The organism is Paenibacillus sp. MMS20-IR301 (assembly GCF_032302195.1).
GTDB lineage: Bacteria > Bacillota > Bacilli > Paenibacillales > Paenibacillaceae > Paenibacillus_AQ.
On the sequence record NZ_CP135275.1, the window covers coordinates 6,318,871 to 6,507,500 of the forward strand.

General features: G+C 50.3%; 153 protein-coding genes, 1 rRNA gene, 1 pseudogene and 2 riboswitches (2 of these 157 only partly in view). Of the genes and pseudogenes, 134 read left to right on the forward strand and 21 right to left on the reverse strand.

Features of this window, described 5'->3' with window-relative positions; translation table 11 throughout:
• The 78 genes from prfA to LOS79_RS27460 all read left to right on the forward strand — a co-directional run.
• Window positions 1-682 carry the 3' portion of a peptide chain release factor 1 gene (gene prfA, locus LOS79_RS27075; protein ID WP_315413754.1) on the forward strand. 386 nt of this gene lie to the left of the window's left edge, so the window shows 682 of its 1,068 coding nt (coding positions 387-1,068); its start codon lies beyond the left edge, outside the window; it ends in the stop codon at window positions 680-682.
• Between the two features lie 4 nt (window positions 683-686).
• Window positions 687-1,769, forward strand: a complete 1,083-nt coding sequence (locus LOS79_RS27080; RefSeq protein WP_397386699.1) for a N5-glutamine methyltransferase family protein — start codon at window positions 687-689, stop codon at window positions 1,767-1,769.
• Between the two features lie 752 nt (window positions 1,770-2,521).
• On the forward strand, window positions 2,522-3,706 hold the full coding sequence (locus LOS79_RS27085) for an FtsW/RodA/SpoVE family cell cycle protein (RefSeq protein ID WP_315413755.1): 1,185 nt from the start codon (window positions 2,522-2,524) through the stop codon (window positions 3,704-3,706).
• A gap of 234 nt (window positions 3,707-3,940) precedes the next feature.
• The gene (locus tag LOS79_RS27090; protein ID WP_315413756.1) at window positions 3,941-5,137 is read left to right on the forward strand and encodes an FtsW/RodA/SpoVE family cell cycle protein; all 1,197 of its coding nucleotides are present in this window, start codon (window positions 3,941-3,943) and stop codon (window positions 5,135-5,137) included.
• A gap of 188 nt (window positions 5,138-5,325) precedes the next feature.
• The gene (gene spoIIR, locus LOS79_RS27095; protein WP_397386700.1) at window positions 5,326-6,030 is read left to right on the forward strand and encodes a stage II sporulation protein R; all 705 of its coding nucleotides are present in this window, start codon (window positions 5,326-5,328) and stop codon (window positions 6,028-6,030) included.
• A gap of 162 nt (window positions 6,031-6,192) precedes the next feature.
• Window positions 6,193-7,422, forward strand: coding sequence for an L-threonylcarbamoyladenylate synthase (locus tag LOS79_RS27100; protein ID WP_315413759.1), 1,230 nt, complete (start codon window positions 6,193-6,195; stop codon window positions 7,420-7,422).
• A 488-nt stretch (window positions 7,423-7,910) separates the two neighbouring features.
• Complete coding sequence (locus LOS79_RS27105; RefSeq protein ID WP_315413760.1) at window positions 7,911-8,483, forward strand: manganese efflux pump MntP; 573 nt, start codon at window positions 7,911-7,913, stop codon at window positions 8,481-8,483.
• A 103-nt stretch (window positions 8,484-8,586) separates the two neighbouring features.
• Window positions 8,587-9,174, forward strand: coding sequence for a low molecular weight protein arginine phosphatase (locus tag LOS79_RS27110; RefSeq protein WP_315413762.1), 588 nt, complete (start codon window positions 8,587-8,589; stop codon window positions 9,172-9,174).
• A 48-nt stretch (window positions 9,175-9,222) separates the two neighbouring features.
• Window positions 9,223-9,305: riboswitch (ZMP/ZTP riboswitch) on the forward strand.
• 177 nt (window positions 9,306-9,482) lie between these two features.
• Window positions 9,483-10,043 carry a TIGR01440 family protein gene (locus LOS79_RS27115; protein ID WP_397386814.1) on the forward strand — a complete coding sequence of 187 codons (561 nt, stop codon included), beginning with the start codon at window positions 9,483-9,485 and terminating at the stop codon, window positions 10,041-10,043.
• 92 nt (window positions 10,044-10,135) lie between these two features.
• A complete protein-coding gene (gene glyA / locus LOS79_RS27120) occupies window positions 10,136-11,383 on the forward strand; it encodes a serine hydroxymethyltransferase (protein ID WP_315413764.1) in 1,248 nt (415 codons plus the stop codon).
• A 504-nt stretch (window positions 11,384-11,887) separates the two neighbouring features.
• A complete protein-coding gene (gene upp, locus LOS79_RS27125) occupies window positions 11,888-12,517 on the forward strand; it encodes a uracil phosphoribosyltransferase (RefSeq protein ID WP_036699222.1) in 630 nt (209 codons plus the stop codon).
• A 55-nt stretch (window positions 12,518-12,572) separates the two neighbouring features.
• Window positions 12,573-13,733 carry a non-hydrolyzing UDP-N-acetylglucosamine 2-epimerase gene (wecB, locus tag LOS79_RS27130; RefSeq protein ID WP_315413767.1) on the forward strand — a complete coding sequence of 387 codons (1,161 nt, stop codon included), beginning with the start codon at window positions 12,573-12,575 and terminating at the stop codon, window positions 13,731-13,733.
• A gap of 179 nt (window positions 13,734-13,912) precedes the next feature.
• Window positions 13,913-14,146 (forward strand): AtpZ/AtpI family protein, encoded by a 234-nt coding sequence (locus LOS79_RS27135; RefSeq protein WP_315413769.1) that lies wholly within the window; start codon window positions 13,913-13,915, stop codon window positions 14,144-14,146.
• Window positions 14,139-14,516 carry an ATP synthase subunit I gene (locus tag LOS79_RS27140; protein ID WP_315413771.1) on the forward strand — a complete coding sequence of 126 codons (378 nt, stop codon included), beginning with the start codon at window positions 14,139-14,141 and terminating at the stop codon, window positions 14,514-14,516. The genes LOS79_RS27135 and LOS79_RS27140 overlap by 8 nt, the downstream gene beginning before the upstream one ends.
• Window positions 14,517-14,545: 29 nt before the next feature.
• Complete coding sequence (gene atpB / locus LOS79_RS27145; protein WP_315413772.1) at window positions 14,546-15,313, forward strand: F0F1 ATP synthase subunit A; 768 nt, start codon at window positions 14,546-14,548, stop codon at window positions 15,311-15,313.
• Window positions 15,314-15,420: 107 nt separating this feature from the next.
• Window positions 15,421-15,633: a F0F1 ATP synthase subunit C gene (gene atpE, locus LOS79_RS27150; protein WP_039877624.1), complete on the forward strand. Its 213-nt coding sequence runs from the start codon at window positions 15,421-15,423 to the stop codon at window positions 15,631-15,633.
• Window positions 15,634-15,730: 97 nt separating this feature from the next.
• Window positions 15,731-16,219: a F0F1 ATP synthase subunit B gene (gene atpF / locus LOS79_RS27155; protein WP_315413776.1), complete on the forward strand. Its 489-nt coding sequence runs from the start codon at window positions 15,731-15,733 to the stop codon at window positions 16,217-16,219.
• Window positions 16,216-16,767: a F0F1 ATP synthase subunit delta gene (locus LOS79_RS27160; protein ID WP_315413777.1), complete on the forward strand. Its 552-nt coding sequence runs from the start codon at window positions 16,216-16,218 to the stop codon at window positions 16,765-16,767. The genes atpF and LOS79_RS27160 overlap by 4 nt, the downstream gene beginning before the upstream one ends.
• Before the next feature lie 11 nt (window positions 16,768-16,778).
• Complete coding sequence (atpA, locus tag LOS79_RS27165) at window positions 16,779-18,290, forward strand: F0F1 ATP synthase subunit alpha (protein WP_315413779.1); 1,512 nt, start codon at window positions 16,779-16,781, stop codon at window positions 18,288-18,290.
• A 113-nt stretch (window positions 18,291-18,403) separates the two neighbouring features.
• A complete protein-coding gene (gene atpG / locus LOS79_RS27170) occupies window positions 18,404-19,273 on the forward strand; it encodes an ATP synthase F1 subunit gamma (RefSeq protein WP_315413781.1) in 870 nt (289 codons plus the stop codon).
• A 124-nt stretch (window positions 19,274-19,397) separates the two neighbouring features.
• A complete protein-coding gene (gene atpD / locus LOS79_RS27175; protein ID WP_315413783.1) occupies window positions 19,398-20,795 on the forward strand; it encodes a F0F1 ATP synthase subunit beta in 1,398 nt (465 codons plus the stop codon).
• Window positions 20,796-20,858: 63 nt separating this feature from the next.
• Window positions 20,859-21,275, forward strand: coding sequence for a F0F1 ATP synthase subunit epsilon (locus LOS79_RS27180; protein ID WP_315413784.1), 417 nt, complete (start codon window positions 20,859-20,861; stop codon window positions 21,273-21,275).
• 259 nt (window positions 21,276-21,534) lie between these two features.
• On the forward strand, window positions 21,535-21,792 hold the full coding sequence (locus tag LOS79_RS27185; protein ID WP_315413786.1) for a DUF1146 family protein: 258 nt from the start codon (window positions 21,535-21,537) through the stop codon (window positions 21,790-21,792).
• A 204-nt stretch (window positions 21,793-21,996) separates the two neighbouring features.
• Window positions 21,997-23,382, forward strand: coding sequence for a UDP-N-acetylglucosamine 1-carboxyvinyltransferase (murA, locus tag LOS79_RS27190; protein ID WP_315413787.1), 1,386 nt, complete (start codon window positions 21,997-21,999; stop codon window positions 23,380-23,382).
• A 234-nt stretch (window positions 23,383-23,616) separates the two neighbouring features.
• Window positions 23,617-24,759 carry a stage II sporulation protein D gene (gene spoIID / locus LOS79_RS27195; RefSeq protein WP_315413788.1) on the forward strand — a complete coding sequence of 381 codons (1,143 nt, stop codon included), beginning with the start codon at window positions 23,617-23,619 and terminating at the stop codon, window positions 24,757-24,759.
• Between the two features lie 60 nt (window positions 24,760-24,819).
• Window positions 24,820-25,554, forward strand: a complete 735-nt coding sequence (locus LOS79_RS27200; protein WP_315413789.1) for a peptidoglycan DD-metalloendopeptidase family protein — start codon at window positions 24,820-24,822, stop codon at window positions 25,552-25,554.
• A gap of 292 nt (window positions 25,555-25,846) precedes the next feature.
• The gene (gene spoIIID / locus LOS79_RS27205; RefSeq protein ID WP_038597396.1) at window positions 25,847-26,134 is read left to right on the forward strand and encodes a sporulation transcriptional regulator SpoIIID; all 288 of its coding nucleotides are present in this window, start codon (window positions 25,847-25,849) and stop codon (window positions 26,132-26,134) included.
• Window positions 26,135-26,262: 128 nt separating this feature from the next.
• Window positions 26,263-27,261 (forward strand): rod shape-determining protein, encoded by a 999-nt coding sequence (locus tag LOS79_RS27210; RefSeq protein ID WP_315413793.1) that lies wholly within the window; start codon window positions 26,263-26,265, stop codon window positions 27,259-27,261.
• A 49-nt stretch (window positions 27,262-27,310) separates the two neighbouring features.
• Window positions 27,311-28,189: a flagellar hook-basal body protein gene (locus tag LOS79_RS27215; protein ID WP_315413794.1), complete on the forward strand. Its 879-nt coding sequence runs from the start codon at window positions 27,311-27,313 to the stop codon at window positions 28,187-28,189.
• Window positions 28,190-28,251: 62 nt separating this feature from the next.
• Window positions 28,252-29,073 (forward strand): flagellar hook-basal body protein, encoded by an 822-nt coding sequence (locus tag LOS79_RS27220; RefSeq protein ID WP_315413795.1) that lies wholly within the window; start codon window positions 28,252-28,254, stop codon window positions 29,071-29,073.
• 9 nt (window positions 29,074-29,082) lie between these two features.
• A complete protein-coding gene (locus LOS79_RS27225; protein WP_315413797.1) occupies window positions 29,083-29,316 on the forward strand; it encodes a DNA-directed RNA polymerase subunit beta in 234 nt (77 codons plus the stop codon).
• A gap of 308 nt (window positions 29,317-29,624) precedes the next feature.
• Window positions 29,625-30,047, forward strand: a complete 423-nt coding sequence (fabZ, locus tag LOS79_RS27230; RefSeq protein ID WP_315413799.1) for a 3-hydroxyacyl-ACP dehydratase FabZ — start codon at window positions 29,625-29,627, stop codon at window positions 30,045-30,047.
• A gap of 47 nt (window positions 30,048-30,094) precedes the next feature.
• Window positions 30,095-31,813, forward strand: coding sequence for a phospho-sugar mutase (locus LOS79_RS27235; protein WP_315413800.1), 1,719 nt, complete (start codon window positions 30,095-30,097; stop codon window positions 31,811-31,813).
• Between the two features lie 145 nt (window positions 31,814-31,958).
• Complete coding sequence (locus tag LOS79_RS27240; RefSeq protein WP_315413801.1) at window positions 31,959-33,995, forward strand: DUF5693 family protein; 2,037 nt, start codon at window positions 31,959-31,961, stop codon at window positions 33,993-33,995.
• On the forward strand, window positions 33,971-35,122 hold the full coding sequence (gene csaB / locus LOS79_RS27245; RefSeq protein WP_315413803.1) for a polysaccharide pyruvyl transferase CsaB: 1,152 nt from the start codon (window positions 33,971-33,973) through the stop codon (window positions 35,120-35,122). The genes LOS79_RS27240 and csaB overlap by 25 nt, the downstream gene beginning before the upstream one ends.
• A 7-nt stretch (window positions 35,123-35,129) precedes the next feature.
• A complete protein-coding gene (locus LOS79_RS27250) occupies window positions 35,130-35,888 on the forward strand; it encodes a WecB/TagA/CpsF family glycosyltransferase (protein ID WP_315413804.1) in 759 nt (252 codons plus the stop codon).
• Between the two features lie 113 nt (window positions 35,889-36,001).
• Window positions 36,002-37,129, forward strand: a complete 1,128-nt coding sequence (locus tag LOS79_RS27255) for a glycosyltransferase family 4 protein (protein WP_315413806.1) — start codon at window positions 36,002-36,004, stop codon at window positions 37,127-37,129.
• A gap of 186 nt (window positions 37,130-37,315) precedes the next feature.
• Entirely contained in the window at window positions 37,316-41,224 is a 3,909-nt protein-coding gene (locus LOS79_RS27260; RefSeq protein WP_315413807.1) for an S-layer homology domain-containing protein, read from the forward strand.
• Between the two features lie 153 nt (window positions 41,225-41,377).
• On the forward strand, window positions 41,378-41,719 hold the full coding sequence (locus tag LOS79_RS27265) for a hypothetical protein (RefSeq protein WP_315413808.1): 342 nt from the start codon (window positions 41,378-41,380) through the stop codon (window positions 41,717-41,719).
• 510 nt (window positions 41,720-42,229) lie between these two features.
• Complete coding sequence (locus LOS79_RS27270; RefSeq protein WP_315413810.1) at window positions 42,230-44,986, forward strand: Ig-like domain-containing domain; 2,757 nt, start codon at window positions 42,230-42,232, stop codon at window positions 44,984-44,986.
• Window positions 44,987-45,071: 85 nt separating this feature from the next.
• Window positions 45,072-45,638 (forward strand): hypothetical protein, encoded by a 567-nt coding sequence (locus tag LOS79_RS27275; RefSeq protein WP_315413811.1) that lies wholly within the window; start codon window positions 45,072-45,074, stop codon window positions 45,636-45,638.
• Window positions 45,639-45,822: 184 nt separating this feature from the next.
• Window positions 45,823-46,095, forward strand: coding sequence for an alpha/beta-type small acid-soluble spore protein (locus LOS79_RS27280; RefSeq protein WP_315413812.1), 273 nt, complete (start codon window positions 45,823-45,825; stop codon window positions 46,093-46,095).
• A gap of 202 nt (window positions 46,096-46,297) precedes the next feature.
• The gene (gene metK / locus LOS79_RS27285) at window positions 46,298-47,500 is read left to right on the forward strand and encodes a methionine adenosyltransferase (RefSeq protein WP_315413813.1); all 1,203 of its coding nucleotides are present in this window, start codon (window positions 46,298-46,300) and stop codon (window positions 47,498-47,500) included.
• Window positions 47,501-47,680: 180 nt separating this feature from the next.
• Window positions 47,681-51,727, forward strand: coding sequence for an Ig-like domain-containing protein (locus tag LOS79_RS27290; protein WP_315413815.1), 4,047 nt, complete (start codon window positions 47,681-47,683; stop codon window positions 51,725-51,727).
• Window positions 51,728-51,978: 251 nt separating this feature from the next.
• Window positions 51,979-54,711, forward strand: a complete 2,733-nt coding sequence (locus LOS79_RS27295; protein WP_315413816.1) for a stalk domain-containing protein — start codon at window positions 51,979-51,981, stop codon at window positions 54,709-54,711.
• A 57-nt stretch (window positions 54,712-54,768) separates the two neighbouring features.
• Window positions 54,769-55,926 carry a sensor histidine kinase gene (locus LOS79_RS27300; protein WP_315422478.1) on the forward strand — a complete coding sequence of 386 codons (1,158 nt, stop codon included), beginning with the start codon at window positions 54,769-54,771 and terminating at the stop codon, window positions 55,924-55,926.
• 4 nt (window positions 55,927-55,930) lie between these two features.
• Complete coding sequence (locus LOS79_RS27305; RefSeq protein WP_315413817.1) at window positions 55,931-56,653, forward strand: response regulator; 723 nt, start codon at window positions 55,931-55,933, stop codon at window positions 56,651-56,653.
• 243 nt (window positions 56,654-56,896) lie between these two features.
• Window positions 56,897-57,328, forward strand: coding sequence for a hypothetical protein (locus LOS79_RS27310; RefSeq protein ID WP_315413818.1), 432 nt, complete (start codon window positions 56,897-56,899; stop codon window positions 57,326-57,328).
• A gap of 178 nt (window positions 57,329-57,506) precedes the next feature.
• Window positions 57,507-59,621 (forward strand): ATP-dependent helicase ComFA, encoded by a 2,115-nt coding sequence (locus LOS79_RS27315; protein ID WP_315413819.1) that lies wholly within the window; start codon window positions 57,507-57,509, stop codon window positions 59,619-59,621.
• A gap of 883 nt (window positions 59,622-60,504) precedes the next feature.
• Window positions 60,505-60,894: a ComF family protein gene (locus LOS79_RS27320; protein ID WP_315413820.1), complete on the forward strand. Its 390-nt coding sequence runs from the start codon at window positions 60,505-60,507 to the stop codon at window positions 60,892-60,894.
• A 176-nt stretch (window positions 60,895-61,070) separates the two neighbouring features.
• Complete coding sequence (locus LOS79_RS27325) at window positions 61,071-61,478, forward strand: TIGR03826 family flagellar region protein (protein WP_315413822.1); 408 nt, start codon at window positions 61,071-61,073, stop codon at window positions 61,476-61,478.
• A 106-nt stretch (window positions 61,479-61,584) separates the two neighbouring features.
• Entirely contained in the window at window positions 61,585-61,872 is a 288-nt protein-coding gene (gene flgM / locus LOS79_RS27330; protein WP_315413823.1) for a flagellar biosynthesis anti-sigma factor FlgM, read from the forward strand.
• Window positions 61,873-61,884: 12 nt separating this feature from the next.
• On the forward strand, window positions 61,885-62,385 hold the full coding sequence (locus LOS79_RS27335; RefSeq protein ID WP_315413824.1) for a flagellar protein FlgN: 501 nt from the start codon (window positions 61,885-61,887) through the stop codon (window positions 62,383-62,385).
• Between the two features lie 56 nt (window positions 62,386-62,441).
• Window positions 62,442-64,043, forward strand: coding sequence for a flagellar hook-associated protein FlgK (flgK, locus tag LOS79_RS27340; protein ID WP_315413825.1), 1,602 nt, complete (start codon window positions 62,442-62,444; stop codon window positions 64,041-64,043).
• 16 nt (window positions 64,044-64,059) lie between these two features.
• Window positions 64,060-64,980 carry a flagellar hook-associated protein FlgL gene (gene flgL / locus LOS79_RS27345; protein WP_315413826.1) on the forward strand — a complete coding sequence of 307 codons (921 nt, stop codon included), beginning with the start codon at window positions 64,060-64,062 and terminating at the stop codon, window positions 64,978-64,980.
• Window positions 64,981-64,990: 10 nt separating this feature from the next.
• Window positions 64,991-65,554: a DUF6470 family protein gene (locus LOS79_RS27350; protein ID WP_315413827.1), complete on the forward strand. Its 564-nt coding sequence runs from the start codon at window positions 64,991-64,993 to the stop codon at window positions 65,552-65,554.
• An 86-nt stretch (window positions 65,555-65,640) separates the two neighbouring features.
• Complete coding sequence (gene fliW / locus LOS79_RS27355) at window positions 65,641-66,087, forward strand: flagellar assembly protein FliW (RefSeq protein ID WP_315413828.1); 447 nt, start codon at window positions 65,641-65,643, stop codon at window positions 66,085-66,087.
• A 1-nt stretch (window position 66,088) separates the two neighbouring features.
• Window positions 66,089-66,322 carry a carbon storage regulator CsrA gene (gene csrA / locus LOS79_RS27360; RefSeq protein WP_315422480.1) on the forward strand — a complete coding sequence of 78 codons (234 nt, stop codon included), beginning with the start codon at window positions 66,089-66,091 and terminating at the stop codon, window positions 66,320-66,322.
• Window positions 66,323-66,468: 146 nt separating this feature from the next.
• Entirely contained in the window at window positions 66,469-67,914 is a 1,446-nt protein-coding gene (locus tag LOS79_RS27365; protein WP_315413829.1) for a flagellin N-terminal helical domain-containing protein, read from the forward strand.
• Window positions 67,915-68,855: 941 nt separating this feature from the next.
• Window positions 68,856-69,569, forward strand: coding sequence for a reverse transcriptase domain-containing protein (locus LOS79_RS27370; protein ID WP_315413830.1), 714 nt, complete (start codon window positions 68,856-68,858; stop codon window positions 69,567-69,569).
• 323 nt (window positions 69,570-69,892) lie between these two features.
• Window positions 69,893-70,282: a flagellar protein FlaG gene (locus LOS79_RS27375; RefSeq protein WP_315413831.1), complete on the forward strand. Its 390-nt coding sequence runs from the start codon at window positions 69,893-69,895 to the stop codon at window positions 70,280-70,282.
• Window positions 70,283-70,301: 19 nt separating this feature from the next.
• Complete coding sequence (gene fliD / locus LOS79_RS27380; RefSeq protein ID WP_315413832.1) at window positions 70,302-71,798, forward strand: flagellar filament capping protein FliD; 1,497 nt, start codon at window positions 70,302-70,304, stop codon at window positions 71,796-71,798.
• A gap of 24 nt (window positions 71,799-71,822) precedes the next feature.
• The gene (gene fliS / locus LOS79_RS27385; RefSeq protein ID WP_315413834.1) at window positions 71,823-72,212 is read left to right on the forward strand and encodes a flagellar export chaperone FliS; all 390 of its coding nucleotides are present in this window, start codon (window positions 71,823-71,825) and stop codon (window positions 72,210-72,212) included.
• Window positions 72,205-72,540 (forward strand): flagellar protein FliT, encoded by a 336-nt coding sequence (locus tag LOS79_RS27390; RefSeq protein ID WP_315413835.1) that lies wholly within the window; start codon window positions 72,205-72,207, stop codon window positions 72,538-72,540. The genes fliS and LOS79_RS27390 overlap by 8 nt, the downstream gene beginning before the upstream one ends.
• A 225-nt stretch (window positions 72,541-72,765) precedes the next feature.
• Window positions 72,766-72,963, forward strand: coding sequence for a cold shock domain-containing protein (locus tag LOS79_RS27395; protein WP_019915069.1), 198 nt, complete (start codon window positions 72,766-72,768; stop codon window positions 72,961-72,963).
• A 342-nt stretch (window positions 72,964-73,305) separates the two neighbouring features.
• Window positions 73,306-74,745: an S-layer homology domain-containing protein gene (locus LOS79_RS27400; protein WP_315413860.1), complete on the forward strand. Its 1,440-nt coding sequence runs from the start codon at window positions 73,306-73,308 to the stop codon at window positions 74,743-74,745.
• 224 nt (window positions 74,746-74,969) lie between these two features.
• Entirely contained in the window at window positions 74,970-75,527 is a 558-nt protein-coding gene (gene hpf / locus LOS79_RS27405; RefSeq protein WP_315413862.1) for a ribosome hibernation-promoting factor, HPF/YfiA family, read from the forward strand.
• A gap of 310 nt (window positions 75,528-75,837) precedes the next feature.
• Window positions 75,838-78,342 (forward strand): preprotein translocase subunit SecA, encoded by a 2,505-nt coding sequence (secA, locus tag LOS79_RS27410; protein WP_315413864.1) that lies wholly within the window; start codon window positions 75,838-75,840, stop codon window positions 78,340-78,342.
• Between the two features lie 438 nt (window positions 78,343-78,780).
• A protein-coding gene (gene prfB / locus LOS79_RS27415; RefSeq protein WP_315413866.1) for a peptide chain release factor 2 occupies window positions 78,781-79,894 on the forward strand; the annotation gives its coding sequence in 2 pieces (ribosomal slippage) (window positions 78,781-78,852 and window positions 78,854-79,894; 1,113 coding nt in all).
• A gap of 92 nt (window positions 79,895-79,986) precedes the next feature.
• Complete coding sequence (locus tag LOS79_RS27420; RefSeq protein ID WP_315413868.1) at window positions 79,987-80,871, forward strand: YitT family protein; 885 nt, start codon at window positions 79,987-79,989, stop codon at window positions 80,869-80,871.
• A 186-nt stretch (window positions 80,872-81,057) separates the two neighbouring features.
• On the forward strand, window positions 81,058-82,113 hold the full coding sequence (gene argC, locus LOS79_RS27425; RefSeq protein WP_397386701.1) for an N-acetyl-gamma-glutamyl-phosphate reductase: 1,056 nt from the start codon (window positions 81,058-81,060) through the stop codon (window positions 82,111-82,113).
• Window positions 82,114-82,134: 21 nt separating this feature from the next.
• Window positions 82,135-83,367, forward strand: coding sequence for a bifunctional ornithine acetyltransferase/N-acetylglutamate synthase (gene argJ, locus LOS79_RS27430; RefSeq protein WP_315413870.1), 1,233 nt, complete (start codon window positions 82,135-82,137; stop codon window positions 83,365-83,367).
• 61 nt (window positions 83,368-83,428) lie between these two features.
• Entirely contained in the window at window positions 83,429-84,241 is an 813-nt protein-coding gene (gene argB, locus LOS79_RS27435) for an acetylglutamate kinase (protein ID WP_315413872.1), read from the forward strand.
• 49 nt (window positions 84,242-84,290) lie between these two features.
• Window positions 84,291-85,583 (forward strand): aspartate aminotransferase family protein, encoded by a 1,293-nt coding sequence (locus LOS79_RS27440; protein WP_315413874.1) that lies wholly within the window; start codon window positions 84,291-84,293, stop codon window positions 85,581-85,583.
• Window positions 85,580-86,548, forward strand: coding sequence for an ornithine carbamoyltransferase (argF, locus tag LOS79_RS27445; protein ID WP_315413876.1), 969 nt, complete (start codon window positions 85,580-85,582; stop codon window positions 86,546-86,548). Before LOS79_RS27440 ends, argF begins: the two co-directional genes overlap by 4 nt.
• 359 nt (window positions 86,549-86,907) lie before the next feature.
• Entirely contained in the window at window positions 86,908-88,143 is a 1,236-nt protein-coding gene (locus tag LOS79_RS27450) for an argininosuccinate synthase (RefSeq protein ID WP_315413878.1), read from the forward strand.
• Window positions 88,144-88,263: 120 nt separating this feature from the next.
• Window positions 88,264-89,685 (forward strand): argininosuccinate lyase, encoded by a 1,422-nt coding sequence (gene argH / locus LOS79_RS27455; RefSeq protein WP_315413880.1) that lies wholly within the window; start codon window positions 88,264-88,266, stop codon window positions 89,683-89,685.
• A 143-nt stretch (window positions 89,686-89,828) separates the two neighbouring features.
• Window positions 89,829-91,721, forward strand: coding sequence for a helix-turn-helix domain-containing protein (locus LOS79_RS27460; RefSeq protein ID WP_315413882.1), 1,893 nt, complete (start codon window positions 89,829-89,831; stop codon window positions 91,719-91,721).
• Between the two features lie 78 nt (window positions 91,722-91,799).
• On the opposite strand, the gene LOS79_RS27465 is transcribed toward LOS79_RS27460, so the two are convergent.
• On the reverse strand, window positions 91,800-92,585 hold the full coding sequence (locus LOS79_RS27465; protein ID WP_315413884.1) for an alpha/beta hydrolase: 786 nt from the start codon (window positions 92,583-92,585) through the stop codon (window positions 91,800-91,802).
• Between the two features lie 232 nt (window positions 92,586-92,817).
• On the opposite strand from LOS79_RS27465, the gene LOS79_RS27470 reads away from it, so the two are divergent.
• From LOS79_RS27470 to LOS79_RS27480, 4 genes and pseudogenes are all read left to right on the forward strand, one after another.
• Complete coding sequence (locus tag LOS79_RS27470) at window positions 92,818-93,411, forward strand: prepilin-type N-terminal cleavage/methylation domain-containing protein (RefSeq protein ID WP_315413886.1); 594 nt, start codon at window positions 92,818-92,820, stop codon at window positions 93,409-93,411.
• A pseudogene (locus tag LOS79_RS33125) lies at window positions 93,395-93,487 on the forward strand (prepilin-type N-terminal cleavage/methylation domain-containing protein); the annotation flags it as partial. The gene LOS79_RS27470 and the pseudogene LOS79_RS33125, both read left to right, overlap by 17 nt.
• Before the next feature lie 9 nt (window positions 93,488-93,496).
• Window positions 93,497-93,940 carry a hypothetical protein gene (locus LOS79_RS27475; RefSeq protein ID WP_315413888.1) on the forward strand — a complete coding sequence of 148 codons (444 nt, stop codon included), beginning with the start codon at window positions 93,497-93,499 and terminating at the stop codon, window positions 93,938-93,940.
• A gap of 11 nt (window positions 93,941-93,951) precedes the next feature.
• Window positions 93,952-95,748, forward strand: coding sequence for a hypothetical protein (locus LOS79_RS27480; RefSeq protein WP_315413890.1), 1,797 nt, complete (start codon window positions 93,952-93,954; stop codon window positions 95,746-95,748).
• Window positions 95,749-95,834: 86 nt separating this feature from the next.
• Here the strand turns inward: LOS79_RS27480 and LOS79_RS27485 are convergent, their stop codons facing one another.
• Window positions 95,835-100,580 carry a choice-of-anchor A family protein gene (locus LOS79_RS27485; RefSeq protein WP_315413892.1) on the reverse strand — a complete coding sequence of 1,582 codons (4,746 nt, stop codon included), beginning with the start codon at window positions 100,578-100,580 and terminating at the stop codon, window positions 95,835-95,837.
• Window positions 100,581-100,947: 367 nt separating this feature from the next.
• Between LOS79_RS27485 and LOS79_RS27490 the strand changes: the two genes are divergently transcribed.
• The 8 genes from LOS79_RS27490 to LOS79_RS27525 all read left to right on the forward strand — a co-directional run bounded on the left by LOS79_RS27490 (window position 100,948) and on the right by LOS79_RS27525 (window position 109,490).
• Window positions 100,948-102,612, forward strand: a complete 1,665-nt coding sequence (locus LOS79_RS27490) for a GspE/PulE family protein (RefSeq protein WP_315413893.1) — start codon at window positions 100,948-100,950, stop codon at window positions 102,610-102,612.
• Window positions 102,613-102,641: 29 nt separating this feature from the next.
• Entirely contained in the window at window positions 102,642-103,691 is a 1,050-nt protein-coding gene (locus LOS79_RS27495) for a type IV pilus twitching motility protein PilT (RefSeq protein WP_315413894.1), read from the forward strand.
• Window positions 103,691-104,896, forward strand: a complete 1,206-nt coding sequence (locus tag LOS79_RS27500) for a type II secretion system F family protein (protein WP_315413896.1) — start codon at window positions 103,691-103,693, stop codon at window positions 104,894-104,896. The genes LOS79_RS27495 and LOS79_RS27500 overlap by 1 nt, the downstream gene beginning before the upstream one ends.
• A 193-nt stretch (window positions 104,897-105,089) precedes the next feature.
• The gene (locus LOS79_RS27505) at window positions 105,090-105,569 is read left to right on the forward strand and encodes a prepilin-type N-terminal cleavage/methylation domain-containing protein (protein ID WP_315413898.1); all 480 of its coding nucleotides are present in this window, start codon (window positions 105,090-105,092) and stop codon (window positions 105,567-105,569) included.
• Window positions 105,570-105,697: 128 nt separating this feature from the next.
• On the forward strand, window positions 105,698-106,447 hold the full coding sequence (locus tag LOS79_RS27510; protein WP_315413900.1) for a prepilin peptidase: 750 nt from the start codon (window positions 105,698-105,700) through the stop codon (window positions 106,445-106,447).
• Between the two features lie 15 nt (window positions 106,448-106,462).
• Window positions 106,463-108,079, forward strand: a complete 1,617-nt coding sequence (pilM, locus tag LOS79_RS27515) for a type IV pilus biogenesis protein PilM (protein WP_315413902.1) — start codon at window positions 106,463-106,465, stop codon at window positions 108,077-108,079.
• Entirely contained in the window at window positions 108,063-108,659 is a 597-nt protein-coding gene (gene pilO / locus LOS79_RS27520; RefSeq protein WP_315413904.1) for a type 4a pilus biogenesis protein PilO, read from the forward strand. Before pilM ends, pilO begins: the two co-directional genes overlap by 17 nt.
• A 228-nt stretch (window positions 108,660-108,887) precedes the next feature.
• Window positions 108,888-109,490 (forward strand): DL-endopeptidase inhibitor IseA family protein, encoded by a 603-nt coding sequence (locus LOS79_RS27525; RefSeq protein ID WP_315413906.1) that lies wholly within the window; start codon window positions 108,888-108,890, stop codon window positions 109,488-109,490.
• A gap of 34 nt (window positions 109,491-109,524) precedes the next feature.
• Here the strand turns inward: LOS79_RS27525 and LOS79_RS27530 are convergent, their stop codons facing one another.
• Window positions 109,525-109,923 carry a CBS domain-containing protein gene (locus tag LOS79_RS27530; protein ID WP_315413908.1) on the reverse strand — a complete coding sequence of 133 codons (399 nt, stop codon included), beginning with the start codon at window positions 109,921-109,923 and terminating at the stop codon, window positions 109,525-109,527.
• 167 nt (window positions 109,924-110,090) lie between these two features.
• The gene (locus tag LOS79_RS27535; RefSeq protein WP_315413910.1) at window positions 110,091-111,518 is read right to left on the reverse strand and encodes a VanW family protein; all 1,428 of its coding nucleotides are present in this window, start codon (window positions 111,516-111,518) and stop codon (window positions 110,091-110,093) included.
• Window positions 111,519-111,788: 270 nt separating this feature from the next.
• Between LOS79_RS27535 and ftsE the strand changes: the two genes are divergently transcribed.
• The 5 genes from ftsE (at window position 111,789) to LOS79_RS27560 (ending at window position 117,805) form a co-directional block, all read left to right on the forward strand.
• Window positions 111,789-112,475 (forward strand): cell division ATP-binding protein FtsE, encoded by a 687-nt coding sequence (gene ftsE, locus LOS79_RS27540; RefSeq protein ID WP_315422484.1) that lies wholly within the window; start codon window positions 111,789-111,791, stop codon window positions 112,473-112,475.
• Window positions 112,465-113,379, forward strand: coding sequence for a permease-like cell division protein FtsX (gene ftsX / locus LOS79_RS27545; RefSeq protein ID WP_315413912.1), 915 nt, complete (start codon window positions 112,465-112,467; stop codon window positions 113,377-113,379). The genes ftsE and ftsX overlap by 11 nt, the downstream gene beginning before the upstream one ends.
• Before the next feature lie 42 nt (window positions 113,380-113,421).
• A complete protein-coding gene (locus LOS79_RS27550; RefSeq protein WP_315413913.1) occupies window positions 113,422-114,717 on the forward strand; it encodes a murein hydrolase activator EnvC family protein in 1,296 nt (431 codons plus the stop codon).
• A gap of 143 nt (window positions 114,718-114,860) precedes the next feature.
• Entirely contained in the window at window positions 114,861-116,327 is a 1,467-nt protein-coding gene (locus LOS79_RS27555) for a S41 family peptidase (protein WP_315413914.1), read from the forward strand.
• Window positions 116,328-116,476: 149 nt separating this feature from the next.
• Window positions 116,477-117,805, forward strand: a complete 1,329-nt coding sequence (locus LOS79_RS27560; RefSeq protein WP_397386815.1) for a PDZ domain-containing protein — start codon at window positions 116,477-116,479, stop codon at window positions 117,803-117,805.
• 487 nt (window positions 117,806-118,292) lie between these two features.
• On the opposite strand, the gene LOS79_RS27565 is transcribed toward LOS79_RS27560, so the two are convergent.
• Window positions 118,293-118,958 carry a response regulator transcription factor gene (locus LOS79_RS27565; protein ID WP_315413918.1) on the reverse strand — a complete coding sequence of 222 codons (666 nt, stop codon included), beginning with the start codon at window positions 118,956-118,958 and terminating at the stop codon, window positions 118,293-118,295.
• A 64-nt stretch (window positions 118,959-119,022) separates the two neighbouring features.
• Window positions 119,023-120,186 carry a sensor histidine kinase gene (locus tag LOS79_RS27570; RefSeq protein WP_315413920.1) on the reverse strand — a complete coding sequence of 388 codons (1,164 nt, stop codon included), beginning with the start codon at window positions 120,184-120,186 and terminating at the stop codon, window positions 119,023-119,025.
• A 173-nt stretch (window positions 120,187-120,359) separates the two neighbouring features.
• Between LOS79_RS27570 and LOS79_RS27575 the strand changes: the two genes are divergently transcribed.
• The 5 genes from LOS79_RS27575 to LOS79_RS27595 all read left to right on the forward strand — a co-directional run bounded on the left by LOS79_RS27575 (window position 120,360) and on the right by LOS79_RS27595 (window position 128,272).
• Window positions 120,360-121,295 (forward strand): ABC transporter ATP-binding protein, encoded by a 936-nt coding sequence (locus LOS79_RS27575; RefSeq protein WP_315413922.1) that lies wholly within the window; start codon window positions 120,360-120,362, stop codon window positions 121,293-121,295.
• A 16-nt stretch (window positions 121,296-121,311) separates the two neighbouring features.
• The gene (locus LOS79_RS27580; protein ID WP_315413923.1) at window positions 121,312-122,478 is read left to right on the forward strand and encodes an ABC transporter permease; all 1,167 of its coding nucleotides are present in this window, start codon (window positions 121,312-121,314) and stop codon (window positions 122,476-122,478) included.
• The gene (locus LOS79_RS27585; RefSeq protein WP_315413925.1) at window positions 122,471-123,631 is read left to right on the forward strand and encodes an ABC transporter permease; all 1,161 of its coding nucleotides are present in this window, start codon (window positions 122,471-122,473) and stop codon (window positions 123,629-123,631) included. Before LOS79_RS27580 ends, LOS79_RS27585 begins: the two co-directional genes overlap by 8 nt.
• Window positions 123,632-123,841: 210 nt before the next feature.
• Window positions 123,842-124,972: a cation:proton antiporter gene (locus tag LOS79_RS27590; RefSeq protein WP_315413927.1), complete on the forward strand. Its 1,131-nt coding sequence runs from the start codon at window positions 123,842-123,844 to the stop codon at window positions 124,970-124,972.
• A 279-nt stretch (window positions 124,973-125,251) separates the two neighbouring features.
• Entirely contained in the window at window positions 125,252-128,272 is a 3,021-nt protein-coding gene (locus LOS79_RS27595) for an efflux RND transporter permease subunit (protein ID WP_315413929.1), read from the forward strand.
• Between the two features lie 112 nt (window positions 128,273-128,384).
• Here the strand turns inward: LOS79_RS27595 and LOS79_RS27600 are convergent, their stop codons facing one another.
• The 4 genes from LOS79_RS27600 to LOS79_RS27615 form a co-directional block, all read right to left on the reverse strand.
• Window positions 128,385-129,182, reverse strand: a complete 798-nt coding sequence (locus tag LOS79_RS27600) for an ABC transporter permease (protein ID WP_315413931.1) — start codon at window positions 129,180-129,182, stop codon at window positions 128,385-128,387.
• A 19-nt stretch (window positions 129,183-129,201) separates the two neighbouring features.
• Complete coding sequence (locus LOS79_RS27605; protein ID WP_315413933.1) at window positions 129,202-130,011, reverse strand: ABC transporter permease; 810 nt, start codon at window positions 130,009-130,011, stop codon at window positions 129,202-129,204.
• A 15-nt stretch (window positions 130,012-130,026) separates the two neighbouring features.
• Window positions 130,027-131,043: an ABC transporter ATP-binding protein gene (locus LOS79_RS27610; RefSeq protein WP_315413935.1), complete on the reverse strand. Its 1,017-nt coding sequence runs from the start codon at window positions 131,041-131,043 to the stop codon at window positions 130,027-130,029.
• A 239-nt stretch (window positions 131,044-131,282) separates the two neighbouring features.
• Window positions 131,283-131,633 carry a hypothetical protein gene (locus LOS79_RS27615; protein WP_315413937.1) on the reverse strand — a complete coding sequence of 117 codons (351 nt, stop codon included), beginning with the start codon at window positions 131,631-131,633 and terminating at the stop codon, window positions 131,283-131,285.
• 170 nt (window positions 131,634-131,803) lie between these two features.
• Here LOS79_RS27615 and LOS79_RS27620 point away from each other — a divergent pair, with 170 nt between their 5' ends.
• On the forward strand, window positions 131,804-132,610 hold the full coding sequence (locus tag LOS79_RS27620) for a LuxR C-terminal-related transcriptional regulator (protein WP_315413940.1): 807 nt from the start codon (window positions 131,804-131,806) through the stop codon (window positions 132,608-132,610).
• Window positions 132,611-132,721: 111 nt separating this feature from the next.
• Here the strand turns inward: LOS79_RS27620 and gcvPB are convergent, their stop codons facing one another.
• Genes gcvPB through gcvT form a run of 3 tightly spaced genes read right to left on the reverse strand, consistent with a single transcriptional unit; the run spans window position 132,722 to window position 136,652 of the window.
• Window positions 132,722-134,182 carry an aminomethyl-transferring glycine dehydrogenase subunit GcvPB gene (gene gcvPB / locus LOS79_RS27625; RefSeq protein WP_315413942.1) on the reverse strand — a complete coding sequence of 487 codons (1,461 nt, stop codon included), beginning with the start codon at window positions 134,180-134,182 and terminating at the stop codon, window positions 132,722-132,724.
• Complete coding sequence (gcvPA, locus tag LOS79_RS27630; RefSeq protein WP_315413944.1) at window positions 134,179-135,531, reverse strand: aminomethyl-transferring glycine dehydrogenase subunit GcvPA; 1,353 nt, start codon at window positions 135,529-135,531, stop codon at window positions 134,179-134,181. Before gcvPA ends, gcvPB begins: the two co-directional genes overlap by 4 nt.
• Window positions 135,531-136,652, reverse strand: a complete 1,122-nt coding sequence (gene gcvT / locus LOS79_RS27635; protein WP_315413946.1) for a glycine cleavage system aminomethyltransferase GcvT — start codon at window positions 136,650-136,652, stop codon at window positions 135,531-135,533. Before gcvT ends, gcvPA begins: the two co-directional genes overlap by 1 nt.
• Before the next feature lie 191 nt (window positions 136,653-136,843).
• Window positions 136,844-136,942, reverse strand: a riboswitch (glycine riboswitch).
• 184 nt (window positions 136,943-137,126) lie between these two features.
• Here gcvT and gcvH point away from each other — a divergent pair.
• Window positions 137,127-137,519, forward strand: coding sequence for a glycine cleavage system protein GcvH (gene gcvH / locus LOS79_RS27640; protein ID WP_315413948.1), 393 nt, complete (start codon window positions 137,127-137,129; stop codon window positions 137,517-137,519).
• Window positions 137,520-137,638: 119 nt separating this feature from the next.
• Here the strand turns inward: gcvH and LOS79_RS27645 are convergent, their stop codons facing one another.
• The 3 genes from LOS79_RS27645 to LOS79_RS27655 are packed head-to-tail and all read right to left on the reverse strand — an operon-like array spanning window position 137,639 to window position 139,920.
• Complete coding sequence (locus LOS79_RS27645; protein WP_315413949.1) at window positions 137,639-138,274, reverse strand: hypothetical protein; 636 nt, start codon at window positions 138,272-138,274, stop codon at window positions 137,639-137,641.
• 15 nt (window positions 138,275-138,289) lie between these two features.
• A complete protein-coding gene (locus tag LOS79_RS27650) occupies window positions 138,290-139,141 on the reverse strand; it encodes a flagellar motor protein MotB (protein ID WP_315413950.1) in 852 nt (283 codons plus the stop codon).
• Window positions 139,138-139,920: a flagellar motor protein gene (locus tag LOS79_RS27655; RefSeq protein ID WP_315413951.1), complete on the reverse strand. Its 783-nt coding sequence runs from the start codon at window positions 139,918-139,920 to the stop codon at window positions 139,138-139,140. The genes LOS79_RS27650 and LOS79_RS27655 overlap by 4 nt, the downstream gene beginning before the upstream one ends.
• Window positions 139,921-140,101: 181 nt before the next feature.
• On the opposite strand from LOS79_RS27655, the gene uvrB reads away from it, so the two are divergent.
• The gene (uvrB, locus tag LOS79_RS27660; protein WP_315413953.1) at window positions 140,102-142,093 is read left to right on the forward strand and encodes an excinuclease ABC subunit UvrB; all 1,992 of its coding nucleotides are present in this window, start codon (window positions 140,102-140,104) and stop codon (window positions 142,091-142,093) included.
• 84 nt (window positions 142,094-142,177) lie between these two features.
• On the opposite strand, the gene LOS79_RS27665 is transcribed toward uvrB, so the two are convergent.
• Window positions 142,178-142,408 carry a hypothetical protein gene (locus LOS79_RS27665; protein ID WP_315413954.1) on the reverse strand — a complete coding sequence of 77 codons (231 nt, stop codon included), beginning with the start codon at window positions 142,406-142,408 and terminating at the stop codon, window positions 142,178-142,180.
• A 154-nt stretch (window positions 142,409-142,562) separates the two neighbouring features.
• On the opposite strand from LOS79_RS27665, the gene uvrA reads away from it, so the two are divergent.
• The gene (uvrA, locus tag LOS79_RS27670; protein ID WP_315413956.1) at window positions 142,563-145,436 is read left to right on the forward strand and encodes an excinuclease ABC subunit UvrA; all 2,874 of its coding nucleotides are present in this window, start codon (window positions 142,563-142,565) and stop codon (window positions 145,434-145,436) included.
• A 120-nt stretch (window positions 145,437-145,556) separates the two neighbouring features.
• Here uvrA and LOS79_RS27675 read toward each other — a convergent pair whose 3' ends face one another.
• Window positions 145,557-145,796 carry a DUF3977 family protein gene (locus LOS79_RS27675; RefSeq protein ID WP_315413957.1) on the reverse strand — a complete coding sequence of 80 codons (240 nt, stop codon included), beginning with the start codon at window positions 145,794-145,796 and terminating at the stop codon, window positions 145,557-145,559.
• Window positions 145,797-146,076: 280 nt separating this feature from the next.
• On the opposite strand from LOS79_RS27675, the gene LOS79_RS27680 reads away from it, so the two are divergent.
• The 3 genes from LOS79_RS27680 (at window position 146,077) to galU (ending at window position 150,139) form a co-directional block, all read left to right on the forward strand.
• Window positions 146,077-146,286: a hypothetical protein gene (locus LOS79_RS27680; RefSeq protein ID WP_315413958.1), complete on the forward strand. Its 210-nt coding sequence runs from the start codon at window positions 146,077-146,079 to the stop codon at window positions 146,284-146,286.
• Window positions 146,287-146,506: 220 nt separating this feature from the next.
• A complete protein-coding gene (locus tag LOS79_RS27685; RefSeq protein WP_315413959.1) occupies window positions 146,507-149,029 on the forward strand; it encodes a U32 family peptidase in 2,523 nt (840 codons plus the stop codon).
• Between the two features lie 222 nt (window positions 149,030-149,251).
• Window positions 149,252-150,139 carry a UTP--glucose-1-phosphate uridylyltransferase GalU gene (gene galU / locus LOS79_RS27690; protein WP_315413960.1) on the forward strand — a complete coding sequence of 296 codons (888 nt, stop codon included), beginning with the start codon at window positions 149,252-149,254 and terminating at the stop codon, window positions 150,137-150,139.
• 107 nt (window positions 150,140-150,246) lie between these two features.
• On the opposite strand, the gene LOS79_RS27695 is transcribed toward galU, so the two are convergent.
• Window positions 150,247-152,988, reverse strand: a complete 2,742-nt coding sequence (locus LOS79_RS27695) for an O-antigen ligase family protein (protein ID WP_315413961.1) — start codon at window positions 152,986-152,988, stop codon at window positions 150,247-150,249.
• Window positions 152,989-153,097: 109 nt separating this feature from the next.
• Between LOS79_RS27695 and LOS79_RS27700 the strand changes: the two genes are divergently transcribed.
• From LOS79_RS27700 to LOS79_RS27825, 26 genes are all read left to right on the forward strand, one after another.
• Window positions 153,098-154,042 (forward strand): NAD-dependent epimerase/dehydratase family protein, encoded by a 945-nt coding sequence (locus tag LOS79_RS27700; RefSeq protein ID WP_315413962.1) that lies wholly within the window; start codon window positions 153,098-153,100, stop codon window positions 154,040-154,042.
• 5 nt (window positions 154,043-154,047) lie between these two features.
• Window positions 154,048-154,827 carry an ABC transporter permease gene (locus LOS79_RS27705; protein WP_315413963.1) on the forward strand — a complete coding sequence of 260 codons (780 nt, stop codon included), beginning with the start codon at window positions 154,048-154,050 and terminating at the stop codon, window positions 154,825-154,827.
• Between the two features lie 20 nt (window positions 154,828-154,847).
• On the forward strand, window positions 154,848-155,582 hold the full coding sequence (locus LOS79_RS27710; protein ID WP_315413964.1) for an ABC transporter ATP-binding protein: 735 nt from the start codon (window positions 154,848-154,850) through the stop codon (window positions 155,580-155,582).
• A gap of 18 nt (window positions 155,583-155,600) precedes the next feature.
• Window positions 155,601-156,419, forward strand: coding sequence for a glycosyltransferase (locus tag LOS79_RS27715; RefSeq protein ID WP_315413966.1), 819 nt, complete (start codon window positions 155,601-155,603; stop codon window positions 156,417-156,419).
• A gap of 22 nt (window positions 156,420-156,441) precedes the next feature.
• On the forward strand, window positions 156,442-158,145 hold the full coding sequence (locus tag LOS79_RS27720; protein ID WP_315413968.1) for a glycosyltransferase: 1,704 nt from the start codon (window positions 156,442-156,444) through the stop codon (window positions 158,143-158,145).
• Window positions 158,146-158,164: 19 nt separating this feature from the next.
• Window positions 158,165-159,163 carry a methyltransferase domain-containing protein gene (locus LOS79_RS27725; RefSeq protein WP_315413969.1) on the forward strand — a complete coding sequence of 333 codons (999 nt, stop codon included), beginning with the start codon at window positions 158,165-158,167 and terminating at the stop codon, window positions 159,161-159,163.
• Window positions 159,164-159,201: 38 nt separating this feature from the next.
• A complete protein-coding gene (locus tag LOS79_RS27730; RefSeq protein WP_315413970.1) occupies window positions 159,202-160,902 on the forward strand; it encodes a glycosyltransferase in 1,701 nt (566 codons plus the stop codon).
• 3 nt (window positions 160,903-160,905) lie between these two features.
• Window positions 160,906-163,359 (forward strand): DUF6020 family protein, encoded by a 2,454-nt coding sequence (locus LOS79_RS27735; protein ID WP_315413971.1) that lies wholly within the window; start codon window positions 160,906-160,908, stop codon window positions 163,357-163,359.
• 49 nt (window positions 163,360-163,408) lie between these two features.
• A complete protein-coding gene (locus LOS79_RS27740; RefSeq protein WP_315413973.1) occupies window positions 163,409-164,335 on the forward strand; it encodes a glycosyltransferase family 2 protein in 927 nt (308 codons plus the stop codon).
• 35 nt (window positions 164,336-164,370) lie between these two features.
• Complete coding sequence (locus LOS79_RS27745) at window positions 164,371-164,721, forward strand: EamA family transporter (RefSeq protein ID WP_315413974.1); 351 nt, start codon at window positions 164,371-164,373, stop codon at window positions 164,719-164,721.
• A 22-nt stretch (window positions 164,722-164,743) separates the two neighbouring features.
• Window positions 164,744-165,043, forward strand: coding sequence for an EamA family transporter (locus LOS79_RS27750; RefSeq protein ID WP_315413975.1), 300 nt, complete (start codon window positions 164,744-164,746; stop codon window positions 165,041-165,043).
• A gap of 48 nt (window positions 165,044-165,091) precedes the next feature.
• Window positions 165,092-165,835, forward strand: coding sequence for a sugar phosphate nucleotidyltransferase (locus tag LOS79_RS27755; protein ID WP_315413976.1), 744 nt, complete (start codon window positions 165,092-165,094; stop codon window positions 165,833-165,835).
• A 19-nt stretch (window positions 165,836-165,854) separates the two neighbouring features.
• Complete coding sequence (gene rfbC / locus LOS79_RS27760; protein ID WP_315413977.1) at window positions 165,855-166,403, forward strand: dTDP-4-dehydrorhamnose 3,5-epimerase; 549 nt, start codon at window positions 165,855-165,857, stop codon at window positions 166,401-166,403.
• A gap of 79 nt (window positions 166,404-166,482) precedes the next feature.
• Window positions 166,483-167,505, forward strand: a complete 1,023-nt coding sequence (gene rfbB, locus LOS79_RS27765; protein WP_315413979.1) for a dTDP-glucose 4,6-dehydratase — start codon at window positions 166,483-166,485, stop codon at window positions 167,503-167,505.
• Window positions 167,506-167,513: 8 nt separating this feature from the next.
• Complete coding sequence (gene rfbD / locus LOS79_RS27770) at window positions 167,514-168,374, forward strand: dTDP-4-dehydrorhamnose reductase (protein ID WP_315422486.1); 861 nt, start codon at window positions 167,514-167,516, stop codon at window positions 168,372-168,374.
• A 364-nt stretch (window positions 168,375-168,738) separates the two neighbouring features.
• On the forward strand, window positions 168,739-169,782 hold the full coding sequence (locus LOS79_RS27775; protein WP_315413981.1) for a glycosyltransferase family 2 protein: 1,044 nt from the start codon (window positions 168,739-168,741) through the stop codon (window positions 169,780-169,782).
• 216 nt (window positions 169,783-169,998) lie between these two features.
• Window positions 169,999-170,898 carry a glycosyltransferase family 2 protein gene (locus LOS79_RS27780; RefSeq protein WP_397386816.1) on the forward strand — a complete coding sequence of 300 codons (900 nt, stop codon included), beginning with the start codon at window positions 169,999-170,001 and terminating at the stop codon, window positions 170,896-170,898.
• Window positions 170,895-172,295: an undecaprenyl-phosphate glucose phosphotransferase gene (locus LOS79_RS27785; RefSeq protein ID WP_315413984.1), complete on the forward strand. Its 1,401-nt coding sequence runs from the start codon at window positions 170,895-170,897 to the stop codon at window positions 172,293-172,295. Before LOS79_RS27780 ends, LOS79_RS27785 begins: the two co-directional genes overlap by 4 nt.
• Window positions 172,296-172,417: 122 nt before the next feature.
• Window positions 172,418-173,284 (forward strand): phosphatidylinositol-specific phospholipase C/glycerophosphodiester phosphodiesterase family protein, encoded by an 867-nt coding sequence (locus LOS79_RS27790; protein WP_315413985.1) that lies wholly within the window; start codon window positions 172,418-172,420, stop codon window positions 173,282-173,284.
• Between the two features lie 195 nt (window positions 173,285-173,479).
• Entirely contained in the window at window positions 173,480-174,199 is a 720-nt protein-coding gene (locus tag LOS79_RS27795; protein ID WP_315422488.1) for a heptaprenylglyceryl phosphate synthase, read from the forward strand.
• Window positions 174,200-174,238: 39 nt separating this feature from the next.
• Window positions 174,239-176,608, forward strand: a complete 2,370-nt coding sequence (gene pcrA, locus LOS79_RS27800) for a DNA helicase PcrA (RefSeq protein WP_315413986.1) — start codon at window positions 174,239-174,241, stop codon at window positions 176,606-176,608.
• 76 nt (window positions 176,609-176,684) lie between these two features.
• The gene (gene ligA, locus LOS79_RS27805) at window positions 176,685-178,697 is read left to right on the forward strand and encodes an NAD-dependent DNA ligase LigA (protein WP_315413987.1); all 2,013 of its coding nucleotides are present in this window, start codon (window positions 176,685-176,687) and stop codon (window positions 178,695-178,697) included.
• A 637-nt stretch (window positions 178,698-179,334) separates the two neighbouring features.
• Entirely contained in the window at window positions 179,335-181,059 is a 1,725-nt protein-coding gene (locus LOS79_RS27810; protein WP_315413989.1) for an alkaline phosphatase, read from the forward strand.
• Between the two features lie 11 nt (window positions 181,060-181,070).
• Window positions 181,071-181,796 (forward strand): ABC transporter ATP-binding protein, encoded by a 726-nt coding sequence (locus LOS79_RS27815; RefSeq protein WP_315413990.1) that lies wholly within the window; start codon window positions 181,071-181,073, stop codon window positions 181,794-181,796.
• Window positions 181,793-183,067 (forward strand): ABC transporter permease, encoded by a 1,275-nt coding sequence (locus LOS79_RS27820; protein WP_315413991.1) that lies wholly within the window; start codon window positions 181,793-181,795, stop codon window positions 183,065-183,067. The genes LOS79_RS27815 and LOS79_RS27820 overlap by 4 nt, the downstream gene beginning before the upstream one ends.
• A 13-nt stretch (window positions 183,068-183,080) precedes the next feature.
• Window positions 183,081-184,016: a hypothetical protein gene (locus tag LOS79_RS27825; protein ID WP_315413992.1), complete on the forward strand. Its 936-nt coding sequence runs from the start codon at window positions 183,081-183,083 to the stop codon at window positions 184,014-184,016.
• A 97-nt stretch (window positions 184,017-184,113) separates the two neighbouring features.
• Here the strand turns inward: LOS79_RS27825 and LOS79_RS27830 are convergent, their stop codons facing one another.
• Together LOS79_RS27830 and LOS79_RS27835 are read right to left on the reverse strand one after the other, a co-directional pair.
• Window positions 184,114-185,325 carry a molybdopterin-dependent oxidoreductase gene (locus LOS79_RS27830; protein WP_397386817.1) on the reverse strand — a complete coding sequence of 404 codons (1,212 nt, stop codon included), beginning with the start codon at window positions 185,323-185,325 and terminating at the stop codon, window positions 184,114-184,116.
• Window positions 185,326-185,564: 239 nt separating this feature from the next.
• A complete protein-coding gene (locus LOS79_RS27835; protein WP_315413995.1) occupies window positions 185,565-186,815 on the reverse strand; it encodes an MFS transporter in 1,251 nt (416 codons plus the stop codon).
• A 458-nt stretch (window positions 186,816-187,273) separates the two neighbouring features.
• On the opposite strand from LOS79_RS27835, the gene LOS79_RS27840 reads away from it, so the two are divergent.
• Window positions 187,274-188,630: ribosomal RNA gene (locus tag LOS79_RS27840) — 16S ribosomal RNA — on the forward strand (it continues 191 nt past the right edge of the window).

Here is a 188,630-nt window from a genome sequence, read left to right on the forward strand (position 1 = left end):
CCTGTACCGGATGTATACCCGTTATGCCGACACCCAAGGCTGGCGCGTAGAGCTGATGGATGTCAACACGAACGATCTGGGCGGATTCAAGGAAGTGATTTTCCTGATCAACGGCCGCGGCGCTTACAGCAAAATGAAGTTCGAAAGCGGCGCGCACCGTGTGCAGCGTATCCCTACAACCGAATCCGGCGGACGTATTCATACTTCAACCTCTACCGTTGCGGTTATGCCGGAAGCGGAAGAATTCGAAATCGAAATTCACGATAAAGACATCCGTGTCGATACATTCTGCTCCAGCGGCGCCGGCGGCCAGTCGGTTAATACGACCAAGTCTGCCGTACGTGTAACCCACGTGCCTACCGGGATTGTGGCTACCTGTCAGGACGGCAAGTCCCAGAACTCCAATAAAGAGAAGGCGCTGCAGGTACTGCGCGCCCGGATCTCGGATCTGAAACGCCAGGAAGAGGAAGCCAAGTATTCCGGGGAACGGAAGAGCAAGGTGGGAACCGGGGACCGCAGTGAGCGTATCCGTACCTACAACTTCCCGCAGAGCCGTGTAACCGATCACCGGATCGGCCTTACCCTGCACCGTCTGGATCAGGTTATGAACGGGGATATCACCGAGATTATCTCGGCACTGTCGATTGCGGAACAAGCGGAATTGATGGAAAAAGGAGAATAATGCTTTGACACAGGACTCTTATGTCATGCCTCACCTGCAAAGCATCCGGGAAGCCTTTGCGGAGGCTTCTTCTTTTTTGGCCGGAGCCGGGGTGAGTGAACCGCAGCGCAGCAGCCAGCTGCTGCTGGAGCATCTGCTGGGCTTGTCAGGGGCGGCTTATTATATGGCGCTGGCTGATCCTTTTCCGCAGGCACGCAGAGCGGAGTGGGAGGCGCTGGTCACCCGCCGCGCCGCCGGTGAGCCTGCGCAGTATATTATAGGCGAGCAGGAATTCTACGGCCGCCCGTTTGAAGTGACGCCGGAGGTGCTGATTCCCCGCCCCGAGACGGAGCTGCTAGTTGAGGCGATTCTGCGCTACGGCGCGGAGCTGTGGCCGGACGGAACGGCGGCGGTGCGCGGCGCGGCCGGGCCTGGCGATAGCGATGGAGCTGCCCCGGAAGCAGGCGGGCTGACGGGTGGAACTGTCGCGGGCCGTGATGCGGCGGAATATGCGCGGGGCGGAGCCGCGCAAGCGGGCAGTATCGCTGCAGATACAGCAGCGGGAAGTAGTGCCGGAGCAGGCAACGCGCGCGCCGTGCGTCCGCTGACCGCCGTCGACATCGGCGCCGGCAGCGGAGCGATCTCCGTCACGCTGGCGGCCGAAGCGCCGGCGTGGCGGGTCTGCGCCGGCGACATCTCGCCCGGCGCGCTGGCCGTGGCCGGGCGCAATGCGCAGCGGCTCGGCGCGGCTGTGGACCTGCGGCTCGGCGACCTGCTGGAGCCGTTCGCGGGGATGGAGACGGATATACTCGTCTCCAACCCGCCGTATATCCCCGGCGGGGACATCGCCGGGCTGCAGCGCGAGGTGCGCGACCATGAGCCGCGCACGGCACTGGACGGCGGCGGGGACGGGCTTGATCCCTACCGCCGCATGATGGAGCAGCTGACGCTGCTCCCGGCGCCGCCGCGCCTCATCGGCTTCGAGCTCGGCCAGGGACAGGCCGGGCAGGTGGCCGGCCTGCTGCAGGCCGCCGGCCACTGGGGCGAGATCATCACCATTGAGGATCTCGCCGGGATTCCCCGGCATGTGCTGGGAATCGCGCGCTAGTGCCCTGTTACGCATCCGGGCAGGCTCAGCACTGCGGCGGATGGACTTTAAAGTTAGCAGCTGGCGCGCTGCGGTTGTTCCAAGTTCAGCTGGATTTTTGACATTTCACAGCGGGCTTCTGCGCGCTGTTTCGATAACAGACGGATTAATGGACCTGTGGCAAGAAGGTAGACGCTCTGGCAAGATTTCAGACGGTTAAACAAGCCTTTTCAGGTTAATTGCTTAGCGTTACGGACAGGAGAGGCGTTATGCCTGCGAATAACGCTTAGTGCCGGTCCTTGCGGACACCAGCGCCGTTATTTTGCCGGAAAAGTGGAGATAACGCATGAAAGGTAACAAATAAGGGCCGTGGTGTCCGTTACCCCGCCAAATAGGCTGATTATGAGCAGATAAGGGCTGTGGTGTCCGTTTAGCGAGCCGCAGTGGGCCCGGTTAAATGACATTAGCGGCATTTTGTCCTCTATGCTCCGCTCCAACACCACATTTCGCTTACATAGCGGGATGTTTCCCTCTATGTCCCGCGTTGGCGCCACATCCCAGCTCACTTGGCAGGGAAATTGGACATTTATTTCTGCACATATTGCCCGAATCCGCTTGCGGGGACGGAATGAAGTGCAGCCTCGCGGACATGGCGAATGATGAAATTGTATTTATGCTGCCCCTTCCTTTACAATAGCAATAACGGGACTTCTGCGCGCATGCGGTAACGGAGTGCTGTGAAGAAGAACCAGTACGGAGTAAGGAGACAGAGTATGCTTCAGAAGATTAAGAAGATAGACGGTATTATTGTGGTCATTCTTGCACTGCTGATGGTGGTCAGCATTTTCTCCATATACAGTGTTACCCACGGGCGTGACAAGCTGGACGGATCGCATATCAAAATGATCAAATTTTATATCCTGGGCTTCATTGCCTTTTTCGGGCTGACCTTCCTCGATTACCGCCTGCTCGTTAAGTATGCGCTGTATGTGTATATAACGGGTATCAGTATTCTGGTGCTGGTCAGCTTTATCGGTACGGAACAGAATGGTGCGCAGGGCTGGCTTAAATTCGGGGGCTTCAGTCTGCAGCCAGCAGAGATGTTCAAGATTATTCTGATTCTTTTCCTGGCTGCTGTACTTGTCCGTAAGAATAAGAACAGGCTGCTCTTCTGGAGGGATGTTGTGCCTCTGGGACTGATGAGCCTGCTGCCGTTTCTGATTGTAATCAGCCAGAATGACCTCGGGAATGCGCTCTCCTATATCGTGATTCTGGTTGGCCTGCTCTGGATCGGCAATATCAAGTTTACCCATGCGCTGATCGGGCTGCTGATTATAGGGGGCAGTGCGGCCGGGGCGATTATGAGCTACATCCATTATCATGATGAAATCAAGACGTTCCTGACAGATATCAACCGCTCGCACTGGGTTGAACGGTTTGATCCGTGGCTGGTTCCTGAAGCGGCTACGGCTAAGGCCAGCTATCATACCAAAAATGCCAAAATGGCCATCGCTTCCGGCGGGATGAGCGGCGAAGGGTACATGGAAGGCAGCTCGGTGCAGAGCGACCGTGTGCCGTATACCTACTCTGACTCTATCTTTGTACAAATTGCCGAGGAATTCGGCTTTGTCGGGTCGGCGCTGGTGCTGCTGCTGTACTTTATTCTGATACACCGGATGATACTGATAGCGCTGGAATCGAAGGACAGGGGCGGGCCGTTCCTCATAGTCGGGGTGGTCGCGATGATGCTGTATCAGATATTTGAGAATATCGGAGCCTTCATCGGCCTGATGCCGCTGACCGGAATCACCCTGCCGTTCATCAGCTTCGGCGGAACCTCGCTCCTGATCAATATGGCGAGCATCGGCCTGGTTATGAGCGTGCGGCTGCATGGCCAGGAGGTAGAGGAAGATCTGCCGAGTCCTGCTGGTTACGTTACTCCGGCCAAACAAAGTTAACAGCTCGTTGTAATCGTGATCTGTTGCATATAATACATTAGAATGCTCAGCTCCTGCATATTGAAGCTCCTCACTTATGAGGAGCTTTGTTTTTTTTAGGGGAAAAAACGGCACACAGGCTGAATTGGTATTAAGCTCTATTTTGCCTTACAATGGAAATTAGTGGATTCCGGCCCGGGATTGTCACTACTAAACGGGCGGGCATCTAATCCGGCGGATTAAGGAGCATATATCATGTTGCAGAGGATTAGACGGATCGACGGTTCCATTGTGCTGATTCTGTTCATGCTGATGGGTGTCAGTATTTTATCGATATACAGCGTGACCCACGGAAGAGGCGAGTTGGACGGTACACATATAAAGATGATCATATATTACGGACTGGGCTTTATTGCGTTTATGCTGCTGGCCCTGTTTGATTACCGCCTGATTGTCCGGTACGGGCTTTATATTTATATCCTCGGTATCGGTATTCTGCTGCTGGTCAGCCTGATCGGTAAGGTGAAGAACGGCGCGCAGGGATGGATAGGGATTGGAGACCTGAGCATTCAGCCGGCAGAGCTGTTTAAGCTGATTCTGATTATTTTTCTGACCACAGTACTCGTACGCAAAAATAGAAATCCGCTGCGTTTCTGGCGTGATGTGCTGCCGCTCGGCCTGATCGCCTTAATGCCCTTTGCACTGGTCATTATCCAGAACGATCTGGGCAATGCACTCAGCTATATCGTGATCCTGGTTGGGCTTTTGTGGATTGGAAATGTCAGGTTCTCCCACGCCCTGATTGGGCTGATTGTAGCGGGGGGCGCTGTGCTGGGCTTCATTCTGTGCTATATCAACTATCATGAGCAGACGGTAGATTTTATAGAGCAGACGCTGGGCAGGGATCACTTCGTCAGGCGCTTTGATCCTTGGCTGGTGCCGGACCTGGCAAGCAGTGATGCCAGCTATCAGACCAGAAATGCCAAGACGGCGATTGCCTCGGGCGGCCTGGGCGGGGAGGGATATCTGCAGGGAGGTACAGTGCAGAGCGACCGGGTGCCCTATCTGTACTCTGAATCAATCTTTGTGCAGATCGGCGAAGAGTTCGGCTTTCTGGGTTCGGCTGCGGTACTCATGCTCTTTTTCATTCTGATCCACAGGTTAATCCTCATTGCCCTCGATTGCAGGGACCGCGGCGGCCCCTTTCTGATTGTGGGAATTGTCGCGATGCTGCTCTATCAGATCCTGGAGAATATCGGGGCAATGATCGGTCTGATGCCGCTGACGGGAATTACGCTGCCGTTCATCAGCTACGGGGGGACATCCCTGTTGATCAATATGGCCTGTATGGGTATTGCCATGAGTGTAAGGCTGTACGGACAGGATGTGGACGATGGTCTGCCGCTGCCGTCCGGCGGAAATAAGGGTGAAGCCGCATTATTTAAACTATAAGTGCACCTATGCGCCTCTGCTTGAAAAATCATAGATTACTAGGTTTGCAGTCTCTCATTCCTGGACATACTGGGAGCATAAGAGTTTCAGAGGGAGAGGGGCTGCGGAAGATGGAGACAGGATTTTCGGGTAAAGGTGATTCCTTACGGACTACATTTAAGTATACTGCCATATTAATTTGTTTTTTTATGATTGTAATGATGGCCTGGGAAGGGCAAAAAAGCGATGCCGCTGTAGCAGAGGTATCTATACCGCAGGAATCGATCCGGCTGCGTATCCTGGCGAATTCGGACGGTGCAGGCGACCAACTGGTGAAGCGCCAGATCCGCGACAGTGTAGTGGAGCAGATTAACCGTTGGGTGGCCGGACTGGAGGACCCCCAGAGTCTGGACCAGGCGCGTACGCTAATCCGCGGTCATTTGCCGGAGCTGAACGCGCTTGTATCCGCAGAGCTGAAGCAGCGGGGAATTGATTACAGCTATAATGTGGAACTGGGGACAGTACCTTTTCCGACTAAAATGTACGGCGGCCGCGTATATCCTGCCGGGGAGTATGAAGCCTTGCGTATTACGCTTGGTGCCGGTAAGGGACAGAACTGGTGGTGTGTGCTGTTTCCGCCGCTGTGCTTCATAGATGCCGGCCCGGGTGATGCAGCTGCCGCGCCTGCCGAGAAGAAAGAAGCTTCTGCTGCTTCTGCCAAGGCTGGCGGAAATGGAGCCAAGGTGGCGCCGGTAAAGGGAGGGGCGGCGTCATCTGCTGCAGCTCTTAGTGCCTCAGCTGGCACAAACGGGAATGCCGGTACGGATGCAGGCGGGGAAACGCCGAAGGTAAAGTTCTTTGTATGGGAGCTGCTGCAGAAGCTGTGGAGCTGGATTTGCGGGCTGTTTGCCTGAGCTGGCCGCTGCGGCAGATTTTGAAATCTACAGTTTTCATGCCGGATATGGTACGATGAAGGCTGAACCTAGAGCAGATTGATTGCGGCTCCGCTAGCTGGAGCCGTTTTTGGTCATTTCTGCTTCTGCTGCAAATGATCATAGAGGAAAGCTTGTGATGAGATGACAGAATTTAAGGATTCTCCGTTTGCGGCCCAGCGCCGGAGCGGACATATAGATTCGACACTGTACTGGTGTCTGGCTGCCGGTGAAGTGGAAGAAGCGGCTAAGAGTGAGGAAGCTACAGCGGCCTTGCTGAGCGGAAGTGACCGGGAAGCGATTGCTGAGGCGGCAGCCTTGCTGCAAAGCGGAAGTACGGTGGCTTTTCCAACGGAAACGGTGTACGGCCTGGGTGCGGATGCGCGGAATACCTCCGCCGTAGAGGCGGTATTCGCCGCCAAGGGCCGTCCTTCGGACAATCCGCTGATTGTACACATCGCCCGGCGCAGTGACCTGGAGCTTCTGGCTACGGAGGTGCATCCGGTAGCGGCGCTGCTGATCGATGCCTTCTGGCCCGGACCGCTGACGCTGGTGCTGCCTGTCCGTCCCGGCGTGCTCTCGCCGCTCGTTACGGCGGGGCTTGATACGGTTGGCGTGCGGATGCCGGACCACCCGGTGGCGCTGGCGCTGCTGCGCGCCGCCGGTTGTCCGGTTGCCGCGCCCAGCGCCAACCGCTCCGGGCGGCCGAGCCCTACGCTGGCTGCCCATGTGATGGAGGACCTCGCCGGGTATATCGGCGGGGTGCTGGACGGCGGCGCCTCGGGAGTCGGCCTCGAGTCGACCGTGGTGCAGGTGCAGCCGGACGGGACGGTAGCTGTGCTCCGTCCCGGCGGCATCACCGCCGAGCAGCTCGCGGCGGTGACCGGCACTGCCGCGGCCGGCGCGGAGCCGGAGAGTCCTGCGGACACGGCCGCCGGACTCTCCGGCGGCGCGTCCGTGCCTGCGGCCGGCGGCGACAGCAGCCCGGCGCCGCGCGCGCCGGGCATGAAGTACACGCACTACGCCCCGCGCGGCGCGCTCAGTGTAGTCCGCGGCTCCTCCCCGCAGCGCGTGGCGGATACCGCCGCAGATCTGCTGCAGGCGGCGCAGCAGGCCGGCGGGATCACAGGGCTGCTCCTCTTCGAGGAGCATAGAGCCCTGTATCCCGCCAGCCCGGCTGCCTGCGTGGTGACTCTCGGCCCGCTCAGCTCGCCGGAGGAAAGTGCCCGCTCCCTGTATGCCGCGCTGCGGCGCTTCGATGAAGCGGGAGCGACCTACATTCTGGCCGAGGCCTGCCCGGTCACGGGCCTCGGCGCGGCCATCATGAACCGGCTGATGAAAGCCGCCGGTGAAGCAGTGATCGACGCGGGGTAAGCTGTAATGTCCCTTCAGCTGATGGGTTTCTGCGCTGCTGCATGACAGAACCTTAATCCGTACGGATTGAGTTCTGTTGATATAAGCGGATTCCCGCTGCCTACAGGACACTTCTCATATGCAGAAGATAACTGCATTCCGTACAATTAAATAACGTCGAATCTCCCGGTTTGTTCCCTTAACTGCATTCTTTACAACTAAAAACAGCAAAAAGTGTCCCCGACAGGAAAATTGGCTTATCTAAGTGTACAGAATACAACTATAGCGCTCATTTTACGGCAGTTGCCGGTTATAGTTGTACTAAATACAGTTAAGTCCAGGCGGGGGATTTCCCGCTGCACCAGATTCTTAGTGTAGCTCCATACTCAGCACAACCAGGCCGATAATCAGAGTAGCCCCTGTGCCTTCCATCCACCTTACAGTCATGATTACCTTCTTGTCCGCATATCGTTGTTGTACAAGAACTTACGGACTTTGGGGGTATATACATGGGCATAGGCGGAGTATATGAAGGCTGGGGCCAGCTTGTAACGATTGCCATTATGGCAGTTGCACTGGGGATGGATGCATTCTCACTCGGTGTAGGAATCGGGATGAAGGGGATCCGTCTTTTGCATGTGCTGCAGCTAAGTCTGCTCATTGCTTTCTTTCATGTACTGATGCCGCTCCTGGGGTTGTTTACGGGGAGTTATGTCGGACATCTGCTTGGCCAGGTGACTACTTATGCTGCAGGCGGCCTGCTTGTTTTGCTCGGCGGACATATGATTGTGAATTCCTTCCGCAAGGATGAGGGCGGGGGCCGGGGGATGGATCACCGGACCTTCTGGGGCATGCTGCTGATTTCACTCAGTGTGAGTGTGGATTCTTTTTCTGTGGGAGTCTCTCTGGGAATGTTCGTGAATAGTATCATTCTTACGGTGCTTGCCTTCGGTGCCTGCGGGGGCGTAATGTCCATAACCGGACTGCTGCTGGGCAGAAGAGTGAGCCGCGGACTCGGGGATTACGGGGAGGCGCTTGGCGGAGCGATACTTTTAGCGTTTGGCTTGCTGTTCATCTTTTGATACAATAACGGCAATACAAATGAATCTGCTGCCGGATTGATAATGTTCTTTCATAGCTGCAATGCCTGTACAACATAAATTATTTTTACCGGAGGTGGAAAGTATGCTGCATATTTTATTCGTCTGCACAGGGAACACCTGCCGCAGTCCTATGGCTGAAGCACTGATGCGGAAGCTGGCGAAGGAGCGGGGAATGGATGTGGAGGTGCGGTCTGCCGGGGTTTCGGCGATTTCTGGTACTTCCATATCCAGGCATGCTGCAGGAATTCTGCAGGATGAAGGTATTGATGACCGCCTTGTATCCTCACAGCTGACTGGAGAGGCGGTATCCTGGGCTGATCTGGTGCTGACCCTGACCGGAGGACATAAGCGGCATTTGCTGCAATATTTCCCTGGTGCGGTGAACAAGACCTATACACTCAAAGAATATGTACAGACACAGGAATCGGTAGATGCGGATATCCGTGAGCTGGACAGCCTGTATGCCGATGCGGAGCTGAGCATTGCCCTCGGCGGGGAGCCGAGTGCTGCGGATCTGCAGCGGATTATTGAGATCCGCCAGCGGATTCCGAGCTTTGACATCAGCGATCCGTTTGGCGGCTCCCGCGAGGATTACGAGCTGACGGCAGCTGAGATCCGGACAGCGCTATACAGTCTGCTGGATAAACTGGAATCCCTGCGCCTGCCCTAAGTGGTTGATTTTTCGCCGCCTATCCCTTAAGATGAAATAAATATTATCCGGTTCCGGTGTAACTGGCGACAAGTGTGGATCAAACCACGATGGAGCACTGGAATAAACGGCCGGTCGCCTGGGCAAAAGAGCACATCCGCAAGCGTACTTGCGGACTGCTCTTTTTTGTTTAAAATGTTCTATCTGGGTATAATCAACGCTGAGGGGGCGGTAGGGTGGAGGAATTTCTGAAACAGGAAGCGCAGGAGGAAGCTGCTGCCGGAGTGCCATCCGCACATGTACAGCAAACGGCCGGCGGGGAGCTTTCTATATCCGCTGCCGCTGCTGCGGTAACGCGCGAACTGGCAGAAGCGGGCAGGCTCGGCCCGGGTAAAATCCTGGTCGTCGGGGCCAGTACCAGTGAAGTTGCCGGTGTGCGGATTGGTACGGGCGGCGCGCTGGAGGTGGCGCAGCAGTTGCTGGAGGGTATAACAGCGATTGCTGCCGGATACGGTTTTCATCCGGTGTATCAATGCTGTGAGCATCTGAACCGTTCGCTGGTGATGGAGCGTTCCTTATTAGAATCGCTTGGTCTGAGGGAAGTGGCGGCTGTGCCGGTTCCCGGAGCCGGCGGCTCCATGGCTGCAGCAGCTTACCGCTCCATGACTGACCCGGTGCTGGCCGAGTCGATAGAGGCCCACGCCGGGATTGATATCGGCGAGACGCTGATTGGCATGCATCTCCGCCGGGTAGCCGTTCCGTTTCGTCCAAGCCTGCGTTATATCGGGGCAGCCCGGGTGAACGCAGCGTGGAGCAGACCGCCGTTAATCGGCGGAGAACGGGCGGTATACCGTACGCCGGAGACAAGCGGTTCGGTGAACTGCGACTGAAACAACAGCTTTTCTGCAATTTCCGGAGTGTCTAAACCAAGGTTTGTCTGAACACCACATAAAACTAGAGTTACAGGGAGGAAATAAGAAACATGGAACAATTGCGTAAGAGTGACCCGGCAGTACTGGAAGCGATGGGACTTGAACTAAGCCGTCAGCGTGCGAACATTGAACTCATTGCTTCAGAGAATATTGTAAGTGAAGCCGTAATGGAAGCCATGGGCTCTGTACTGACGAATAAATATGCCGAAGGGTATCCCGGCAAACGTTATTATGGCGGTTGTGAAGATGTGGATATTGTTGAGAACCTGGCCCGTGACCGCGCCAAGCAGCTGTTTGGTGCCGAGCATGCCAATGTGCAGCCGCATTCCGGCGCACAGGCCAATATGGCCGTATATCTTGCCGCGCTTAAACCGGGCGACACAGTTCTGGGTATGAACCTGGCGCATGGCGGCCACTTGACCCACGGCAGCCCAGTGAATGCCTCCGGCATTCTGTATAACTTTGTTGCTTATGGTGTACAGGAAGATACCTTCCTGATCGATTATGATGAAGTACGCAAGGCGGCCTTCAAACACCGCCCTAAGATGATTGTTGCCGGAGCAAGCGCTTATCCGCGGACGATCGACTTTGCCGCACTCGGTTCTATTGCCAATGATGTTGGTGCCTTGTTCATGGTAGATATGGCCCACATTGCCGGGCTGGTTGCTGCAGGACTTCATCCGAGTCCGGTGCCGCATGCCCATTTCGTAACTACAACTACGCACAAAACCTTGCGCGGACCGCGCGGCGGGATGATCCTGTGCAGACAGCCTTGGGCGGCTGCCATTGATAAGGCGGTATTCCCGGGTTCCCAGGGCGGGCCTCTGATGCATGTGATTGCTTCCAAGGCCGTTTCGTTCGGTGAGGCGCTGCAGCCTTCGTTCAAGACCTATGCCGAGAATGTGGTCAAGAATGCCAAGGTGCTGGCGGATACGCTGATTGGCGAAGGGGTTAATATCGTCTCAGGCGGTACTGATAACCATCTGATGCTGCTGGATACCCGTAATTTGAGCATAACCGGCAAGGATGCCGAGAAGGTGCTGGATTCCATCGGCATTACAGTCAACAAGAATGCGATTCCGTTTGATCCGACCAGCCCGTTTGTAACCAGCGGAATCCGGATCGGCACACCTGCGGTGACTTCGCGGGGAATGGATGAGCAGGCTATGGTTTCTATCGGCCGGATTATCGCGAACGTGCTGAAGAATCCGCAGGATGAAGCCAACCTGGCTCAGGCTGCCCGTGAGGTAGCGGAGCTTACAGAACAGTATCCGATCTATCCGGGACTGCAGTACTAATATTCCAGCCTTTGTTCGGCCTTTGCAGGTCCGGGTTAACCGGCCTTTGCAGAGGCTTTTTTTGTTTTTTAAGAGTTTATATGTTCTGGGATCTCCGCAAAGGATGTGAGTTTTCCCCTAAGCGGAAGCTCTGCTTTGTGGATTTATTTTGTATCCCCGTTGCATAATGTTCACAATTATCAGTCAATAAATGGCATGAATCATCATGAAAATATCATGAAAGTTCATGGAATTTTCAAAAAAAGTAGTGAAAGAAATGTGAATAGTATTAAAAGCGGGAAATGGTACAAACTATGTTTTGCTTTATATCCAGAGGTTTGGCTGTTTTTCCTGAAGTTTCCGGCAGGCCGCTTTTTTGGGGGAAGATGATTTGCCGGGCAGTTTTATATGTCTTTAGGTGAAAAGCGGTCTTGGTGATGATATAATAGACAAGATTTAGCCACTGAAGGAGCGAAGCGCTTACTCGGGCTATAAATAAGACTTACAATTACCGGAGGGACAAGAATGGGAAAATTGGTGATTTGCGATCATCCATTGATTCAGCACAAATTGACATTTATTCGCGATGTGCGGACGAACACGAAAGAATTCAGAGAGCATGTTGATGAAGTAGCCACACTTATGGCTTATGAGATTACGCGTGATATTCCGCTGGAGACGATTACTGTACAGACGCCGGTGGCAGAGACACAGAGTAAAGTGATCTCGGGAAGAATGCTGGGACTGATTCCGATTCTGCGCGCCGGACTTGGGATGCTGGAGGGCGTTCTGAAGCTGCTGCCTGCGGCTAAGGTGGGGCATGTCGGACTGTTCCGTGATCCGGATACACTGCAGCCGGTTGAATACTATATCAAGCTTCCTACAGATGTACAGGAACGTGAGCTGATTGTCATTGATCCGATGCTGGCTACAGGCGGTTCGGCAATTGCCGCAATTACTTCACTTAAGAACCGCGGCTGTACCCAGATTAAGATGATGAACCTGATTGCCGCTCCGGAAGGCGTTGCTGCCGTACAGGCTGCTCACCCTGATGTGGATATTTATGTGGCTGCACTGGACGATCATTTGAATGATCATGGTTATATTGTCCCGGGCCTTGGGGATGCCGGAGACAGACTATACGGAACTAAGTAATATTACTATAGAACAAACACAATATTCTGGGTCTTCAGAAGAGAGGGTAGGGGTTATGTCCAAAATTAAAGTAATGACGATTTTCGGAGTGCGCCCCGAGGCGATTAAGATGGCGCCTCTGGTTCTGGAACTGAACAGGCATTCCGAGCATATTGAGTCCATTGTCTGTGTAACTGCACAGCACCGGGAGCTATTGGATCAGGTCCTGGAGGTGTTTAAGATTACACCGGACTATGATCTCGATGTCATGAAGGACCGCCAGACACTCAACGAGATCACCATCCGGGTGCTTGAGGGCCTGGAGCCGGTGCTCTGTGAGGTTAAGCCGGATCTGGTGCTTGTGCACGGGGATACACTGACCACTTTCCTGGCCAGCTATGCATCCTTCCTGCAGCAGATTCAGGTTGGGCATGTGGAAGCAGGTCTCCGGACATGGAACAAGCTGTCGCCTTATCCGGAAGAAATGAACCGCCAGCTGACCGGCGTTCTTGCTGATTTGCATTTTGCCCCGACCGATTGGTCAGCGGGCAATCTGAGACACGAGAACAAAAAAGAATCAAGTATTTATATCACAGGCAACACCGTAACCGATGTGTTTCAATATACCGTACAGCCGGACTATCGGCATCCCGTACTGGATTTTGCTTCAGGAAAAAGACTTATTTTAATGACGGCGCACCGCAGAGAGTCCCAAGGCGAACCGCACCGTCATATTTTCCGTGCTGTCAAAAGAATCGCTGATGAATTTGAAGATGTAGCCATTGTGTATCCTGTACATCCGAGTCCTGCAGTGAAGGAACCGGCCCATGAGATCCTTGGCGGACACCCTAGAATTAAGCTGATTGATCCGTTGGATGTCGTTGACCTGCATAATTTTTATCCGCATACCCACCTGATATTGACCGATTCCGGCGGCCTGCAGGAGGAAGCTCCCTCCTTTGGAGTTCCTGTGCTTGTGCTGCGTGATACAACCGAGCGCCCGGAAGGGATCGAGGCCGGAACACTGGAGCTTGTGGGGACGGACGAGGAGAAGGTGTATCAACGGACACATGCTCTTTTGACCGATCAGAATCTGTATCAGTCCATGAGCCGGGCCGCCAACCCGTATGGAGACGGCAAAGCCTCCGAAAGAATTGTCAATGCGATTTTGCACCATTTCGGTGTTGTTAATGAACGTCCGGAAGAGTTTCACAAAACGTTCACAATTAATGAATGAAGGCTCGACAACTAATATACTAAAGTAAATAAAAGCAGCATACAGTGAAACTGTACGGTTTATATGGTTTTGATATTTTTTGCTGTGATTATTTTCATGTTTTCAAGGTCTTTTGAGCAATTTTCGGTGAATTGACAAAGAGTCTGGATATTCAGTAAAATTAGTTGGGATTGTAGCCTATGCAGGAACAAAAGAACGGGGCCGGACTGGGCCGGATCGCTTTGGTCCTCGGCAGTGCAGGCAGCTTGCTTGCCGCTTACATTATTATAGGTTTTTTTGTGGCAAGGTGGCTGCAGAACCAGCTGGACGGACCTAAGTTTTGGCTGGCCATCGGTACAATATCCGGAATGATTCTGGGGATTGTCAATGTTGCCTTGCTAATCAAAAAATTTCTGGGGGAGCAAAATGGATAATATGACTCCCATGATCAATACCGTTACGCGGCTGACAGTCATTATTATGTCAGGCTTGCTAATGGGATGGGCTCTTCATCATGAAACCCGTGCTGTAACTCTGGGAATGTCGCTGGGCCTGCTGGCCGGACTGGTGAACTACCGTTATCTTGCTGTCAAGGTAAGGAATGTAACACATTCGGTTGCAAATCAGGATGGCAAGTCTTTCAGCCTTGGTTTTACTACCAGAATATGCTTTGCGATTCTGGCCACTATGTTTTCTGTCAAAATTGAGCATTTCTCATTGGAGGCAACGATTGCCGGCCTGTTCATCCCCCAGCTTCTATCTATTCCCGTGGGGATATATTTAGGAATCAAGAATAAGCTGTAGCCATACTAAAGAGAAAGGGGGATGATATTATGCATGAAATGCCTTTAATCTATGTCGGCGGAATACCAATTGACCTGTCCGCTGTCCTGATGCTTGTAATCAGTTCAGTGATTGTGTTCGTTCTGGTGATGCTGTCTGTCCGCAACCTGTCTGTCGAGAATCCGTCGAAGCTCCAGAACTTTATGGAGTGGGTGGTTGAATTCGTACAGGGAGTTATCAGCAGCGCCATGGATTTGAAGAAAGGAAAGCCTTACATATCACTGGGATTGACGCTGATACTGTTTATCTTCGTCTCCAATCTCCTTGGTCTGCCGTTTTCCTTTGTCACAGAAGCAGAAGGGCCGGTTAAGATTTTCGGACATGTGATTGAAGCAACCAGAAACCTGGCGCATGGTGAACATGTGGAGATTCTCTGGTACAAGTCGCCGACTGCGGATATTAATGTCACTGCCGGGCTGGCGCTTGTTGTGTTTGTACTAATGAACTATCTGGGCATTAAGCTCAATGGCAAACATTACTTCAAACACTATATTGAGCCGTTCCCGATCTTCTTGCCGCTGAACATCATTGAGAACCTGGCAAAGCCGGTGGCGCTGGCCATCCGTCTATTCGCCAACATCTTTGCCGGTGAAGTTCTGATTACCGTTATTTTGAAGCTCGGATTATTCAGTATTCCGTTCCTGGCCGTATGGCAGGGCTTCAGTATCTTTGTCGGAGCACTTCAGGCCTTTATCTTTACGATTCTGACGATGGTATACATCGCGCAGATGACGATTCATGAGGAAGACGCGCATTAATGAACTGCCGTGAGGACAAGCGGCAATGCCGGAACACTCTTCGCGGGAGATTTTTATATCATTAAGAAACTACAAAATGAACCGAAATTAAAGGAGGATATTTACAAATGGAATTTTTGGCAGCAGCAATCGCGGTTGGTTTGGGCGCACTCGGTGCAGGTCTTGGTAACGGTATGATCGTCAGCAGAACAGTTGAATCTATTGCCCGTCAGCCGGAAGCACGCAACGCCCTGCAGACAACAATGTTTATCGGTGTAGGTATCGTCGAAGTTATTCCGTTGGCCGCTACAGTTATTGCATTCCTGATCATGTTTTCTTAATAAACCGTTCTTACGGTTTGGCGGGGAGGGCAAGTGCCATCCGCGCCTTACTTTTGTATATGTCCGCATGCCGCGGTAACGGAAAGGAGTGACCTCAGTGACTATAGTTTGGACAAATATATTGTTTTCCATTATCGCCTTCGGGATCCTGTATTTCCTGCTCAGCAAATTTGCTTTCAGCAAGCTGTTCGGAGTTATGGACAAACGCCGCGAGATGGTGCTGCAGCAGATGGATGAAGCAGCTAAGACCAGAGAACAGGCGGTCGCTTATGTAGAAGAACAGAAGCAGGCACTTCAGCAGGCACGCCAGGAGGCTCAGGCTATCATCCAGCAGTCCCAGACTACAGGCAGCAATCAGCTGGACAAGATTCTTGAGCAGGCTCATGCCGAAGCAAGCCGTCTTAAAGATGAGGCTGTACGGGATATTGAGAACGAGAAGAACAAGGCAGTGGAAGCTTTGCGCAGCGAGCTGGGAACAGCGTCGGTCCGTATTGCCTCAAAGCTGCTTGAAAAAGAAGTGAAAGCTGACGGTGAACAGGAGCAGCTCGTTGATCAATACCTCAAAGAGGTAGGAGGCCGCTCATGAGCCGCGATACGGTAGTTGCCGGGCGCTATGCCAAAGCCTTGTACGGTGCAGCGGTGGATGAAGGCATTACGCTTGAGGTGGAAGCTCAGCTTAAGACAGTCGTTGATGTGCTGCATTTCGATGCAGAGGTGAAACAGTTTATTCTTGCACCTCGTATTTCCCAGACCGACAAGCTGAATGTGCTGCGTACAGCACTGAAGGGTAAAGTCTCTGAAGCGGTAATGAATACGGTGGAACTTCTGGTAGAGCGGCGCAGAACTGATATTTTTGAAGAGCTGCTGGCTGCATACATCAAGATCGAAGGCGATGCCCTTGGCATTGGTGATGCTACTGTCTACTCTGCGTACTCCCTGAGCCAGGCGGAACAGGATCAGGTGGCAGCAGAGTTCAGCCAGCTTACCGGGCGCAAGATTCGTGTAACCAATGTGGTGGATACAAGCCTGCTCGGCGGACTTAAGGTTGTTATCGGCGATAAGCTGTATGACGGCAGTTTGTCCGGCAAGCTTACGCGTCTAGAGAAATCCTTTAATGATAAGCAAAGAAGATAGGGGTGAGGATATTGGGCATCAGACCTGAAGAGATCAGCACTTTGATCAAAAGTCAAATTGAGCAATATAAAACCGATATCGAAGTGGCCGAAATCGGCACCGTCATTCAAGTCGGCGACGGTATCGCCCGTGTCTACGGTCTGGAAAACGCAATGGCAGGGGAACTGCTGGAGTTCTCCAACGGTGTAGTGGGCATGGCGCTGAACCTGGAAGAAAGCAACGTCGGTGTTGTTATCCTGGGTGAATACACAGCCATCCGTGAAGGCGATCAAGTGAAACGTACAGGACAAATCATGCAGGTTCCGGTAGGCGAAGCCATGCTGGGCCGCGTAGTTAATGCACTGGGCCAGCCGCTTGACGGCAAAGGGCCGATTGCTACAACTGAATTCCGTCCTGTAGAGCACAATGCGCCAGGGGTTATCGACCGTAAATCGGTTCATGAACCGATGCAGACGGGCCTTAAGGCAATTGATGCAATGGTCCCTATCGGCCGCGGACAACGCGAGCTGATCATTGGTGACCGTCAGACTGGTAAGACAGCCATCGCAATCGATGCGATCATCAACCAAAAGGGCAACGGGATGAAATGTATCTATGTTGCTATCGGACAAAAACAATCTACTGTAGCACAGGTAGTAGAAACTCTCCGCCGCCATGGCGCTCTGGAGTACACTATCGTGGTGACCGCATCGGCTTCCGAGCCTTCTCCGCTGCTCTACATTGCTCCATACGCAGGCTGCGCAATGGGCGAATACTTCATGTACAAGGGCGAGCACGTGCTTGTAATCTATGATGACCTTTCGAAGCAGGCTTCGGCTTACCGCGAATTGTCCCTGCTGCTCCGCCGTCCTCCGGGCCGCGAAGCGTTCCCGGGTGATGTATTCTATCTGCATTCCCGCCTGCTGGAACGTGCGGCTAAGCTCAGCGATGCGCTTGGTGGTGGTTCATTAACCGCTCTCCCGTTCATCGAAACACAGGCTTCGGACGTATCGGCTTACATTCCTACGAACGTAATCTCGATTACGGACGGTCAAATCTTCCTTGAATCCGACCTGTTCAACTCCGGACAGCGTCCGGCGATTAACGTTGGTATCTCTGTATCCCGTGTAGGGGGCTCCGCGCAGATTAAGGCGATGAAGAAGGTTGCAGGCTCTCTGCGTCTGGATCTTGCCCAATACCGCGAGCTGCAGGCGTTCTCCCAGTTCGGTTCCGATCTGGATAAATCTACGCAGGCCCGTCTGAACCGCGGTGCGCGTATGATGGAGATTCTGAAGCAGGGCGTAAACCAGCCGCTTACAGTTGAACATCAGGTGCTTAGTTTGTACACAGCTGTTAAGGGACATCTGGATGATATTCCTGTCAAAGACGTAAAACGTTTCGAGAAGGAATTCCTGGCGTTCATCGACAGCAGTGCTGTAGAAATCCTGAAGTCCATTACCGATACCAAGGATTTGACGGCAGACAACGAAGCTGCGCTTAAAGATGCGATCGCGAAATTCAAAAGAGGCTTTGCTACAAGCTAATATATAGATTCACTCAGTTTATGCTTACGATGTTAGCTTTGACTTGGGTCAAAGCTCAGCTAATGCTTACGAAGTTAGCTTTGGCTACGCCAAAGCTCTAAGGTGGTGAAATCATGGCAAGAAGCATGCGCGATATTAAACGTCAAATTAAGAGTGTCCAGAACACACGGCAGATCACCAAAGCGATGGAGATGGTTGCCGCCTCCAAGCTGCGCAAGGCACAGGAGAAAGCGGAAGCTGCCCGTCCTTACGCGGAGAAGCTTAAAGAGGTGGTCTCGAGTATTGCCGCCGGTACGCAGGATGTCCAGCATCCGATGCTGGTCAGCCGGCCTGTCAAAAAAACAGGTTATCTGATCATCACCTCGGACAGAGGTCTTGCCGGGGGCTACAATGCCAACATTCTGCGTAAAGTTACAATGCTTCTCGCAGAACGGCATAAGTCCAAGGATGAATATGCGCTGTTTGTGATCGGCCGCAAAGGCCGTGACTTCCTGCGCCGCCGTGAGTACCCCATTGTAGAGGAAATTACCGAGCTGTCGGATACCCCGAAGTTTGCTGACATCAAGTCGCTTGCTTATTCCGCGGTAAGCCAGTTCGAAACAGGCGTCTACGATGAGCTGTACATCTGCTACAACCAGTTTGTTAATGCGATCAGCCAGGTTCCGACTGTAGACAGACTTCTGCCTATGGAGGATGTAGGAGCAGGCAAGCATCATGGTGCAACAGCAGCCTATGAATATGAACCGTCGCCGGAAGGTGTGCTGGAGGTTCTGCTTCCTAAGTACGCCGAAACTTTAATTTACGGTGCTCTTCTGAACGGTAAAGCCAGTGAGCTGGGAGCTAAGATGACAGCTATGGGCAGTGCAACGAAGAACGCGTCAAAAATGATCGGAGAACTTAGACTTACGTACAACCGTGCCCGTCAGGCGGCCATTACGCAAGAAATTACCGAGATCGTGGCTGGTGCGAACGCGCAGTCTTAATATAAGCCGGGAGCCGGGCCTGCGGGCCTGATCCTGATTTATATTTATCCGCAGAAACGGCTGATGCCTGTAAAGGTACGGAACGTTTCTACATATGTAACAGCTTTCGAGGAGGGAAATGAAGATGAACAAAGGACGCGTTGTGAGCATTATGGGTCCGGTTGTCGATATTGAATTTGAACGCGGCCAGCTGCCCGAGATATTCAACGCTATCAAAATCACTGCGAGTCTGGAAGACGGACGCAGTATTGATCTGACTCTTGAAGTTTCCAATCATCTTGGTGACAATCTGGTGCGTTGTATTGCCATGTCTTCCACGGATGGACTGGTTCGCGGTATTGATGCGATCGACCAGGGAGGACCCATTTCGGTTCCTGTCGGCGAAGCGACACTCGGCCGTGTATTCAACGTGCTTGGTAATCCGATTGATAACGGTGCTGAAGTTGTAGCTGCCAGAAATCCGATTCACCGCCTGGCACCGACCTTCGACGAATTGTCGACCCAAGCGGAAATCCTGGAAACCGGAATCAAGGTTATTGACCTGCTTGCCCCTTACGCTAAGGGCGGTAAGATCGGCCTGTTCGGCGGTGCCGGTGTAGGTAAAACAGTAACCATCCAGGAATTGATCAACAACATCGCGCAGGAACACGGTGGTATCTCCGTATTCGCCGGTGTTGGTGAGCGTACCCGTGAAGGTAACGACCTGTATCATGAAATGACCGATTCCGGCGTTATCAAGAAAACGGCGATGGTATTCGGACAAATGAACGAGCCGCCGGGCGCACGTCTGCGTGTAGCCTTGACCGGTCTGACTATGGCGGAGTACTTCCGTGATGTAGAAGGCCGCGATACGCTGCTCTTTATCGATAACATATTCCGCTTCACCCAGGCGGGTTCCGAAGTATCGGCCCTGCTCGGCCGTATGCCTTCCGCGGTAGGTTACCAGCCTACTCTGGCTACAGAAATGGGTCAGCTGCAGGAGCGTATTACGTCCACGAAGAAAGGTTCTGTTACTTCCATCCAGGCGATCTACGTGCCTGCGGATGACTATACCGACCCTGCGCCGGCTACAGCATTTGCCCACTTGGATGCAACGACTAACCTTGAGCGTAAAATCTCCGAAAAAGGGATCTTCCCTGCGGTGGATCCGCTGGCTTCAAGCTCCCGTATCCTTGCTCCAGAAATCGTGGGTGAAGAGCATTATAACGTGGCACAGGGCGTTAAGCAACTGCTGCAGCGTTATACTGAGCTTCAGGATATCATTGCGATTCTGGGTATGGATGAGCTGAGTGAAGAAGATAAAGTGATTGTAGCCCGTGCCCGTAAGGTTGAGCGCTTCCTGTCCCAGCCTTTCCACGTAGCCGAACAGTTCACTGGCTTCAAAGGCAAATACGTGCCGATCAAAGAAACCGTGCGCAGCTTCAAGGAAATCCTGGAAGGCAAGCATGACGATCTTCCGGAGGTAGCGTTCCTGTTCGTGGGTACGATTGAAGAAGCAGTGGAAAAAGCGAAAACGTTGTAACCCTGGACATGAAAATGTTCGGGTAGCGAGCTTTATTCTGTAAAGCTTTGAGGAGGAATGGAAGTGAATACCTTTTTGCTCGAAATTGTCACTCCGGAGCATCTGGTCTACTCCAAGCAAGTGAATAGCCTGACTGTACGCGGAGTGAATGGTGAACTGGGCATTTTGCCGGGACATATTCCGCTGGTGACTCCACTTCAGGTTGCTCCGCTTACCTTCAAACTGGATGGCGTAGCTACTACAATCGCCGTCCATGGCGGTTTCGTTGAGGTGCACAAAGATAAGGTAACGGTGCTCGCAGAAAGTGCAGAGCTGCCAGTAGATATTGATGTTGAGCGTGCTGAAGCGGCTAAGGAGCGTGCTGAACGCCGTCTGAAGCTGCAGAGCAAGCAGGATGAAATCGATCACCGCCGTGCGGAGCTGGCCTTGCAGCGCGCTGTAACGCGGATTAAAGTATCGACAGGTAAAGGACAACAGTAGTGCGTGAGCGGTCAAGCCCTGGGCTTGGCTGCTTTTTTAAGTTTTTAAAAGTTAATTGGGCCCCCCGCAAAGTACCTGAGTAGGCGCCCTTGCAAAACCTCACTTTGTGGGGTGGTTTGGCAGAGTATGAACATATCGTAAACACTTGACAGCTAAAGGGGATAAATGTTTAAAAATTTGTAAAAGTACTGGATTCTTTTCCCCTGCACAAGTATGATATAAGAGTCGATTTCCGAGTAACCTTACACGGGGGGCTAACATGAACACACGCTTATCCGCTGATTTGCCCGGTGCTATCGGCAGCAGCAGTATGATCTCCATGGTAATATCTTTAATCTGTGTTGCATTATCCTGGTGGGCACTTCAGAACCTTAAGCTTGATTTGCTCATAAGATATCCCAAGAGCCCTCAGGGCAGATTGCTGCATCTTCTGCTGGCTATTGTTCTTGGCCATTTTGTAGCCGGCTTCCTGCTGGATTATCTGGGCTGGAGCGGACTCATCGCAAGAATGTTTTAATGGCGGGTGGTTTGGTTATATCTGTCATAGGTTAAAATTGCAGCGAAAAAAGTGTCGAATAATAAGATTTTATTATGTCAACACTGAAGTTTAAGGAATGTGTCTGCACATTAGGCACACTGGCGGAATATTCAATATTTTAACTGACGAATTCTAGGCTTCAAATACTAAATTCAGAAATAATGGACGCGGAGGGAAACCGTAATGAGCAAATTTATCGTCCGCGGTGGCAACAGATTGACCGGGAGCGTGAAAGTTAGCGGCGCAAAAAATTCCGTACTACCGATCATAGCCGCCTCTCTATTGGCAGAAGAAGGAGTCAGCGTCATTGTCGACGCACCTCCGCTAGATGATGTAATGACAATTAGCAAGGTACTGGAATCTCTGGGGGCAGGTGTTACATACCAGAACGATGTTATTGAGGTGGATGCGCGGAGCATCACTTCCTGTGAAGCGCCTTATGAATGGGTCCGCAAAATGCGTGCGTCATTCCTGGTTATGGGTCCGCTGTTATCGCGTATGGGGCATACACGTATTTCTTTGCCTGGCGGTTGTGCCATCGGTACGCGGCCGATTGACCAGCATTTGAAGGGTTTTGAAGCGCTTGGGGCCGAGATCAGTCTGGGCCAGGGCTATATTGAAGCGAAAAGCAACGGAAGACTGCGCGGAGCCAAGGTATATCTGGATGTGGCCAGCGTAGGTGCAACCGAAAATATAATGATGGCTGCGGCCCTTGCTGAAGGTGTCACAGTCATTGAGAATGCGGCCAAGGAACCGGAAATTGTGGACCTTGCCAATTACATTAACGGCATGGGCGGCGTTGTGCGCGGTGCGGGAACCGGAGTCATTCGGATTGAAGGCGTGGAACGTATGCACGGCGTAAGACATCATGTTATTCCTGACCGGATTGAAGCCGGAACCTATATGGCAGCCGCTGCGATTACAGGCGGAGATGTATATGTTGATGGTGCTATTGCCGACCACCTCGGACCGGTGATTGCCAAGATGGAGGAAATGGGTGTTACCATTATTCCGGATGAGAACGGCGTCCGTGTAATCAGTGACAAGCCGCTGAAGGCAGTGGATCTGAAGACCTTGCCTTATCCGGGCTTCCCTACCGATATGCAGTCCCAGATGATGGCGCTGCTGCTTCGCTCGGAGGGTACCAGTGTAGTAACCGAGACCGTCTTCGAGAACCGCTTCATGCATGTGGATGAATTCCACAATATGAATGCGGAGATCAAGATTGAAGGCCGTTCTGCGATTGTAACCGGTAATGCCCGCCTTGTCGGTGCGAAGGTATGCGCCACGGATTTGCGTGCAGGTGCTGCGCTTATTTTGGCAGGGCTTGTGGCTGAAGGAACGACGGAAGTTAGCGGAACGCATCATATTGACCGCGGATATGTGCATCTGGCCGAGAAGCTGTCGGGACTTGGTGCGGACATATGGCGTATTTCCATGGAAGAATCGGCGGCTCCGGCTGTTGCTGCTGCGAAGGAAGAGATCCTCAAGCCGGAAGCGGCCAGAAGCGAATCCTTCAAGAGCGAAGAGGTTAAGCCCAGATTTCAGGTTCAGCCGTCTTGGGTATAATAGCAAATTTTAATCTGAAGAACTCTGGCTGCTTCTATGCAGCCAGGGTTCTTTTGGCGTGACAAGAAGTTTTGATTCTCAGGGCCCCCCGCAAAGTATCTGAGTTATCATCGAAGCTAAGACTTCACTTTGTGGGGTTGGTTTGTGGGTAACTCTCTCATTTTTCTCGTTCTAGCAGGTGCCGGAAATTCATATCTATAAGAATCAACGGTGCTTATGGAAGGAGCCATAGAGATGAAAGAGTTGAAACTGCTGCGGCGTGTCCTTCGGCGCCCGCGCCGCTACGGCCGTGCGCGGCGCGGGGCGCCCCGGCTCAGGCGGCTCGCCCCCGCCGCCTGGCTCGCAGCGCCTCTGCTGGCGGCGCTGCTCCTGCCGCTGGCTGTTGTCCCGCTGCGCGGGGGACAGCAGCCAGTGCCCGTGCCGGAGCCGCAGGCCACGGCTGCGCCGGCACCGGCGGACCCGGCTGCTGCGGAGCAGCCGCAGCCGGACGTAACGGTCTATTTGTCGCAGAGCGGACAAATAGAAACCCTGCCGCTGGAGGACTACGTCAGCGGCGTGCTGGCGGCCGAGATGCCGGCGGACTTTGAGCTCGAAGCGCTCAAAGCGCAGGCCGTGGCCGCCCGCACCTTCATCGTGCGCCGCCTGCTGGCCGGCGACCACAGCGGGGTGCCCGTTCCCGAGGCCGATGTGAGCGATACGGTAAGCCATCAGGCTTACGTATCAAAGGCCGTCCTGGAACGGGACTGGGCGGCCGGCAGCAAGAGCGCCGGCCTGGCGAAGCTCCGCCGCGCGGTCCTTGAAACGCGCGGCACCGTAATGACCTATAAAGGCCAGCCGATTACGGCCTCCTTCTTCGCCTCCAGCGGAGGCTATACTGAGAATTCAGAGGATTACTGGACCGTAGAGGTTCCTTACTTACGCAGCGTAGCCAGCCCCTGGGAGCAGCAGATCACACCGAATCTTGCGGTGACTTATACCTTCACTAATACTGAGCTCCGCAGCAAGCTTGGTCTGGATGATCAGGATATTCCGGCTGCTGCGGGCAAGGCTTCACAGATAGCTTCATCTTCCTCCGGCTTGCCGGCGGTGGTGCTGTCGCTGACGGCGGGCCACAGGATCGGTGAGATCTCCATCGGCGGTAAGGTATTCACAGGGCGCGAGGTCAGGGAGAAGCTGGGCCTGCGCTCGAGCCAGTTCACCTGGAAGCGGCAAGGCGGAAAGGTTCTGATCACAACCTATGGAAACGGGCATGGGGTCGGCATGAGCCAGTGGGGGGCGAACGGGATGGCGAAGCAGGGCAGCACCGCCACCCAAATTCTCAAACACTACTACAGCGGGGTCTCTTTTACGAAAGTCTCAACTCTTCTGAAAAAATAACTTACAAGATACGTATAAAAGCGAAGCGCCCGGTAACACTGGTTACTGAGGTGATAAACTATGAATGAACAAGACAAAAACAAAACAAACCATGATGAATCTCTCAAAAACAAGCAGGGAGATTCAGGCGCAAAGCCTTCTTCATGGAGCAGACTGTTATCGAAACGCTGGGTATTTCCGGCAGTTTACACGGCAGCGGCGGCAATTATACTAACCTTGGTGTGGGTCTATCAGGATGCCGGCACAAAGCCGCTGAATCCGGACACCGCCGCGGTAGTTTCACAGGATACCGTAACCGGCAATGAAGCCGTAACCGGTGACCCTGAAGCCCTGGAAGTTGTAGCCTCAGCCGAAAGCCTGGCCTGGCCGGTTGCAAGCCCTGGCGATGTGGAAGTCGTCAAGCCGTACTATGATGAAAATGGCACAGAAGAAAATCATGTAGCGGCAATGGTGCAGTACAACAATACCTTTGTAGCCAATACCGGGATTGATATCGCCCGTGAGGACAACAAGACATTTGAAGTGAAGGCAGCGCTCAGCGGTGAAGTTACCCGGGTAGAGGATGTGGCAGTTCTCGGCAAAGTGGTTGAGATCACCTCTCCGGGGGAACTCAAGACCGTTTACCAGAGTCTGGCTGACGTTAAAGTCAAACAGGGCGATCAAGTGAAGCAGGGTGATACGCTGGCTGCAGCGGGACAGAGTGAAATGGAGAAGGGGCTTGGCAACCACGTACACTTTGAAGTGCATGAGGATGGCAAGATTGTGAATCCTTCCGACTTGCTGCCGCAGCGTTAAGCACAGAAATTTTCCCAGGGGGCGAAAGCCTCCTGGGTATGTTTCGGGGTCCCCGCAAAGTACCTGAGTAAACCTCGAAGCTAAAGCCCCACTTTGTGGGGTTATTTTATTTTTTCCCGGAATGGACGACAAGTCTGGTTCTAACCGGACAACGGGGTTATAAAATGCCGCTAATCAGGTTGTCCCAGAAATAAAATGGGCCTTCCGAAGCTTGTCATGTCCTGAAAGCGCGAATATATAGGCCCGCCCCTCATATAATGTACCAAACTATCCACAGTTGGGAGGCGGGAGCGTGCACGATTACATCAAGGAACGTACGATCAAAATCGGACGCTGCATCGTGGAAACCAGGCACACGGTCCGGACCATAGCCAAGGAATTTGGCGTTTCAAAAAGCACGGTGCATAAAGATTTAACCGAACGGCTGCCGGAAATCAATCCGGATTTGGCCGATCAGGTGAAGCACATTCTCGAATATCACAAATCCATCCGTCATCTTCGGGGGGGAGAGGCCACTAAAATTAAATATAAGAAAACGACAGGCAAAAAGCGTGAGGTAGCTGTAGCGGCAAAGCCATAAGATTTTCGGAATTTTAAGTAATAATTAAGGTTTAGTGCATTGTATACTTCCCCTAAAGTATGGTATTTTTAAATTTGGTACTATCTAACTATTCTCATTTAAAATAACACTTTGGGGGCTCTTTCATTATGCTTAGCAAGGATATCGGAATTGATCTCGGCACGGCCAATGTGCTCATTCATGTCAAGGGAAGGGGAGTCGTTCTGGATGAACCTTCCGTGGTCACACTTGAAAGTGATACGAAGAGAGTCCTTGCGGTTGGTGAACAAGCGCGCCGTATGGTTGGGCGTACTCCTGGGAATATAACAACGATTCGTCCGCTCCGGGACGGTGTCATCGCTGATTTTGCCATAACAGAAATGATGCTCAAGTATTTCATTGACCGGGTGGGCGGCCGGACCTGGTACTCAAGACCCCGTATTTTGATTTGCGCACCTACGAATATTACCTCAGTGGAGCAGAAGTCCATCCGTGAAGCGGCAGAACGCAGCGGAGCCAAAGAGGTATTCATGGAGGAAGAGCCGAAAGCTGCGGCAATCGGTGCAGGAATGGATATTTATCAGCCTAGCGGAAATATGGTCGTCGATATTGGCGGCGGAACGACGGATGTAGCCGTGCTGTCTATGGGCGACGTCGTTACCGCCTCTTCGATTAAAATCGCGGGGGACAAGTTCGACGAGGCCATTTTAAAATATATCAAACAAAAATATAAGCTGCTGATCGGTGAGCGTACAGCTGAGGATATCAAGGTATCTATCGGCTCGGTCCGTCCCGGCGGAATGCAAAGCGAGCTGGATATCCGCGGGCGTGATATGGTGAGCGGACTGCCGCAGACCCTGACCATTACTTCAGGTGAGGTAAAGGAAGCGCTGTGGGATCCGGTTTCCTCTATTGTGGCTGCAGCCAAGTCGGTACTGGAGCGTACACCGCCGGAGCTGTCGGCAGATATCATTGACCGCGGGGTGGTGCTGACCGGCGGCGGCGCGTTGCTTAATGGGCTGGACGAGCTGCTCTCTGAACAGCTGCATGTGCCGGTCTGGGTGGCTGAGGATCCGATGCACTGTGTCGTTAAGGGGACAGGCATTATGCTTGACCATTTGGACAAGGTTGTTAAGAAAAAGTTCTAGCCTGCCGATAATATAGGATAACAGCAGACTTAGGAAGGGAATGACCCCAATGCTTAGAGGATTATATACGGCCGCTGCCGGAATGGTAACGCAGCAGCGCAGACATGATACGGCGACACAGAACATTGCCAACTTAAATACAACGGGCTACAAGCAGGTAGACAGTGTGAGCCACGCTTTTCCCGAGGTGCTGATCAAGGCGATGAGCGGTGGAACCACTACAACAGTCGGCCGCCTCAATACAGGGGTTTTTGCCGAACAGTCTATTTCCCAGTATCTGCAGGGAGACCTTATTGAAAGCGGCAAAAGTACGGATTTCGCACTGTCTACAGAGCTGCAGATGGAGGACCCGGACAATGCGGGCAGCTACCTGGCCTTTGACAGATCGGGTAAATATGTTAGCCCTGACGGTGAGGTTACCTACCGGCCGCAGGCGTTTTTTACAGTGCAGGACAGTGAGGGCAACAATTTATATACAAGAAACGGAAGCTTCACCGTCAGTCCTACCGGGGAGGTGCTCAGCGCCGGAGGCTTTAACGTGCTGGATGCCAACGGCAATCCGCTGAGATTGACAGAACCCCAGGATAGCCTTAAAGTGGACGGGCAGGGCAACCTTATTAATAACGCAACAGGACTGCCTTCAGGCGCCAGGATCGGAATCAGTATCGTGAATAAGCCCCAGGAGCTGGTGCGTGACGGGAACGGGGTTTTTCATGCCGATGATATAGCGGCTGCTGATATCCGTTATTCTGCCGCAACAGATAATATGCAGGTCCGGCAGGGCTTCCTGGAGAACTCCAATGTGGATGCCACCCAGGTTACCGTTGATATGAACGCAGCTTACCGTGCGTATGAAGCTAACCAGAAGGTAATCCAGTTTTATGACAGCAGCCTGCAGAAGGCTGTTAACGAAGTCGGCAGAGTGTAGCTTGCTGCTAGCGCGGCTGCATCACTATATGGATTTTATTAAGCGTGTAGGAGGTTAGATCTGTGAACAACTCGACGATCGGTGCAGCTGTCTCGATGTCCAGCCTGCAGCAGCGGCTGGATATCATCGCGGATAACATTGCCAATATGAGCACGAACGGTTACAAGAGCAAAGAGGGCTCTTTCGAGGATGTGCTTACCCGTGTGCAGCAGCAGTCCAAGGATTATGACCAGCCCGGCCGGAGCATGCCGCTCGGCTTTAATATCGGCTTTGGTGTCCGTGTACCTACCGTTACAAGCAACTGGGAAGAGGGCACCCTGCAGGAAACGGGCAATCCTACCGATCTGGCGCTGCAGGGCAATGGATTGTTCGGGGTTCAAGTTAACGGAGCTACCGCCTATACCCGGCAGGGCGATTTTCATTTCGCCCCCGATCCTGCGAATGCGGAGAATATGATACTGGTGGACAACACCGGTAATTCTGTACTGAATACAGAGGGGAATCCGCTGACCGTGCCGGCAAATGTGAGTGCCGCCATAGATGAGACCGGCAGAGTGCTAACCAAGACAGGTGAGAATGAACCTGCTGTTGTTGCGGGGACCATAATGATTGTGGAGCCGCGGAGCATGAGTGCCCTGCAGGCTATGAATGACAACTTTTATATTCTTGCTGACGGTGTAACGGCTGCCAATGCGTTTGTACAGAGAGCGGCAGGCGAGGCTAAGGATGTAGGTGTGCGTTCAGGGTATCTGGAATCATCCAACGTGGATCTGAACAAGGAAATAACGGAGATGATGCAGATTCAGCGTACGTATCAGCTTGCTGCCCGGGCGCTGTCCTCCAGTGACCAGATGCTGGGTCTGGCCAATAACATGCGCGCGTGAGGTGAAGGAATGAGTCGTGAGAAGGGTAAGAAACCGGAAGAGGAACAACAGCAGCTGCCGGTGAAACGGCGCGGGATTTCCGCATGGACCATTATTCAATGGTTCCTGATTCCGCTGCTGCTGGTTGCTGCGCTTGGCGGCGGCCTGGTCGCCGGCTATGTAATTCTCGGCAAGCGGGAATTCAGCGATGTGCTCTTGTGGAGCACCTGGAAGCATGTATATGATCTGGTGTTTGCACCGTGATGATTTTTATAAAATAGACCTGTTGGAAGCTCCCTTGTTGTGCAGGGGAGTTTTCTTTTTTATACTGAAAAATGTATAATGATGGCGTGCCCCAAGAGCGCCAAAAAGGGCCCTCTCCGCCATGCTGCCGCGTGCGGTGGAGAAAGCCCCTTATCTTAACCTCCACTGCTGCAGGTGGTGAAGGATAACTATAGTTTTTGCCGAAGCTGTCCATATTTATGCAGGGGCGGTGAAGAATAAAACGAAAGCGCTGCTGCAGGCGGAAGGATTGAACGACGCGGTTACATCCGAAGGGAGCTTTGCTTATTATGCTGGATATCAATCAAATTCAAGAAATAATCCCCCACCGGCCCCCATTTCTGCTGGTGGATAAAATTACTGAAATCGAAATGGGCAAACGGGCAGTCGGAATTAAAAATGTAACGGTGAACGAACCGTTTTTCACCGGACATTTTCCGGGATATCCGGTGATGCCGGGTGTGCTGATCACTGAAGCCCTGGCACAGGTAGGTGCAGTGGCTATTCTGGGCGTAGAAGCTAACCGCGGTAAAATCGGCTTCCTGGCCGGCCTTGACGGCTTCCGCTTCCGCGGCCAGGTTGTGCCAGGCGATACGCTTGTGCTTGAGGTGGAGATCACCCGGCTTAAAGGCAGCATCGGTAAGGGACAGGCCACCGCTAAAGTGGAAGGCAAAGTAGTAGCTTCCGGTGAAATTATGTTCGCGCTCAGCTAGAACCTGTTATAAAATCATATATTATAGATGGAGAAGGAGAGATTTGCATGACTGGATTAAGCCCGAAAGCCGCAGAAACTCTGGAACGCTGGCTGCAGGACCCTTCCGTTGACGAAAGCACCAAAAATGAACTGAAGGCACTGGCTGATGAACCCAAGGAACTGGAAGAACGGTTTTATCGAGACCTTGAGTTTGGAACCGGGGGGCTGCGCGGAGTCATTGGTGCAGGCAGCAACCGGATGAACCGTTATACGGTGGGCCGGGCAACCCAGGGCTTCGCTAACTACATCCTGGAACAGCATACGGGTGAAGGCAGACCGTCTGTGGTTATTGCCCATGATTCCCGCCGCTATTCGCCGGAGTTTACGTTAGAGGCTGCACTGGTGCTGGCCGGAAACGGGATCGAGACCCATCTCTTCCCTTCCCTGCGGTCTACTCCGCAGCTGTCCTTCGCTGTCCGTCATTTGCAGGCTTCCGGAGGTATCGTCATTACGGCAAGCCACAATCCGCCTGAATATAACGGTTACAAAGTATACAATGCTACGGGCGGACAACTCGTGCCTCACGAAGCCGAGAAGGTTATTGCGAGCATTCTGGAGGTAGACTCCTTTAATGGTGTGAAGCGTATTTCCCGTGAGGCTGCAGAGGCTGAGGGCTTGCTGCACTGGCTGGGTGCCGAAGAGGATGAAGCCTTTACGGATACCGTTGCTGCTGTCAGTGTTGCCCGTGAAGAGATTACAGCTGCACTGGGCCGTGATTTCTCCATCGTCTACACTCCGCTGCACGGCACAGGTAATCTCCCGGTCCGCCGCGTACTGGAGAAGATCGGCTTCACCTCGGTACATGTGGTGCCTGAGCAGGAGCAGCCGGATTCTGAATTCTCGACGGTGAAGTCACCGAACCCGGAGGAGCGGGAGGCTTTTACCCTCGCTATCAAGCTTGGTGAAGAATTAAATGCCGACCTGCTGATCGGCACAGACCCTGATGCAGACCGTATGGGCGCAGTTGTGCGCGATAATGAAGGCAAGTTTGTAGTGTTGTCCGGTAACCAGTCCGGCGCGCTGATGATCCATTATTATCTGAGCCGTCTCCAGAGCCAAGGCAAATTGCCGCAGAACGGGGCCGTTGTCAAAACGATTGTAACCAGTGAGATGGGGGCGGCTGTAGCCAGCCACTACGGAGCTACCGTGTTCAACACACTGACCGGATTCAAGTACATTGGTGAGAAGATGAACCAGTTCGAGCAGTCCGGCGAATATACTTATCTGTTCGGATATGAAGAGAGCTACGGTTACCTGGCTGGCAACTATGCCCGTGATAAGGACGCTGTACTTGCTTCCATGCTGATTGCTGAAGCGGGCGCTTATTACAAGGCCCAGGGTAAAACCCTGTACAACGTACTTCAGGAGCTGTATGAGCAGTTTGGCTACTTCCTGGAGAGCCTGGAATCCCGTACACTGAAGGGTAAAGACGGGGTGGCGCAGATTCAGGGCATTATGAATGACTGGCGTACTAACCCGCCGCTTGAGATTGCCGGGGCTTCGGTTACTGAGGTTCTTGATTATTCTCTCGGGCTGGGCGGTCTGCCTAAGGAGAACGTGCTGAAATACCTGTTGTCGGACGGTTCCTGGTTCTGCCTGCGCCCTTCCGGCACCGAGCCGAAAATTAAGGTTTACTTTGCAGTCGTGGGTGAATCGCTGCAGAATGCCAAAGACAAAGTGGCTGAGCTGACAAATCAGGTTATGGCCCGTGTAGACGGGAAATAATAGTAAAGGCTTCAACATACCCGCGGAAACGGAGCTGCTCCTGCTGGAGGAGCCCCCGTTTCCGCTTAAATTTGACTATTGCAGAAGAGCCGTGAGTCTGTGCTGATTGGAAATCAGGTTTAAAGTGAAAGAGGAGGTACTTTTGGTGCAGCAGAAATGGCAAGGCTGGAATATAGCTTCGCGCAAATGGTTATGGATTATCGTGGTGATTGGCTTACTCGCCGCTCTCCCGGTTGTGTATGACCGGCTTCAGACGGAGAAGACTTCCAAAACGGTGGAATTTGTTTTTGATTACCGCGATTTGGTCGATGTAGCCAGCTACCGGGGGAACCCGCAGGATTATATCTCTGAACAGCTTGACCGGCTGAAGACTGCCGGTGTTCAGAGTATGGCAATATACGAGAGCACGCTGGAGGATTTCCGTAAGGCCCGCCGCTTGATGATGTGGGGCGCTGCGGATATCGCGAACCTTACCGATACTGTTATTCCGGAGAATGAGAACTATACATATGTCCTCTTTACCAGCCCGAAGAACAGTGGAACGCTCTCGCCGCTCATCCGTGATTCCTTTGAAGCCCTGGGCATCACAACCAAAGAATGGGAGTACCGCGGACAGCGGGGGCTGATTATCGAAACTCCGCTGGAGAACGCAACCCTCAAACCGCTGCAGCCGGACCCGTTCACACTGGAGATGCTGAATAAGAAGGGCTTCAGTATTGTTCCCCGTCTTGTGGATTCCCTGGCGTATAACCAGGAGGCCGTCAAGAGACTCCTTGACCGTTATGCTGAGCTTGGGGTCAAACGGATTCTTTTTGAAGGAGAGTCTGTTAAAGGTTATTCCGATGATGCACATCTGGCCAGTATTACCGCATTTGCCGACCTCTTAAAGGAACGCGGGATGGGGATCGCAGCCATAGAGAATATCAAGGTTCAGCAAAAAGGCTTCGCCAAACTGGCCTATCTGCTGGATTATAATGTAACGCGGCTGTATTCGCTCAGTGAGGCTGATTCCGGCCTGGCAACAGATGTGATTGCCGACCGCTTTGCGCTCGCTACGAAGGACCGCAATATCCGGATGATCTATCTGAATACGATTCCCTCAAGGGATACCACGAAGGCTGAGGTTACGGATACACTGGATAATCTGATTACGAGCCTTAGCGGACCTGATGGGGCCATTGCCAAAATTGAGTCTAACGGCTTTACGATGGGACAGGCTACTGCGTTTGATGTGACCGATTCTTCCTTCCAGCGGTATTTCAAATTAGTTGCCGTCGTCGGGGCGGTCGCGATGATTGCCTTGATGGTATCCTATTTCATTCCTTGGCTTACACTGCCTGTATGGGCACTGGGGCTGCTGGGAAGCGCGGGATTAATGGTTCTGAAGCCGGCGCTGTTTGAACAGGCCTTAGCCCTGGCGGTGGCTATAAGCGCTCCTACGGTGGCTATGATACTGGCTATCCGTAAAATCAATGAAATGGGACCGCCTGTACGCTCCGCTGCATCAGCCTATACTGCGATGAGCCCGCGCCGCCGCCTGACCCACAGTCTGGTTCTTTACGTAAAAACAGCATTAATCTCACTCAGCGCGGTGCCATTTGTAATTGCGCTGTTGAATAATATTACGTATGCCCTGGTGCTTAACCAGTTCCGCGGGGTAAGTCTGCTTCATCTGGCTCCAATCGGGCTTACTGCCCTCTATGTACTGCTTTACCGGGGAGAATTTGCGTTTAATAAGACAGGCAAGCTGCTGCGGACCCCGATTACACTCGCCTGGGTGATAGCAGCCGGTGTCCTTGGTATCGTAGGGATGTATTATTTGAGCCGGACCGGAAATAGCGGAAGTGTCAGTGCACCGGAAAAGATGCTCCGTACCTTCCTGGAGAATACGGTTGGTGTAAGACCGCGCAACAAAGAATTTTTACTCGCGCATCCGCTCTTTATTCTTGGTGCCTTCATGGCCTATAAATACCGGAATGCTGCATTCATTATGATCATTGCCGTGATTGGCCAATTATCGATGGTCGATACCTTCGCCCATATTCATTCGCCGGTGCTGATCTCGCTGATCCGCGGACTCCTTGGTCTTGGACTAGGCCTGATTATCGGCATTATTGCTATAGGGGTATGGCAAATTGCGGAAAGGTGTTGGAACCGATGGTCACCGCTGCTCAAAAAATAGTTATTTCAGGCTTTTACGGCTTTCGTAACAGCGGAGACGAAGCGGTTCTGCAGTCTATTCTGAATGCTCTGCGCAAGCAGGCAACGGTATCCGGGATACCTGTTGAGCCAGTGGTGCTGTCCATAGATCCGGAGTGGACTGCGGCCACTTACGGTGTGTTATCGGTACACCGGATGAAGCTGGGGGAGGTCCGCAGGGCCATCTCAGAAAGCGCCGGACTGATCAGCGGCGGGGGAAGCCTGCTTCAGGATGTAACAGGGAATAAGACAATCCCGTATTACCTGGCTATTATTAAGCTGGCCCAGTGGATGGGGAAACCAACCTTTATTTATGCCCAGGGAATCGGGCCGGTGAACCGCAAGCTGTTTCATCCGCTGATTAAATCGGTCTTCCGCAAATGTGCTTACGTATCTGTGCGGGATGAGCAATCCCGCCAGCTGTTGCACACAATGGGCCTTAACCAGGGAAAGATTGATGTTGTCCCTGATCCGGTGATGGGACTGAAGCTGCCGGAGGATATCATGCAAGCGGAAGCTTCAAGGAACGGCGTAGACTCCAGCCAGGAAGCGGGACCGTTTACGGTGGGTATATCTGTACGGTTCTGGGAACAGTCCCGTTATGAGCTGGATGCACTAGCAGATGGGCTGCTGAAGGCTGCGGCTGAGCTGCCGCTGCATTTACGCTTCCTGCCCTTTCATCACTCCGAAGATAATGATGCTTCCCGCTATGTTATGAAGAAGCTCGGGCAGGTAACGGAGCAGTACGGGGGTTCAGTCAGCATTTGTGAGGATGCGCTCCATCCGCTTCAGATGCTACGGGAGGTTGGACAGTGCCAGGCTTTAATAGGCATGCGTCTGCACAGCCTGATCTACGCTGCAGGCAGACGGGTGCCGCTGATGGGGATCTCTTATGATCCGAAGATTGACCGTTTCCTGGAACAGATCAATTCTCGGCCTGTCGGCTCTACGACAGCGCTCAGCGCAGATGCAGTGAGCGCCGGGCTCATTCAGCTCTTGAAAGCGGATAAAGCCTGGAAGCGTGAGCGTGAGCCGCTGATTGCTGCGCTGGTTGAAGATGCCGAGGCGCCTGCCCGGCAGATTATAGAATATTTAGGCCGTAAAGGATGATAGAACATTGAAAGCAGATGGCGTAATACCGACAGTGCCGATTTTTGGCATCCGGGTATCCAAAGTAGATATGGCAGCAACGGTGTCCTATTTAACCGATGCGATTCGTGACCGTGCGGCGCATCAGGTCATCACCGCCAATCCGATCATGGTTATGGCTGCACTCGAGAATCCGGCTTATATGGAAATTATGAAATCCGCTGAGCTGGTGGTTCCCGATGGGACCGGTGTAGTCTGGGCAGCGGAATACTGCAAGCAGCCTGTAGCTGAGCGTGTAGCAGGTTTCGATCTTCTACATGAATTATTGCGCACGGGAGAAAGCTATAACTGGAGGGTGTATTTACTGGGATCAACCCCTGAGGTGATTCGCGAGACAGCTTCCCGGTTACAAACTGGATATCCCGGCATAATTATTGCAGGATACCGTGACGGGTACTTTGGCCCGGAATCCGATGAAGAGGTCCTCACGGATATTCTGGAAGCTAAACCTGACCTCCTGTTTGTTGCCAGAGGGGCGGACAGCCAGGAGCCATGGATTGCCAAGCACAAGGCCCGGCTGCAAATCCCGGTAATGATGGGTGTCGGCGGAAGCTTTGATGTGATCTCCGGCAAGAGCCGGCGCGCACCCAAAGCGTTCCAAAAATTGCGGGCAGAATGGCTGTACCGGCTGCTCAAGGAACCAACACGCTATAAAAGAATGCTTGCGCTGCCGAGATTCGCAGTAAAAGTGGTGCGTGAGAAAGATAAAGTGACAAAAGAACAGTAAAATGCGGATATTTACCCGAAAAATCCGTGCAACAGCCTAAAAACGGTATTGGAATTTGTTTTTACTTCAGCGTATAATTCAATGCGGTAGAGAAATGGGGGTCGACTGAACAAATGTTAATTATATACATCGCCGGATTTATTGTGTGCATGGGACTCGCATTGCTCTTGACGCCGCTGGTGAAGAAATTCGCCATTAAGATTGGCGCGACCGATGTGCCGAATGCCCGTAAAGTGCATACGAAGATTATGCCCCGCCTTGGCGGACTAGGCATCTTTCTGGCGTTTGTGTTAGGCCTGCTTGCCGTATTGCCGATTATTCCATATGACTTTACTCCGCGGGAGGCAAACTTCATTAAGGCGCTGCTGTGTGGCGGCGGACTGATTGTGCTGATCGGCGGTCTGGATGACCGGTTTGAGCTGTCAGCCAAAGTGAAGCTGCTGGGCCAAATTGCCGCAGCCTGTATCGTTGTTTTTGGTTTTGGAATTACTGTAGACTTTGTAAACATTCCTTTTCATAATAGCTATTCCTCGCTGGAAAGCTGGATTGCGATTCCGCTCACGATCTTCTGGATCGTCGGAGTTACCAATGCCGTCAACCTGATTGATGGCCTGGACGGGCTTGCTGCCGGCGTATCCGGTATTGCTATTGCCACAATTGCGGTAATGGCCTTCCTGATGGGGAATACGATGGTTGCACTGCTTTGCCTGCTGCTTCTGGGCAGCATTCTCGGTTTTCTGTTTTTCAACTTCCATCCCGCCAAAATCTTTATGGGGGATACAGGGTCGCTGTTCCTGGGCTTCTGCCTGGCACTGCTCGCGCTGCTTGGGTTCAAACAGATTGCCGTCGTATCCTTTATTACACCACTCTTGATTATCGGGGTGCCTTTATCAGATACGTTTTTTGCCATCGTACGGCGCAAGCTGCAGAAGAAGCCGATCTTCGCACCGGACAAAGGCCATCTTCACCACTGCCTGCGTGAGCTGGGCTTCAGCCACCGCCAGACGGTGCTTATCATTTACGGCATTGCCGGATTCTTCGGGATTCTGGCTGTTATCCAGACCTCGGCTTCGCTCTATGAAGCTAACTGGGTTACATTCGTTGTTATCTGCGTCATGCTCTTCTTCCTGCAGATCGGTGCAGAGATTACGGGGGTCATCAGCAAGACCAAACGTCCCGTTATTGATTTATTCCTTAGAATGCGGATGAAGCTGGATCCTGAGCGCAGCTCCAAATCCTAAGCGATAAGCATTGTCTGACTTGCAATTATTTATATATGTGAATAGGAACGGCATTGCCGTCAATTAGCAAAACTCATCCATTTCAGGGTGAGTTTTTTGTTATATTCCTAAAAATAAACATGGTATTAGCCGATAAAGTACAAAGTGAGGCTTATACAGAACATAACTCAAAGGAGAGATATACACATGTTACGCTTTAAGAGACCATTCGTATGGCTGCTGCTGGCGGCTCTGATTGTTTCTATGTTCCCAGGCAAATATATGCCCCAGGCGGCAGCAGCCACTACGACGTACTTTAGTCCAGATGAAAACAAGCTACGGGATACCGTTACTCTTGATCCGAATGTTGTCCCTGCCACGCCGACTCCAGCAGGGCTAATCAGCCGCGACAGCGTTTTTTTAACTACAAACCAGACTCTGTCTATTACAGGAACTTACTCCCAGGTAACTTCTTCCACAATGAAGGTTACGGTAGAACAGCTGACTCAGGGTACGAACGGGAAATGGACAACTGATTCCACCCGTCTTACTACGGGAACCGTTACCCCGGATGCGAATAATCCGAGCAACCGTTTTACAACAAGCGGTGTTGTATTGTATGCGGGATTCAATAAAGTAACCTTCTCCGGTCTGCAGGGGAACCTGACACGTTCGGAATCGTTTTATGTTTTGTATGATAAGGTGCCATATATCTCATCCCTTAAAGTACTTGGCGGGCCGACCGCACTGAATCTAAACGAAGGTACCCAAGTGGTGGTTCCTGTCGACACAGTTACGCTGCAAGGGACGGTATCAAACGCTACACAGGTTACCATGTCTGTGAACGGTGGAACAATTCTGACTACTACACTGCTTGAGGATGGAACCTTCTTCTCTCCTTCACTGACATTGAAGCCCGGATTCAGCACGATCAAGTTAAATATTAAGAATGCTTCTGATGCTATAGACATTGAACGCTCATTATACTTTTTTGATAACGATCAGCCGTATGCTTCACTCAGCTTAGTGCATAATGCCGGAACCTATAATATCCTGAATAACATTCCGACACTCAGTGACAATACTACTAATAAGGCAGGCTTTTCCGGAGAAGTTCTGGTGCCATATAACGCAAACAGCTTTGCCTCTTCCGGGAAGTTGACGATTAACAAAGGCGCTACAGGCGCTGTGCCTGTAACTGGAATTAATGTAAGCTCTGAACTGGTTATTCCGGGTGCGGATGGTGTGACCCCGGCCTACAGGCTGGTTAAATTCAACACAAATGCAGACTTGACGCTGATTACAGGTTTAAATGAATTCACATTAGCTATCGACTACGGTACGTACAGCTCTTCATTAGTATATTCCTACAGATATTTGCCTGGTGAAATTGTCATTACGGATATGTACTATCTCTCAGACTACAGCGGATCGGGAAGCATTGCGGGGATTTCCAAGCTGCCGCTTAACGGACAGCAGATGGAGAAGGATAACTTCTACATTATGGTCAAAACCAATGTGCCTATCGGAACCTCCAAATTGTCTGCCAACTATCTTCCGCTCAGCAACAAATCACTTGCTTTGAGTGATCCTCCGATTACAGGGATGACGGGGCAGGGAGCAACAGAATATATTTACCGGATTACAGGGTTCTCAAACGGACAGCAGAACGTACAGTTCCGTTATGGCACATCTGACTCCTACTATAACGCCCAAATTTCTTATGTTTCTAAGAACTATATCTATGTAAGTAATTTACAGGATGGCCAGACCTATGAGTTCAGTTCTTCAACGGATACCAAATTAAATGTTGCCGGGGAATATATCGGATTCGAAAACTTCGTAAGCGCCCAGGTACAAATTAACGGGATCGACAGCAACTCTCTTCCGGATACGAAGGACGTTCAAGGTGTAAATAGATCAAACAAATTTGCTTTGGGCGTGGATCAGAGCAAGAAAACGTTCAGCTTCGATCTGTGGATCACCCAATCAGGACCGCTCGTATATGGTGAGAACAAAATAGTATTTACGGGCATTTCCCAGGATAACGGACAAAATCAGCGGGTCATCACCAAAGAGCTGAAGATTTATATTATTGATACTAATGTATCGAATTTGTCGCAGTTTCACCCAGCATTGGGAACCGGACGGACAGCCTTCTCGATGCAGTCGCTCAGCAATGAAGCTGAACGGAACAAAATTCTTACACTGCCGGCAGAGTTTGTATATAAAGATGAGAAGTATACTACCAACTCAACCAGCTATGACCTGGTACTGCGCGGCGGTGGTGCTACAATACTAAATCTCTACAGAGGCTCTGAGCTGATCTTCACCTCAGCAGGCTTGACGGATATGCTGGCTACCAATGACAAGCTAATTGGACCGCTACCGTATGGTCCTACTGGACAATATTTTGATTACTTTGGCAGCAGCAATGATTTCCTTCTGCGCCTCCGTGATTTCAAATTTGACGCTCCAGGAAGCCATGTGTACACGATTGAGTTGATTAATAAGACAGGGGCAAGAACAACCCAGCGTCTTGAAGTTACCCGTGAGGTTTCGCCATACCGTGTCTTGTCTCCGGTTGCGACAGTAGGTAACCAGATCGTAGTGAATAAGAACTTTGTCCGCTTCGATATTGAAGCCGAAGGTGCAACCAAAGTCATGATCGACAAATACGAAGCGGTCAAGCGCAACGACCTGGATAACCGTTTCACTTATGACTTTGTAGGACTGAAACCGGATAAGGCGACAGCAATCAAGATTCAAATTGTTCGTGCAGACTCTACCTTGAATGATACGATTTCCGTCTACTATGCAAGTGCTATACAAATCGACACACAGTTCATGGCTGAGAAAGTAGCCACTAAGTATTCTGTATTTAACAAGGCGCTCCAGCTTACTTTCCCGAAAGGGACGATTATGAAGGGCTATACGACCACTGGAGCAGCGAAGTATTATCCGGATACTAAATTGCTCTTCGGGATCGCAGATCCTGTAGACGGGGTTGTAGAACGGACTAATGACTACGGGAATATCATTAACGTCAGCCCGACCGACAGCCGGACCCTTGGCGGCAAGCTGCCGCTCGTAATCCCGCAAGAGCTGGTACTGAGATTTACATCTACCGCCAATACCAATAACTTCACCAGAGTATCTGATATTTATTGGCTAAATGGTGGACTTGGTGAAACAGGGACGCAAGGCTCGCAGTCGTATATTGCAGCAACCAACGGAATTGCTCCTTATTCTATAGAAGGATATTTCACTCAATACAGCCAGACCCGCAAAATTGTTCCGTCACAGCGCGGTGAGCTGACGCTGAGCTTCAATTCAAGTATCGTGGATGAAGTGGGTTCAACCGTCACAGTATTCCGTTACACGGATGCCGGCAAATGGGAGAATATCGGCGGTGAAGTGGATACCAAGAGTCATACCGTTACTGTACCGTTTGATGAATTTGGATATTATACTGTAATGAAGCTGCGCAGAGGATTCACGGACATTACCAATCATCCATGGGCAAGAAACCTTCTGAACGGCTTGTACTCCAAAGGAATCATGACCAATATCCGTTCAGATGCTTTCGGCGCGGATGATACAACAACCCGCGGTGAATTTGCTACCTTGCTTGTAACAGGTCTGAGCATCCCGCTGAATTATGATAATAATAAACAAACATTCTTTGATATCGTACCGGAGGCTGTTTCTACAACATGGAACTTCAAGAGTATTGAAACAGCCGCAAGGGCAGGTATAATAACGGGCCTGAGTGACGGATTCTTTGGCCCGGACCAGTCACTCACACGGGAGCAGGCAGCGGTAATGATCGCCAGGGCGCTTAAGCTTAAAATGTCTGCCAACGATGCGAAACTGCTGACGAGTCTGGGCAAATCCTTCGTAGACTCAGGCAGTATGGATTTCTACTCCAGACCGGCAATTGAGGCGGTATCAAAGGCGAAGATTATGGAAGGCAGCGCAGCAACGATTACCGGACAAACCAAGCCTGTATATAATTTCAATCCCAAGGGCAAGCTTACAAGAGCGGAAGCCGGTAAAATTGTTGTAGCACTGCTGCAGAAGAGCACAAGCATCTTCCCGAAAAACTTCAACTAATGTAAATCAGAACAGCAGGCCCGCGAAAAAACTGTTCGCGGGCCTGCTTTATTGTAATTTAATTACATAGTGTGCACATTAACTTTGTATTCTGCACCGTTTTACGTTACAATAACTTAGAAAATAATATTTTCTGAAAGGTGAAAGCCATCGATGAAACCGATTTTATCAAAAGCGCAGCTGGATTACACGAAAGCAAAGAATCTGTTTGAGAATAGAGCTAAAATCCTGGAGAAAGAAATAGCGGCCAAACGTGCGCTGCAGGAAATTACGCAAGAACTGATGGAAGAGCTGGTTCTTTTTACAGGGTTCCATGATGCATATAATGACCTCGTTATTGCCGAGAATGCACTAATCGAGTGGTCGCACTCCACAATTAAGCATGAGAAGAGCTACCGCGAGAACCGTAGTGCAATTGATGCTATGTATGAGAACGTCAATGCCAGTCCTGAGAAACGTCAGGAATTGATTTTGCTCTCCATGAAGATCCGCTAATTAACCGTACTTACAGAAGCGCCGGAAACGGCGCTTTTTGATTTGTGATTTTAGAAAGTATCAAGGTTTAAGTGTGGCAGATTATGTTTATTAACTTAACAAATATTGCTTAATGACGGTTAGAAACCGCCTGTGCTATACTGATTCCCGTAGCCAACCAACATTAACAATAGTTAGAAGAACATACAGATGGTTCTTCTATTGGAATGATGGGCACTTACAAAAAAAGAAAAAACTTTTTTCAAACCAAGCGCAACTTTCTCAAAACTATTGCGTTTAAGATGTAGAGTCACTTGCACAGGGCAAATACCTAATCCTATTAAGGATAAAGTACATTGCCGGGTGGAAAAATTAGCTTTACGTGACTAGAGGCACATTGTATAATACTTAGGTAGAATTAGGAATCTAGTATTAGTCTGCCTTGAACCTGTTTACAAGTTTCTGTGATACCCGTCACAGACATTATTTATACTTAATATGCTCAACTCGGGAAAGGGGGTGCATCGGCTAATGAGTGACATGAGCTACCCAACTAAAGAAAAATCTCAGTTCATGAACGTCCAAGGAGGAGAAAAAAAGGTTATGAAGAAAATTTTATCCGTAGCATTATCTACAGCAATGGCATTCTCGATGTTTGCCTCTGTAGCATTTGGTGAAACAGCAAAGGTAACTCCAGAACAAGCATTTAATGCTTTGGCAGCTAAAGGTATTCTTAACGGATACCCAGACGGTCAAGCTCACCTTGAGAAAGACCTGACTCGCGCAGAATTCGCTAAGATCGTTACTAAATTGTTCGGTCTTACTGAAGTAACTGGTAAACTGTCTTACAAAGACAAAGGTTACACAGCTACTAACTGGGCAGTTCCTTACATCGAAGCTGTTTCCGCAGCTAACCTGATGCAAGGTAAAGATACTGTTAAAGGTATCTTCGACTACAACGGTAAAGTAACAGTTGAAGAAGTAGCGGCTGTATTGTTCCGCGCTCTGAAACTGGAAACTCCTACTACAACTGATAACTCCGCATCCGCATGGGCTAAGGGCTATGCTCAAGCCGTTATCAACGCTGGTCTGGTTGCTCAATCGACTAACTTCAAAGCTAACGCTACTCGTTCTTTGGTAGTAGAAACAGCTTATGCAGTTGATCAGATTGGTCAACAAGCTACTTTGACTGTAGCTTCTGCTGAAGCAGTAAGCCCAACAAGCGTGGTAGTTACTTTCTCTGACAAAACAACTACAACTGTAACCCTGACTACTCCACTGGTAGAAGGCGTTGAAACTACAGTTCCTTTCAAACACCTTGAAAAAGACTACACTGCAAAAGTAACTTTGGCTGCTCCTAAGGTTGTTGCCGTAGAAGCTCCAAACGCTAAGCAGCTGGTTGTTAAATTCAACCGTGCGATTGATAAGGATACTGTAATCGATAGCGACAAGCTGATTACTGATGTTATTAAAGTAGTAAACGTTAGCGGCCAAGCCGTTGTTGCTAATGGCGCAAGTGCAGCGTTCAATTCAGCTGATACTGAACTGACAATTACTTTCAACGTCAATGAATATGACTACCTGAAAGGTCAATACACTGTCGTAGTTACTGATGCTGTTGAGACTGCTGCTGGTACAGCTGTTCCTACCTACAGCACGCTGATTTCTGTTGCAGATACTGTTGCTCCAACAGTTAAAGCTATCAATGCTGTAGCTAAAACTACAACAAACAAAGTATATGTTCAATTCAGCGAGCCAGTTAAACCTGCTGGTATCATTGCTACTGTTAACGGTGTAGCTGCTTCTGTATACAGAGAGTCTGCTGATACATTCAGCTTGACTGCGGGTACTTTGAACAGCGGTACAACTTATGATGTATCCCTGACTAACGTTTCTGACTATGCAAGCAATGTAGCTGCTCCAATCAAAACTTCTGTAGCGGTTGTTTCTGATACTGCTGCTCCTACAATTGTAAGCATTACTCCAGTTAGCGACCAGTACGTTAACGTTAAGTTCAACAAAAAAGTTAGCTTCGAGTCCTTCTCCGGTAACGTTGGATTGCTCAAAGCTGACGGAGACAAGATTGGCAACATGATTCTGAAGTCCACTGCAGATAGCGATACAATCAAACTGCAAGTGCCTTCTAACTTCGACTTCCCTTCATCCGGTACATTCACTGGTACACTGCAGTTCGGTGCAACAGTACGTGATACTTTGGGTAACACGCTGGGAACAGCTCTTTCCCAACAGATTTCCTTGACTAAAGACAGCACTGCTCCTTCTGTAGCAAGCGCTACTTATGGTGCGAAGGGTCTGGTTATCACTTTCAATGAAGATATCGAATTTGTTGGTGCTACTGTAAGAGTGATCAACAATGCTACTGGCGCATATGTAACATCTGCACTTGACTTCTCTGGTCAAACTGTAAGTGGCGCTAAATTGACTTATCCTAAAGTTACTGGCCTGAGCGGCGACTACACTCTCCGTATTGAAAAAGGTCTGGTTAAAGACTTGTCTAAGGCTGCTAATGTGTCCGCAGCAACTGCTGTAGTGGTGTCTGCTGCTACAACAACTACTAACGACACAACAAGACCAACAGTATCTTCTATTACTTACACTGAGGCTTCTGTTGATGAGCCTGGATACATTGAGTTTAACGTATATGCTCAAGATGCTGTTGGCTTGAACGTAGCATCGCTTCGTGAAGCTTCCAGCTACACACTGGGTAGCAAAGCTCTTCCAAGCGGATCGTTTGTTGTTGTTGAAAGATTGGATAAGGGTGCTGCTAGCAGCGCATTGACATCTGCTGTAGCTAAGGTATTCGTACCTAAGGCTGGAATCAGCAAAACAGAAGCTGCTGAATTCGTAGCATTCGGTATCGCTGACACTGCAGGCAACATTGCAACTGTTACTGATAAAGCTGTTATCAAGCCAGTTCTGAAAGACGGCGTGGCTCCTGTATTGACTGCTGCCGCAGTTAACACTGGTAACACAAGCTGGATCACTCTGACATTCACTGAGAATGTTACTGGTGTTACTAAAGCAGACTTTACTGTTCTGGTAAACAACGAGAAAGTTACAGTTACTGATGCAATTAAAGGTACTGGTAGCGATGCTGGTAAATGGCACCTGACTGTAGCTGGATACTCTGACCTGAACGCAAGCAATGTAAATGCGATCAAGGTTACAGTAAATGCTAAGGATGCTGCTACTGGCCAAGTTGATGCTGCCTTCACTGATGAAGCTGGCAACAAGGTTACTACTGGCACTGTAGTATACGCTAAGTAATCTCCGATTACCGAAGCAAAGAATAGCCTCTTCGGAGGCTATTCTTTTTTTATAGCCACTTATTCCGATATGAGGGGGAACTCAGTTGAAAACGGCTTGGAAAATTACGATGTCAGCAGTGTTGTTAGCAGGCGGAGTATGGGCAGGTTCGCTGCTGAATACTACAGCTGAAGGTGCAAGTGTTGGATCGCAGCCTGGTACTGCCGATGACCCGGTAGTTACCAAAAGTTATGTAGATCAGCAAATTCAGAAGGTATTACAGGGCGGAGGCACTGTGAGTACACCAACACAGGCCCCAAGTGCAACGACCGCACCAGCAGCAACGGCAGCTCCAACAAGTGCACCTACACAATCCGGCGGAAGCTCTGGTAGTACAAGTAATGCTGTGGAAATTGTTGATGTCAAACCTGGACAGACATTGATTGCCGGTGCAGGTGCTGAATTTATCGTCCGGGCAGGAAAAGCAGTTATCTATTCCCAGGACAGCAATGGTGTTGCTGACCTGACTGATGGTGTTGACTTGGCCAATGGATTAGCAGCACCATCTAATCACCTGTTGTCATTTCCGCGTGATGGACGCGGGATTACTGTACAAGAAGGCCAAACTTTAGGACTAGTTGTTATGGTGCGCGGCACCTATACTTTAAAGTAATCTTTCCGGAATAAACGTATTGCTTTTCTTATTCTTTTCTAATAGTAAGGATGCCCCTAAACTGGTTTCAACATACACCCGGAACTCATTCCCACAGCTGACAAACATTGAGCTGACTGAGGCTTTCGAAACTCGTACACAATACTACCTGTAATCTTAAAAAAATTGCAGGAGGTGCTGTAACATGGCACGTACTAATCGTACAGTTGTACCAGAGAGCCGGGCAATGCTGAAACAAATGCAGTTTGAAATTGCTTCTGAATTTGGACTATATGGAGCAAGCTATGGCGGAGGTACGGATACTGAATTTGCCTCTGAGCTGGGAGTTATCGGAGGAGCAGGTGCAATGGGAGGAACCCCGTATCTGGGACATCTGACTTCCAGAGATAATGGATCTGTAGGCGGGGAAATCACGAAGAGATTAATCAAACAAGCGGAGCAGTCTCTTTTCACATAAGCTGCCTTCAATTGACAGCACCCGGTAAATAAGATAATATGACCTTTGAGGAAAGCCTTAAACCTTTTCCATGCGGAAAAGGTTCATTTTTTGAAGAAATGGTCTCATACCATTATCAGATTCTACTAATTTTATTTGGCCTGTTATTTACTAAGGAGCCCCCTTATACAGTGTCGATTAACAATATGGGAGGTTGATGTACTTGTCTATTAAAGGACGCCATTTGTTTACTTCTGAGTCTGTAACAGAAGGGCATCCGGATAAAATCTGCGATCAGATATCCGATGCTGTGCTTGATGCATTTCTGGCCAATGATCCCAACGCCCGCGTTGCCTGCGAAGTAGCTGTAGCTACAGGTCTCGTGCTTGTCATTGGAGAGATCAGCACCAAATCGGAATATGTAGATATACCGGCAATTGTCCGTAATACCATTAAGGAAATTGGTTATACCCGTGCAAAATACGGCTTCGATTATAATACCTGCGCAGTGCTAAGCTCGCTAAATGAGCAGTCGGCTGATATTGCTCAAGGGGTTAATGCTGCCCTGGAGAATCGTGATCCGCTGCTGGTAGCTGAAGAAACTGCAAATATCGGTGCCGGTGACCAGGGTTTGATGTTTGGCTTTGCTACCAATGAAACTCCTGAACTTATGCCGCTGCCGATCGCCTTATCTCACCGGATTGCCCGCCGTCTTGCTGAAGTGCGTAAGGATGGCACACTGGAATACCTGCGCCCGGATGGCAAAACTCAGGTTACCATTGAGTATCAGGATGAGAAGCCTGTACGTGTAGATACCATTGTTGTATCCACGCAGCATGCCGAGGAGATTTCGCTTGAGCAAATTCAGGCAGATATCAAAGAGCATGTTATCCTGCCGGTTGTTCCAGCCGGACTGCTGGATGAAGCTACGAAATATTTCATTAATCCGACTGGCCGCTTTGTTATTGGTGGTCCTCAAGGAGACGCCGGTCTTACTGGACGTAAGATCATTGTTGATACTTATGGCGGTTATGCCCGTCATGGCGGCGGTGCATTCTCCGGTAAAGATCCAACTAAGGTTGACCGTTCTGCGGCATATGCAGCACGTTATGTAGCGAAGAATCTGGTTGCTGCCGGACTTGCCGACAAATGCGAGATTCAACTGGCTTATGCGATTGGTGTAGCAAATCCTGTCTCGATCAATGTAGATACATACGGAACAGGTAAAATCAGTGAAGAGAAGCTGGCGGAGCTGATCAGCAGCAATTTCGATCTTCGTCCCGCAGGCATTATTTCTATGCTGGATCTGCGCAAGCCGATTTACAGACAAACTGCAGCGTATGGTCATTTCGGCCGCACGGATGTTGACCTTCCTTGGGAACGTGTCGACAAAGCAGACATGCTGAAGGCGCAGGCAGGTATCTAATAAAATAAGAACTGCACACCTTTCCCGCAGGGGCGAGTCTCCATGAATGGAGCAGCCTTTGCGGGTTATTTGCGTTTGTCCGCCATCTGCAATCACTCTTCTAAACTTTGGAAGCCGATTAACCGAATATAAGAGTATACGAAAAGACGAAAGTATGGCTTGAGAGGAGTCTATCACAGCATGAAAAGGAAAATTTCAATCTGGACAGCGATTATTCTATCAGGCAGCATGATGATGGGAGCTTGGCAGCCCATGAACGGGTTTACAAATTCTGCAGTCCACGCCGCCGCTGAATTCGGCATAACAGTATCTCCTGCTGTAGGAGCAAATTATGTTAACACAGGAGCGAATCTCAGACTTAGCTTTGACCGGCAGGTAAGCCCGCAAAATGGTGAAATCACGATCATAGCGAGTGATTCAAAAGCCGAATTCGTAAAGATTGCTACCGGCAGCTATGGGGTGGTGGGCAGCTCTAACGCATATGATATTAAATGGGGAGCCGATAAGAAATTCCAGCCTAATACTAAGTATACAGCGTCGGTTCCGCAAGGGTTGTTCAAGGATAGTGAAGGTAACGTTTCTGCGGCTGCCAGCTGGTCCTTCCTTACAGCTCCTGAGAATGACCCTGCCATTACAGCAAGTGAGTTCTCGCCAGCGGCCAATAGCAGAGTCGATGCTGCGGGAGTAACCCAGCTCAGTTTTAAATTGAATAAAAAGCTGCTGAAAGGCGGCGGAACTATCCGTTTGATGTCCTCCTTCAGCAATGATACCGTTCAGGAATATCAAATATCAGAAGGTGCTTCAGGTGTCGATGTCCAGAGTGATGCTGTCTCGACTACGGTAAAGCTCGCAGTTGCAACGGGGAAGCTGGCGGCGGGCAGCAATTATTACATACTTATCGATGCTTATGCTTTCAAGGCTGAGGATAACCGGACCTTTGCAGGGATATCCAGCGGGAGTGTGTGGAGCTTCTCGACAGTGGGCGGAGAGGCTAAGAATGTGACTACTGTCCCTGAAAAGGGGGCGGTTAACGTGCCTACAACAGAAGTGTTCCGGCTGAGCTTTGACCGGCCGATGATGCCCGCCGCCGGATATATTACTGTCTCGCCGAATACAGCCGATGGTTCAGGAACGCGCTGGGTCAATGTGAACTCAACCTCAGTAGTCGGGGGCGGCGAGAAGACAATTACGTTCACACCAGCCTCGAATGATTCACCTTTACTAAGCGGAACAACCTATACTGTAACCATTCCTCAAGGGGCTTTTTATGACCGGGATGGAAATGTGTTTCCGGCTTCCGGTCCGTATACCTGGACATTTACGACTACCCCGCTGTCCGGCCTTGCTGTAAGCGCTTTGTCTCCGGCGGACCGCAGTGAGTCGGTGGCGGTATCTAAAGCAATGACCATCACTTTTAACCGGGATGCTGTTTACAATAATATCGATGGCGGCGTAGTTCTATATAAAAGCAACGGTAGCAGCACGAAAATTCCGGTCACTGTGGAAAACGGGAGTTCCTCCAAGGAGTTTATCATCAGACCAGCAACGGCTCTTGAGCCAGCCTCGACCTATTATGTTGATATCGCCAAGGGTGTATTCACGGATGCTAATACTGCCGGATTGATGTATGACGGGATAAGCGGCCGGAGCTCCTGGAGCTTCCAGACGAATGTTCTTGATAATACATCTCCAGTGCTTACATCGGCACAGCTTGATAATAACCGCACGATCCGTCTGAAATATAATGAAACCCTGAACGCCGGGGTAGCCCTGCTCTATTCAAGCTTTGCCGTAACCGTGAATGATGAGAAGCGGACGATCGACAGCGTGTTTGTTCAAGGGGATAGTGTGTACATTACGTTATCTACGGGGGTTGCGGTCGGACAAATCGTAAAAATCAGTTACTCAGGCGGGTTGCGTACAATTCAGGACAGCTCTGGCAATGCTGCCGGGACGTTTACTTCACAGCAGGTGACCAATGCCATCCAGTCGGCTCTGCCTGCACCGCGGGATGGGGTACTATCAGGCACAACCGTTACGCTGAATTTCAATGATACCCTTAAAGCGGTCTCCGCCAATGCTTATAGTCAATTCTATGTATATGCTGACGGCGGCTCTCTTGGGGTGAACAGTATTACCTCAAGCGGCAACTCCATTGTTCTCGGGTTAAACAATGCTGCCCCAAATGGCCAGACTGTTCGAGTCACTTACTATGCCGGATCCTATCCGCTGCAGGATTCGTACAGCCAGAACATTGCTAATTTCAGTGACTTCTATATCCGCAATACCAGTGATTCGGTAGCTCCTGTCTTTCAAAATGCGGTAGGGGCGGAAAAGAAAGTAGTGCTGACTTACAATGAAGGAATTTCTACTGCGGCGCTTCCGCTGAACAGTCAATTCTCTGTACTTGTGGGCAGTACTGCGAATTATGTGACAGGGGTTGCAGTAAGCGGCAATCAGGTCACACTTACGCTTCAGAATGCACTTACAGTCAATCAATATACAACGGTTTCTTATGTGCCGGGCAGTGCCGGGCTTACGGATCTGAACGGTAACCGTGCCGCCTATCTTAATCTGCAGCCAGTGGCGGTAACGGGCAGTACGGGAACCTCTGTGCCTGACATCAGTTCTGCCGTGATATCCGGTGATGAAATTACAGTAACATTCAGTAAGAACATGCAGACTTCAACTGCTGCACTATACGTTAATCAGTTTGGAGTCAGAGTGGATGGCAGCAGTGTAGGCGTGCAGTCATATTATGTATCAGGCAATGTGCTGAAGCTGACGTTATCCACCATCGTTAAGACAGGTCAAGTCGTAGATCTGTCCTATATGGCCGGATCCGGCGCCATAACCGATGCCAGCGGAATTCCGCTGCCTTCATTTACCGCGCTTTCGGTCTACAACGGCACGGGAACCTCTTCGGCTACAGCAAGCCGTCCGGCTTATCTGGGGACGCTCGCCGCGAGCGAGTTCGGCCAGGAATATCCGCTGTTGAAGAGTGATTCAGCGGCTGCTGCCGATGACCGTTCTGTATACAGCCAGTCAGTCAAAAGATATACACTGACAGCAGACCGCTTGACTGCGAGTTATGATTATTTGAGTAAGCTGGGAAGTTCGGTTCTTGCGTTTGAAGTTCCGTCAACGGAACCGGCTGCTTATGTAGTCTTACCGCTGAAGCCGCTTCTGAATGCGGTGAACCGTGATAAGAAGGCTACGATTGTAATCCGGTACGGAGATAATCTGTACACACTTCCGCTAAACAATGTAGATATGAACAGCCTGGCTGCCAGCCTGGTAGCCGACAGCAGTAATATTTCACTGATCATACGGATGGAAAAGGTTCCGGCAGGTACATTCACTCCATTCGAGCAGAAGCTTGGAACGCAAGGGTTGAAGGGCATAACCGGGCTTACAGATATCCGGCTGACAGCAGCAATAAGCAGCAACTTCACTAGCGCCAGTGCGCTGAGTGTATCTGCTGAGTATGCCGCCCGTACCACTTCAACGTTAAATAATGATCAGACCTCGGCAGCACGGCTGGATCTGGCCTACTATGATGCAGTCTATCTGCCGACCAAAATCAGCACCACCGGCAGCTACACAGTGATCCGGGCAGCGACAACCGGCAATCAGGTAGTCGGAACCTTCCTGTCTACCCGGACATTCAGCGATATGAGCAAGCACTGGAGCAATTCAGTCGTATCCCTGCTCGCCGCCAAGAATATCATCGACAGCAGCTACGGCAGCACATTCAAGCCGGAGCAGAAAATTACCCGGGCAGAGTTCGCTGTCATGCTCAGCCGCGGACTGGGACTGCTGGGTGACCGTGAAACAGCCCAGCGTTTCAGGGATGTACAGCCTTCTACACAAACCGGAGATTATATCGGGGCTGCCGCCAAAGCCGGTATTATTACAGGAAATACGGATGCCACCTTCCGCCCGGATGATAATATTACCCGGGAGCAGCTGGCGATTATGATTATCCGGGCCATGGAATACTCCGGTAATCCGATTACACTGAGCGGCACCTCGGCCTCGGCGCTTAGTATTTTTAAAGATAAAGCCAAAATACAGAACCTGAGTGCCGAATTTGTTGCCAAAGCGGTCCAGGAGGGAATTATTCTGGGGATGACGCCGACTGAATTCCAGCCTCAGGGCAATGCGACCCGCGCCCAGGCAGCCGTAATGCTGCAGCGGATGTTGTCCATGGCGGGTTACTTGTAAAATTTCATAGCTGCAGGTTTAACCAGTGCCCGGCCTTGTGCCGGGTTTTTTTCGTAATATAAGAATTTATATGTTTCGGGGCCCCCGCAAAGTATCTGAGTCAGCCTCGAAGCCAAAGCCCTTAATCTAGCAAATCCGCAACTTTTCAGCCTGGAAGCAGTCTATTAAAGGTGTAACGGTATAGTATATGCTAGTGTCCGGACCTGAAATCAGTAGATTAAAAGTAAATAAGATGGGAGAGTAACGCTGAAATGAATGAAGTATTTACGGGAAACAACAGTGGTGAGCAGGTGAAGGGGAACAAGGGGCTTCCGGTTAAAAGATGGGTTGCTGCCTCACTCGCGGGTGTATTATGGATCATGCCGGTTATCGGTAACAGCGGGCCTTCCTTCTTCCATTTAGGATCTGCACCAGTAGCACAGGCTGCAGCAGCCTCCTTCTCAGTATCCAAGCTGAGCGAAGAGGTTATTACTTCAGGCGCTATGATGATGAAATATAAAATTACGACCGTACGTTCCGGCAAAAGTGTCACGGGCCTTGCTGACGTGATCCGTGTCGATCTGAATAATCCATATGTTTCTGTAGATGTAATGACCGGTAAGGGCGGTAATTTGACTACCCGGCAAAGCACAGGAGGAATGGCTGCTGAGACTGGAGCGGTAGCAGCGGTGAATGGAGACTACTTCAATACCGGCGGCGAAGGCTCGCCCATCGGTGGACAAGTATCTGGTGGCGTGGTAGTATCCACCCCTTCGCAGCTGGATGGAATGTATGCTTTTGCTGTGACCAAAGACCGTAAACCGATAATTGATGAATACAGCTTCGAAGGCATGCTGACGGCGGAGGATGGCTCACAGTTCCCGTTATCAGGCATTAATAAGGGGGCCTACAACCCCGAAGGCGGTAGCTCCACTTACAGCCATTCAAATGCAGCCTACATCTATACAGACGCCTGGACGGCGCTGGAACGGCCTAAGAACAGCTCTACAACACCGACAGAGGTGCTGGTAGAGAATGATGTTGTTACCCAGATCTCTTTGGACGCTGCCCTGCCGGTTGCAGTACCGGAAGGGGCTTATATTCTGCGGACACACGGGCTTGCAGCCCAGTTTGTAAAAGCTCATCTGGCAGTTGGTCAAAAGCTGAGCAGCGCATACACCTTACGTTCTAAAACCACACAGCAGGAGCTTGATCCGTCCACGCTGCAAACCATGATCGGGGGACATACCATCCTGGTGAATAACGGCAAGGCTGCGGCCTTCTCCCGTTCCACAACGAGCATCGGCGGTTATCGTGCCCGTACAGCTCTGGGTTATTCAGAAGACGGCCGGTATGTGTACGTGATTGCAGCAGAGAAGAACAACAATAGTGCCGGGCTGTCGCTGACAGAGCTGCAGTCATTCATGACGAATATCGGGGTGTGGAAAGGGATTAATCTGGACGGAGGCGGCTCTACAACCATGGTAGACCGTCCGCTGGCAGAGACCTCGACTACACTGACCTTTAATACTGAGTATGGCACAGAGCAGCGCAGCATCGTAAACGGGCTTGGTGTGTACACCTCTGCTCCGCAAGGTGAAGTAAAGGGAATCAAGATCAGCGGCAATTCAGTACTTCTAATCGGGCAAAAGGCTTCGTATTCGCTGAAAGGCTATGATACTTACTATAATCCAATCGATGTGGCTGCCGGTAATCCGGCCTGGACCTCCAGCAGCGCAAGTGTAACAGTGAATGCCGGGGAGGCAACAGCGGTCAAGGCCGGGACGGCCACACTGAAAGCGGCCAGCGGCTCAGCCAGTGCAGAGACTAAGGTAACTGTACTCGGCGGAGAGGATCTGGCAAGTCTGACAGTTGGCACAGCCACAGCACCGCTGCTTGCAGGAGCTTCAGTAGCTGTTCCTGTTACTGCAGTAGCAAAGAGCGGAGCGGCGATTACCGTTCCAGCCGCGTCGCTGAAATGGGAATTCATCGGCTTTAAAGGAGCTGTAGGTGACGGTAAGCTGACGGTGGAATCGGTTGATCCGGGCGTAACTACCGGGTATGCAATTGCCCGCTATGACGGCTTCAGCACGGCAGTTGTGCTCTCGGCAGCCGTGGCGACGGCATGGGAGGATTTCGAGAATACCACTTATCCGTTTGATTTCACGACCAATGCAGCTGGAGTTACGGGGACTGCAGCGGTTGTTCCGGGCAGTGCGGAACGGGCCGGCTCGAAGGTATTGTCGCTAAGCTATGATATGACGGCGGGTACGGGTAAAATGTATGCTTACGCCCAGTTCAACGGAACTGCAGGCAAGAGCATTCCGGCCACGGCAACCTCTATGTCTGTAGATGTTATGGGTGATATGAGCTTAAACTGGCTGCGTGCCGAGGTAACGGATGCCGGCGGGGCAACAGCATATATTGATCTGGCCAAGGTGATCGACTGGAACGGCTGGAAGAGCCTGAATATTGATCTGTCCGGCTCCGGGATTAAATTCCCAGCTTCCCTTAAGCGGCTGTACGTGGTAAATGTAGAAGAAGGTCAGGATGAGCGGGCCAAAACAGGCACGGTAGCCTTTGATAACATCTCCTTCGTCATGCCTTCGCTGTCCAGTGAGGCCGGATTGCCAAAAGGAACAGCATCGATGAGCATTGGAGCTAAATCGATGACGGTTAACGGAACCAAGCAGGCGCTGGATGTAGCGCCAATCGTGAAGGACGGCAGCACCTATGTACCGATTAAATACGTGCTGGACGCTTTTGGCGGCAACGCAGTCTGGGATGGGAATACCAAGAAGATTATGGTGCTCCGCGGATCCAAAGCGCTGGATCTGACGGTAAACAAGAAGGAATTCCTGCTGAACGGGAAACGCCAGAGTGCTGAAGTAGCACCGTTAATTCTGAATGGCAGGACTTTAGTACCGCTTAGACTCGTGACAGAACAGCTGGGACTCACCGTAAAATGGGAACAGAAAACGAAGACCGTAACTATCGAATCATGATATGTTAGTATAAAGGAAAGCCTTTAATACGATTCGATAGAAATGGGGCAAGCATCCGTGGAATTTCAAACCGATGCGATAGATCGCGTCATTAAGAATACCATCGACGTGATGGAGAGCAGCAAGTATCAGATTTTTGAAATATTGCAGGTTGCACGGGATGAGCTTGCTGCACTCACCAAAGAACTGCAGCGGGTCATGGAAGAAACGGATGAAACATTACAGAAGGTAGACAAGCTGGAGCTGCAGTACCACCGCTCCCGGATCCGGCTGACTGAGGTCAGCCGGGACTTTGTCCGCTACACCGAGAAGGACATCCGGGTGGCGTATGAGAAGGCGACAGAGCTGCAGCTTGAACTGATGATGACCAGGGAGCGGGAAGCTTATCTGCGGAGCAGACGGGATGAGCTGCAAATGCGGACCCGCAGTGTCGAGAATTCTGTAGAACGGGCGGAATCGATCGGTTCGCAAATGAGCGTGGTCCTGGAATACCTGTCCGGAGAACTAGGTCAGGTGACGAGAATTGTCGAATCTGCGAAGAACAGACAAATGATCGGACTCAAAATAATCCTGGCTCAGGAAGAGGAACGGAAGAGAATTGCCCGGGAAATTCATGATGGTCCTGCTCAAATGCTGGCGAATCTAGTCCTAAGGACGGAAATTGTAGAAAGAATGCTGGTAAAGCAGGAATTTGGCCTGGTGCAAGCCGAAGTAATAGATTTAAAAGGGCAGGTTCGTTACAGCCTGGAAGAAATGCGTAAGGTTATTTTTAATCTGCGTCCGATGGCGCTTGATGATTTGGGGCTGATTCCGACCCTACGGAAGTATGTGCATGACTATGAGGATAAGACGAAGATCCGCACCTCTTTTGAAACAAGGGGCAAGGAACACCGGCTGACTTCAGCGATGGAGGCGGCGGTCTACCGTCTGGTGCAGGAAGGGCTGTCCAATGCGGCCAAGCATGCCTATCCAAGCTATGTACTTGTGGAGATCACGTATCAGGCACAATTGATCAAGATAGTCGTGAAGGATAACGGATTAGGCTTCAATGTGAAGAAAGTCAGCGAGCAAGGCAACCGCGAAAGCTTTGGACTGGTGGGCATGCGCGAACGTGTGGAGCTGCTGGAGGGAAGAATGGAAATACAATCAGCCGAGAATCAGGGCACAACGATTGTAATTCACATTCCGACAAATGTGGAAAAAGGAAAGGAGTAATGTGATGGAGAACCAAAACTCTGGCAAGTCGCCCATAAAAGTTCTTTTGGCCGATGATCATCAGTTGTTTCGTGAAGGGCTTAAACGCATTTTGAATATGGAGGATGATATTGAGGTTATTGGCGAATGCGGGGACGGCATCCAGGTGCTTGAATTCTGCAACATCAATAAGCCGGATATCGTGCTGATGGACATCAATATGCCGATTGAGAATGGTGTAGAGGCTACGCAAAAGGTACGGGAAATGTTCCCGGATGTAAAAGTAATCATCCTCTCGATTCATGATGACGAAAGCTATGTATTTGAGACACTGCGCAAGGGTGCGAATGGTTATTTGCTGAAGGATATGGAGGCTGAGTCGCTGATTAATGCGATCCGTTCCGTATGTGAGGGCCATGCCTTTATTCATCCGAAGGTGACCGGTAAGCTGATCAATCAGCTGCGGCGCATGACTTACCTGAATGAGACAGGTGCAATTGCCGAGACGGCCGTCAAGGAAGCTGGCGTCAAATTTGTGGCTGGTGACAACAATCCGCTGACCCGCCGTGAGGCAGAGGTACTGCGTCTGATGGCAGAAGGCAAGAGCAACAAGATGATTGGTGAATATCTGTTCATCAGTGAAAAGACGGTCAAAAACCATGTGAGCAGCATACTGCAAAAGATGGAAGTGGATGACCGCACGCAGGCAGTAATCAATTCGATTAAATATGGCTGGGTAACTTTATAGCATCCCGCATAAACTTTTAATTGAGCGTTTTGGAGAATCCTAATGATCCTTATAAAACGGTACATAACTTGATTGCACCCGTATGCTTAAGCGGCAGTCAAAGTATTGTTTCAGTCTGCATGATATTCGAATTTTGCAAAATGCTGATTTAAATATGTACCTGCCTGAACAATGGAATTCTGGGCTGTCACCGTCCTTTTACCGCTGGCATATAGTGTCGGTATAAGAGGGAGGTGCAGCTCCATGATAACCCAGTTAATCTGGATTATGTCCATTTATGCAACCGCGGCAGCCCTTGTTCAACTCCTGCATCACCGGGGAAAGACCCGGGAGCATGTGCGGCCTGGAAAGCGGCTTCAATACATTCTGATTACCCGCAATCATGAAGCTGTTGTGGAGTGGTATATCCGCATTCTGGCTTTTCATGCTTCATGGGCGGGCAGTCCCCTGCAGGTCACTGTGGCAGACGATAGCTCCGCGGACGGGACACTGAATATTGCCTCACGGCTGGATGTTTGCAGTTCTCCGGTCCTGTCGCTGTACAGCGGCGGTAATGGGAATGAGCCGCCGGAGAGAATGGTGGTCGATTTGCGGATGCAGGAGCCGCGTCTTCCGCTGCGGATGATGCGGCTGCCGGGAAGCGGGGGATACGGATCAAAGCATGGCGGAGCATAACTGAATATGTCGGCAACGGGTGAAGCACACTCTCCAGCAATGGGGGAGTGTGCTTTTTTTGTTGTGGTTTAAGCGGTAACCCGTCTAATACTGGATGAGTTGCAAATCGCGCTGTAAGAGGGGAATAGTCTGGGTTGTTGTTATATAGCCGGCAATTTTAAGTTTAGGAGGCGGGATTGTGAAGGCGGCAGTCTATGCGGTCAAGTATGAAGGGAACTGGGAAGCAAGAGTTTCACTGGATCTGGCTGTGGATCAATGGTGGTGGCAGGGGGCGCGGGCTGACTGGGAAGGTCGCTACAGGGGCGGTAGTCAAAGCAGGAGCAGCCAGAAGAGTCCGGGCAACAGGATTGGTAAGGATAGCAGCGATATCAGGGACAGGCAATCCGGCCGGGCGGCGGGCAAGCTGGTGCTGCTCGCCCGATCCTTGCCGCTGGGCTGGGCGGTAAAGCTTGCGGCTGCCTGCGAGTTTGGAGATGTGATGACAGCGTGGAAGGAAGAGAAGTGGAGAACTTATGCTGCGGATCTATTAAAGGCTGAGATTAAGTCGGAACAAGCAGTGGGAGGGATGCGAGGGGAAGATTGGCCCTTTGAGGTGATTGAGATTATTGAGCTTTCAGAAGTGCAGGCGGTTAAGGGCGCTAGCGGGCCGGAATCAGCCGGGATGAGCAGAATTTCGCCTTCGGTATTTGCTGGCTGGGGTGTGAAGGGACAGAAAGATCGTTATGAGCTGCTGCTGTCTGCAGCAGAGCGGCTGGGGGAGGCACTGGAGGGGCGTTCTTTACTGCAGAATGAAGTGGAAGCACTGGTGGCAGAGCAGCTACCCGAGCTGGCAGAGATATGGCCTGCTGCAGCGCAGCTGGCGTATTTGCAGGAGCGACTGCAGATTGAGGCGGGTGTTGGTGCTCCGGGGGCGGTGCAGCGTCACAGGATAGACGCTGTACGTTTCTTGCCCGCAGCGGCGCTCCGCCTGCCGCTGCGCCTGTCCCGGCGCGGCGCTGCCGCCCGCCGCGCCGGGGCGGTACGCTGCCTGCGCTGCGGCAGCGTACCCACGGGCCGCACGGCCTGCGCCGCGTGCGGCCTCTCCGGCTGCGCCTATTGCGAGGCCTGCCTCGCACTCGGGCGCAGCCGGGCTTGCGCGCTGCTGCTGCGCAGCGCACCGCTCCCTGCCGTGCGCTGCACGGCAGGGGTGTCCCCCACCGTAACGGCACGCCGGTGGGGGCTGAGCGCAGCGCAGGCGGCTGCGGCCGCCGCTGCGCTGGGGTTCCTGGCGGAGCGGACGGGAAGCTCCGCCGCCGCAACAGGACCAGAGCGGTTCCTGCTCTGGGCGGTGACGGGAGCGGGAAAGACGGAGATTACGTTCCCGCTCCTTGAGGCAGCGCTGCGCGCCGGAGGCCGGGCGCTGATTGCGACGCCGCGGCGCGACGTCGTGCTGGAGCTTGCGCCCCGGCTGGCCCGGGCCTTCCCGGGCGGCGGGCCAGCTGTGCTGTACGGCGGCAGCGAAGACCGCTGGAGCAGGGGCAGCCTGACGCTGGCGACGACGCATCAGCTGCTGCGGTTTCATGGAGCTTTTGATCTGGTCATTATTGATGAGCTGGATGCTTTTCCATATCATAATGATCCTATGCTGGCTTACGCTGCTGAGCAGGTGTGCAAGCCTGCCGGTGCATTCATTTATCTCTCGGCTACGCCCCCGGTCGAGCTGCAGCGTCAAGCGGATGCCGGGAAACTTCCGCATGCCCGGGTTCCCGTCCGCTTCCACGGCTATCCCTTGCCGGTTCCCCGGCATTTGCATATGCCACCCTTACGCCGTTGCCTGAAGCAGGGGCGGCTTCCCAGGGGTCTGTTGCAGGCCCTGCAGAGATCATTTGACCGGAAGGCACAGATTTTTCTGTTTGTCGCGCGGATTGCCCTGATTGAAGACCTGCTGAAGCTGCTCCGGAGAATCTATCCGGGGATTGCTATTGAGGGCACCTCATCCAAAGATCCTTCGAGAGCAGAGAAAGTGCTGAAATTCCGCAACTGCTCAATCTCCCTGCTGGTGACGACAACCATTCTGGAACGGGGAGTAACGGTTCCGCGCAGTGATGTGTTCATACTCGATGCGGGCAGCGAGCTGTTCGATGAAGCTGCGCTGGTCCAGATGGCCGGCCGGGCCGGGCGCTCCAAAGATGATCCTGCCGGCTTCGTCTACTTTGCTTCCCCGGAGTGGACCCGCGCGCAGCGCAGGGCAATTGCCCAAATCCGGAGCATGAACAGGCTGGCACGCAAACAGGGATATTTGCGGGGCCGGTAAGCTTTTCTACATAAACCCTATAAGTAGCATTAAGGACTAGTACAGCATTGAAAGTAGCTGATTGTATTTCCTGCAATAGAATGCCCATATTAGGCCGTGAATTGAGATTCTATTGTATTTCGTACAGTGGAATTTAGCATTTGGGGCGAAAAATGGCCTTTGCTCAATATTCAAATGTACCGAGTACAATAGATTCTAGTTTTAAGGCGTTTTCACAGCATTCTATTGTAAAAAATACAGTTGTTGTCATTCAAGCGCTTACGACATCACATTTGCAACTGCGGAAATGAGGCGCTGGCGCGTTAAGGTCCGATCATGGTCATAGTCACATGATTAGTTCTGATGCTGTACTAGCTATAAAGAAATCCTGCACATAACTAAAGGAGGCATACCTGTATAAATGAAATCCTTACAATCTTGGATAGAGCATATCCGCCGGTTAATCGCCCCGTCTCTGCATGAGTGTTTATTCTGCGGACATAGAGCCCCGCCCTCTTCTGGACTGCCCGGCATATGCCAGAGCTGCCAGAAGGCAGTTCCTTGGATTCGCAGCCCCCGGTGCCTGGTTTGCGGACGCCATGTCGGTTGTCCCGACTGCAGCCGCAGCTGTGATCCATTACCCATCGTCTGTAACCGCAGTGCGGTAGCTTACACAAGTGAAATGCGTGAACTGCTGGGCCAGTATAAATACCGGGGAAACGAGAGCATGGGGCCTGTGTTCGGTCTGATGCTGGACCAGGCATATTCTATGTTGCAACAAGAGCAGAGGGAATCCGAGAGCAGGAGCATTGTGCAGAGGCCTGCCAGTAGGCGGTTTTTATCAGCAGCCAGGCGGTTTAGCCAGCCCGTTCTCTGGCATGCAGATCTGCTTGTACCTGTGCCAGTGAGCGCAGCACGGTTGTCTGAACGGGGATTCAATCAGGCGGAGCAAATGGCCCGGGTATTATCACAGTGCAGGAAGGTGCCGCAGCTTCCGCTGCTTGTGCGTACCCACCACACCGGCAAGCAGAGCTTCAAGAGCAGAAGAGAGCGGCTGGCGGATATGCAGCATGCTTTTACTGGTAATACGGACCCGGAAGTGCTGGAGAGTTTGAGGAACCAGTTGAATTCAAGACCGATCCAATTTCTGGGCCGGCCGCTGCAGATTATTATAGTTGATGACATTTATACCACAGGAAGCACGATCCGGGCCTGTGCCACTGCACTGCATCAGCTCTGCGGGAGTCTAGGGCAATCTGCCGAGATTTATAGCCTGACGTGGGCAAGATCTTAGCATGAGCCACCAAACCATCCTATAGTAACTGCAAATCATCATTTAACGCTGAAAATATACGAAACCCGCTCACCACCTGCTACAGCTTATAGACGAAAGCCCGGCGATCATGTAATCTTATTAGAATAAGATACGTTTATGCTGTACAGAATGTAAGGAAGGGAGCCGCGGTAAACATGAATGTCGATAATTGCCCGAGATGCGGCCGGTTGTATGTGAAGAACATAATGAACCTGTGCCAGCCCTGTGTTAAAGAATTAGAGCATGAATATGAAATCTGTGTTGAATATCTGCGTAAAAATAGAGGCACCAACATTCAGGAATTATCCGATGCCACAGATATTTCCATTAAGGAAATCACCCGGTTTATCCGAGAGGGCCGGATTTCAATAGCGAATGCACCTAATATGATGCTCCCTTGTGAAGTGTGCGGAACCCTCATACGTGACGGGCATATGTGTGACAGCTGCCGCAGCCGGTTGACCAAGGAGCTTGCGAATGCGGCCAAGGAAGCGGCTGAGAATGAGAGGGAAAAGAAGAATCCGAATACTGCTTACCGCGCAGTTGATAAGTTCCGCAACTAATTAAATCTGCAAAAAAACGTTTGCAGCTATAAAGAATGTTTCAACAAAGGCCGATAAACTTAGTAAAGATTATCGGCTTTTTTATATTAGAAGGAAGGTGGAAGTTATGAAAATTAACGAGACCGGACGAATTAACGCGATTAATCCGTATCAGCGCACCGCGGAATCGCAAAGGCAGGAACAGATGAAGAAGAGTACACGCAAGGATGAGGTATCGATATCGGATGAAGCAATTAAGCTGCTCCAGGCACAGAACAGCGGCAAGATTGATGCTGAACGTGCGAACAAGATCGAAAGCCTGAAACAGCAAGTATCCGCAGGTACCTACCAGGTTGATGCAGCCAAGCTCGCAGAGACACTCGCCCCCTACTTTAAGCAATCCTCCGAGAATTAGGTGAATACACCCATGGCACTTACAACATTATTAGAACTGCTTGAGCGGCTGGACGAAGCACATGTGCAAATGCTGGAGCTGGCCGCTTTTAAGAAGCAGACCATTATGGACAATAAGGTGGATGGTCTGATTGACATCATGAACCGTGAGTCCAAGCTGATGAAGGTGATTGGACAGCTCGAAGAGCAGCGTGCCGGAGCGGCATTTGCTTTTCTTCAGGGGGTTGGAATCCGTTCCAATCTGAATCTGAATCTGACCGAGCTGTCCCGCCTTGTATTTGACCCTGAGGACAAATCGCGGCTGCTGCAGATCCAGCAGAAGCTTTCCGGCACATTACAGCGTTTGAAGCTGGCCAATGAGCTGAACCAGAAGCTGATCGAGCAGTCGCTTACCTTTATAGATTATTCCCTGGATTTGCTTGTCGGAAGACCAAATCAGGAAATGACGTATCACCATCCGTCCGACAAGGGCAGCAGCGTAACCCGGCCGGGCCTCTTTGATGCCCGCGGATAGCCTGTTATCCGTAATTCCCCGTTCGCCGCAGCAATCATAAGGGAGGAACAAGTAGCATGACATCGACATTTCATTCCATAGAGACAGCAAGACGAAGCCTGTTTACTCAGACAGCTGCGCTCAACACAACCGGCCACAACATCGCCAACGCCAATACGGAAGGCTACACCCGACAGCGTGTGAACATGCGGGCATCTATTCCTATTGAAGCTTATGGACTCAGTAACTCTACAGTGCCAGGACAGCTGGGAACAGGTGTGGAGTTCGGCTCAATTGACCGTATTCGTGAGACCTTTCTGGATGATCAATATCGGAGCGAGAACTCTTCGCTTGGAGCTTGGACGATCCAGTCGGATACGCTGGATAAGCTTGAGGCGATTTTTCAAGAACCATCGGATACAGGTATAAGCACAGTTCTTGATAATTTTTGGAAATCCTGGTCGGATTTAAGCAAGAATCCGGAGGATAGTACGACCCGGAAAATTGTTGTTCAAACTGCTCAAGCTTTAACAGATGCACTTAATTATATGAGTAAGCAACTTAAAAACCTGGACACAGATTTAGCCTCTAACGTGGCTGTTAAGGGTACTGAAGTGCAAGGTTACTTGTCTTCTATTGCAGATTTAAACTCATCGATCTTTAAAATTGAGAGCATGGGTGACAAAGCCAATGACTTAAGGGATCAACGTGATCTCCTGACCGATAAGCTCTCTAAGATTGCTAATGTCAGTGTAGTAGATACTGAATATGGTTATAACATTTCAATGGGTAGCCAGCAGCTTGTTCAAGGAGCTACTGTAGCCGCTACTGTGGACAGTGCATTCCTCAATACGGCATTTGCATCAGGGGATCTAAATTCAGGCGAAGTATACGGAATGATTTCATCTAGTCAGAAATATGTTGCTGACTATAAGAAGCAGCTTGATAACATTGCAAATACCATTGCTAGTGGTGATATGGATATTACCATTCCTAAAGGCTCTATTCTTCCTGAAGGTACAATTTTAACTAATGATGCTACTGTTACGAGAACAGATGGTTCTACAACTACTGTTACCGCTGGTACAGCACTTCCTAGAGGAGCAACTATAAGTGCTGACGTGAAAACAACCGTAAAAGGTTTGAATGGACTCCATCAGTTGGGATACACAATGGACGGAACACTCAACACTGGCAAACCACTGTTTACAATAACGGGTGATGGAAATACAATTACAGCTAGTAATATCACATTTAATACTGAGATTGCTGCTGACACCAATTTATTAGCTACCTCCCTTCGCACAACAGGGACAGGTAGTTCTGAATCAGTTGTTAAAGGAAATAATACCTTAGCGCTTTTATTAGCCAATCAGCAAATAGGAATATTCACATCACCAACTACTGGAATTAAGGCGACTGCGAGTTCATTTTACAAGTCAATGGTAGGACAATTAGGTATTCAATCACAGGAAGCAACGCGTCAGACTGAAAACTCTAACTACCTTGTAGAACAGGTGAATGCTCGTCGACAATCAGTTAGTGGTGTATCTCTAGATGAAGAAATGTCGAATATGCTTGTTTTTCAACATGCATATAGTGCTGCTGCGCGGTTTATGACGACATATGATGAGATGCTTGATAAATTAATCAACTCTACTGGCACTGTAGGTAGATAAGAAGGGAGGCTTTAAAATGTTACGTGTAACCTCCAATATGATGAATTCACAGCTACTGCTTAACTTGAATCGAAATGCTCGTACTATGAACGATACACAGTTGCAGTTAGCAACTGGACGCAAACTAAATAAGCCTTCAGATGATCCTGTAGGCATAACTTATTCTCTCCGCTATCGTGCAGATTTGTCCGCGAATGAGCAATACCAAGAGAATGTAGATGATGCTACATCATGGTTAGAATTTAATGATACAGTATTGACTCAGACCGGAGACGTAATTCAACGACTTCGTGAGCTCTCCGTAAAAGGAGCCAGTGGATCTAACCCGCAAGAAGCGCTTGATAGTATCAATGCAGAGGTGAAGCAACTCAAGGAGCAGCTTATTGATATTTCTAATAGTCAGTTCAAGGGGAAATATATATTTAATGGACAGCAATACGATGTGCAACCATATAAATTTGCTACAGGAACAGACGGAACTCCTGACACATCTGGTGCAGCTTCTATTGTTACGGATAAAGGGCTATTGAATTATTCTGTAGGTGACAGTGTTCAGCTTCCAATCAATATTACAGGAAATGATGTATTTGGTGGAGACGAAGCAGATAATATCTTTGCTGTTATTGATAAGATTTCGGCTGCTCTAGCTTCAGGAGATACTGCTGAGATCTCCAGTCAATTGGGCAATATTGACAGTCGTATCAACAAAATGTTAACTGTACAGGCGGATGTCGGAGCGAAAACCAACCGTATTGAGCTAATGAAGAATAGATTAAGCGATATGGAAGTGAACTTGACGGATTTGCAGTCGAAAACTGAAGACGGTGATTATGCGGAGATGTTAATGCAGTCCAAAATTCAAGAGAATATATATAATGCTTCACTTTCTGTAGGCTCTAAGATTATCCAGTCTACCCTTGTAGATTTCATAAGATAGGGGGAGACTTATGATACCAATAGTTCAAATACGGCAGACTAAAGCTTTAATTGGAATTGAGACTACTCCTGGTAGCTTGTCTATCGTTCAGCCCAGAATGGACATGCAAATTACTACAACTCCTGGGCAATTAGAAATTCATCAGTCTCCTCCTGAGATGACAATTGATCAGTCTCAGGCCAGGGCTGCATACACCGGTGGAACTTACCACGAGATGAGCCAGCGTATCTATTCGGGTGTCGAGCAGTTATGGCTTCAAGGCATTGCAAAGCGTATGGAGCAGGGCGAACGGATGGCTAATTTTCAAAAACCAGGAAATAGTATAGCGGAGGTTTACGGTGAGGATTGGCAGCCTGTTTCCTACCCCGAGATTCGTGGACCGGCATCCGTCGATAACGTACGAATAGATGTCAAGGCTGTTCCACCCAAAATAGAATATCGTAAAGCTGAAGTCAACATTCAAGTGAAGGCCCACGATCCCGAAATTAACTATACACCGTCAAGCGTGGATATTTATCTGAGGCAAAAGCCATCCATAAGTTTTATTCCACCGGAGATTGATATTCAAATGTAAATATTATTACAGGCTATAGATTCGGTTGATCATGACCAAATGTCTATAGCTTTTTTATTAGACTATGAATAAGGAGTGTTTACAGAATGAATATAAAAACATTAACTTGGGGGACGCTGAATATTAAAGATGAACAGATTTATCATTTTTCCAAGGGGATTCCAGGTTTTGAAGAAGAAGTTGATTTTGCATTAATTACGGTAGAAGACGGACCGTTTAGCTATTTACAATCTCTTCGAAATCAAAGTGTATCTTTTTTATTGAGTGATCCCTTCGTTTTCTACTCTTCTTATGAATTTGAGCTATCGGAAGCTGACAAAGAAGAACTGGAGATTGTGGACCAGGTAAATGTACTCTGTATAGTCACGATCAAAGAAGAATTGGAGAGCTCGACTGTTAATTTACTAGCACCGATTGTACTTAATCCCGTTAAGCGTTCAGGGAAGCAGGTTGTACTTCATAAGTCAAACTACCAAGCAAGACATGGCTTATGGAGTGCTTCCCAAAATTATTATGAAAAAGGTGGTGAATAATATGCTTGTTCTTACCCGTAAAAAGGGCGAATCGATTATTGTACAGGATAATATCGAAATCACCATTTTGAGTGTAGAAGGGGATGTAGTGAAAGTAGGCATAAACGCTCCGAAACATGTCGATATCTTCAGGGAAGAAGTATATATTTCTATAAAAGAAGCTAATAAGGAATCTGCTGCACCCGCACCTACAAATCTTGATGCTCTTATGGAGCGGCTGCGTAAACAAAAATAAATTTATGAATTCATAATATTTGCTATAAAAAAATTAGCTGAAGAGTCGATATATATATTAGACGTTGACCGGAGGGGCGGCCGACCTTAACGGCAGCGTTCACCACATGGATGTGGAATAACTTATTTTCAGGGAGGAAATACACAATGATTATCAATCACAACGTAACAGCATTGAATACTCATCGTCAATTGAGCACTAACACAGCTAACCAGAGCAAGAACATCGAGAAACTGTCTTCGGGTCTTCGTATCAACCGTGCAGGCGACGATGCAGCTGGTTTGGCAATTTCTGAAAAAATGCGTGGACAAATTCGCGGTTTGGATCAAGCAAGCCGTAACGGACAAGACGCAATTTCTTTGATTCAAACTGCTGAAGGTGCATTGAACGAAACACATTCAATTCTCCAACGCGTTCGTGAACTGGCTGTTCAATCTGGTACAGATACTAATACTGCTGATGACCGCAAAAAGATTCAACAAGAAGTAGACGAGTTGGCTAAAGAAATTACTCGTATCTCCAATACAACTGAATTCAATACTCAGAATTTGCTTGCTGGTGGTTTGAAGAACACTTATCAAATTGGTGCAAATGCAAACCAGAATCTTTCTTTGAGCGTTAGTGCTATGGATGCCAAGTCACTTGGAGTTTCTGGTGATGTTATCAGCACTACTTTGACTGCTGGTTCTGGAGTAACTGGTGTTACTGGTGTCACATCTGATCTTGGAGCAGGTGCTAGAGTTACAGTATCTGGTGTAACTGCAGCTAGCTACACAGCAGCAGCTGGGAATATTACAGGCGCTGTTACTACTACTGGTTCTGCCTACACTGGATCTGCAGATTTCACGGTTCAATATAAAATTGCCAGTATTGGAACTCCGGCTACTGGTGACGTTACATCGGTAAGCTACTCAAAAGATGGAGGAACAACTTGGGCGACTGCTTCGGTAGCAGCTGGTGCATTTGATCTTGGAGAAGGTGTAAGTATTCAAATTGCTGATAATGCTGCAAACGGTGTTGGTAACCAAGGTTCAGTAGCGGTAAAGGCTGCAACAGCAGTTCTTACTTTGGGTAATACTGCAGGTAGTATTGGTTCTTCTGTAACCGTTCGTAGCAATCAAACTGGTGTAACTGTGGGTGATGCTTCCACTGGACGCACAGCTAATGTTGATTTTACATTCTCTGCATTGGCAGCAGGAACTCCTGCATTGACCCAGACAAAACAAGCCTCTACTTCTGCAACAATTGATGCTAACGGGAATGTTTCGGGTCAGGCTACGGTTCAGAAAGGTATCGATGTTTCCTCGCAAGGGGCAGCTAATAGTGCAATTACTAATATCGATAAAGCTATCACAACAGTATCTTCAGAACGTTCTAAACTGGGTGCATACCAAAACCGTTTGGAGCACACAATTAACAACCTGAATACTTCTTCCGAGAACTTAACTGCTGCAGAATCCCGTATCCGTGATGTTGATATGGCGAAAGAAATGATGGAGCAGACTAAAAACTCGATTCTGGCACAGGCTTCTCAAGCTATGTTGGCTCAAGCTAACCAACAGCCACAAGGAGTTCTTCAATTGCTTCGTTAATTTCTTCAATTTTAATAATTTTCTGATTATCAAGAACCCTGTTATTTCAGGGTTCTTTTTTACATGCGCCTCACAGTCACACCATCTAGGTGGTTCAAATCCACCCGGTAACTTTACCCTTTTAAGTACCGTAGCCGAAGTAGACATCCGGTAACCTTCGGTTGCCGGATGGGCAGGGTGTCTTCCGTGAGGAAGAATTTGAAGGGCCTGCAGGCAAAGTCCAGCCCGGAATGCAGTGAACCAGAGGTGGCGGTGATGCTGGGTGACCCGCCGTAAAAACGGGGAAACCTGTACCAGAAGGTATAGCTTACAGGAAAACAAACAATAGGGAAATGACCTGTAAGACTCATCGACGTGATTAGGGTCAGGATGGACGGAATAGGAGGTGCAGATAACTGAGGGGAGTCTCGTAGTCTCCTTGGCGCAAACGCGGACAAGGTAAGGGAGGTATAACCGAGAGGGAAAGCCAAGCCGAAGGGCTGCGAGATGGCGGATCGTTTCGTAGTAGTGAGTGGATCCGGGCCGATGAAAGCTGGTAACAGACCGGAGGAGAAAACCCGGATGAGTATGCGCCTAAGATTTTTTTTTAGAGGCAAGTGAGCCAAGAAAAAAAAGTGGTGTCGCATACCCTGCTCTCACTCCAAAAGAGGAGAGACAGAGGCGAAGGGGACGTGCTTCGTCAAAGACTGTGAGGGTTCGTGAGTGGATGTCGTAAGCGCCGTAAATCAGCGAGGGTTTGACCGAGTGGGTACGTCCTGCCGAGAGCGAAAGATCGCTTGAGGATGAGGCAAACTGGCGACCTGAGTACATCCAGGGTAGCAGGAGCGATTGAAAGTTTTTTTTCTAACACGCAGTTGCCGGAATGGAACAAGCAAGGAATCGATATCTGTAACGGAAACAAGACCAGCTTGGTGAGTAGCGGTAAAGGTGGTGAAACACCAATGAAACTGAAAAGACGTTACTATTCCTTAATTTATAAAGTTTACCAAATAAATATTCTGCACGAAGCATGGTTAACGGTGAAGTGGAATCAAGGAAGTGGCGTTATCGTTGGGATGTACGAGAAGAATGTGAGCACGAACCTAAGGGAACTCCAAAGGTTATTGCAGCAGGGCCGTTACGTCCCCGATCCGGTAAGGCGGCATTATATCGAGAAGGAAAATGGGAAGTTAAGACCGCCAGGCATTCTCACAGTCCAAGATCGCATATGTCAACAAGCCGTACGTCAAATTATTGAACCCATTTTCGAAGAAGATTTTTATTATTATAGCTGTGGTTTTCGAGCAGGATACTCGGCGCATCAAGCCATACGGACCATCGGGCGGGCCAAACGTAATGGATATGAACATGTAGTAGACCTAAATATTGTATCGTTCTTCGATGAAATCCCCCACGGAGGGCTCATGGAGAAAGTGCAAGAGAGGATCTCCGACGGAAAGGTACTGACGCTCATTCGCGGATGGCTAACGGCGGGAATCATGGAAGATGATCAGTTCCATGAAACGGAAATCGGGTCTCCACAGGGCGGAGTGATCTCGCCACTGCTGGCGAACATTTATCTGAATACGTTTGACTGGGAAATGAAGGAGCAGGGATTCGCTGTAGTTAGATATGCGGATGCACCCGAAGAAAACAAAGGTTGCGGATTTCGATGAGGGATTTTATTTTCTGGGGTTTGACTTCAGAAACGAGGATGTGATTTAGCTGGACGTGAAAGTGAAGAAATATAAGGATAAAATCCGAAATGCAACACGTAGGCTGTTCGGCGACGGGTGAAGGAAACTCACTCCTGAAGATGGGGAACTGATGAAGGAAAGCCGTGTGCTGGAAATCCGTATGCACGGTTTAATGGGAGTCGGAGGGAGTAATCCTTCGTCTTACCCTACTAATTAACTTTATTTTTGTATTATCTATAATCTGCTTGACAACAAATTCCGATACATAGTATATACAATGACCAGTGACGGAGGGTTCCGCGATGGATGTTCGATTATCAGGAGCAGGGAGTTATAGTGCTAAACCTACAGAAACCGGGAGTAGGAACGAACAGAATATTGTGAAAACAGGTGGTTCTACAATCAATCAAGTCAGTAGTAGTGAAGAACTAAAAAAGATGGAGAACCAAGGTGTTCCTATTTCATTAGGAGAAGAACAGGTGGTTAAGGCGCTTGATCGGGCGTTAAAAGCCTTAGAAGGACCTTCTACTACATTAGAAGTAAGCATGCACAAGGAAACAAAAACAATAATGGTTAAAATATTAAATAAAGAAACTGGCGAGCTTATTAGGGAAGTCCCTCCGGAGAAAACTCTGGATTTGGTAGCGAATATGATGCAAATCGCAGGTATAATTGTAGATGAGAGAGTCTGATTAATAAGGGGGAAAAAATATGACTTTGAGGATTAGTGGACTCGCTTCAGGACTTGATGTTGATAGCATAGTCAGCCAAATGATGACAGCTAAGCGGGTCCCCTTAGATAAGTTGAATCAACAGAAACAAATTTTACAGTGGCAAAGAGACAATTATCGCGAGGTAAACAGTAAGTTGGTTGATTATAAGAATAATAAATTAGCCAAATTTGATAATTCTGCTCAAATGAATTCGCAAAAGGCGACAGTGACGGGCAATACTGCAGCGCTTAAAGCTGAGGCTACAGCTGATGCAAACGGTACGAGCATGGAGATTACAGTTACTCAATTAGCAAAAGCAGCAGCTAAAGAAACTGCTGGAATGATGGTCACCAAGGATGGCAAACGAATCACCTCAAACTCGACGCTAGAGGACCTAAGAGCATTTAATAATGTCACAGCATCATCTGATGGAAAATATTCAATAACTGTAAATGGTAAGACAACGATTAAATTAGATAGTACTACTACAATAGCTGATGCTATAACTTCTATTAATAAAATTGATGGAGCAAATGTTAAGGCTAAGTTCGATGAAGTGACGGGTAAATTCAGCATCACTTCCACTGCTTTTAGTTCCACGGGTAAAGTCGAGTTGGGTAGTGAAGATAACTTTCTTCAGCTCTTTGGTTCAGGAGCAGTTAAGTCCACGCCGTATCAAGTAGCGAAAGTAAATGTAAAGGCAAATGGGAGTGCAACTGGCACAGACCTGGAATTCTCAAGCAATAATTTCAAATTAAACGGAGTACAATTTACTCTTCTAGCTGAGTCTGCTACATCAGCTACAGTGACTACAGAAACAGATTACACAACAACACTATCGACGATCACAAGCTTTGTGGATAGTTACAATGAACTAATAGCTAATTTTAATGCTAGAGTTAATGAAGAACGTTATCCTGACTTCACACCACTTAGTGATGAGCAGAAGAAAGAAATGAAGGAAAGTGAGATTGAAGCTTGGGAAAAAAAAGCAAAAAGCGGGATGCTAAAGAATGACGAAATACTGAAATCCACTTTACTTTCTATGCGTTCTGAAATAACAAAGAAACTTGGCAATTTGAGTGCGATTGGTATCACTAGCGGAGAGTATTATGAAAACGGGAAATTATATATTGATCAGGAAAAATTAAAGGAAGCACTTCAAAATGAACCACAGAAGGTAACCTCTTTATTTCAGGGATCAAACAATGGAACTGATGGGCTTTATGATAAATTAACTTCAAGTATCACTACAGCGATTGAGAAATTATCTACTAAAGCAGGTACCTCTAAGTATAGTGTTGATTTAACTACCGCATTTAAATCGGATAGTACTATGGGAAAGAAATTAACTGATTATAATAATCGTATTAGTGCTTTGCAGGATCGTCTAGAAGATATGGAAACTAATTATTATAAGAAGTTCACTGCAATGGAAACAGCAATGAATAAATATAACAGCCAGTCTAGCAGCCTTTCAAGCTATCTATCATAAATTTTTTACAAAGGGTGACTATGAATGATAACATCTCCTTACGATAAATATCGGCAGTCCTCAGTGCAGACTTCAAGCCCGGCACAGCTGCTACTTATGATGTTTGATGGAGCAATTCGTTTTGGTAAGGCGGCATTGGAAGGAATTGATTCAGCCGATTTTAATAAGGTTAGCACCAATTTGGGTAAGGCACAGACTATAGTTAATGAACTTATAACTACATTGGATAACTCTTACGAGGTCTCTAAGGGGCTTGCTTCAATGTATGAATATATCAATCATCTCTTTATTGAATCCAATATTAAAAAGTCTAAGGAGCAGGCAGAGGAAGCAATTGGGTACCTTATGGATCTCCGCCAGACTTTCGCCCAGGCTTCTAAAATGACAGCCGGGCAAGATCTCCAGCATGGATAATCTGCTGCAGGAGCTTGAACATTTAACTAAAACTATATATTCCCGGTTAATGTTAGCTACTCCGGAGGAGCTGGAAACCTTCGTAGAACAACGCCAGAAACTTGTCGATAACATCGGGCAAGAGGTCGAGAAATGTCAGCCAACCCCTGCACAAAAGGATGTAATTCGTCGAATTATGGAACATGACCAGGCCATTATTGCCCGGATGAATGCCCATCGGCTGGAAGCCCAGGACTGGTTACAAAAGCGCGGCCAAGCCAAAATCCAGCGCAACGCCTACGAGGCAGGCTACACTCCTGACAGCATCTTGATGGACCGTAAAAAATAATAGATTCCAGATGTTTCAGCTGGGGAGCGGGCGGGTATTTATTAGCGTCTGCTCCTTTTTTGTACTAAATATCACAAATAGAGCTTTTTTATAGTGGATTTTTGAATGGAAAAATATTGAAAGTAATCATTTACTATTCCAATTGACAATAGAGAAGCAGCGGTGGTATAGTCGAATTGTGAGCAAGGCTCACGTTCATCTGATGACGAAGGGAATGTTTAGTCAATGGAAGGTAAAGTAAAATGGTTTAACGCAGAAAAAGGTTATGGTTTCATCGAAACTGCCGACGGTGGCGACGTATTCGTACACTTCTCCGCGATTCAAACTGACGGTTTCAAGACATTGGATGAAGGTCAATCCGTAGAGTTCGATATCGTTGAAGGTGCACGCGGACCACAAGCAGCTAACGTTATCAAATTATAATCATCCGGCACGAAGCCGACCTACATATATGGTAGATGGTTAGCAATTGAGACTACGCTAGCGTAGACCCTGGGATTTTTCCTAGGGTCTTTTTTACGTTGATTTTATTAAACCCGTTGCAATTAGAGAGAAGTTAATGCTTTTCTCAAAGGATTTGTAAACGAAGTTTCTATTTTGCTGTTAACATTCTCCAATATCTGGGTAATAGGTACCGTTGGGCTTTTTTCTTGCCTCGATACACTCTCTTTATTAGCTTAGGCGTATGCTTCCGAGAAGAACTCTGATCAGAAGGCATGCAGTGAAGCCTATGCCCATCAAACACTCAGGAGGATGAACAGCAGAATGAAAAAATTGTGGCGTGGTCTTATGACCGGAGTACTTGGGATTTCAATGTTGCTCGGATCACTAGGGGGTATAGCTGCAGCGGCCACCCCGAAGGATATTCAGGGACACTGGGCGCAAAGCCAGCTGCAGAATTGGCTGGATAAGGGATATCTGGGCGGTTATCCGGACGGTACGGTGAAGCCGAACAAGGCGATTACCCGTGGAGAATATGTAGCACTGATCAATCGTCTGTTCGGGTTCACCGGAACGTCTTCCATTACCTTCAAGGATGTCAAAACTACAAATTGGGTCTACAGTGAAGTTGCCAAGGCTGTGAGTGCCGGCTATATCGGAGGGTATGAAGATAATACGTTCCGGGCCAATAACCCGCTCACGCGGCAGGAAGCTGCAGTCATTGCTGCCAAAGTGCTTAAGTTAAGCACGAATACTACGGCACTCTCTTTCAAAGACAGTGCGCAGGTAGCAGCGTGGGCTAAAGGAGCGGTAGCGGCAGCTGCCCAGAAGAAGATTATTAACGGTTATCCGGACGGCACCTTTGGACCGCGCAAGTCGCTTACCCGGGCTGAAGCGGTAGGCATCATCAGCAACTCGGTTGTGCATAAGCCTGCTGGCAATGGCGGAGTAGTAATTCCTACACCGACTCCATCAGCAACACCTGCACCGACTGCAACACCTGCACCAACGGCTACTCCGACTCCGGCGGCTGGCGGTGGCAGTACCGGGGGCGGAGGGAACGGTGGTACAACCTCCCCTTCGGTTAGCGGAGTTACTTACGGACATGTCGGTTCCGTTACCGCTGATGTGTATCTTACGCCTTCTGTAACTGGAGCTGTATATTATGTAGTGGCTCCTTATAGCAGCAGTGCGTCGGTTCCGACTTACCTGCAGATACGTGATGGTGTGAATAGCGCAGGAACAGCAGGTGTTCATTCCGGAAAAGCAGCAACAGTTGCGAATGTCACCGTTGCCTTCTCCGTGTATGGATTGCAGGCTAATACAGAATATACAGCTTATATAGCTCTGACAGATGCTTCCGGGAATTGGTCGGGAGTGTCCACTCTGAATTTGAAGACAGCACCAGCGACTACAACCTCTGTAACCCTGGTTAAGCCGGGGAACATGGGAACTGTCACGGCAGATGTCTATGTAGCCTATGGTCAGGCTGGCGGCACGGCGGCACCGGTAAGATATCTTGTATTGCCGGCAAGTGCAGCAGATCCGACGGCAGCACAGGTTGCTGCTGGACAGAATAGTGCCGGGGCCCCGCTGGCGGCTCCTTGGACAGGAGAGATTACCCCTGCGGTGCAGCCTGGTGTGCAGCGGACATTGACGTTAAGCGGCCTGACTGCGAACACAGCTTACAAAGTATATTTCATTACCGGATCCGGCAGCAGCTGGTCCCCTGTAGAACTGCTGCGTATCCACACCAAATCTTAAAAAGTTATGTTGCGGACGACTCATAATCGGGGCTTGAAAGAGAGATAATACACCAGCAATAATTGGTCCGGCCGGGCGGTTCCATGCGCTTGCCGGACCAATTTATTGTTATTGAACAGGTTGTGACATCTTTTGTTAGCTAAATGTAAAGGCTGTCATGATTTGTTTTTTACTTAGCCCTGACAATTTGCTATAATGAAAAGGTAAACAAAGGAGGAGTGCCCATGCAATTCAGCATTCGAGGTCAACAAATTGAAGTGACCGACGCTTTGAGAGATTATGTTGATAAGAAGCTCAGCAGACTTGAGAAGTATTTCGAAGCACCCCCTACCTCAGAAGGATATGTGACGCTTGGCGTCGTTCGCGGCCTTCATACGGTGGAAGTTACGATCCCGCTGGCAGGTGTCACGCTTCGTGCGGAAGACCGCAGTGATGATATGTATGCATCCATTGATGCCGTAGTGGACAAGCTGGAACGTCAAATCCGTAAGCACAAGACCAAACTTAATCGCAAGTTCCGCCAGGAAGGCAGCTTGAAGACCCTGTTTGTAGAGGGATCGGCTAGCGCTGTAGCTGTTGAGGACCAGGAGCATGATTATGATGATCTTGAAGTTGTGCGGAATAAACGTTTTACCTTGAAGCCTATGGATGTGGAAGAAGCGATTCTGCAAATGAACATGATCGGACACTCGTTCTTCGTGTTCTCTAACATTGAAACTTCTGAAGTAAGTGTTGTTTACAAACGTGATGACGGCAAGTACGGTTTGATCGAACAGAACTGACCTGCTGAGCGGGAATCACTGGAATAAGGAAGGGCTTACGTTTTAGCCTAACAAGGACAATTAGATGAGCCCCTATTCGCCCGAGGCGAATAGGGCTCTTGTGCGTATATACAGAAGGATCGTACTGAAATATCTCTGCTTCACCTTCGAAAAGACTTTTTGCAGAATAAGGTTGCGGCGGCTTGTATTGCGGCTTCTCTTACAAACTGTTACAATTTATGAAGCAGCGGAATCGAAATCATATATGGCCCTTTCAATTTATGAGGATGGGCTCGGTTCCACCATCTGTGTTGCATGAAAGGGGTTAACCATGCTAGGACTTGTTAAGAAGATATTTGGGGACACTAATGAACGAGATGTCAAACGTCTCATGAAGACGGTTGAAGTGATCAATGGTCTGGAGCCGGATTTCGTATCGCTGTCGGATGAAGCGCTGCAGGCTAAGACCGCAGAATTCCGTGCCCGTCTGGAGAAGGGCGAAACCCTGGAAGAAATTCTTCCCGAGGCATTTGCAACCGTACGCGAAGCTTCCAAACGGACGCTGGGCATGCGGCATTTTGACGTTCAGATGGTTGGCGGTATGGCACTGCATGAAGGCCGGATCTCCGAGATGAAGACAGGGGAAGGTAAGACGCTGGTAGGTACGCTGCCGGTCTACCTGAACGCTCTCTTGGGTAAAGGCGTGCATGTAGTCACTGTAAATGATTATTTGGCTCAGCGCGACAGCGCACAAATGGGACAAATCTATAATTTTCTGGGCATGACGGTTGGGGTTAACCTCAACGGTATGGACCATAATGATAAGCAAGCGGCATATGCCTGCGATATTACGTATGGCACGAACAATGAATTCGGATTCGACTATCTGCGTGACAACATGGTGCTCTACAAGGAACAGATGGTACAGCGTCCACTGTATTTCTGTATCATTGATGAGGTTGACTCCATTCTGATTGATGAGGCGCGTACACCGCTGATCATCTCCGGACAAGCAGAGAAATCGACAGAACTGTACTATGCGGCAGACCGTTTCGTGAAGAAGCTGACAGCCGAAGAAGATTATACTGTGGATATCAAGGTGAAGTCGGTTGCATTGACCGAGAAGGGCGTGGCTACGGCTGAGCGTGCTTTTGGCATAGAGAATCTGTATGATCACAGTCATGTAACACTGAATCATCATATCGTACAAGCCCTTAAGGCTAACGCGATTATGCGCCGTGATGTTGATTATGTGGTGAATGATGATGAGGTTATGATCGTCGATGAGTTCACCGGACGTTTGATGCAGGGCCGCCGTTACAGTGACGGACTGCACCAGGCGATCGAAGCCAAGGAAGAGATTCAGGTACAGAATGAGAGCATGACGCTCGCTACAATTACGTTCCAGAACTACTTCCGGATGTACCGTAAGCTTGGCGGAATGACCGGTACTGCGAAGACGGAAGAAGAAGAATTCAAGAAGATTTATGGTCTGGAAGTACTCCAGGTGCCTACCAATAAACCGAATCAGCGTGAAGATATGCCGGACGTGGTCTACAAAAGCGAGAACGGCAAGTTCAACGCGGTAGTAGCTGAAATTGTGGAACGCCACAAAAAGAATCAGCCCGTCCTTGTAGGTACGGTATCAATTGAGAATTCCGAACGTGTATCGGAAATGCTGAAGCGTAAAGGTGTCAGACACCAGGTGCTGAATGCGAAGCATCATGCGGCTGAAGCGGAAATCATCTCTTACGCTGGTCAGCCGGGAACCGTAACGATTGCTACGAATATGGCCGGCCGTGGTACGGATATTGTACTGGGCGAAGGCGTGACTGATCTTGGCGGTCTGCATATCATTGGTACAGAGCGCCATGAATCACGGCGTATCGATAACCAGCTGCGCGGACGTGCCGGACGTCAGGGTGACCCGGGTTCTACCCAGTTCTACCTGTCACTCGGGGATGAGCTGATGAAGCGTTTCGGTGCGGACAACGTGCTGAACATGATGGACCGTCTTGGATTCGAGGAAGACCAGCCGATCGAGAGCCGTATGATCACCAAGGCTGTTGAATCTGCCCAGAAGCGGGTAGAAGGCAATAACTTCGATATCCGCAAAGTCGTATTGCAGTACGATGACGTAATGAATCAGCAGCGTGAGATTATCTATAAGCAGCGCCGCGAAATTCTGGAGTCTGACAATATCAAAGATATCGTCGTTGAGATGATCAAGCCGGTGATTGACCGTGTCGTGAATGCCCACTGCAGTGACGACATCCCTGAGAACTGGGAGCTGCAAGAAGTAGCCGATTATGTGAACAGCAAATTGCTGGAGGAAGACGCCCTGACCCGCGATGATCTGTGGGGTAAGGAAATCGAAGAAATTATCGAATTCATCTTCGCCCGTGTACTGGAGAAATATGCAGCGCGTGAAGAACGTCTCGGCTCTGAGCTGGTACGTGAATTCGAGAAGGTAATTGTTCTTCGTTCCGTAGACAGCAAATGGATGGATCATATCGATGCGATGGATCAGCTGCGTCAAGGGATTCACCTTCGTGCTTACGGCGGTACCGATCCGCTTCGCGAATACCAGTTCGAAGGCTTCGAGATGTTCAATGCGATGACAGCGAACATTCAGGAAGAGGTTGCGACTTACATTATGAAGGCGCACATCGAGGCAAACCAGGAGCGCCAGTCGGTTGTGGAAGAAGATAAGATCTCCACGAACGCTGAGCCTGCTGAGAAACGTCCGGTGCATGTTGAATCTACTGTCGGCCGTAACGATCCTTGCCCATGCGGCAGCGGCAAGAAGTATAAGAACTGCCACGGCCAGGCTTAATTTATCATTGTGAAATAGTGAGCAGGAAGCAAACTGCGAATGTTTTTCACACTATTGCACTTCTCGTTTTGTTCAATCGCACTTAGGTTATAATGACAATAAAAAGCGGCTGGGCCCGGGGGACTCCCCGTTTGCGGCCCGGCCGCTTTTTTGGACTTTGGAAGTTATGGTGATTGCGAATCTGCACCAAAGAATTGGTGCGCTGGTATTTCTAAATGAAGGTGAGAGAGTGACGGAGGGGAAGTTTGGAACTGTAGGAGCGGTAGCATCCGCCTTTGTGCCCGGAAGTCCAAACATTCCCCGCAGTTACGGCTAGCACCGGAATATAGCAATATAGCGGACAATCCGGCGGAGTGCAGCGATCCGGATCACCATATTCCAAAGCCCAAACCCAGCGGCCGCCGCAATTTTTTATTATGAAAGGTGATGTGATTCCAAATGATAGATCCAAGTGTAAAGCAGGACCTGCGTGAAATCGGCAAGAAACTAACCAACCTTAGGGGGTCTCTTTGACTTAGACCTGAAGCTGGAGATGATCGCGAACTTCGAGGAGAAGATGGCTGCTCCCGGGTTCTGGGATGATCCGGAGAAGGCTCAAGGTGTAATTGGTGAGATGAATGCCGTGAAATCGGTGGTTGACCAGTATGAGAAGCTGCAGCAGGACTATGATGATGCGGCGATGATGACAGAGCTGGCTGATGAGGAAGGCGATGCGGAGCTGGCGGCAGAGGTGGCTGGAACGATCCGCAGCGTGGTCGCTAGAGTGGATGAGTTCGAGCTGCAGCTGCTGCTTAATCAGCCTTATGATAAATTGAATGCAATCCTGGAGCTGCATCCGGGTGCGGGCGGCACGGAATCCCAGGACTGGGGCCAGATGCTGCTGCGGATGTATACACGCTGGGCCGAGAAGCGGGGCTTCAAAGTAGAAGTGCTCGATTATCTGCCGGGGGATGAAGCGGGGATTAAGAGTGTAACGCTGCTGATCAAGGGCCATAATGCATATGGGTACCTGAAAGCGGAGAAGGGCGTGCACCGGCTGGTGCGGATATCGCCATTTGATTCCTCGGGCAGACGGCATACCTCCTTCGTGTCCTGTGATGTGATGCCGGAGATTGCCGATGATGTAGAGGTGGAGATCCGTACAGAGGATCTGAAGATTGATACGTACCGGGCCAGCGGCGCGGGCGGTCAGCACATCAATACCACGGACTCTGCAGTCCGTATCACCCATATGCCTACCGGCGTTGTGGTCACCTGTCAGAATGAGCGTTCACAGATCAAGAACCGGGAGCAGGCGATGAAGATGCTGCGCTCCAAGCTCTACGAACGCAAGATTCAAGAGCAGCAGGCACAGCTCGATGAGATCCGCGGGGAACAGTCGGATATTGCCTGGGGCAGCCAGATCCGTTCTTATGTGTTCCATCCGTACAGCATGGTGAAGGATCACCGCACTTCTGTAGAGACGGGCAACACCGGAGCCGTGATGGACGGCGATCTGGACGGCTTCATTGACGGTTATTTGCGGAGTCAGATCAAGACGGAAGCTGAATAAATTGAACAATATTCCTATGCGTCTCCGGAGGTGTAGGGATTTTTTTCGGAATAACAGGACAGGCAAGTAAACATCTAAGGAGCAGGCTATACATGCAAAAAATCAATTCACGCAACAAACCGCCGCTCATTCCGCTGAACGGGCCGCTGCGTCATACCGTGGATATCGCGCTCATTCTGATTGGCTCGCTGATTACAGGACTGGCGTTTAACCTGTTCTTTCTGCCGAATCAGATTGCTTCCGGCGGGGTATCGGGGTTATCCGTGCTCGCTGAGGCCTGGTTTGGGGCAGAGCCGGCTTTTACCCAGTGGGCGCTTAATATTCCGCTCTTCATCCTCGGGATCATCTTCCTCGGCAAGCATTACGGCATCCGTTCCCTGCTGGGGAGCTTTGTGCTGCCGCTGTTCATCTTCCTGACCAAGGACGGGCCGGTGCCGACACATAATCCGCTGCTTGCTTCTATATATGGAGGAATTGGTGTGGGGCTGGGACTCGGACTGGTGTTCCGGGGGCGCGGCTCAACGGGTGGACTGACCATTCTGGCGCAGATTATTCAAAAGCTTACCGGCTTCAGCTTCTCGCTGTCCGTCGTGCTGCTGGATGGTACGGTGATTACGCTGGCTGCTTTTGTGCTGGGCATGGAACAAGCCATGTATGCACTGATCGGACTGTTCGTGACGGGGAAAGTGATCAATGCGCTGGAGGTGGGCTTCAGCACGACGAAGGTAGCGTATATTATTTCCGATCAGACCGAGGATATTTCGCAGGCGATTCTGAATGATCTGGACCGCGGGCTCACCAAGCTGAATGCGCAAGGCGGGTATACCGGGGATAACCGGACCGTACTGATGGCTGTAGTAGGCCAGAACGAAATTACGAGGCTGAAGGCGATCGTCCGCTCGGTGGATCCGGGTGCATTTGTGATTATTACAGAAGCCCATGAAGTACTGGGCGAAGGATTCAAAAGAGAAGCGTAGGCTCCCGCATGGGAAGCTCTGCGCTTTTCTTTTTATATAAGGAAGAGTTGAAGGGGATAACTAGAAGGGCTGAATAAAGTTAACGTTACGTGTTGTATTTATATTAATTCGGTCGTATAATAATACATATTTGCAGGACGGTTATTCACAGGGCATAATGATAGAAATGAGAATCAGGAAGCGGGGATGACAGTGACAGGCAAGCTGAGGGCGGCAATTGTCGGATCAACGGGATATGGGGGCGTGGAGCTGATCAGGCTGCTGCAGAGCCACCCTGATATAGAGATTACTTCAGTGATTTCCTCTTCCAGCGCAGGTGCGCCGATTGAAGAAGGGTTCCCGCATCTGACGGGGATTGTACAGCGTAATCTGGATGGTGTGGATGCAGCGGAGATGGCCGCCAGGGCGGATGTTGTCTTCACAGCTACCCCTTCGGGCGTCAGTGCAAAGCTGGTTCCAGGTCTGCTTGAGGCTGGCCTTAAGGTGGTTGATCTCTCCGGGGATTTCCGGCTGAAGGATGGTGCGGAGTATGAGCAGTGGTATAAGCATCCGGCTCCACCGGAAGCTTACCTGCAGCAGGCAGTATACGGGTTGTGCGAGGTATATGGCGGCCGTGCGGCTGGGGTAGACTTCATCTCGAATCCCGGCTGTTATCCAACCGCTACGCTGCTCGGGCTGGTTCCGGCGCTTGAAGCCGGCTGGATCAAACCGGACAGCATCATCATTGATGCGAAATCCGGAGTGTCCGGGGCCGGGCGGGGAACGAGCCTGATGGTTCATTTTGCCGAGATTAACGAGAACTTCAAGGCCTACAAAATCAACAAACACCAGCATATCCCGGAGATCGAGCAGGTGCTCACAGATATCGCAGGCGAGAAAGTAACGGTAACGTTCACCACGCATCTGGTGCCGATGACCCGGGGGATTATGAGTACGATGTATGCGGGGCTGAACGGTGAACATAGCGAGCAGGAACTGGTGGAACTATACCGTAAGTATTATGCAGGCCGGCCGTATGTGCGTGTGCGGGAGGCGGGAGTTATTCCGGCGACGAAGGAAGTCAGCGGGTCGAACTATTGTGATATCGGCTTCGCTACAGATCCGCGTACCGGACGGGTCACCATTGTATCGGTCATCGATAATATCGTTAAGGGCGCAGCAGGGCAGGCGATTCAGAACCTGAATTTGATGATGGGATGGGAGGAAACCCGCGGACTTGGTTACACGCCAGTGTATCCATAAGGGACAGCGGTCAAACTACACATGAGCGAGAATCAACTATATACCGTCGTGAACGGCGGAGGCATTACTACACCCAAGGGCTTCACATCAGGAGGTCTGCACTGTGGTCTCAAAAAAACCGAACGCAACGACCTCGGCGCTATTCTTTGTGAGGTTCCTGCTACAGCTGCAGCGGTGTTTACCACGAATGTGTTTCAGGCGGCTCCGCTGAAGGTGACGCGGGAGAGTCTGGCGGACGGGACACTGCAGGCAATTATCGTCAACAGCGGTAATGCGAATGCCTGCACAGGGGCTCAGGGCGAGGCGGATGCGTATGAGATGCGCAGTGCGGCTGCCCGTCATTTGGGCGTAAGCGAAGAGAACGTTGCGGTGGCATCTACGGGCGTAATCGGTGAGACGCTGAAGATGGACTGTGTACGCAGCGGGATTGCCGGACTGCCTGCTAAGCTGGATGGCGGTGCTGCCGGGGCAGAGGAGTTCAGCCAGGCTATTCTGACAACCGATCTGGTCAAAAAAGAATGCTGCGTCAAGCTGACGGTCGGCGGTACAGAGATAACGATTGCCGGAGCGGCCAAGGGCTCAGGAATGATTCACCCGAATATGGCGACGATGCTGGGCTTCATGACTACAGACGCTGCGATTGATGCAGAGGATCTGCTCAGTCTGCTGCGCAGTGCGACCAATTCTACTTTTAATATGATTACGGTGGATGGAGATACTAGCACGAATGATATGCTGGTTACGATGGCGAGCGGTCTGGCGGGGAATGAGAAGCTGACGCGGGAGCATGCGGACTGGGAAGCTTTTGCCGCCGGATTCACCCATGTGTGCCGGAGTCTGGCGATGGCGATTGCCCGTGACGGTGAAGGGGCGACGAAGCTGATTGAGGTGCAGGTGAGCGGTGCGGTGCATAATGAAGCTGCTGCTGCGATTGCCAAGACTGTAGTCGGCTCAAGCCTGGTGAAATCGGCAATCTTCGGTGCGGATGCCAACTGGGGGCGGATTATCGCTGCGGTCGGGCGCGCGGGTGTACCGGTATCACCGGAGCAGGTGGATATTAAGCTGGGAGAGATCGAGGTGCTGCGTTCCTCGCGTCCGGTCGCTTTTGATGAGGAGAAAGCCCTTCATTATCTGCAAAAGAGTGATACCGTGCTGATCACCGTAGTCTTGGCTGACGGAAGCGGAAGGGCAACAGCCTGGGGCTGTGACCTTACCTACGATTATGTGCGTATTAATGCTGCTTACCGTACCTAACCAGGTACTTATCAGGTGCTGAGTGGCGGCAGGGCATAAGCTTAAGGGGGCATAGGCTAAGATGACGTTTGAAGATTTAGAGCTGCAGGCCGGCGGGCTGTTCGTAATGAAATGCGGCGGGAGTACGCTGGCTGCGCTGCCGGATTCGTTCTTTGAGGATCTGCGGGAGCTGCAAGCCGGCGGAGTACAGCCTGTCATTGTACATGGCGGCGGCCCGGCAATCTCCGGCAACCTGGAGAAGCTGGGAATTGAGAGCAGCTTCGTGAACGGCCTCAGGGTGACGACGGAAGAAGTGCTTGATGTGGTGGAGATGACGCTCTCGGGGAGCATTAACAAGGCCATAGTCCGCAGAATTCAAGCCGCCGGCGGACAGGCGCTCGGATTATCCGGCGTTGACGGTAACCTGATTATGGCGCGTCCGGTAGCGAACAGTGCTGAACTGGGAATGGTTGGTGAAGTAACCGAGGTGAATGCGGAGATTGTAAAAGGAATTATCGCGCTCGGCTATATCCCGGTAATCGCCCCTATCGGTGTGGATGGCGGAGGCCAGCGTTACAATATTAATGCGGATACAGCGGCTGGTGCGGTTGCTTCCTTTGTAGAATCGCCCAGTATGATCGTAGTTACCGATGTACCGGGAATTATGCGTGAGCTGGACGGGAAGAAGATCGTGCTTCCTTCCGTAACGGTGGCACAGATCGAGGAACTGATCGCGGATGGTGAAATCTACGGCGGGATGATTCCCAAAGTACGCGCTGCGATGGATTGTATTCAGGGCAAGGTGTCGGAGGTTGTGATTGTTGACGGCAAGGAGCCGCGGGTACTCAGCCGGGTGCTGCAGGGCGAAGAGCTGGGAACGCGGATTGTAAGATAAAAGAGCGCTGACGGATAACCGCAGCAGCATGGTGGGAGAGTGACTAAGAATGAGTGAGCTTACGCAAACGGAAAAAGATTCTTTGACAGGGGCAACGCAGGAACGTTCAGCGGAAACGAAGGAACAGGGAGCCGCTTCTGCTCCTGCCAAGCTGAGTGCGGTATTCCCGTCCTACGCCAGATATGATCTTAGTCTGGTTAAGGGCAAGGGCAGCTGGGTGTGGGATGATCAGGGCAACAAGTATCTCGATTTCATGTGCGGATTGGCTGTAACGAGCCTGGGCCACGCTCCGGAGAAGGTGGGCGAGAAGCTGAAGGCGCAGATTGATACGCTATGGCATGTCTCGAACCTGTTCCATATTCCGGGACAGGACCGGGTAGCTGCGCTGCTCACCGGCAACAGCTGTGCGGATCAGGTGTTCTTCTGCAACAGCGGAGCCGAGGCGAATGAGGCGGCAATCAAGCTGGCCCGCCGGTATCACCAGAAGGTGAAGGGTGATGACCGCTATGAGGTGATTACCTTCGAGCAGTCCTTCCACGGCCGCACACTGGCTACACTGACCGCAACGGGCCAGGCGAAGGTCAAGGAAGGCTTCCTGCCGCTGCCGGCAGGCTTCAAGACCGTGCCGCTGCATGATCTGCCGGCGCTGGAGTCGGCCATCACTGAGCATACAGCGGCGATCATGCTGGAGATGGTGCTGGCTGAAGGCGGCGTGCTTGAGGTACAGCAGGACTTCCTGGATGCTGTTGTTGCCCTGTGCAAGCAGCATGGTCTGCTGCTGATCGTGGACGAGGTGCAGACCGGCATGGGCCGGACAGGCAAGCTGTTCGCGCATCAGCATTACGGCATTGAGCCGGATATCTTCACCTTGGCCAAAGGCGTGGCCAGCGGCTTCCCGGCCGGCGTGATGCTGGGCAAGGGATACCTGCGCGAGGCATTCAGCCCGGGGAGCCATGCGAGCACCTTCGGCGGCACGCCGCTTGCGGCAGCCGTCATGGAAGCGACGATTGAGACGATGCTGGAGGATGAGCTGCCGCAGCGGGCTGCTGACATGGGCGATTACTTAAGCGGGCTGCTGAGAGAGAAGCTGGCGGATACTTCGTTTGTGAAGGAAATCCGTGGCAAAGGCCTCTTGATCGGGATCGAATGTACAGAGCCGGTAGGGGAGATCGTGCTGGCCGGACAGAAGCGCGGCCTGCTGTTCGTTCAGGCCGGACCGAATGTCATCCGGCTGCTGCCTAATCTATATGTAACCAAAGAGGAGATTCATCAGGCGGTGGACATCCTTTCGGATCTAATCCATACTTATGCTAACAAAGGAAACGGGGAGGCCAATTCATGAGTCAGGTTACCAAGGGCAGTGCAGAGGCAATCGCAGCCCAGCTCAAAGGCCGTGATTTGCTGGAGCTGAACGATTACAGCCCGGAGGAAATTACGTATCTTATCGAACTTGCGATTGAGCTGAAGCGCAAGCAGAAGAACGGTGAAGTCTACCAGCCGCTGCTGGGGAAGACAATCGGTCTTATTTTTGAGAAATCGTCGACGCGCACACGGGTATCCTTCGAAGTCGGCATGTATCAGCTCGGCGGTCATGCGCTGTTCCTCAGCAAAAATGATATCCAGCTCGGCCGCGGCGAGACCGTTGGAGATACAGCACAGGTCATGTCGCGGTACTTAGACGGAATCATGATCCGTACCTTCGGCCATGATAAAGTGGAAGAACTGGCCCGCTATGCTTCAGTTCCTGTAATCAACGGCCTTAGCGATCTGGCACATCCGTGCCAGGTGCTGGCGGATTACCAGACCGTGTATGAGCACAAGGGCAAGCTGAAGGGCCTGAAGCTGGCCTACATCGGCGACGGCAACAACATGGCGCATTCCCTGCTGATCGGCGGAGCTAAGCTGGGTGTGCATGTAAGTATCGCCGGACCGGAGGGCTACGGGCCAGACGCGGCTGTAGTGGCCGAGGCGCGCGAGATCGCCAAGGGTACGGGTTCAGTAATCACCGTTACCCGCAGCCCGCAGGAAGCCGTACAGGACGCGGATGTAATTTATACGGATGTATGGGCCAGCATGGGCTTCGAGGCGGAACAGCTGGCGCGTGAAGCGGCGTTCAAGGACTATCAGGTCAATGAGGAACTCGTGGCGCTTGCCAAAAGCGACTATCTGTTCCTGCACTGCCTCCCGGCCCACCGTGAGGAAGAGGTCAGCACCGGTGTCATCGACGGCCCGAACTCGGTTATCTTCGATCAGGCCGAGAACCGCCTGCATGCGCAGAAGGCGCTTATGGCGGCTTTGATGGGCTAACCTGCGCCCGGCATGGGTTTAACAGTGAATCGTAGAGTAAAACAGGGATTAACCTGTTTGGATCTTATCTTATATACACCATATAAGATGAACTGGATTGAAATGAGAGGGTTGGAAGGATTGGAAGGAAATTTTGGAACTGCAGGAGCGTCAGCGTCCGCCTGAAAGCTTTCCGCAGGAAAGCTACTTCGGAAGCATATGCTGTCTGCGGATTTCCACCGCAACCAGCGGTACAAATCAAGAAATCTGCAGACAACAGCGGCCGAAAGTCCAAATATTTTCTGTAATGACGCCCAAAACCCGTTTATAAATTTGTAGTTGATCTTATAACCCCCACACCGAAAGGAAGTAGTACCAACATGGCAAAAGAAAAAATCGTCCTCGCCTATTCCGGCGGGCTGGATACCTCAGTCATTCTGAAATGGCTGAAAGAGACCTATGATGCGGAGATTATTGCTTTTACAGCCGATATCGGCCAAAAAGAAGAGCTGGACGGCCTGGAGGAAAAAGCGCTCGCTACCGGCGCTTCCAAAGTCTACATAGATGACCTGCGCGACGAATTCGCGAATGACTTCATCTACCCGATGTTCCAGGCGGGAGCCCTTTACGAAGGCCAGTACCTGCTTGGCACGAGCATTGCCCGTCCGCTGATCGCTAAGCGTATGGTGGATATCGCGATCGCCGAAGGCGCTACAGCGATTGCCCACGGGGCAACCGGCAAGGGGAATGACCAGGTGCGCTTTGAACTGAACGCCGCTGCCTTGTCCCCAAGCATCAAGGTGATTGCCCCATGGCGTCTGGAGGAGTTCCGCAACCAGTTCCCTGGACGCGCGGAGATGATTGCTTATGCTGAAGCAAACGGCATTCCTGTACAGGCTTCGGCGGCTAAGCCGTACTCTATGGACCGCAACCTGCTGCACATCAGCTATGAGAGCGGCGTGCTGGAAGATCCTTGGTTCGACCCAAGCGCACCGGAGAATAAGGAAATGTTCCTGCTCTCGAATGCTCCGGAGGACGCCCCGGATGAAGCGGAATATCTGGAGCTGGACTTCGTTAAGGGTGACTGTGTAGCGCTGAACGGTGAATCGCTGTCTCCGCTGCAAGTCATGGAGAAGCTGAATGAGCTGGGCGGCAAGCACGGGATCGGACGCGTGGATATGGTCGAGAACCGTTTCGTCGGCATGAAGAGCCGCGGCGTATACGAGACTCCGGGCGGAACCATCCTGTTCACCGCTCACCGCAAAATGGAGTCCATCACCATGGACCGTGAAGTGATGAACCTGCGGGACAGCCTGATTACCCGTTACAGCACACTCGTGTATAACGGCTTCTGGTTCGCGCCAGAGCGGCTTGCATTGCAGGCCCTGGTGAAGGAGAGCCAGCAGAATGTGACCGGTACGGTACGCGTGAAGCTGTACAAAGGCAACATTATCGGCGCCGGTGTGAAGAGTCCGGTCAGCCTGTACAACCCGGATATCGCTACAATGGAAGCTGATCCTACACAAGCCTATGATCAGGGAGATGCTACAGGCTTCATCCGCCTGAATGCCCTGCGTCTGAAGGTATCGGCGGGCGTAGCGGAATCCAACAAGTAGAAGCAATTAGCCGTTTGGCGGTTTTTCATACAATCACAATATAAGCGGACAGAAGCAGGCCGTTCCTCCGAAGCCGGACAGGGGCGGCCCTTCTAACGTCAATCGAGGAGGACACAACAGGTGAGCAAGCTGTGGGGCGGACGTTTTACCAAAGGAACGAACAAGCTGGTGGAGGAATATACGGCTTCCATCGGATTCGATAAGGCACTGGCGGAAGAGGATGTACAAGGCAGTCTGGCTCATGTCACGATGCTGGGCCGCTGCGGGATTCTGCCGCAGGAGGATGTAGAGACGATTAAGAACGGATTGAACAAGGTGCTGGAGAAGGTGCGCGCGGGCGAAATTGAATTCTCGGTAGCCGATGAAGATATCCATATGAATATTGAAAAGAATCTGATCGAGGAAATCGGCCCGGTCGGCGGCAAGCTGCATACCGGCCGCAGCCGCAACGATCAGGTGGCGACGGATATGCACCTCTATCTGCGTAACCGCGTAGTCGAGCTAGTGGCGTTGCTGCATGAGCTGCAGGATGCGCTGATCGGACAGGCGAAGGACAATGTGGAGACCATTGTTCCAGGATATACCCATCTGCAGCGGGCACAGCCGATTCTGTTTGCCCATCATCTGCTCGCTTATGTGTCGATGTTCCGCCGCGATGCGGAGCGGCTGACGGACAGCTACAAGCGGATTAATGTGCTGCCGCTGGGTGCAGGAGCGCTCGCGGGAACGACATTCCCGATTGACCGTCATTTCGTGGCGGAGCAGCTTGGCTTTGACAGCGTCTACGAGAACAGCCTGGACGCAGTCAGCGACCGTGACTTCATTGTGGAGTTTCTGGCGAACGCCGCGCTCGTTATGACCCACCTGTCCCGGCTCAGCGAAGAGCTGGTGCTGTGGAGCAGCACCGAATTCAGCTTCGTGGAGCTGGATGATGCCTTCTGTACCGGCAGCAGCATCATGCCGCAGAAGAAGAACCCGGACGTGCCGGAACTGGTGCGCGGGAAGACAGGCCGTGTCTACGGCAACCTGATTGGACTGCTGACAGTACTTAAGTCGCTGCCGCTGGCCTACAATAAGGATATGCAGGAAGACAAGGAAGGCATGTTCGATACAGTCGCTACCCTGACTGGAGCGCTGCAGCTGTTCGCGCCGATGATCTCCACGATGAAGGTGAACAAAGGCCGGATGCGTGAAGCGGTGAATACCGACTTCTCCAATGCAACGGATATTGCCGACTTCCTGGTAGGCAAGGGGCTGCCGTTCCGTCAGGCGCATGAAGTCATCGGCAAGACCGTATTGTACTGCATCCAGGAAGGCAAATTCCTGTTGGATCTGACCCTGGAAGAGTTCAAGCAGTTCTCACCGCTGTTCGACGAAGCGATCTACGCGGTGCTGCAGCCTGAGGCGGTTGTGAATGCCCGTAACGTCTACGGCGGCACCGCTACAGTTCAGGTGCAGGCAGCCATCGAACGGGCTGAGGCGGCTCTGCTGGCGGCAGGTGAGTGGGTTAGGCAGCATGGACATGAGGATGCTGCACAATAAACGCGGCACGCTTGACCAGGGTGCAGAGCGTAAAGTAGCAAGAACCAAAGACTGTCATTTTGCAGTGTATACTGTGGAAGGGCAGTCTTTTTTTCAAATGTACGAATTGGTTAGTGCAGCATTCTGAGGATAGGGGTGAACGGATGGATTGGGAAGTCCACATTGAACGCTGGAGTGCAGCCGCTGCCAGACTGCTGAATATTCAGCAGTATAATGCGCAGAATGGAACTGTTCCGGCAAGCTGCGTGACAGCCTCCAGTTTTTTTCTGGTGACTGTTCATGGAGTGGCCCAAGTGAGCCTGTCGGGAAAGGTCTATGACGCCCGTTCCGTTCATATTCTGCATGGCGGCAAGGAAACGGAACTGCAAATCACACCGCGGGGGAGCGATTTCACCTGCTATTTGATCCTATATCAAGCGTACTGCGAATCGCCGGAGGAACGGGAGAGCTTGGAGCAGTCGTACGCATTTACTCCCTACACACTGTTGCCCTTGGAGGAGAAGTGTCAAACGATGAACCGCCTGTGGCAGCAGGCAGCCCCGATTGACAAGCTGCAGGCACAGTCGCTATTTCTTCCGTTTGTGTACGAGGTGATGCGGCAGATCCGCACATCAGCGCCAGAGATCAGCAGACCGAACATAGTTACTGAAGCTATTCATTATATTCATGAGCATTACAGAGAGCCGCTAACAGCCGAGGCGCTCGCCGGAATGTACAATTGCAGCACGAGCCATTTATTCCGCCTGTTCAAAAACCAGCTCGGCTTCGGCCCGATTGATTACCTTATTCATGTGCGGATCCGCAAGGCCAAGCAGCTGCTGCTGAAATCAAAGGCCCGTATCCAGGAAATAGCCGGCAGTGTTGGTTATGGTGATGTCTATTATTTCAGCCGCCTGTTCAAAAAGCATACCGGCTGCTCCCCGCTGCAATTCCGGGAGAGCCACCGGCAGGGAGTGCAGAATAGTCCATCACGTCTGCTGAAATCGTCTATTGTAACAGATCCGACCTTTTCCCATAATAATAATGAGAATGATTATCAATGGATGAAGGAAGGGGACACAACGATGTTCAGATTTTCAAGACCGGCATTCGCTGCCACGCTGCTGTTATGCACAACCTTATTTCTGAGTGCATGCCAGGCAGGAAGTAATACAGGAGCTGCCTCCCAGCCGGCTTCCACCAATGCCGCTGCGGATAGTGCAGCTGTAGAGATGCGTACATATAAGCATCTGAAGGGTGAAACGGAGATTCCCGTGAAGCCTCAGCGTGTAGTCAGTCTCTTTCATCTGGGCGAGTTGATGGCGCTTGGGGTGAAGCCGGTCGGGGCAACTAACTATATTTTGAATAATCCGTTATTAAGCGATGTATCCGGTATTGAAGATGTAGGGGCTACCCCGGATGCTGAGAAGATTCTGTCACTTGAGCCGGACCTGATTGTTACAACGGCGCCGTTTGCCGAGGTTGTTGAAGGCGGATACGAGGCACTGAGCCAGATCGCACCGACGATTGTTGTGGAGCAGTACAATGACCCGTTCAAGGATGTCGGAATGTTCGGTGATATTCTGGGCAAGCAGGAGGAAGCGAAGCAGTGGACGGAGGCTTTTACCGCCAAACTAGCAGAGTACAAAGAGAAAATCAGCCCGCTTGTCGGAGCGGATGAGACCTTCTCGATCCTCAATGTCCGTTCTGAGGCCATATACATCTACGGAGACACCAATATGGGCGGGAATATTATTTATAAATACTTAGGCCTCAAGCCAACCGATAAAGTAAAGGATGAGGTCATTAACGGTGAGACATGGGAAATCTCTAACGAGGTTATCCCCGAATTCATCGGCGACCGGTTATTTCTGGCTGTAAATGAAGGAGCAGAGGCAGAACTGAAAAAGGTGGACAAGCTGATTCAGAACTCTCCTGCAGGGAAGGCAGGGAAAATCTATAATATTGATTTCAATCAATTTCTGTTCAGTGATCCGATTTCAGTCGAGCAGCAGTTGGACATCATCGTTAACCTGTTAACCGGGAGCAGCATATAAAAGAATGCATGCAGCTTGCCGCTGCAGACTAACAAGGACGCTGGAGTATTTATCCAGGTCCTTGTTTTTGTTAAACTCCTACTTACCCAGCGGCAGCCACTTCAGGACATCCTGGATTTTATGATCCCAATAGCCCCATTCATGCTCCCCGGGTCCTTCCTCGTACGTCAGCGATAGCTTAGTCTTGCCGCAGGCCTCACGGAAGGTCTGATTATCCTCATAGAGGAAATCCTCCGTACCGCAGCATTGATAGAGGAGCGGCTTCGGTCCTTTGGTTTTGTCTGCTTTCTCCAGCAGCCACAGTAAATCATCCGGAGTACCGGCAATATCCTTCTCTCCGAAAATCTGCACATATTCCTTGCCCTTCTGCGCCGGGTCCTCCGGATTCATGAAGTGATGCGCCATATCCAGCGCCCCTGACAGGCTGGCAGCAGCAGCAAAGGTCTCCGGCTTCCGCAACCCCAGCTTCATTGCCCCGTAACCGCCCATCGACAGTCCAGCCACGAAGTTATCCTCACGCTTCGCCGACAGCGGGAAGAAGGAACGGGCTAGTTGCGGCAGCTCCTCACTGATATAGGTCCAGTACCGTCCGCCCTCCGCCATATCTGTGTAAAAGCTGCGGTGTACCTGCGGCATAACAACAGCGATGCCCAGCTCAGCCACATAACGCTCAATCGAGGTCCGGCGGAGCCAGATCGAATCATCATCGGACAAGCCGTGCAGCAAGTACAGTGTAGGGTGAAGCTTCCCCTTAGAGACATTGCTCATGCCAATCTGTGTAGTGGTCTGCTGCGGCAGAATTACAGTCATCGAAGTGCTTAGACCCAGCACATCCGAATAAAACTTGCATTCGATTAAAGCCATTTCGCATATCCCCTTTCAGCCAAATCATAGCACAGCCCATAACCGATATAAATACTAGACTGCTATGGATGTATAGGATAAGATTTTCTGTTTTTTATAGCGGTAAGCATTGCTGGTGCCGGAGTCGAGAGAATATAATGGAAGTAGGCAGAAAGGTTCAGAGGAACGAATCATTCATACAGGACGGAAGACTGAGATTATAGAATTTACTAGAGTGTAGGGAGCGAACGGGATGTCTTTGAGAGACCTATGGAACCGCAAGCGGGAACGGGATAAGGAAGCGGGGTTTACCCTGATTGAGGTGCTGGCCGCCATCGTTATTCTGTCGATCGTTTCGCTGGTGTTGACTTCTTATTTCACCAATGCGCTGTCCTATTCCAAATCCAATCAGAATAAGACAATTATGGTCAATCTGGCGCGGAATGCGCTGTTTTATATGGAGAAGCAGGACTTTGGGGCAATGGGTGATTTCTTCGAGGTAAGCAATGACAGTCGCGATCCGGAAGATCATCCTGAAATTAATGCAGACAATTGTACTAGTACAACTAACTGTACTGCCTATGGAATTATGATTAATGCAGGGGCGCTGCCTGATGTGCTCAATCCGATAATCAATAATATACCCTATAAGGTAACGATAGTTTTCCAGGTAGATCTTTATCAGGATATGAAGGAGGGTGAGGAGGGAAAAGTCGATCCTCGCAAACAGGATATGGCCCCTTACCTGATTCCTATTCAAGTGGAGGTCACTGGCGAAGGTGGTCCTAACGGGCATTCAGTGAGTACGGTGGTGGAGGGCTATATAACTGATGAGAAAATACGTTAACCGTCTCAGGGCACAGCAGGGGTTCACACTTATAGAGCTTATTGCGGCTATAACTTTATTTTCAATGATTCTGGGGATCCTTTCTATGGTTACTATGTTCGGGTTCCGCAGCTATCACAAAATTACAATCGAGAACTCGCTCAGGGATGAAGCGGATATCATCATGTCGTCTATCATCAATGAATTATATACTTTTGCTCCGGAAGGGGTAGAGGAAACCAGCAGCAAGGATGGCATTCTTCTGAAAAAGAATAGAAAGACAGATCCCGACTATGAAGTGGTCAAGATTGCTTTTACAGAGGGTAAGCTTGTGATTGGGTCCGAAACGGATGAGCCTACGGAGAATTCCCGGACTGCAGTGAAGTCAGATCTGACTGGATCAGTAATTTCATCAGCGACACCAGACGGCAGATCTTGCACGGAGGCCTCGCCGTGTGATAGTGGGCTGATTGAGATCACCCTCAAGTTGACGCAAATATATGACGGCAGAGATTATACCATGGAAATGAAGAGTAAATTCGGTTTTTAGGAGGAGCTAGGATGCTGCCGATACCAGGTGCTGGAACGTCACTGCGCCATTTAGGAGTTAAGAAACTGAAGGAAGGCGCCGGGCGTCTCCGGGAGGAGCGTGGTTCTGCCCTGGTGCTGGTGATGTTCATTGTGCTGCTCCTTACCATACTTGGATTAAGCGTACTCACTGCAGCAGTAGGCGGAGCCCAGCGTACAGAGACGCGCAAGAATGATGTGCAGAGTCTGCATTTGGCGGAGAAGACGCTGAATGAGGCTGTAGCGTATATTACAGCCAGTCTGAATAAGGCGGTGGAAAACGGCAATACCGAATGGAGCCAGGAAGAGCTGAAAAGTGAAATTAAAAAATTCCTGTCAGAGCTCAAAGACGGAATTGAGGATGAACCATCGGGTGACGTGCAGAAGGGACTCTTAGCCAGTACTGAGCTGTCGCAGGCTGGCGGGGAGAAAGCAGTTGGTACAATTATTGATGTTATTTTTAATGATAATGTGCCCGATGATACGGAAGATACGGATCAGTACGTTAGCTATACCTTGACTCTTACGGCTCAGGCAGAGGTCAATGGGGTAGTACGCAAACTGAAGCAGAATGTGGTAATTGATACGTATCCTGATTTCCTGAAGTATGTACTGGGCTCAGAGCACAATCTGATCATTAATGGTTCACCCTATATTGAGGGGAATATTTATGCCGGTAATGAGCTGAAGATCAGTGATACTGCCCACTACCTGTACAATGGCAATCATTCATATGTATCCAAGCCGTTTCAACTTGAAGGTGAAGCACATGTGCAATCGTTGAACAAGCTATCCTATAAGGTAGGCGGCAGCGATCCGGTAACCGGAACACAAGTAACAGATATGAAGATTATTCCGGCATCGAGTGTGAAAATTAAAAACCACCGGAGCTTTGTTGAGGTAAACGTGGAGTCTTCTTTCGTTGATAAAGTAGAAGAAGCTACAGAGAGCCATAATAACAGGCAAACTATTCTGGACAGGATACACAGCGGAGCGTTGGCTGGTTATCTTGCCGGAAACAGTAACTTTGATCATCCGGATGTGCTGGGGGAGAAACCGGATCCTGCGGATACATCGGATGAGGGGAAGGAGCGCCAACAAGCATATGATGATACAGTTGCGCTGTTGACCCATCCCACACGATCCTTGGTTTACAAAGGTGATTTGGTAATTGACGGAACGGAATTAACCGGAATTAATTACACGAGTAAAGTAAGCGCATCAGGAGTACCTTACTGGTACGTTGTAGACGGAAATCTGCTTATCGATAATTATGGAGCGGACACACCTATCGATGTGCGGGCCAATATACTGGTAACCGGTAAGGTAGAGATCAGAGGTAAAGTGCAGTTTGACTCTACTATATATGTTCTGAAGGCTGCAGCCGGGGGAGAGTTCAACACAGTAGTAGAAGATGCCACGATTAATGGCTTAAACAACAAGGAGCTTGTTCTAATCTCTGAAGGGGCAATTCTGTTTAACCGGTTAGCTGCTTTCGATGAAGCGGCTACTCCGCTGAACGCCTTCTTCTATACAGATTCTAAAGCTGATCTATACGGGGTAGGCTCCATATTCTCACTTAGCGGCGGATTTTTTGCTAAAGAGGATTTGACAATTAACGCGGTCCGGGGCACATCTGCACGCGGCGGTTCGGATATTATAATAGCTGAAGATGAATCGCTGATCCGCTTCAAAGCCGTCTACAATAACAATGTATTTGGTGACCAGCAGGCGGGCCTCCCCAGGGTCAGGACGGTTAATATCCGCGTAGAGGAGCTGCAGCTGGAATAGATAAGAAGGACCAAAAAATACTTTTGTACAAAATAAGAGCGGAGGCTATCCCCTTAGGGGCGCCTCCGCTCTTATTTGTTATTTAGTTAATAGCGGTCTTCGTTAGTTACAAAAACATCAATGGTGCTTTGGATTTTTGAATCCTCAGTATAGGATACCGTGACTTTGGCAGAGCCTTTAACCTTACCGGTGATAACGCCATTTTCCATAAGAACTACGGCAGGGTTGCTGCTGCTCCAGCTCAGCTTGTCCGTCAATTCTTTAAGGAGGATGCTGGAAGGAGATGGACCAAGTCTATTGATGTCGAACAGGTCCATTTGTTCTCCTACTTTGAGTGTGATTGGACCTCTCAATAACAATCCGTTCAACCGGGTACCTACGGTGACCCTCAATATGGCTGTGATGGGTTGACCCTCCGGCGTCCCGATTACAGAAGCTCTGACAACCACCGGTTGGTTAGCATCTGTGATTTTTAGACCAGCCAGCTTGGCAGTATCAGTGGGTGCTCCTTGGGTGAGCTTTGCATAAGTGCTTCCATCCCCGTCGAGACTCCAGCTATATTCAGCAGGATCAGCATTATCCGGACTAGTCACATTAATTTTCAACTCAATTTCTTCGCCAACATTTACTGCATCCACGCCTAGAATTTCAATCTTTGCAACAGGATTGGTGAAGGTGATTGTTTTCTCCTCCGGACGCGTTCCGCTCGGTTGCTTATCCGTCAGGGCAACCGCAGTCAGCACGACTGTCCCCGATTTGCTGGCTGCCAGTGTAACTTGATCGCTGAGCGGCTTGAGCGGATCGACAGTAAGCGTGGCTCCAGCAGTGTTACTGTCAGGCTTAATCTTCCATTCATAGCCCTGGATGTCTTCATTGACGGTTAAGTAGCTGGCAGTGTAGATATTCGGGGTACCTACGGTACCTTTATCAAAACCGCTGATAGTAAGCTGTGGGGCAACAACTGTTACATATCCCGTAGCTGTGAATGTTGTATTAAAGGCATCTGTGACCGTTAGTTTAATCCTGGCTGTTCCTGGAGCAATCCCCAGAACCGTACCGGATTCCGATATGGTAGCAATCCCCGGGTTTAAGGACTCCCATTTCAAGGCGGGATTGCTGGCATCTGCAGGCAGAATTGTTTTCAGTGCGTCCATATTCAGTTCAGTGTTAAGACGGAGTGTTCCGTCAGCTAATGAAACACTCTTTACTCTGACCTTGGCATCAAACCCCAGATCGTCAAAGCTCATCGTTACTCTTGCCAGTACCGGTGCAGGCATTGGCGTAGGGCTTGGAGCCGGTGTAGCGGTCGGTGCAGGTGTAGGCGTAGCCACTGGCGCAGTGGTTGGTACTGGTAAACCAGTTTCACCGTTGAACTTCACATTCATTGGAGTCCCTCCCCCTACAAGTGAGGTTCCAATCAAGGTTCCATATACATTTCCTTGCAGGAAGTTGATACTGGCTCGTGGTGCTAATACTGTACCATCCATTCTAATACGGTCTAGTGTAAGACTTTCGGCTTTATTGAAATTGAAGATAACATGTGGCGATACAGCTTTCAGCTCTGCATCAGAGAAATTATTATTTTTACATGCATCAATATTACCTGAGTTATCTTTGTCTGAGCAGAAAGCGAACGAACTCGAGCCATTGCCTAGACTCACAGACGAGCCAGTAATATTTATGACTGCGGTGGATCCCTTAGGGATATCTACACCTATTGTGCTTTTCATATCAGCAGCATTAACAGAGAAAACATTAGTTTTCGGGTCAGTTCCTTTGAGACTTACTTCACCCCAGCTAAATGTTTTGGTGACCCCGTTTACCGGCAGGTTAGCAAGAGCATCCGACTGTTCGCGCAGATATTTAAATTCTGCAGTGAAATCAATAGGAGTTCCAGACTTCAAATCACCCAAAATGGTACCATTCTGACTAATTGTTGGTGTGCCCCCGACAATAACATTGCCGTTCACAGAATCATTACTGAAGTTCAAGTTACCACCAACAACTAGCGCATCACGTTCCTTAGCATTGCCTGCAATACCACTGGCAATGCCGCTGGCACTAATAGTAACATTGCCCCCGCCAGCTACTGTTCCTTCAATTCCTCCAGTACGATTAATATCCCCTAGAATAAACACATTGAAATCCCTGGCTATTCCAAGTGGAGGGGTTCTTACCACCTGAGCGGGTACTGGAGTTTGGGTGGCTGCTACAGTAGCAGTAGGGCTGGCTGTAGGGCTAGCAGTAGCGCTGGCTGTAGCACTAACAACCGGCGTAGCTGTAGTTACCTGCAGCGAGTTTAAATCCTCGAAACTCAGTTTGGAGTTTTGCAGGTCATAGTGTGTCTGGTCGGTAGCTGTTACAGTCACGCTAAAGTTGATGCCATCTGCTGAATCCGGTATATAAGTCTTGCCATCCTGAGACAGATGATAAGTCAGCTTGCCAAGATTCTTGGTAAGGGTATATCCTGATGCAGCATTGCCGCTCTGTGTGAGTCCCTGGGCTGCCAGCTCGCTAAATTCCAGCCTTACCGGGAATACTTCAGAATACTGAATATCTGAAATCACCAGATTCTGTACCCCCTGATCGCCTTTATCTACGGCACTTGCCTGAATTATATTAGGTTTGACATTATATGTGATGGTAAAAGGCTCTCCCTTTTCCACAGTTGTAGAAGGTAAGGAGCGGTTGATTGTCAGATTGGCTGTTACTTTCTCAACAGTAACGTTAACGAGTTCGGTAGCAAGAGCACCTTGTTTGTCCTTGGCAGTAATCTCAATCTGCAGTTTGCCGCCCTCACGCAGGGGGTTATTGAAGATTTGGGTTACTGTATCACCTGAACGGACAGTCTTGGCAGGCATGGAATCAACATCAACGTAAGTACCTGTTTTCTCATCGTTGCCGACCAGTTTCCTAATCTTGATCTCTGTAATCAGTTCTTTGTCTTTAAGATCCAGATCGTTAGCCAAATAGCTGACCGTTAGTTTGTCATGATAGGACGGCTTGGTACTCTTATCCAGTGGCGTGTAAACTGTAATCTTCGGAGCGTGATTGGCACCGGTAAACGCCCGGTACATCGTATTGACGAATAGCCGCTGCTCCCAATCAGGGAAGTTCGTGCTGGTGTGGCCTGTCCCTGAGAAGGTAATGTTGCCTATAGAATAAGTATAGAAGTGATTATAGCTGTCGTCCGCATCCCGCTCAGAACCGTTTATGTTATACCAGGGAATGACCTCCGGATTATTGAGATCCAAAGGGAAGAACTGGTCATGTGTTGTAGCCACATTATACCGGCTTGCATCTGAACCTGCTGTATCCAGATTGAACGGGTATTGGGTCAGAAGCCCCTGGTTAACCGATACTACCTTGGTGGAAGGATAGATAGCATTACCACCGAGGTAAGTACGCGGCTGTGCCTGTCCTACCATGTCATGGAAGTACGGGCTCCAGTAGTTATAGTTATTGGCGCTCTCCTGGTATGGAGCATTGGAGTCACGGAAGATAGTGTCATGTGTCAGCATCAGGCTCTGTTTGGTTTTCTCCGCAAAAGCCTTGACCGCCTTGGCAGCTGCCTCGGAGAGCATTGGCGTGCTGACGCGGTCGTACATATCTTGGAATCCGAACACGATCATGTCGTAAGCGCCATTAAGGCCGGAAGTGCTGTCTTCTGTGCTGGTATGCTCGGCAATATAGTTGTTGAACCAGGTCATGTCTTTGGAGGTAATCTGTAATTCGTAATAATCCTTTTTAAATAAGTAATCAGACTTCATGTTACTGGTAGATTGCAGATTGCTGCTTGTCTTGCCTGCAGGCATAACTTGAAGCACCTTGATCACAGGCATAGTCCCTTTGTATAAAAAGTTGCCTGTTTGAAAGTCTTTTAACCCGGCCAGCGTGCTTACCTCCAGCCGCCAGTAGAGCGGCCCCGAGAAAGTGGGAGGAAGCTTATAGCTGATCGTATCTGATGCGGTTTTGAATTCTTTGGTGGCAACAACATTATCTTCCTTGACAGGCAGGGAAGAATCGACGCTTATATATAATTTAACCCGCGCACCTTTTGCCTCTAAGTCTGTAACATTATCAAGCTTAACCGAAAAGTTCAGGGTTTCGTCAGATTGATAGAATGTAGTAGAACCTCCGCTATAGCTGGCCGGCTTGTTGGATATTGTTAGTCTAGGGCGCTGTTTAAGAGTAGCTAACTTCGTCCAGCTGCCGTCCTTAATTGCTGCTGTAAGCGTATTGAGCGCACTCAGATCCTTCACAAAGGTTACGTTAGGCGCAGGGGTGGTGCGGTACGAATTGAATGAGGCATACAATACTCCCCGTTTAGCGGCAGTATCCTGCTGGGTGAAGGTTTCCTCACGAAAAAATACATTCAGCCCCTTGCTGATGTAATAGTCGATAAGCTCTTTGGCCTTGATGCCGGTAATATCGTTCTGTACATTTGTTGATTTATGGGCGGCCTTCCGCTCCTCCTGAGTGCTATTGCTATTGCTGTTAATTAGAGTTTTGCTGAAGGCCCCTTTGCCGATATACACGGCGTCGTATTTACCGTCCCAGTTATCACGCAGCGATACGAAACGCTTCATGGTCATGGTATCAACCTTAATGTTGTCTAAGCCCTGAAGGGCATCGAGCTCGCTCTTGGGGTAAGCGGAAACCTCTGTTAAACTCGCACTGGTAGGATCGGTGATCTCCAGAATGTGGATGGTGTATGCGTTGTCCACCGCGTTAACTGAAAAAATGAATGAATGGACTAAAAAGGCAATCAGTGCGGCTGCAAATAACCCCCCTGAAGCAAGAATTAAAGTTCTCCGCCGGAATAAATTCATCTAGCATCTCCCCCAAAAAAGATATAAAATAATAGTTTGGTAGATTTATCGAAACTTACGTAAAAATTGACCAGGATCTGGAAAACTCAATTGTAAAAAAAGCGGTTATATGCTATATATCATTCTAGGACAATTTACCTCCATAGGCAATAATAATATATGAAAAAAATTCCTTGTTTTTAAGCATTTAGCACTAGATTTCATGAGGATTTCCGGCAAAATGAATTTTACAATCTGACAGGATTACAGAGTGTATATCGGCATATTTTTTCCAGATAATTAGACGATTTTAACCTTTTTTTGCTAATTTCCTTAGTGCTTTATACCGATAAAAAAATATAACTGTGCGAGCTGGAGATGAGTGACTGTGGCAATCATAAAAAAAAGACTGGGAGATTTGCTGGTAGATAACGGCATAATCTCGCAGGAGCAACTGACCGAGGCTCTCGGCGAACAGCGCAAAACAAAACGCAAGCTTGGCGACCTGTTAATCTCGCAGGGATACATTACGGAGCAGCAGTTAATTGAAGTATTGGAATTTCAGCTGGGCATACCGCATGTAAGCTTGTTCAAATATCAGATTGATCCGGCGATTACGCAGATTATCCCGGAAAGCATGGCTAAACGTTATCAGGTGCTTCCTTTCATGAAGGAAGGCGGCAAACTGATGGTCGCGATGGCGGATCCGCTCGATTATTTCGCAATTGAAGATCTGCGGATGAGCACCGGATTCAAGATTGAACCGGCGATCTCTACCCGGGATGAGCTGCAGCGGGCCATTGCCCGCCACTATGGCATGCGCGATTCGATGAGCCAGATGATGGTTGAACTGCCGAGCCAGGAAGAGATCGAAGAGACCGAAATTACCGATGAGGATTCCCCTATCGTCCGGCTGGTTAACCAGATGATTCAGCAGGCGGTAGCGCTGCGGGCATCCGATATTCATGTGGATCCGGGCGAGAACAATCTGTCGATCCGCTACCGGATTGACGGAACGCTGCGGACAGAGCGTGTTATTCCGAAGCAGATGCAGGGCTTCATTACAGCCAGACTGAAGATTATGGCCAAGCTGAACATCGCGGAGCGGAGGCTTCCGCAGGATGGGCGGATCAAGATGCAATTCGATTACAAAATGGTCGATATCCGTGTCTCCTCCCTGCCGACAATGCACGGGGAGAAGATTGTACTCCGGCTGCTTGATCTCAGCACAGGCGTGAAATCGGTAGACAGCCTGGGTTTCAGTGAGGTTAACGCCGCTAATTTTAGAGAGATGATTGCCCGGCCGTACGGGATACTGCTCATTACAGGACCTACAGGCAGCGGCAAAACAACGACGTTGTATGCTGCGCTGAATCAACTGAATGTGGAGAGCGCCAATATTATTACGGTTGAAGATCCGGTAGAATATCAGCTCGAAGGCGTCAATCAGGTCCATGTGAATCCGGCAGTAGGGCTGACCTTCGCCGCAGGTTTGCGTTCGATCCTTCGGCAGGACCCGAATATTGTAATGGTGGGGGAGATCCGTGATACCGAAACGGCAGAAATTGCCGTCAGGGCATCGTTAACCGGGCACCTTGTGCTGTCTACCCTGCATACCAATGATGCCATCAGCACGATTTCGCGGCTTAGGGATATGGGCGTTGAGCCTTATCTCATTGCCTCCTCCCTGATCGGGGTTGTGGCTCAGCGTCTGGTACGTAAAATATGCCCGGACTGCAAGACCATGTACAAGCCGTCCGAGCAGGAAGCTATCCTGCTTCGGAAGTATAACCTGCCGATAGATAGCCTGCACCGCGGGCGGGGCTGCGGCAGCTGCAACAGCACAGGCTACCGGGGACGGATTGCCATTCATGAGGTTCTGACCATTGATGACCATATGCGGCAGCTGATTACCGACCTGGCATCAGTCGAAGAGCTGAAGACTGTGGCCCGGGAACGCGGGCTTGTCCAATTGATGGAGGACGGGCTGCTCAAGGTTACACAGGGAACGACCACGCTCCAGGAAGTTCTGCGGGAGACGGTCTCCCATTAGATCAAACTTAACGTTTCAGGAGGAAGTCAATGCCGACATTCATAAGAGACATTATAGGGCTGCTCCATACAGCCTATGCCTCCAAAGCTTCAGACTTGCATATCTCTGTGGGCTCCGCACCGGTAATGCGAATTGACGGAATTTTGCATCACCTTGAAGGAGAACAGGTAACGGCTGGTGAATCATTAGCTATGGCTGAAGTCCTAATGGGGGAGCGCAACAGCAGTGTATTCAATGAATCCGGTGAAATTGATTTCGCCTACCCTCTTGAAAGCGACGTACGGTATAGGGTGAATGTATACCGCCAGCGGAGCGGAGTCAGCATTGCCGCCCGCTCGATCCCTGCTGAAATACCTACGCTGGAGCAATTAGCGATGCCGCAGGTCCTGGCCTCGCTAGCCCAGAAGCCGCAAGGCCTGATTCTGGTAACAGGCCCTACAGGGAGCGGCAAGTCCTCAACGCTGGCAGCGATGATTCACTCCATCAACCAGACGGAGAGCAAGCATATCGTAACCCTTGAGGACCCGATTGAATTCCTGCACAGCCACGGCAAATGCCTGGTAGACCAGCGCGAGGTCGGAATCGACACGGTGAGCTTCGCGAGCGGTCTGCGGGCCGCTCTGCGGCAGGACCCGGATGTTATTCTGGTAGGGGAAATGCGCGACCTGGAAACAATCTCTGCAGCTGTTACAGCAGCCGAGACAGGACACCTGGTATTAGCAACGTTACATACGACTGATGCCCCGCAGACGATTGACCGGATTATCGATGCTTTTCCGGGCCATCAGCAGAATCAGATCCGTTCCCAGCTGGCTTCGGTCATGCTGGCCGTAGTCAGCCAGCGGTTATTCCCGAGAGCGGCAGGGCGGGGGCGGATCTGTGCAACGGAGATTCTGGTGAATACACCGGCTGTAGCCAATCTTATCCGGACGGAGAAGACGCATCAGCTGAAGAATGTGATGCAGACAAGCCGGGCGCTGGGCATGCATACGCTGGAGATGAATATCCGTGAGTATCTTGCCGGTGGGCTGGTCCATCCTGCGGCAGCCAAAGCGTACATGAATGAGGTGAATGGCTGATGGCATTGTTCGAATATCAGGTCAAGACCGCAGCGGGCAGACCGATCAAAGGCAAGCTTACTGCTACGGATAAGCCGGCGGCGATGGATGAGCTCCGCAAGCGCGGCCTGACAGTATTCTCCTTAGTAGAACGCAAAACCTCCATCCTGCAGATGGATATATATATAGGCAATCCAGTTAAGACGATTCATTTCATTATCTATTGCCGCCAGTTCGCCACACTGATGCGTGCTGGGGTATCCATCGTCGATGCTACCCGGATCCTGGCCGAACAGACCGAGAGCAAGCCGCTGCGCAAGGCGCTGGTGGAAGTCGGCTCAAGTCTCTTGCGGGGGATTGCATTCTCCCAGGCGGTACAGGATCACAAGAAGATCTTCCCGCCGCTCTTCGTCAGCATGATCCGCGCCGGTGAGGAGTCGGGGAATATGGAAGGAACGCTGGAACGGCTGGCGGTATTCTTTGAGAAGCAGCACACCACGACAGAGAAGATCAAGTCAGCGCTGACCTATCCGATTACAGTCGGAATCATGGCAATAGGCGCGGTAATCTACCTGTTATGGGCGATTGTCCCGCAATTCGTTACCATGTTCGAGTCCTTCGATGCCGAGCTACCGGCCATCACGAAGCTGGTGCTGGCACTCAGCAAGAGCATCCAGGGCCAGTGGTATTTCTGGGTCCTCGGCGTACTGATCCTAATTGTGGCGTATCAGGTTACCAAACGTACCGAGAAAGGCGCTTATGCGCTGGATTATGCCAAGCTGAAGCTTCCGGTATTCGGCAAATTGAACCAGAAGGGCTCGATTGCCCAGTTTACCCGGACCTTCGCTTCGCTGTATGCCAGCTCGGTACCCATTCTGCAATCGCTGGCGATTGTCGAGGAAGTGGCAGGCAACAAGGTAATCGGGCGGTATATCCGCAGTGCAAGTGATTCCCTGAGACAGGGCAATCCGCTATCCGATCCGCTCAAGAAGGCTTGGGTGTTCCCGCCGCTCGTTACACAGATGATTGCGATTGGCGAAGAGACGGGAGCGCTGGATACGATGCTCTCCAAGGTCGCTGACTTCTATGAGATGGATGTAGAGAACACGGTTGACCGCCTCAAGTCATTGCTTGAGCCACTGCTCATTGCTTTTCTGGCCGGGGTGGTAGGTGTGATCGTAGCCGCCATCATGCTGCCGATGTTCAGTCTGTACAGCAATATGTGAACCTTGCGGTTCCTTGTTCATATTGAGAGGGGTGACGCCGGAAGGGCGGCGCGGGCGCAGAAGCTGCTTCCGCAGGTGCTGAGCGATGGAGAGAACTGCTTCTATATCAAGAGCAAGACAGCAGGAACACAGCAACATAGGATTAGATTTCTGTCGGAGCATCACACATAACTAATATCGAGGGGGAAACCTAATGTTAGCACAGGCAATTAAGAGAAGATTAGGCAAGGAAGAGAATCAGAAGGGGTTCACGCTGATAGAGCTATTGGCGGTTATTGTTATTCTGGGGATTATTGCGGTTATTGCGATTCCGCTGATTGGCGGGATTATTAATAACTCAAAGGATGATTCAGACTTAGCAACGGCACGCCAAATATATGAGGCCGCCCGTTTGTATGTTATTGGAGAACGAGGTGGTGATTTTACTGTTGGTAATGTAACCCTTACTGAGCTTCAAGATTCTAATTATATTGAGAAAAACTTAGTTTTACCGAGTACTAAAGTACCAATTACACCTGGAGGAACTGCTGTTTCTTTTAATACGGATGGAACGCTTAATAATGTAATGATCCAACCTAAGCCAGCTGGTGCTGCTACAGGCGGGGTGTATCTAGCTAAAGAAATTCTTGGTACTAAAGATGCACCTAAGCCTGAAGACGGTAATATTGAATAATACTTAACCACCCCAACACAAGACACTTCACTCATCATCAATTAATCCAGTACCGCAAAGATCATCAAAGGAATCGGAACCATTCCGGTTCCTTTTTTTGAAATCCCCGAAAGGGACGCGAAACCATCATGACTATTTTCATCGCTATATATATCACGCTATTAGGACTAACGCTGGGGTCCTTCTTCAACGTAGTCGGGCTGCGCGTACCGGCAGGAGAGTCCTTGCTGCATCCGCCCTCACAATGTCCCAAATGTGGCGCAAGGCTGAAGACGCTGGATCTGATCCCGGTCGTGAGCTACCTGTTATCACGGGGGAAATGCCGGCACTGCGGGACCCGGGTCCCGCTCTTGTATCCGCTTGGTGAAGCAGCAACAGGGCTGCTATTCCTGGTGATGTATCTGAAGTTCGGGATTACCCTTGAAGGGCTTACCGGAGCACTGCTGGCCAGCCTGTCCGTTATAATTACAGTCTCAGACCTCAGGTATATGCTGATTCCGGATAAGGTACTGCTGTTTTTTGTGCCGGTATTTCTGGTGCTGGTTCCCTTTATGACGGAGCATCCGCTGGGGTATCATGTGCTCGGAGCGTTAAGCGGCGGCGGAGTACTCCTGCTGCTGGCCCTGTTTGGGGGCATGGGCATGGGCGATGTTAAGCTGTTCGCGCTGCTTGGCTGGATCATTGGCTGGCCGGGGGTTATTCTGGCGTTCTTTATAGCCTGTGCGTTTGGCGCCGGGGTTGGCGGCGTACTGCGGCTGCTTGGCCTCATCGGCCGGAAACAGCCCGTCCCGTTCGGACCGTATCTGGCGTTTGGTGCACTTATTTCATTTCTGTTTGGCCCGGAGATCATCGGCGCATATCTTTCGTTTATCGGTTAGGAGGAACATCATCGGATGATGGGATTAGGTCAACGCGCAATCGGGATTTCCATAGAGGAATCTGCGATCCGCTTCGTCAGCTTGAAGAAGAACAAAACCTGGGAGGTCCGCAAGAAGAAGGTGCTTCCGCTGCAGCCGGGGATGATTGTCGAGAACCAGATTGCAGATGGAGAATCCCTGCTGGATATTCTGAAGCCCTGGGTCAAAAAACAGGGGCTGCGCGGATCCAAGGTAGCCCTGGCTATTCCGCCGGCGCAAATCATTATCCGTAAAATGAGTATTCCGAGCACCAATGAGAAGCAACTGGACCAGCTTGTGAAGCTGGAGGTAGAGACGGGACTGCATCTGCCGTTTGAGAATCCGGTATACGATTATGTTACGACAGGTATAGATGAGAACCAGAGCCATCTGCTGGTCTTCGCCGCACCGCGCAAGCCGATTCAGGACCATATCGATATTCTGGAGGCTGCCGGCCTGCGGGTGGGTGCAGTAGAGATTTCAGCTACGGCCCTGGCCCGGAGCATCATGCTGAATCAGGGTGAAGTCTTAAATGAGACGATGCTGATTCATCTGGAGCAGTCGCTGCTGGATATCTATATGTTCCGTGAAGGAAATCCCGTATTCATCCGTTCTATTAATGTTGCGGATTTGCAGACAGGCAGAGCAGAGGCGGCTGTACCTGTACAGGAAGAGCTGAAATTCAGATCAGAAGTGGCAGCCGCGCTTGAGAGTGAAGAAGAGCATCTGTCACCGGAGCAAATGCTGGAGATTACTGCCGAAATATCCCGGATGCTCAACTTCTACCAATACAGTCTGCATGACGGCAGCACACGGATCAGCAAGGTGCTGATTACAGGAACGCCGGTTCTGCGCAGTCAGCTTCATGATGAGCTTAGCCAATCCCTGAATGAGCAGGAGGTTGTGCCGGTAAGTCTGGACCAGCTGGAAGCCAGTGCAGGGAGAGTGCAGAATCACCAGCTGAACAGCTTTAGAGTGGCGACCGGAGCGGCGCTCGGCTCTAGAGAGCCGCATATTAATCTTCTGCCCCGTGAGGACCGTGAAGCGATGATCTTCCCTTATCTGGCTATTGCCCTGATCGGCATCTGGCTGCTGGGGATGGCCGGGGTCGGAATTCTGTATGCGGGCAATAAAGGGCAGATCAGTGACCAGGCAGAGCAGCTGCAGGGTCTCCGGGACCGGAGTACCTTGCTGCAGCTGGAGCTGGCTAAAGCGAACAACGGCGGTTCGGGCAAGCTGGACCGTAAAGCAGCTATTGATGAGATTATGAACTACAGGGCGCTGAATATTGTCTCTGTGCTGAATAAGCTGGCCTCAGGCTTGCCGCAAGGATCTTCGCTGGGTAATGTAGGCTATACCTACCTCAGTTCGATTGATTTGACAGTGAAGCTGCAGAGGATGGAGGATGCGGCCGAATATCTGGCGGAGCTGCGCAAGATGCCGTTCACTGTGGAAGCGAGTATTCAAAAGCTGACCGAAGGCAATCCCGGCGGTAATACGCAGGCACAGGCGACGCTTACGAAGTACTATACGGCAGTTTATCGTGTGAATCTGGCTAATGCTGTTACAGCAAACGGCAGCGGGGAGGCGGATACCAATGGAACAAATGAATAAATACCGTTCGCCGATTGTACTTGGGGTTCTGGTGCTGTTCCTGCTGTTATTTGCATTCTTCCTGCTGGGATTTAAACCTACGAACGATAAGATTAGCGAGCAGGAATCAGAGATGTCACAGCTGGAACAGCAGAACAGCCTGATGGAGACTAAAATCGAAGAGCTGAACAGCTCATCAGCAAATGATGATGCACAGGAGGAGCTGCTGGCCCAGCTTCCGCGCGGTGACAACAGCGAGCAGCTGATTCTGGATCTGCGTAATATCGGCGCACTGACCGATGCGCGGCTGAAAGAGATCGGGTTCACGCTGGAGGATACGAATCCCATTCAGGAGATGACCGGTTCTGCAAGTGTAGTCTATCCTACAGTGAAGGAACTGAAGCTGACGGCAACGGTAGAGGGGACTTATACCAGTCTGCGGAACTGGCTGACAGCGCTGCAGCTGCTGCCCCGCATTATTAACGTAGAAGCGTACAGCTTCCAGCACTCGAATGATTCGGGGAATATCCTTTCAGCAAGCGTTACGTTTACGGCCTACTATGAGCAGTCTGCGGATACCGCAAGCCTGGAGCAGAGGTAGCTGTACTGGATCAGAATCAGCCTTGACAGGAACATAGTTAACCGGCTCCATTCTCCATTAACAGGAGGATGGAGTTTTTTTGTGCACTTCCCCCTTCTCCCGTTTCCACCCGGGGGTGGTTTGGGTATTTTAGCTTAAAGGCGATCGTAAAGTATATAGTACGCACCGCAGCAATGGGAGAACAGGGTTCTTCACAACCTATAACAGGACTAAGAGGAGGCGTTTAGGATGGGTAAAAAGTGGCTACTTGGTACATTGGTACTTTCACTGGGACTGGTCTCTGCAGGCAGTGGGGCACTCGCGGCTTCACCATCAGCAGGTTTAGAGGGATTTAAGACGGTGGCTGTCTCGGCACCGGGTAAGGAAGGACCGGCAACCATCAATAATTTGACGGAGAAAAGTATTATTCCGCTCATGATTCATGCGAAGGCAATCTATACGTATGCGAGCCGGGGCGGCAATACCTTTAATCCGGAGCTGTTTCACTATAATACGGTGGAATACCGTTATCTTTCGGGCGATTTGGGGACGAAGCAGCAGCTGATGAATTATGTGAAAAGAGCCTACACCCATAATGCGGCAGCTTTTTATACACAAACACTGTTTCTGGAGTATAACGGAAGAATGGGGCAGCCCAATGTAGATCTGGGCAACACACTGGATTACAGCAGGGCTACTGCCCGGATGGTATCCAAAGACGCATTAACTGCAGTCTTCGAGCTGAGTGTGCCGCCGAGTGGAACAACCGGAGTGAATGAAAACGTAGTGGTGAAGCTGAAGAAGGTGAACGGTTACTGGAGAATTGATGTATCGCCGGATACAGTGTTCTAACGCGGGGATAGAGGAGGAACGGCTCTGCCGCCCTTTAGCGCAGCAGTTCCGCAGGGTGGAGAATGCCGGCAATCCGGCCGTTATCTGTTACGATAATGCAGTCCTGTCTCATCGCTTCCGGGCGCTGCATGGCTTCGGCCCATAATGATTCGGGAGAAGCGGAGATGTCCGCTGTCAGCGGACTGCGGTTCATCAGCTTCGATACCGGTTCATTGTAGAACTGGTCGATACCCATCCGTCCGGTTGCCTTGAGGAAAAAGCGCTCGCACATGATCAGTCCTACAGGTTCATTGCTGCTGCTGCGGACAACGATGCATTTGGATTCCGGATGCTGGAATTGTACACGCAGAGCTTCACGGCAGGTTAGCGAAGGTGAAATGGCCGGAGCCTGGCGGAGGATGGCTGACAGGCCGGCTGTTGATGTTATAGTCATAAGTACACTCCTTTCAGATGAAGTCTACTCTAACTGTAACGCGCAAACGTAAATTGTAACGGCTCCCCGGGTAAGCGCTGTGTAAAGGTTATATAAAACGGCTGTGCCGCCCTTGCTTCAAGGCTGGCACAGCCGTTTTTAGGTTTTTAGGGTTCGGGGTAATTTTCTTATTCACCCTTTACGCCGTCCTCGACCAGCTGTTTGCCTGAAGCTTCCGGAATTGTTGATTTACTCATGCCGCCGCGGCTGATGGCAATGACCCGTTTCTGGGCGTAATACACATCGCGGGAGAGCTTCTTCCTCTCGGCAGCCTTGCCGTCAACATAACGGGTAATATAGGTCTCGACGATATAACCGGTTTTACCAGCCTGAACTATCCTTGTTCCGCCCCGGGGAAGCGAGGCATCGCTCACGTATTTGTCGGTCGGGTTCAACACCTCTACCGTCCGTGATTCCAGACCGAAAGTGACATTCTCCGGAAAGGTGCCGAACAGCTTAACCGTCAGGGTGCGCCCTTTGACTTCAGCTTTTATAATCAAATACTTGCCGGTATTGTTGCGGAAGCGGAAATTGATATACCCTTCGGCAAATGTGGCATCCTGCCCTTTGGGCAGATAGCTGACCGGAAGCGAGTGGTTGCGCCGTTCCACAATCTCAAGCCCGGAGCGCAGCGCGGCATTGTACAGGGTGCTTGAGACCTGGCAGATGCCTCCGCCTGTACCGGGCTGCAGCTTACCGTTTACAATGACCGGTGCTTCACGGAAGCCATATTCCGCCTGGGCTTTCTGGATGGCTTTCCCGTAGTCGAAGATAGCGTCCGGCGGCAGAATGGTTCCATTCACCGCTTTGGCTGCGGCCTCCACATTGTAGCTGCGTCCGGGTCCGCTGGACCCTAAGAATGTGCTGAACTGGGTAATCTTCCGCGCAATACCCTGATCCTTCAGCGACTGCAGCGTGATGTCCGGCGCTTTGACCGTTAACGGGACGTCCAGGCTGATCCGCATCTTTTGCGGGTTTCCTGTACCGCCAATGCCGGCGGGCAGGGCTGCACGCAGGGCAAGCTCCAGAGCCTGCCAGTCTACTTCGTAGGAGTTGGTTCCGGGTGTGTACACTATACGGTCATCCTCTGTAATTCTCCGCACCGCATCAGCAGGAACGCCGAAGGTCTCTCTCTCCCAAGCCGGACTAAGCTTGTGCTTCAGTTCCGTAAGTTCCAGATGGATTCCAATGGTCCAGTCCGCGGACCAGCTGCGCCGGGCCTGGACCCGCTCCAGCAGTGATCCTTCGGTCAGCGTCTTCAGTGCCTGACTGAAAGCTTCTGCCTCGTAGGTAACACCGGCCTGCTGCAGCGTAAGGCTCAGCTCAGTATTGTTCTCTGTCTTCAGCGAGAGCGGAATAGTCTCAAGAGCCTGAAGCCTGGTATCCAGCTCAGTTTGTACTGCGGCGATGTCCAAACCCCCGATGTCCCATCCGGAGATAACGGTCCCTTTGGGCAGGGTGCGCTGGGTGCCATATAGATGAAGTCCTCCGGCGGCAAGCGAGCCGGCCAGAATCAGGCCGAGTCCCAGGATGAGGACGGCGTGTATTTTTTTCATGAACAATCTCCTTCAGAGGCGCGGATTTGCGCTGGAGGCAGCGCCAGCCATGGAAATAAGACTTAATGAATGCATTGAAATGCCGATATATAGAAGTGTGGGTACGGCAGGAAAGCTTGTATTTTAATGTATATGTAAAGATTCGGTAAAACTTTCGGGTACTCAAGGGGTTAGGGATTTGTTACAATAGATACGCCTGCGATAATAATGAAGTTTATGGAAGCTTCCGCTAGGCGGGGGCGGATTATGTCAGAATCGGGAAGTGATAAGATGATAGAAATGCAGGATGTATGGAAGACCTATCCTAACGGAACCCATGCACTACAAGGAATATCTGTCAAAATCGACCGAAATGAGTTCGTTTATGTCGTCGGACCGTCCGGCGCAGGTAAATCAACGTTTATGAAATTAATTTATAGAGAAGAAACACCGACCAAAGGGCAGATTTCCGTAGGCGGTTTCAATATAGGCAAGCTGAAGCCCCGCAAAATTCCATATGTCCGCCGCAACATCGGCGTAGTGTTTCAGGATTTCCGGCTGCTGCCGAAGATGACAGCGTATGAGAATGTGGCTTTTGCGATGGAGGTCATTGAGGCGCCGAAGAAGATCATCAAGAAGCGGGTGAACGAGGTGCTCGATCTAGTGGGTCTGCGCAGCAAAGCCGGCCGTGAGCCCTCACAGCTCTCCGGGGGAGAGCAGCAGCGGATTGCCATCGCCAGAGCGATTGTGAACAATCCTTCCGTCATTATTGCGGACGAGCCTACCGGCAACCTGGACCCCGAAACCTCATGGGGCATTATGCAGCTGCTGGATGAGATTAATTTCCGCGGAACTACCATTGTTATGGCTACCCACAACCGGGATATCGTCAACAAAATGCGCAAACGGGTGCTGGCCATCGAGAACGGCAATATTGTCAGAGACCAATTGAGAGGGGAATACGGTTATGAGTTTTAAAACCTTCTTGCGGCACATGCGGGAAGGCTTCAAAAACGTATTCCGTAACGGCTGGATGTCGGTGGCTTCCATCACCTCCATCGTTGTGTCTCTTTTCGTACTCGGAGTGTTCATCCTGCTGGTGCTCAATGTGAATGAAGTAGCGGACAAAGCAGACAGCCAGGTACAGATCAATGTACACCTGACGCTGAATACCGACCAGAAGATGCGGGAGACGCTGGAAAACGAAATCGGCAGCATGCCGGAAGTCAGCAAGGTGGAGTTCATCTCCAAAGAACAGGGACTCAAGGAATTCCGTGAGGATTTGGGGCCGGATGCGGCCGATCTTCTTGAAGGCTTCGATGAAGATAACAATCCGCTGCCGGACAAGCTGCTTGTCGAGGTAATTGAGCCGACAACCGTATCGTTCGTGGCAGAGAAGATAGAGGCGCTGAATGAAGCGCATAAAGAGCAGCCGATTTACAAAGTGAAATATGGTGAAGGCTCTGTGGAGACCTTGTTCAAGGTGACCCGGGCTGTACGCAACATCGGGTTTATTTTCGTAGCGGGACTGGCGCTGATGTCGATGTTCCTGATTTCGAATACGATCCGGGTAACGATTCTGGCCCGCCGTAAGGAAATCGGCATTATGAAGCTGGTGGGAGCAACTAACTATTTTATCCGCTGGCCGTTTTTTGTTGAAGGTGCATTGATCGGGCTGATCGGTTCGCTGGTCACCTCCGGGTTGCTCTACGCCGGTTACAGCAGTCTGGAAGCTTCCGTACAGGGAGATCCGATGCTTGGGCTGCGGCTGATTCCGTTCGAGGATATCTGGCTGCTGCTGTGCGGCTTGCTGGTCGGCCTGGGCGTGCTGATTGGCGTGTGGGGCAGTACGGTGTCGATCCGGAAGTTCTTGAAGGTATAGCAGAGACTTAATCAGACTTAGACAAAGGACGGGGAGTGCGAGTTGAAGAAGATTGCTGCCGGAATAGCCGTAACGTTGCTGGCTGTCACAATGTTCGGGCCCTCTGACGGATATGCCAAGAAAACAAGTGTTGCCGAGATTGACAAGCAGCTGAAGCAGCTGCAGCAGGAGGTCCAGGCGGCCAAGGCTGCACAGGAGAAGGCGGCTTCCCGCAATCAGGAGGCTCAGCACTATAAGAATAAGACTACGCTTAACCTCGAGTATGTTCTGGAGCAGATTGAACAGGTGAAGGGTGAAATGACGACCATATCCGGTAAAATCGCCAGCACGGAAGAGTCGCTGGTCGTGACAACGAGCGAGCTGGATGATGCGGAGGCCCGCGTGGCTTCCCGTGAAAAGCTGCTGGAATCCCGTGTCCGCCTGATGTACACGGATGGAGCTGTGTCCTATCTGGATGTGCTGCTGTCTTCGACCAGCTTCTCCGATTTCCTGGACCGGGCGGACTCCCTGAAGATGATCGTCGATCAGGACCAGGATCTGCTCGTGCAGCATAAGCTGGACAAGGAGACCGTTATCGCGAAGAAGCAGGAGCTGGAAGGGCAATATGCCCAGGCCAAGCAGCTTTATACGGATCTGGAATCCCAGCGCAGTGTGCTGAAGGAGAAGGAAGCCGAGAAGCAGGAGCTTATTGCCTATTACGATGAGGAAATTCAGGAAGCCGAAGTGATTTCGGAAGAGCAGAATGCCAAGCTGGTCCAGCTGGCCAGTGACCGCTCCGCTCTGGAAGAGCAGAAGGACAAGCTTAAGGCCGAGGAGGCAGCGCGCAGAGCAGCAGCAGCCAAAGCGGAAGCGGCGCGCAGGGCAGCAGCAGCGGCCAAGGCGGCCAAAGCTGCGAGCAGCAGCAGAAGCTCCGTAGCGAGTTCGGCGGAATATGCCGGCGGGAACGGGCCGTTCCTGCTGCCGGTAGGCTCGGCACGCATCTCTTCCCCCTACGGTATACGTACACATCCGGTTACCGGTGAGGTAGGCAAAATGCATACCGGTGTCGACTTCGCAGTTCCCCAGGGGACGAATATTCACGCCGCGGATGCTGGTACAGTACTCGTAGCGGAATGGTGGAGCGGTTACGGCTACTGTGTAATTGTTGACCATGGCGGCGGGGTATGGACGCTGTACGGGCATATCCGTGAAGGCGGCATTCTGGTGAAGCCGGGTGACCGGGTGGCACGCGGACAGACCATTGCGGAATCCGGTGCAACCGGACGGGTAACCGGCCCGCATCTGCACTTCGAAGTGCGGATTGACGGCAAGACCGTAGATCCGATGCCGTATCTGTAGGTTCGGCCCTTAAGGATAAGTTGAATAATGAAGTAACTAAATAAATATTATTTCATCCGGCGGCATATACTGGAAGAGATGCCGTTCTCATGGAGCGGACCATGCGGGTGATCAGATGGACAAGAAGGGACGGTGGGAACATCATGTTAAAGAAGAGTACTGCGGCGTTTATGATCGTCGCCGCGCTGCTATGCGGCAGCCTGCTGACCCTCGGCGTAACCGGCTATACGCATGTATCCGGACAAGCTGCAGGTGAAGGGCTGGTAGCAGCTCTGCAGCCGACCGGACTGCAAGATAAGGAATCCAAGAAGCTCGGGACTGCACTCAGCCTGATTGAGAGCAATTATTACGAGACGGTAGACCGGGAGAAGCTGATTGACGGGGCTGTTAACGGTATGATGGAAGCACTGGGCGATCCTTATTCCAACTATATGGGCAAGGAAACTGCAGAGCGGTTTGAAGAGAGTATTGAGGGCTCCTTCTCAGGAATTGGTGCTGAGGTCTCCTCGGACAACGGTAAGGTAGTTGTAGTATCTCCGATCAAAGGCTCCCCGGCTGAGAAGGCCGGCATTCAGGCCAAGGATATTATTCTCTCCGTGAACGGTGAATCGCTGGAAGGGCTGGATCTGAATGATGCGGTGGCCAAAATCCGCGGCCCTAAGGGAAGCGAGGCCAAGCTGAAGATTCAGCGTACCGGCACAGCGGAGCCGCTTGAATTTGCCATCACCCGTGATGATGTGAGACTGGAGACGGTCTACGCTACGATGGAGAAGGACAGCATCGGCGTGATTGAGGTTACACAATTCTCGCAGAATACAGCGGACCGGTTCAAGGAAGAGCTGACTAAGCTGGAAGCACAGGGTATGAAGGGGCTTGTGCTTGATGTCCGCAACGACCCGGGCGGCGTGCTGCCGATTGTCATTGAGATGGCTGAGCAGTTCGTACCAGCCGGCAAGGCTATCGTGCAGGTGGAAGACAAGAACAAAAAGCGTGAGGTCAGCACCTCTAACGGATCGAGCAAAAAGTATCCGGTAGTTGTTCTGATGAACAAGGGCAGCGCGAGTGCCTCGGAAATTCTGGCCGGCGCCCTGCAGCAATCTGCCGGAGCCAAGCTGATCGGTGAGAATTCATTCGGTAAAGGTACCGTGCAGACCAGCTTCGAAAAGCAGCTCGGTGACGGAAGCCTGCTGAAGATAACGATTGCGAAATGGCTGACACCGGACGGCACCTGGATTCACGGCAAGGGCATTAAGCCGGATATTGCGGTAGCCCAGCCGGATTACTTCTCGGTGGCACCGATTAATAAAAGCGTAACGCTGCAGTACAACATGAACAGCTCGGATGTGAAGAGTGCGCAGACGATGCTGGAGGGTCTGGGCTACAAGCCGGGCCGCAAGGACGGGTATTTCGATGCCGCAACGAAGGAAGCGGTCAAGAAATTCCAAAGCGCCTCCAAGCTGCAGGCAACCGGCGCCATTGACGCCAAGACTGCTGAAGCGCTGGAGCTGGCACTGATCAAGGTGATTCAGGATCCGGCCCATGACAACCAGCGCAATAAGGGAATCGAAGAAGTCCGGAAGGAAATTAAGGCTGCAGCGTCGAACAAGTAAGAAGGCTGATTCCAGCCTTCTTTTTTTCTATCTTATGACAAGGTATATATATTTGGAGTCCCGCTAAGTACTTAATTCAGCGTCTATGTGAAATCCCCACTTTGCAGGGTTGTTTGATCACCTGGATGAAAAGGAGTGTGACGAACGGTTTGGAAGTATTGCCGGAACTGCTTACCAGTTGGGGCACAGCAGTTGTCCATCTGCTGACTCAGCCCTATTATTATATTGCACTTATATTTATTGCCTTGTATTACCGCAGACAGGTAGCGCTGGAACGGAAGCTCATTCATGTAAAGCTGCACAGCTGGGGCCGGGAAACGTGGCGGACTGTATGGACAGGCGCCCTGATGGGACTCGTAGTCTCCCTCGCCGCTGTGGCGCTGGGGATTTCTCTGTCTTACCCTGCAGTAGCCTGCATCTGGGTTGTCAGTCTGGTATTGATGCTGTTTCGTGTGCGTTATTTATGCTTTGCCTATTCCATCGGCTTGCTCGGAATTATTCAATTCGTACTCTCGTTCTTCCCGGATACTCTGCAGAGCGGAGCAGCAGGTGAGATTGCCGGGGCGCTCCGCGGGCTGGACATTCCGGCACTGCTGGCGCTTGCGGCGCTGCTGCATGTGGCCGAAGCGCTGCTGGCGCGCTGGCAGGGGGCGGGGCTTGCGACGCCGCTGTTCCTGGCCGGCAAGCGCGGCAAGGTGGTTGGCGGCTATCAGCTGCAGGCCTTCTGGCCGCTGCCGCTGTTCGTGCTGATTCCCCCCGGAGCGGGAATCAGTGAGCTGCCCTGGCATCCGCTGCTCGGCGGAGCCTTAGGGCTGGTGTCCCTGCCGGTCATCATCGGCTTCAGCGAGATGACCCAGGGCATGCTGCCCGGACGCAAGGCGGCCCGCACGTTCGGACGGCTGCTGATCTATAGCGCCGTCCTGCTCGGGCTAAGCCTGCTTGCGGACCGCTGGAGCCCGCTGACTGTGGTCGCGGCGCTCACCGCTGTTCTGCTGCACGAAGGGCTTAGCTGGTACAGCGCTCTGGAGGAGCGCAGCCTTAGCCCCATCTTCGTGCATCCCCCGGCCGGCCGCAAGGTGCTGGCCGTGCTGCAGGGCAGCCCCGCGCAGGAGCTGGGCATCCTGCCCGGCGAGATCCTGCTGAAGGTCAACGGGGTCCTGTTGACCAGCGCGGCGCAGCTGCATGAGGCGCTGCGCATGAACCCGGCGTTCTGCAAGCTGGAGGTGCAGAACCGCGAAGGCGAGAGCAAGTACCTGCAGCGTCCGATCTACGCCGGCGACCACTACCAGCTCGGCATCATTCTGGTGCCGGACCCCGATGAGCGGGTCACTGCTGCGGCCAAGCCGTCCAGCATCTTCAGCATCATCGGGATGCAGACAGGCACCCGGGAGCGCGGGCTGCCGCCTGAGCGGCTGGGCCGGGCGAAGAAGGCCTTGCCTGCACCTGCAGAGTCCAAGCAGGAATCGGCCGGGAGCTGACAGAAGAGCTCCATAAAGTATGAACTTCTTAACGGAAAAAGCATGGAAGCAATAGTGTAGAAGCAATAGTGTAGAAAGCAACGGCCTGCTCTCCCTAACTTGTATTTTAGGGAAGCAGGCCTTTTATTATTTTGTTTAGAGGTTTGTCTAGGGAGTCGCACTGTGTATACGAAAAACCGAATACAATATGCTGCTGTGAGGGTGCTCGGACCAAATGTATACGGAAAACCGAACACAATGTGCTACTGTGAGGGCCAACGGGCCAAATGTATATGGAAAACCGAACACAATGTGCTACTGTGAGGGCCAACGGGCCAAATGTATGCGAAAAACCGAACACAATCGCAATGTGCTACTGTGAGGGCCAATGAACCAAATGTATGCGAAAAACCGAACACAATGCGTGCCCCCACCCCGCGCATAAACCACCCCCCTCATCCCACTTTCGCCCCTCGCACCCAATCATCTGCCAGAACCCCCTACCCGCCTACCTCATCCCCTGTTGACTCTTCAAGTAGAGGATGGCAATCTGCGTGCGGTCGCGCAGGCCGAGCTTGCTGAGGATATCGGTGATATAATTTTTGACTGTGCCTTCGCTTAAGAACAGCTTGCCGGCGATTTCCTTGTTGGTAAGCCCCTCTGCAATAGAGGACACTATGGCCAGCTCTGCCTTAGTCAGCCCAAAGTCTTCCAATAATTGGGCAGTAGGAGTCTGCTCCATCCGGTGGGAGGGCTGGAGGAGGCCGGCCAGCTTGCGGGCGATATCGGGATGGATGAGCATATTGCCCTCGTACACGGTTTTGATGCCCTGAATAATCCGGTCCGGCGGGATATTCTTCAGCAGATAACCGCTGGCCCCGCCCCGCAGCGCTTCAATTATGTATTCATCATCGTCGAAGGTGGTCAGCATCAGAACCGATATATGCGGATAAGCCTCCTTGATTAAGCGTGTGCCTTCTACACCATCACAGCCGGGCATACGGATGTCCATCAGCACCACGTCTGCTCCGCCGCCCAGTGATTTTAGCAGCGTAAGTGCTTCGCGGCCATCTCCTGCCGCCCCAGTAACCTCAATCTCCGCGTCCAGCCCGATCAGTACCTTCAGGCTCTCACGGATGAAGGAGTCATCATCTACGATCATAACTTTTATCATTCTACATCCTGCTCCTTTACTCTCCCGGTTGGGCTCCACACATCTTCATCTACCTCAGGGTTCGCTATACTTCTAAACTCTCCCGCTGCCTGTAGACAGGCAGCCGGGTGATGACCGTGAATTGCGGCTCCGGATTCAGCTCAAGCGTCCCGCCAAGCAAAGCGGTGCGCTCACCCATACCCTTCAGTCCCATCCCTCCGCCGTTCTCCAGCCGCAGGAGCGATTCTTCGCCGGGCAGCCTGCCGTTATTTCCGGCCTCCATTCTGACTTCATACTCCAGGTAGGATAAGGAAATCCAGACCGAATCGGCTTTGCCATGCCGGAGTGCATTGGTTATAGCTTCCCGGGCATTATTGTAGAGCACGATTTGAATGCTCGGATATAGAGGGAAGGGAATCCCCTGAACCTTATAATTGGTGGCAATACCGGTATCCCGGCCCACCTCCTCCAGCAGCCGGTCGAGCGCATAGGCGCCTTCGAGCTGCGGGGCATAATGAATCCGCTTCAGTGCGGCCCGCATATCATCCATGCTGCCGGCGAGCTGATCGCGGATCTGCTCCAGCATACCCATGCCCGCTTCGGGAGCAGCCGGCAAGGTATGGATGACCGCTTCCGTCATCATCTTCACACGGATCAGCCGGTGGCCGATATCATCATGCAGCTGGCGGGCAATCCGCACCCGTTCCTCTGCCTGTGCGGCGGATTCGACCTGGGCAGTGAACTGAAGCAGGCGGGCGCGGGCTTCTTCCAGCTCGAAATGCTTTCTGCGCAGCTCATCGTAGAGGAACAGTGTATCTGTGCGGCCGCGGCCGGCTCGGAGCAGTTGGACGATGAGTGCGGCGGACAGCAGGAAGGTAAGATTGCTTATTGCTATCGTGGCTGCAGATGAACCGCTGAGGGCAATATTCAGCACAACCAGGTGAAGACTGAACAAGGCGGCAGCCGTATGCTTCTGCTGAAGCCGGGAGTAGCAGAGCATTGCCGAAATGGCCGGAAACATCATCAAAGCACCATACTGCTGGCACAGCCAAACCGTGTACAGCAGTTCCAAGGCTCCAGGAACAATAGCAAACCTGGGAGGTATCTTGGAACCAAGGGTAGCAAGCAGCAGGAGCAGCAGGAAGTAGAGTGTGAACATATCATAATCGGCATATTCATAGACGTAGATGGCAATAACCGCAGGAATGATAATAAGGACATACCGCAGCAGATTCAGTTCCCTTGTCAAATGAAGTCATCCTTCCGTCTGCATTCAGTTGCTCTATCCATCTTAGCATAAGAGGACCACCCGTCAGGAGATGACTTTAGTCACCTCCGGAATATGACCTTCTGTACCTTCGGCTGCGCGGCGGCTGCGTTACAATATTCCTATGAGAGCTAACCGAACAGGAGTGAATAGAAATGGCGCTTGCGGTGTTAACCGACTTAGTGAAACGGTATGACAACAAACTGATTGTGGATCATGTGAATTTCAGCATACAGGAAGGGGAGATCTTCGGTCTGCTCGGCCCAAACGGTGCCGGAAAAAGTACAACGATCAGTATGATTTGCGGCCTGCTTAAGGCTGACAGCGGCGAGATCATCATTGACGGCCTGTCCGTAAAGGAAAGACCCCTTGAGGTTAAGAAGCGCATCGGGCTTGTTCCCCAGGAGCTGGCGTTATACGAAAATTTGCCGGCGGCAGATAATGTAAGCTTCTTCGGCAAGCTGTATGGCCTGCGCGGCAAGCTGCTGAAGGAACGGACCGAGGAGGCGCTTGCGTTCACAGGTCTTAGCGACCGGGCCAAGGATAAGCCGTCCACCTTCTCGGGCGGGATGAAACGGCGCCTCAATATCGCCTGTGCCATCATGCACCGGCCGCGTCTGATTATTATGGATGAGCCGACGGTCGGCATTGATCCCCAGTCCCGCAATCATATTCTCGAATCGGTCAAAACACTGAATAAGCTGGGTTCGACTGTCATCTATACCAGCCACTATATGGAGGAGGTAGCAGCAGTCTGTGACCGGGTAGCCATTATGGACAAAGGCCATATTATTGCCTGCGGCACGGAAAGCGAGCTGCGCGAGCGGGTTGCCCATGAGGAGAAAATAGTGGTCAGAGCAGCGAATATCACTCCTGCCCTGATCAGTGAGCTTAGCCGCCATCCGCGGATCAGCCGCGTAGAGGTGATGGGGGATGCAGTGGAGCTGTACCTGCCCTCCTCGCAAAGCGAGCTGCAGGATATCCTGTTTATCTTCGCCAAGCATGAAGGGGTGATTGCTTCACTTAACATAGAAGAGCCGGATCTGGAGACCTTATTCCTCAGCCTGACCGGACGGACACTGCGGGATTAGAGGAGGAGATTATCATATGAACACTTGGACCATTATGATTCATGAACTGCGCAGATTGTTCCGCTCGCGGACTTTGGTGCTTAACATGTTTCTGCTGCCGCTGGTGCTGATCTTTCTGCTGGGCGCTTCGCTCTCGGGAGTGGTAGGGGTTAAGGAAGCAGATCAGATAGAACCGGTACGTGTAGCTGTGGTGAATGCCGGGGATGGAGGAGCAGAGCCGTCTGCTATGATTACGGCTTTTCTGGAGACTCCGGAGGTTAAAGATATTATTATCGCCGAAAAGGCTGAGAGCCGGGCAGCGGCCGAAAGCGGGCTCCGCACAGGAAAATATGCCTACGCTGTTATTGTTCCCTCCGGTTTCGACTCAGGGGTGCAACGCGGAGAGCCTGCTCAGCTGGAATTCATTCTTGGCAAGAATCATACCGATAATCTGGTCGCGGGAACGGCTTTTGACAATTTTTTGAGTACGCTGAATTATAAACAGGCTGCAGTTGTTAAGCTCGGACCGGAAGCTCTTAATGCTTCCCCGGCTTCCCCGGAGACTCCGGCGGTGGTGCTGGGAGATCTGAATAATGGCGGCAGGAGCTATACGGCTTCCCAGTTCTATGCGGCTTCTATGCTGCTGATGTTCCTGCTGTACAGCGGACTGACGGTAGCCGGCTCCCTTTTCAATGATAAAGAGAACCACACGCTCTTCCGGATTCAATCGATGCCGGTGAAGGGCTCACAGCTGTTCATCGGTAAAATGCTGGGGGTAGGCCTTGTCAGCATCGTGCAGTGCCTGGCGATTGTACTGCTGTCAGACTGGCTGTTCGGTGTCTACTGGGGGAACCGTCCGGGACTGCTGGTATTGTTCTGCCTGCTGATGATCATCGCGTCCATGACTTTCTCCATAGTAATCTGCCTGTTCAGCAAAACAGCTTCAAGCGCAACGAATGTTATTAATGTACTGACAGTAGTGATGACTTTTGCCAGCGGCGGAATGGCGCCGCTCCCTGAGTCGTGGGTAAACAGTGTAGGCGCGTTCACACTCAACCACTGGGTGCTGCAGGCAATGATCCGTATGATGCTGCATTCCAGCCTGCCGCAGATTCTGCCGAATCTATGGGTGATGTGCCTCATATGTGTGGTTCTGTTCGCTGCAGTAATCGTCTCTTACCGGAAGGTGTGCTACCATGAATAAAATAATAACCATCGCCTGGAATATGATCAGACGCAGCATCGGCAGCGTTAAAGGGGTCATGATATTTATCCTGCTGCCCAGTGTTGTGGTTGCGGCAATTATCTCACTCACCGGGGGCGTGGCGGAGGGGCCGGCGACAGTCCTGTACGCCAATGCGGATACAGGTGCTGCCGGCAAGCATCTGCTTGCCGAACTGGAGAAGACCGGAGATTACAAGTTTGAGCCGAGCACTGATGAAGCGTCATTAAAGGAAGCGGTCATCGGGCAGGAGGGGGCAGCGGGGGTATGGATTCCGGCCGGTTATTCAGCCGCACTGCTTGCCGGGCGGCAGCCGCAACTTAAGATCTATGAGCTGCGGGTAAGCGAAAGCTCGATTGTCCTCAAGATGAAGATCAATGCAGTCGCCGGAAACATGACCTCAGCTGCAAATACCGTTGCTGTATTCAGCAGCGGTGCCGCAGATCAGCAGGCGCAGTTCGCTGCCGTACTGGAGCAGGCAGAGCAGCATAACGTGGGGAGCACACGTACAGACTATGATCTATACCCGCGGGAGACACTGGGAGTCATTACCGGTCTGACGCTCATGTTTCTGATGGCGCTCGTTACCAGCTCGGTATCGCTGATTATGGATGACCGCAGGGGGCGGACGATGATGCGGATGTTCAGCGCTCCGGTCACTTCTTACGAAATTGCCCTCGGCAACTTCCTCGGCAGCTTTCTTGTAGGGATCATTCAGATTATTGTGGTGCTGACGCTGGGGAAGTGGGTGCTCCGTTACGATTATGGAATGCCGATGGTGCTCTACTTCCTGGTTTTGGCCGCATTCATGCTGGTCTCCATGGGCATCGCCAGCACCGTAGCAGGCCTGATCCGCAATCCGCGCAACGCCGGTATGCTGAATTCACTGATACTTACACCGACCTGCATGCTGGGCGGCTGCTTCTGGCCGATCTCGATCATGCCGGATTATATGCAGAAGCTGGCTAACTTCACACCGCAGAAATGGGCGATTCAAGCGGTGGATATTGCGGCAACCGGCGGGGGCTGGAATGAGTTGTGGCTGCCTTTTGCCATCCTCGGTCTGATGGCTGCCGTGCTGCTGGTGATTGGCTCCGCAATTCTCCGCCCCAGTGAAGCGGGGATTAGCTCTTAAGCCGCTGTGCCGCCTGAAGGACTGCTGTCTCTGGTTACGCAAACAGGCTTAACTGAAGCATTCAGGTTTACAGCCCTTTTATTTAAAGATATACTGGAGATAATGGTTTGAAGCCAGCTGAATAGGAATGTGTTTTTAGGAGGAGCCTGTCACCAAGGGCTTCTCTTTGTCTTTTTATGGTCTTTTATAGAGAAAAGGAGTGGAAGAGGAATGGAATTCATTCTGTATTTACTGCTGATTCTGCTGTTCACCAAGCTGGCCGGGGATTTATCCGTGCGGCTGGGACAGCCGGCGGTGCTGGGTAAGCTGATTACCGGCATCCTGCTTGGCCCGGCAGTGCTGGGCTGGGTGCAGGAGGGCGATTTTATTCATTACATGTCAGAGATTGGCGTGCTGCTGCTGATGTTCATCGCCGGCCTGGAGACAGACCTTGCCCAGCTGCGCCAGAACTGGAAATCGGCCTTCGCAGTTGCTATTGGCGGCATTCTGCTGCCCTTTGCAGGCGGTTTCGCGGTGGGGGAATGGTTCGGCTTCGCCTATCATAACGCGCTGTTCCTCGGGGTGATTCTGAGTGCAACCTCGGTTAGTATTTCGGTTCAGGTGCTGAAGGAGATGAACCGGCTGAATTCGCCGGAGGGTTCTACGATTCTCGGGGCGGCGGTAGTTGATGATATTCTGGTCGTGGTGCTGCTGGCGGTGCTGATGAGCTTTTTCGGTACCGGTGCTGAGGTTTCTATAAGCCTTTTGATTGGCAAAAAACTGCTGTTCTTCGCCGTTGCTGTCCTCGCCGCCTGGCTGGTTGTCCCCCGGGTGATGCGCTGGCTCGTCCCGCTGCGGGTCACTGAAGCAGTGATTTCAGCAGCGCTGGTTATTCTGTTCGCCTATGCTTATTTCGCTGAGCTGATGGGAATGGCCGGAATTATCGGCGCCTTCGCTGCCGGGATAGCCATTGCCCGGACCCCCTTCAAGCATGAAGTGGAGTCCAAAGTAGAGCCGATCGCCTATTCGCTGTTTGTGCCGGTCTTTTTCGTCAGCATCGGTCTCAGTGTCAGCTTCAAGGGGCTTGGCAGCCATATCGGCTTCGTGGCCGCCGTGTCGCTGGTGGCTATACTGGCTAAGTGGCTGGGCGGCGGAACCGGTGCCCGGCTGACAGGATTCAACAACCGCTCATCGCTGGTCATCGGGGCAGGCATGATCTCCAGGGGGGAGGTTGCCCTGATTATCGCCGCTACAGGCCTTTCGAGCGGACTGCTGCTCCCGGAGTATTTTACCGGTGTCATTATTGCCGTAATTATAACTACACTTGCCACACCTCCGCTGCTTAAGGGTCTGTTCCGCTGAGGGGTTATTGCAGAATTCGTTCGTTAATCGTTCCAATCTAAGGCTGTCCTCGAAGAGGCAGTCTTTTTTTAATTGGCGTTACTGCCCCCTTGTGCTTGCGGCAGTGTACCTCTGGCAGGAGGAATGACCCGCCTTGAGACGGAGGGCGAAACCCTTCGCCGGACGGTTTTGCTGTTAGTCTAAAGCTTCTACACTTAAGCAAGAAACCGGCAAGTAACATACATAACTGAAAAGACATACAGCTTGGGTACATTATGGGGTGGAAGGGGTACAAGGAAAATGACATGGTTTACGAAATGGTCGTTTGGTAATAAGGGGGCAGTAGGGCTGCTGGTCGTGATGGCACTTGTGGTCGGAATATTGAGCTATACTTCGCTGCCCATGGAATTCATGCCGGAGGCCGACAATCCGCAGGTGACCGTTGTTGTTCTGGGTCCGGGGCAGGACGCCCATTCCATGGAGACCGGGGTGACCAAGCCGATTGAAGCAGCAACCTCATCAGTGAAGGGATTAACGGAACAGATGTCTACTTCGGCTGACAGCTATGCCAAGGTGGATATTTATTTTGACGGCAAGACGGATATGAAAGAAGCGGCGCAGGAGGTTGAGAAGGCAGTTGGTGCCCTGCAGCTTCCGCAAGGTGTAATGGACCCGTTCGTCATCCAGCTTAATACCTCCATGATTCCTGTGGCCCAGGTAACGGTCGCGTTCGATGAAGGGCTTACGAAGGAGAACCTGGAGCTGGCCGAGAACAAGATTCTGCCTGAGATGCAGAAGATTGACGGTGTAGCCAGCGTAGCCCTCTACGGTAAAACCTCCCCGCAGGTCCGGGTAAAGCTTGATCCGGCAGTGATGGCTGCCAAGGGAGTTAACACTGCCCAGGTGCTGGGCTTGCTTCAAGGGCGGAATGTATCGGCTTCCCTCGGCGAGCAGACGATTGGCGGCCAGACGGGCAATGTGAATGTGGTCTCGTCGATTGAGAGCATTGATATGCTGAAAAAGCTGCCTGTTGCAGCAGGAGCGGTATTAGGAGATATTGCTGCAGTTGAGCCGAAGCTTGATCAGGAGAGCGTCAGCCGCTCGAACGGCAAAGATGTGCTGTTCCTGATTGTGACCAAGGAAGCCAGTGCCAACGCGGTAGATGTGGGCGATCAGGTGCGCAGTACAGCAAAGGAGCTTAGCGCGAGTATCAGCAATGCTGAGGTCTCGATGATCTTCAGTACGTCCGATATGGTTGTGACCTCGGTAGACAGTATGCTACGTGAGGTGCTGCTCGGTGCCCTGTTTGCCACCATTGTGATCCTCGTCTTCCTGCGGAATATCCGGGCTACTCTGATTACGGCCGTATCCATTCCTTTGTCCCTGGCGGTTACCCTGTACCTGCTTAAGGTCTCCGGGATTACGCTGAATATAGTTACACTGGGCGGCGTTGCCGTGGCCGTCGGGCGGCTGGTCGATGACAGTATCGTAGTTATTGAGAATATTTACCGGCGGATGCAGCGGGAGAGCTTGTCCCGCGGGATGATCATCAGTGCAACCGGGGAGGTGGCCCGGGCGATCACTACCTCAACGATTGCAACGGTAGCAGTATTTCTGCCGATGGGGCTGCTGCGCGGCGGACTGCAGGCCTTCCTGCTGCCTTTTGCCCTGACGGTTACGTATTCATTATTGACCTCGCTTGTAGTTGCGTTAACGGTGGTTCCGCTGCTTAGCTCATGGCTGCTGAAGGGCTCTGCACTGAAGGAGCATGAGCCTTCCCGCAAGTTCAGCCGCTTCCTGGAATGGAATCTGCACCGCAAGTGGATTACGCTGACTCTCGGGCTGCTTCTGCTTGCCGGTTCCATCGGTGCTTATGTAGCCATGCCCAAAGGTGCACTGGATGCTACAGACGCCAGTATGGTAACCGCCCAGCTGGTCTATCCGAACAATGTTCCGGTCAAGGAAGTGCTGGAAGCAGGCAAGCGGCTGGAAGCCGAACTGATTAAGCAGCCGCAGGCGGAGATTGTGATCATGCAATCCGGTAACAGTGCGGACTCGGCCAAATGGGGCAATGTAGCCTCCCTGACCGAAGTGGATTATACGATTATGATGAAGGAGGATGCGGACGCTCAGGCATTCATGGATCATGTCCGCAGTCTGCAGTCAGCCTACGACGGAGCCACCCTGTCGGTGAATGTGTCCAGTATGATGGGTTCCAGTTCAACCAATGAATACGTTGATATTGTAGGGGATGATCTGCCGGCCATCAGTGCGGTAGCCCAAGAGGTCTCTGCTAAAATCAAGGGGATTACAGGTGTGGAGAAGGTCTCCAGCAATATGGAGGATACGAAGCCAGTCTTCGCGTTCGCAGTAGATCCGGCTTTGGCCAATGCCCAGGAAATCTCCATGCAGCTTGGCGCTATGCTGAATCCGGTACCGCTGGGTCAGATGGAGCTGGACGGCGCTCCGGCAGCGGTGGTACTGGAGCCGCTGGTCCAGCCGGCATCCACGGAGGATCTCCGGAAGATTACCATTATGACGTCCGCCGGTCCGCAGCCGCTGTCAGAGGTGGCAGAGCTTACAGTAAGTGACCAGCCCGCGATGCTATATCACAAGGAAGGCAAACCTTATGTGAGAATTACAGCTGAGGTAGATCCGAAGCGGGTCTCGGAGATCGGTGCAGATATCAAGACAGAGACAGACAGCATTACATTGCCTGAGGGTGTGACGCTGTTCGCGGGTGGCGCCTCAGCAGATCAGGCGGGTGATTTCAGTGACCTGGGGATGACTGCTTTAATTTCGATTGGACTCGTATACCTGATCATGGTCCTGACCTTCAAAACACTGCGTGCGCCGCTGGCGATTATGTTCTCGCTGCCGCTTGCAGCCATCGGAGCCATTGTCGCGCTGCTAATCTCAGGAGTAACTCCTGACTTTACCGCCTTGTTCGGTGCGCTGATGCTTATCGGAATCGTAGTCACTAATGCCATCGTGCTGATTGACCGCATCAAGCACAATGAAGAGCATATGACGGTCCGCGAGGCGATCCTTGAGGCGGCCGGCACACGGATGCGGCCGATTCTGATGACGGCTATCGCTACCGTCTGTGCGATGCTGCCGCTGCTGTTCGGGCAAGCTGAGCAGGGCAGTATTGTCTCGCAAAGCTTAGCTATTGTTGTAATCGGCGGTCTGACCGCTGCTACGCTGCTGACCCTGCTGGTTGTTCCGGCCATCTATGAGCTGCTCTACTTCCGCAAATCGGCTAAAGAGCGCAAGCAGGCTGCTGCAGCCGGAGCGGCGGAAGGGATTTTGGAACTGTAGGAGCGTTAGCGAGTGCCTTTGTTACCGGAAGTCCAAAACTCACCGCAATGGCGGCCTATCCTGTCTAAACGCAATGAGAGCAGTGCGGAAATGTCCGCACTGCTCTTTCGGTTTAGTTCCCCGTACTCTCATACTTGGACAGCCCGTACCGGAAGATGCCATAGGCCGCCGCAGCACTTCCGATTGCCGCAACCGGGGCGAACAGCCACCAGCCGGACCAGCCGCTTTTGCCGAAAATATAAGTTGCCGGATAAAAGCTAATGAACGCGTAAGGCAGTACAGTGGAAATAAAGATGCGGATGGCCTGCGGAAACAGGCTTATCGGATATTTGGCCAGATCAGACAGGTTATGGACCATCAGCGGAAACACATTGCCTGCATTGTGGATCCAGAACGCTGACGAATTGCCCGCAAGGTTAATCGATACACGAATGACCACGGCAGAGAGGAAAAGCAGGATGAGCATGAGGGCTTTGCCTGCCGTCCAGTGAATCGGGCTGTGCATCAGCGACTGCCAGATGATCACTCCGCCAATCAGCAGATTACCGAGCCCGTTGATTCCGATTCCTGTACAAAATACCTGCAATACAACGGGGACAGGCCGCAGCAGATAACGGTCCAGCTCACCCATGTTGACGAGCCGGCCCATCCGCCACGTTCCTTCAAAGAACAGGGAGCCGATTCCCTCCGTCAGGAAGATCATGGCGTACATAAAGGTAACCTCCCAGAACTGCCAGCCGTTAATATCCGGAATCCGGTCATAGATGACCCATAAGAAAACAAACCCCAGCACCTGAGTTAAGGCAGCGGAACACATCAATATATAGAAATCCTTATTATATTCGAGAATAGCCTTGAGCTGCTGCACGTACAACCGTTTGTAGAGATACAGCATTTGCGGCAGTTTCATTCTATGTGCACCTCCTGTTCTAGCCTCCATGGATTGTCACCTGGCGTACCGCCCAGTTCCACATTGCCTTGCCGGCAATCCAGAGTGCTGCCCCCCAGAAGAGCTGGATCCCGATCAGCCGCAGGCTCTCCCCGGTATCTGCCTGCTGCAGGAAAATCATTGTCGGAGTATGAACGATTGCCTGGAAAGGCAGCAGCAGAGCAAGCTTTTCCAGCCAGTCGGGAAAGAAGGCGAGCGGAACCAAGGCACCTGATAAAAGATTGGTCAGCGCAATTCGTGTCCAGACGATGCCAAGTGAGCCGGTGGACCAGAAGCATAGCAGCGCCGCCAGATAGACGATGCCGAATTTGACGACCACTGCACCTAGCAGACTGACGGCGAACAGCAGGTAGACAGGCAGCGAATGCGGGAAGGTTACCCCCGTCAGGAAGGTAGCGAATAAGACCAGCAGAATAAGGCTCATCATCCCTTCCAGCAGGCTTGCACCCAGGGTTTCCGCGAATCTTGCGGTCTGGAAATCGAGCGGCTTCAGCAGGTCTACTGAGACGCTGCCGTCAAGGATTTTACCGGAGATGGCCGTTTCGGAATACCAGGACAGCACGGAATTAGCCAGGAAGGTGACGAGCAGATAGGTCTTCATCTGGTCCCAGGAGTAGCCGCCCACTACCTCACGCCCGCTGTAGATTCCCTGCCAGAGGAAATAAATGGCCAGCAGATTGATGGAATTCGTCAAGAAGCTGATGAGATAGGTAATCCGGTAAGCCAGCACCTTCTGCAGGGAGCGGTTGGCGATACTTCTGTACTTTTTTAACTGGACAGCAGTCATCATTATGTATTAGCCCCCTTAGCCGCCGGTTCTGCTCAGATCAAGATTGCCGTCATAGACGGCCTTGATGACCTGCTCAATATTGGTATCTTCCATCCGGAAATCTACGACCTCGCCATGCTTCATCACCCGGCTGACGACTTCACTGGCAGTATATTCATAACGGTCAAAGGTTATTGAGAACTCCTGCCCGCTCTGCTGCGCAAGCTTCAACCCCGCTGTCTGCGCGAGCTCAGCGTATAGCTCCGGCATAGGCGCGCTAACCTGGAAGAAGATGACGCGGCTTTTGGCAAAACGGGCTTTGACCTCGCTCAGACTGCCGTCATAAATAATCGCCCCGTGGTCGATGATAATCAGACGTTTGCACAGGTCTTCAATGTCTCCGAGATCGTGGGTGGTCAGCATTACCGTAGTCTTCTGTTCCTGATTGATCTGCTTGATGAATTCGCGGATCTTCTGTTTCACGGATACGTCAAGGCCAATCGTCGGTTCATCCAGGTACAGAATCGGCGGATTATGCAGCAGGGCTGCGGCCAGATCGGCGCGCATCCGCTGACCCAGCGAGAGCTTGCGTGCGGACAAGTGAATGAACTCGTTCATCCCCAGCATTTCCGTAAACAGCTCCATATTGGTCTTGTATACGCTATCAGGAATCTGATAAATATCCTTAAGCAGCGAGAATGACTCGATAATCGGGATATCCCACCACAGCTGGGTACGCTGGCCGAACACTGCGCCGATCTGGGCGGCATTGTCCATTCTTTTTTTGTAAGGATTGATACCGTTTACAGAAATAGTGCCGGAGGACGGCATCAGAATTCCGGTCAGCATCTTAATCGTGGTTGATTTGCCGGCGCCGTTCGGGCCTACATAAGCTACAGTCTCACCTGCTTCAATACTCAGGTCCAGCGGCTTCACCGCCACCTTCTCGACATGCCGGGGCAGAAACAGATGTTTAACCGCACCTGCGAGACCCGGCTCCTTCACCGGCTGCATAAAGGACTTGCTCAGCCCTCTGGCTTCAATGATACTCAAGGTTAACCCTCCTGACTTTTGGATTGAGTTTGTACAAAACTTGTACAGCAATCGCTTTGAAAGCGTGTTCCAATTTTGCGGCCGATGCTTTTTTTTGAATCGCAATCTATGTAAGACACGTATGAATAAATATATCATTGCGGCAGTGTCAAAAACTAGCACATTTTAGCGAATACATACAACTATTTGGATCATTTTGGCAGGTGGCGGAATCGTAAAAAAGCGGCCATCCCGGTTAACTAGACTAACCTGGATTTGCCGCTTCGCTGAAGGACAGCTTTGAGGAGTAAACCTACTAACAGGGGCAGGGCGAGCTGGACTTCTAGTCTCCAATGCACAGTATACAAATCTATTAATTGGAGCTGCTTGAGCAGAACATAGAGCACGTTGTATATGAGGAAGGTACAGCTGAGTGTGAGCAGTGGAATCAGGCTGAGGGTGTTTTTGCTCTGCAGCAGCCGAAAGCCCGCAAAGATGAGGAGGGTGTAGACGGCCATAGTCACCAGGGCATAATTACTTCCAAAACGTAAAAATGAAACCAGGGCGGTGGCGAGATTGAGTGCCGCGGATAGGTAGCCGGTGCGAAGCAATGCAGAACCTCCTAGTGCAAAAATAATAGCTAATTAAAGATTTCTACATTTTACAGCGTCTGCCGGCTCATTTACAGGTCCACTGCTGAATGTTCTTTATTCCGTGATTGTATGTTATAATACTTTATTTTAAAATCGGTTGTAATGGGTAAGTTTGGAGGGGGATCATTGTGAGAATCTTTGAAACAGCCAGAGCGTGGATTGTGCCCGGAGATCTGGGGGCGCATGAGCTTGAAGCCTTCCGGCCGCTTGGCGCCGGACAGGCAGAGTTGCATAACGGAAGCTCCGGGGGAACAACTGCTGAACAAGCCAAAGAGCATATTTATCATAGAGCCATGATCTCTTCCATCCGCAGTGAAATGAATAAATTAAGCCAGCTGCTCTCGATTCCTTATGTCGTATTCCTGACGGACAAGGCGGGGACGATTCTGGAGCTGGTGTGTTCTTCGCAAGGCACCCGGGAGGAAATGGATCAGGCTGAGCTGCGGCCCGGAGTCAGTCTTTGCAGGCAGCAATCGGGAATGAATGCCGTGTCTCTCGCTATGGAAATGAACTGTATCGGTGTAGTACGGGGAACAGAGCATTCGGACATGACCTTTAAGAACTGGAACTGTGTATGCGCACCTCTGCAGGACAATGATACGGTCTACGGGTATGTCGATATTTCTTTTAATAGAGGAGAGCCGATTGAATTTGCTATTCCGTTCGTGCAGCAGATCGCAGAGAATGTGATGGAGAAGTGGATGGACAAGAACCCGGAAATGCAGCAGTACAGGCTGGAGGCAGCTCTGCAAGAATACAAGCTGACTGCACGGGAGCAGGAAGTGGCACAGCTGTGGCTGCTGGAGAAGAGCGCACTGCATATCGGGAGTGAACTGGGCATCAGTGAAGGCACGGTGCGCAATATGCTGAAGAGCATTTATAGTAAAATGCGGGTGAATGACCGCTGGCAATTCGTTAAGCGGCTTACGTCGTAGCGAGGTATTTTCTGGAGATAATATTTACATATATATAAAAGCCGGACAGGGATACTTGTGTATCGCCTGCCCGGCTTTTTGTTATTCAGCGGATGGACCTCCGGAGTGCGGTTAACCGCAGGAACAGTTCAGTACCGGCTTACGCGCGGCCTGTGTCTCATCCAGACGGCTGATCTCCGTAGTATGAGGTGCATTGATGACGATCTCCGGGGTCTCTTGCGCTTCCTTCACAATCCGGATCATCGTCTCGATGAAGCCGTCAAGGGTCTCCTTGCTCTCGGTTTCCGTCGGCTCAATCATCATACATTCCTCTACAGTGAGCGGGAAATATACAGTCGGCGGATGGTAGCCGAAGTCGAGCAGGCGTTTGGCTACATCCAGCGTGCGGACACCGTACTGCTTGAGGTTTCTGCCGGACATGACGAATTCATGCTTGCAGACACCCGGGAAGGGGATTTCGAAATAAGGCGCCAGCCGGTGCATCATATAGTTGGCATTCAGCACAGCGTTCTCGGATACCTCGCGTAAGCCGTCTGGACCGTAGGTGCGAATGTAGGCGTAGGCGCGGACAAGGATACCGAAGTTGCCGTAAAAAGCTTTGACCCGGCCGATAGACTCCGGCCCGCCGGCATCAAGCGTGAAGCTGCCGTCCCCGTTCTGCCGGACTGTCGGCTGCGGCAGGAACGGAATCAGCTTCGCCTTCACACCGACCGGTCCGGCGCCCGGACCGCCGCCGCCGTGCGGGGTGCTCATCGTTTTGTGCAGGTTAAGATGCACGACATCAAAGCCCATATCGCCCGGGCGGGTGATGCCCATAATGGCGTTGGAGTTCGCTCCGTCATAATAGAGCAGGCCTCCGGCTTCATGGACAATCGCAGCAATTTCAACGATTTGTGTCTCGAATAACCCGAGTGTACTCGGGTTTGTCAGCATGAGTGCAGCAGTATCGCTGCCGACCGCAGCTTTCAGTGCTTCAAGATCGACCATGCCCTTGTCATTGGAGGGGATGGTGACTGTCTCAAGCCCGGCCGCAGCAGCGCTGGCCGGGTTAGTACCGTGCGAGGAATCCGGCACGATTACCTTGGAGCGGCTCTCGCCGCGGCTCTCATGGTAGGCGCGGATCATCATCAGGCCGGTCCATTCGCCGTGCGCTCCGGCAGCAGGCTGCAGGGAGACGGCGTCCATGCCGGTCAGTCCGGCGAGATCCTTTTGCAGAGTGTACATGAGTTCAAGAGCGCCCTGGATGCTCTCTTCCGGCTGATATGGGTGAATCTTGGACAGGCCGGGGAAGCGGGCGACATCCTCATTGATCTTCGGATTGTATTTCATCGTACAGGAGCCAAGCGGATAGAAGCCGTTATCGACGCCGAAGTTGCGCCGGGACAGTGCGGTATAATGGCGGATCACATCCACTTCGGAGACTTCAGGCAGAACGACCGGCTCGCTGCGCAGAAGGCCTTCCGGGATCAGTGAGCTGATGCTCTCTTCCTGCGGCACATCACACAGCGGCAAGGAGTAGGCCGAGCGGCCGGGACGGCTTAATTCGAAGATCAGACTTTGTTCCGGTTTCATATGCAGCCCTCCAGTGCAGTGGCGAATTCGTCGATTTCGGTTTTGCTTCTCTTCTCAGTCACGGCAACCAGCATATGTCCGGCCAGCTCCGGATAATCCCGGCCCAGATCATAGCCGCCGAGGTAGCCTTCCTTGAGCAGCTTGGAGTTAACTGCGCTGACGCTGCTGCCTTCCGGCAGCTTCAGGACAAATTCATTGAAGAACGGGGCGGTGAAAATACGCTCTGCACCGCTGATGTCAGCCAGCCTTCCGGCGGCATAATGACTCTTGCGGATATTCAGCTCGCCGACCTCGCGCATGCCCTCTTTGCCCATGACGGACAAGTAAACGGAGGCACAAAGTGCCAGCAGCGCCTGGTTGGAGCATATATTCGATGTGGCCTTCTCGCGGCGGATATGCTGCTCACGGGCCTGGAGTGTAAGTACGAAGCCGCGCTTGCCGTTACGGTCCACCGTCTGGCCGACGATCCGGCCCGGCATCCGGCGCATCAGCGGCTCGGCTACGGCGAAGAATCCGCAGGTCGGGCCGCCGAGCGATGCGGCAATCCCGAGCGGCTGTGCATCGCCGACGACGATGTCTGCGCCAAGCTTGCCGGGGGTTTCCAGCACGCCGAGAGCAATCGGGTTGGCACTGACCACCAGCAGGCCTTTGACGGCGTGAATCAGCGGCTCGATCCCGCGCAGATCTTCAATGGCGCCGAAGAAGTTCGGAGACTGAACCAGGACAGCGGCCGTCTCTCCGTCGATAGCCTCAGCCAGCTTAGTAAGATCGGTAACTCCGTCCTTATAATCAATCTCCACAACCTGCAGGCCCCAGGCATGGGCGGAAGTATACAGCACCTGGCGGGCTTCCGGATGAACGGTGCGCGAGACAATCAGCTTCTTGCGTTTGGTGGCTCCGGCGGCCAGCACGGCTGCTTCGGAGAAGGCGGTTGCGCCGTCATACATGCTGGCATTCGCTACCTTCATGCCTGTCAGTTCGCAGATGTAAGACTGAAATTCGAAGATGGCCTGCAGCTCGCCCTGGCTGATTTCCGGCTGATAAGGTGTGTAGGCGGTATAGAATTCCGAACGGGAAATAACATGATTAATAACAACCGGTACATGGTGGTCATAAAGCCCGGCACCAAGGAAGCTGGCATGGGTATCAAAATCGGCATTCCTGTCAGCAAGCTGCTTCATATGGCGCAGTAGCGCATATTCGTCGAGCGGTCCGGACATCGGCAGCGTTCCCTGGTAGCGGACGGACTGCGGAATATCAGCGAACAGCTCATCTATGGATTGAATGCCCACGGCTTCCATCATTTCTGCGCGGTCTTGCTCAGTCATGGGCAAATAGCGGTGTTTCATTATGGCTTCACTCCCTGGCTCTTTTTGTAGAATGGGGCTTTGATCACGGCGGCCTTCAGCTGCTTGCCGCGGATCTCCACGTAGACTTCTGTACCGATTTCCGTATAGGCTGCATCAATCAGCGCAAGGCCGAGATTCCGCTTCAGCGTGGGCGACTGGGTGCCGGTAGTCACTTCACCGATCTTCACGCCGTCTGCGTATACGGGATAGTGGGAGCGGGGAATGCCGCGGTCAATCATTTCCAGGCCGACAAGCTTGCGCGGCAGTCCGGCTTCCTTCTGCTTCAGCAGGGCTTCGCGGCCGATGAAATCTGCTTTGTCCAGCTTCACGAAGAACTGGACACCCGCTTCAAGCGGCGTAATATCTGCTGACAGCTCCTGCCCGTAGAGCGGCAGCTTGGCCTCGAAGCGGAGCGTATCGCGTGCGCCGAGTCCGGCGGGGGTGAGGCCGTGCGGAGCGCCAGCAGCCAGCAGGCCGTTCCAGAGCGCTGCCGCCGTATCTGCCGGCGCATAGAGCTCAAAGCCGTCCTCGCCGGTGTATCCGGTACGGGAGAGCAGGACGGTTACACCGCATACCTCCGCGTGCTCGATGAAGTGAAACGGCTTCACTTCCTGCAGGGATACCGGAGTGACTTCAGCGAGAATCGTCTCGGCCAGCGGTCCCTGCAGTGCAAGCAGCAGCGTCTCATCCGAGACATTCTTCAGGCTGACACCGCTGAACTCAGCAGTGAGATGCTCCTGCAGCCACTGGAAGTCCTTGCCGATATTGGAGGCATTGACGACCAGCATGTACCGCTCCTCGCCCAGCCGGTAGACGAGCAGGTCATCGACCACACCGCCGCTTGGATAGAGCATTAGGGTATACTGTGCTGCACCATCCTCAAGCCGGCTGACATCGTTCGTAGTCATCAGCTGCAGGAAAGCTTCAGAACCGCTGCCTGTAACCATGAATTCGCCCATATGCGATACATCAAACAGTCCGGCCTGCTGGCGGACCGCCTCATGCTCTTTAACGATTCCTGTAAACTGTACGGGCAGCTCCCAGCCGCCGAAATCAATGCATCTGGATTCCGCATAAGCGGAATAGAGATCATAAAAAGGCGTTCTTCTCAATGACTCCATCTCGTCACTCCCCTGTTCTGTTTACATGCGAAAAAGGACAGGCGAAAGCCCATCAATGCATATCAAACATGCACTGAATAGACGTTCGCTCTGTCCTTTGTACCTGAGAGTTACCCTGCTGCGCTGCCCGCAGGTTTCCCCGTTGGTGATCCGTGGCCTGCCTTGCAGGCTGCGGATGCTCTCCAGAGATGCGTCCGGCAAAGGTCCTTTTGCCTGAGAGATTCACCCGTCCCGGGCTTACTCCTTCGGCGCTGTCCTCGGTGCGGGACAGTCTCTCCCTATGCCATCATTCGCAAACCATATGTTTTTCTACTGACTCCATTAAACCGGGTTTACAAGCATGCTGTCAATCAAAAAACGTCAAAAAGATGACAAATTTTATTTTCCTGTCAGTTATATTGACATTAGGCAAGGTCATAACTTAGGCTATAACTAAATTTAGAACTCCAAATGTGGAAAAGAGGCGGCTTGGAAATGAGTGAAGTGCTGGACAACCTGCTATACAGCGAAGAGCATGAATGGGCACAGCAGGGTGAAGGACGCGTAGTACGTGTCGGGATTACGGATCATGCACAGCATTTGCTGGGCGATATCGTGTTTGTAGAGTTCCCTGAAGTGGGCGCAGCTATTTCCGCCGGGGATAGCGTAGGCAGCATCGAATCGGTTAAGACGGTATCGGAGCTGTATTCACCGGTATCCGGCACGGTTACTAAGATCAACGACGCGCTGGAAGCCAGCCCGGAGCTGATCAATGATCAGCCTTACGGCGGGGGATGGATTTTTGAGCTGGAGCTTGACGGCGAGTTCACGGACGCGGTATCCGGACTGCTGGATGCGGCTGCCTACAAGGAACTGGTCGGCGAATAATTCCGGATTTCAGGCGCGGATCTGCGACCAGATAATCAGGTAGAGTATATAAAATACGGCAGACTTCTCTTATTACATTAGATGTTACTAATGTGAGAGGTCTGTCTTTTTGCGTTTGTTCACAGGTCAGGAAAGTCCAGTAAACCGGGATACAGCTGCGGGGCCAGCTGCCACAATAGCGGCAGAAGGGCTAGGCCAATTACAGCGAATAAGAGACACAGCAACAGGAAACGGTATCTTTTTCGGGGACGGGCAGCAGGTTTGAGCACGAAGTGATAGACCCCCGCAGAATAAAAGGGGAACAGGACTACACCTGACATACCTAAACAGACCAGAAATGTGGATTCGCCGGCAGAGGTAGGGATCATGGCATCCGGGTTATAGGCAGGGTTAACCTGCAAAAAGAGGACTACAAACGTCAGGTAAGCAAACAGCATTAGCAGCGGGAAAAAGCGGATACGCCGGTCCTCGGACAACCCGTAGAGCATCCACCAGACTCCAAGCCAGGGCAGGGCAAACAAGCCTCCGGCAAGCAGATAAGAGAGGGAAATCCGGACCAGCTTATCCGGCGGATAGACATGAGCCAGGTCTCCCCAGAAGTAACCGGAAGAGAACATGATTATCAATGCAGAGATGAACCCGGCGAAGAGGGTAATTATTGCCTGAAGAAATACAATTATTATCAGCGAACCCAGCAGGCGCAGGAAAATGAGAAAACGGGTAGCATCCGGCGCAGTTCCATTGTCAGCGTGCATATCAGTCCATCTCCCTTATTCATTCTCCTGGAGCTGCCGCAGGACAATCAGTTCGACACGGCGGTTCCGCTGGCGGCCTTCGGCTGTCGCATTATCAAAGCCAGGCCTGGTATCCGCATATCCGGCGTACTGGAAAGTATCGGGATTAAGCCGCTCGCTGTCCAGAAAGAAGCGCAGTACAGAGAGCGCGCGGGCACCGGAAAGCTCCCAGTTGTCCCTGTAGATGGATGCGGCTGTGACCGGAGTGTTATCGGTATGGCCTTCAATGCTGATAGTGGCACCGATTCCGCGGAACAGGCCGGAGAGCTGGCGCAGCGCCGGGAATGCGGGCGGTTTCAACTCGGCTTTGCCGGCGTCGAACAGAAAGCGGTCGCTGAGGGTTATAGCGATACCCTGCGGTTTGTCAGCCACAAAGATCTGTTCCCCGAGATTGTTATCCTCCACGTACTGCGTAATGACTCCCATCAGGGCAGCCAGCTTCTCTTCCTGTTCACGGAAGGCAAGCTCGCGTTCTGAAGGCTGATGTTCTGCCGTTTGATCATTTGGCACAGGGATCCCAGTTCCGGTTGCGCCCCCGTTCGTGCTGCCGTCCGCGTTGTTCCCGTTAGAAGCAGATGACCCGGTATTCCCCTGGTTTCCGTCGAGCACGCCGGTTCCGCCCTCAAGAACAGGGTTGCCGCCGCTCTTAAAAGTATCAGATAATGAGCCGGTTACAATCTGGTACTTTTGCGTATCCAGGCTGCTCATCGCGTACAGTATTACGAAAAAAATGAGCAGCAGGGTAATCAGATCCGCATACGTAATCATCCAGCGGTCACGGCTTTCTCTGGCTCCGGTCCGCCTTTGCCGGCGGTTTCTTTGTCTCATAGGAGATTCTCCGGGTTATTGCTGTTTCTGCGCGGGGCATCCGGGAGGAACGAGCCGAGCTTCTGCCGGACCAGCTGCGGATGATCCCCGTTCTGCAGGGCAAGGATACCGACCAGTAGCATTTCCATACTGCTCAGCTCACTCTGGCTGCGGGATTTGATTTTGGAGGCGATGGGTAAAAAGATTAGATTGGCACTGGCTACGCCATAGAGGGTTGCTGTAAAAGCTACAGCGATGGAGGCCCCCAGATTGGACGGGTCCGTCAGATTACCCAGCACCCGTATAAGGCCCATTACGGTACCGATGATGCCCATGGTCGGAGCATAACCGCCGGCTGCCTCGAAAATTTTGGCGTAGCCTTCATATTTCAGCTCCTTGGCGTCCATCTCCAGTTCAAGAATCTGCCGGACCTGATCAGGATCGGTACCATCGACAATGAGCAGCAGGCCGTCACGGGTAAAGGCATCAGGATGCTCCTCCGCTTTCTCCTCCAGGGCGAGTACGCCGCCGCGTCTTGTGACTGCCGCCATGGAGATGAGCTCGTCAGCTTTCTCCCGGGTGTCCGCTTTATGTCTGCCAAAAGCAAAGCGGAGAGCCGCGGGTACACTGCGCAGCCTTGCAGCCGGAAAACTGATTAGCACTGCGGCGAGCGTGCCCCCGAACACAATCAGCGCGGCGTTAAGCTGCAGCAGGCCGGACAGGCTCCCGCCTTCCCACAGGAAGCCGCCAACCATTGCGGCAATGCCGGCCAAGAGGCCGATAATTGAAGTGATGTCCATGAGTTCAGGCTCCTTATATTTCTATATATTATGGTTTGCAACAATCTGGGCTACACTGTATAATAAACGGGAACAAGTATTCTTATCTTCCATATTTTTCAGACTTGTATGGAGAGAGAACGTTTAGGGTTACAATTATAATATATTCATATAGTTTAGACGATAGAGGGGAGACGGGCAAATGAGTGATATTGTCGTCAGTACGCAGACTTTTGCACTGGAGTCCGAGTATACACCCCAGGGCGATCAGCCTCTTGCCATAGAAGAGTTAGTGGACGGCATCCGGCAGGGCAAGAAGCACCAGACGCTGCTGGGAGCAACAGGTACAGGCAAGACCTTTACCATCGCGCAAGTGATTTCCAAACTGAACCGCCCGACGCTGGTTATCGCGCACAATAAGACACTGGCTGCGCAGCTGGCAAGCGAGTTCAAAGAATTTTTTCCAAGCAACTCCGTCGATTACTTCGTCAGTTACTACGATTACTACCAGCCAGAGGCGTACATTCCTTCCTCCGATACCTACATTGAGAAAGATTCCAGCATAAATGAAGAGATAGACAAGCTGCGTCACTCTGCGACAAGCTCACTGTTCGAGCGGCGTGACGTTATTATTGTTGCGAGCGTGTCCTGTATTTATGGTCTCGGATCTCCGGAGGAGTACGGAAGCCTGCTCTTGTCGCTGCGTGTAGGCATGGAGAAGCCGCGCAATCAGATTCTGAGCCGGCTTGTGGATATTCAGTACCAGCGCAACGATATTAACTTTGTGCGCGGGACATTCCGTGTGCGCGGTGATGTGATTGAGATCTTCCCGGCCTCACAGGGTGAGCATGCCATCCGTGTTGAACTGTTCGGTGATGAGGTAGAGCGCATTACGGAAATTGATGTTCTGACCGGCGAGCTGATCGGGGAACGCGATCATATTGCGATCTTCCCGGCTTCCCACTTTGTCACCAAGGAAGAGACGATGCGGGTAGCGCTCGTCAATATTGAGCGGGAGCTTGAAGAGCGGCTGGCTGTGCTTCGTGACAGCGGCAAGCTGCTGGAGGCCCAGCGGCTGGAGCAGCGGACACGCTACGATATTGAGATGATGAAGGAAGTCGGCTTCTGCTCCGGGATCGAGAACTATTCCGGACCGCTCACCTTCCGTGAGCCGGGAGCGACTCCATATACCTTAATGGATTACTTCCCGGATGATATGCTGATTGTAATAGATGAGTCCCATGTGACACTGCCGCAGATCCGGGCGATGTACAATGGTGACCGGGCGCGCAAGACCGTGCTGGTAGAGCATGGGTTCCGCCTGCCGTCTGCGCTCGATAACCGCCCGCTGCAGTTCGAGGAATTCGAAGATAAGGTGAGCCAGATTGTCTATGTCTCGGCTACACCTGGACCCTATGAAATGGAGCACTGCGACACGATGGTCCAGCAGATTATCCGGCCAACCGGCCTGCTTGATCCGATCATTGAGGTGCGTCCGACTGAAGGGCAGATCGATGATCTGATCAGTGAAATCCGTGACCGTGTAGAACGTGATGAACGGGTTCTGGTTACGACGCTCACGAAGAAGATGTCTGAGGATCTCACCGATTACTTCAAGGAAATCGGAATTAAAGTACGCTACATGCACTCTGATATTAAGACGCTTGAGCGGATGGCGATCCTCCGTGACCTCCGTCTCGGTACTTTCCATGTGCTCGTGGGTATTAACCTGTTAAGAGAAGGGCTTGACCTGCCGGAGGTTTCGCTTGTTGCCATCCTCGATGCCGACAAGGAAGGCTTCCTCCGCTCTGAACGCTCGCTGATCCAGACGATCGGCCGCGCCGCCCGTAACTCCGGCGGGCGGGTCATCATGTACGGTGACCGTATCACCGATTCGATGGAGAAGGCGATGAGTGAAACTGCGCGCCGCCGTGAAATCCAGATGGCACATAACGAGAAGCATGGCATCACGCCGACGACGATCAACAAGAAAGTGCGCGAAATCATTGAGGCGACCAAGGTCGCCGAGTCCAAAGCCGATTACCTTACCGGTGCAGGCGGTAAGCTAAGCAAAAAAGACAAGATGAGTCTAATGCAGCGTCTGGAGGCCGAGATGAAGGACGCCGCCAAGAACCTGCAATTCGAACGCGCCGCCGAGCTGCGCGATGCCCTGCTCGAGCTCCGGGCAGAGTAATCCTTCCCGGCATATCTCACCTTACCGATCACGGAACGGCGCTTCACTGGCCGTTCTTTTTGAAGATAGATTTGCAGTCCGCACTTAGCGCGTCCCGAAGGGACAGCCTGTACTTAAGCCCTTGCGCATCCCGGAGGGACAGCCGCAGTTCAGCCCTTGCGCATCCCGGAGGGACAGCCTGCAGTTAAGCTCTTGCACATCCCGGAGGGCCAGCCTGCAGTTGAGCTTTTGCGCATCCCGGAGGGACAGCCTGCTCTCAGAGTATAGCGGTCCCGCAGGGATTAGCGGGCCTACCGCCCCAGTAGCCCATTCCATCCCATCCTAACTCTTTTCGCCAAGCTTTTATGCGGGTGTCCAGAGGGTGCAACCCTTGGGGCCCTCCCTTGGAAGGGAGAGTTTGGGAGGGATCGAAAATATTTTTGTCAAATGTTTTGAAATTTTATAAGTTTCCATAAAAGGAGAGGTACCGTTGGCGAACGAAAGTATAGTAATTAAGGGTGCAAGGGCCCACAACCTCAAGAACATCGACGTAACGATTCCGCGTGACCGTTTCGTCGTGCTGACAGGACTGAGCGGCTCAGGTAAATCGTCGCTGGCCTTCGATACCATCTACGCTGAAGGACAGCGCCGGTACGTCGAGTCGTTGTCTGCCTATGCCCGCCAGTTCCTGGGCCAGATGGAGAAGCCGGATGTGGATTCCATTGACGGGCTGTCCCCGGCGATATCGATTGACCAGAAGACCACCAGCCGCAACCCGCGTTCTACCGTAGGTACGGTAACAGAAATTTATGATTATCTGCGCCTGCTGTTTGCCCGGATTGGGCATCCGCATTGCCCGGATCATGGCATTGAGATTACGTCACAGACCGTTGAGCAGATGGTTGACCGGATTATGCAATATCCGGAGAAGACCCGCCTGCAGATTTTGGCCCCGGTAATTACCGGGCGCAAGGGCGAGCACAAGGGCATCTTTACGGATATCTCAAAGCAGGGGTTTGTTCGTGTGCGCGTGGATGGCGAGCTGCGTGAGGTTACGGAAGAAATTGTGCTGGAGAAGAACAAGAAGCATACCATTGAGGTCGTTGTTGACCGGATTGTCATTAAGGATGATATAGAGACCCGTCTGACCGACTCTCTGGAAACTGCGCTCAAGCTGTCGGGCGGCCAGATTCTGGTTGATGTGATGGGCCAGGAAGAGCTTTTGTTCAGTGCCAGCTTTGCATGCCCGGTCTGCGGCTTCAGTATAGAGGAGCTTGCTCCACGTATGTTCTCCTTCAACAGCCCGTTCGGCGCCTGCCCGGAATGTGACGGACTGGGTATGAATATGGTGGTCGACCCGGATCTGCTGATACCGGATACGGAGAAATCGATCGAAGAAGGCGCGTTCCTGGCCTGGACAGGCAGTACATCGAATTACTATCCGCAGTTCCTGAAATCCGTCTGCGAGCATTTTAACATCCCGCAGAATGTGCCGGTGAGCAGCCTGCCGCAAGAGCATATGACCAAGCTGCTGCATGGTACAGGCAGCGAGAAGATCCGCTTCCGGTACGAGAACGACTTTGGACAGAAGAAGGATGCCCTGGTAGCTTTTGAAGGCATCATTCCTAACCTGGAGCGCCGTTACCGTGATACCGCCTCCGAGGGAATCCGTGAGTTCATTGAAGGCTTCATGAGCGCCAAGCCCTGCCACTCCTGCAAAGGGAAGCGGCTGAAGAAAGAAATCCTTGCCGTAACCATCAATAAGCAGAATGTGGCGGATGTTACAGACCTGTCGATCGGGGATTGTCTTCATTTCTTCGAAAAGCTTGAACTCAGCGAGAAGGAAACAGCTATCGCCCACCTGATTCTAAAGGAAATCAGCAGCCGGCTCGGATTTCTTGTGAATGTCGGGCTGAATTACTTGACGCTCAGCCGTGCGGCGGGATCATTGTCCGGCGGTGAAGCACAGCGGATCAGGCTGGCTACACAGATTGGTTCCAGTCTTATGGGAGTCCTGTATATTCTGGATGAGCCGAGCATTGGGCTGCATCAGCGGGATAATGACCGCCTGATCGCTACACTCGCTCACATGCGGGATCTGGGCAATACCCTGATCGTCGTAGAGCATGACGAAGACACGATGATGGCGGCAGATTATATTATTGATATTGGTCCGGGGGCCGGCATTCACGGCGGTCAGGTAATTGCCCAGGGCACACCGGACGAGATCATGCAGGACCCGAATTCCCTGACAGGGGAATATCTGAGCGGACGGAAGTTCATTCCGGTTACTTCTAAGCGCCGGCCGACTGATGACCGCTGGATTGAGATCCGCGGGGCCCAGGAGAACAACCTGAAGAACGTGAATGTGAAGATTCCTCTGGGTGTCTTTACGGCTGTAACCGGGGTATCCGGCTCGGGCAAATCATCGCTCGTTAACGAGATTCTTTACAAGAGTCTGGCGCGCCAGCTTAACCGGGCGGTTAAGGTCCGGCCCGGCCTGCACAAAGAAATCCGCGGCCTGGAGAATCTGGATAAAGTCATCGAGATTGACCAGTCGCCGATTGGACGAACTCCGCGTTCCAACCCGGCCACCTATACAGGTGTGTTCGACGATATCCGTGATCTGTTCTCCAAGACCAACGAAGCTAAGGTCCGCGGCTTCCAGAAGGGGCGGTTCAGCTTCAATGTGAAGGGCGGGCGCTGTGAGGCCTGCCGCGGAGACGGCATTATCAAGATTGAGATGCACTTCCTGCCGGATGTATATGTGCCTTGCGAAGTCTGCAAAGGCAAACGGTATAACCGCGAAACGCTGGAAGTCAAATATAAAGGCAAGAATATCTCCGACGTGCTGGAGATGACGGTGGAGGATGCAACGGAATTCTTCAAGAATATTCCGCGCATCCACCGCAAAATGCAGACCCTGCTTGATGTAGGTCTGGGTTATATCAATATCGGCCAGCCGGGGACAACTCTGTCCGGCGGCGAAGCACAGCGCGTGAAGCTTGCATCCGAGCTGTACCGCCGCAGTACGGGCAAGACACTCTATATTCTGGATGAGCCGACAACAGGCCTGCATGTGGACGACATTGGCCGTCTGCTTGAAGTGCTGCACCGGCTGGTGGAGTCCGGTGAATCCGTACTGGTTATCGAGCATAATCTGGATGTAATCAAAACTGCGGACTATATTATTGATATGGGACCGGAAGGCGGCAGCGGCGGCGGTACTGTGCTGGCTACCGGAACCCCGGAGAAGCTGATTACGGTCGAAGAGTCGTATACCGGCCGGTATTTGAAGCCGGTTCTTATCCGCGATACGGAGCGTACGCTGGCGCTTGAGCTCCAGACCTCGGATACGGTGTAGCTGGAGAAGAGAATGATTGAAAACACCCCCAAGCCCGCTTTTAAGCGAAGGCTTGGGGGTGTTTTTTATATAAGCAGAAGCGGAAGAGATTATTCCCTGTTATTTGCGTACAGCAGGTCCCTATAACTCGCTGCGGATTCCGAAGATGAGCTTGAAACGGTTCTTTGTTTTGGCCGTTTTTTTGAAACCTTCCTGCGAATCCAGGACCCAGACGGTTCTTCTGATCCAAAGTATGAGATACAGGGAACGGCATTTGACCGGCCCGGCAATTCCCCGCACTTCGATCTCTGACCCATCAGGCAGCTCAGTTTCGGTCCACACCAGCCATGTATTTCCTATTCCGAATTCAATGTATTTCAAGAGGGGATTCCCTTCCTTCTGCCGTATTTATTTGACCAGGTGAAACGGAACGGTGAGCTTCTGAAGCAGATGCAGCAACAATCTGACTCATCATAGCACTACTTGGTCAATGATGGATGCCTCTTTAGTTAACCGAGACTGTGCTGTTTTTAGAATAAAAGTGACGAAAACATGAACTTTTTCCGTATTTACTATTGCGTCAATGAAATGGTAACGGTAACATAGAAGGTGATATGAATTAGATGAACTGGCTTGACCACACTTTCAGGGAGGGATTGCCATGCTGCTTGCAGAAGCTGCCGCGCAAGGACCGTCTAAATTTCATACCTTCGATGTATTTATGATTGCCTTCACGATTTTAATTCTTATTGGTGTGGTCCGGCTCCTCAGAGCCCCGCAAAAGAACAAGTTTGCCATCGGCTTCTCCGTGGTGAGCCTGCTGGTTTTTCTGGTATCTGACTATGCGATGATTATGCATTGGTTAAGCTGAGTTAAGGGATCAAGGATACATGGGCACAAATTCATAAGCAAAATTTCTTGGAGACACCTTTACCGTCCGGCGGCGGTTTAGAGGTGTTTTTTTTACACAAACGCCTCTTTTATTCATATAATTCTTGCCATTTAGATAGCATCAAGATGTGATATTTGATACAATAGATAAGTTAAAAAGCTGTAAATGACCCGCTGAATGGCGGTTTAGGAGGATATAAATGAAAGAGCAACAAATACGCAGAGAAGATGTGGAGCTGCTCGCTCCGGCGGGAGACTGGGACTGCATGCGTGCAGCGGTGGCGAACGGGGCGGATGCTGTCTTTTTTGGCGTAGAGAAATTCAATGCACGGGCCAGAGCCAACAACTTCCGGATGGACGAGCTGCCGGAGATTATGGCCTTTCTGCACAGCTACGGAGTGAAGGGGTTCCTGACCTTTAATATACTGGTGTTTGAGAACGAACTGACAGATGCGAAAGAACTGATTGATGCCTGCGTCGATGCCGGCGTGGATGCGGTAATTGTACAGGATTTGGGTCTGGTGCAGATGATCCGCGAGATTTCGCCGGACTTCCCGATTCATGGTTCTACACAGATGACGATTACTTCACCGGAAGCCGTGGAGTTTACGAAGCCTTGGGGGCTGGAACGTGTAGTCCTCGGCCGTGAAAATAACCTCAAGCAAATCCGCACGATTGGTGAGCAGGCCCGCCTGCCGATGGAAGTATTCGTGCATGGTGCGCTGTGCGTGTCCTACTCGGGACAGTGTCTAACCTCGGAAATGTGGGGCGGACGCTCGGCGAACCGCGGGGAATGTGCCCAGGCTTGCCGCCTGCCGTATGATCTGATGGTGGATGGAGTGGTGAAGCCGATGGGGGATGTGACTTACCTGCTCTCTCCTAAGGATCTTGCTGCAATTGACCTTATGCCTGAGCTGATTGAGGCAGGTGTAACCTCCTTCAAAATTGAAGGCCGGCTCAAAAGCCCGGAATATGTGGCGAATGTAGTCAGCAAGTACCGTAAGTCGATTGATAAGTATTTTGACGGCAACTGGACACCGACTTCAAAGGAAGACCGACGTGAGCTGCAACAGAGCTTCTCCCGTGGTTTCACCCACGGCTTCCTGGAAGGTACTAACAACAAGAAGCTGGTAGACGGTACCTTCCCGAAAAGCCGTGGAGTATACATGGGGACCGTCGAGCAGATCCTGCGCGATGGTGTAGTCTGCCGTACTCATGCTCCGCTTAAGCGCGGGGACGGGATTGTTTTTGATGCTGGAGATCCAACGAAGAAAGAAGAGGGCGGACGCGTCTATGATCTGCGCCGCAAAGGCGTTAAGCTGGAAGGCGAGGCCGGCGAGGGCTGGATTATCGACATCGTACCCGGCCGCAACGATGTTGATTTGCGCCGTCTGCATGTCGGCGACCGCATCTGGAAGACGAATGATCCGGCGCTGGACAAGGCGCTGCGACAGTCGTACGAGACCGAGAAGCCTTACCGCGTATTCCCAGTAGAGGTGAAAGTGGAAGGCCGCGCAGGCGAGCCGCTGGCTACCTGGTGGACGGACACGCAGAAGGGCGTGACCGTACAGGTGAACTCGGAGCTGCTGCTGGAGACTGCGCAGAAGCGTCCGATGGATACCGCGCTGCTGGAAGAACAATTCGGCCGCCTGGGCGGGACTGTGTTCCAGCTGGAGCGCCTGACGTCGCAGCTGGAAGGCGACGTAATTGTACCTATGCGCGAGCTTAACAGCATCCGCCGCCAGGCGGTGGAGCTGCTTGCGGGCGAGCGCCCGAAGCCTCCCGTGTATGTGAAACGGGAGGTAGAGGTCTACGGCGGCGTCTCCCGCAGGGACACCGCTGGCGTGGGCGGCGGTGAAGCGGAGCTCACCGCGCTGTGCCGCAGCCTGCCGCAGGTACAGGCTGCGCTCGAAGCCGGCGTAAGATGCATTTATGCCGACTTCGAGTTCATCAAGCAGTTCCCGGCGGCAGTAGAAGCTGTGCGGGCTGCAGGGGCCAGTATTGCGCTGGCCACGCCGCGGATTCATATGCCGAACGAGAACGGCTACCATGCTAACATCCTGCGGCTGCAGCCGGATGCTGTGCTCGTGCGCAATACCGGCGCGCTGTATTATTATCTGCGCCACCGGATGGAGCATCCGGATGCTGTTCATCCGCGGCTGATCGGCGATTTCTCGCTGAACATCGCCAATCATAGAGCAGTCAATCTGTTCCTCGAGGCTGGCTGTGATATGGTGACGCCGTCGTATGATCTGAACATCCAGCAGATGGTTGATCTGCTCGGACGCAGTGACACCTCCCGGATGGAGGTTGTTATCCATCAGCATCTGCCGATGTTCCATACGGAGCACTGTGTATATTGTACCTTCATGAGTGAAGGAACCGACTACACTAACTGCGGACGCCCATGTGAGGATCACCGCGCTTCACTGCAGGACCGGATCGGTATGGCTCATCCTGTCCGGGTGGATGAAGGCTGCCGCAATACGGTTTATAATGCTGTTGAGCAGTCGGGTGCAGAATATCTGAACCACTTCCGTGAACTCGGGGTATCCTCTTACCGCGTAGAGTTTCTGGAGGAGACGCCGGAGCAGGTAGCTGAGGTCATCAGCCTATACAGCCGTGCATTGCGCGGAGAAATTTCTGGTACACAGGTCTGGAAAAGCCTGAAGGCTACTAATCAGCTTGGCGTTACACGCGGGCAATTGGTGAATGCGAAGTGATTCTTAATTAAAGCCTAAATTATTATATAGTGTCAGGGTGACTCAAGGGCGAATAAGAAGCGTCTGGGCTCACTCTGGCTTTTTTTTGTATATACAGTAACTGATCCTAATATATAACAATATAACTGCCAAAAAACTTCCTGAACTGCTATAATGGATTTAATTATGCCGGAGTTCGCTAAAAACTGCGGTAAAGCTAGAGAAGACAAAAGGAGCTATGTCATGAAGATTCGTAAAGCCATTATTCCCGCAGCCGGTTTAGGCACACGATTCCTGCCTGCGACCAAAGCAATGCCTAAAGAAATGCTGCCGATTGTAGACAAGCCAACGATCCAATATATTGTTGAAGAAGCAGTTGCTTCTGGCATCGAAGATATTATCATCGTAACCGGGAAAGGCAAACGTGCTATTGAAGATCATTTCGATAATTCATTTGAACTGGAGTTCAACCTGGCAGAGAAGCAGAAGTGGGAACTGCTGGAGTCAGTACGCAAATCATCAGAGATGGCTGACATCCACTACATCCGTCAAAAGGAACCGCGCGGACTGGGACATGCTATTTGGTGTGCCCGTAAGTTCATTGGTAATGAACCGTTTGCCGTACTCCTTGGTGATGACATAGTTGAGTCAAACAAGCCTTGTCTCAAACAGATGATTGACGTATATGATCAATACAAATCCTCCATCGTAGGCGTTCAGCAGGTACCGTGGGAAGAGGTTTCCCGGTACGGCCTGGTAGATGGTACGGAGCTGGCTGATCGTGTATACAAAGCCAACCGTTTGGTGGAGAAGCCTAAGAGAGAGGATGCCCCTTCCAACTTGGCGATCCTGGGACGTTATATTCTGACACCACGTATCTTTGATATGCTTGGCGAACAGCAGGTCGGTGTAGGCGGAGAAATTCAGCTGACGGATGCCATCTCCCGTTTAAGTGAAGTAGAGCGGATCATTGCATATGACTTTGAAGGAAGACGGCATGATGTCGGGGAGAAAATGGGTTTCATTCAGACAAGCATCCACTATGCGCTGCAGCATGAGGAGCTAAAAGAAGGCTTGCTGCAATATCTGAAGCAAGTTATTGAGGATGAAGAGAGGCTGTACATTAGATAGCAGGTTGTGTTTGCACTGCAATAATTCGGTGCTTTTTCAATAAATTATTACGACAAAAAAGCGGCTCGACTGTCCTTAGACAGCGGGCCGCTTTTTCCATATAGCTTTTAGTACTGCGTATTCACAATCGTATCAATCGCAGCTGCCTCTGCAGGATCAGCAGCGATGAGCTTATCATAGACGGCCTGATCTTGAGCTGATTCCATCTTCTTCAATGCGGCCAGATACCAGCGTGCAGCTTCGCGATTGGAGACATCGCTGTAATCATCAGTCAAGGCAAGCTTTAGGGTTGCTACAGCCGCCTGCACTTGACCAGCCATATACTGAAGTCGTCCTGCATTCAAGTTGACCGCAGCAGGAAGGGACTGGCCCTGCAGATCAGTTGCAACCTGACTATAGGCTGTAAGTCCAATATTGATATGAATAACCTTGTTTGTCTCATCCTGCTGGCTAAACGACTGCTGTGCCAGTTCATAGGCACGGGCAATCAGTGAACTGTACCAGTTGGTATCCCAAAGTGTTGCGCTAGCAGCAATATCAGCATATGAATCTGTAAATCCGAGCTTCAAGGTAGCGGCTGCTTGCTCAGCCTGCCCGGACAGTGCCTGCATTTTAGCGGCATTCAAAGCAATTGTTGGAGTAATGGAGAACGGCCGGCCCTGCAGCTGTTCAGGCGGTAAAGTCTTAAGATGCTCAACTCCATCGACTACATGCTGATATGCGTCTAAGCCGGCTGTCAGATATTCCTGTTTCTTAGCTTCATCATTCTGAGCATCGGCTGCCGCAGCGAGAGTCTCAGAACGGCTAATCAACGTTTCGTACCAATCGATATCCCAGTTGAATTTGTCTGCATTATCACGGTATACGTTAAAGCTCTGGTCATTGTCACCCTTGAGCTGGTAGTAACTGGCCAGTTGTTTCAGCAGATCCTTATTATAAGGCTCGTCTTTTAATGCACGGCTCAGTACATCATAAGCTTCAGTCAAATACTGCTCATCTTGTGTTTGTCTAAAGACCGTCAGATCAAGGGAAGCCAGATAAATTGCCGATTCCGGCTGGAACGGGCGGCTCTTCAGTGCCTTTGCAAGCGGGGTCTTAATCTCTTCATAGGACTGACTCACGCTGACCAAAGTCTTGCCTTTGAGGGCATCATTGCTTGATCCGATATAGCTGATGGACAGGAAGATCAGGAACACACTGCCGACCGCCAGCGCAGCGAAATATCCGAAACGCAGTCCGGGTTTATTCCAGCTCCGGCGCAGCGGCTTACTGTCCATAACAGCTCCCATGCCTGCCAGCCCGATGAATATCAGTATTCCCATGAACGCATAACTTAAGTTGAAGTCCAGCAGGCTGTGGATCAGGATGGACAGGGCGATAATGCAGAAAAAGAACCCGTTATTAAACTCATCCTTCTCCCGCTTGAGGTAAGTGCGAATATATTTGTAGAAAATATATCCGATAAAGCCCATGAACACAATAAATCCAACGATACCGACTTCAATCAGATACTGCAGGAAGAAGTTGTGAACCTGCCGGCTTGTGTACGGATTGTTCTGATAATGCTCATATAAGGAAGACCAGCCGCCGCCGCCGGCGCCCAGAATCGGGTAGTCCTTCACAACCTTCATAGCATCTTTATAAAATGTGATACGTTCAAGTACACTGTGCTGCTTAAAGTTAATATTCTCTAGCCGGGTTTGAATGTTACCAGGCAGAATGCTGCGAACGCTTGTACCAATGAACAGGAAGGCAATGAATGCAACAAGGATAACCGAACCGAGCGGAATCCATAATCCGGTTCCCTTGCGTGCTTCCCAGCTTCCCAGCTTCGCCTGCAGCTTTGGAGCAGCAAAACGCTGGATAACCCAACTTAGAGCAGCAACTACAGCAGAAGCGCCCAGAAGGTAAGCCCAGGCTTTCAAAGCAGCCGATGAAGTGAAAGCAGTGTTTAGCTCCGTTCCGAGCGTAGTTAGCGGACTAGTGACCAGCAATGCAGCAATACCGGAAACTGCCAGATGAATAATCCAGAGAATCTGCTGGGCAGGTTTAAGGAACAGCAAGAGCAGAATGAACACCACTGGCAGCATGACAAGCCCACCGCGGGAAAGAGTTAGCAGGAGTGACACAATAATTGGTACAAGCATGAAGCTGTGGGTAAGGACGCCGTACCATTTTTTTGAGCGAACCAGCGCATATACGGCAACGAATAAGAAGGCCATCAGAAACGCTGCATACGTATTTGCATATTGGAAAATGGAGGTGAGGCGCAGACCGTTAGAGTCTGTCATTACAGCATCCAAATATTTACCACCACGCACGGTGTTGGAGAACCAGCCAACCAGACTCCCGGCGAATTTCGAGCTCCCGAGCCAGTTTAGCAGCCCGAAGCCGACAATAAAGTAAGCAATCGCCAAAATGGCATTCTGAATGACAACATTTAGTTGCTTTTGTTGAAGCAAATATAACGCTATAATGAATACTGCGGCATACATGCTCTGAATAAGCAGCAGATTCATCGCCATATAATGCGAAGCAGCGCCAATAAGCGACAAAGCATATGTGATCGGAAGCAGCAATGAAGCCACTGCCAGTAAGTCGCGCTCACCATCTAACTTGAACTTTGTGAAGTATAAGCCAATCCAGACCAGCAGCATCAGGCTGCTCAGCAGCGTTGACACGAAGATTGGCTTCTCAAAGTCGATCTGCTGTCCGTTAAACAATCCCACCTGAAATGGGGTCCAAGCCAAAAATACAATAAAACCAATAACCAAAGCCCATATGTAGCTGGATATTTTTTCAACATTTCTCGACTGTACAGCATTTTTACCGTATACTTGTTTCGACACGTTATAATCTCCTTTTCCTGTAGGTACGAGGATATTTTAGCATAATATTAGCTTCAGCAAAATGTAGTATATGAGAATAATAAAATACACTTTTTACGGAGGAATTACATTGAGAATTTTAGTAATGGGAGGAGCTGGCTTTATCGGTTCCAATATAGTTGATCAATTGTTACTGGAAAATCATGAAGTTGGTATCGTTGATAACTTGTTAACAGGAAAAAAAGAAAATATAAATTCAAAAGCGATTTTCTTTGATATGGACCTAAACTCCCCTATGCTTGAAAGAGTTTTTGAAACATTTAGTCCTGAAGTTGTATTACATTTAGCAGCTCAAGTAAATGTCGCTAAATCTATTCGTGACCCGTTGCTTGATCAGGAAATAAACATCCGCGGGACTGTAAGTGTTCTGGAAAAATGCAAAAAATATAATGTAAGGAAAATTATTTATTCATCATCTGCTGCTGTGTATGGAATTCCAAAAAATGAAATAATAGATGAAGACCATCCTACGGACCCTATTTCTTTCTACGGAATCTCTAAGTTAGTTCCCGAGTATTACATAAGAACATATTCGAAGCTATATGGTCTCCAGTATTCAATTTTGAGATACTCTAATGTTTTTGGTCCACGACAGGATCATATGGGCGAAGCTGGTGTAATATCCATTTTTGCGAATCAGATAATAAACAACAAGGAAATAACAATATTCGGAAATGGTGAGCAAACCAGAGACTTTATATATGTTCAGGACGTAGTAAATGCAAATATATCAGCTATTCATAGTGAAGTTGATGGGATCTATAATATTAGCACCAATTGTTCAATTACCTTAAATGATCTTGTGAGAAAAATGGATATTCAATCAGGTAAATCGACAGAGATTCGTTATGAGGATGAACGAATGGGTGATATACAGCATAGCTGTCTAGATAACAGAGCTGCCATAAAGGCGTTAGGATGGAAGCCTGTTTATTCCATAGAGTATGGATTGAAAGAAACAATTAATTATCACGCAGAGAGCTCTATTACAGAAAAGAATCAAACTAAGGGGTAGTAGTTATGATGAAAAATTATTGGGCTAATTTCATAAAGTATAGACATTTGCTTCGTGAATTAGTGATTAACGATATTAAATTAAAATACAGAAGATCAGTATTAGGCATTATATGGAGTGTTTTGCAGCCCTTGATGATGATGGTTGTACTGACCTTGGTATTCTCCAACTTATTTAAGAGTGATATCCCTTACTTTCCGGTGTATGTTCTGACTGGTCGGATCGTTTGGGATTTATATTACCAAGGTACTGCTTCATCAATGGGATCAGTGGTGGCAAACGCCTCATTAATAAAAAAAGTCTACGTTCCTAAATATATCTTTCCGTTGGCTAGATGTCTATCTTCATTGGTTAATACGGGGTTTTCTCTTGTAGCTCTATTGATAGTTATGTTAGTGGTAGGAGTGAAAATTACACCAGTAATTTTATTGTTGCCCATTCCTATTTTTTATGTATTTTTGTTTGCGACAGGTGTTGGGCTTCTACTATCTGCTTATAATGTGTTTTTTAGAGATATAAGCTATTTATATGAGGTTTTTACTACCGCGTGGATGTATTTCACACCTCTTTTTTATCCACCAACTGTTTTACCTGAAAAATATCAATTTATTTTTACTATTAATCCTCTTTATTATATGGTTGACTTTTTTAGGCAGATTGTTATGTACCAAAGTTTCCCGACAGTTAAAGACAATATTATTTGTCTGTCAATTGGAATAGTTAGTTTTATAATTGGTTTTTATGCTTTCTATAAAAAACAAGATAAATTTATTTTATATGTTTAATTCAGCTCGGAGGTTTAAGAATGGAACCCGATAATATAATTGAAGTCAATAATGTATCCATGTTGTTTAATCTTAGCACTGAGAAAGTGGATAATCTTAAGGAGTACGTAGTAAAGCTTTTTAAAAGGCAATTATTTTATAATGAATTCACTGCTCTGGAAAATATAAATTTTAACATAAAAAGAGGAGAGACATTCGGCTTAGTCGGATTAAATGGGGCAGGTAAAAGTACACTACTGAAAATTATTGCAGGAGTTTTAAAGCCTACCACTGGTAACGTAAAGATAAAAGGTAGTTTGGCCCCGCTTATAGAATTAGGAGCCGGATTTAATTTTGATCTTTCCGCTAAAGAAAATATATATTTAAATGGGGCTATTCTGGGACATTCAAGAGATTTTATTGATCAGTGTTATGAGAGTATAGTTGATTTTTCAGAATTACATGATTTTATAGAGATTCCAATCAAAAACTTCTCTTCGGGAATGGTGGCAAGATTAGCGTTTTCAATAGCTACAACGATCAAACCGGAAATTTTAATTGTTGATGAGGTTCTGGCCGTTGGAGATTATAAATTTCAGGAGAAATGCAAACAGAAGATGAATGAACTGTTGGGGGATGGGGCTACTGTGCTGTTTGTTTCTCATTCTGCCGAACAAGTTAAAGAAATATGTAACAAGGCGCTTTGGATTGAAAAAGGAAAAATGAAGATGATCGGAACAGCTGAAGAAATAGTGGATTTATATAGTATAAGTTAAACGCAGAGGGGGGTCATATTGAAGCCATTAGTTTCTGTTATTATCAGAACCAAAGATCGTCCTTTATTACTAAGAAGAGCTATCCGAAGTGTTTTAGATCAGTCATTTGAAGCTTGGGAAATTCAATTGATTAACAATGGTGGCGACAGCAATCTAGTAAAGGCAATAGTGCAAGAGTTTGATTGCTCATTAAATGACAGGCTTCACATTATTCATTTAAAGAAAGCCTACGACATGGAGGTTGCGACTAACATTGGAATCAAGAACAGCAACGGGGAATATATCGCGCTGCTTGATGATGATGATACATGGAGTACTGATTTTTTGAATTTTACAATTCAGGAGTTGGAAAATGATAAAAGATATGCTGGTGTGGCAACACAAACCAATCTGGTATATGAGAAGATAATAAATGATGAAATCGTTCAATTAAAAGAGAGTTTATTTAATCCCAGCCTAAGACATGTCACTCTTTTTAAGTTGGCTAGAAAAAATCTATTTACTACTAATGCTTTTGTTTATAAAAAATCTGCATTGGAGACCATTGGAGTTTATCGTGAAGATCTGCCTGTTTTGGGCGACTGGGAGTTTAATATAAGATTTGTATGTGAAAATGAAGTTAAGATTATCTCGGATAGTCTTGCATTTTACCATAAAAGAGTTGATACAGACTTAAATGAATATGGAAATTCAAAAATTATAAACCATCTATACTGGGATTGGAAGATCAGAAAAGAATATTTGAAGAAAAATCCGTGGAATCTTGGTTTTTTGATGATATCGTTTGGAATGTTAAATGCTATTGTGAGAAATATTAAAAGTGTTCTGTATAAATAGGACTAATGAATGGATGGATAAGATGGAGAAAGAAGTCGATGTATCTGTTATTGTACCTGTTTATAATGTAGAGAGATACTTGGAAAAATGCTTGAATTCATTGGTTAACCAGACATTGGAGAGTCTGGAGATCATCATCGTGAATGATGGATCAACCGATGCATCTCAAGATATTATAGATAAATATGAGGCGAGATATCCAGGGAAAATTTCTGCGTATCAGAAGGAGAATGGTGGATTAGGGGAAGCGCGTAATTATGGGGTCAGAAAAGCCAGAGGGCAGTACATTGGTTTTGTTGATTCTGACGATTGGGTTGATCCCGAAATGTATAAGTCTATGTATGAGATGACAAGAAAGGGTCATGATATCGTTCTGTGTGATTTTCTCGTTGTTCAGGAAGGCTCGCAGAACGGGCATGTGGCTAAAGGTTTTAGGGGACAGACCTTTCAACCCAAAGAAATATTGATTTATTCAATCGATCCTGCTACTGCCTGCAATAAGCTGTATGCCAAAAGGTTTTTTGATCTGATTGGGTTCAGTAGAGATTGGTATGAGGATATTGGAACTACTCCGATCTACTTATCTTATGCAGCTAGCATAGGTTATGTGGAACTTCCACTATATTATTATCTACAACGGGGAACTTCTATAACATATAGTACGGATCTCAGAACAGTCGGAGTAGTGAATTCATGGAGAAGAGTTCTGGAACATTCAAATCAATATTATAAAAGAGAATTAGAATTTGCAGTTTATAAAAGCATAGTAGTGTTTTTAGATTTCAAACCAGCCTTTGCAGATGATTTTTTGGGATTCGCAAAGGAACATGGTGAGATTTTTGCGGTAAATCCTTATTTTCAAGAGGCAGTAAAAGATGGGAAGATATCCGATCTGTTAACAAAAGAGCTAATTCCGAAGAAGATACATTATTTTTGGTTTGGGGGCAATCCGAAAAGTGAGTTGATTCAAAATTGCATTCAGTCATGGAAAAATTACGCCGGGGATTACGAATTGATCGAATGGAACGAATCTAACTGTAATATGGAAGAAAATACGTATGTGAAAGAAGCATATGAAGCTAAAAAGTGGGCATTTGTCGCAGATTATTTTCGGATAAAGGTGCTTTACGAACAGGGTGGATTTTATCTTGATACGGATACGGAATTAGTGAGAAGAATCGATGCGTTGAGAATGCATTCTGCATTCTTTGCTTTTGAATCGAAGACAATTGTGCATGCAGGGATTCTTGGTGCTGTGCAAGGGCATGTCTTAATGAAGAAGTGGCTGCAAACCTATGATAATGAACACTTTCTCAATCAAGATGGTACAAGAAACACAGGCTTTACTGTAGTTAAGAGACTTACGGCTTTATTGAAAAGCGACTATAAAATTAAGCTGAATGGAGAGACACAATTACTCAAGGATAATGTTAAGGTTTACTCTGCAAATGTTTTAACCATAGATGTCTATGATGGCCAGAATATAGCGGTTCATCATTATGATGCATCCTGGTGGGATGTCAAAGAGGAAATTTCATATAAACATATTGTGTTAAAAGATTATTTTTATAGAGGCCCTTTTGATATGGGAAATCTAAAGGATAATTTGAGACGACTCTATCATAGCGGGAAAAATATCATAGATAATGAAAATTCATTCAAGGCAAGATGTCTTCGGTTGATTATTGTTCCTTTGCATAAATTTTATAAGAAGTTTAAGCCCTAAATGAGAGGTGGGCATGGAAATGTCAATGGTATTAAAAAAAATAATGAAAAAAATTCCTCAAATTGATAGATTAATTAACGAGCGTAATTTGTATTATCGGGCGTGTGAGGAGCTTCAACAAGTAGTCGATGAAAAGCAGGGAATAGTGGATTTTAAGGAAAATGAATACAAAAAAATTATGAATCAATACTCAAATTTAGAGCAAGAGTATAGAGTTCTTCTTGTTCAGAACGAGCAGAACGAGGGATCCATTCAAGTTCTTCAAAAAAATATTTCTGAACTGAATATTAAAAATGCAACTATACAATCCAGTATGCAATTAAAACTTGAACAAGCTATTGAGGAAACCAAGAAACTAAAGCTGGAAAATGAAAACTTAGTGAAGAAGCAGAAGGAAATTAAAGATTTCAAGTCCAAGGATTTCTGGGAAAATCATTATAAAAATGGTTTCAATTCAGGGACAGGGTCCTATAATCATTTGGCTGAATTTAAAGCACAGGTGATTAATAATTTTATCGAGGAAAATTTAATACAAGATGTAATTGAATTTGGATGCGGGGATGGAAATCAACTATCTTTAATGAACTATAAAGAATATGTTGGAGTGGATGTATCGGAAACGATTATTCAAAAAAACAAAATTAAATTTAGCTCTGACCGCTCCAAAAAATTTTATACTACTAATGAATCTGAGATTTATTTAGATAGAAAGTATGATCTTTCTCTATCACTTGATGTAATCTTTCATCTTAATGAGGATGATGTTTATGAGAGATATATGGACAATTTATTTGCTAGTTCAAATCAGTACGTTATTATTTACTCCAGTAATCATGAGGAGTTTACGGAATGGCTTGAGTTTAGAAATAGAAAGTTTATGAGATACGTACATGAAAAATTTGGAGAATGGATGCTTGTCGAGTTTATACCTAATAAATATCCTTTTCAACTAGGATATGAAGATATAACCTCACCCTCAGATTTCTATATATTTAAAAAAGGTGAGGATATCGGTTAAATTGTTTTTTAATTAATCTATATGAATGGATGGATAAAATGGGAAAAGAAATAGAAGTTTCTGTTGTAGTACCTGTTTATAATGTAGAAAAATATCTAAGGAAATGTTTGGACTCATTGCTTAACCAAACATTAGAGAGTCTGGAGATTATCATTGTGAATGATGGATCAACAGATGCATCCCAACTTATCATTGAAGAATATGCAGCCAGATATCCTGAAAAAATCTCAGCATATCAAAAGGAGAACGGCGGGCTAGGAGAAGCTCGAAATTTTGGCGTAAGAGAAGCGAGAGGGAAATATATCGGTTTTGTGGATTCGGACGATTGGATTGATCCGAAAATGTATCAATCTATGTATGAAATGACAAAACAAGGGCATGATATCATACTTTGCGATTTTATGGTTGTTCAGGATGGCTGGGAGTCTGGTCATGTTGCTAAAGGCTTTAGGGGTGAATCATTTACTCCAAGTCAAATCGTTATTAATTCGATGGATCCAGCAACTGCCTGCAATAAATTGTATGCCAAAAAATTTTTTGACCTACTTACTTTTTCGAGTGATTGGTATGAAGATATTGGTACTACCCCTATTTATATGTCCTATGCTAACAGTATAGGCTATTTAGAATTTCCAATGTATTATTACCGACAACGGCAACACTCTATTACATATAGTGTGGACGAAAGAACAAAGGGTGTTATTAATTCTTGGCAAAGAGTATTAGATAATGCATGTGAGCGCTACAAATCAGAGATTGAATTTGCTGTTTATAAAAGTATAACAACATTTATTGAATTTAAGCCGGAATTTGCAGATGATTTTTTGGAATATGCCAAAGATAAACAACTAATATTTAGCCGAAATCCCTATATACTGGATGAAATTAAAAGTAATAGAATTGTCAATCTGCTGAATAAGAAATTGATACCTAAGAAGATACATTATTTTTGGTTTGGGGATGGCCCGAAAAGCGAGTTGATTCAAAAGTGTATTCAGTCTTGGGGGAAATATGCAGGGGATTACGAGTTGATCGAATGGAATGAATCTAATTGTAACATGGAAGAAAATGTGTATGTGAAGGAAGCATATGAAGCTAAGAAGTGGGCGTTTGTCGCAGATTATTTTCGGATAAAGGTACTTTTCGAACAAGGTGGGTTTTATCTTGATACTGATATGGAGTTAACTGGAAGAATTGATGCTTTGAGATTACATTCTGCGTTCTTTGCTTTTGAATTGAAGGCAATCGTTCAGGCGGGTATCTTTGGTGCCGTGCAAGGGAATAGCTTGATGGGTAAATGGTTGCATACCTATGACAATGAGCACTTTCTTAACCCCGATGGCACAAGAAACATAAGCCTCACAGTAGTAAAGAGGCTGACAACTTTGATGGAAAAAGACTATAAAATAAAGCTGAATGGCGAAACACAATTGCTTAAGGATAACATTAAAGTTTATTCTGCGAATATCTTAACCATAGATATTTATGATGGTCATAATATAGCGATACATCATTACGATGCCTCGTGGTGGGATGTTAAAGATGGAGTATCATACAAAAATCAAATTCTAATAGATTATTTCTCAAAAGATATAAATTCAAGTTATTCTCCTGAAATAGAAGAGGTTGTCAATAGATACAAGAACATTATACACACCTATGAAACCACATTGTCCTGGAAAATCACTCTTCCTTTGAGGAAATTAGGCGCTTTGCTAAGATGGTTAAGAAAGGTTTAAAGTATGAAGAAAATAATATTATTTTTAATTATTATATGCAATTCTTTTTATCTAACAGAGATTGTGGATTTGTATACTCTTCAATCAGTATTACAATACGCTCTTGTTTTTAGTTACTTTGTTGTAGTTCAGTTTTTCGGATACTATTTGATCAAAAAAATTAATAATGGACATGCTCCTCTACTTAATAGAAAGAGAATTATATTTTCTGTTATTATCTCACTTCTGATTATTGGTGCAGGTGGAGAAATACTTAAAGATCAAGAAAGTCAATCTTCCTTAGTAACTATAACGGCTTCCGGTGAGAAAAATCCTCTTTCAAATTCGAGCGAGGTATGGATTACAGGTGTTGTTGTTGATGGGTTGGAAATGGATTTGAGCGAGGTTAATCGTCCTAATTCATGGGAATTGAGAGAAGGCTCTTTAATTAGTTTTACTGATCAACCTGCCTCTCTACAAATTCCATTTCAACGTTCAGAAAAGATAGAGATATTATTTCTAAAGCATCCTTGGTCTGGTCAAGTAAATATTCAAGAAAACTCTGTAAGTGAGAAGGTAGATCTCTATTCCACAGAGGCTTCAAGTTATTCTTATGAAGTCAAGGGGAATATATTGAGAATTTCCAGTGTTGAAATTTTATTATATCATTTTGCTGCATTTGTATTCTTTATTTCGTTAACGTTAGCATTACTGAATCTAGGTAATTATAAAAACAAACTGTATTGTTTATTTTTTGCATATTTATATTGGATTGTTTTTATTTTAACTGGAAGTCTCTCAGTCAATAAGATCATGGACGGTTTCTTAATACTTATCTCTATAGTATGTGGAATTACATTTATGAAAACTATACAATCAGGTGATTTTTCGAAATATTTTAGTAATACAACACAAAAGATGTTCTTCGTGGTCATTACATGTTACTCTTCATTTGCTATTCTCAACAACAAGTTGTTCGTGGATTCTAACGTCTTTTATTTTGACATCAAAAATATATCTGTTTTCTTTTTGTTTTGCTTGTGGTTGATACCTTTTGAGATATCTTTTATAAGATTTGTTGATCGGTTACATCAGAAGAATATACTTCATAAAGACCGCTCATTTACGAGCAATAAACTTTTTTTGTGGATTCAACTGTTCGCACTTATGATGGTTGTTTGGGGATTGTACTTGATTGCTTTTAATCCTGCCAATATTTCCCCTGACTCAATAAGCCAATGGAAAGAGGCTTTGGGAATAGAACAATTAAGTGACTGGCATCCTGCTTTTCATACCTTGGTTATAAAGATGATTGTAAGCATCTATCCCTCTCCCGTATCGGTTGCATTGTTTCAAATGTGTTTTGCTGCTGCGGTAATAAGTTCATTTCTAGTACTTCTGGTTAATTGCGGCATGCCTAAAAAATGGGCTTTCATTGGGGCGTTTTTATTCGCAGTTGTTCCAAATAACGGAAGCAATATAGTGACATTGTGGAAGGATATACCGTATACCATCTCTTTACTATGGCTCACATTAGTGTTCGCAAGACTTGTTGTGAGGAAGAATAACTTTTCAGCTAATATTCTCAATTTAATTAGTTTAACGGGTGCATTGAGTTGTGTTTATTTGTTTAGACATAATGGTGTAATCCCTTTTGTAATGGCTATTATAGCATTATTCATTTGGGTGATTTTAAAAAAGGATTATAAAATAATTATAAGTTTGGTTGTAGCAGTTATTTTGGTTGCGGGAATCAAAGGTCCTATTTACTCGGCCTATAAAGTTATTCCGAATCCAGCAGGTGTACAATACTCAGCTCCTGTTCACGGAATTGCAAGTGTAATTTATCACGATGGTGATTTATCATCTATAACATCCAATTTCATGGAAGATATAATGCCGTTAGAAGAATGGAAGAGACTCTACACTCCATATTCTGCAGATCCGTATATTTTTGATAACCAATATGAATATATTAATAAGCTGTCGCAAAAGAGTACAAAAGAAATTCTATCGATGTATCTGAGTACTCTTGTGAAAAATCCAATGGTAGTAATTAGTGATCGTTTGGCTGGGTTGAATCTGATATGGGACGTTACTCAGCCGGCAGATGCCTACAATAATAAATACAGCAATGGAGTTTACGAAAATGATATGGGTTTGGTAAGACATCCCAATAGTCTCACAAGCTTCTTTACAGCAATTCTGGATCGTGCCTCTCAAAATGATATGCTTAATATAATATTTTGGAGGGGAGGACTATACATGATCCTGTTTTTGCTCTTAATCTATTATTGTTTTATTCGTAAAATGAACAACATGTACCTGGTCTTCTTACCTTTGGTAGCGAATGTATTATCGTTATCTGTTTCTATGGCGTGGCAGGATTACAGATATATATACTTTGAGTTCTTTATATTCTTCTTTTTATTAGGCTTTATTATTTATAATAATGATCAAACTGCAGAAAATGCTTGAATTACTCGTTGGATGAAAAAATAATTATTATTTATTAAAAGGAGACAAAATGGAAATCGCAATATTAATACCCTGTTATAATGAGGAAAAAACGATTGGAAAAGTAATATCGGATTTTAGAAAGGAATTACCAGAAGCCAAAATCTATGTTTATGATAACAATTCAAATGATCAAACTGCTTCTGTTGCAACTCTTCATGGAGCAATTGTCAGAAAAGAATACAGACAGGGAAAAGGGAATGTTGTAAGATCCATGTTTTTTGATATTGAAGCTGATTACTATATCATGGTTGACGGAGATGACACTTATCCAGCCGAGTTTGTGCATGACTTATTGAAACCTTTGAAAAATAATGAGGCTGATATGGTAATTGGGGATAGATTATCTAACGGTACCTATACCCAAGAAAACAAGCGTAATTTTCATGATTTTGGAAATAAATTGGTTAGAAAACTTATTAATACGCTTTATAAGAGTGATATCAACGATATTATGACAGGGTACAGAGGTTTTAATAAATTCATAGTTAAGTCTTTTCCTGTAATGAGTACGGGATTCCAAATCGAAACAGAAATTAGTATTCATTCCTTGGATAAGCGATTTCTTATTAAAGAAATTCCTATTGATTACCGTGATCGTCCTGAGGGAAGTGTGTCAAAGCTTAATACTTATAAAGACGGATATAAAGTGATTAAGACTATCTTTACACTTTTTAAGGATTACAAGCCGTTGGTGTTTTTTTCGATCTGGGCTGCCTTTTTTTTAGTGTTAGGCTTACTGATTGGCATTCCTGTTATAGTTGAGTTTTTTCAGAACAGATATATTACGAAGGTTCCATCAGCTATCCTTGCAGTTGGTTTGGTTAATCTTTCTATTCTTAGTCAAGCTTGTGGATTGATATTGGACACTGTATCCTCAAATTCTCGCAAGCAATATGAGTTGGATCTTCACAGGGTTAAACATCTTTATAAGTAAATAATAACCAGATTTGAACGAGAGGATTGAAAAAAATGTTCTTTAAAATGCTTCAATCCTTTAGGAATAATAAAAAAGGAATTGTATTCATTCTTTTTTCAGCATTATGTACCTCTGTAGGTCAAGCTTTATGGAAGTTATCTGATCAAAAAAGTTTATTATACTTATTTTTTGGGTTTTGTTTATATGCGTTGGGAGCCTTATTAATGCTTATTGCATTCCGTCATGGTGCGCTGTCTGTTTTACATCCATTGCTTAGTGTGGGATATCTATTTGGTTTATTTATCGGATATTTTTTCCTGCTGGAGATGGTTACTTATAAAGAACTTATCGGTACCCTGATTATATTATGTGGAGTGATTATGATTGGGGGTGGAGATAGTTAAAGAAGCAATCATTCTTCTTCTAATGACACTTATGGGTGCATTTGGTGGTTACTCATTTAAAAAACTCTCTTCATATAAGATAGGTGTCAATAAAGGCTTTGTTGTGTTTTTGTTAGTTGGTGGCAGTTTATATTTTATAAGTGCAATCTTAAATGTCATCTTATTAGGGATGTTGCCTTACACAAAGGTATATCCTTTAACCTCTATAACATATTTGTGGACCTTAATAATCTCCTATTATTTCTTATCTGAACGTATTACCTTAAGAAAGATTTTTGGAATATTATTAATAATCATAGGAGCTTTCTGTCTTATCCAATGAAAGAGCATATACAAATAAGTTTATTAAAAATTTGAGGGGATATATTTTATGAAAGGCATAATCCTAGCCGGAGGCACAGGCTCCCGTCTGTTTCCTTTAACCAAAGTGACCAACAAGCACTTGCTCCCTGTCGGCAAGTACCCCATGATTTTTCACGCCATCTATAAGCTCAAACAAGCCGGCATTCATGATATTCTAATTGTAACCGGCAAAGAGCATATGGGTGATGTGGTGAATTTGTTGGGGAGCGGCAGCACTATGCAGGTTTCTTTCACTTACAAGGTCCAGGACGAAGCAGGCGGTATCGCACAGGCTCTTGGCCTGGCAGAGCATTTTGTCGGAGGGGAGCAATGTGTAGTCATTCTGGGCGACAATGTGTTCGAAGAGGATATTACTCCATATATTATGAACTTCGAAGCTCAAGGCAACGGAGCTAAAATTTTAATCCAGAAGGTTACAGATCCCCAACGCTTTGGTGTACCTGAGCTGCAAAATGATAAGATTAGTTCTATTGAAGAGAAACCGCAAATTCCTAAGAGCAGTTTTGCAGTAACCGGCATATATATGTTTGACAGCAATGTTTTTCAAATTATTAAAAGGCTCACTCCTTCCAATCGCGGCGAGCTTGAAATAACGGATGTTAACAATGCATATATTCAAAGGAATGAACTGACTTACGATGTTCTAAACGGCTGGTGGACGGATGCTGGAACACATGCTTCACTTGCGAAGGCGAATGAACTGGCTAAAGATATAATGTATGATGAGTCGTTTGGTACATTAAAACTATAGATATGAGGAGGAGCCCTGTATGAAAGTCACTCCTTTACAACTTCAAGGCGCAAGCCTACTCGAACCGGTGGTCCATGGCGACAACCGGGGTTTTTTTATGGAGAGCTATAATGAAGAAGTCATGCATAAGTCAGGAGTGAACTTTAAATTCATCCAAGACAATCAATCTCTCTCGGCAGAGGTTGGCGTACTTCGGGGATTGCACTATCAGTTGAATCCCAAAGCCCAAACGAAGCTGATCCGTGTACTTACCGGAGCCATTTATGATGTTATTTTGGATGTTCGCCGCAGTTCTCCAACTTTTGGACAATGGGTCGGGGTTTTTCTCAGCGAATATAATAAGCGGCAGCTGCTGGTCCCTAAGGGGTTTGCTCACGGCTTCTGCACACTTGTGCCAAACACCCAAGTTCTATATAAGGTGGACGAATATTATTCCCCTGAGCATGATCGCGGCATACTATGGAGTGATCCGGCGCTTGGGATTGACTGGCCGACAGCGAATCCGGTGTTGTCTGGCAAAGATCAGCATCATCCGTTATTAGAGGATGCTGAGTTGAATTTTGATTAATACTCAATGTACAGAATCGTTTCCGCTCTGGAATCGATAGCATACAATTATTTCTTTTTGAAAAAGGTGGTCAAAACCAATGAAACTCCTCATCACCGGCGGAGCCGGCTTCATCGGCAGCAACTTCGTAATATACATGCTGCAGCAACACCCTGATTACAAGATCGTTAACGTGGATGCGTTGACTTACGCAGGTAATCTGGAAAACTTGAAATCAATCGAGAACCATCCAAACTATACATTCGTCAAGGCGGACATTACCGATGTGGCGGCAATGGATGCGCTGATCGGTGATGGCGTGGATATTGTAGTTAACTTTGCGGCAGAGTCTCACGTAGACCGGAGTATCCTGGAGCCAGAGGTGTTTGTGAAGACGAATGTCTTAGGCACACAGGTACTGCTGGATGCGGCGAAGAAATACAGTATCACTAAATTCGTGCAAGTGTCTACGGATGAAGTCTATGGAACCCTTGGGGCTACAGGTCTCTTCACAGAAGAAACACCACTGACTCCAAACAGCCCATATTCCGCAAGCAAAGCGGGTGGAGATTTACTGGTACGTGCTTACCACGAAACATTTGGGCTGCCGGTTAATATTACCCGTTGCTCCAATAACTACGGTCCTTATCAGTTCCCGGAGAAGCTGATCCCGCTTATGATCTCCCGTGCACTGGCTGATCAGGCGCTGCCTGTCTATGGTGACGGAATGAATATCCGTGACTGGCTCTATGTTGAGGATCACTGCAGCGCGATTGACCTCGTTATTCATGAAGGTGTTAACGGTGAAGTGTACAACATCGGCGGCAACAATGAGCGGACCAATATGCACATCGTAAACACCGTACTGCAGGAACTGGGTAAACCGGATTCCCTGATTACTTACGTACAGGATCGACCAGGCCATGACCGCCGCTACGGTATTGATCCAGCCAAGATCACGAATGAACTGGGCTGGAAGCCGAAGCATACGTTTGAGACTGGGATTAAAGAAACGATTCAGTGGTACCTCAACAATCAAGAATGGTGGACCCGCATCCAGTCGGGAGAATACCAGAAGTATGCCGAACTTCAGTACGGCAGCCGTCTGGGGGATTCTCTGTAATGGCGAAGATGAAGGTTTTCGTAACTGGTTCGGCCGGACAACTGGGGCAGGATCTTATGCTTTTGCTGCAAAGCCAAAACTTCGAGGTGCTGGGCTGCGACCGACAGGAGATGGATATTACCGATTTGGACCAGTGTCAGGAAATCATCGGCGCCTTTGCTCCGGATACAGTCATTCATTGCGCGGCTCATACTGCTGTTGATGCGGCAGAGACCGACATTGATGCAGCTTATTTGATTAATGCTACCGGAAGCCGGAATGTGGCGCTTGCTGCTGAGAAGGCAGGAGCTAAGCTGGTGTATATCAGCACGGATTATGTATTCGATGGCATGGGAGTAGAGCCGTATCATGAATATGACAATACCGATCCTAAGAGTATCTACGGCAAGTCCAAACGTGCCGGAGAGATCCTGGTCCAGTCCTTGTCTTCTAAATTCTTCATCGTCCGCACCTCCTGGGTGTACGGCAAATACGGCAACAACTTTGTGAAAACGATGCTGAAGCTGGGACAGGAGAAGCCTTTGCTGCAGGTGGTGCATGACCAGAAGGGTTCGCCTACTTATACCGTAGACTTGGCACGTTTCTTACTTGAGCTGATTCAGACTGAAAAGTATGGTATCTACCATGCTTCAAACAGCGAAGCTTGCACCTGGTATGAATTCACAGAGGCAATCTTTGCAGAGGCTGAGGATATTCTGGGGCTACAGTTTACAGCGAAGCTTGAGCCGTGTGCCACCGAGCAGTTCCCGCGTCCTGCTCCGCGTCCGCGCAATTCGGTCATGGAGCATCTGGCCATCCGTACCAACGGGTTTCAGGATATCCGCCCATGGCGGGAGGGACTGAGAGATTTCTTGCTGGAGCTGAAGTAATAATTGGATAGATGAACCCCTAGACTGCCTAAGAAGCAGGTTGGGGGTTTTTGTCTATTTAACGGTAATAAGGCCTATCATAGCCGGCTACCTTTCTTTTCGTTATAATGATATATATGAATCACTAAAAAAACTATTTGAGAAGCAAAAAGAAGCGAAGGGGAAATTTGGAGCTGTAGGAGCGATAGCGATCGCCTTTGTCACCGGATTTCTACCTTTAACAGCGTTATGAATTAGGAAATCTGGGGACAACAGCGGCCGGAAGTCCAAATGTTCACCGCAGTGATGACTAAGCTTCAAGTTCAAATCTTAAGTGCGTCTTATATAGATTTCCAATACCGAAACCACGAATCCGAGGTACCCTATGAAATCCAAAACAGTAAGTGTACATATCGTTACCTATAACAGCGCGGATGACATTATTGATTGCTTGTCAGCAGTGCTTGCTCAGGATTATCCAATTAAAAAAATTGTGGTAGTCGATAATGCCTCGACCGATGGTTCGGCGGACAAGGTTCGGGCGTTCTACCATGAGCTTAACTCAGGCTCGCCGCAAGCGCCTGTACCAACGCTTCCCCCGGCGAACCAGAATTCAACTATTATTGCAGATAGCAGCGGCCATAATCATTGTCCATCCCTCGTCCTCCTGGAAAATGAACGTAACACCGGCTTCGCCCCCGCACATAACCAGGCGATTGCCGGGACTTCTACAGACTATGTGCTGGTGCTCAATCCCGATCTTACGCTTGCATCTGATTATGTATCCCGGCTGGTCGCCCGGATGGAGACTAACCCGCAAATTGGCAGCGCAACCGGTAAGCTTCTGCTGAAGGCGGACCACCAGCTGGTGGACAGTACGGGACTGCGTATGAATAGGGCACGCCGGGCATTTGACCGCGGGGCGGGGGAGCCGGCTGACCAGTGGAACGAATCCGGTCCTGTGTTTGGGGCGTCCGGAGCTGCGGCGATGTATTCCCGGCGGATGATTGAGGATATCAGCGTGGAGGGAGAGTTTTTCGACGCCGATTTTTTTGCCTACAAGGAAGATGTTGATGTGGCTTGGCGTGCCGGGTTATTCGGCTGGCAGTCGTACTACGATGCTGAAGCTATCGGTTACCACGAACGGGGCTGGAAAACATCCGGCCGCAGCGGCAAGGCGATGTTCATCAAAAGGATTTCCTATATTAACCGCTACAAAATGATCTATAAGAACGAATCCTCCGGCAGAATGTGGCTGACCCTGTTGTATTCCCTGCCTTACGAAATTGCTGCACACGGCTATTCACTATTGAAGGAGCCTAAGCTGCTGGGGGCCTGGTCATCCTTCTTCGCGCAGCGGGCTGTGCTTAAGCGTAAGCGCCGGTATATCCAAGGCAAGGCTAAGCAATTAATGAAACAACGGGAGTAGTAGCAAACGTATGAAGCCTTCTCTGCATTAATAAGCACCTCTACCACTATTATCCTCGATCTCCCCTGTAAAAACCTCCCTGACACGGCTCTGCCTATCAGCGGGGGTTTTGTGTTATAATGATTGTCGATAGATTACTATATTTGTCAGGAGAGTACAGCAGTGAATGTAGATGTCAGTATATTAATTCTCAATTACAACACATGCCGCCTGACAATGGATTGTATCAGGTCGGTCTATGATTCAGAGACAAGTTACTCCTATGAAATTATTTTAGTAGACAATAACTCCCATGATAACTCAGTAGAGATGATCAGCAAGGAATATCCGGATGTGCTGCTGATTGCCAATTCGGAGAATGTAGGGTTTGCCAAGGGCAATAATCAAGGAATGGAAGCTGCTTCCGGGCGGTATGTGCTGCTGCTGAATTCCGATACGGTAGTTCGTAAGGACACACTGGAGACGATGACCAGGTTTATGGACAGCCGGCCGGATGTCGGTGCTTCAGGCTGCAAAGTGATTCTGCCGGACGGGGCGCTGGATAAGGCATGCCGAAGAGGTTTTCCGACTCCGTCAGCCTCCTTTTATTACGCATTTGGCTTCAGCAAGCTGTTCCCGGACCGTCCGCGCTTCAATGGGTATCAGCTGGGCTATCTGGACCCGGATGATGAATATCCGGTAGATGCCCTGGTCGGGGCGTTCATGCTGCTGCGGCGGGAGACGATTGAGCAGGTCGGGGGTCTGGATGAGAACTTCTTCATGTATGGCGAGGATCTGGACTGGTGTTACCGGATCAAGGAAGCCGGCTGGGAGATTTATTATTATCCGCGGACGTCAATTGTGCACCTGAAAGGCGGCAGCGCGCGGCGCAGACCGTTCAAGATTGTGTATGAATTCCACCGGGCAATGATTTTATTCCACAGGAAGCATTATAGCAAGCGGTATGGCAGTATGATAAATGGAGTGGTATATGCGGGAGTCGGCGTGAAGTTCGCCCTGTCCCTGCTGCGCAATGCCCTGATTAACCCTCGTAAGGTACCAACACCAGCGCAGAGTCTGACTGTCTCCGGAGAAGCCGGAATACGTAATGAATCAAATGCTGAGGTGAGATTATGATTCGCCGTAATCAGAAGTTTTTGACCCAACTATATATGGTTGCTGATTTTCTGGTCATTCAGATTGCCTTCCTGGCGGCCTGGTGGCTGAAGTTCAAGAGCGGTTTGCTCGAGTCGTACAGAACTCTGCCTGTAGAGTCGTATGCTTACTGGAGCATTATTTACGCTGCAATTGCTGTACTGATCGGGATCCTGCTGTCGTTGTATCAGCCTAAGCGCAAGAAACGTTTTATTGATGAGTTTGTCAAAATATTTCAGGTTCACGTGATGGCGATTTTTATCCTGCTCGGCGTGATGTTCTTCCTGAAGGAAATTGATGTATCCCGGCAATATCTGGCTATCTACATGGGCTTTAATATTCTGTCCATTATGCTCTATCGTTATGTGCTGAAGAAGATGCTGAAGTCGCTGCGTGAGAAGGGCTTTAACCGCCAGTTTGTACTGATTCTCGGCGCAGGTACGCTGGGTAAAAGATTCTACAATAACCTGGAGCAATACCCTGAGCTGGGTTATGAGGCGATCGGCTTCCTGGATGATTACCATGCATGGGACGGCATTGAGGAGAAGCGCTACAAGCCGATACTCGGAACGGTGGATCAACTGGAGGGTATGCTGGAGATGCTTCCGGTCGATGAGGTGATCCTGGCGCTGCCGCTGGATGCCCACTCGAAGTATCCGTCTATCATCGCGACTTGTGAAAAGGCAGGAGTTCGTACGCTGATTATTCCCGATTTCTTCGACTACCTGCCGGCCCGTCCTTACTTTGACAACTTTGCCGGAATGCCGATGATTAATGTGCGCGATATTCCGCTGGATATGGCGGGGAACAAGATGGCCAAGCGGGTATTTGATCTCATTTTCTCGCTGTTCGCTATTATTATGCTGTCACCTGTTATGCTGATAGTAGCGCTGGGTGTGCGTCTGACATCACCGGGGCCGGTTATTTTCAAGCAGGAGCGGGTTGGCCTGAACCGCCGTAACTTCATGATGTACAAGTTCCGTTCGATGAAGATGCAGACGGAGGCTGGAGTAGACACGGGCTGGAGTACACCTGAAGATCCGCGCCGGACTAAGTTCGGAACCTTTATCCGCCGTACAAGTCTGGATGAGCTGCCGCAGTTCTTCAATGTGCTGTTTGGACAGATGAGCGTGGTCGGTCCCCGTCCAGAGCGTCCGTATTATGTAGAACAGTTCCGCGGTGAGATTCCGAAGTATATGGTCAAGCATCATGTGCGTCCGGGAATTACCGGCTGGGCACAGAGCAACGGGCTGCGCGGCGATACGTCGATTGAAGAGCGGATTAAGCATGATATTTTCTACATCGAGAACTGGTCGCTGCTGTTCGACATCCGGATCATCGCCAAGACCATCCGCAACGGCTTCAAGAATGCTTATTAAGCAATCATAAATTATCTATACAATTATCCATAGAAACGGTTGCTGCTCCCCTGAGGACAACACAGCCGTTTCTTCTTATTTTCAGTCCTACAACTCTGTTATATGTAAAGGAACCTGCTATTATGGATCGGAAAAAACTTATCGCCTCCATTATTATGATCGGGGCTGTTGCCCTGTTGCTTGTACTTACCTTAGGAGGAAAAAAGGAGCAGCCGGCTACCGGCTTCGCTGCCTATAGAGTTGTTGCCCATGCGATGGGCGGAATTCATGACTCCACCTATACCAATTCACTGGATGCCTTTATAGCTAACTATGAGCAGGGAACGCGGGTGTTTGAGGCGGATCTGCTGCTGACTAGTGACAATAAGCTGGTTGCCCGCCATGAGTGGACCGCGAATATGAGCAAGCTGCTGGGCCAGCAGACCGTTCTGCCGGCAGACAAGCAAGGCACTGTACTGAGTTATGAAGAGGTCATGGACAGCCCGATTCTGGAGATTTATTCTCCGCTTGATATTGATAAAATTATGAATCTGCTGGTCATCTACCCGGATGCCTACCTTGTAACAGATACGAAGGAGCTGGAGCCGGAGAAGGTCACGAAGCAGTTTCAGCTGATCGTGGAAGCGGCAGAGAAAAGAGATCCCGCCCTGCTGCAGCGGATCGTTCCGCAAGTGTACAGTCGCGATATGCGGGATGTGGTGAACCAGGTGTATGCTTTTCCGGAAATGATCTTTACGCTGTATCAGACGCAGGACAGTGATGAGACCGTCATTGAGTTTGTGAAGCAAACCGGTGTGGACATTACCATGCCGACTACAAGAGCCACTAAGAGCTTTGTGCGCAAGCTGACCAATGCCGGCGCCCGCGTCTATGTGCATACGGTGAATGATGAAGAAGAGATCAGGGAGCTGTCGCGGATGGGCGTGAACGGATTTTATACGGATTTCGTCTCAGAAAATGACTTGAACCTGATCAAGGGCGTACGTTGACAGGTGCAAAGCTCCTAAAGCAAAAAGGCGAAAAAATGTTCGCATTTTTGCCCTGTTTAAATTGACACTCCCTTTGTGCTGACATAGACTAGAGATACGGCTTTTGCTTGTGCAGGAGTGTATTTGTTGTTTGGAATTACAGGGAATTGAAGGATGTATTCAGATGAATAATGAGGATGGAAGATCATGAATGGAATGCGGCAATTCATCAAGCCGTGGCGGCATGTGTTCAAGCTGGACCCTGACCGGGAGCTTGGCGACAGAGAACTGGAAGCGGTCTGTCAATCGGGAACGGATGCAATTCTGGTAGGCGGCTCTACCGGAGTGACTTACAGCAATACCGTGAGTCTTCTTGCAAGAATACGGAAGTATAATCTGCCATGTGCGCTTGAAGTCTCGGATCTGGAAGCGGCTGTGCCGGGTTTTGATCTGTACATGATTCCTATGGTGCTTAATACTCCGGATACGTCATGGATTCTGGGACAGCACCGCCGGGCGATTGAACGCTTCGGCAGCCTGATTCCCTGGGACCTGCTGCTGGCGGAAGGTTATATCGTGCTGAATGAGGATTCTTCGGTGGCGCGGCTTACCGGGGCAGACTGCTCGCTGAGCGCTGAAGGGGCGGCTGCGTATGCGCAGATTGCCGACAAGCTGATGAATTTGCCGGTAGTCTACCTGGAGTACAGCGGAAGCTTCGGAGATATGGAAACGGTGCGCGAGGTGCGGGAAATGGTCGGGCACAGCCAGCTCTTTTATGGGGGCGGAGTAACTGGTGCCTCAGAAGCAGTGCAGGCGGCGGCGCTATGTGATACAGTGGTGGTCGGCAATATTATATACCGTGATCTGGAGCAGGCGCTTTTGACGGTACAGGCAGTGAAGAGTACGCCGCAGCTTGAACGGGAACAGTGGCTGTAGATTTAAATAAGCTTATATTCAGAAAGGAGCATGTTACACATGCAACTTGTTAACATACAGGACGCCGTAAGCCGGCTTAATCCTCCGCAGCGCCAGGCTGTGGAGACAACTGAGGGGCCGCTGCTGATTATGGCCGGAGCAGGCAGCGGTAAGACCCGGGTGCTGACGCACCGGATTGCCTGGCTGATTGCTAATCGGAAGGCGCCGCCTTGGGCGATTCTGGCGATTACCTTTACGAATAAGGCTGCCCGGGAGATGCAGGAGCGTGTCTCGAGGCTGGTAGGGCCGGAGGGGCGGGATATCTGGGTATCCACGTTCCACTCGATGTGCGTACGGATTCTACGCAAGGATATTGACAAGATTGGCTTCACTTCAAACTTCTCCATTCTGGATTCTACGGACCAGCTGTCCGTAATCCGCAATTGTATGAAGGATTTAAATATCGATACCAAGAAGTTTGAACCGAAGGCTGTGCAGGCCGTTATCAGCGCGAACAAAAATGAATTGATCACTCCGGCGCAGTATGAGCAGAAGATCGGTGATTATTTTGAAGGGCTCGTGGCCCAGGTATACACCAAGTACCAGCACCGGTTGAGAAGCAATAACTCACTCGATTTCGATGATCTGATTATGAAGACGATCCAATTGTTCAAGGATGCGCCTGAAGTACTTGATTTCTATCAGAAGAAATTCAAGTACATCCATGTCGATGAGTATCAGGATACGAACCGGGCGCAGTATATGCTCTGCCGGATGCTTGCCGACAGCCACCATCGGATCTGCGTGGTCGGCGACAGCGACCAGTCCATCTACCGCTGGCGCGGGGCGGACATTACGAACATTCTTAACTTTGAAGAGGATTACCCGGAAGCCAAGACCATTCTGCTGGAGCAGAACTACCGCTCTACCTCCAACATTCTGAATGCAGCGAACGGCGTCATTGCACTGAACACCGGCCGCAAGCCGAAGAAGCTGTGGACGGATTCAGACGAGGGTGCGAAGATCAAAGTGTTCCGCGGCGATTCCGAGCATGATGAAGGCTACTTCGTCACCGGAGAGATCAGCAAGAACGTGAAGCAGGGGCAGGCATACCAGAACCATGCGATTCTGTACCGTACCAATGCCCAGTCCCGGGTAATAGAAGAAATTCTGATCAAATCCGATATTCCGTATCAAATTGTCGGCGGGATCAAGTTCTATGACCGCAAAGAAATTAAGGATCTGCTGGCCTACCTGCGCCTGCTGTCGAATCCGGATGATGATATCAGCCTGGCGCGGATTATTAATGTGCCGAAGCGGGGGCTTGGTGACACTACTGTCGGTAAACTGGCGGCAGCAGCTGCTTCCCAGGGGGTATCGATCTTCCGGGCGCTGCAGACGGTGGATGACCTCGGATTCGCCGGACGGACCCGCAACACACTGGTGGAGTTCTACGATATGATCGAAGCGCTGCACCGTATGGTGGAATTCCTCTCGGTGACCGAGCTGACGGAGAAAATACTGGAGCTGACACAATACCGGCTGGAGCTGCAAAATGAGAACACGCTGGAATCACGCTCGCGTCTGGAGAATATCGACGAATTCCTGTCTGTAACCATGGAATTCGAGAAGAACAACGAGGATAAGTCGCTGATCTCCTTCCTCACAGATCTGGCGCTCGTGGCCGATATCGATAGCGTGAATGATGAGGAGGAGCGCAGCGATGCCGTTGTGCTGATGACGATGCACAGTGCGAAGGGGCTGGAGTTCCCGACCGTCTTCATTATCGGGATGGAAGAGGGGGTATTCCCGCACAGCCGTGCCTTCCAGGACAATGATGAACTGGAGGAGGAACGCCGGCTGGCGTATGTGGGCATTACCCGTGCGGAGAAGCAGCTGTTCCTCAGCTGTGCACGGATGCGCACGCTGTTTGGCCGGACGACGGCGAATCAGCCGTCGCGCTTCCTGGAGGAGATTCCGGAGGAGCTGAAGGAAGACACCGTCCGGGAATCGGACCGCTTCCGGCGCGGAGGCGCGGAGGTGGGCGGTGCCTATGGCGGCCGCGGCTTCGGCGGAGGCGGAGGCAGCCGGGGGAACTTCGGCAGCAAGGCAGGGGCTGCCGGAAATGCGCCGGCAGGCGGCGGTGCCGCCGCATTCGGCAGCGGTAGCTCGGCGGCAGCTAAGCCCGGCGCGGGCCGGGTCGTGGTGACAACCGGCGGCGCGCAGCGCACGACGGGCGGAGCCGGAGCGGCTGCGGAAGCCGGCGGCTTCAAGGCCGGCGATAAGGTGGCCCACGGCAAATGGGGCACCGGCACCGTTGTGGCCGTGAAGGGCAGCGGCAATGATACGGAGCTGCAGATTGCCTTCCCGGCGCCGGTAGGGGTGAAACGGCTGCTGGCCGGTTTTGCCCCGATTACCAAAGTTGAATAAATGAAGCTGCGATTAACGATTATGTTTTTGGACCACGCTAACCGTAGGATACCTATTTGACGAAGGGATGTGCCGGATGGACGTTATGCATACCATGGAAGAGCTCGTAGACGAGCTGAATCAACATAATTATCATTACTATACGCTTGATACGCCGCAGATCAGTGATAAGGAATATGATGTGCTCTATGATAAGCTGGTTCAGCTTGAGGCGGAGAGCGGCCTTGTTCTTCCCGCTTCTCCTACCCAGCGTGTCGGCGGAGAACTGCTGAAAGGCTTCACTCCGCACCGGCATCTTGCACCCTTGTGGAGTCTCGATAAGGCCCAGAATATCGAACAGCTGCGCAGCTGGAACACCCGCGTACTGAAGCTGGTGAATGACTATAACACGAAGAATCCGGACAATCCGCTGCCGGAGCCGTGTTATGCTGTAGAGCTTAAGTTCGACGGCTTAACACTTAACCTGACTTACCGGGACGGTGCACTGGTCCAAGCGGCAACGCGGGGCAATGGGGTGACGGGGGAAGGGATTTTGGCTCAGGTGAAGACGATTAAGTCGGTGCCGCTCACGATTCCATTCAAGGAAGGCGTAATTGAGGTTCAGGGTGAAGGGATTATGAATCTGTCTGTTCTGGCTGATTACAACACCCGTGCAGCTGAACCGCTGAAGAATGCACGCAACGGCGCTGCCGGAGCCCTGCGCAACCTTAACCCGAAGACGACAGCTGACCGCAGGCTGAATGCTTTCTTTTATAATGTGGGGTATGCCGAAGGTGTACAGTTTGCCGACCATCAGGAGATGATGGATTTCCTGCGCAATAGCCGGTTTAAAGTCAATCCATACCTTACGTACTTCGCTAATTTCGATGAGGTAACCGGGCAGCTGGCAGAGATTGAAGAGAGCCGCGCCGGCCTGGATTATCTGATCGATGGTGCAGTAATCAAGGTGACGGATTTCCGCATCCGCGAAGCGCTGGGCTATACGGATAAATTCCCGCGCTGGGCAGTTGCTTACAAGTTCGAGGCGGAAGAGACTACGACTGTTCTGGAATCAGTCAGCTGGAATGTGGGCCGGACCGGCAAGGTTACTCCTCTGGCCCGCGTAGAAGCGGTTGAACTGGCGGGAGTTACGGTCCAGAATTGCACGCTTAACAATGTAGGCGATATCGAACGCAAGAATCTGAAGTTTGCGCTGGGCACCCGCGTGTTCATCCGCCGCTCCAATGATGTCATCCCGGAAATACTCGGCAAGGTGACGGAAGAGAGCGATGGAGAAGAAATTATCTTCCCTGAGAACTGTCCGGCTTGCGGATTCCCGCTGGAAATGCGCGGAGCGCACTTGTTCTGCAACAACAAGCTGGACTGCAAGCCGCAGATTGTTAGCCGGATTACGCATTTCGCCTCCCGGGATGCGATGGATATCGAGACCTTCAGCGAGAAGACAGCAGGCCAGCTGCATGAGGAGCTTAGCGTGCGTGAGCCGGCTGATCTGTATGAGCTGACCTTCGAACAGCTGGTGAAGCTGGAGCGATTCGGGGAGAAGAAGGCAGCGAACCTGCTTCAGGCGCTGGAAGACAGCAAGGGGCGGGATCTGGCTTCCTTCCTGTTCGCACTCGGCATCCCGAATACAGGCAAAGCGACAACCCGGATGCTGGCCGACCATTACCGCAGCCTTGAGGCTGTAATGAATGCAACAGCAGAAGAGCTGGCCGGTCTGCCTGATATCGGCGGCATTGTGGCTGAGAGCATTGTGAGCTTCTTCGCAGATCCGTTTGTCGTCACCAGCATTAACCGCATGCTCAGCCTGGGGGTAGAGGCCAAAGCGCCAGAAGCGCCGCGGCAGGTGAGTACAGACTCTTATTTCAGCGGCAAGACTGTGGTCCTGACCGGTTCGCTGCAGAAGCTGACCCGCGAGGAAGCGGCTGAACGCCTGGAAGCGCTTGGTGCCAAGGTATCCGGCAGTGTATCCAAGAAGACGGATATTGTTATTGCCGGGGAGAAGGCGGGCAGCAAGCTGGCCAAGGCCCAGCAGCTGGGGATTCAAGTGATTGAGGATGAGGATGAACTGATCCGGCTGCTGGAAATGTAGGCCGGCAGGTCCAGAGTTCACTTAGCACAGTAAGAACAGGGTCCTGTACCCCATCGCTTTCGGGCGAAGGGGTACAGGGCTTTTTTTAAATAATTGTGGCTAAAGAAAATTGTGACGGCATTGTCTAGAGCTTGTAAGTCTGGTTTTCCTGAAATAAATGGATTTTCTCCACTTGCTGAGAAACCGGAGGAGAGACATTCAAAGAGCAGTTGGAAAAACAGCACTTAATTTACGTCAAATCGGCCAAAGCAGGGTAAAGGCGAGAAATTAAATGACGTTTATCCAATTAAAATCTAAAAAGCAGCCAAAATGATGAAATTAAGATACGTTTGTCCACGTAATTCCGTCAGATGGGAGCGGATCAGCGTCAGCCAGCGCGTTGAAGCCGCTGCTTATTAATAAGAGCCTTCGCTGGAACAGTGAACAGCAGCCAAGCTGTTGAATGGCAACCAGCTGAGTTCGCCCTGAGGGCAATATTGTTCAAATATATATATTAGGAGAATGTATCCTGACTGTTAAATGGCATCACATGAACAATTGATAATTTAATACAAAACTTAACTAATTATGACAGTCGCCTAACCTTTCCAAGTTAAGCTTTGCTTAAGAATTTTCCATAACAAGGAAGGGGTATACAATGAACAAGCTTATGAAGGGCATTGTCTTTGGGGGATTAGCAGCAGCGGTAGTTTCAGGAGCAACACTGGCCGGTGCGGCACAGAGTACGGCTAACAACACAGCAGCAAGTACAAAAGCCCAGTCCAAGAATCTGATTGTTCTGATTGGCGATGGTATGGGGCCGGCCCAGATTTCAGCGGCGAGATATTATCAGCAGTATACGAAGAGCGTCAGCCACCTGAACCTCGATCCTTACTATGTAGGACAAGCCACTACGTGTGCAGACCGCGGGGAAGACGGCGGCAAAATCGTATCCGGTATCGTTACAGACTCTGCATCAGCCGGAACTGCTTTTGCAACAGGACATAAAACATACAACGCAGGCATCAGTGTGTCCAACGAGGACGTATCGAAGCCGTTTGCATCCATTATCGAAGCTGCCGAGAGCAGCGGCAAGGCTACAGGACTTGTGACCACAGCACGTATTACCCACGCGACTCCGGCCGTTTACGCCTCCCATGTGCGCAGCCGCGATAATGAATCCGCCATTGCCTCGCAGTATCTGGAGAGCGGTGTAGATGTGCTTATGGGCGGCGGGAAGCAGTTTTTTGTAACCAAAGAGGAAAAGGGCAAGCGTACGGACAAGAATATCCTTCCTGATTTCCAGGCGAAAGGCTATACGGTGGTTGAGAATACCGCAGCTTTAAATGCGCTGACCTCCAAGAACGCGAAGGTGCTGGGCCTGTTCGGCAGCTCGCATGTGGCTTATGTCCCTGACCGGACTGCAGAAATCCCGAGCCTAGCAGCAATGACCTCGAAAGCGCTGAATATCCTGTCCGCAGATAAAGACGGCTTCGTAATGATGGTTGAAGGCGGGCGGATTGACCATGCCGGTCATGCCAACGATCTGCCGACCCTTGTGCAGGAAGCGCTCGACTTTGATGCAGCGTTCAAGACTGCGATTGAATTCGCGAAGAAAAACGGGAATACTTCCGTCGTTGTTACCGCTGACCATGAAACAGGCGGCCTCTCCCTCTCCCGTGACAATATTTACGAAATCAACATTGACCTGTGGGATAAGCAAAAGCATTCCTCCGAAAGCCTGGCAGCCGCGCTTGAAGCAGCGCAGACGCCGGAAGAAATCCGCAGTATCGTAACGCAGAATACGTGGATTACCGATCTGACCGATGAAGAGGTTACCCAGATTATGAACGGTGACGGTTCCTCATACAAACGCGAAGGTGCATACAACGCAGTAATCTCCAAGCGTCTGCTGATCGGCTGGTCCGGCCACGGACATTCGGCGGTGGATGTCGGCATCTGGGCATACGGCCCGATCGCGGACAAGGTGAAGGGTCAAGTGGACAACACACAGATTGCCAAGGCCGGGGCAGGTATCCTGGGGCTTGATCTGAACAAGCGTTCAGCCGAGCTGCAGTCCAAATATCTGTATCCGAAGTTTAAAATCAGCCGCGACAACGAGGTGCTCTATCCGGCAGAAGCTTTGGCCAAGGCGCTTGGCGGTACCTATAAAGGGGATGCAGCCGCAGCCAAGCTTACGCTGGCCAAGAATACCATTGATGTGAACCTGAGCGCGAAAACAGCAAATCTGAACGGCAAATCAGCCGATTATACAGTTGATGTTGATAACGGGGTGCTGTACCTTCCGCTTAGTGCATTCAGCAAGCTGAAAGGCGCGAACTTAACCTGGGACTCCTTGTCTGAGCGGATCCAATTGAGATAGGAGTGGCGGGAGTGCTCCAAATCCATGGTTTAAAAAAGCAGTTCAAGGTGGATGGCCGGGCAGTGCCGATCCTCGATATCCCGCAGTGGAATGTGAGAAAAGGAGAGCATGTAGCCATTACCGGACCCAGCGGGTCCGGTAAAAGCACGCTTTTGCATCTCATTAGCGGAATTATGGGAGCGGACAGCGGCAGTATTGTGGTGGGCGGAACGGCGCTTCATGAGATGACTGAAGCGAAGCGTGATGCCTTCAGGGCATCCGCTATCGGCTATGTACTGCAGGACTTTCATCTGATTCCCTCCCTGACAGCCAGGCAGAATATTGAGATTGCCATGACTTCCCGGCTGGCGCATAAGGAGCGGCGGCAGATCGTAGACGGCTGGCTGGAGCAGGTTGGACTTGAGGGACGCGCTCAGCATCTCCCTTCCCAATTATCACGCGGCCAGCAGCAGCGGGTTGCGATAGTAAGGGCACTGATAAACCATCCGCCGCTGCTGCTGGCCGATGAGCCTACCGGCAGCCTGGACTGGGAAACGGCGGATGAGATTTCTTCTCTTTTGCTTGAACTCAGCATTACGCAGGGTCACACCTTAATCGTGGTTACACATGACCTTAACATGGCTAACCGGTTTCCGCGGTGTCTGAATATTCAAGATATTAACGGGATCCGGAGGGAGCCACTGTCTGGATCTATGCTTCAGAGGCGTCACGTCATACAGGAAGAGGTGACATTATGAGCCTCTTCGGGCTGACGCTCCGAAATGTACTGCACCGGCGTTTTCTGTCTTTGCTTACGGTTTGTGCAGTGGCGGTTACAGTCGCTTTTATCGTGCTGCTGGCATTATCCCGGGAGAGTGTAGAGCAGGGGGCCAAACAAGGCTATGGCCCCTATGATCTTGTGATTGGAGCGGCAGGCAGTGAAACGCAGCTTGTGCTGAATACCTTTTATCATATAGGGGCACCAACCGGAAATATCCCGCTTGCTGTCTTGGATCAGGCGCAGCAGGATAAGTCTGTTGCTGAAGCCTATGCGATGACCACGGGGGACAACTACAAGGGATTCCCGATTGTCGGACTGGATGCCGGTTATTTCTTTACCCGCTACGGTGACACCAAGCTGCAGGAAGGCGCGATGTATGCACATACCGGAGAGACGATTGTTGGATCGTATGTTGCCCGTTCCTTAGGTTTGAAAGTAGGAGATAGCTTCACGGGTGCACACGGGCTGGTGCAGGAAGGTGGCCACGAGTCTGCTGAGGCTGGGCACGCAGAGAATCATGAAGCTGAGGCGAGTGCCGGGCACGCGGAGGATGAAGGGATGCCGGAATCGCATGATGAAGAGCATGCCCATGACAGCTTCCGCTACACAGTTGCAGGCATTCTGCCTGAGCTGCATACTCCGGATGACCGCGCGGTGTTTACGACCGTAGATTATGCCTGGGCCGTGCATGAGCTTGCCCCTGAGGACAGGGAGATCACCGCAGTACTCGTCAAGCCGGCCAGCCTGCTTGGGGCACATGATCTGAAGCAGGCGTTCGACGGCAGTAATGGCGTCCAGGCGGCTTACACCAGCAAGGCCGTCTCCGATGTGCTGAATGCAGTTGATCAAGGCTCACGGCTGCTCAGCGTACTAACAGCAATTTGTGTACTGCTCGCTGCTATTTCGATTCTGTTATCCCTGATTGCAGCAGCCGGAGAACGGAGCAAGGATGTAGGGATACTGCGTCTGCTTGGCAAATCCAAAGCTTATGTGTGGCTGACTTTAATTAGTGAAGGCCTGCTGCTGACCATTACGGGGCTCATAGCAGGTTTGCTGCTCGGCCATCTAGCGGCATACCTGCTGAAGGATGCGCTGTTTGCCCAGGCGGGTATTCAGATCGAGCCGGGCCATCTGACAGGAGAGCACTGGATGATTGTTCTAGGAGCTATTGCTATCGGCCTGCTCTCCTCGCTGGGACCGGCCTTCCGGATGTACCGGATGCACCCGCTGGCTTTGTTCAAATCATAGGAGGTACACACATTTGATACGATTACAGGGAAGACTGATTCTGCTGTCGGCTGCTGCTGCAGGGATACTGCTGCTTCAGGGCTGCGGCCAGGATGGCACGGCTGAAGGAAAAGGCGAATCCTTTGCCGTTGCCACAGCCGCACAGGCTTCGGATGGCATAGCAGCCACGGCTGCTGCCCAAGCCGAAGCGTCCCGGCAGCCGGCTGCTGAGGCCACAGCGGGTGCTGAGCCTGCCGGAGCTGCAGCCACACCGGCGCCGCAGGCAACTACGGCCGCCGCAGGGCCTGTTCAAGCTGCCGGGCAGGCCGGGACAGCTGCAGCAACCGTGACGGCTGCTGACAACAAGCCGTCTGGCTCTGCGGCTGCGTCGTCTGTACCTGAACCGTCTGCGGCCCAGGCGGCTGCCTCACCGCAGCCCCCCGGGAAGACGGCTGGTTCCTTGGCGGGCACCGCCGTTCCTTCACCTGTCCGCAGCGCGCAGCCGGCAGCGGCAGAGCAACCGGCGGAGGAAGCTGCCGGAGCGGCGCCTGTTAAGGCCGGCACTGTCCAGGCGGCCGCTCCGCCGCCGCCAGCCTCATCCCCTTCAGGCAATACGGGGATTGACTGGAACGGCTTCTTTGACGGAAGCGATCAGACCCGGCCGTCAGAGCGGTTCTGGGATCTCAGCGGCAGCAAGGTGACGATTAAGGGCTTCATGGGCGAAGTGCTTTCCTTTGAGAAAAACTGGTTTCTGCTCATTCCGGAGCCTGGCGCAGAGTGTCCGTTCGACAACGGCGATGAGACTTACTGGAACAAGATTATGATTGTATTTGTTCCGGAAGGCAGCAAGCTCCGCTACACCAGTGGTCCTCTCGAAATATCGGGGCGTCTGGATGTGGGCATAAAGATAGACGAATCAGGTTACAAGACGATGTTCCGCATTTATGATGCTTCCTTCACAAGCCTATAGCCTACATTAAGCAACAAGCCTGCTTATCCCGGCCGGGACAAGCAGGCTTGTTGTTCTTTTAACTCGAGATGAAGCTTATCTAACCCCGGGCAGCAGGTTATACCCGCTTCGCACCGGGCAGCCAGGCATCCTTATCGTACCCGCGCAGCTCCCAGTATCCGGTATGATCCTCTGCAATCAGTTCAATCCGGTTCAGCCATTTGACCGATTTATAGGCATACATTTGCGGAGTCACAAGACGTACCGGTCCGCCGAGCTGATTCGGGATCGGCTTGCCGTCATGCAGAACGGCTACCATCACATCCTCCATCCGGGCCTGTGCAAGGGTAAGAGAGTCGGTATACACACCGTCACCAGAATAGAGCTTGACCGTAGCTGCTGTATTTTTCACACCGGCCATATCCAGCAGCTTGTAGAGCGGTAGCCCCTCCCATGTATTGTTATATACAGACCAGCCGGTTACACAGTGAAAATCACTGACCTGCACCTCGCGCTGCAGCTTGACGAATTCTTTCCAGTTCCAGGTGAATTTCTTATCCACCAGACCATCAATCGTAAACGACCAGTTGGAGTTATCGAACGCGGGGATATCAGTAACCGTGTATACACGGAAGCTACCGTCTGCTCCGCCGCCAACCGGTGGGGAGGAATCCGCCAGGGGAACTGGATCGGGCACAAGAGTGTTGGCATTACCCGCAGCATAGTCGGCTGTGCCGGGCAGCTGCAAGGCTTTTGAGGCCCAGCGAACAAAAGTCGGACCTAGTGTCACGGCCAGTCCTGCACCAACCGCAAGCTTAACAAATCCGCGCCGCGTATATACAGGCTGAGAGCCGCCGTAAGGGGCTGGACGTTTCGGCACATCAGCAGCGGTGCTTCCGGCATTAGTCTCTTCGGCCACGATAGAACGCTTCTTCGGCTCCTTCAGCCATTTCACCCGGGTGATCGAGTGATAGATAATTACCGGCAGTCCGATCCAGGTGAGCAGGTCATGAATCAGCAGGGCCGCATTCGCTGCCCTCGGTCCGGCAAGTCTGAATTGCCAGAGCACAATTCCGGAGATCAGCCAGCCAAGCAGAAGGGCAAGAACGAAGATAACGTTTGTTTTTTGCCCGGTTTTGCCCTTTAGCCGTTTCCAATGCTTGGCAGCCAGCAGCAAATAATAGATGACCGGAATCAGCAGGGCCAGTCCAAAGACGATATGAGCCCATTTCAGCCACACTCTGCCCTCACCCAGCAGCTCACGCCAGAAGCCGCCGATCAGCAGCAAGCCGCTAAGCGCCAGGAACAGTACGAGCCACGTATTCCACATATGAATGGAGACAAGCTTTTTGCCGTAACCTTTGCTTATTCTTGTAAGGATGCTCCTCAATAGCCTTCCCTCCTCCTGAACCTCCAACACATAATAATCATTCAAGTTTTAACTAATTGTACCGCAAAAAATGCCGGTTGAATAATTTCTCTGCCTTATCTGTATTTACGCAAAAAAGTCCATCATACCCATGCAGGGAATAGATGGACCAGCATTTCATATATAACAGGTTAGCCGGATTACTCTGCTGCCCATTCCTCCAGTTGCTTATCCCCCGGCAGCAGCAGCGCAAGCAGGCCGAGCAGCGGAAGAAAGCCGCAGGCCACGAACACAGTTGCAATTCCTATTGTATCAATAAGATGCCCGATCACGACAGAACCAATTCCGCCGAGACCGAAGGCAAGCCCGGTAATCAGACCTGAGACCGTGCCGATATTGCCCGGATAGAGCATTTGCGCATAGATCACCGTGACGGAGAAGCTGGACAACAGCACGAATCCGGAGACAATCAGCAGCACCGCCGCCCAGAACTGGTTCACAAAAGGCAGAGCCAGCGCAAACGGCACCGTGCCGATCATCGAGATCAGAATCAGATTCCGGCGGCCGAACCGGTCGGCAAGCGGACCTCCGAAGAAGGTTCCTACAGCACCAGCTGCGAGATACATGAAAATATAAATTTGCGCATGATCCAGTGTCATTCCGTATTTATCCATTAAGTAGAAGGCATAATACCCGCCGATGGAAGCGCCGTACCAGGAGCGGACAAATACAAGGAAGACCAGAATGACAGTGGCGATAAGAATGCGTCTGCTGCGGGCTGGATCGATGGTGCGGGAGACTGCTTTTTTGCGGAAGGTGTATCCGGCATCCAGCATCTCGCGGTACCAGCGGGCTACATATGCCTGGACGGCAACTCCGGCCGCAGCAATTACGGTGAAGCCGAGTGCCCCCATCTGCCCGAAGGGGATAAACACCCATTTCATTAGTAGAGGCCCTAAGGACTGCCCGGCATTGCCGCCTACCTGAAAGATCGATTGAGACAGACCCTTGCGCTGGCCTGCGGCCATATGGGCTACACGCATACCTTCAGGATGGAAGGCTGCTGAACCGAAGCCAACAAGAATTACGGATACAATAACAAGGATGTAGTTCCCGGCAAAAGCCAGCATAAAGACACCAGCAAGCGTGCAGCACATCCCGAGCGGTAGTAATATAGGACGCGGTTTGCGGTCGGCGGCATATCCGATAACCGGCTGAATGACCGATGAGGTGAGATTAAGGGCAAAGGCGATCCAGCCAATCTGCGCATAAGAGAGCAGCATGTTGTCCTTCAGTACCGGGAACATTGCCGGGATAAGCGCCTGAATGGAATCATTGAATAAATGGACAAAGCTGACTGCAAGTAAAATGCGGTAAATAGTTGCTTGCTGCAAATTACGCGGCTCCTCCATAACTTTGGAAGGGGCTGAGGATGCTTTCTTGTTAGACATGAGAACTCCTTTCAAGATGAGAATAAGAAATGGTAATTAGAGGAGACAATAAATTCTATTGTATCTACTATCAGGGCAGTATGGGAATCAATTTGTGCCGGGTGGAGTGTAATTATGCGTTGTTTTATTTATTTATGAAAAAAGCTTGCAAACATCTGCACGGCATGATATATTATCTCTTGTGCTTATGAGACATCGACGCCGGTTGAAACGGCCGAGTGAAAAATAAGTTGACAAGAAATGAATAAACATGATATGATCTAATTCCTGTGCAAGATACATAATGTTGAAATGCCGGGAGCAAGTTCTTTGAAAACTGAACAAATGGAACGCGTTAATTTTTACAAAGATTCATTTAATGAATCGTCAGTTTCAAAATGAGCAATCGCTCTTTTCGATAGTTTTCGGATGGTTATTTCCTCGGAGTGATTCGGGTGAAGTGGCCGCTCGGAAAAACCTAATTGGAGAGTTTGATCCTGGCTCAGGACGAACGCTGGCGGCGTGCCTAATACATGCAAGTCGAGCGGAGTATTTCCTTCGGGAAATGCTTAGCGGCGGACGGGTGAGTAACACGTAGGCAACCTGCCCTCAAGACTGGGATAACTACCGGAAACGGTAGCTAATACCGGATAATTTCTTTTTTCTCATGGGAGGAGAATGAAAGGCGGAGCAATCTGCCGCTTGAGGATGGGCCTGCGGCGCATTAGCTAGTTGGTGAGGTAACGGCTCACCAAGGCGACGATGCGTAGCCGACCTGAGAGGGTGAACGGCCACACTGGGACTGAGACACGGCCCAGACTCCTACGGGAGGCAGCAGTAGGGAATCTTCCGCAATGGGCGAAAGCCTGACGGAGCAACGCCGCGTGAGTGATGAAGGTTTTCGGATCGTAAAGCTCTGTTGCCAGGGAAGAACGTCCGGTAGAGTAACTGCTACCGGAGTGACGGTACCTGAGAAGAAAGCCCCGGCTAACTACGTGCCAGCAGCCGCGGTAATACGTAGGGGGCAAGCGTTGTCCGGAATTATTGGGCGTAAAGCGCGCGCAGGCGGTCATTTAAGTCTGGTGTTTAAACCTTGGGCTCAACCTGGGGTCGCACTGGAAACTGGGTGACTTGAGTACAGAAGAGGAAAGTGGAATTCCACGTGTAGCGGTGAAATGCGTAGATATGTGGAGGAACACCAGTGGCGAAGGCGACTTTCTGGGCTGTAACTGACGCTGAGGCGCGAAAGCGTGGGGAGCAAACAGGATTAGATACCCTGGTAGTCCACGCCGTAAACGATGAGTGCTAGGTGTTAGGGGTTTCGATACCCTTGGTGCCGAAGTTAACACAGTAAGCACTCCGCCTGGGGAGTACGGTCGCAAGACTGAAACTCAAAGGAATTGACGGGGACCCGCACAAGCAGTGGAGTATGTGGTTTAATTCGAAGCAACGCGAAGAACCTTACCAGGTCTTGACATCCCAATGAAAGCATTAGAGATAGTGCCCCTCTTCGGAGCATTGGAGACAGGTGGTGCATGGTTGTCGTCAGCTCGTGTCGTGAGATGTTGGGTTAAGTCCCGCAACGAGCGCAACCCTTGACTTTAGTTGCCAGCAGGTAAGGCTGGGCACTCTAGAGTGACTGCCGGTGACAAACCGGAGGAAGGTGGGGATGACGTCAAATCATCATGCCCCTTATGACCTGGGCTACACACGTACTACAATGGCCGGTACAACGGGAAGCGAAGCCGCGAGGTGGAGCCAATCCCAGCAAAGCCGGTCTCAGTTCGGATTGCAGGCTGCAACTCGCCTGCATGAAGTCGGAATTGCTAGTAATCG

Excerpts from the sequence above, each read along its gene's own strand:
- LOS79_RS27460 (WP_315413882.1), top strand. The coding sequence starts at position 89,829 with ATGGATTGGGAAGTCCACATTGAACGCTGGAGTGCAGCCGCTGCCAGA.
- atpD (WP_315413783.1), top strand. The coding sequence starts at position 19,398 with ATGAACAAAGGACGCGTTGTGAGCATTATGGGTCCGGTTGTCGATATT.
- flgL (WP_315413826.1), top strand. The coding sequence starts at position 64,060 with ATGTTACGTGTAACCTCCAATATGATGAATTCACAGCTACTGCTTAAC.
- pcrA (WP_315413986.1), top strand. The coding sequence starts at position 174,239 with ATGCAACTTGTTAACATACAGGACGCCGTAAGCCGGCTTAATCCTCCG.
- LOS79_RS27290 (WP_315413815.1), top strand. The coding sequence starts at position 47,681 with ATGAAAAGGAAAATTTCAATCTGGACAGCGATTATTCTATCAGGCAGC.
- atpB (WP_315413772.1), top strand. The coding sequence starts at position 14,546 with ATGCATGAAATGCCTTTAATCTATGTCGGCGGAATACCAATTGACCTG.
- LOS79_RS27265 (WP_315413808.1), top strand. The coding sequence starts at position 41,378 with ATGAAACCGATTTTATCAAAAGCGCAGCTGGATTACACGAAAGCAAAG.
- LOS79_RS27225 (WP_315413797.1), top strand. The coding sequence starts at position 29,083 with ATGAGTCGTGAGAAGGGTAAGAAACCGGAAGAGGAACAACAGCAGCTG.
- LOS79_RS27580 (WP_315413923.1), top strand. The coding sequence starts at position 121,312 with ATGAACACTTGGACCATTATGATTCATGAACTGCGCAGATTGTTCCGC.
- secA (WP_315413864.1), top strand. The coding sequence starts at position 75,838 with ATGCTAGGACTTGTTAAGAAGATATTTGGGGACACTAATGAACGAGAT.
- LOS79_RS27795 (WP_315422488.1), top strand. The coding sequence starts at position 173,480 with ATGCGGCAATTCATCAAGCCGTGGCGGCATGTGTTCAAGCTGGACCCT.
- pilO (WP_315413904.1), top strand. The coding sequence starts at position 108,063 with ATGGAACAAATGAATAAATACCGTTCGCCGATTGTACTTGGGGTTCTG.
- LOS79_RS27830 (WP_397386817.1), bottom strand. The coding sequence starts at position 185,325 with ATGTGGAATACGTGGCTCGTACTGTTCCTGGCGCTTAGCGGCTTGCTG.
- LOS79_RS27185 (WP_315413786.1), top strand. The coding sequence starts at position 21,535 with ATGAACACACGCTTATCCGCTGATTTGCCCGGTGCTATCGGCAGCAGC.
- LOS79_RS27375 (WP_315413831.1), top strand. The coding sequence starts at position 69,893 with ATGGATGTTCGATTATCAGGAGCAGGGAGTTATAGTGCTAAACCTACA.
- LOS79_RS27280 (WP_315413812.1), top strand. The coding sequence starts at position 45,823 with ATGGCACGTACTAATCGTACAGTTGTACCAGAGAGCCGGGCAATGCTG.
- LOS79_RS27585 (WP_315413925.1), top strand. The coding sequence starts at position 122,471 with ATGAATAAAATAATAACCATCGCCTGGAATATGATCAGACGCAGCATC.
- hpf (WP_315413862.1), top strand. The coding sequence starts at position 74,970 with ATGCAATTCAGCATTCGAGGTCAACAAATTGAAGTGACCGACGCTTTG.
- LOS79_RS27605 (WP_315413933.1), bottom strand. The coding sequence starts at position 130,011 with ATGATGACTGCTGTCCAGTTAAAAAAGTACAGAAGTATCGCCAACCGC.
- LOS79_RS27725 (WP_315413969.1), top strand. The coding sequence starts at position 158,165 with ATGTCAATGGTATTAAAAAAAATAATGAAAAAAATTCCTCAAATTGAT.
- LOS79_RS27305 (WP_315413817.1), top strand. The coding sequence starts at position 55,931 with ATGGAGAACCAAAACTCTGGCAAGTCGCCCATAAAAGTTCTTTTGGCC.
- LOS79_RS27465 (WP_315413884.1), bottom strand. The coding sequence starts at position 92,585 with ATGGCTTTAATCGAATGCAAGTTTTATTCGGATGTGCTGGGTCTAAGC.
- LOS79_RS27475 (WP_315413888.1), top strand. The coding sequence starts at position 93,497 with ATGGTTACTATGTTCGGGTTCCGCAGCTATCACAAAATTACAATCGAG.
- pilM (WP_315413902.1), top strand. The coding sequence starts at position 106,463 with ATGATGGGATTAGGTCAACGCGCAATCGGGATTTCCATAGAGGAATCT.
- LOS79_RS27215 (WP_315413794.1), top strand. The coding sequence starts at position 27,311 with ATGCTTAGAGGATTATATACGGCCGCTGCCGGAATGGTAACGCAGCAG.
- csrA (WP_315422480.1), top strand. The coding sequence starts at position 66,089 with ATGCTTGTTCTTACCCGTAAAAAGGGCGAATCGATTATTGTACAGGAT.
- rfbD (WP_315422486.1), top strand. The coding sequence starts at position 167,514 with ATGAAGGTTTTCGTAACTGGTTCGGCCGGACAACTGGGGCAGGATCTT.
- LOS79_RS27090 (WP_315413756.1), top strand. The coding sequence starts at position 3,941 with ATGTTGCAGAGGATTAGACGGATCGACGGTTCCATTGTGCTGATTCTG.
- LOS79_RS27270 (WP_315413810.1), top strand. The coding sequence starts at position 42,230 with ATGAGTGACATGAGCTACCCAACTAAAGAAAAATCTCAGTTCATGAAC.
- rfbC (WP_315413977.1), top strand. The coding sequence starts at position 165,855 with ATGAAAGTCACTCCTTTACAACTTCAAGGCGCAAGCCTACTCGAACCG.
- LOS79_RS27100 (WP_315413759.1), top strand. The coding sequence starts at position 6,193 with ATGACAGAATTTAAGGATTCTCCGTTTGCGGCCCAGCGCCGGAGCGGA.
- LOS79_RS27790 (WP_315413985.1), top strand. The coding sequence starts at position 172,418 with ATGGATCGGAAAAAACTTATCGCCTCCATTATTATGATCGGGGCTGTT.
- upp (WP_036699222.1), top strand. The coding sequence starts at position 11,888 with ATGGGAAAATTGGTGATTTGCGATCATCCATTGATTCAGCACAAATTG.
- LOS79_RS27575 (WP_315413922.1), top strand. The coding sequence starts at position 120,360 with ATGGCGCTTGCGGTGTTAACCGACTTAGTGAAACGGTATGACAACAAA.
- csaB (WP_315413803.1), top strand. The coding sequence starts at position 33,971 with ATGGTCACCGCTGCTCAAAAAATAGTTATTTCAGGCTTTTACGGCTTT.
- LOS79_RS27835 (WP_315413995.1), bottom strand. The coding sequence starts at position 186,815 with ATGTCTAACAAGAAAGCATCCTCAGCCCCTTCCAAAGTTATGGAGGAG.
- LOS79_RS27650 (WP_315413950.1), bottom strand. The coding sequence starts at position 139,141 with ATGAGACAAAGAAACCGCCGGCAAAGGCGGACCGGAGCCAGAGAAAGC.
- LOS79_RS27140 (WP_315413771.1), top strand. The coding sequence starts at position 14,139 with ATGGATAATATGACTCCCATGATCAATACCGTTACGCGGCTGACAGTC.
- fabZ (WP_315413799.1), top strand. The coding sequence starts at position 29,625 with ATGCTGGATATCAATCAAATTCAAGAAATAATCCCCCACCGGCCCCCA.
- LOS79_RS27745 (WP_315413974.1), top strand. The coding sequence starts at position 164,371 with ATGTTCTTTAAAATGCTTCAATCCTTTAGGAATAATAAAAAAGGAATT.
- glyA (WP_315413764.1), top strand. The coding sequence starts at position 10,136 with ATGGAACAATTGCGTAAGAGTGACCCGGCAGTACTGGAAGCGATGGGA.
- spoIID (WP_315413788.1), top strand. The coding sequence starts at position 23,617 with ATGAAAGAGTTGAAACTGCTGCGGCGTGTCCTTCGGCGCCCGCGCCGC.
- LOS79_RS27555 (WP_315413914.1), top strand. The coding sequence starts at position 114,861 with ATGTTAAAGAAGAGTACTGCGGCGTTTATGATCGTCGCCGCGCTGCTA.
- LOS79_RS27350 (WP_315413827.1), top strand. The coding sequence starts at position 64,991 with ATGATACCAATAGTTCAAATACGGCAGACTAAAGCTTTAATTGGAATT.
- LOS79_RS27565 (WP_315413918.1), bottom strand. The coding sequence starts at position 118,958 with ATGATAAAAGTTATGATCGTAGATGATGACTCCTTCATCCGTGAGAGC.
- LOS79_RS27210 (WP_315413793.1), top strand. The coding sequence starts at position 26,263 with ATGCTTAGCAAGGATATCGGAATTGATCTCGGCACGGCCAATGTGCTC.
- murA (WP_315413787.1), top strand. The coding sequence starts at position 21,997 with ATGAGCAAATTTATCGTCCGCGGTGGCAACAGATTGACCGGGAGCGTG.
- LOS79_RS27450 (WP_315413878.1), top strand. The coding sequence starts at position 86,908 with ATGGCAAAAGAAAAAATCGTCCTCGCCTATTCCGGCGGGCTGGATACC.
- LOS79_RS27685 (WP_315413959.1), top strand. The coding sequence starts at position 146,507 with ATGAAAGAGCAACAAATACGCAGAGAAGATGTGGAGCTGCTCGCTCCG.
- LOS79_RS27420 (WP_315413868.1), top strand. The coding sequence starts at position 79,987 with ATGCAAAAAATCAATTCACGCAACAAACCGCCGCTCATTCCGCTGAAC.
- LOS79_RS27705 (WP_315413963.1), top strand. The coding sequence starts at position 154,048 with ATGATGAAAAATTATTGGGCTAATTTCATAAAGTATAGACATTTGCTT.
- LOS79_RS27505 (WP_315413898.1), top strand. The coding sequence starts at position 105,090 with ATGTTAGCACAGGCAATTAAGAGAAGATTAGGCAAGGAAGAGAATCAG.
- LOS79_RS27235 (WP_315413800.1), top strand. The coding sequence starts at position 30,095 with ATGACTGGATTAAGCCCGAAAGCCGCAGAAACTCTGGAACGCTGGCTG.
- gcvPB (WP_315413942.1), bottom strand. The coding sequence starts at position 134,182 with ATGAAACCGGAACAAAGTCTGATCTTCGAATTAAGCCGTCCCGGCCGC.
- argC (WP_397386701.1), top strand. The coding sequence starts at position 81,058 with ATGACAGTGACAGGCAAGCTGAGGGCGGCAATTGTCGGATCAACGGGA.
- LOS79_RS27530 (WP_315413908.1), bottom strand. The coding sequence starts at position 109,923 with ATGACTATAACATCAACAGCCGGCCTGTCAGCCATCCTCCGCCAGGCT.
- gcvPA (WP_315413944.1), bottom strand. The coding sequence starts at position 135,531 with ATGAAACACCGCTATTTGCCCATGACTGAGCAAGACCGCGCAGAAATG.
- argB (WP_315413872.1), top strand. The coding sequence starts at position 83,429 with ATGACGTTTGAAGATTTAGAGCTGCAGGCCGGCGGGCTGTTCGTAATG.
- LOS79_RS27260 (WP_315413807.1), top strand. The coding sequence starts at position 37,316 with ATGTTACGCTTTAAGAGACCATTCGTATGGCTGCTGCTGGCGGCTCTG.
- LOS79_RS27780 (WP_397386816.1), top strand. The coding sequence starts at position 169,999 with ATGGATTGTATCAGGTCGGTCTATGATTCAGAGACAAGTTACTCCTAT.
- LOS79_RS27595 (WP_315413929.1), top strand. The coding sequence starts at position 125,252 with ATGACATGGTTTACGAAATGGTCGTTTGGTAATAAGGGGGCAGTAGGG.
- LOS79_RS27480 (WP_315413890.1), top strand. The coding sequence starts at position 93,952 with ATGCTGCCGATACCAGGTGCTGGAACGTCACTGCGCCATTTAGGAGTT.
- LOS79_RS27665 (WP_315413954.1), bottom strand. The coding sequence starts at position 142,408 with ATGGAATGGGCTACTGGGGCGGTAGGCCCGCTAATCCCTGCGGGACCG.
- argF (WP_315413876.1), top strand. The coding sequence starts at position 85,580 with ATGAGTCAGGTTACCAAGGGCAGTGCAGAGGCAATCGCAGCCCAGCTC.
- LOS79_RS27500 (WP_315413896.1), top strand. The coding sequence starts at position 103,691 with ATGGCATTGTTCGAATATCAGGTCAAGACCGCAGCGGGCAGACCGATC.
- ftsX (WP_315413912.1), top strand. The coding sequence starts at position 112,465 with ATGAGTTTTAAAACCTTCTTGCGGCACATGCGGGAAGGCTTCAAAAAC.
- LOS79_RS27325 (WP_315413822.1), top strand. The coding sequence starts at position 61,071 with ATGAATGTCGATAATTGCCCGAGATGCGGCCGGTTGTATGTGAAGAAC.
- spoIIR (WP_397386700.1), top strand. The coding sequence starts at position 5,326 with ATGATTGTAATGATGGCCTGGGAAGGGCAAAAAAGCGATGCCGCTGTA.
- argJ (WP_315413870.1), top strand. The coding sequence starts at position 82,135 with ATGAGCGAGAATCAACTATATACCGTCGTGAACGGCGGAGGCATTACT.
- LOS79_RS27310 (WP_315413818.1), top strand. The coding sequence starts at position 56,897 with ATGATAACCCAGTTAATCTGGATTATGTCCATTTATGCAACCGCGGCA.
- LOS79_RS27775 (WP_315413981.1), top strand. The coding sequence starts at position 168,739 with ATGAAATCCAAAACAGTAAGTGTACATATCGTTACCTATAACAGCGCG.
- LOS79_RS27495 (WP_315413894.1), top strand. The coding sequence starts at position 102,642 with ATGCCGACATTCATAAGAGACATTATAGGGCTGCTCCATACAGCCTAT.
- LOS79_RS27710 (WP_315413964.1), top strand. The coding sequence starts at position 154,848 with ATGGAACCCGATAATATAATTGAAGTCAATAATGTATCCATGTTGTTT.
- LOS79_RS27400 (WP_315413860.1), top strand. The coding sequence starts at position 73,306 with ATGAAAAAATTGTGGCGTGGTCTTATGACCGGAGTACTTGGGATTTCA.
- LOS79_RS27785 (WP_315413984.1), top strand. The coding sequence starts at position 170,895 with ATGATTCGCCGTAATCAGAAGTTTTTGACCCAACTATATATGGTTGCT.
- flgK (WP_315413825.1), top strand. The coding sequence starts at position 62,442 with ATGACATCGACATTTCATTCCATAGAGACAGCAAGACGAAGCCTGTTT.
- LOS79_RS27110 (WP_315413762.1), top strand. The coding sequence starts at position 8,587 with ATGCTGCATATTTTATTCGTCTGCACAGGGAACACCTGCCGCAGTCCT.
- gcvT (WP_315413946.1), bottom strand. The coding sequence starts at position 136,652 with ATGGAGTCATTGAGAAGAACGCCTTTTTATGATCTCTATTCCGCTTAT.
- LOS79_RS27335 (WP_315413824.1), top strand. The coding sequence starts at position 61,885 with ATGGCACTTACAACATTATTAGAACTGCTTGAGCGGCTGGACGAAGCA.
- LOS79_RS27810 (WP_315413989.1), top strand. The coding sequence starts at position 179,335 with ATGAACAAGCTTATGAAGGGCATTGTCTTTGGGGGATTAGCAGCAGCG.
- galU (WP_315413960.1), top strand. The coding sequence starts at position 149,252 with ATGAAGATTCGTAAAGCCATTATTCCCGCAGCCGGTTTAGGCACACGA.
- LOS79_RS27600 (WP_315413931.1), bottom strand. The coding sequence starts at position 129,182 with ATGAAACTGCCGCAAATGCTGTATCTCTACAAACGGTTGTACGTGCAG.
- LOS79_RS27820 (WP_315413991.1), top strand. The coding sequence starts at position 181,793 with ATGAGCCTCTTCGGGCTGACGCTCCGAAATGTACTGCACCGGCGTTTT.
- LOS79_RS27365 (WP_315413829.1), top strand. The coding sequence starts at position 66,469 with ATGATTATCAATCACAACGTAACAGCATTGAATACTCATCGTCAATTG.
- LOS79_RS27535 (WP_315413910.1), bottom strand. The coding sequence starts at position 111,518 with ATGAAAAAAATACACGCCGTCCTCATCCTGGGACTCGGCCTGATTCTG.
- LOS79_RS27295 (WP_315413816.1), top strand. The coding sequence starts at position 51,979 with ATGAATGAAGTATTTACGGGAAACAACAGTGGTGAGCAGGTGAAGGGG.
- ligA (WP_315413987.1), top strand. The coding sequence starts at position 176,685 with ATGGACGTTATGCATACCATGGAAGAGCTCGTAGACGAGCTGAATCAA.
- LOS79_RS27645 (WP_315413949.1), bottom strand. The coding sequence starts at position 138,274 with ATGCACGCTGACAATGGAACTGCGCCGGATGCTACCCGTTTTCTCATT.
- LOS79_RS27485 (WP_315413892.1), bottom strand. The coding sequence starts at position 100,580 with ATGAATTTATTCCGGCGGAGAACTTTAATTCTTGCTTCAGGGGGGTTA.
- LOS79_RS27390 (WP_315413835.1), top strand. The coding sequence starts at position 72,205 with ATGGATAATCTGCTGCAGGAGCTTGAACATTTAACTAAAACTATATAT.
- LOS79_RS27510 (WP_315413900.1), top strand. The coding sequence starts at position 105,698 with ATGACTATTTTCATCGCTATATATATCACGCTATTAGGACTAACGCTG.
- LOS79_RS27590 (WP_315413927.1), top strand. The coding sequence starts at position 123,842 with ATGGAATTCATTCTGTATTTACTGCTGATTCTGCTGTTCACCAAGCTG.
- LOS79_RS27735 (WP_315413971.1), top strand. The coding sequence starts at position 160,906 with ATGAAGAAAATAATATTATTTTTAATTATTATATGCAATTCTTTTTAT.
- LOS79_RS27525 (WP_315413906.1), top strand. The coding sequence starts at position 108,888 with ATGGGTAAAAAGTGGCTACTTGGTACATTGGTACTTTCACTGGGACTG.
- LOS79_RS27655 (WP_315413951.1), bottom strand. The coding sequence starts at position 139,920 with ATGGACATCACTTCAATTATCGGCCTCTTGGCCGGCATTGCCGCAATG.
- LOS79_RS27440 (WP_315413874.1), top strand. The coding sequence starts at position 84,291 with ATGAGTGAGCTTACGCAAACGGAAAAAGATTCTTTGACAGGGGCAACG.
- LOS79_RS27370 (WP_315413830.1), top strand. The coding sequence starts at position 68,856 with ATGAAACTGAAAAGACGTTACTATTCCTTAATTTATAAAGTTTACCAA.
- LOS79_RS27730 (WP_315413970.1), top strand. The coding sequence starts at position 159,202 with ATGGGAAAAGAAATAGAAGTTTCTGTTGTAGTACCTGTTTATAATGTA.
- LOS79_RS27135 (WP_315413769.1), top strand. The coding sequence starts at position 13,913 with ATGCAGGAACAAAAGAACGGGGCCGGACTGGGCCGGATCGCTTTGGTC.
- ftsE (WP_315422484.1), top strand. The coding sequence starts at position 111,789 with ATGATAGAAATGCAGGATGTATGGAAGACCTATCCTAACGGAACCCAT.
- LOS79_RS27750 (WP_315413975.1), top strand. The coding sequence starts at position 164,744 with ATGACACTTATGGGTGCATTTGGTGGTTACTCATTTAAAAAACTCTCT.
- LOS79_RS27740 (WP_315413973.1), top strand. The coding sequence starts at position 163,409 with ATGGAAATCGCAATATTAATACCCTGTTATAATGAGGAAAAAACGATT.
- LOS79_RS27105 (WP_315413760.1), top strand. The coding sequence starts at position 7,911 with ATGGGCATAGGCGGAGTATATGAAGGCTGGGGCCAGCTTGTAACGATT.
- flgM (WP_315413823.1), top strand. The coding sequence starts at position 61,585 with ATGAAAATTAACGAGACCGGACGAATTAACGCGATTAATCCGTATCAG.
- LOS79_RS27680 (WP_315413958.1), top strand. The coding sequence starts at position 146,077 with ATGCTGCTTGCAGAAGCTGCCGCGCAAGGACCGTCTAAATTTCATACC.
- fliS (WP_315413834.1), top strand. The coding sequence starts at position 71,823 with ATGATAACATCTCCTTACGATAAATATCGGCAGTCCTCAGTGCAGACT.
- fliW (WP_315413828.1), top strand. The coding sequence starts at position 65,641 with ATGAATATAAAAACATTAACTTGGGGGACGCTGAATATTAAAGATGAA.
- LOS79_RS27255 (WP_315413806.1), top strand. The coding sequence starts at position 36,002 with ATGTTAATTATATACATCGCCGGATTTATTGTGTGCATGGGACTCGCA.
- LOS79_RS27470 (WP_315413886.1), top strand. The coding sequence starts at position 92,818 with ATGTCTTTGAGAGACCTATGGAACCGCAAGCGGGAACGGGATAAGGAA.
- LOS79_RS27395 (WP_019915069.1), top strand. The coding sequence starts at position 72,766 with ATGGAAGGTAAAGTAAAATGGTTTAACGCAGAAAAAGGTTATGGTTTC.
- LOS79_RS27720 (WP_315413968.1), top strand. The coding sequence starts at position 156,442 with ATGGAGAAAGAAGTCGATGTATCTGTTATTGTACCTGTTTATAATGTA.
- fliD (WP_315413832.1), top strand. The coding sequence starts at position 70,302 with ATGACTTTGAGGATTAGTGGACTCGCTTCAGGACTTGATGTTGATAGC.
- LOS79_RS27200 (WP_315413789.1), top strand. The coding sequence starts at position 24,820 with ATGAATGAACAAGACAAAAACAAAACAAACCATGATGAATCTCTCAAA.
- LOS79_RS27755 (WP_315413976.1), top strand. The coding sequence starts at position 165,092 with ATGAAAGGCATAATCCTAGCCGGAGGCACAGGCTCCCGTCTGTTTCCT.
- LOS79_RS27160 (WP_315413777.1), top strand. The coding sequence starts at position 16,216 with ATGAGCCGCGATACGGTAGTTGCCGGGCGCTATGCCAAAGCCTTGTAC.
- gcvH (WP_315413948.1), top strand. The coding sequence starts at position 137,127 with ATGAGTGAAGTGCTGGACAACCTGCTATACAGCGAAGAGCATGAATGG.
- rfbB (WP_315413979.1), top strand. The coding sequence starts at position 166,483 with ATGAAACTCCTCATCACCGGCGGAGCCGGCTTCATCGGCAGCAACTTC.
- uvrB (WP_315413953.1), top strand. The coding sequence starts at position 140,102 with ATGAGTGATATTGTCGTCAGTACGCAGACTTTTGCACTGGAGTCCGAG.
- LOS79_RS27085 (WP_315413755.1), top strand. The coding sequence starts at position 2,522 with ATGCTTCAGAAGATTAAGAAGATAGACGGTATTATTGTGGTCATTCTT.
- atpG (WP_315413781.1), top strand. The coding sequence starts at position 18,404 with ATGGCAAGAAGCATGCGCGATATTAAACGTCAAATTAAGAGTGTCCAG.
- atpE (WP_039877624.1), top strand. The coding sequence starts at position 15,421 with ATGGAATTTTTGGCAGCAGCAATCGCGGTTGGTTTGGGCGCACTCGGT.
- wecB (WP_315413767.1), top strand. The coding sequence starts at position 12,573 with ATGTCCAAAATTAAAGTAATGACGATTTTCGGAGTGCGCCCCGAGGCG.